The organism is Clostridium sp. CM038 (assembly GCF_055081105.1).
Map to the genome: position 1 here is coordinate 5001 of NZ_CM143651.1, position 230686 is coordinate 235686.

General features: G+C 32.5%; 186 protein-coding genes, 8 tRNA genes, 11 rRNA genes, 1 riboswitch and 1 other annotated feature (2 of these 207 only partly in view). Of the genes, 162 read left to right on the forward strand and 43 right to left on the reverse strand.

The window, feature by feature from the left end; all coding sequences use genetic code 11:
* The 6 genes from ACWJKS_RS00030 to rrf (ACWJKS_RS00055) form a co-directional block, all read left to right on the forward strand.
* A 23S ribosomal RNA gene (locus ACWJKS_RS00030) occupies nucleotides 1–1372 on the forward strand; it begins 1554 nt to the left of the window's first position.
* Between the two features lie 85 nt (nucleotides 1373–1457).
* Nucleotides 1458–1574: ribosomal RNA gene (gene rrf, locus ACWJKS_RS00035) — 5S ribosomal RNA — on the forward strand.
* An 8-nt stretch (nucleotides 1575–1582) separates the two neighbouring features.
* Nucleotides 1583–1659 (forward strand) — tRNA-Ile (locus ACWJKS_RS00040).
* Nucleotides 1660–2497: 838 nt separating this feature from the next.
* Nucleotides 2498–4015 (forward strand): 16S ribosomal RNA (locus ACWJKS_RS00045).
* Nucleotides 4016–4307: 292 nt separating this feature from the next.
* Nucleotides 4308–7233 (forward strand): 23S ribosomal RNA (locus tag ACWJKS_RS00050).
* A 116-nt stretch (nucleotides 7234–7349) separates the two neighbouring features.
* Nucleotides 7350–7466, forward strand: a 5S ribosomal RNA gene (gene rrf, locus ACWJKS_RS00055).
* The 16S, 23S and 5S rRNA genes sit together here with 1 tRNA gene alongside, the layout of an rRNA operon.
* A 146-nt stretch (nucleotides 7467–7612) precedes the next feature.
* Here rrf (ACWJKS_RS00055) and ACWJKS_RS00060 read toward each other — a convergent pair.
* Complete coding sequence (locus tag ACWJKS_RS00060; protein ID WP_462959746.1) at nucleotides 7613–9073, reverse strand: IS1182 family transposase; 1461 nt, start codon at nucleotides 9071–9073, stop codon at nucleotides 7613–7615.
* Between the two features lie 665 nt (nucleotides 9074–9738).
* On the opposite strand from ACWJKS_RS00060, the gene ACWJKS_RS00065 reads away from it, so the two are divergent.
* From ACWJKS_RS00065 to rrf (ACWJKS_RS00090), 6 genes are all read left to right on the forward strand, one after another.
* Nucleotides 9739–10044 (forward strand): transposase, encoded by a 306-nt coding sequence (locus tag ACWJKS_RS00065; RefSeq protein WP_224579132.1) that lies wholly within the window; start codon nucleotides 9739–9741, stop codon nucleotides 10042–10044.
* A 156-nt stretch (nucleotides 10045–10200) separates the two neighbouring features.
* A complete protein-coding gene (locus tag ACWJKS_RS00070; RefSeq protein ID WP_462960200.1) occupies nucleotides 10201–11025 on the forward strand; it encodes a MerR family transcriptional regulator in 825 nt (274 codons plus the stop codon).
* Between the two features lie 21 nt (nucleotides 11026–11046).
* Complete coding sequence (locus ACWJKS_RS00075) at nucleotides 11047–12021, forward strand: serine hydrolase domain-containing protein (RefSeq protein WP_462960201.1); 975 nt, start codon at nucleotides 11047–11049, stop codon at nucleotides 12019–12021.
* A gap of 878 nt (nucleotides 12022–12899) precedes the next feature.
* Nucleotides 12900–14417, forward strand: a 16S ribosomal RNA gene (locus ACWJKS_RS00080).
* A 292-nt stretch (nucleotides 14418–14709) separates the two neighbouring features.
* Nucleotides 14710–17635 (forward strand): 23S ribosomal RNA (locus ACWJKS_RS00085).
* Between the two features lie 116 nt (nucleotides 17636–17751).
* A 5S ribosomal RNA gene (rrf, locus tag ACWJKS_RS00090) occupies nucleotides 17752–17868 on the forward strand.
* 71 nt (nucleotides 17869–17939) lie between these two features.
* Here rrf (ACWJKS_RS00090) and ACWJKS_RS00095 read toward each other — a convergent pair.
* Nucleotides 17940–18671 carry an NAD-dependent protein deacylase gene (locus tag ACWJKS_RS00095; protein WP_462960202.1) on the reverse strand — a complete coding sequence of 244 codons (732 nt, stop codon included), beginning with the start codon at nucleotides 18669–18671 and terminating at the stop codon, nucleotides 17940–17942.
* Between the two features lie 549 nt (nucleotides 18672–19220).
* Between ACWJKS_RS00095 and ACWJKS_RS00100 the strand changes: the two genes are divergently transcribed.
* The 6 genes from ACWJKS_RS00100 (at nucleotide 19221) to ACWJKS_RS00125 (ending at nucleotide 25314) form a co-directional block, all read left to right on the forward strand.
* A 16S ribosomal RNA gene (locus ACWJKS_RS00100) occupies nucleotides 19221–20738 on the forward strand.
* A gap of 292 nt (nucleotides 20739–21030) precedes the next feature.
* Nucleotides 21031–23956 (forward strand): 23S ribosomal RNA (locus ACWJKS_RS00105).
* A gap of 116 nt (nucleotides 23957–24072) precedes the next feature.
* Nucleotides 24073–24189: ribosomal RNA gene (rrf, locus tag ACWJKS_RS00110) — 5S ribosomal RNA — on the forward strand.
* 5 nt (nucleotides 24190–24194) lie between these two features.
* Nucleotides 24195–24270 (forward strand) — tRNA-Phe (locus ACWJKS_RS00115).
* A gap of 6 nt (nucleotides 24271–24276) precedes the next feature.
* A tRNA-Cys gene (locus ACWJKS_RS00120) sits at nucleotides 24277–24351 on the forward strand.
* A gap of 462 nt (nucleotides 24352–24813) precedes the next feature.
* Entirely contained in the window at nucleotides 24814–25314 is a 501-nt protein-coding gene (locus tag ACWJKS_RS00125) for a hypothetical protein (RefSeq protein ID WP_165414588.1), read from the forward strand.
* 453 nt (nucleotides 25315–25767) lie between these two features.
* Here the strand turns inward: ACWJKS_RS00125 and ACWJKS_RS00130 are convergent, their stop codons facing one another.
* Nucleotides 25768–26913, reverse strand: coding sequence for a zinc-binding metallopeptidase family protein (locus ACWJKS_RS00130; RefSeq protein ID WP_462960203.1), 1146 nt, complete (start codon nucleotides 26911–26913; stop codon nucleotides 25768–25770).
* Nucleotides 26914–27173: 260 nt separating this feature from the next.
* Here ACWJKS_RS00130 and ACWJKS_RS00135 point away from each other — a divergent pair, with 260 nt between their 5' ends.
* The 9 genes from ACWJKS_RS00135 to ACWJKS_RS00175 all read left to right on the forward strand — a co-directional run bounded on the left by ACWJKS_RS00135 (nucleotide 27174) and on the right by ACWJKS_RS00175 (nucleotide 33332).
* On the forward strand, nucleotides 27174–27386 hold the full coding sequence (locus ACWJKS_RS00135) for a sigma factor G inhibitor Gin (RefSeq protein ID WP_462960204.1): 213 nt from the start codon (nucleotides 27174–27176) through the stop codon (nucleotides 27384–27386).
* On the forward strand, nucleotides 27365–28813 hold the full coding sequence (locus ACWJKS_RS00140) for an aminotransferase class I/II-fold pyridoxal phosphate-dependent enzyme (protein WP_462960205.1): 1449 nt from the start codon (nucleotides 27365–27367) through the stop codon (nucleotides 28811–28813). The genes ACWJKS_RS00135 and ACWJKS_RS00140 overlap by 22 nt, the downstream gene beginning before the upstream one ends.
* Before the next feature lie 27 nt (nucleotides 28814–28840).
* A complete protein-coding gene (tmk, locus tag ACWJKS_RS00145; RefSeq protein WP_165414584.1) occupies nucleotides 28841–29461 on the forward strand; it encodes a dTMP kinase in 621 nt (206 codons plus the stop codon).
* A 15-nt stretch (nucleotides 29462–29476) separates the two neighbouring features.
* Entirely contained in the window at nucleotides 29477–29806 is a 330-nt protein-coding gene (locus ACWJKS_RS00150; RefSeq protein ID WP_165414583.1) for a cyclic-di-AMP receptor, read from the forward strand.
* Between the two features lie 57 nt (nucleotides 29807–29863).
* Nucleotides 29864–30808, forward strand: a complete 945-nt coding sequence (locus ACWJKS_RS00155; protein ID WP_165414582.1) for a DNA polymerase III subunit delta' — start codon at nucleotides 29864–29866, stop codon at nucleotides 30806–30808.
* 131 nt (nucleotides 30809–30939) lie between these two features.
* Nucleotides 30940–31851, forward strand: coding sequence for a PSP1 domain-containing protein (locus ACWJKS_RS00160; RefSeq protein WP_165414581.1), 912 nt, complete (start codon nucleotides 30940–30942; stop codon nucleotides 31849–31851).
* Between the two features lie 11 nt (nucleotides 31852–31862).
* Nucleotides 31863–32066, forward strand: a complete 204-nt coding sequence (locus tag ACWJKS_RS00165; protein ID WP_165414580.1) for a heavy-metal-associated domain-containing protein — start codon at nucleotides 31863–31865, stop codon at nucleotides 32064–32066.
* Nucleotides 32067–32196: 130 nt separating this feature from the next.
* Nucleotides 32197–32448 (forward strand): YkuS family protein, encoded by a 252-nt coding sequence (locus ACWJKS_RS00170; protein WP_165414579.1) that lies wholly within the window; start codon nucleotides 32197–32199, stop codon nucleotides 32446–32448.
* 227 nt (nucleotides 32449–32675) lie between these two features.
* Nucleotides 32676–33332 (forward strand): LysM peptidoglycan-binding domain-containing protein, encoded by a 657-nt coding sequence (locus ACWJKS_RS00175; RefSeq protein WP_216304499.1) that lies wholly within the window; start codon nucleotides 32676–32678, stop codon nucleotides 33330–33332.
* A 154-nt stretch (nucleotides 33333–33486) separates the two neighbouring features.
* Here ACWJKS_RS00175 and ACWJKS_RS00180 read toward each other — a convergent pair whose 3' ends face one another.
* On the reverse strand, nucleotides 33487–34143 hold the full coding sequence (locus tag ACWJKS_RS00180) for a PIN domain-containing protein (RefSeq protein WP_216304498.1): 657 nt from the start codon (nucleotides 34141–34143) through the stop codon (nucleotides 33487–33489).
* A gap of 218 nt (nucleotides 34144–34361) precedes the next feature.
* Here ACWJKS_RS00180 and ACWJKS_RS00185 point away from each other — a divergent pair, with 218 nt between their 5' ends.
* From ACWJKS_RS00185 to ACWJKS_RS00210, 6 genes are all read left to right on the forward strand, one after another.
* Nucleotides 34362–35111: a tRNA1(Val) (adenine(37)-N6)-methyltransferase gene (locus ACWJKS_RS00185; RefSeq protein ID WP_165414576.1), complete on the forward strand. Its 750-nt coding sequence runs from the start codon at nucleotides 34362–34364 to the stop codon at nucleotides 35109–35111.
* A 54-nt stretch (nucleotides 35112–35165) separates the two neighbouring features.
* Nucleotides 35166–36008 (forward strand): 16S rRNA (cytidine(1402)-2'-O)-methyltransferase, encoded by an 843-nt coding sequence (gene rsmI, locus ACWJKS_RS00190; RefSeq protein ID WP_165414575.1) that lies wholly within the window; start codon nucleotides 35166–35168, stop codon nucleotides 36006–36008.
* Nucleotides 36009–36125: 117 nt separating this feature from the next.
* Nucleotides 36126–37253, forward strand: coding sequence for a C40 family peptidase (locus ACWJKS_RS00195; protein WP_216304495.1), 1128 nt, complete (start codon nucleotides 36126–36128; stop codon nucleotides 37251–37253).
* A 988-nt stretch (nucleotides 37254–38241) separates the two neighbouring features.
* On the forward strand, nucleotides 38242–38835 hold the full coding sequence (locus ACWJKS_RS00200; protein ID WP_462960206.1) for a DUF1836 domain-containing protein: 594 nt from the start codon (nucleotides 38242–38244) through the stop codon (nucleotides 38833–38835).
* 217 nt (nucleotides 38836–39052) lie between these two features.
* Entirely contained in the window at nucleotides 39053–39259 is a 207-nt protein-coding gene (locus tag ACWJKS_RS00205; protein WP_462960207.1) for a hypothetical protein, read from the forward strand.
* Between the two features lie 480 nt (nucleotides 39260–39739).
* On the forward strand, nucleotides 39740–41653 hold the full coding sequence (locus ACWJKS_RS00210; RefSeq protein WP_462960208.1) for an EAL domain-containing protein: 1914 nt from the start codon (nucleotides 39740–39742) through the stop codon (nucleotides 41651–41653).
* Nucleotides 41654–41733: 80 nt separating this feature from the next.
* Here ACWJKS_RS00210 and ispF read toward each other — a convergent pair whose 3' ends face one another.
* The 4 genes from ispF to cls form a co-directional block, all read right to left on the reverse strand.
* A complete protein-coding gene (ispF, locus tag ACWJKS_RS00215) occupies nucleotides 41734–42201 on the reverse strand; it encodes a 2-C-methyl-D-erythritol 2,4-cyclodiphosphate synthase (RefSeq protein WP_216303296.1) in 468 nt (155 codons plus the stop codon).
* Between the two features lie 1025 nt (nucleotides 42202–43226).
* Nucleotides 43227–44006, reverse strand: a complete 780-nt coding sequence (gene rluF, locus ACWJKS_RS00220; protein ID WP_216303297.1) for a 23S rRNA pseudouridine(2604) synthase RluF — start codon at nucleotides 44004–44006, stop codon at nucleotides 43227–43229.
* A 138-nt stretch (nucleotides 44007–44144) separates the two neighbouring features.
* Nucleotides 44145–44717: an anti-sigma-I factor RsgI family protein gene (locus ACWJKS_RS00225; protein ID WP_220286924.1), complete on the reverse strand. Its 573-nt coding sequence runs from the start codon at nucleotides 44715–44717 to the stop codon at nucleotides 44145–44147.
* 437 nt (nucleotides 44718–45154) lie between these two features.
* Complete coding sequence (cls, locus tag ACWJKS_RS00230; RefSeq protein ID WP_216303299.1) at nucleotides 45155–46609, reverse strand: cardiolipin synthase; 1455 nt, start codon at nucleotides 46607–46609, stop codon at nucleotides 45155–45157.
* A gap of 337 nt (nucleotides 46610–46946) precedes the next feature.
* Between cls and ACWJKS_RS00235 the strand changes: the two genes are divergently transcribed.
* Both ACWJKS_RS00235 and truA read left to right on the forward strand, forming a co-directional pair.
* Nucleotides 46947–48479 (forward strand): YiiX/YebB-like N1pC/P60 family cysteine hydrolase, encoded by a 1533-nt coding sequence (locus ACWJKS_RS00235; protein WP_462960209.1) that lies wholly within the window; start codon nucleotides 46947–46949, stop codon nucleotides 48477–48479.
* 114 nt (nucleotides 48480–48593) lie between these two features.
* Nucleotides 48594–49331: a tRNA pseudouridine(38-40) synthase TruA gene (gene truA, locus ACWJKS_RS00240; RefSeq protein ID WP_216303301.1), complete on the forward strand. Its 738-nt coding sequence runs from the start codon at nucleotides 48594–48596 to the stop codon at nucleotides 49329–49331.
* Between the two features lie 164 nt (nucleotides 49332–49495).
* On the opposite strand, the gene ACWJKS_RS00245 is transcribed toward truA, so the two are convergent.
* Both ACWJKS_RS00245 and ACWJKS_RS00250 read right to left on the reverse strand, forming a co-directional pair.
* Complete coding sequence (locus tag ACWJKS_RS00245; protein ID WP_216303302.1) at nucleotides 49496–49681, reverse strand: hypothetical protein; 186 nt, start codon at nucleotides 49679–49681, stop codon at nucleotides 49496–49498.
* A gap of 112 nt (nucleotides 49682–49793) precedes the next feature.
* On the reverse strand, nucleotides 49794–50654 hold the full coding sequence (locus ACWJKS_RS00250; RefSeq protein ID WP_462960210.1) for a putative ABC transporter permease: 861 nt from the start codon (nucleotides 50652–50654) through the stop codon (nucleotides 49794–49796).
* 178 nt (nucleotides 50655–50832) lie between these two features.
* On the opposite strand from ACWJKS_RS00250, the gene ACWJKS_RS00255 reads away from it, so the two are divergent.
* The 13 genes from ACWJKS_RS00255 (at nucleotide 50833) to ACWJKS_RS00315 (ending at nucleotide 66109) form a co-directional block, all read left to right on the forward strand.
* Complete coding sequence (locus ACWJKS_RS00255; RefSeq protein ID WP_220286922.1) at nucleotides 50833–51408, forward strand: nucleoside recognition domain-containing protein; 576 nt, start codon at nucleotides 50833–50835, stop codon at nucleotides 51406–51408.
* Between the two features lie 49 nt (nucleotides 51409–51457).
* Nucleotides 51458–51994, forward strand: coding sequence for a spore maturation protein (locus ACWJKS_RS00260; RefSeq protein ID WP_165414495.1), 537 nt, complete (start codon nucleotides 51458–51460; stop codon nucleotides 51992–51994).
* Nucleotides 51995–52241: 247 nt separating this feature from the next.
* The gene (locus ACWJKS_RS00265) at nucleotides 52242–52967 is read left to right on the forward strand and encodes an ABC transporter ATP-binding protein (protein ID WP_216303305.1); all 726 of its coding nucleotides are present in this window, start codon (nucleotides 52242–52244) and stop codon (nucleotides 52965–52967) included.
* On the forward strand, nucleotides 52960–54624 hold the full coding sequence (locus tag ACWJKS_RS00270) for a putative ABC transporter permease subunit (RefSeq protein WP_216303306.1): 1665 nt from the start codon (nucleotides 52960–52962) through the stop codon (nucleotides 54622–54624). The genes ACWJKS_RS00265 and ACWJKS_RS00270 overlap by 8 nt, the downstream gene beginning before the upstream one ends.
* 505 nt (nucleotides 54625–55129) lie before the next feature.
* Nucleotides 55130–57070, forward strand: coding sequence for a methionine--tRNA ligase (metG, locus tag ACWJKS_RS00275; RefSeq protein ID WP_462960211.1), 1941 nt, complete (start codon nucleotides 55130–55132; stop codon nucleotides 57068–57070).
* 159 nt (nucleotides 57071–57229) lie between these two features.
* Complete coding sequence (locus ACWJKS_RS00280; RefSeq protein ID WP_220320315.1) at nucleotides 57230–58747, forward strand: DUF445 family protein; 1518 nt, start codon at nucleotides 57230–57232, stop codon at nucleotides 58745–58747.
* Nucleotides 58748–58968: 221 nt separating this feature from the next.
* Entirely contained in the window at nucleotides 58969–59736 is a 768-nt protein-coding gene (locus ACWJKS_RS00285; protein WP_220286919.1) for a TatD family hydrolase, read from the forward strand.
* A 269-nt stretch (nucleotides 59737–60005) separates the two neighbouring features.
* Entirely contained in the window at nucleotides 60006–61046 is a 1041-nt protein-coding gene (locus ACWJKS_RS00290; protein WP_216303310.1) for a 3D domain-containing protein, read from the forward strand.
* A gap of 200 nt (nucleotides 61047–61246) precedes the next feature.
* Nucleotides 61247–61810 (forward strand): ribonuclease M5, encoded by a 564-nt coding sequence (rnmV, locus tag ACWJKS_RS00295; RefSeq protein WP_462960212.1) that lies wholly within the window; start codon nucleotides 61247–61249, stop codon nucleotides 61808–61810.
* On the forward strand, nucleotides 61791–62627 hold the full coding sequence (gene rsmA, locus ACWJKS_RS00300; protein WP_220286918.1) for a 16S rRNA (adenine(1518)-N(6)/adenine(1519)-N(6))-dimethyltransferase RsmA: 837 nt from the start codon (nucleotides 61791–61793) through the stop codon (nucleotides 62625–62627). The genes rnmV and rsmA overlap by 20 nt, the downstream gene beginning before the upstream one ends.
* A gap of 77 nt (nucleotides 62628–62704) precedes the next feature.
* Nucleotides 62705–64222, forward strand: coding sequence for a DUF7922 domain-containing protein (locus tag ACWJKS_RS00305; protein WP_462960213.1), 1518 nt, complete (start codon nucleotides 62705–62707; stop codon nucleotides 64220–64222).
* A gap of 111 nt (nucleotides 64223–64333) precedes the next feature.
* Nucleotides 64334–64918 (forward strand): hypothetical protein, encoded by a 585-nt coding sequence (locus ACWJKS_RS00310; protein WP_220320318.1) that lies wholly within the window; start codon nucleotides 64334–64336, stop codon nucleotides 64916–64918.
* Between the two features lie 360 nt (nucleotides 64919–65278).
* On the forward strand, nucleotides 65279–66109 hold the full coding sequence (locus tag ACWJKS_RS00315) for a hypothetical protein (RefSeq protein WP_216303314.1): 831 nt from the start codon (nucleotides 65279–65281) through the stop codon (nucleotides 66107–66109).
* A gap of 66 nt (nucleotides 66110–66175) precedes the next feature.
* Here the strand turns inward: ACWJKS_RS00315 and ACWJKS_RS00320 are convergent, their stop codons facing one another.
* Together ACWJKS_RS00320 and ACWJKS_RS00325 are read right to left on the reverse strand one after the other, a co-directional pair.
* Nucleotides 66176–66355, reverse strand: a complete 180-nt coding sequence (locus ACWJKS_RS00320) for a hypothetical protein (RefSeq protein ID WP_165412906.1) — start codon at nucleotides 66353–66355, stop codon at nucleotides 66176–66178.
* Between the two features lie 222 nt (nucleotides 66356–66577).
* The gene (locus ACWJKS_RS00325; RefSeq protein ID WP_071611001.1) at nucleotides 66578–66778 is read right to left on the reverse strand and encodes a cold-shock protein; all 201 of its coding nucleotides are present in this window, start codon (nucleotides 66776–66778) and stop codon (nucleotides 66578–66580) included.
* Between the two features lie 496 nt (nucleotides 66779–67274).
* Here ACWJKS_RS00325 and nrdD point away from each other — a divergent pair, with 496 nt between their 5' ends.
* Both nrdD and nrdG read left to right on the forward strand, forming a co-directional pair.
* The gene (nrdD, locus tag ACWJKS_RS00330) at nucleotides 67275–69383 is read left to right on the forward strand and encodes an anaerobic ribonucleoside-triphosphate reductase (protein WP_216303340.1); all 2109 of its coding nucleotides are present in this window, start codon (nucleotides 67275–67277) and stop codon (nucleotides 69381–69383) included.
* Nucleotides 69384–69476: 93 nt separating this feature from the next.
* Nucleotides 69477–69965 (forward strand): anaerobic ribonucleoside-triphosphate reductase activating protein, encoded by a 489-nt coding sequence (gene nrdG, locus ACWJKS_RS00335; RefSeq protein WP_220286914.1) that lies wholly within the window; start codon nucleotides 69477–69479, stop codon nucleotides 69963–69965.
* 98 nt (nucleotides 69966–70063) lie between these two features.
* Here nrdG and ACWJKS_RS00340 read toward each other — a convergent pair whose 3' ends face one another.
* The gene (locus tag ACWJKS_RS00340; RefSeq protein WP_220286913.1) at nucleotides 70064–70699 is read right to left on the reverse strand and encodes an MBL fold metallo-hydrolase; all 636 of its coding nucleotides are present in this window, start codon (nucleotides 70697–70699) and stop codon (nucleotides 70064–70066) included.
* 168 nt (nucleotides 70700–70867) lie between these two features.
* Nucleotides 70868–72766, reverse strand: coding sequence for a type I glutamate--ammonia ligase (locus ACWJKS_RS00345; protein ID WP_216303341.1), 1899 nt, complete (start codon nucleotides 72764–72766; stop codon nucleotides 70868–70870).
* 564 nt (nucleotides 72767–73330) lie between these two features.
* Nucleotides 73331–73549: a binding site (T-box leader), on the forward strand.
* Between the two features lie 127 nt (nucleotides 73550–73676).
* Here ACWJKS_RS00345 and ileS point away from each other — a divergent pair.
* From ileS to ACWJKS_RS00370, 5 genes are all read left to right on the forward strand, one after another.
* Nucleotides 73677–76778, forward strand: a complete 3102-nt coding sequence (gene ileS, locus ACWJKS_RS00350) for an isoleucine--tRNA ligase (RefSeq protein ID WP_462960214.1) — start codon at nucleotides 73677–73679, stop codon at nucleotides 76776–76778.
* A 221-nt stretch (nucleotides 76779–76999) separates the two neighbouring features.
* Nucleotides 77000–77998 (forward strand): LacI family DNA-binding transcriptional regulator, encoded by a 999-nt coding sequence (locus ACWJKS_RS00355; RefSeq protein WP_216303318.1) that lies wholly within the window; start codon nucleotides 77000–77002, stop codon nucleotides 77996–77998.
* Nucleotides 77999–78121: 123 nt separating this feature from the next.
* Nucleotides 78122–82186 (forward strand): AAA domain-containing protein, encoded by a 4065-nt coding sequence (locus ACWJKS_RS00360; RefSeq protein WP_462960215.1) that lies wholly within the window; start codon nucleotides 78122–78124, stop codon nucleotides 82184–82186.
* 117 nt (nucleotides 82187–82303) lie between these two features.
* Nucleotides 82304–82717, forward strand: a complete 414-nt coding sequence (locus tag ACWJKS_RS00365; RefSeq protein ID WP_216303320.1) for a hypothetical protein — start codon at nucleotides 82304–82306, stop codon at nucleotides 82715–82717.
* A gap of 197 nt (nucleotides 82718–82914) precedes the next feature.
* A complete protein-coding gene (locus ACWJKS_RS00370; protein ID WP_216303321.1) occupies nucleotides 82915–83982 on the forward strand; it encodes a mannose-1-phosphate guanylyltransferase in 1068 nt (355 codons plus the stop codon).
* A gap of 41 nt (nucleotides 83983–84023) precedes the next feature.
* Here ACWJKS_RS00370 and ACWJKS_RS00375 read toward each other — a convergent pair whose 3' ends face one another.
* The 3 genes from ACWJKS_RS00375 to ACWJKS_RS00385 all read right to left on the reverse strand — a co-directional run bounded on the left by ACWJKS_RS00375 (nucleotide 84024) and on the right by ACWJKS_RS00385 (nucleotide 90363).
* Nucleotides 84024–85712 (reverse strand): sugar phosphorylase, encoded by a 1689-nt coding sequence (locus ACWJKS_RS00375; RefSeq protein WP_462960216.1) that lies wholly within the window; start codon nucleotides 85710–85712, stop codon nucleotides 84024–84026.
* Between the two features lie 15 nt (nucleotides 85713–85727).
* Complete coding sequence (locus ACWJKS_RS00380; RefSeq protein ID WP_462960218.1) at nucleotides 85728–88337, reverse strand: glycoside hydrolase family 38 N-terminal domain-containing protein; 2610 nt, start codon at nucleotides 88335–88337, stop codon at nucleotides 85728–85730.
* Nucleotides 88338–88407: 70 nt separating this feature from the next.
* Nucleotides 88408–90363, reverse strand: coding sequence for a fructose-specific PTS transporter subunit EIIC (locus ACWJKS_RS00385; RefSeq protein WP_462960219.1), 1956 nt, complete (start codon nucleotides 90361–90363; stop codon nucleotides 88408–88410).
* Between the two features lie 197 nt (nucleotides 90364–90560).
* On the opposite strand from ACWJKS_RS00385, the gene ACWJKS_RS00390 reads away from it, so the two are divergent.
* A complete protein-coding gene (locus tag ACWJKS_RS00390) occupies nucleotides 90561–91310 on the forward strand; it encodes a MurR/RpiR family transcriptional regulator (protein WP_216303325.1) in 750 nt (249 codons plus the stop codon).
* A gap of 130 nt (nucleotides 91311–91440) precedes the next feature.
* Here the strand turns inward: ACWJKS_RS00390 and ACWJKS_RS00395 are convergent, their stop codons facing one another.
* The 4 genes from ACWJKS_RS00395 to ACWJKS_RS00410 all read right to left on the reverse strand — a co-directional run bounded on the left by ACWJKS_RS00395 (nucleotide 91441) and on the right by ACWJKS_RS00410 (nucleotide 95920).
* Complete coding sequence (locus ACWJKS_RS00395) at nucleotides 91441–92127, reverse strand: ABC transporter ATP-binding protein (RefSeq protein WP_216303326.1); 687 nt, start codon at nucleotides 92125–92127, stop codon at nucleotides 91441–91443.
* A 12-nt stretch (nucleotides 92128–92139) separates the two neighbouring features.
* Nucleotides 92140–93669 carry an ABC transporter permease gene (locus ACWJKS_RS00400; RefSeq protein ID WP_462960220.1) on the reverse strand — a complete coding sequence of 510 codons (1530 nt, stop codon included), beginning with the start codon at nucleotides 93667–93669 and terminating at the stop codon, nucleotides 92140–92142.
* 111 nt (nucleotides 93670–93780) lie between these two features.
* The gene (locus ACWJKS_RS00405; protein WP_462960221.1) at nucleotides 93781–95238 is read right to left on the reverse strand and encodes a sensor histidine kinase; all 1458 of its coding nucleotides are present in this window, start codon (nucleotides 95236–95238) and stop codon (nucleotides 93781–93783) included.
* Nucleotides 95222–95920, reverse strand: coding sequence for a response regulator transcription factor (locus ACWJKS_RS00410; protein ID WP_462960222.1), 699 nt, complete (start codon nucleotides 95918–95920; stop codon nucleotides 95222–95224). Before ACWJKS_RS00410 ends, ACWJKS_RS00405 begins: the two co-directional genes overlap by 17 nt.
* A 272-nt stretch (nucleotides 95921–96192) precedes the next feature.
* On the opposite strand from ACWJKS_RS00410, the gene ACWJKS_RS00415 reads away from it, so the two are divergent.
* The 4 genes from ACWJKS_RS00415 (at nucleotide 96193) to ACWJKS_RS00430 (ending at nucleotide 99612) form a co-directional block, all read left to right on the forward strand.
* Nucleotides 96193–96885 carry a response regulator transcription factor gene (locus tag ACWJKS_RS00415; protein ID WP_462960223.1) on the forward strand — a complete coding sequence of 231 codons (693 nt, stop codon included), beginning with the start codon at nucleotides 96193–96195 and terminating at the stop codon, nucleotides 96883–96885.
* An 88-nt stretch (nucleotides 96886–96973) separates the two neighbouring features.
* Nucleotides 96974–97897: an ABC transporter ATP-binding protein gene (locus ACWJKS_RS00420; RefSeq protein ID WP_462960224.1), complete on the forward strand. Its 924-nt coding sequence runs from the start codon at nucleotides 96974–96976 to the stop codon at nucleotides 97895–97897.
* Nucleotides 97890–98645: an ABC transporter permease gene (locus ACWJKS_RS00425; RefSeq protein WP_462960225.1), complete on the forward strand. Its 756-nt coding sequence runs from the start codon at nucleotides 97890–97892 to the stop codon at nucleotides 98643–98645. The genes ACWJKS_RS00420 and ACWJKS_RS00425 overlap by 8 nt, the downstream gene beginning before the upstream one ends.
* A gap of 49 nt (nucleotides 98646–98694) precedes the next feature.
* Nucleotides 98695–99612: a sensor histidine kinase gene (locus tag ACWJKS_RS00430; protein WP_462960226.1), complete on the forward strand. Its 918-nt coding sequence runs from the start codon at nucleotides 98695–98697 to the stop codon at nucleotides 99610–99612.
* A gap of 375 nt (nucleotides 99613–99987) precedes the next feature.
* On the opposite strand, the gene ACWJKS_RS00435 is transcribed toward ACWJKS_RS00430, so the two are convergent.
* Nucleotides 99988–101481, reverse strand: coding sequence for a hypothetical protein (locus ACWJKS_RS00435; protein WP_462959674.1), 1494 nt, complete (start codon nucleotides 101479–101481; stop codon nucleotides 99988–99990).
* Nucleotides 101482–101693: 212 nt separating this feature from the next.
* Between ACWJKS_RS00435 and ACWJKS_RS00440 the strand changes: the two genes are divergently transcribed.
* From ACWJKS_RS00440 to ACWJKS_RS00460, 5 genes are all read left to right on the forward strand, one after another.
* Nucleotides 101694–102536, forward strand: a complete 843-nt coding sequence (locus ACWJKS_RS00440) for a lysostaphin resistance A-like protein (protein WP_462960227.1) — start codon at nucleotides 101694–101696, stop codon at nucleotides 102534–102536.
* Nucleotides 102537–102802: 266 nt separating this feature from the next.
* Nucleotides 102803–104194, forward strand: a complete 1392-nt coding sequence (locus tag ACWJKS_RS00445; RefSeq protein WP_462961029.1) for a 2-isopropylmalate synthase — start codon at nucleotides 102803–102805, stop codon at nucleotides 104192–104194.
* A 38-nt stretch (nucleotides 104195–104232) separates the two neighbouring features.
* The gene (locus tag ACWJKS_RS00450; RefSeq protein ID WP_462960228.1) at nucleotides 104233–106167 is read left to right on the forward strand and encodes an aconitate hydratase; all 1935 of its coding nucleotides are present in this window, start codon (nucleotides 104233–104235) and stop codon (nucleotides 106165–106167) included.
* 4 nt (nucleotides 106168–106171) lie between these two features.
* Nucleotides 106172–107176, forward strand: coding sequence for an isocitrate/isopropylmalate dehydrogenase family protein (locus ACWJKS_RS00455; RefSeq protein WP_462960229.1), 1005 nt, complete (start codon nucleotides 106172–106174; stop codon nucleotides 107174–107176).
* Between the two features lie 112 nt (nucleotides 107177–107288).
* On the forward strand, nucleotides 107289–107969 hold the full coding sequence (locus ACWJKS_RS00460) for a pseudouridine synthase (RefSeq protein ID WP_462960230.1): 681 nt from the start codon (nucleotides 107289–107291) through the stop codon (nucleotides 107967–107969).
* Between the two features lie 60 nt (nucleotides 107970–108029).
* Here the strand turns inward: ACWJKS_RS00460 and ACWJKS_RS00465 are convergent, their stop codons facing one another.
* Both ACWJKS_RS00465 and ACWJKS_RS00470 read right to left on the reverse strand, forming a co-directional pair.
* Complete coding sequence (locus ACWJKS_RS00465) at nucleotides 108030–108167, reverse strand: DUF1540 domain-containing protein (RefSeq protein WP_462960231.1); 138 nt, start codon at nucleotides 108165–108167, stop codon at nucleotides 108030–108032.
* Nucleotides 108158–108349: a DUF1540 domain-containing protein gene (locus ACWJKS_RS00470; protein ID WP_462960232.1), complete on the reverse strand. Its 192-nt coding sequence runs from the start codon at nucleotides 108347–108349 to the stop codon at nucleotides 108158–108160. Before ACWJKS_RS00470 ends, ACWJKS_RS00465 begins: the two co-directional genes overlap by 10 nt.
* A 398-nt stretch (nucleotides 108350–108747) precedes the next feature.
* On the opposite strand from ACWJKS_RS00470, the gene ACWJKS_RS00475 reads away from it, so the two are divergent.
* Both ACWJKS_RS00475 and ACWJKS_RS00480 read left to right on the forward strand, forming a co-directional pair.
* Nucleotides 108748–110388, forward strand: a complete 1641-nt coding sequence (locus tag ACWJKS_RS00475) for a family 14 glycosylhydrolase (protein WP_462960233.1) — start codon at nucleotides 108748–108750, stop codon at nucleotides 110386–110388.
* A 560-nt stretch (nucleotides 110389–110948) separates the two neighbouring features.
* Nucleotides 110949–111395, forward strand: a complete 447-nt coding sequence (locus ACWJKS_RS00480) for a hypothetical protein (RefSeq protein ID WP_253198201.1) — start codon at nucleotides 110949–110951, stop codon at nucleotides 111393–111395.
* A gap of 93 nt (nucleotides 111396–111488) precedes the next feature.
* On the opposite strand, the gene ACWJKS_RS00485 is transcribed toward ACWJKS_RS00480, so the two are convergent.
* Nucleotides 111489–112265 (reverse strand): 3'-5' exonuclease, encoded by a 777-nt coding sequence (locus ACWJKS_RS00485; protein ID WP_462960234.1) that lies wholly within the window; start codon nucleotides 112263–112265, stop codon nucleotides 111489–111491.
* A 243-nt stretch (nucleotides 112266–112508) separates the two neighbouring features.
* Here ACWJKS_RS00485 and ACWJKS_RS00490 point away from each other — a divergent pair, with 243 nt between their 5' ends.
* The 3 genes from ACWJKS_RS00490 (at nucleotide 112509) to ACWJKS_RS00500 (ending at nucleotide 115720) form a co-directional block, all read left to right on the forward strand.
* On the forward strand, nucleotides 112509–114671 hold the full coding sequence (locus tag ACWJKS_RS00490) for a DNA topoisomerase III (RefSeq protein WP_462960235.1): 2163 nt from the start codon (nucleotides 112509–112511) through the stop codon (nucleotides 114669–114671).
* Nucleotides 114672–114960: 289 nt separating this feature from the next.
* Entirely contained in the window at nucleotides 114961–115347 is a 387-nt protein-coding gene (locus tag ACWJKS_RS00495; protein WP_462960236.1) for an SEC-C metal-binding domain-containing protein, read from the forward strand.
* Between the two features lie 16 nt (nucleotides 115348–115363).
* The gene (locus ACWJKS_RS00500; RefSeq protein ID WP_462960237.1) at nucleotides 115364–115720 is read left to right on the forward strand and encodes a calcium-binding protein; all 357 of its coding nucleotides are present in this window, start codon (nucleotides 115364–115366) and stop codon (nucleotides 115718–115720) included.
* Between the two features lie 153 nt (nucleotides 115721–115873).
* Here the strand turns inward: ACWJKS_RS00500 and ACWJKS_RS00505 are convergent, their stop codons facing one another.
* Together ACWJKS_RS00505 and ACWJKS_RS00510 are read right to left on the reverse strand one after the other, a co-directional pair.
* Nucleotides 115874–116104 carry a hypothetical protein gene (locus ACWJKS_RS00505; RefSeq protein ID WP_165412932.1) on the reverse strand — a complete coding sequence of 77 codons (231 nt, stop codon included), beginning with the start codon at nucleotides 116102–116104 and terminating at the stop codon, nucleotides 115874–115876.
* Between the two features lie 4 nt (nucleotides 116105–116108).
* Nucleotides 116109–117116: a DUF7309 domain-containing protein gene (locus tag ACWJKS_RS00510; protein ID WP_462960238.1), complete on the reverse strand. Its 1008-nt coding sequence runs from the start codon at nucleotides 117114–117116 to the stop codon at nucleotides 116109–116111.
* A 344-nt stretch (nucleotides 117117–117460) separates the two neighbouring features.
* On the opposite strand from ACWJKS_RS00510, the gene ACWJKS_RS00515 reads away from it, so the two are divergent.
* The 6 genes from ACWJKS_RS00515 to ACWJKS_RS00540 all read left to right on the forward strand — a co-directional run bounded on the left by ACWJKS_RS00515 (nucleotide 117461) and on the right by ACWJKS_RS00540 (nucleotide 123450).
* Complete coding sequence (locus ACWJKS_RS00515) at nucleotides 117461–119488, forward strand: ABC transporter permease (protein ID WP_462960239.1); 2028 nt, start codon at nucleotides 117461–117463, stop codon at nucleotides 119486–119488.
* Between the two features lie 71 nt (nucleotides 119489–119559).
* On the forward strand, nucleotides 119560–119958 hold the full coding sequence (tnpA, locus tag ACWJKS_RS00520; RefSeq protein WP_462960240.1) for an IS200/IS605 family transposase: 399 nt from the start codon (nucleotides 119560–119562) through the stop codon (nucleotides 119956–119958).
* Nucleotides 119959–119967: 9 nt separating this feature from the next.
* Nucleotides 119968–121080, forward strand: a complete 1113-nt coding sequence (tnpB, locus tag ACWJKS_RS00525) for an IS200/IS605 family element RNA-guided endonuclease TnpB (protein ID WP_462960241.1) — start codon at nucleotides 119968–119970, stop codon at nucleotides 121078–121080.
* A gap of 289 nt (nucleotides 121081–121369) precedes the next feature.
* Entirely contained in the window at nucleotides 121370–121591 is a 222-nt protein-coding gene (locus ACWJKS_RS00530) for a YdbC family protein (RefSeq protein ID WP_216304148.1), read from the forward strand.
* Nucleotides 121592–121862: 271 nt separating this feature from the next.
* Complete coding sequence (locus ACWJKS_RS00535) at nucleotides 121863–122432, forward strand: sigma-70 family RNA polymerase sigma factor (RefSeq protein WP_462960242.1); 570 nt, start codon at nucleotides 121863–121865, stop codon at nucleotides 122430–122432.
* Nucleotides 122422–123450: a DUF4179 domain-containing protein gene (locus tag ACWJKS_RS00540; RefSeq protein WP_462960243.1), complete on the forward strand. Its 1029-nt coding sequence runs from the start codon at nucleotides 122422–122424 to the stop codon at nucleotides 123448–123450. Before ACWJKS_RS00535 ends, ACWJKS_RS00540 begins: the two co-directional genes overlap by 11 nt.
* A gap of 150 nt (nucleotides 123451–123600) precedes the next feature.
* On the opposite strand, the gene ACWJKS_RS00545 is transcribed toward ACWJKS_RS00540, so the two are convergent.
* On the reverse strand, nucleotides 123601–125019 hold the full coding sequence (locus ACWJKS_RS00545) for an IS1182 family transposase (RefSeq protein WP_462959617.1): 1419 nt from the start codon (nucleotides 125017–125019) through the stop codon (nucleotides 123601–123603).
* Between the two features lie 585 nt (nucleotides 125020–125604).
* Here ACWJKS_RS00545 and ltrA point away from each other — a divergent pair.
* Nucleotides 125605–127014, forward strand: a complete 1410-nt coding sequence (gene ltrA, locus ACWJKS_RS00550) for a group II intron reverse transcriptase/maturase (RefSeq protein ID WP_165415056.1) — start codon at nucleotides 125605–125607, stop codon at nucleotides 127012–127014.
* A 112-nt stretch (nucleotides 127015–127126) separates the two neighbouring features.
* Here the strand turns inward: ltrA and ACWJKS_RS00555 are convergent, their stop codons facing one another.
* Nucleotides 127127–128041: a sigma-70 family RNA polymerase sigma factor gene (locus ACWJKS_RS00555; protein WP_462960244.1), complete on the reverse strand. Its 915-nt coding sequence runs from the start codon at nucleotides 128039–128041 to the stop codon at nucleotides 127127–127129.
* A 239-nt stretch (nucleotides 128042–128280) separates the two neighbouring features.
* Here ACWJKS_RS00555 and ACWJKS_RS00560 point away from each other — a divergent pair, with 239 nt between their 5' ends.
* The 6 genes from ACWJKS_RS00560 to ACWJKS_RS00585 all read left to right on the forward strand — a co-directional run bounded on the left by ACWJKS_RS00560 (nucleotide 128281) and on the right by ACWJKS_RS00585 (nucleotide 136599).
* Nucleotides 128281–130020 carry an ABC transporter ATP-binding protein gene (locus ACWJKS_RS00560; protein WP_462960245.1) on the forward strand — a complete coding sequence of 580 codons (1740 nt, stop codon included), beginning with the start codon at nucleotides 128281–128283 and terminating at the stop codon, nucleotides 130018–130020.
* A 10-nt stretch (nucleotides 130021–130030) separates the two neighbouring features.
* Entirely contained in the window at nucleotides 130031–130936 is a 906-nt protein-coding gene (locus tag ACWJKS_RS00565) for a CPBP family intramembrane glutamic endopeptidase (RefSeq protein ID WP_216304144.1), read from the forward strand.
* Nucleotides 130937–131286: 350 nt separating this feature from the next.
* Nucleotides 131287–131496 (forward strand): helix-turn-helix transcriptional regulator, encoded by a 210-nt coding sequence (locus ACWJKS_RS00570; RefSeq protein ID WP_462953356.1) that lies wholly within the window; start codon nucleotides 131287–131289, stop codon nucleotides 131494–131496.
* Between the two features lie 173 nt (nucleotides 131497–131669).
* Nucleotides 131670–134390, forward strand: coding sequence for a penicillin-binding transpeptidase domain-containing protein (locus tag ACWJKS_RS00575; protein WP_462960246.1), 2721 nt, complete (start codon nucleotides 131670–131672; stop codon nucleotides 134388–134390).
* Between the two features lie 286 nt (nucleotides 134391–134676).
* Nucleotides 134677–135306, forward strand: coding sequence for a CAP domain-containing protein (locus tag ACWJKS_RS00580; RefSeq protein ID WP_216304141.1), 630 nt, complete (start codon nucleotides 134677–134679; stop codon nucleotides 135304–135306).
* A gap of 450 nt (nucleotides 135307–135756) precedes the next feature.
* On the forward strand, nucleotides 135757–136599 hold the full coding sequence (locus tag ACWJKS_RS00585) for a CPBP family intramembrane glutamic endopeptidase (protein ID WP_216304140.1): 843 nt from the start codon (nucleotides 135757–135759) through the stop codon (nucleotides 136597–136599).
* A 128-nt stretch (nucleotides 136600–136727) separates the two neighbouring features.
* Here ACWJKS_RS00585 and ACWJKS_RS00590 read toward each other — a convergent pair whose 3' ends face one another.
* Both ACWJKS_RS00590 and ACWJKS_RS00595 read right to left on the reverse strand, forming a co-directional pair.
* Nucleotides 136728–137000 (reverse strand): spore coat protein, encoded by a 273-nt coding sequence (locus ACWJKS_RS00590; protein WP_369811875.1) that lies wholly within the window; start codon nucleotides 136998–137000, stop codon nucleotides 136728–136730.
* A 22-nt stretch (nucleotides 137001–137022) separates the two neighbouring features.
* The gene (locus ACWJKS_RS00595; protein ID WP_165413274.1) at nucleotides 137023–137232 is read right to left on the reverse strand and encodes a hypothetical protein; all 210 of its coding nucleotides are present in this window, start codon (nucleotides 137230–137232) and stop codon (nucleotides 137023–137025) included.
* A gap of 282 nt (nucleotides 137233–137514) precedes the next feature.
* Between ACWJKS_RS00595 and ACWJKS_RS00600 the strand changes: the two genes are divergently transcribed.
* From ACWJKS_RS00600 to ACWJKS_RS00610, 3 genes are all read left to right on the forward strand, one after another.
* Nucleotides 137515–138546 (forward strand): glycosyltransferase family 4 protein, encoded by a 1032-nt coding sequence (locus tag ACWJKS_RS00600; protein WP_216304139.1) that lies wholly within the window; start codon nucleotides 137515–137517, stop codon nucleotides 138544–138546.
* 4 nt (nucleotides 138547–138550) lie between these two features.
* Nucleotides 138551–139540: a lysylphosphatidylglycerol synthase transmembrane domain-containing protein gene (locus tag ACWJKS_RS00605; RefSeq protein ID WP_462960247.1), complete on the forward strand. Its 990-nt coding sequence runs from the start codon at nucleotides 138551–138553 to the stop codon at nucleotides 139538–139540.
* Nucleotides 139541–139680: 140 nt separating this feature from the next.
* A complete protein-coding gene (locus tag ACWJKS_RS00610; RefSeq protein ID WP_216304138.1) occupies nucleotides 139681–140865 on the forward strand; it encodes a glycosyltransferase family 4 protein in 1185 nt (394 codons plus the stop codon).
* A gap of 25 nt (nucleotides 140866–140890) precedes the next feature.
* Here ACWJKS_RS00610 and ACWJKS_RS00615 read toward each other — a convergent pair whose 3' ends face one another.
* Nucleotides 140891–141004, reverse strand: coding sequence for an IS3 family transposase (locus ACWJKS_RS00615; RefSeq protein WP_369811874.1), 114 nt, complete (start codon nucleotides 141002–141004; stop codon nucleotides 140891–140893).
* Nucleotides 141005–141199: 195 nt separating this feature from the next.
* Here ACWJKS_RS00615 and ACWJKS_RS00620 point away from each other — a divergent pair, with 195 nt between their 5' ends.
* The 12 genes from ACWJKS_RS00620 (at nucleotide 141200) to larB (ending at nucleotide 156459) form a co-directional block, all read left to right on the forward strand.
* Nucleotides 141200–142117, forward strand: a complete 918-nt coding sequence (locus ACWJKS_RS00620; RefSeq protein WP_462960248.1) for a DUF1861 family protein — start codon at nucleotides 141200–141202, stop codon at nucleotides 142115–142117.
* Nucleotides 142118–142313: 196 nt separating this feature from the next.
* Entirely contained in the window at nucleotides 142314–144113 is a 1800-nt protein-coding gene (locus ACWJKS_RS00625) for an ABC transporter substrate-binding protein (protein WP_216303393.1), read from the forward strand.
* Nucleotides 144114–144168: 55 nt separating this feature from the next.
* Nucleotides 144169–145155 (forward strand): ABC transporter permease, encoded by a 987-nt coding sequence (locus ACWJKS_RS00630; protein ID WP_462960249.1) that lies wholly within the window; start codon nucleotides 144169–144171, stop codon nucleotides 145153–145155.
* On the forward strand, nucleotides 145156–146067 hold the full coding sequence (locus tag ACWJKS_RS00635) for an ABC transporter permease (protein ID WP_216303392.1): 912 nt from the start codon (nucleotides 145156–145158) through the stop codon (nucleotides 146065–146067).
* Between the two features lie 10 nt (nucleotides 146068–146077).
* Nucleotides 146078–147070, forward strand: a complete 993-nt coding sequence (locus ACWJKS_RS00640; RefSeq protein ID WP_216303391.1) for an ABC transporter ATP-binding protein — start codon at nucleotides 146078–146080, stop codon at nucleotides 147068–147070.
* A gap of 1 nt (nucleotide 147071) precedes the next feature.
* Nucleotides 147072–148043, forward strand: a complete 972-nt coding sequence (locus ACWJKS_RS00645) for an ABC transporter ATP-binding protein (protein ID WP_165413266.1) — start codon at nucleotides 147072–147074, stop codon at nucleotides 148041–148043.
* A 58-nt stretch (nucleotides 148044–148101) separates the two neighbouring features.
* Entirely contained in the window at nucleotides 148102–150369 is a 2268-nt protein-coding gene (locus ACWJKS_RS00650) for a hypothetical protein (protein WP_462960250.1), read from the forward strand.
* Nucleotides 150356–151435, forward strand: coding sequence for a glycoside hydrolase family 130 protein (locus tag ACWJKS_RS00655; protein WP_462960251.1), 1080 nt, complete (start codon nucleotides 150356–150358; stop codon nucleotides 151433–151435). The genes ACWJKS_RS00650 and ACWJKS_RS00655 overlap by 14 nt, the downstream gene beginning before the upstream one ends.
* Nucleotides 151436–151526: 91 nt before the next feature.
* Nucleotides 151527–152564, forward strand: a complete 1038-nt coding sequence (locus tag ACWJKS_RS00660) for a LacI family DNA-binding transcriptional regulator (RefSeq protein WP_462960252.1) — start codon at nucleotides 151527–151529, stop codon at nucleotides 152562–152564.
* A gap of 47 nt (nucleotides 152565–152611) precedes the next feature.
* Entirely contained in the window at nucleotides 152612–154201 is a 1590-nt protein-coding gene (locus ACWJKS_RS00665; protein ID WP_462960253.1) for an alpha-amylase family glycosyl hydrolase, read from the forward strand.
* A 200-nt stretch (nucleotides 154202–154401) separates the two neighbouring features.
* Nucleotides 154402–155655 (forward strand): nickel pincer cofactor biosynthesis protein LarC, encoded by a 1254-nt coding sequence (larC, locus tag ACWJKS_RS00670; RefSeq protein ID WP_462960254.1) that lies wholly within the window; start codon nucleotides 154402–154404, stop codon nucleotides 155653–155655.
* A gap of 57 nt (nucleotides 155656–155712) precedes the next feature.
* On the forward strand, nucleotides 155713–156459 hold the full coding sequence (gene larB, locus ACWJKS_RS00675; RefSeq protein WP_216303385.1) for a nickel pincer cofactor biosynthesis protein LarB: 747 nt from the start codon (nucleotides 155713–155715) through the stop codon (nucleotides 156457–156459).
* A gap of 108 nt (nucleotides 156460–156567) precedes the next feature.
* Here the strand turns inward: larB and ACWJKS_RS00680 are convergent, their stop codons facing one another.
* Entirely contained in the window at nucleotides 156568–157701 is a 1134-nt protein-coding gene (locus ACWJKS_RS00680; RefSeq protein ID WP_220286857.1) for a glycosyltransferase family 4 protein, read from the reverse strand.
* 185 nt (nucleotides 157702–157886) lie between these two features.
* Between ACWJKS_RS00680 and ACWJKS_RS00685 the strand changes: the two genes are divergently transcribed.
* The 4 genes from ACWJKS_RS00685 to ACWJKS_RS00700 all read left to right on the forward strand — a co-directional run bounded on the left by ACWJKS_RS00685 (nucleotide 157887) and on the right by ACWJKS_RS00700 (nucleotide 161038).
* Complete coding sequence (locus ACWJKS_RS00685; RefSeq protein ID WP_216303383.1) at nucleotides 157887–158897, forward strand: CotS family spore coat protein; 1011 nt, start codon at nucleotides 157887–157889, stop codon at nucleotides 158895–158897.
* A gap of 4 nt (nucleotides 158898–158901) precedes the next feature.
* Nucleotides 158902–159126, forward strand: coding sequence for a hypothetical protein (locus ACWJKS_RS00690; RefSeq protein WP_216303382.1), 225 nt, complete (start codon nucleotides 158902–158904; stop codon nucleotides 159124–159126).
* 71 nt (nucleotides 159127–159197) lie between these two features.
* Nucleotides 159198–159950 carry a protein kinase family protein gene (locus ACWJKS_RS00695; RefSeq protein WP_216303381.1) on the forward strand — a complete coding sequence of 251 codons (753 nt, stop codon included), beginning with the start codon at nucleotides 159198–159200 and terminating at the stop codon, nucleotides 159948–159950.
* A 32-nt stretch (nucleotides 159951–159982) separates the two neighbouring features.
* On the forward strand, nucleotides 159983–161038 hold the full coding sequence (locus ACWJKS_RS00700) for a CotS family spore coat protein (protein WP_462960255.1): 1056 nt from the start codon (nucleotides 159983–159985) through the stop codon (nucleotides 161036–161038).
* Between the two features lie 71 nt (nucleotides 161039–161109).
* Here ACWJKS_RS00700 and ACWJKS_RS00705 read toward each other — a convergent pair whose 3' ends face one another.
* Nucleotides 161110–162240, reverse strand: a complete 1131-nt coding sequence (locus ACWJKS_RS00705; protein ID WP_216303379.1) for a glycosyltransferase family 4 protein — start codon at nucleotides 162238–162240, stop codon at nucleotides 161110–161112.
* A 139-nt stretch (nucleotides 162241–162379) separates the two neighbouring features.
* Here ACWJKS_RS00705 and ACWJKS_RS00710 point away from each other — a divergent pair, with 139 nt between their 5' ends.
* The 18 genes from ACWJKS_RS00710 (at nucleotide 162380) to rho (ending at nucleotide 182072) form a co-directional block, all read left to right on the forward strand.
* The gene (locus tag ACWJKS_RS00710; protein WP_165413253.1) at nucleotides 162380–163384 is read left to right on the forward strand and encodes a CotS family spore coat protein; all 1005 of its coding nucleotides are present in this window, start codon (nucleotides 162380–162382) and stop codon (nucleotides 163382–163384) included.
* A gap of 120 nt (nucleotides 163385–163504) precedes the next feature.
* On the forward strand, nucleotides 163505–164419 hold the full coding sequence (gene yabG / locus ACWJKS_RS00715; RefSeq protein WP_216303378.1) for a sporulation peptidase YabG: 915 nt from the start codon (nucleotides 163505–163507) through the stop codon (nucleotides 164417–164419).
* Between the two features lie 262 nt (nucleotides 164420–164681).
* Entirely contained in the window at nucleotides 164682–164957 is a 276-nt protein-coding gene (locus ACWJKS_RS00720; RefSeq protein WP_369811873.1) for a Veg family protein, read from the forward strand.
* A gap of 403 nt (nucleotides 164958–165360) precedes the next feature.
* Nucleotides 165361–166923, forward strand: a complete 1563-nt coding sequence (locus ACWJKS_RS00725) for a DUF3794 and LysM peptidoglycan-binding domain-containing protein (protein WP_462960256.1) — start codon at nucleotides 165361–165363, stop codon at nucleotides 166921–166923.
* 284 nt (nucleotides 166924–167207) lie between these two features.
* Nucleotides 167208–168050: a 4-(cytidine 5'-diphospho)-2-C-methyl-D-erythritol kinase gene (ispE, locus tag ACWJKS_RS00730; RefSeq protein ID WP_165413250.1), complete on the forward strand. Its 843-nt coding sequence runs from the start codon at nucleotides 167208–167210 to the stop codon at nucleotides 168048–168050.
* 187 nt (nucleotides 168051–168237) lie between these two features.
* Complete coding sequence (locus ACWJKS_RS00735; RefSeq protein WP_216303376.1) at nucleotides 168238–168429, forward strand: CLC_0170 family protein; 192 nt, start codon at nucleotides 168238–168240, stop codon at nucleotides 168427–168429.
* A 187-nt stretch (nucleotides 168430–168616) separates the two neighbouring features.
* Nucleotides 168617–170077, forward strand: a complete 1461-nt coding sequence (locus tag ACWJKS_RS00740) for a spore germination protein (protein ID WP_462960257.1) — start codon at nucleotides 168617–168619, stop codon at nucleotides 170075–170077.
* Between the two features lie 36 nt (nucleotides 170078–170113).
* The gene (locus tag ACWJKS_RS00745) at nucleotides 170114–171235 is read left to right on the forward strand and encodes a GerAB/ArcD/ProY family transporter (RefSeq protein ID WP_220286859.1); all 1122 of its coding nucleotides are present in this window, start codon (nucleotides 170114–170116) and stop codon (nucleotides 171233–171235) included.
* Nucleotides 171225–172400, forward strand: a complete 1176-nt coding sequence (locus ACWJKS_RS00750) for a Ger(x)C family spore germination protein (RefSeq protein ID WP_258876438.1) — start codon at nucleotides 171225–171227, stop codon at nucleotides 172398–172400. The genes ACWJKS_RS00745 and ACWJKS_RS00750 overlap by 11 nt, the downstream gene beginning before the upstream one ends.
* A 62-nt stretch (nucleotides 172401–172462) precedes the next feature.
* The gene (gene spoIIR, locus ACWJKS_RS00755) at nucleotides 172463–173092 is read left to right on the forward strand and encodes a stage II sporulation protein R (RefSeq protein WP_165413245.1); all 630 of its coding nucleotides are present in this window, start codon (nucleotides 172463–172465) and stop codon (nucleotides 173090–173092) included.
* Between the two features lie 72 nt (nucleotides 173093–173164).
* A complete protein-coding gene (gene ypeB / locus ACWJKS_RS00760; protein WP_216303373.1) occupies nucleotides 173165–174535 on the forward strand; it encodes a germination protein YpeB in 1371 nt (456 codons plus the stop codon).
* A 410-nt stretch (nucleotides 174536–174945) separates the two neighbouring features.
* A complete protein-coding gene (locus ACWJKS_RS00765; protein WP_220286862.1) occupies nucleotides 174946–175977 on the forward strand; it encodes a D-alanine--D-alanine ligase family protein in 1032 nt (343 codons plus the stop codon).
* A 78-nt stretch (nucleotides 175978–176055) separates the two neighbouring features.
* Nucleotides 176056–177039 carry a tRNA 4-thiouridine(8) synthase ThiI gene (locus ACWJKS_RS00770; protein WP_216303371.1) on the forward strand — a complete coding sequence of 328 codons (984 nt, stop codon included), beginning with the start codon at nucleotides 176056–176058 and terminating at the stop codon, nucleotides 177037–177039.
* Between the two features lie 14 nt (nucleotides 177040–177053).
* Nucleotides 177054–177476 (forward strand): YwiB family protein, encoded by a 423-nt coding sequence (locus ACWJKS_RS00775; RefSeq protein WP_165413042.1) that lies wholly within the window; start codon nucleotides 177054–177056, stop codon nucleotides 177474–177476.
* Nucleotides 177477–177631: 155 nt separating this feature from the next.
* A complete protein-coding gene (locus ACWJKS_RS00780) occupies nucleotides 177632–177925 on the forward strand; it encodes a ribose-5-phosphate isomerase (RefSeq protein ID WP_216303370.1) in 294 nt (97 codons plus the stop codon).
* Nucleotides 177926–178170: 245 nt separating this feature from the next.
* The gene (locus tag ACWJKS_RS00785) at nucleotides 178171–179769 is read left to right on the forward strand and encodes a CTP synthase (protein ID WP_220286863.1); all 1599 of its coding nucleotides are present in this window, start codon (nucleotides 178171–178173) and stop codon (nucleotides 179767–179769) included.
* A 281-nt stretch (nucleotides 179770–180050) separates the two neighbouring features.
* Nucleotides 180051–180395, forward strand: coding sequence for a hypothetical protein (locus tag ACWJKS_RS00790; RefSeq protein WP_216303368.1), 345 nt, complete (start codon nucleotides 180051–180053; stop codon nucleotides 180393–180395).
* A 207-nt stretch (nucleotides 180396–180602) separates the two neighbouring features.
* Nucleotides 180603–182072, forward strand: coding sequence for a transcription termination factor Rho (gene rho, locus ACWJKS_RS00795; protein ID WP_216303367.1), 1470 nt, complete (start codon nucleotides 180603–180605; stop codon nucleotides 182070–182072).
* Between the two features lie 65 nt (nucleotides 182073–182137).
* Here rho and rpmE read toward each other — a convergent pair whose 3' ends face one another.
* The gene (gene rpmE / locus ACWJKS_RS00800) at nucleotides 182138–182356 is read right to left on the reverse strand and encodes a 50S ribosomal protein L31 (protein ID WP_165413047.1); all 219 of its coding nucleotides are present in this window, start codon (nucleotides 182354–182356) and stop codon (nucleotides 182138–182140) included.
* Between the two features lie 195 nt (nucleotides 182357–182551).
* Between rpmE and ACWJKS_RS00805 the strand changes: the two genes are divergently transcribed.
* The 9 genes from ACWJKS_RS00805 (at nucleotide 182552) to upp (ending at nucleotide 190049) form a co-directional block, all read left to right on the forward strand.
* On the forward strand, nucleotides 182552–183136 hold the full coding sequence (locus tag ACWJKS_RS00805; protein ID WP_462960258.1) for a thymidine kinase: 585 nt from the start codon (nucleotides 182552–182554) through the stop codon (nucleotides 183134–183136).
* Between the two features lie 2 nt (nucleotides 183137–183138).
* Nucleotides 183139–184047 carry a DUF1385 domain-containing protein gene (locus ACWJKS_RS00810; RefSeq protein ID WP_462953342.1) on the forward strand — a complete coding sequence of 303 codons (909 nt, stop codon included), beginning with the start codon at nucleotides 183139–183141 and terminating at the stop codon, nucleotides 184045–184047.
* A 54-nt stretch (nucleotides 184048–184101) separates the two neighbouring features.
* Nucleotides 184102–184953 carry a peptide chain release factor N(5)-glutamine methyltransferase gene (gene prmC / locus ACWJKS_RS00815; protein ID WP_216303365.1) on the forward strand — a complete coding sequence of 284 codons (852 nt, stop codon included), beginning with the start codon at nucleotides 184102–184104 and terminating at the stop codon, nucleotides 184951–184953.
* Nucleotides 184954–185083: 130 nt separating this feature from the next.
* Nucleotides 185084–186160 (forward strand): peptide chain release factor 1, encoded by a 1077-nt coding sequence (prfA, locus tag ACWJKS_RS00820; RefSeq protein WP_216303364.1) that lies wholly within the window; start codon nucleotides 185084–185086, stop codon nucleotides 186158–186160.
* 548 nt (nucleotides 186161–186708) lie between these two features.
* The gene (locus ACWJKS_RS00825) at nucleotides 186709–187437 is read left to right on the forward strand and encodes a ZIP family metal transporter (RefSeq protein ID WP_216303363.1); all 729 of its coding nucleotides are present in this window, start codon (nucleotides 186709–186711) and stop codon (nucleotides 187435–187437) included.
* Between the two features lie 127 nt (nucleotides 187438–187564).
* The gene (locus ACWJKS_RS00830; RefSeq protein ID WP_216303362.1) at nucleotides 187565–188611 is read left to right on the forward strand and encodes an L-threonylcarbamoyladenylate synthase; all 1047 of its coding nucleotides are present in this window, start codon (nucleotides 187565–187567) and stop codon (nucleotides 188609–188611) included.
* 54 nt (nucleotides 188612–188665) lie between these two features.
* A complete protein-coding gene (locus ACWJKS_RS00835; RefSeq protein WP_216303361.1) occupies nucleotides 188666–188863 on the forward strand; it encodes a hypothetical protein in 198 nt (65 codons plus the stop codon).
* Between the two features lie 79 nt (nucleotides 188864–188942).
* Entirely contained in the window at nucleotides 188943–189392 is a 450-nt protein-coding gene (gene rpiB, locus ACWJKS_RS00840) for a ribose 5-phosphate isomerase B (RefSeq protein WP_216303360.1), read from the forward strand.
* 27 nt (nucleotides 189393–189419) lie between these two features.
* Nucleotides 189420–190049 carry a uracil phosphoribosyltransferase gene (gene upp / locus ACWJKS_RS00845; protein WP_165413055.1) on the forward strand — a complete coding sequence of 210 codons (630 nt, stop codon included), beginning with the start codon at nucleotides 189420–189422 and terminating at the stop codon, nucleotides 190047–190049.
* A gap of 86 nt (nucleotides 190050–190135) precedes the next feature.
* Here the strand turns inward: upp and ACWJKS_RS00850 are convergent, their stop codons facing one another.
* Nucleotides 190136–190681, reverse strand: coding sequence for an NADH peroxidase (locus tag ACWJKS_RS00850; protein WP_462960259.1), 546 nt, complete (start codon nucleotides 190679–190681; stop codon nucleotides 190136–190138).
* A gap of 182 nt (nucleotides 190682–190863) precedes the next feature.
* Here ACWJKS_RS00850 and ACWJKS_RS00855 point away from each other — a divergent pair, with 182 nt between their 5' ends.
* Nucleotides 190864–192357, forward strand: coding sequence for a hypothetical protein (locus tag ACWJKS_RS00855; protein ID WP_462959674.1), 1494 nt, complete (start codon nucleotides 190864–190866; stop codon nucleotides 192355–192357).
* A gap of 345 nt (nucleotides 192358–192702) precedes the next feature.
* Here ACWJKS_RS00855 and ACWJKS_RS00860 read toward each other — a convergent pair whose 3' ends face one another.
* Nucleotides 192703–193398: a Crp/Fnr family transcriptional regulator gene (locus tag ACWJKS_RS00860; protein ID WP_216303358.1), complete on the reverse strand. Its 696-nt coding sequence runs from the start codon at nucleotides 193396–193398 to the stop codon at nucleotides 192703–192705.
* Between the two features lie 189 nt (nucleotides 193399–193587).
* On the opposite strand from ACWJKS_RS00860, the gene ACWJKS_RS00865 reads away from it, so the two are divergent.
* The 15 genes from ACWJKS_RS00865 (at nucleotide 193588) to murA (ending at nucleotide 207176) form a co-directional block, all read left to right on the forward strand.
* Complete coding sequence (locus ACWJKS_RS00865; RefSeq protein ID WP_216303357.1) at nucleotides 193588–194316, forward strand: ATP-binding protein; 729 nt, start codon at nucleotides 193588–193590, stop codon at nucleotides 194314–194316.
* Between the two features lie 234 nt (nucleotides 194317–194550).
* On the forward strand, nucleotides 194551–195039 hold the full coding sequence (locus ACWJKS_RS00870; RefSeq protein ID WP_216303356.1) for a deoxycytidylate deaminase: 489 nt from the start codon (nucleotides 194551–194553) through the stop codon (nucleotides 195037–195039).
* A gap of 116 nt (nucleotides 195040–195155) precedes the next feature.
* Nucleotides 195156–196184 (forward strand): glycosyltransferase family 4 protein, encoded by a 1029-nt coding sequence (locus ACWJKS_RS00875; RefSeq protein WP_216303355.1) that lies wholly within the window; start codon nucleotides 195156–195158, stop codon nucleotides 196182–196184.
* Nucleotides 196185–196227: 43 nt separating this feature from the next.
* On the forward strand, nucleotides 196228–197358 hold the full coding sequence (wecB, locus tag ACWJKS_RS00880) for a non-hydrolyzing UDP-N-acetylglucosamine 2-epimerase (RefSeq protein WP_220286867.1): 1131 nt from the start codon (nucleotides 196228–196230) through the stop codon (nucleotides 197356–197358).
* A gap of 716 nt (nucleotides 197359–198074) precedes the next feature.
* The gene (locus tag ACWJKS_RS00885) at nucleotides 198075–198449 is read left to right on the forward strand and encodes an ATP synthase subunit I (protein ID WP_216303353.1); all 375 of its coding nucleotides are present in this window, start codon (nucleotides 198075–198077) and stop codon (nucleotides 198447–198449) included.
* Nucleotides 198450–198453: 4 nt separating this feature from the next.
* Nucleotides 198454–199134 (forward strand): F0F1 ATP synthase subunit A, encoded by a 681-nt coding sequence (locus tag ACWJKS_RS00890; RefSeq protein ID WP_165413063.1) that lies wholly within the window; start codon nucleotides 198454–198456, stop codon nucleotides 199132–199134.
* Nucleotides 199135–199161: 27 nt separating this feature from the next.
* A complete protein-coding gene (atpE, locus tag ACWJKS_RS00895; RefSeq protein WP_165413064.1) occupies nucleotides 199162–199410 on the forward strand; it encodes an ATP synthase F0 subunit C in 249 nt (82 codons plus the stop codon).
* Between the two features lie 94 nt (nucleotides 199411–199504).
* The gene (locus tag ACWJKS_RS00900) at nucleotides 199505–199978 is read left to right on the forward strand and encodes a F0F1 ATP synthase subunit B (RefSeq protein WP_187351425.1); all 474 of its coding nucleotides are present in this window, start codon (nucleotides 199505–199507) and stop codon (nucleotides 199976–199978) included.
* A 1-nt stretch (nucleotide 199979) separates the two neighbouring features.
* Nucleotides 199980–200513 (forward strand): F0F1 ATP synthase subunit delta, encoded by a 534-nt coding sequence (locus tag ACWJKS_RS00905; RefSeq protein ID WP_216303352.1) that lies wholly within the window; start codon nucleotides 199980–199982, stop codon nucleotides 200511–200513.
* A 16-nt stretch (nucleotides 200514–200529) separates the two neighbouring features.
* Nucleotides 200530–202047, forward strand: coding sequence for a F0F1 ATP synthase subunit alpha (gene atpA / locus ACWJKS_RS00910; RefSeq protein ID WP_165413066.1), 1518 nt, complete (start codon nucleotides 200530–200532; stop codon nucleotides 202045–202047).
* Nucleotides 202048–202163: 116 nt separating this feature from the next.
* Nucleotides 202164–203018 (forward strand): ATP synthase F1 subunit gamma, encoded by an 855-nt coding sequence (atpG, locus tag ACWJKS_RS00915; protein ID WP_216303351.1) that lies wholly within the window; start codon nucleotides 202164–202166, stop codon nucleotides 203016–203018.
* Nucleotides 203019–203033: 15 nt separating this feature from the next.
* Nucleotides 203034–204428, forward strand: coding sequence for a F0F1 ATP synthase subunit beta (gene atpD / locus ACWJKS_RS00920; RefSeq protein WP_216303395.1), 1395 nt, complete (start codon nucleotides 203034–203036; stop codon nucleotides 204426–204428).
* A gap of 45 nt (nucleotides 204429–204473) precedes the next feature.
* Nucleotides 204474–204872, forward strand: a complete 399-nt coding sequence (locus tag ACWJKS_RS00925; protein WP_462953340.1) for a F0F1 ATP synthase subunit epsilon — start codon at nucleotides 204474–204476, stop codon at nucleotides 204870–204872.
* A gap of 292 nt (nucleotides 204873–205164) precedes the next feature.
* Entirely contained in the window at nucleotides 205165–205884 is a 720-nt protein-coding gene (locus ACWJKS_RS00930; protein ID WP_220286869.1) for a YwmB family TATA-box binding protein, read from the forward strand.
* Between the two features lie 26 nt (nucleotides 205885–205910).
* Nucleotides 205911–207176, forward strand: coding sequence for a UDP-N-acetylglucosamine 1-carboxyvinyltransferase (gene murA, locus ACWJKS_RS00935; RefSeq protein ID WP_462960260.1), 1266 nt, complete (start codon nucleotides 205911–205913; stop codon nucleotides 207174–207176).
* Nucleotides 207177–207531: 355 nt separating this feature from the next.
* On the opposite strand, the gene ACWJKS_RS00940 is transcribed toward murA, so the two are convergent.
* Entirely contained in the window at nucleotides 207532–208749 is a 1218-nt protein-coding gene (locus tag ACWJKS_RS00940) for an IS256 family transposase (RefSeq protein ID WP_462960261.1), read from the reverse strand.
* 381 nt (nucleotides 208750–209130) lie between these two features.
* On the opposite strand from ACWJKS_RS00940, the gene spoIID reads away from it, so the two are divergent.
* From spoIID to mreB, 4 genes are all read left to right on the forward strand, one after another.
* The gene (spoIID, locus tag ACWJKS_RS00945; protein WP_216303347.1) at nucleotides 209131–210174 is read left to right on the forward strand and encodes a stage II sporulation protein D; all 1044 of its coding nucleotides are present in this window, start codon (nucleotides 209131–209133) and stop codon (nucleotides 210172–210174) included.
* Nucleotides 210175–210411: 237 nt separating this feature from the next.
* Nucleotides 210412–211191 (forward strand): M23 family metallopeptidase, encoded by a 780-nt coding sequence (locus tag ACWJKS_RS00950; RefSeq protein ID WP_216303346.1) that lies wholly within the window; start codon nucleotides 210412–210414, stop codon nucleotides 211189–211191.
* A 119-nt stretch (nucleotides 211192–211310) separates the two neighbouring features.
* Nucleotides 211311–211565, forward strand: coding sequence for a sporulation transcriptional regulator SpoIIID (gene spoIIID, locus ACWJKS_RS00955; protein WP_165413074.1), 255 nt, complete (start codon nucleotides 211311–211313; stop codon nucleotides 211563–211565).
* Between the two features lie 126 nt (nucleotides 211566–211691).
* The gene (gene mreB, locus ACWJKS_RS00960; RefSeq protein WP_216303345.1) at nucleotides 211692–212726 is read left to right on the forward strand and encodes a rod shape-determining protein; all 1035 of its coding nucleotides are present in this window, start codon (nucleotides 211692–211694) and stop codon (nucleotides 212724–212726) included.
* Nucleotides 212727–212851: 125 nt separating this feature from the next.
* Here the strand turns inward: mreB and yyaC are convergent, their stop codons facing one another.
* Complete coding sequence (yyaC, locus tag ACWJKS_RS00965; protein ID WP_216303344.1) at nucleotides 212852–213406, reverse strand: spore protease YyaC; 555 nt, start codon at nucleotides 213404–213406, stop codon at nucleotides 212852–212854.
* 357 nt (nucleotides 213407–213763) lie between these two features.
* On the opposite strand from yyaC, the gene ACWJKS_RS00970 reads away from it, so the two are divergent.
* From ACWJKS_RS00970 to prfB, 12 genes are all read left to right on the forward strand, one after another.
* Nucleotides 213764–213838: transfer RNA gene (locus tag ACWJKS_RS00970), tRNA-Thr, on the forward strand.
* 5 nt (nucleotides 213839–213843) lie between these two features.
* Nucleotides 213844–213928, forward strand: a tRNA-Tyr gene (locus ACWJKS_RS00975).
* 42 nt (nucleotides 213929–213970) lie between these two features.
* A tRNA-Val gene (locus ACWJKS_RS00980) sits at nucleotides 213971–214046 on the forward strand.
* Nucleotides 214047–214078: 32 nt separating this feature from the next.
* Nucleotides 214079–214153, forward strand: a tRNA-Thr gene (locus ACWJKS_RS00985).
* 5 nt (nucleotides 214154–214158) lie between these two features.
* Nucleotides 214159–214243: transfer RNA gene (locus tag ACWJKS_RS00990), tRNA-Tyr, on the forward strand.
* Between the two features lie 102 nt (nucleotides 214244–214345).
* Nucleotides 214346–214448, forward strand: a riboswitch (SAM riboswitch).
* A gap of 85 nt (nucleotides 214449–214533) precedes the next feature.
* Nucleotides 214534–215709 carry a methionine adenosyltransferase gene (gene metK / locus ACWJKS_RS00995; protein WP_220286871.1) on the forward strand — a complete coding sequence of 392 codons (1176 nt, stop codon included), beginning with the start codon at nucleotides 214534–214536 and terminating at the stop codon, nucleotides 215707–215709.
* A gap of 206 nt (nucleotides 215710–215915) precedes the next feature.
* Nucleotides 215916–218147 (forward strand): SF1B family DNA helicase RecD2, encoded by a 2232-nt coding sequence (recD2, locus tag ACWJKS_RS01000; RefSeq protein ID WP_462960262.1) that lies wholly within the window; start codon nucleotides 215916–215918, stop codon nucleotides 218145–218147.
* 45 nt (nucleotides 218148–218192) lie between these two features.
* The gene (locus ACWJKS_RS01005) at nucleotides 218193–219221 is read left to right on the forward strand and encodes a hypothetical protein (protein WP_216303968.1); all 1029 of its coding nucleotides are present in this window, start codon (nucleotides 218193–218195) and stop codon (nucleotides 219219–219221) included.
* Entirely contained in the window at nucleotides 219194–219874 is a 681-nt protein-coding gene (locus tag ACWJKS_RS01010; protein ID WP_462960263.1) for a ComF family protein, read from the forward strand. The genes ACWJKS_RS01005 and ACWJKS_RS01010 overlap by 28 nt, the downstream gene beginning before the upstream one ends.
* A 422-nt stretch (nucleotides 219875–220296) precedes the next feature.
* Complete coding sequence (gene hpf / locus ACWJKS_RS01015; RefSeq protein WP_165413081.1) at nucleotides 220297–220830, forward strand: ribosome hibernation-promoting factor, HPF/YfiA family; 534 nt, start codon at nucleotides 220297–220299, stop codon at nucleotides 220828–220830.
* Nucleotides 220831–221027: 197 nt separating this feature from the next.
* Nucleotides 221028–223529 carry a preprotein translocase subunit SecA gene (gene secA / locus ACWJKS_RS01020; protein WP_462960264.1) on the forward strand — a complete coding sequence of 834 codons (2502 nt, stop codon included), beginning with the start codon at nucleotides 221028–221030 and terminating at the stop codon, nucleotides 223527–223529.
* A gap of 138 nt (nucleotides 223530–223667) precedes the next feature.
* Nucleotides 223668–224787 (forward strand): peptide chain release factor 2 gene (prfB, locus tag ACWJKS_RS01025; protein ID WP_462960265.1). Its coding sequence is split into 2 segments (ribosomal slippage): nucleotides 223668–223745 and nucleotides 223747–224787, totalling 1119 coding nucleotides; the frame shifts between segments, so codons are not numbered across the junction.
* Between the two features lie 159 nt (nucleotides 224788–224946).
* On the opposite strand, the gene arcC is transcribed toward prfB, so the two are convergent.
* The 4 genes from arcC to arcA all read right to left on the reverse strand — a co-directional run bounded on the left by arcC (nucleotide 224947) and on the right by arcA (nucleotide 229740).
* Entirely contained in the window at nucleotides 224947–225897 is a 951-nt protein-coding gene (arcC, locus tag ACWJKS_RS01030; protein WP_165413083.1) for a carbamate kinase, read from the reverse strand.
* A gap of 85 nt (nucleotides 225898–225982) precedes the next feature.
* Complete coding sequence (locus tag ACWJKS_RS01035) at nucleotides 225983–227395, reverse strand: basic amino acid/polyamine antiporter (protein WP_216303964.1); 1413 nt, start codon at nucleotides 227393–227395, stop codon at nucleotides 225983–225985.
* Nucleotides 227396–227490: 95 nt separating this feature from the next.
* A complete protein-coding gene (argF, locus tag ACWJKS_RS01040) occupies nucleotides 227491–228489 on the reverse strand; it encodes an ornithine carbamoyltransferase (protein ID WP_253198256.1) in 999 nt (332 codons plus the stop codon).
* A 27-nt stretch (nucleotides 228490–228516) separates the two neighbouring features.
* Entirely contained in the window at nucleotides 228517–229740 is a 1224-nt protein-coding gene (arcA, locus tag ACWJKS_RS01045) for an arginine deiminase (protein WP_216303963.1), read from the reverse strand.
* 808 nt (nucleotides 229741–230548) lie between these two features.
* Between arcA and ACWJKS_RS01050 the strand changes: the two genes are divergently transcribed.
* Nucleotides 230549–230686, forward strand: the start of a protein-coding gene (locus ACWJKS_RS01050) for a YjiH family protein (protein ID WP_462960266.1). Its footprint extends 1179 nt past the window's final position; the window shows 138 of its 1317 coding nt (coding positions 1–138); it begins with the start codon at nucleotides 230549–230551; the stop codon falls past the right edge of the window.

Sequence of the window (230686 nt, forward strand, 5' to 3'; positions counted from 1 at the left end):
GCTGAGATGTGATGGGGAAGGGAATTTATTCCTGAAGTATCTGATTCCACGCTGCCAAGAAAAGTCTCTATCGAGGATATTGGTGCCCGTACCGCAAACCGACACAGGTAGGTGAGGAGAGAATCCTAAGACCATCGGAAGAATTGTTGTTAAGGAACTCGGCAAATTGACCCCGTAACTTCGGGAGAAGGGGTGCCTACGTAAGTAGGTCGCAGAGAATAGGCCCAAGCAACTGTTTAGCAAAAACACAGGTCTCTGCTAAAGCGAAAGCTGATGTATAGGGGCTGACGCCTGCCCGGTGCTGGAAGGTTAAGGGGATTACTTAGCGCAAGCGAAGGTATGAACTTAAGCCCCAGTAAACGGCGGCCGTAACTATAACGGTCCTAAGGTAGCGAAATTCCTTGTCGGGTAAGTTCCGACCCGCACGAATGGCGTAATGATTTGGGCACTGTCTCAACAACACATCCGGCGAAATTGTAGTGCAAGTGAAGATGCTTGCTACCCGCGATTGGACGGAAAGACCCCGTAGAGCTTTACTGTAGCTTAGCATTGAATTTCGGTATTGTCTGTACAGGATAGGTGGGAGACTGAGAAACATGGGCGTCAGCCTGTGTGGAGTCATCCTTGGGATACCACCCTGACAGTACTGAGGTTCTAACTGGAGGCCATGAATCTGGTCACAGGACATTGTTAGGTGGGCAGTTTGACTGGGGCGGTCGCCTCCAAAAAAGTAACGGAGGCGCCCAAAGGTTCCCTCAGCGCGGTTGGAAATCGCGCGAAGAGTGCAAAGGCAGAAGGGAGCCTGACTGCGACACTTACAAGTGGAGCAGGGACGAAAGTCGGGCTTAGTGATCCGGTGGTACCTCGTGGGAGGGCCATCGCTCAACGGATAAAAGCTACCTCGGGGATAACAGGCTGATCTCCCCCAAGAGTCCACATCGACGGGGAGGTTTGGCACCTCGATGTCGGCTCGTCGCATCCTGGGGCTGAAGTAGGTCCCAAGGGTTGGGCTGTTCGCCCATTAAAGCGGCACGCGAGCTGGGTTCAGAACGTCGTGAGACAGTTCGGTCCCTATCCGTCGCGGGCGTAGGAAATTTGAAGGGAGCTGTCCTTAGTACGAGAGGACCGGGATGGACAAACCTCTGGTGCACCAGTTGTCACGCCAGTGGCATCGCTGGGTAGCTATGTTTGGAAGGGATAAACGCTGAAAGCATCTAAGCGTGAAGCCCACCCTGAGATGAGATTTCCCATAACTCGCACGTAAGTGCGATGTTAGTAAGACTCCTGGAAGACCACCAGGTTGATAGGTTAGAGGTGTAAGCATGGTAACATGTTCAGCTGACTAATACTAATAAGTCGAGGGCTTGACCTAAATAATTAAAAATAACGCGAAGCTTCGGACGTAAGGAAGAAGACTAATTCACTGTGCAATTTTCAGAGAATATTTATATTCTCAATCTGGTGATTATGGCATGAAGGTAACACCCGTTCCCATACCGAACACGAAGGTTAAGCTTCAATGCGCCGATGGTACTGCAGGGGTGACCTTGTGGAAGAGTAGGTTGTCGCCAGGTCAATACATGGATCTTTAGCTCAGCTGGTTAGAGCTACCGGCTCATAACCGGTCGGTCCGGGGTTCGAGTCCCTGAAGGTCCACCAAATAACAGTCCTATTAGGACTGTTATTTTTATTTCACTAAAAATAATGGAGCTAATATATAGTTACATAATATTAAAAATGATATGGTTTTATTAACATAAATAGGCGAACACTTGTGGATAATGTGAATTCATTTGACATAACTGTTAATATTAAATGCAATATATTTATGAAAGTGAAGTTATAAAGCTAAGTTTAATATTTGAAATTTATATTTATTTATATTGAAAAAAGATTTACATATAATATTTATGTAAATCCTTTTTTTATTCAAGGATGGTATATTTCAAAAAATAATACAATCATACATATATTAATTTATATGGTTAGCTAATTATGAAATATATAGTAAAATATTTTTTTAACAAACGTTACTAAAGCAAAAATCACGCAGACACCTATTCACGTGTGTCAGCATAGTTAATTATTAGATTATTAGAGTAATATATAGCAAATTAATAATAATTCTATTATATAAATGGTAGGTTAAGTATAGAATTTTATTATTATGATAGAATACTCCTTGTAGTCACGAACGAGTAACTATAAAGATTGATAAGTTAACATTTAATATTCTAAAATGTTTAAAAGAAATGTTGACAAAATAAGAAATACCTAGTAATATAGTAGAAGTCGTCATATGATGACAAAGTAAATTGGTCTTTGAAAATTAAACAGAGAAATAGGTAAAGATAGCGAAATAATATTTCGCTAAACCAGTTAATTACTTTAGTATAAAGTAAAATTTAGTCGTAAGACTAAAAGTATGTAATGAGCTTGCGTAACAACTTAACAGTTGTCGCAGATTAATCATTTCAACTAAAAAAGTGTAAACTTTTAAATTGAGAGTTTGATCCTGGCTCAGGACGAACGCTGGCGGCGTGCCTAACACATGCAAGTCGAGCGATGAAACCTTTCGGGGTGGATTAGCGGCGGACGGGTGAGTAACACGTGGGTAACCTGCCTCAAAGAGGGGAATAGCCTCCCGAAAGGGAGATTAATACCGCATAATATGTTTTGGTCGCATGATCGAAACATCAAAGGATTTTTCTTCGGAAAATTCCACTTTGAGATGGACCCGCGGCGCATTAGCTAGTTGGTGAGGTAACGGCTCACCAAGGCGACGATGCGTAGCCGACCTGAGAGGGTGATCGGCCACATTGGAACTGAGACACGGTCCAGACTCCTACGGGAGGCAGCAGTGGGGAATATTGCGCAATGGGGGAAACCCTGACGCAGCAACGCCGCGTGAATGATGAAGGCCTTCGGGTTGTAAAGTTCTGTCTTCTGGGACGATAATGACGGTACCAGAGGAGGAAGCCACGGCTAACTACGTGCCAGCAGCCGCGGTAATACGTAGGTGGCAAGCGTTGTCCGGATTTACTGGGCGTAAAGGATGCGTAGGCGGACATTTAAGTCAGATGTGAAATACCCGAGCTTAACTTGGGTGCTGCATTTGAAACTGGGTGTCTAGAGTGCAGGAGAGGTAAGTGGAATTCCTAGTGTAGCGGTGAAATGCGTAGAGATTAGGAAGAACACCAGTGGCGAAGGCGACTTACTGGACTGTAACTGACGCTGAGGCATGAAAGCGTGGGGAGCAAACAGGATTAGATACCCTGGTAGTCCACGCCGTAAACGATGAATACTAGGTGTCGGGGGTCGAACCTCGGTGCCGCCGTTAACACATTAAGTATTCCGCCTGGGGAGTACGATCGCAAGATTAAAACTCAAAGGAATTGACGGGGGCCCGCACAAGCAGCGGAGCATGTGGTTTAATTCGAAGCAACGCGAAGAACCTTACCTAGACTTGACATCCCCTGCATAACCCAGAGATGGGCGAAGTCCTTCGGGACAGGGTGACAGGTGGTGCATGGTTGTCGTCAGCTCGTGTCGTGAGATGTTGGGTTAAGTCCCGCAACGAGCGCAACCCTTATCATTAGTTGCTACCATTAAGTTGAGCACTCTAGTGAGACTGCCCGGGTTAACCGGGAGGAAGGTGGGGATGACGTCAAATCATCATGCCCCTTATGTCTAGGGCTACACACGTGCTACAATGGTGAGTACAAAGAGATGCAAGACCGCAAGGTGGAGCCAAACTCAAAAACTCATCCCAGTTCGGATTGTAGGCTGCAACTCGCCTACATGAAGCCGGAGTTGCTAGTAATCGCGAATCAGCATGTCGCGGTGAATACGTTCCCGGGCCTTGTACACACCGCCCGTCACACCATGAGAGTTGGTAACACCCGAAGTCCGTGAGGTAACCGTAAGGAGCCAGCGGCCGAAGGTGGGATTGATGATTGGGGTGAAGTCGTAACAAGGTAGCCGTAGGAGAACCTGCGGCTGGATCACCTCCTTTCTAGGGAGTAGATGTATTGACTTCGGTCGATGCAATAGAAGAATATTAATTTGTTCTTCAAAAATATCTATTGTAATTAATCGTACCTAGTTCTCTGTTTAATTTTGAGAGACTAATTTTATCTAACTCTTAGGAGTTAGATAATGAATAGTTTTTCTTAAAATGTTCTTTGAAAATTGCACAGTGAAAAAAGTTGTTTTAAAAAAATTAAAACTACGCAAGTAGTTTATAAATTAATTTAATACAATTTCGCAAAATTAATATAACCGTCTATGTAAATAGACAGAATCAAGGTCAAGCTACAAAGGGCGCATGGCGAATGCCTTGGCACTAGGAGCCGAAGAAGGACGCGTTAAGCTGCGATAAGCTTTGGGTAGGCGCAAATAGCCTGTGATCCAAAGATTTCCGAATGGGGGAACCCACATAGTAACAACTATGTACTGCATACTGAATAAATAGGTATGCAGAGGTAGACCCGGGGAACTGAAACATCTAAGTACCCGGAGGAAGAGAAAGAAACATCGATTTCCTAAGTAGCGGCGAGCGAAAGGGAAAGAGCCCAAACCCAGGTCTTTGATCTGGGGGTTGAGGATAGATCATAAATACTGCAATTCCTTAATTGAAGATAGCTGGAAAGCTGCTCCGCAGAAGGTAATAGGCCTGTAAATGAAAAGGAAAAACAGTCAGATCTAATCCAGAGTACCACGAGACACGTGAAACCTTGTGGGAAGCTGGGAGGACCACCTCCCAAGGCTAAATACTACCTAGTGACCGATAGTGAAGAAGTACCGTGAGGGAAAGGTGAAAAGAACCCCGGAAGGGGAGTGAAATAGAACCTGAAACCGTGTGCCTACAACCGGTCGAAGCACTTTATATGTGTGACGGCGTGCTTTTTGTAGAACGAGCCAACGAGTTACGATATGTAGCAAGGTTAAGTACTTAAGGTACGGAGCCGAAGGGAAACCAAGTCTGAATAGGGCGCATAGTTGCATGTCGTAGACCCGAAACCGGGTGACCTATCCATGGCCAGGATGAAGCGGAAGTAAAATTCCGTGGAGGTCCGAACCACGTTGGTGTTGAAAAACCATGGGATGAGCTGTGGATAGCGGAGAAATTCCAATCGAACTCGGAGATAGCTGGTTCTCCTCGAAATAGCTTTAGGGCTAGCGTCGATTAATTGAGTAATGGAGGTAGAGCACTGAATGGGCTAGGGGCTGACAACAGTTACTGAACCCTATCAAACTCCGAATGCCATATACTTTTATTTCGGCAGTCAGACTGCGAATGATAAGATCCGTAGTCAAAAGGGAAACAGCCCAGACCATCAGCTAAGGTCCCAAAGTGTAAGTTAAGTGGAAAAGGATGTGGGATTTCTAAGACAACTAGGATGTTGGCTCAGAAGCAGCCACTCATTTAAAGAGTGCGTAATAGCTCACTAGTCAAGAGATCCTGCGCCGAAGATGTCCGGGGCTAAAACTTACCACCGAAGCTATGGGTGTACACAATTGTGTACGCGGTAGAGGAGCTTTCTGTACTGGCTGAAGTCATACCGTAAGGAGTGGTGGACGGTACAGAAGTGAGAATGTTGGCATGAGTAGCGAGAGTTAAGTGAGAATCTTAACGGTCGAAAACCTAAGGTTTCCTGAGGAAGGCTCGTCCTCTCAGGGTTAGTCGGGACCTAAGCCGAGGCCGAAAGGCGTAGGTGATGGACAATCGGTTGATATTCCGATACCACCAATGGACGTTATTAGAAATGGGATGACGCAGGAGGATAAGATGTGCACACTATTGGATGTGTGTCTAAGCATTTAGGCGGAGCAGACAGGCAAATCCGTTTGCTCTTAACGCTGAGATGTGATGGGGAAGGGAATTTATTCCTGAAGTATCTGATTCCACGCTGCCAAGAAAAGTCTCTATCGAGGATATTGGTGCCCGTACCGCAAACCGACACAGGTAGGTGAGGAGAGAATCCTAAGACCATCGGAAGAATTGTTGTTAAGGAACTCGGCAAATTGACCCCGTAACTTCGGGAGAAGGGGTGCCTACGTAAGTAGGTCGCAGAGAATAGGCCCAAGCAACTGTTTAGCAAAAACACAGGTCTCTGCTAAAGCGAAAGCTGATGTATAGGGGCTGACGCCTGCCCGGTGCTGGAAGGTTAAGGGGATTACTTAGCGCAAGCGAAGGTATGAACTTAAGCCCCAGTAAACGGCGGCCGTAACTATAACGGTCCTAAGGTAGCGAAATTCCTTGTCGGGTAAGTTCCGACCCGCACGAATGGCGTAATGATTTGGGCACTGTCTCAACAACACATCCGGCGAAATTGTAGTGCAAGTGAAGATGCTTGCTACCCGCGATTGGACGGAAAGACCCCGTAGAGCTTTACTGTAGCTTAGCATTGAATTTCGGTATTGTCTGTACAGGATAGGTGGGAGACTGAGAAACATGGGCGTCAGCCTGTGTGGAGTCATCCTTGGGATACCACCCTGACAGTACTGAGGTTCTAACTGGAGGCCATGAATCTGGTCACAGGACATTGTTAGGTGGGCAGTTTGACTGGGGCGGTCGCCTCCAAAAAAGTAACGGAGGCGCCCAAAGGTTCCCTCAGCGCGGTTGGAAATCGCGCGAAGAGTGCAAAGGCAGAAGGGAGCCTGACTGCGACACTTACAAGTGGAGCAGGGACGAAAGTCGGGCTTAGTGATCCGGTGGTACCTCGTGGGAGGGCCATCGCTCAACGGATAAAAGCTACCTCGGGGATAACAGGCTGATCTCCCCCAAGAGTCCACATCGACGGGGAGGTTTGGCACCTCGATGTCGGCTCGTCGCATCCTGGGGCTGAAGTAGGTCCCAAGGGTTGGGCTGTTCGCCCATTAAAGCGGCACGCGAGCTGGGTTCAGAACGTCGTGAGACAGTTCGGTCCCTATCCGTCGCGGGCGTAGGAAATTTGAAGGGAGCTGTCCTTAGTACGAGAGGACCGGGATGGACAAACCTCTGGTGCACCAGTTGTCACGCCAGTGGCATCGCTGGGTAGCTATGTTTGGAAGGGATAAACGCTGAAAGCATCTAAGCGTGAAGCCCACCCTGAGATGAGATTTCCCATAACTCGCACGTAAGTGCGGTGTTAGTAAGACTCCTGGAAGACCACCAGGTTGATAGGTTAGAGGTGTAAGCATGGTAACATGTTCAGCTGACTAATACTAATAAGTCGAGGGCTTGACCTAAATATATAATTAAAAGTAATGCGATATACTTCTTTCGTAAGAAAGAAGCGAGGCTTTGAGCGTGAGCGAAAAGACTAATTCACTGTGCAATTTTCAGAGAATATTTATATTCTCAATCTGGTGATTATGGCATGAAGGTAACACCCGTTCCCATACCGAACACGAAGGTTAAGCTTCAATGCGCCGATGGTACTGCAGGGGTGACCTTGTGGAAGAGTAGGTTGTCGCCAGGTAAGAAAAAAACCGCTAAGTTATACTGAGGCCGCTGAAAAAAGCACTCTTTATTTAGTAGAGTTTTCAAGCTTGAATAGAAAAAGCATGAGATGTCCATATTTTGGATATATCATGCTTTTTATTTTATAATTAAGTTTTAAAAGCCCTATTTCCTGCTTTTCAACTTAATTATTCTCTTTAGATTCACAGTGAAGATTGATAATGCACCTTGCATTTGCATGCTAATTAAGCCTGACGATATTGCTACATCATAGCTATGTTGGTGCTTAAGTTCACTGTTTTTAGCCTCTATCATATAACGTTCCCTAGCTCGTTTTTTAAAATATTCACTTTTTTCGAACTCTATTTGATCTTTGTGAGTATTTGACTTTATTGAAACTGAATAAGTTTTAGATTTAGCGCCTTCTTTATAACACCCATCTTTATGAACACAATTTTTACACTTTTCTACATTAAAATAGTAGGTTAGCACTTGATTTTTACCAACATTCTTCTTTCCCTGTTTTGCTTTTTTAATAGCCATATGACCTGCCGGACATACAAATAAACCAGCATCTTTATTAAACTCAAATTCATCTTCTTTTTTTCGCATTCCTTGTGAAATTACAGGATTTAGTCTTGAAATTAATGCAATTTTATTTTCTTTTGTATATTCTAGGTTTTTCTTTTCAGAATAAGCTGTATCTCCAATTACTTCATTTACATCTATACCAGCCTCACGGCTTTTTTCTATTAAGGTTATGAGCTCCTTTCCATCACTTTTTTCGCCAGTTGTAATAACAGCTGCTGTAATTAAACGTTCTTCACTCATAGCAAGGTGTGATTTATATCCAAAAAAAGAACTATCCTCAGTTTTATGCCCCACTTTTGCATCCTCATCTTTTGATATTTTTAGATTTTCTAAGTCATCATTAATAGCTTCCATTAAGTAGTTTAATTTAGTTTTCACAGCTGGATTTGCTGCAGTTTCTGGCTTCTCGTTTATGGTATCAATTAATAATTTGCAGTACTCAAGAATATCTTCAAGTACTCCAGTTGTAACTTTATTAGGTAACTCTTCTTTAATACCAGGATGTACTCCGTACAATGTTTTTCTTAAGTTTTTTGCACGTTTCAATAATTCCTCGCTTGCTGACTTTTGGTTATAACGTGACTTGGTATGCGTAGCATCAACTATTATTGCTTTACTTTTTAAAACTCCCTCTTTTATAGCAAGTTCTACAGTCTTGTTTATTAATAAATCCAATAAATTCATGTCTTTAAGGCGAAGCTTTCTAAATTTAGTTAGTGTACTTGAGTTTATTAAATTTGTTTCTTCTGGGGCTAAATTTAGAAAATATTTAAAGGACATGTCATAAAGAGTTCTTTCAACAACATCTTCATCAGACAATTCATATATTACTTTCAAAAGTAAATATTTAAATAGCATTATGGGGTTAATAGCACCTCTACCCATAGATGAACTATAGTTAATCATCAATTCGTCATAAACAAATGAAAAGTCAACAAGGTCATTAATTTGCTTTAAAATGTTATCTTTCGGAATAATTAACGAATATAAGCTATGGTATGTATTTATTTTTATTTCCAATTGTCCTTTTAGCATAATAGTTTAGCCCCTTTTATTTTATTCTACTATACTAATTCGACATATCTTTTAAAATTCCTTTTTGTTTTTTAGTCTTTTATATAAAAAAATCGCCATCTTTAATTAGATGACGATTTTTCATATAGTTTTTCAGTGGCCTTGTTATACTTAGCGGTTTTTATTTGTACGCCTGAAATTGGCGCTTACCTGTCGGTGAAAGTCCGATGCGGGGGAATGGTACCAACCGTTAGATTAAGACAAGGGTGTCCACCGTGAGGTGGAATCTGGAGGAAGTCGGCAGCAAAACTCTGGATAGAAAATTGTAGGGGATATATCAATGCTGGATATACATGGGCAGTAGATATCGATATCTCTAAGGGACAGTGCTCGCAAAGTGTAGATTTACAACGTTAAGCTAATTATTTACAGTTAAGCATTGATATATCTAGGGTTTAATCACTAAATGATAAAGCTCTTATTTTTTTGCTCAAAATAAGTTAGCTAAAGTACAATTATAGTATTGATAATACTAACTAAGTGGGGGATAAAAATGGAAAATGATAAAAGGAAGGAAAATTGTAGATCCAATAAAAAGTAAAAGAGAAACCCAGGTAGTAAAAAATTATCTATCCGGAAAAATTTAAGAGGTTATACTATAAACAAAAAGTTTTTCCTATAAATCAATCTATGAAAAAGCTATGACGGATATTATAAACTGCCAACATAAACAGCCCTATGCTAAATATTGGGGAAATGGCAGTACTTCGTCGTCAGATGGTGTAAGAGTTAAATCGGCAATTGAAGCTTTAAATGAATGCTATAACCCTCATTATGGCTTAGAGAAAGGTGTGACAATGTACTCAGCTGTAAGTGATCAGTATTTAAGATTTGGAATAGGTATTATAAATACAAATTCAAGAGATGCAATTCATATAGTTGATATAATTCTCAACTATAAAATAGAACTTGAGATTGAAGAACTAGAGTAAAGCAATTAGGAGCAGGCAGATTATTTAATAATCTGGCTGTATTCATAGTAACAGAAACTATTTATTTTTTATAAGTGTAATTGACTTTAACCTTAGGGGAAGGTTTATTATTGTATTTGAGGATAGATGAATATGAAAGGAGGATGAGTTGGATTTATGCTTTCAATTGGAGAGTTTTCGAAGATATGTCAAGTGTCCACCAAGACACTTAGGTATTATGCAGAGATTGGTCTAATTAATCCGGAAGAAATTAATCCAGAGAATGGATATCGATATTACTCTATAAAACAGTTAGAAACAATGCTTCTTATTAAGCGTTTAAAATCGTATGAAATTTCATTAGAAGAAATAAAAACCCTTTTACAATTAGAAAAAGATCAGTTTGAAGAAAAATTAATAGTGTTGTTGAATAAAAAGAAATATGATATTCAAGCAAAGGTAACAGCCTATGATATAATGCTGCAACAACTAAGTAATGATATACAAAATCTTCAAAAAGGTGAATCTGTATTTAGCAATATAAAAGATTTAGATATTATGCTTGTAGAAGTACCGGCTATGTATATTTTATCAATTCGTAAATTAGTAAGTATAGAAGAATGCAATTTAGGATATGACGTATTTTTTAATCAATTGTATAAAAGAATAGCAGAAGATGGTCTTACAATGATAGGTCCGCCAATGACTATATATCATAGTGAGGAATATTTATTTGAAAGGTATGATATTGAATTTGCAATTCCAATTAAAGAATATGTCACCGGTACAAAAGATTTTAATCCGGGATTGTGCATTAAAACCCGACTTAAAGGAGCCTATTCAGAAATTACTTCAGTATATGCAAAGCAATATGAATGGGTAGAACAAGAAAGATATTGTGTGGCAAAACCTCCATTTGATGTTTATGTAACAAATCCTCTGGAAACTGAGAGACCGAAAGATTTTATCACAGATGTGTATTTACCCGTGAAGAAGGTTTGATTAATGTGAGGAGGAAATAATGTGTTTAAAAAAGAATACTTTCATGGTGATCTAGAAGAAGTAATAGCAAAGAAATATAAAAATATAGCAGGTATTGTTGTTGTGAAAGATAGCAACACGATTTATGAAAATTATTTCAATGGTTATAGAAGAGGAGATACAGTTCATGTTGCTTCGGTAACAAAAAGTGTATTATCTGCACTGATAGGAATTGCTATTGATAAAGGATTTATAGAGAGTGTAAACCAAAAGGTGCTGGATTTCTTTCCAGAGTATGATAGCACACTCGTAGATAGTAAAAAGCAAGAAATAACGATAAAACATCTTATTACAATGACAGCACCATATATTTATAAGCGAGAACCTTTTAAAGAATTATGTAGTAGTTCAGATTGGGCAAAATATGCGCTTGATTTATTAGGCGGAAAAGATGAGTGCGGTACATTCAAGTATTCTACAGCCGGAGCGCATTTATTATCTGTAATACTTACAAAAGCAACCGGAAAGACAGCAAGAGAATTTGCAAATGAATATTTATTTGAACCAATTGGAATGAAACAACCGCCAAATTATGAAATGACTACTGCTACCTATATGGATTTTATTAAGGGTAAGAATGTTTGTGGATGGGTATCTGATCCTAAGGGGAACAGTACCGGTGGTTGGGGAGTTACTTTATCAGCAGTTGATATGGCTCGATTTGGACAACTCTATTTGAATTATGGAAATTGGAATGATAAACAGATAATTTCAAGAGAATGGATTGGGGAATCTCTACAGGATAATTCAAATCATTATGGATATCTTTGGTGGCTATTTAAAGAAGATGAATTTGCGTATTGTGCTATTGGGGATGGAGGTAACGTGATTTGTTGCTTACCAGAAAGAAATATGGTAGTTGCTATTGCTTCTAAATTTATGATGCTACCAAAAGATAGAATGAAATTAATAAAAAATTATCTGCTGCCATTATTAGATAAAGAAAAAAGTATATAAGTATAATCTCCACGTCAAATTCCAATTTGTAGAGTTAATGTAACATAAGTTTAGATTCAGTTCTGTCGTATCTTTCTTATTTTATGTCATTCCATACCAGCCATAAAATAGTAGTCTGTTTTTGATTTATAGTTCATCAAAAATGGAGAGTAATATCTTGTAGCTGTTTTTTCACGAATCGTTTCAATACCCCATATATTTAGTCTATCAGAGTTTTGGAAGTCGAAATGGACTTACTTGTTTTGGAAAAGTTGGAATACTCGGAGTATTGATTGAGAAGCTATTTACTTTTATAAGTGGAATAGTTATTATGAAGAATCATGTAAATATATTAACATGACTATTAGTAGCGACGAATTTTGGTAAGCTGTACAAAGGTCTTATAATATTAAACAGAGTATCTAGAACATTAGTATAAATGATACTTACCCATGTGTATCAGGATGCGGAATATTGAATTATTTAGACTTATATGTAGAAATATGAATATAATCTAGCTAGAGTACCTATGTTGTGAAATTATACTCTTATTTATATGATAGAATACTCCTTGTCGTCACAAACGAGTGCACGATAAACTAAGTGTTGATAACTATTTAATATGTTTTCAAATGAAAATAAGTTTTAAAAAGTTGTTGACAAAATAAGAAATACCTAGTAATATAGTAGAAGTCATCACATGATGACAAAGCAAATTGGTCTTTGAAAATTAAACAGAGAAATAGGTAAAGATAGCGAAATAATATTTCGTTAAACCAGTTAATTACTTTAGTATAAAGTAAAATTTAGTCGTAAGACTAAAAAGTATGTAATGAGCTTGCGTAACAACTTAACAGTTGTCGCAGATTAATCATTTCAACTAAAAAAGTGTAAACTTTTAAATTGAGAGTTTGATCCTGGCTCAGGACGAACGCTGGCGGCGTGCCTAACACATGCAAGTCGAGCGATGAAACCTTTCGGGGTGGATTAGCGGCGGACGGGTGAGTAACACGTGGGTAACCTGCCTCAAAGAGGGGAATAGCCTCCCGAAAGGGAGATTAATACCGCATAATATGTTTTGGTCGCATGATCGAAACATCAAAGGATTTTTCTTCGGAAAATTCCACTTTGAGATGGACCCGCGGCGCATTAGCTAGTTGGTGAGGTAACGGCTCACCAAGGCGACGATGCGTAGCCGACCTGAGAGGGTGATCGGCCACATTGGAACTGAGACACGGTCCAGACTCCTACGGGAGGCAGCAGTGGGGAATATTGCGCAATGGGGGAAACCCTGACGCAGCAACGCCGCGTGAATGATGAAGGCCTTCGGGTTGTAAAGTTCTGTCTTCTGGGACGATAATGACGGTACCAGAGGAGGAAGCCACGGCTAACTACGTGCCAGCAGCCGCGGTAATACGTAGGTGGCAAGCGTTGTCCGGATTTACTGGGCGTAAAGGATGCGTAGGCGGACATTTAAGTCAGATGTGAAATACCCGAGCTTAACTTGGGTGCTGCATTTGAAACTGGGTGTCTAGAGTGCAGGAGAGGTAAGTGGAATTCCTAGTGTAGCGGTGAAATGCGTAGAGATTAGGAAGAACACCAGTGGCGAAGGCGACTTACTGGACTGTAACTGACGCTGAGGCATGAAAGCGTGGGGAGCAAACAGGATTAGATACCCTGGTAGTCCACGCCGTAAACGATGAATACTAGGTGTCGGGGGTCGAACCTCGGTGCCGCCGTTAACACATTAAGTATTCCGCCTGGGGAGTACGATCGCAAGATTAAAACTCAAAGGAATTGACGGGGGCCCGCACAAGCAGCGGAGCATGTGGTTTAATTCGAAGCAACGCGAAGAACCTTACCTAGACTTGACATCCCCTGCATAACCCAGAGATGGGCGAAGTCCTTCGGGACAGGGTGACAGGTGGTGCATGGTTGTCGTCAGCTCGTGTCGTGAGATGTTGGGTTAAGTCCCGCAACGAGCGCAACCCTTATCATTAGTTGCTACCATTAAGTTGAGCACTCTAGTGAGACTGCCCGGGTTAACCGGGAGGAAGGTGGGGATGACGTCAAATCATCATGCCCCTTATGTCTAGGGCTACACACGTGCTACAATGGTGAGTACAAAGAGATGCAAGACCGCAAGGTGGAGCCAAACTCAAAAACTCATCCCAGTTCGGATTGTAGGCTGCAACTCGCCTACATGAAGCCGGAGTTGCTAGTAATCGCGAATCAGCATGTCGCGGTGAATACGTTCCCGGGCCTTGTACACACCGCCCGTCACACCATGAGAGTTGGTAACACCCGAAGTCCGTGAGGTAACCGTAAGGAGCCAGCGGCCGAAGGTGGGATTGATGATTGGGGTGAAGTCGTAACAAGGTAGCCGTAGGAGAACCTGCGGCTGGATCACCTCCTTTCTAGGGAGTAGATGTATTGACTTCGGTCGATGCAATAGAAGAATATTAATTTGTTCTTCAAAAATATCTATTGTAATTAATCGTACCTAGTTCTCTGTTTAATTTTGAGAGACTAATTTTATCTAACTCTTAGGAGTTAGATAATGAATAGTTTTTCTTAAAATGTTCTTTGAAAATTGCACAGTGAAAAAAGTTGTTTTAAAAAAATTAAAACTACGCAAGTAGTTTATAAATTAATTTAATACAATTTCGCAAAATTAATATAACCGTCTATGTAAATAGACAGAATCAAGGTCAAGCTACAAAGGGCGCATGGCGAATGCCTTGGCACTAGGAGCCGAAGAAGGACGCGTTAAGCTGCGATAAGCTTTGGGTAGGCGCAAATAGCCTGTGATCCAAAGATTTCCGAATGGGGGAACCCACATAGTAACAACTATGTACTGCATACTGAATAAATAGGTATGCAGAGGTAGACCCGGGGAACTGAAACATCTAAGTACCCGGAGGAAGAGAAAGAAACATCGATTTCCTAAGTAGCGGCGAGCGAAAGGGAAAGAGCCCAAACCCAGGTCTTTGATCTGGGGGTTGAGGATAGATCATAAATACTGCAATTCCTTAATTGAAGATAGCTGGAAAGCTGCTCCGCAGAAGGTAATAGGCCTGTAAATGAAAAGGAAAAACAGTCAGATCTAATCCAGAGTACCACGAGACACGTGAAACCTTGTGGGAAGCTGGGAGGACCACCTCCCAAGGCTAAATACTACCTAGTGACCGATAGTGAAGAAGTACCGTGAGGGAAAGGTGAAAAGAACCCCGGAAGGGGAGTGAAATAGAACCTGAAACCGTGTGCCTACAACCGGTCGAAGCACTTTATATGTGTGACGGCGTGCTTTTTGTAGAACGAGCCAACGAGTTACGATATGTAGCAAGGTTAAGTACTTAAGGTACGGAGCCGAAGGGAAACCAAGTCTGAATAGGGCGCATAGTTGCATGTCGTAGACCCGAAACCGGGTGACCTATCCATGGCCAGGATGAAGCGGAAGTAAAATTCCGTGGAGGTCCGAACCACGTTGGTGTTGAAAAACCATGGGATGAGCTGTGGATAGCGGAGAAATTCCAATCGAACTCGGAGATAGCTGGTTCTCCTCGAAATAGCTTTAGGGCTAGCGTCGATTAATTGAGTAATGGAGGTAGAGCACTGAATGGGCTAGGGGCTGACAACAGTTACTGAACCCTATCAAACTCCGAATGCCATATACTTTTATTTCGGCAGTCAGACTGCGAATGATAAGATCCGTAGTCAAAAGGGAAACAGCCCAGACCATCAGCTAAGGTCCCAAAGTGTAAGTTAAGTGGAAAAGGATGTGGGATTTCTAAGACAACTAGGATGTTGGCTCAGAAGCAGCCACTCATTTAAAGAGTGCGTAATAGCTCACTAGTCAAGAGATCCTGCGCCGAAGATGTCCGGGGCTAAAACTTACCACCGAAGCTATGGGTGTACACAATTGTGTACGCGGTAGAGGAGCTTTCTGTACTGGCTGAAGTCATACCGTAAGGAGTGGTGGACGGTACAGAAGTGAGAATGTTGGCATGAGTAGCGAGAGTTAAGTGAGAATCTTAACGGTCGAAAACCTAAGGTTTCCTGAGGAAGGCTCGTCCTCTCAGGGTTAGTCGGGACCTAAGCCGAGGCCGAAAGGCGTAGGTGATGGACAATCGGTTGATATTCCGATACCACCAATGGACGTTATTAGAAATGGGATGACGCAGGAGGATAAGATGTGCACACTATTGGATGTGTGTCTAAGCATTTAGGCGGAGCAAGCAGGCAAATCCGTTTGCTCTTAACGCTGAGATGTGATGGGGAAGGGAATTTATTCCCGAAGTATCTGATTCCACGCTGCCAAGAAAAGTCTCTATCGAGGATATTGGTGCCCGTACCGCAAACCGACACAGGTAGGTGAGGAGAGAATCCTAAGACCATCGGAAGAATTGTTGTTAAGGAACTCGGCAAATTGACCCCGTAACTTCGGGAGAAGGGGTGCCTACGTAAGTAGGTCGCAGAGAATAGGCCCAAGCAACTGTTTAGCAAAAACACAGGTCTCTGCTAAAGCGAAAGCTGATGTATAGGGGCTGACGCCTGCCCGGTGCTGGAAGGTTAAGGGGATTACTTAGCGCAAGCGAAGGTATGAACTTAAGCCCCAGTAAACGGCGGCCGTAACTATAACGGTCCTAAGGTAGCGAAATTCCTTGTCGGGTAAGTTCCGACCCGCACGAATGGCGTAATGATTTGGGCACTGTCTCAACAACACATCCGGCGAAATTGTAGTGCAAGTGAAGATGCTTGCTACCCGCGATTGGACGGAAAGACCCCGTAGAGCTTTACTGTAGCTTAGCATTGAATTTCGGTATTGTCTGTACAGGATAGGTGGGAGACTGAGAAACATGGGCGTCAGCCTGTGTGGAGTCATCCTTGGGATACCACCCTGACAGTACTGAGGTTCTAACTGGAGGCCATGAATCTGGTCACAGGACATTGTTAGGTGGGCAGTTTGACTGGGGCGGTCGCCTCCAAAAAAGTAACGGAGGCGCCCAAAGGTTCCCTCAGCGCGGTTGGAAATCGCGCGAAGAGTGCAAAGGCAGAAGGGAGCCTGACTGCGACACTTACAAGTGGAGCAGGGACGAAAGTCGGGCTTAGTGATCCGGTGGTACCTCGTGGGAGGGCCATCGCTCAACGGATAAAAGCTACCTCGGGGATAACAGGCTGATCTCCCCCAAGAGTCCACATCGACGGGGAGGTTTGGCACCTCGATGTCGGCTCGTCGCATCCTGGGGCTGAAGTAGGTCCCAAGGGTTGGGCTGTTCGCCCATTAAAGCGGCACGCGAGCTGGGTTCAGAACGTCGTGAGACAGTTCGGTCCCTATCCGTCGCGGGCGTAGGAAATTTGAAGGGAGCTGTCCTTAGTACGAGAGGACCGGGATGGACAAACCTCTGGTGCACCAGTTGTCACGCCAGTGGCATCGCTGGGTAGCTATGTTTGGAAGGGATAAACGCTGAAAGCATCTAAGCGTGAAGCCCACCCTGAGATGAGATTTCCCATAACTCGCACGTAAGTGCGGTGTTAGTAAGACTCCTGGAAGACCACCAGGTTGATAGGTTAGAGGTGTAAGCATGGTAACATGTTCAGCTGACTAATACTAATAAGTCGAGGGCTTGACCTAAATATATAATTAAAAGTAATGCGATATACTTCTTTCGTAAGAAAGAAGCGAGGCTTTGAGCGTGAGCGAAAAGACTAATTCACTGTGCAATTTTCAGAGAATATTTATATTCTCAATCTGGTGATTATGGCATGAAGGTAACACCCGTTCCCATACCGAACACGAAGGTTAAGCTTCAATGCGCCGATGGTACTGCAGGGGTGACCTTGTGGAAGAGTAGGTTGTCGCCAGGTAAGAAAAAACCGCTAAGTTATACTTAGCGGTTTTTAATTTGGTTAAAAAACTGAATTTATATTCGACTAAATTAAAATTTACATACTGTACTTAAAACTTTACCTATGCTATCATGAATTACTAAATTTGCTTGTTTGTCGTAAGGGGTAGAAGACTTGTTAATAAGAATTAAATTATTTCCACTGAAATATTTTATAAGATTTGCAGCGGGATATACCACAAGAGAAGTGCCACCCACAATTAGTGTATCAGCAATACTTATCGATTTAATAGAGCTGTTTAAGACAGACATATCTAAACTTTCGTCATAAAGAACTACATCTGGTTTAATAATACCACCACAGACATTACAGTTAGGAACTATGGTTTTACTATTTAACACATAATCTAAGTTAAAAAATTTATTGCATTTCATACAGTAATTTTTACGTATAGATCCATGAAGTTCGTATACAGTTTTGGATCCTGCCATTTGATGCAAACCATCAATATTTTGAGTGATTATAGCTTTTAATTTATTCTTTTCTTCTAGGGTAGATAATGCAATATGCGCATCATTGGGAATTGCATCTTCAAAAATCATGTTGGATTTATAAAATTTAAAAAAGTCCTCGGTATGATTTATAAAAAAAGAATGACTTAAAATAACTTCAGGAGGGAATTTCAAATCAGTTTCTATATTATATAGACCCTTTGCAGAACGGAAATCAGGAATACAACTTTCTGTAGATACGCCTGCACCTCCAAAAAAAACTATACTAGCAGTGTTTTTTATAATTGTTTTTAATAATCTATAGCACATAAGCTCAACTCATTAACTATAGTATAACAGTCTAAAAAAGTTAGTTGTTGTTAATAAGAAAATAAAATATAATAGGAACTTCAAAATCTACAAATATAGTTAAAAAACTATATACTTATCCTAGTGTATCAATATGTGATATTATTAGAATTAATAGTGAATAGTGGAGAGAAATGAGAATAAATTGAATATATGAGCCATAATTCAAATATACGATTATTTTGTTGTGTTAAAATAATTCTTGTCGTCGAAAGAAAGTGATGATGTCGGGTTTGAGGATGTTAACATATAAAAAAGTGTTGACAAAATTAAAACTAAACAGTAAAATAGTAGAAGTCGTCACATGACGGTAGATACGAATAACAAATTGGTCTTTGAAAATTAAACAGAGAAATAGGTAAAGATAGCGAAATAATATTTCGTTAAACCAGTTAATTACTTTAGTATAAAGTAAAATTTAGTCGTAAGACTAAAAGTATGTAATGAGCTTGCGTAACAACTTAACAGTTGTCGCAGATTAATCATTTCAACTAAAAAAGTGTAAACTTTTAAATTGAGAGTTTGATCCTGGCTCAGGACGAACGCTGGCGGCGTGCCTAACACATGCAAGTCGAGCGATGAAACCTTTCGGGGTGGATTAGCGGCGGACGGGTGAGTAACACGTGGGTAACCTGCCTCAAAGAGGGGAATAGCCTCCCGAAAGGGAGATTAATACCGCATAATATGTTTTGGTCGCATGATCGAAACATCAAAGGATTTTTCTTCGGAAAATTCCACTTTGAGATGGACCCGCGGCGCATTAGCTAGTTGGTGAGGTAACGGCTCACCAAGGCGACGATGCGTAGCCGACCTGAGAGGGTGATCGGCCACATTGGAACTGAGACACGGTCCAGACTCCTACGGGAGGCAGCAGTGGGGAATATTGCGCAATGGGGGAAACCCTGACGCAGCAACGCCGCGTGAATGATGAAGGCCTTCGGGTTGTAAAGTTCTGTCTTCTGGGACGATAATGACGGTACCAGAGGAGGAAGCCACGGCTAACTACGTGCCAGCAGCCGCGGTAATACGTAGGTGGCAAGCGTTGTCCGGATTTACTGGGCGTAAAGGATGCGTAGGCGGACATTTAAGTCAGATGTGAAATACCCGAGCTTAACTTGGGTGCTGCATTTGAAACTGGGTGTCTAGAGTGCAGGAGAGGTAAGTGGAATTCCTAGTGTAGCGGTGAAATGCGTAGAGATTAGGAAGAACACCAGTGGCGAAGGCGACTTACTGGACTGTAACTGACGCTGAGGCATGAAAGCGTGGGGAGCAAACAGGATTAGATACCCTGGTAGTCCACGCCGTAAACGATGAATACTAGGTGTCGGGGGTCGAACCTCGGTGCCGCCGTTAACACATTAAGTATTCCGCCTGGGGAGTACGATCGCAAGATTAAAACTCAAAGGAATTGACGGGGGCCCGCACAAGCAGCGGAGCATGTGGTTTAATTCGAAGCAACGCGAAGAACCTTACCTAGACTTGACATCCCCTGCATAACCCAGAGATGGGCGAAGTCCTTCGGGACAGGGTGACAGGTGGTGCATGGTTGTCGTCAGCTCGTGTCGTGAGATGTTGGGTTAAGTCCCGCAACGAGCGCAACCCTTATCATTAGTTGCTACCATTAAGTTGAGCACTCTAGTGAGACTGCCCGGGTTAACCGGGAGGAAGGTGGGGATGACGTCAAATCATCATGCCCCTTATGTCTAGGGCTACACACGTGCTACAATGGTGAGTACAAAGAGATGCAAGACCGCAAGGTGGAGCCAAACTCAAAAACTCATCCCAGTTCGGATTGTAGGCTGCAACTCGCCTACATGAAGCCGGAGTTGCTAGTAATCGCGAATCAGCATGTCGCGGTGAATACGTTCCCGGGCCTTGTACACACCGCCCGTCACACCATGAGAGTTGGTAACACCCGAAGTCCGTGAGGTAACCGTAAGGAGCCAGCGGCCGAAGGTGGGATTGATGATTGGGGTGAAGTCGTAACAAGGTAGCCGTAGGAGAACCTGCGGCTGGATCACCTCCTTTCTAGGGAGTAGATGTATTGACTTCGGTCGATGCAATAGAAGAATATTAATTTGTTCTTCAAAAATATCTATTGTAATTAATCGTACCTAGTTCTCTGTTTAATTTTGAGAGACTAATTTTATCTAACTCTTAGGAGTTAGATAATGAATAGTTTTTCTTAAAATGTTCTTTGAAAATTGCACAGTGAAAAAAGTTGTTTTAAAAAAATTAAAACTACGCAAGTAGTTTATAAATTAATTTAATACAATTTCGCAAAATTAATATAACCGTCTATGTAAATAGACAGAATCAAGGTCAAGCTACAAAGGGCGCATGGCGAATGCCTTGGCACTAGGAGCCGAAGAAGGACGCGTTAAGCTGCGATAAGCTTTGGGTAGGCGCAAATAGCCTGTGATCCAAAGATTTCCGAATGGGGGAACCCACATAGTAACAACTATGTACTGCATACTGAATAAATAGGTATGCAGAGGTAGACCCGGGGAACTGAAACATCTAAGTACCCGGAGGAAGAGAAAGAAACATCGATTTCCTAAGTAGCGGCGAGCGAAAGGGAAAGAGCCCAAACCCAGGTCTTTGATCTGGGGGTTGAGGATAGATCATAAATACTGCAATTCCTTAATTGAAGATAGCTGGAAAGCTGCTCCGCAGAAGGTAATAGGCCTGTAAATGAAAAGGAAAAACAGTCAGATCTAATCCAGAGTACCACGAGACACGTGAAACCTTGTGGGAAGCTGGGAGGACCACCTCCCAAGGCTAAATACTACCTAGTGACCGATAGTGAAGAAGTACCGTGAGGGAAAGGTGAAAAGAACCCCGGAAGGGGAGTGAAATAGAACCTGAAACCGTGTGCCTACAACCGGTCGAAGCACTTTATATGTGTGACGGCGTGCTTTTTGTAGAACGAGCCAACGAGTTACGATATGTAGCAAGGTTAAGTACTTAAGGTACGGAGCCGAAGGGAAACCAAGTCTGAATAGGGCGCATAGTTGCATGTCGTAGACCCGAAACCGGGTGACCTATCCATGGCCAGGATGAAGCGGAAGTAAAATTCCGTGGAGGTCCGAACCACGTTGGTGTTGAAAAACCATGGGATGAGCTGTGGATAGCGGAGAAATTCCAATCGAACTCGGAGATAGCTGGTTCTCCTCGAAATAGCTTTAGGGCTAGCGTCGATTAATTGAGTAATGGAGGTAGAGCACTGAATGGGCTAGGGGCTGACAACAGTTACTGAACCCTATCAAACTCCGAATGCCATATACTTTTATTTCGGCAGTCAGACTGCGAATGATAAGATCCGTAGTCAAAAGGGAAACAGCCCAGACCATCAGCTAAGGTCCCAAAGTGTAAGTTAAGTGGAAAAGGATGTGGGATTTCTAAGACAACTAGGATGTTGGCTCAGAAGCAGCCACTCATTTAAAGAGTGCGTAATAGCTCACTAGTCAAGAGATCCTGCGCCGAAGATGTCCGGGGCTAAAACTTACCACCGAAGCTATGGGTGTACACAATTGTGTACGCGGTAGAGGAGCTTTCTGTACTGGCTGAAGTCATACCGTAAGGAGTGGTGGACGGTACAGAAGTGAGAATGTTGGCATGAGTAGCGAGAGTTAAGTGAGAATCTTAACGGTCGAAAACCTAAGGTTTCCTGAGGAAGGCTCGTCCTCTCAGGGTTAGTCGGGACCTAAGCCGAGGCCGAAAGGCGTAGGTGATGGACAATCGGTTGATATTCCGATACCACCAATGGACGTTATTAGAAATGGGATGACGCAGGAGGATAAGATGTGCACACTATTGGATGTGTGTCTAAGCATTTAGGCGGAGCAAGCAGGCAAATCCGTTTGCTCTTAACGCTGAGATGTGATGGGGAAGGGAATTTATTCCCGAAGTATCTGATTCCACGCTGCCAAGAAAAGTCTCTATCGAGGATATTGGTGCCCGTACCGCAAACCGACACAGGTAGGTGAGGAGAGAATCCTAAGACCATCGGAAGAATTGTTGTTAAGGAACTCGGCAAATTGACCCCGTAACTTCGGGAGAAGGGGTGCCTACGTAAGTAGGTCGCAGAGAATAGGCCCAAGCAACTGTTTAGCAAAAACACAGGTCTCTGCTAAAGCGAAAGCTGATGTATAGGGGCTGACGCCTGCCCGGTGCTGGAAGGTTAAGGGGATTACTTAGCGCAAGCGAAGGTATGAACTTAAGCCCCAGTAAACGGCGGCCGTAACTATAACGGTCCTAAGGTAGCGAAATTCCTTGTCGGGTAAGTTCCGACCCGCACGAATGGCGTAATGATTTGGGCACTGTCTCAACAACACATCCGGCGAAATTGTAGTGCAAGTGAAGATGCTTGCTACCCGCGATTGGACGGAAAGACCCCGTAGAGCTTTACTGTAGCTTAGCATTGAATTTCGGTATTGTCTGTACAGGATAGGTGGGAGACTGAGAAACATGGGCGTCAGCCTGTGTGGAGTCATCCTTGGGATACCACCCTGACAGTACTGAGGTTCTAACTGGAGGCCATGAATCTGGTCACAGGACATTGTTAGGTGGGCAGTTTGACTGGGGCGGTCGCCTCCAAAAAAGTAACGGAGGCGCCCAAAGGTTCCCTCAGCGCGGTTGGAAATCGCGCGAAGAGTGCAAAGGCAGAAGGGAGCCTGACTGCGACACTTACAAGTGGAGCAGGGACGAAAGTCGGGCTTAGTGATCCGGTGGTACCTCGTGGGAGGGCCATCGCTCAACGGATAAAAGCTACCTCGGGGATAACAGGCTGATCTCCCCCAAGAGTCCACATCGACGGGGAGGTTTGGCACCTCGATGTCGGCTCGTCGCATCCTGGGGCTGAAGTAGGTCCCAAGGGTTGGGCTGTTCGCCCATTAAAGCGGCACGCGAGCTGGGTTCAGAACGTCGTGAGACAGTTCGGTCCCTATCCGTCGCGGGCGTAGGAAATTTGAAGGGAGCTGTCCTTAGTACGAGAGGACCGGGATGGACAAACCTCTGGTGCACCAGTTGTCACGCCAGTGGCATCGCTGGGTAGCTATGTTTGGAAGGGATAAACGCTGAAAGCATCTAAGCGTGAAGCCCACCCTGAGATGAGATTTCCCATAACTCGCACGTAAGTGCGGTGTTAGTAAGACTCCTGGAAGACCACCAGGTTGATAGGTTAGAGGTGTAAGCATGGTAACATGTTCAGCTGACTAATACTAATAAGTCGAGGGCTTGACCTAAATATATAATTAAAAGTAATGCGATATACTTCTTTCGTAAGAAAGAAGCGAGGCTTTGAGCGTGAGCGAAAAGACTAATTCACTGTGCAATTTTCAGAGAATATTTATATTCTCAATCTGGTGATTATGGCATGAAGGTAACACCCGTTCCCATACCGAACACGAAGGTTAAGCTTCAATGCGCCGATGGTACTGCAGGGGTGACCTTGTGGAAGAGTAGGTTGTCGCCAGGTAATGTGGCTGGATAGCTCAGTCGGTAGAGCAGAGGACTGAAAATCCTCGTGTCCCTGGTTCGATTCCTGGTCTAGCCACCAAGTTATGGCGCTATAGCCAAGCGGTAAGGTCAAGGTCTGCAAAACCTTTATTCCCCGGTTCAAATCCGGGTGGCGCCTCCAAAACACTTTGTAAATATTACAAAGTGTTTTTTTTGTGGTGTGCCCAGCAGGCTTGTGGAGCCAATAGGCTGAAAAGGGTCTATCTAACCTAACTAACGGAGGGTTGTACAATAAATATTTGAACCTAATTACACGATGTCTACCTACTTCATTATTTGTTATAGTAAATGGTAAAGTTTTGCTTATTTTAGATATGCTCAGTTAATTTTTTAGTGGATATAAATAAATAAAATATCTATAACTTTTATTTAAATTAAGAAATATAGCGAAAAAGCTAGAAATACCTATATTGATACATATGGATTAGTATAAATAACATATATGGGCATATATTATGGTATACGCACTATAGGGAGCTTAGTACAAGTAGATTAATATATGAAATGCTAGTATAATCACATATGTTGGTCACAAAACTATTTATATCTAGTATTTTTAATTGATTTAGGGGGTCTGGCTTTTATGTATAAAGAGATGGTTCAAAGAAAAAAGTTTCCAGCTATAGTATTGTTATTTATTACATTAATTGTATTTATATGCTTATCAGACGTATTCACTAAAGTAAGTATAGGCAGAATAAATATTAAGACGTTTGTAACTATGTTCTTTAATACACTAATGATTGCTCTTTGCTATATGGAGTTTTCAAAATGTAAGGTTAAGTATAAGTATTCAATCGTAGCAGATCAATTCATTATCCATAAGATAAAAGGTGAAGAGGTTAAAATACTAGAAGATATTAAATTAAAGGATATAGATTATATTGGTAAATATAAAAACTACAGTGCAGGTGTTCATATTAGTAGCAGTAAAAAGTATATTTGTTCTACGTTTATTGGGAGTAAGTTTTGTTGTATATATAAAGTAGGAGATAACTTTAAAAAATTTTATTTTGAGCCTAGTGATGGGTTTATGAACAAAATTAAATTACTAAAAGAAAAAGCATATTTTAAAAATAAATAATAGATATATATAAGAAGTATAATTGAGTTATGATTATACTTCTTTTTTATATGTGCCAGGCAGGGAATTAACTAGGTTGTGAAAGTCCACTGTGTGGGTCTGTAGTTGCCGATCACTAGCTGAAGACAAGGTATCAACTGTGAGGTGTGAGCTGAAGGAGGCCCTAGGTAGGGTTCCAACCTAAGGAATACGAATATTTAATGGATAATACTGTATTATTTGTAGAAAAAGAAACTATTTATTAAAGTAAAGGGTGAGAAAACAAAGGTAGACCGAGTATGGAAATTAAGTTTCTTGAGCTTTCATTTTATAGGTCCAAAGATTAAGTTAGGGTGTAGAATACATCCAAAATCTATTGCCAAGATGAGAAAGGGCTATTGGAGAATCTCCAACAGCCCAATTATGAGTCGCTCATTAACAAATGATACTTTAAAGAAACGTTTTAATTGCATATTATTTTAATTCAAGTCCAATTTCTTTTAATAAATCTTCTTTCTCAATAATATCGAGGCCTGTTAAGGCAAGAGCTTCTGCAGCTTTTATCATATTATTCTTACAAAAATCTGTTTGAGTTTCTAGAGCAAATGCAGGTGAGGGGCAACTCAACGAGGAATCTTCTGTAATAGATATGGATGGATATATGCATGGAGTAATATGACTTATAGAACCTATTCCCAGACCATATAGAGTATTTTTACAACAAGCAATATCGATGATGCCGCATTCTTTTAAGTTGTGTGTAAATATTCTTGATAAAGATTTATTAGTCAAAAGCTCTTGTGAAGGCAATTCAAATATGCTTATTTCTCCGGTTATATTCATTATTTGAGATAGTGATTGAATAAAGGTTACAATAGTTTTTTCTAGAGATTTAGCTTCTTTTAGGCTAGGAGCTTTTAAATAAAATTTGGCCTCTGATTCAGAAAATTCATTAATGCGTGAAGAGGCATTTTCTATAGAAATGCTATCAATAAAATACCTGTTGTGCAATCCTTTTAATAATTGACTTAATGTATTAAGTATAAATAAATAGGAATCCAAAGATGAAAGGTTACTAAGGGCTTCATTGTTATTATTAATAGTTTGGGTACATTTAAGTTTAAGTGGAATTGTAGCCATGGAGGTGCCGCTTTCCGCATTGCTTGTATCACAGTGAGGAGCAATAATAACATCCATATCATCAAAACATTTTTCCTTTGCTAAAGCTAATTCTGCGCCGTTTGTGTACTCGCCTGGGCATCCTAATAGAAGTACACTTCCACCGCTTTTAGATATTACTTTTGATAATCCTAATGCTGCCGCAATAGAAATGCTAGCATTCACGTTATTACCAAAAATATGACCTACATTTTCAGTAGACGTGTATTTGCATATATAGCATATCTTAGGGTGGCCATTTCCATATTGAGCATAAAAAGAAGTAGGAATATTACAATAGTTTTCTTGTATTTCAAAATCATGAGCTTTTAACATATTTATTATGTAAGAATAACCTTTATACTCTTTATAACTCGTTTCTGGATTAGTATAAAGATAATCTGATAAATTGTGGATATCTTCTTTTATACTGCTTATATAACTTATAATTTCTTGTTTCATAGCCTTCGCTCCTTTCAAAATGTTCATACCTATTAACACATTTAGTATAACCAAAGGTACATAAATATATTGATAATAATAAATAATATTTTATAAGTTTAAATAATAATTTTATATAGCTATTTATGGCATAAAATGTAGATAAATATATTTTAAATTATTAAGTGGACAAAATAAGAAACCGTACTTAGTTGAATAAAATATAGTATAAGAGGCTATACTGTAGGTAATTTTTAGTTAGCAAGTTTAAGGGGGAAATTATGAAAAAAGAAAAATGTATTATATGTAGAAAGCCTCTAAATGATGGTATAATAATAAATGGAAGAGGGATTTGCAATAATTGCGAAGGAAGAATTATAGAATCAAAGGCTAATACTGATTTTTATGAATATTACAAGAACTGTATAAGAAAGACTTTGGTGCAGTTTATACCAAGAGGAGTGACTAAGAATTGTCAAGATTACCACTTGTAGATGGAGTGTTAAAATATATAAAAGAAAAAAATGTTTCCTTTTGTATGCCAGGGCATAAGGGAGGGCTTGGTTTTTTTAAAACGATAAGAGGCAAGGAGCTTTACGAAAATTTTATAAAGGGAGATATTACTGAGGTCGATGGACTAGATAATCTCCACCATGCAGAAGGAATAATAAAAGAGTCTCAACAGTTATTGAGTGAATACTATGGAAGTATTAAATCTTATTTTCTAGTGAATGGTAGTACTAGTGGGAACTTAGCTATGATTTTTTCATCCTTCAATGAGGGTGACAAAATCATTGTAGAGAGAAATTGTCATCGCTCGATATTTAATGCCATTATTATGAGAAAACTAAAGCCAGTATATATTAAAAATGAAATTCATCCAAAATATGATGTTCCTTTTCCTTTAGATAAGGAGCATTTTTCCACTTTAATTAATGAAAATAAAGATGCTAAAGGGATTATTGTTACCTACCCTAATTATTATGGTATATGCTTTGATTTATCATACATTACTGAAATTGCTAGAAAATATAATATTAAGGTATTAGTAGATGCCGCTCATGGTGCGCATTTTGGTGCCAATAAGTTATTACCCGAAAACCCTTTGAAAATGGGAGTTAATATGGTAGTTATGAGTGCGCATAAAACTCTACCTAGCCTAACGCAAACAGCTTTTTTACATGTAGGAAAAGGCACGGATATCAGTAAGGTAGATTTCTATGCAAGTGCCTTTTTAAGTACAAGTCCATCTTATATGCTTTTGTGTTCTATGGATTATGCAAGATTTTATCTTCAAGAGTGTGGTGAAAATGATTATGAAGAGTTAATTAAAATATGTAAATTTAATAGAGAGAGAATCAATAGATTAGGCAAATTTCACATTATAGGTGAGGAAGATTTATTAGTTGTATCAGAGAATTCCACTAAATATGATAATAAGTATACTATAGATTTAACTAGGTATATATTAAATGTACCTAAGGGGTATAGTGGACATAAGTTATTAGAATATTTAAGAATAAACAATATTCAAGCTGAAATGAGTGATAGTAGAAATGTAGTTTTAATATTTTCACCCTTTAATAATCAGCAGGATTTTGAAGTGTTATACATAGCCCTGAAAAACTGTGATATGAACAATTTAAAGGGGAAATATGTAGAATTAATAGATTATGGTATGCCAATGCCAATTATGTACCCATATGAAGTAATGGATAGAGAAAAAACTATGGTAGAGTTAAAAAATTCACAGGGGAAAATAAGTGCAGTAGCAATAGTTCCATATCCACCAGGAATACCTATTGTAATGCCTGGAGAAAGACTAGATGAGGATACTATAGCTGTTATAGAATATTACTTGCAATGCAATGTAACAGTACTTGGAATTAATGATGGGAAAGTAGCAACAGTAGAAAAATAGACTATTAATATTGGTGGAGGGGATTGAATGGAAAGAGGGCGTCTAATAGCACTAGAAGGCCCAGATGGTTCAGGGAAAACTACTCAAATACAATTACTAGAAAAGCATCTAAAAGAATTGGGATTTGAAGTAGTAAGAACTAGGGAACCGGGTGGCACAGAAATTAGTGAGAAAATCAGAGAAATAATATTGGATAATGATAATTGTAATATGAGTTATATGTGCGAGGCATTACTCTATGCTGCGTCTAGGGCTCAACTAGTTAGCGAGGTTATAAAGCCAGCCTTAGACATGGGTAAGATAGTTATATGCGACCGTTTTGTATATTCTTCAATGGTGTATCAAGGCATTGGCCGCGGACTCGGATTGGAAAGAATAAAGAGCATGAATGAAGCCGCTTTAGATGGATTAGAAGCAGATTTAATATTTATGATTACTATCCCATATGAAGAAGGATTAAATCGAAAAAAAATGCAAAAGACTTTAGATCGTTTAGAAAATGGCGGGAATGAATTTCATAAAAAAGTTTTTGAAGGTTACTTAGAAATTTGTAGGAAATATGGTAAAATAGAAGTAATAGATGGTAATAGGAATGTAGATGAAATACATAAAGATATAATAAACAGAATAAAAAAAATAAAATTATAAAAAGGGTGGGGTTAAATGAAATTAGTTATTGCAATAGTACAAGATGATGATGCAAATGATTTAATTAAGGAAATAACAGACAAGGGTTTTAGGGTTACAAAATTAGCTACAACCGGAGGGTTTTTGAAATCAGGCAATACAACATTACTAATGGGTGTTGATAAAGAAAAGGTAGATGAAGTTTTAGCCATTATCGAGGAAGTATGTAAGGAAAGAAAGCAAATAATATCATCACCTTCACCTGTAGCTGGTTCTACTGGAGTATATATGCCATTTCCTATTGAAGTGGAGGTAGGTGGAGCAAATGTATTTGTAGTTGACGTAGACAAGTACATAAAGGTATAACTAATTAGAAGCAAGTATATATAAATCTATACTTGCTTCTATGTATGGAGGATCAAAATGAATTTTGAGAGCATAATAGGTCATAATAGTATAAAAAATCAAATAAGTAAATCTATAGAATCGGATAGGTTATCACATGCTCACCTTTTAGTTGGAGAGGATGGAATAGGCAAAAGTATAGTAGCTAAAAATATAGGGTTAAAGGTTTTAGGAAAAAATCAAGATAGACAATATGTTGATTTGGTAGAATGGAGAATAGAAAAAAACAAAAGTACCATAGGGGTTAATTCTATAAGAGCTTTAATTGAAGAAATTAACAAAAAACCTTATGAAGGTGATAGGAAAGTTATTATTATTTACAATGCCCATAAAATGACGGTGCAAGCTCAAAATGCTTTTTTAAAAACAATCGAAGAGCCACCTAAAAACGTGATTATACTTTTATTATGTGAAAATCTTGAAGTTATATTGGACACAATAAAATCAAGATGCCAAATACATAAACTAAAGAATTTAAACGTAGATGAGATGGAAGAGTTTTTAAAAATAAATTATTATGATTTATCTTTAGAGGAGATAAGGGTTGTTATAGCTTTTAGTGATGGAATACCAGGAAAAGCTGAAAAGTTTATTCAAGATAATAATTTCAAGGATATTAGAAATATTACCTTGGAAATATTGCTTAATCTTAATAAAGTTGGAACTGAAGAGCTAATTAAATATGAAAAAAAATTATCTAATCAAAAAGAAAATTTTGAAGAAATATTAACTGCATTTCTTTCGTATATTAGGGATACCATAATATATAAAGAAATTGAAGAAGAAGATTTAATTCTTAACATAGATAAGTTATTAAGTATAAAAGAATTGGCTAATATATTTTCATTTATTAAATTAAATGGTATTATAAGCATAATAAATGATACTAGGGAGAATTTAGTTAGGAACGTTAACCCGGGGTTGACGTTTGAAGTAATGCTATTTAAAATGCAGGAGGTTTAACGACATTTCAGAAGGTAAGGTTCCCACTTATATAAGTGGGAGTTACCTACCTTAGCAAAAATAAAACTTCAGTGGTAGTTAAATCCCCTTCTGAAGTCGTTAATATGCAGCTGCGAAGGAGATGATTTAACATGGTTACAGTAATAGGAGTACGATTTAAAAAGGCTGGTAAAATATATTATTTTAGTCCAAATGGTATAGATATTCAAAAGGAAAATAAGGTTATTGTTGAAACCGTAAGAGGGATAGAATTCGGAGAATGTGTTATTGGCATAAAGGAAATACGAGAAGATGATATAGTATCTCCCCTTAAATGCGTTATCAGAAAGGCTACAGATGGAGATGCAGAAAAAGACTTAGAAAATAAAAGAAAAGAAAAGGAAGCCTATGAAGTATGCTTAGATAAGATACATAAACATGAACTAGATATGAAACTCATAGATGTAGAGTATACTTTTGATAATAATAAAGTTATATTTTACTTTACAGCAGATGGAAGAGTGGATTTCCGTGAATTAGTAAAGGACTTAGCGGCGGTATTTAGAACCAGAATAGAACTTAGACAAATAGGAGTTAGGGATGAAGCAAAAATGATAGGTGGGCTTGGACCGTGTGGTAGACCTATGTGTTGTTCAACTTTTTTGGGCGAATTTGCACCAGTGTCTATAAAAATGGCTAAAGAGCAAAATTTATCATTAAATCCTACAAAAATTTCAGGTATTTGTGGTAGACTTATGTGCTGTTTAAACTATGAGCAGGACACATATGAAAGAATAAGAAAAACTTTACCTACTTTAGGATCCATAGTAGACACACCTTATGGTAGAGCAGAAGTTATTGGGAATAGTGTTGTAAAAGAAACTGTGAAAATTAAGATAAAACTTAATGGGAGCGATGAAGAAATAGTAGAGGTTAAAATCGAAGACTTAACATTAATTTCTGGAAGATATGAAGATTCTGTTATCGTGGAGAATATTAAATTGGAGTTAGATGGAAATGAGGAAGATTCATATGTTGTAAAAGAACTATTTAAAGATAACTAGGGGGGGGGAAGATGAAGTCGGTTATAAAAGTATACAATATGAATACTTCGGAGGATATTAGTAACATTAATGTAGCAATATCTAATAATCAAGGGGTAGTTGCTTGCCAAATAAATAGTGTAAGCAAAGAAATAGAAATAATATATGATGATTATTTTGTTTCATTGGATAATTTAATTGAGGCAATTGAGGTAGTCGGGTATACAGTTATATAAAGAAATCAGAGAAACTTTCTCTGGTTTCTTTTCTTTGTTTTTTGCTATGTTAAAAAGTAAAGTATAAATGGATTCATATGAATACGCATTTTAGAATTGGAGATAATAATTTTGAAGGGAGGCTTAAAATATGAAAAAATTAGCAGTGCAAAAGGGATTAAACCCAATTAAGGATTACTTGAGTGACGAGGGATATACAGTCAAAGAGTTTGATAATAGAAAAAAAAATGCAGGTAATTTTTTTAATAAATATGATGCTGTTATTGTCACGGGCGAGAATCAAGATATTATGGGTATAGAGAATACTATATCAAAAACTTCAATTATTAATGCAACTGGAATGACGGGTGAAGAAGTTAAGATGCAAATAGAAAAAAAATAGTATTTAACAAAAAGTAATATATTGGGATATAGAGGCTGTTAACTTACATTCAAAGGTTAACAGCCTATTTTTCTGTTGAAATACATTTAAAATATACTGATAATTTTTGCAAAAATATAAATTAGTTTTAAACAACAATAAAATAATTTGGAGGTATGAGAATTTTAAATTAAGTCAATAATTTAAATGTAAATCATTGACTAATAAATATGAAAGGGGTTTTAAATATGAGTATGAAAAAAGGAATAATTAGTATATCTACGATTGCTGTAGTAATGTTAGGAGTGTTTTTTTCTATGAAGTTCATTGGAGGAAGAGAAAATGTTGCTAATGTAAAATTACAAGATGATAGTATAGTGCAAAGCAATAAAATAATACCTACAGATAATAATGAGACGGTAACAAATAAAAATACTCAAGGGGAAAGCACTAATGAAATGGATGCTGCTTATATAAATGACAAAACTAACGTTGGAATGTATACTGTTAAAGAAAATGACACAGTGTTTAGTATAGTAAAAACGTATACACCTAGTCAGGACAAAAGCAAAATGGTTGAATTTATTAAAAGTAGGAATGGTATAAATGAATCTTACAAAATTGCAGCGGGTCAGAAAATAGTAATTCCTTATGAAAAAGCAATTAAAGATTCAACTGCTGTAGTTGAAAAAGCTAAAACAGATAAAACAGCTAAAACAGCTGTAGTTAAAAAATCTAAAACTGGTGACTACACTGTTAAAAGCAAAGATACATTAACTTCAATCGCCAAAAATAATATGACTTCATATAATGTGAAAAAAGCGATAGAAATGTTAAAAGAAACAAATAAAATTACAAATGAGGATGCTATAAAAGAAGGCACAATTATTAATATTCCAAAATAATAGCTATAAAAAAGAAGTGTAATTTTGAGTCTCTCAAAATACACTTCTTTATTTATAGTGCAAGTAATTGATGCATTAAATCATCTCCTGTGGAGTTACACAGCTTCGAAAAAAATGAATTAACGACGGTAAAGTTGAAACAAATATTAGTTTGTTAAATCCTAAGTATTTGCATTTTACTACTTTCAGCAAAAATAAAGTCACCATCCAAAGTTAGTAAAAAGTCTATATTATTGTACTCCGCAGTAGCTATGTGGAAAGCATCATTTACAGATAATAGGTTTTCACACATGAATTTTTTAACTAGAGATATACACTCTTCAGGAATGTTAAGATATTTTATATTTATAATTTTTTCTAGTTCTGAAATTATTTCTACGGACTTATTGTAATAGATATTCAATAAATCTCTTTTCATAGAATTTTTAGAAATATTATCAAAATACCTTTTATATGGAATATGAATAAGTCTGTCTTTTTTCTTTTCCTTTAATATTTTTGTATCATGACGGCTAAAGCTATTTGCTATAGATCTAATGTTGACGGCTGAGTTATAGGGTCTATTATTGCTTATTTTACATTGGATGTCACTAATGAACAATTTATAAAGTATTTTATTTAAAACTTCTGCAGAGATGATACTGGTAGTGTAAAACTCACAACTTCCTTCAGAAAGTTGCTTTAAGCATGATAAACAATCACTATGCTTAATATCATCATCATATATTAAGCTGAGCAAGAAGGAGGCATCTAATAAAACAGAATTCTTATTGAAAACTATATTTTTAAAAGGATATAATATTAATTGCATTTTTAACCTCATTATAATCGATTATTATATAATTAATGTATATTCAACAATGGTTACTAATAGTAGTTTTATAATAAATTAGATTGGTGATAAATAAAATAAAATATATTTATTATTTTATAATCTGTATTCTCTTGATTTAGCAACAAAAATTGAGGTATACTTCTGTTGTTGTTATGTATAAAGTAAATATAGATTTCATAGAAAGGAGATACATAATGGGGTTTTTAGGAGATGATGAAACTTTAGATGATCTTAATTTAAAGGGAATTCATGTTATTCAAAAAAAACATGCTTTCCGGTTTGGGGTGGATGCAGTATTACTTGCTAATTTTGCTAAAATAAGAAGAAATGCTAAAGTTGTTGATTTATGTACTGGTACAGGAATAATTCCTTTCATATTAGCAGGTAAAACATATGCAAGTAATCTAATTGGTGTGGAAATTCAAAAGGAATTTGTTGATATGGCGAATCGATCTGCACGATATAATAATTTAGAACATAAAATTAAATTTATAAATGGAGACTTAAAGGATATAGAACTCATTAAAAGCATTCCCAAGGCAGAAATTGTTACAGTTAATCCACCTTATAAACTTCAAAATTCAGGATTAATAAGTTTAGATGATAAGAATGCTATAGCAAGACATGAGATTTGTTGCACATTAGAAGATGTAATTATTGCATGTAGAGCTTTGTTGAAGGATAATGGACGGATGTATATGGTACATAGGCCTGATAGATTAGTTGATATTTTATGCGCTATGAGAAAACATAGAATTGAGCCTAAACGTATAAGAATGGTGCATCCTAGTGTAAATAAGGCGCCTAACATTGTACTCATCGAGGGACAAAGAGATGGAGGAACCTTTTTAAAATGGGAGCCCCCTCTTTATGTTCACACTGAGGATGGTGGGTATACTCAGGAAATTGCTGATATGTATAATTCAAATACAATAGAATATTAAATAATTTAAAGGTAGAGCCAATTAATGCAAATATTAAAGTAAAGGGTGATAAGAATGTCAGGAAAATTATACTTAGTTCCAACCCCTATAGGCAATTTAAAGGATATAACGCTCAGAGCATTAGAAGTGTTACAAAATGTAGATATAATAGCGGCAGAAGATACGAGGCAAAGCTTAAAATTACTAAATCATTTTAATATAAAAAAGCCACTTATAAGCTATCATCAACATAATGAACAAGGAAAAAGTCAAAATATAATTGAGCAGATAAAAGAAGGTAAAAATATAGCTATAATTAGCGACGCGGGATCGCCGGGAATATCAGATCCGGGAAGCGTAATAGTTTTAAAGTGTATAGAACAGAACATAGAATTCGTAGTGCTTCCTGGTGCTACTGCAATTACTACTGCACTTGTATATTCAGGACTTGATACTACAAAATTCATATTTAGAGGATTTTTACCTAGGGAAAATAAAGATAGAAAGCCTATTATTGATGATTTAATAAATAGGAGTGAAACTTTAATTTTCTATGAGGCTCCTCACAGACTCTTAAAAACTTTAGAATTTTTATATGAAAGTATTGGAAACAGAAAAATATCAATGTGCAGGGAACTTACAAAATTATATGAAGAGATAATTAGGTTGAGTTTAGAAGAAGCTGTGGAATATTATAAACAAAACGCCCCAAGAGGAGAATATGTATTAGTAGTTGAAGGTAAGAGTAAGGAAGATATAGATAAAGATGAAAGAGCTAAATGGGATTTACTAACTATAGAAGAACATATACAAAAACATATGGATGAGGGAATAAATAAAAAAGATGCAATGAAAAAAGTTGCAAAAGATAGAAATATGCCTAAATCAGAAGTATACAAGCATTCATTGGAAATTTAACCTATGTTCCCAATGAATACTTGCGCAAAATAGTGTTATAATAAAAATGTCGTTTTAAGAGTGAATAAATTATAAAAGTACATATATATATATATTTTTTGATATGGGGGGATTAAGTTGCGAAAAAAAATAATATCGCTTATAGTAACAATTGGACTGGCTGCTACAATAAATATACAGGTATTGGCAGATCCATTATCGGATAAGCTTAGTAATCAAAAGGGCCGGCTTGAGGAGCAAAAAAACGAGTACAAGAAAATACAAGATAATGTTGCGGATATAGAAATTTCAATTGAAAAATTGGATTCGAGCATAGGAAAAATGGGCATAGAAGTGGATAAAACAAAAGATAAAATAGGTGAGACCCAGAAGCAAATAGAAAAAACAACAAAGGATATACAAGTTGCAGAGGCTAATATTAAAGAAGAAGAGGACTTATTTAATAAGAGAATGCGAAGCATGTATATGAATGGTGCGGATAGCTATTTGGAAGTTTTATTGGATTCCGAGGGAGTAGAAGATCTTATTTCAAGGGTTGACAACATTAAAAAAATTGTGGAATATGATAATAAAATTATTGGACAATTAACAGCTGAAAAGAGTAAAATTGAAAATAAAAAGGTTGTGCTTGAAGCTGAAAAAACTAAGTTATTAGTGTTGAAAACTGATAATGAAAATAAGATAGGCAAGCTTAAAGAAAAGAAGCAAGAACAAGATGCATTAATCAAGGAAGCTGAAAAGAAAAAACAATTATATGCTGGCAAGATTAGTGATGGACAAGCTACCGTAGATGCTACTATGAAGCAAATACAACAAATAAGAGATAATGCAGCTAAGACTGCTCAATCTAATGTTACTCCATCTAGAGGATCAGGATCAGCGTCAGCGTCACTTAGCTCTAATGCGATAGTTGCTTATGCAAGTAATTATTTAGGAACACCATATGTTTGGGGTGCTGCTGGTCCTGAATATTTTGATTGTTCTGGGTTTATGCAACATATATATAACCATTTCGGAGTTTCATTAAGCCGAACTACATATACACAGATAAATGAAGGATCATATGTATCTAGAGAAGCTTTGCAACCAGGAGATTTGATTTTCTTTGGTTCAGCGTCAGATCCACATCATGTGGGAATGTATGTAGGAAATAACTCATATATTCATGCACCTCGTACGGGAGATGTGATTAAAATATCAGAATTGACACGAGGAGATTACCTTACTGCAAGAAGAGTTAAGTAATTTTGAATAAAAAAACAGGCTATTTTAATAGTCTGTTTTTTTATTCACGAGAAAATTGTAAAGTTTGATTTTTATAAAACCGTAAATTGACCACAGAAAATATAAGATGGATGATATTTTCTGTGGCTAATTATCGAATACTAATATAAACGAGTTCAAGAAAAATTGCAATATTAATAGCAAAAGAGGGAATAGAAAAGATATGTGGTATTGCTGAGGGGGGGTAATAAGTTTGAGTGTATAAAACATAGCTGACTAAAGCAGGAGTGGATTAGTCAGCTGTTTTTTGGGGAGATTAGATAGTATAGGGAGGGTTAGTTTGCAAGTGATTTCAGATATAGCTAAAATCACTTGCAAACTATAATAATTTATTTAAATAAGATAAAAATCAAATGGCAGAAAAAGATAAAAATTGAAAGTAGAAAAATAATTTAATACTCTTTTCTCCACACAAGGATTAACAGTTTATGAACAGGTGATAATGTATAATGTGGATAAGAAACTTGTCAGAATTACTTTTAATATGTAAATGCTTTTAAACAAGGCTTTCCGTGTAAACTAAATTGTCCACAGCTTCTGTTGATTAAATGTTAAAAACAGTGGATAACTTAATTATAATGGTTAAAATTTAGATGTTTGCAATATTAACTGTGAATTAAATCAAATTGCATAACGAGAATCTTGTAAAAGAGTAGAGTATATTGCGTATTATAAATAATGTTAAAAATTAGTGGGTTTTCAAACTAATAATTTATATTAACCGCTATTTATTATTAAAGTTTACAGAGCGAAGAAAAAACAACATTAATATGGTAATATTTTTATATGCGAATCTTAGGTTAGTTATTTTCAAATTTCTACAGAAATAATGCAAATTATAAAAAAAAGAAAATAACTTGTAATAGTATATGCATACCCTATAATATAATTATATGATCATGACTATAAAATATATTTTATTTAGTATATTAATTTTGGAAGGTGACAAATGGTGGATAAGGCTAAATTTACTCTAGATAATATAATTTCATTATCAAAATCGGTATCCGAAAACAGCATAATTCTGTATGAAGAATTACCTCAGTACGATTTGTTTTTATCACAAGTGATTGATTACTTAAATGATAAATTTGATGCTGATAATTACACTAATAATATAGTACAGAATTATATAAAAGGCGGAGTTATATCTAAGCCAGAAGATAGTAAAAAAAGAGGCTATACAAAGTTACACCTTGCCCAATTAGTCTTACTTAGCTACATGAGACCTATACTTACGTCAGAGGAAATTAAAAAAGTCTTTAGACTAGCGTTCAATGAAATTAATGATAGAGATGATGATATTATTTCATGGGAGAAAGCTTATAAAATTTTCTCTGATATGCAAAAGGAAAGCCTTAATCATTTCGTAGAAAATCAGTTTTGTGATAAATCAAAATTACAAAGTATAATTAATGCTTTAAATTTAAAAGAAAGTGACGAGGAAAGAATAACAGTGTTTTTAGTTGTAATGACATTGGTATCACAAGCTAGTGCAATAAAAAAATTAATAAGAAAAATTGTAGATGATTATGAAAATTAAAAAATATAGAAGTGTATATTAACTATTTTAAGCGGGGGGATAACAGAAAATAAAAATTAATATTTATTCAGAAATAGGAATGAAGATCCATTTATAATGGATCCAATGCCAAATCTTAAAAAAATAAATCAAAATTAATAGCATTTTCAGCATAAATAGTAGTACACCATAATATTTATTAACTTATAGTTAATAAATATTAAAGGGGTAGATGAATATGATTGGTAAGGTACCAACATTAATTTATGATCTGTGTGGGGACAAAGTAGAAGTTATGAATTACACGAAAGTTTTTTTTGGAAATCAGAATGAAGAGGGTTATGTGCTTCATGTAGAGCAACATGATAGAGTTACATCTATAAGTGAATTTGATTTAGAGAAAAGAGAAGATAAGTATTATTGCACTAGGAAGTTGTTTAGCTAACTAAATTTTTGAACATAGTTTTAACGACATTTCAGAAGGAAGGTCGCCTACTTCTATAAGTTGGAGTTACATGCCCTAATAAATAGAAAACTTCAGTGGGAGTATAAATCTCCTTCTGAAGTCGTTAATATGCAGCTCCGCAGGAGATGATTTAACGTCATTTATTTAATCACACAAGCTTTATAATTAATAAAGCTTGTGTGATTTTCTGCGTTTATAGTAATATTATATATTTGTAGTATAATCAAATAATGATAAGTATATTTTAGCTTATAAAAAGAAAACACTGTTTATAAATATAAGGGTGAATTAACCGATAAATAGTGTAAATAATATATTATAGTGAAATTAATAGTTTATACACTGTTAACTTAACTCGAAATAGTTTATAATTTATAAAATTAACATATGAAATGCAATAAGTCTGGATAAAGGTATGTTTAGCTATAGTATAATAATAATTGGTGTAGGGGGTAAAATATGCTAAGCCAGAAAGAGAAAACAATGATTTTAGAAAATTTTGCAGAAGAAAATCAACCTATAGAAATAATAAATAAATTAAATGATGGACAATCTGAGGCGGCGGTATATACTGTGGAATTTAGTGAATCGCGTAAATTAGGAGTTCTAAAAATTCAGGAAATGAATGAAAGCGGATTACATAATAAAGCATTCTTACAAGCAATAGAGAATGGAATTGAAGGATATATTCCTGAAATTATTGATGAAGTGGAAATACAATGTGAAAATAATTTAAAGAGATTTGGAGTTTTATATGAATTAGGCGGAGATAATGTACTGGGAATTAAAACATTGAAATATTCAATGGAAAATGAATTAGCATTAGTTAAGCAAACTTCAGAACAAGTAGCTAAATTTTTATATAATTGGAATAAGCCTCATATCTCTGAAATTAAATCTCCTATTGATATAATGAAAACTTCCTTAGGTTATAGATTTATGGATGAGAAATTTATAAAGGGTTTTGAAACATTAATGATCGATGAGGATAAAAAATGGCTAGTCATTGATGGAGTTGATAAATTTTTTCCGAATCCATATAAATTTTTTGCAGATGAAAAGGTATGGTGTGGTCGTAAAATAAAATATTTAGATTCATGCATACATGGTGATTTGCACGGAGGAAATATAATTGTTTCGGTGAAAAAACCGTCTATTATTGATTTTGGAAGTTACCAACTTCATAGTAATATTTTTTATGATACAAGGTATTTAGAAATACATTCTTTAATGGACTATTTAAAATTCGATAACAATAAACAAAGAAAATTTTGGATTAGTTTATGTGACGAATTAACAAAAAATGTTAAATATGTTGATATTCCAGATGGAGAAGGAGCTAGTATATTGAGAGATATAATACCAGAATTAAGACATGGTATAGACTATTTGCTCTCGGATTCTAGAAATAAACTATATGAGCCATCTTTTTATTTAGCTGGAGTTTCTGCAGGATTGAATTTCATTCGTAAAACAAAGGATGAAAATAAAAGGATGGCAGCAATGATATATACAATGTATAACTTAAGAGCAGTTTTAAAGCATGAACTTATAGATTTATATAATCCTAGCTTATTATCGAGCACTAGTGTTCAATGGTTTTTAGATGAAGCTTCAATAAGTGAGTATCTAGATAATGATTCAATATATAAAATTGACGAAAAGGCATATCACATTTCGGGTATAATAAAAAATAAGTCTATAGAGCTTACAGTTGAGCCTATTATAAACTTAAACAGTGGTAGGGTTAAATCATTAGAAATACTAGTTAGGGATTCAAGATTAGAATTTTTCCCGGATGAAATGTTTGAAAAAGCTAGACTTACCGGGGATTTGGAAAACCTTACTATACTAGCTTGTGACAAATTAAATAACTATCTAAACAAACTTGAACCATTTATTGAAGAAGGATTATTTTTTAAGCTTCAATCGGATACAACTAGGCATACTATAAAAAAAGTTATAAAGAAATTGGAAGGGACAAACTTAGTTTTAGAAATTACACAACGTATACCAAGAAGTGCATTTTGGCGTAATTTTGCTGATGAATTAAAATTCAAATTAGCTATGGATAACTTTGGAGAAGGTAACTCTAATATGGTAGAATTGATAAAAATGAAGCCACATTTTATAAAAATTTCTCAGGAGATAGTAAAAGATGTGCATAAAGATGAAATAAAAGCATTGATGATAGAACATATGGTTAAAATGGGGATAAAAACAGGAATGAAGATTATAGCCGAGGGAATACGAACCTTGGAAGAAAAGGAAAAGCTAATGGAACTAGGTGTTGAATATGGACAAGGTACGTATTTTTCTTCAGCCATGCTTATTGATCATGCAGATTATGGAATTTGGAAACAAGGATTTTAGAATTTTAACGACATGTCAGAAGGAAGTCTCCCACTTCTATAAGTGGGAGTTACAGACCCTAACAAACAGAAAATAAAATTTTATTTTAAAAGACAGATGGCATTAGAAGAGATCCCTTCTAGGCGGCCAGTAAAACCAAGGCCTTCCTCTGTAGTAGCTTTAATGTTAACTTTATCTATAGGTAATTGTAGCGCAGTTGCAATATTTATTACCATAGGGGGTATATGGGGCGCCATTTTAGGGTTTTGTGCAATTATTGTAGCATCAATATTTTCGATTATGTAATTCTTATTTTTTATTAAACTGCCTACATATTTAAGTAGGACAATGCTAGACATGCCTTTATATTTAGCATCAGTATCGGGGAAATGATTTCCAATGTCACCAAGAGCCGCAGCACCTAAAAGAGCATCTATGATAGCGTGAACAAGAACGTCTGCGTCTGAATGCCCTAGTAATCCAGCCTCGTGCGGTATGGTTACTCCACCAAGTATTAAACTTCTACCCTTAACTAATTTATGAACATCATAGCCCATTCCAATTCTCAAGCGAATTACCTCTTTTCAATTTAATTTATAAATATTTTAAATATATAGAAATGTAACAGTAGGAATATATACTTTTCTTTATATAATATAGCATTTCATGAGAAGGTAATCAAGAAAATTTATTCGCGCAACACATTAAAATATGTAGTGAGGCACTCACGGATTTAGTAATAGGAAATATGATGAGAAAATAGCCAATAAGTTATTAACATGTTATCCACAAAACTGTGGATAGTGTGCATAACTTAATAATAAAATTTAGAAATATTTTATTTAAAATGCAAGTATTTACATAAAAAATTCTAAAAACGTCTATAATTAATACTATAAAGTATTCATTAACATCAACCCCACATATTATCCACACAAAAGCTGTGGATAATGTGTATAAGCCTTAAATGTTTTATATAAATTTACAAAAACATACATAATTTTAGTGCATTTGTGGATTAGTAAATCTTAATGTGTACAATCTGTTAGTCTAAATAAAAAATAGTAAAAAATTTCAAATTATTAGTAAATTTATGAAAATAATAGAGTGAAATATAACGTAATATTTATAGAAAAATAAATATTAATTACTTAGAAAGAATTTTAAAAGGTTGAGAAAAAGTTGTCAAGTTTTTTAGTGATAACTATAACAAATTGTTTAGTAGCGTGCCTAAGCACCAGAAATGTAATTAAAATGTAATAGCTATAAAACAGTAAAAAATTAAAAAGATCTCAAATTGTAGGGAGTCCCATAGAAGAAATTACCTTTGAGTCAGTAAAAAAATATTGGATAATATCTCATAGAAAAAGACTAAAGAAATATTTGAATTCAAGGGTAATAAAGAGATAATTACTAATAAATTTAAAGATATATTTACAAAAAAAAGCAGAAGTTAAATAAGATAGTTATTATTAACTAAGACTAACAAGTTATCCACAATTTCTGTGTGAATAATGTTGATAACCTTTATATAAGCCAAAAAGCACACAAATTTGTGTGCTTTTTAACTACATTTAAGCATAGAAGATGATGTTTAAGCATTTTCAGTTTTAATAGAATCAGAAATTAACTTATTAATACCGACTAGTTCTTTTGGCGTTAGATATCTCCATTTCCCAAGGGGTAAGTTGTCTATAGAAACATTCATAATTCTAAGCCTTTCAAGTTTCACAACAGCATACCCTAAATGCTCACACATTCTTCGTATTTGACGGTTAAGTCCTTCTGTTAAAATTATTTTAAAAACATATTTGCCTTCTTTTTTTACAAAACATTTTTTAGTTATAGTATTTAGTATAGGAATACCATTTGCCATACTCTTTATAAAATTAGGGGATATAGGTTTATCTACAGTAACAATATACTCTTTTTCGTGGTTATTACCTGAACGTAAAATTTTATTCACAATGTCTCCATCGTTAGTTAGAAATATAAGACCTTGAGAAGGTTTATCAAGGCGACCAATGGGGAAAATTCTTTTTTTAAAATTTATAAAATCTATGATATTTCCATTAACTTTATGCTCAGTAGTGCAGGTTATTCCAACGGGTTTATTGAAAGCTAAGTAGACAAATTCTACTTTATGTTTTAATGGTTTACCATTTATTTCAATGTGATCAGCTGCAGATACTTGAGTGCCCATTTCAGGGATTTTGCCATTTAAGGTGACATTGCCTTTGTCAATCAGTTTATCTGCTTCACGCCTAGAGCAAAAACCCGTTTCACTTATAAATTTATTTAATCTAATTTTTAAAGCACTATTTTCATAGGGCTGAATAATGTTTTTCTCTTTTTCATTAGGTGTGGTTTTCATTTTGCACCGTCCTTTGGAATTATAAAATAAGATTAAGGTATACAACTCATATTATATGGTTAAATCATCTCCTGCGGAGATTAAATGTCGTTAAATAATCATACAAATAGTTGTAAGGGTATCTTAAGCGGGATACCCTTAGTCAATTACAGCTTGACCATTATTATTTAGTGATACCTTGAAATTATGTGTACCAGCATACCTATTAAACTCAGTTAAGTTAATTGGAGTTTTATTTTTATTTTCAGAAACAAATATATAAATTTTTAAACCGTCGTCCGCATGTGCTTTAGTTAGGTATTTTTGTTTAAGCGATTCATCTAAAATTAAATGAAGTGCTTCATCCAAGGATTTATTTTCTAAATTTACAAGTTGTTTTATTTTATAGCCTCCAGGACTTCTGCCTTCTACTTTTGTAATTTTATTTGAACCGTTTACCTCCATTTTTAGAGAACAATTCATGTCGACTATAACAGAAAAATTATATCTATTATCCAAATATAATTTTCTTATTGAAAATAAAAGTAATAGGATGCAAGAAATAGCCAATAAGTACTTCCAAACGGAAATGCTTCGAAATTCTTTACCTACATATAGTTCGCCTATTTTAGGATGAGCCGTATGCTTTTCAAGGGTTACAAATTCATTATTTTGAGTTATGATATAGACCTTATTTTTTTCAATGTTAATTATTTTACCGGATTTTTGCATAGTGGCACCCCTTTTATATGCTGTAAGTGTATTTAAAAATGATAATGGATTGGAACTTATGCCTGCCACGGTTATGGCGAGGAGATAAACCTAAGTAACTATTTAAAGGAGAATAAATGTAATAAATTGATTTTATAATTATAGAGGCTGATAAGCATTATATTCAGGATTTAAGGAAACTAGAATATACAAAGTATGCACTGAGTTTCAATTATTATTATATCACATGAGAAGCTTATTAATAATTCCATTAGTTCATAAAGATAAGAAATATGGATTAGTAATAATTCTAAATCATAAAATGGGAGCATACAATGAAATTAAGAGGGCTAATGATTTCCCTTTTGTTATTTAGTATATATTTTAGGGTCAAAATAAATTAGGAATATTATAATAAAAAACCTCACAAACATTAAAAAAGTTTGTGAGAGTTTTTATTACAATATAGGCGAAAGTAATCTTGAAATAGATTCCTTAAATTTAACAATAAAACTTCTATTAACATATTTTTCGAGAGTTAATTCATCGCAAAATTTTAAATCGTCCATAAAAAAATGTTCTAAGTCGGAAGTTATTTCTTTATCATATATAAAAGCATTAATTTCGAAGTTTAAAGTAAAGCTTCTAATATCTAAATTAGCGGTGCCTATGGAGCTTATAGACTTATCAATAGAAAGAAATTTACTGTGAAGAAAGCCCTTAGTGTAGGTATAACATTTTACGCCTGATTCTAGTAGCTCTCCCATATAAGATGTAGAAGCCCAATACACAAAGGGATGATCTGGTTTACTAGGTATCATTATGCGAACATCGACTCCGGATAAGGATGCTATTTTTAAAGCTTCTAATATACTGTCATCTGGAATGAAATAAGGAGTTTCTATAAAAATATTGGTTTCAGCTTTGCTAATCATTTTTAAATATCCATTTCTAATAGACTTCCAAGTTGAATCAGGACCGCTTGAAACTATTTGTAGACCTGTATTCCCAAGGTGAGCTCTGTGAGGGAAATACTTGTTATCAAAAATTGAATTTTCATTGGCGGCAAATCTCCAATCCATTAGGAAGTGCAATTCCAATGCATCTATTGCATCGCCCTGTATGAATAAATGGGTATCTCTCCAAAACCCAAATTTTTTAGAAAGACCTAAATATTCATCACCAATATTAAAACCACCTATAAAGCCATATTGACCATCGATAGTACAGATCTTACGATGATTTCTAAAATTTACTCTTAGATTTATATAAGGAACAAAGGGTGGGAAGAAACAAACAACTTTTCCGCCAGCCTCAATTAGTGGGGCGAAAAAGCGCTTAGGCACTTTAAGGCATCCCATACCATCATAGAGTAATTCTACCTCCACCCCTTCTTTAGCTTTTTGGGATAAAATTTCAAGAATAGTTCTTCCTAGATTATCATTTTGAAATATATAATACTCCATATGGATATATATTTTTGCATTTTTAAGGTTTTCTTTAAGTTGATCAAATTTTGATTTGCCATCAGTAAATATGGTTACCTTGTTATTATTAGTGTAAAAAGAATTATCACTGCAAAGATTAAGTGTCATAATGTCAGAGTATTTACTTAAAAAAGGATTAGTTTTAATTAAATCTTCATTATTTAAGAACTCCTTTTGTTTATCAATAATTGAGGTAAGATTCTCTTTTTCTTCTTTTTTTAGAGAAAATAATTTTTTTCTTTTCAAATTTTGACCAAGAAATAAGTATAGAATAAATCCTATGGTAGGTAAAAATAGTAATACCATAAGCCAAGTCCAAGTACTTGCAGGATTTTTGCGTTCAAGAAATACAACTGCCAAGGCGAAGAGGATATTGATAATAAATAATAAATTTAAAAAATGTAACAATAGTTCATTTGTAAACATATGTGCCTCCAAAAATTCATTTTATCTTATAATGATAGTATACATATAAAAGCGTATAAAAAAACATTAAAAATACGTATAAATAGAATATCTATTTTTTTATTAAATGTTTTTTGAGTAAAATAGAAATATTTCAGTATTATAATTTATATTATTAAAGGAATAGTAAGTTTTATGGTATAATAAAATTAAATTGCTGAAATCAACTTATGTGAAGAAGTATGTTTTGAATTGAATTTATGAATATATTAATAATATGTATTGTTTTTTTATTTGTGCATGAAGGTTTATACTAGATTGCTACTTTAAAAATGAGAATGGAATCGGGGATAAGGATATGGGGTTAGTTCATAGAATAGTTGATGAGGAAATAAACAAATCCTTAGAGCTTATAAAAGAATTAGAACTTGTGATGAATGAGATTCAAAGTAGCGAAAGTCTATTTAGTTCTAATATTCAAAATATGTCTTTAACTAACAAACAAAGTATATTAGACAAGTGGGTTAGTTATGTAGGATGTTATAATGAATTGAATGAAACACGGGAAAAATATAAAAATAAACTTATATTAAAACATACAGAAGATTCACACACTAAATATAAAAATATATTATTAATTTATGCCTCTACCATAGCGATACGTAAAAATGCTGTATTGTTAGCTAACATTATAGAAAAAAATAAGTATTTGGAGTCAATGTTAAATGAGGCTAGGCCCGAATATAATATTAATAAAAAACAATATTATTATATTACACAAGAAATTACAGAAATTTATTATATGATATCTTTGTTTAGGAATAAGCATTACTTTGATTTTATGGTAAATCACTATGAAGTTTATGGATATGAAAGAGATGAAAACGAAGAAGAATTATTAAATTATGCAAGTTATAATTATTTAAATGTTATAAAACTTGTTAAAAATCATAGAAATATTGTTAAAAATAATATGATTAATTTTTTTGAAAAAAATATTTTTGATTTTTGGTTCCCATTTCAAAAATGGATCGCTATAAGTATTACTGGAGTTGATTACTCTAGTAGAAAAGAGAAATATGTTAGTAATGAAGATATTAATATTATAAAAGAAGAATTGCTACCAGGGGATATACTTTTAAAGAGGAACAATTATCAACTAACCAACCTGGGATTACCAGGATTTTGGACTCACACTGGGATTTATATAGGCTGTTTAGAAAAATTGGACAAGTATTTTAACGACATCCCACTGGGGGATTGTTTGTGTGTTTCAGAGTATGTAAAAGTAATTTATCCTAAAGTATATGATAGTTTATGCAATGAAAATAATGGAGAATATATTATAGAAGTTATTGCCCCTGGTGTGGTAATAAATCCTCTAGATGCTATTGCAAAAGTTGACTATTTTTCTGCATTACGTCCTAAATTACCTAAAGAGGATAAATTAAAAGCATTGTTTACAGCGTTTGAATCTTTAGGGAAGGCATATGATTATAATTTTGACATTATGACAGATAATGCTTTGTTTTGTAGTGAATTAATTTATAAATCGTATTTATGTTCAAGGAATAAGAAAGGGCTTACATTTAACTTAGAAGCAAAAGCTGGCAGGCTATTACTTTCACCTAATAATATTATTAAAAAATTTGATTCAGAATTTGATAGTGAAAATGCAGAATTTGATTTTGTAATATTTTATGATGGTAGTGAAAGAGAAAGAAAAGCTATAAGGAAAAACGAAAATGATTTAAAAATAACTTGGAAGCTATCTAAGTGGAGAATGTTAAGGAGAAGGGTTATTTTAAAAACAGAAATAAGGTATCCTATAGTAATATTAAATTCAGCATTGTCAAAATTAAAAATTATTTTATATGGTGTGTTTTATTAATTATGATATATGTATATAATATAAGCATTGTATTAAAAATATGGTTAAGTATTAAAAAATATAGTTAAAATATTAGATTAAATTCTAAAACAGAAAGTAGGATAAATAATAAATATGAGAAATATAAAAATTGTAATAGAATATGATGGTACTAGGTATAAAGGATGGCAAAGACTTGGAGATAGCGATAATACGATTCAGCACAAAGTAGAAGCCGTTTTAAGTAAGATGGCAGAAGAAAATATTGAAATTATTGGGTCTGGAAGAACAGATGCAGGAGTACATGCAACAAACCAAGTAGCAAATTTTAGAACAGAATGCACAATGCCAGATCATAAAATGCGTAGTTATTGCTATGAATATTTACCAGAAGACATTGTAGTGAAGACGGTCGAAGAAGTGGATCTCAATTTCCATGCTAGATATAATGCTAAAGTTAAAAAATATGTATATAATATTTGTAATAACAAAGCACACAATGTTTTTACTAGAAAATATGATTATCATGTGCCACAACCTCTAAATATTGAAAATATGAGAAGAGCAGCAGAAATTTTAATAGGAGAACATGATTTCCAAAGTTTCACAACACTTAAAACAAAGAAAAAGTCTACTATAAGAAATATTTATACAATAAATATCGTAAATGATGATGGAAATATAGAAATTAGTGTTCAAGGAAATGGATTCATGAAAAATATGGTGAGATTAATAGTTGGGACACTTGTTGAAGTGGGCCTGGGTGAAAAATCTGTAAATGAAATTAGTGATATTTTAGATAAAAAAGAAAGAAAATATGCTGGACATATTGCACCAGCAAAAGGCTTATTTTTAGAAGAAGTTAATTATTAAAAACCAATAAAATGGTTAATATTACAGCACCAAAGGTGATGATTTAAAAGAGGCACATAAGTATTAACTTATGTGCCTCTTTTTAGTTTTATGTTTAGTTAAAACATCTCCTGTATAGCTGAGGATCTTATTTGAATATACCTTATGTAGCTATATATGCCAAACTACAGTATTCCTTCATTCTTTAATATATCTTCAATTTCATCAACTTTTCTAGAGAGAATATAAAAACTATCTTTTAATATATTTTTTGGAAGAGGAGTTTCTTTTATAGTTTTTTCTAACACGTCTATAGTGTCGAGTGCATCATCAATGCCCTTTTGTGCTAGTTTTAGATTAGCTTCTTTCATTTTTTAATCTCCTTTAACTTATGTTATTTCATTAAATATACTTAAACCCTAACATTAGTAATTACTAATTTCAAGTTAAGAATGACTTTTATTTTATGTAAAATCGAAAAAATTAACTTTTCTTATTCTTAAGAATTTTATTTTTAACATCTTTCAAAATAGAATCGAAACCTTTGAATTTTACGTCAGGAAAGGCTTTTATAAGTCTTGAATAATCGGGGGATTTTTTGAAAACCAAAGAATCATATTTTACTTTCAATTCTTTTATGATAGTCTCAACGTTAGATTTTTTCTTACTCATCTTAATTTCGGCACTTTCTATTAACTGGTCCAATTTAATTTTTAATTCAGACATATCCTTAGTATTCCCTAAATTTAATTTAAAATCTGGAAGTTTATCGATTAAATCTGAATATACTGTATTTAATTGGGTTAATAGGGACCTTAATTTAAATATTGTATTCACAGTAATTATAAAATCAATGAAGAAATATAGGAATAGAATATAAAAAAGTGTTATGCCTGGGATAGGTGGTATTAAATTTACTATGTAAATAATATAGGGGTGAATTACCTTCAAAATAAATATGGAAACAAAGCCCCATATTATAGAAAAGGATAAGCAAATTCTACCCTTAAGATTGTATGGCTCATCACCGTAATCCCACCAAGTACTATTAAATGCAGTTTCTAGAATATAACCTGTCATATACTCTAGAGCAGAGGTTAAAAATACTGAACCTAAAAAAAGGAAAATATAATTAGTTTCAATATGCTTTAGCAAAACAATTATTGCCAAAGTACCAAAACCATAAATAGGACAAAAGGGACCGTGGAGGAAGCCGCGGTTAATGAATTCTTTTTTCTTAACTGTAGCATATACTGTTTCAAGACACCATCCCATAAAGGAATAGATAATAAAATAATAAAAAAGCGTAAATACGCTAGAATTTAACAAAGTCATATTAATCATAGATTAACTCCCTTTTTTTTAGCCCATTGTACATTGAATAAGAAAATGATAACACAAAAAGCGTTTTTTTTATAGTATATGGGATGAATAAATATTATTATATGCAATTTTATAGAAATAACTACATATATATTAATTAAGCAATGATAATTTAATTTGAATTCTAGGAGGAAAATACATGATAAATATTATTTGGTTTTTAATTTTATCATTTGGGACAATTATTGGTATTGTTACAGGAAAAGGAGAGATTTTATCAAAAGTTATTGTTTCATCAACAACTAGTGCTGTGGAATTAGTAATGGGACTCGTTGGAATGATGTGTCTTTGGTGTGGGATAATGAGAATTGCTGAAAAAAGTGGATTAACTGATAAATTGGCAAGGCTGCTTAGGCCAATATTAAAAATAATATTTAAAGAAGCTGGAAAAAACCAGAAGGCGATGGCTAGTATTACCATGAATTTAACAGCCAATATGATGGGACTTTCTAATGCAGCCACACCCTTGGGCATAAAGGCTATGGAAGAGATGCAGAAAATTAATAATGAAAAAGATATAGCTAGTGATGACATGGCTTTATTTTTAGTTTTAAATGCTGCATGCATTCAGCTTCTGCCTACAACGGTGATATCTATTAGGGCTGCGTATAACTCTCAAAATCCAGCAATTATTATAATACCTGCAATAATTGCAACAGGTACTGCTGCAGTCTTAGGCGTGGTTTATTGTAAAATTCTACAAAGGTATTTTTAAATATATAGAAATATTAATGTTTAAATTTAGATGGGGTAGGTGAAATAGGATGATTATAGCTAATTTAGTATCGTATATTTTAAAGGGAATAATTCCAATTATCATAACGCTTGTGGTAATATATGGAGTTATTAAGAAGGTGAAGGTATATGAGTGTTTTGTTGAAGGCGCAAAGGACGGAATAACTATTTGCCTGAAAATTTTTCCGTATCTTTTGGCTATGATTATAGCTGTTAATGTATTTAGGGCTTCCGGGGCTTTAGACTTTTTTATTTATTTAGTAAAACCAGTTGTTGTGTTTATTGGACTCCCCCCTGAAGTTGTTCCTTTAGTTTTAATAAAACCACTTTCAGGAAGTGGAGCTTTAGGAGTATTCACTGATATTATAAAGCAATATGGAGCAGATAGTTACATAGGACGCGTGGCATCCATAATAATGGGATCAACAGAAACCATTTTTTATACCTTGACAGTATATTTTGGAGCGGTAAATATAAAAAAAATAAGGCATACACTAGTAGCAGCAATATTAGCAGATATTACAGCAATTATAATGGCAGTTAACCTGGCTAAGTTCTTCTTTTAAGGACATTTTAAAAGGGAAGTTCCCCATTTATATAAGTGGAGATACATAATATAAGAAAGAGAAAACTTCAGTGGGGTATAAATCTCCTTCTGAAGTTATTAATGTTGCAGCTTCGAAGAAGATTAAACTTATAACACAAATTGTAAAAGAAAGAAAAAGTATGATATTATAAATATACTGGAGTAAAATAAGGTAGATAACAGATATAATTGTTATTTATATTAGAAGAATGTAAGGGGGATATAATATGATTGAAATTACTGGCGTAAATAAGAGCTATAATGGTAAGAATAAAGCTGTAGACAACATAAGTCTAACTATAAGGGACGGAGAGATATTTGGATTTTTAGGCCCAAATGGAGCAGGTAAAACTACTACCATAAAAATGATTACTGGAATATTAAGTGCTGATAGCGGAAGAATCAATATCAATGGAATTGATATTGAAAAAAATGATTTAGAGGCTAAAAAATTATTTGGCTTTGTACCAGACAATCCGGACATGTTCTTAAGACTTAAGGGTATTGAGTATTTAAACTTTATGGCAGATATTTATGATGTGCCAAGTATTATTAGAAAAGATAGGGTCGAAGCTTTAGCAAATAGATTTGAAATGAGCAATGCGCTAACGGACCAAATTCAAAGTTATTCTCATGGTATGAGACAAAAGATAATTATTATGGGAGCACTTCTTCATGAACCAGAAGTTTGGATTTTAGATGAGCCAATGACGGGCCTTGATCCTAAATCTTCATATGTTTTGAAGGAAATGATGAAAGAGCATGCAAATAACGGGAAAACCGTATTTTTCTCAACTCACGTTCTAGAAGTAGCTGAAAAAATATGCGATAGGGTTGCTGTAATAAATAAGGGGAAAATATTATTCTGTGGAACCCTTGAAGAACTAAGGGAACATTTTAAAGCCAGTGGGTCACTTGAAAAAATCTTCTTGGAGATGACTGAAAATGTATAAATTTATAGCGCTAACTAAGGTATTATTAAAAACAGGAACTGGATCCCCTAGTAGTAAGAAAGATAAAAAAAAGATAAAAGGAATATTGCTTGGATTACTTTTAGTACTAGCATTCACACCTATGGCTATAGGGTTTGGAGAGTTTATATTTACGGCCTATGATGGATTACATCAAATTGGTCAAGAAGCAGTTATATTGGGATTTGGATTATCTATTGTTAGCGTTGTAATTTTCTTTTTTGGTATTTTTTATGCTATGAGTATATTTTATTTTTCTATGGATGTAGAAAATTTATTACCACTACCTTTTAAGCCATGGCACATTATGGGAGCTAAATTTGCTGTAGTATTAATTTATGAATACTTCACAGAAATAATATTTTTTTTGCCTACAATAGTTGCATACGGTATAAAGAGTAATGCAGGGGTGTTGTATTATGGCTATGGAGTTATTATATTTTTACTCTTGCCTATAGTTCCTTTAGTAATTGCATCTGTAATTAATATGATTATAATGAGATTTACTAATATAGCTAAAAACAAGGATAGGTTTAGATTAGTGGGTGGACTTATGGCTATGTGTTTTGGTGTAGGAATAAACATATATATCCAAAGGTTTTCACAAAATCTAAGCCAATCAGAAGTTACTAAAATGTTTGCACAGGGAAATAATTCCTTAGTTGGTTTGGCAACAAAGCTATTTCCTAGTACTAAGATAGCTGTAAATAGTTTAATTAATACTACTAATGTTCAGGGGTTTATCAATTTGATTTTATTTATAGTAATAACATTAGCTGCATTAATGATATTTATAATGTTGGGTGAAGCATTGTATTTTAAAGGTGTTATGGGGATATCTGAAACAACCTCAAAAAGGAAAACTCTTAGTAGCATTGAGCTTATAAAAAATACGGCACAAAATTCCTCACTAAAGGTATATATAATAAAAGAGTTAAAGCTTTTATTTAGGACACCGATTTATTTTATGAATTGTGTACTTATGAATTTTTTATGGCCAGTATTTTTGCTTATACCAATTTTTGCACAAAAAGGTGCTAGTTCTCAACTTAATATGTTAGCTAAGTTTTTACAAAACAACAAAAGTTCAGGCGTAGCATTAGGCGGCTTCTTTGCATTTATGATTTTTGCATCTTGCAGTAATGCAATTGCAACTACAGCAATATCAAGAGAAGGTAAAAATGTATTTATATTAAAATACATACCTATGAAATATAAAGATCAGCTTATGGCAAAGGTATTATCTGCAGTAGTTTTAGGAATAGCTGGTATGCTTATGGTAACTATAATTGGTTTAATATTTCTTAAGATACCGATAGATTTAGTTTTATTAATGATTATAGTTGGTTTTTTTGGAATAGTATTTACATCTTTTATAGGGATATTTATTGATTTGAATTTCCCTAAACTTCAGTGGAGTACAGAGCAAGAGGCAATTAAACGGAATCTTAATGTTATGATTAGTATAATTATTTGCATAGCTTTAGGTGGGCTTACAGTATTTATGGTTATCAAATTTGAACTAACTAAATGGACTACATTTGCTATAATAGCATCTTCATATGCGATTATAGATGTAGTGCTGTATTACCTGTTAGGTACAAAAGGGGTAGAAATATTAAGAAAAATAGAGTCGTAAAATATAAAATAATGTTGACCTAAGTATAATTTATTGATTTTAGGATAAAAATATTGACATAGTGATTTATTTGCAATATGATTATTATTAAACAAATGCAATGATGAGAAGAGTAATAAGCCTAATTGTTAAAAGAGAGCTGAGAAGGGTGAAAATCAGTAGCAAGGTAGCTTATGAAGATGGCCTTTAAGCATATTATCTAAGTGAAAAATTTAAAGTTTATTGTGAAAATATACTTTTAAATTTAATTGTTAGGATAATACGGGAGCAACCGTTATATTGACAGGTGATGATGGTCACCCATTGAGGTCTTTATAGTGATGTAAAGATAAATTAGAGTGGTAAAACGTTAAATACGTCTCTAAACAGAATTTTTTTCTGTTTAGAGACTTTTTTATTTTCCGGGAAATTATAATCTTTAGGGATTATTAAAGCTAGTTAATATATTTATATTCATGGGATTGAGAACTATAAATAATTTCAATACGAGAGGTAGGATAAAACTATGACTAAAAAAACTTTTTACATTACTACACCAATTTATTATCCATCAGCAAAACTACACATCGGTAATACCTATACAACTGTTGCGGCGGATGCAATTGCTAGATTTAAGAGACTTACAGGCTATGATGTAATGTTTTTAACGGGAACAGATGAGCATGGTCAAAAGATTCAAAGAATAGCCGCGGAAAAAGGGGTCACTCCAAAACAGTATGTAGATAAAGTAGTAGCGGGCATACAAGAATTGTGGGAGCTTATGGACATAAGCTATGATAAGTTTATAAGGACTACAGATGAGTATCATAAGAAGTCTGTTCAAAAGTTATTTAAGCAGCTATATGATCAAGGTGACATATATAAAAGTGCATATGAAGGATGGTACTGCACTCCCTGTGAATCTTTCTGGACAGAAACTCAGGCAGTAGATGGGAAATGCCCTGATTGTGGGAGGCCTGTGGAGAAAGCAAAGGAGGAAGCGTATTTTTTCAAAATGTCAAAATATGCTGACAGACTTATAGAATATATAGAGACCCATCCAGGGTTTATTCAACCAGAATCAAGAAAAAATGAAATGTTAAATAACTTCTTAAGACCAGGGCTTCAAGATTTATGTGTTTCAAGAACAACCTTTGACTGGGGAATACCGGTAGAATTTGATCCAGGCCACGTTATATATGTATGGGTAGATGCTTTATCAAACTATATAACAGCCCTTGGATATAATGGCGAAGATACATCTTTTTATGAGAAATTCTGGCCGGCGGATGTACACTTAATAGGTAAAGATATATTAAGGTTCCATACAATTTATTGGCCAATTATGCTAATGGCATTAGACCTACCGCTTCCAAAACAAGTATTTGGCCATGGCTGGCTTCTTGTTGACGGTGGAGTAAGAATGGCTAAATCCAGAGGAAATGTAGTGGATCCGGTAACACTAGTGAATCATTTTGGAGTGGATGCAGTAAGATATTATCTACTTCATGAAATACCATTTGGTTCAGATGGAATATTTACTAGTGAAATATTCATAAGGAAAACAAATTCAGACTTAGCTAATGATTTAGGAAACTTATTATCAAGAACAGTAACAATGGTAGAAAAGTATTTTGACGGCGTTATTCCAGCACCATCAGAAAAAGCTGATGTTGATAATGAACTAATAGAACTAGCGCTTGCAGTTCCAGATAAGGTAGAGAAAGCGATAGGAGATTTGAAAATTTCTGAAGCATTGGACCATGCTTGGACACTTATTAGACGGACTAATAAATATATAGATGAAACAACCCCATGGATACTTGGAAAAGATGAATCGCAAAAGGGAAGACTGGGTACAGTATTGTACAATTTAGTGGAATCATTAAGAATGACATCAGTATTGATATCGGCGTTTTTACCAACTACAAGTAAGAAAATAAATGCTCAAATAAATGCAGAAATAACTACATGGGACAGCTTGGCATCCTTCGATGGAACAAGTGCAGGAACAAAAGTTAATAAAAGTGATATAATGTTCCCAAGAATAGATGTAGAAGCTAAAATAGAGGAGCTTGATGCACTTGTAGAAGCACAAAGAAAAGCGGCGCAAAAGCCTACTATGGAGAAATTAAAAGAAGAAATTACTATAGAAGATTTCGACAAGATAGATATGAGAGTGGTTAAAGTATTAGAGTGCGAGCCAATGAAAAAAGCTAAAAAGCTTCTTAAGCTAAAAGTAGATTTAGGTGGAGAAGTAAGACAAGTAATTTCAGGAATAGCTCAGCACTATAAGCCAGAAGAACTAATTGGAAAGTACGTAGTATTAGTAGCTAATTTAAAGCCTGTTACTTTAAGGGGAGAATTATCACAGGGGATGATAATTTCAGCAGCTACAGAAGACGATAGCAAGCTATTTGCAATATCGGTGCCGGGTGAATTACCTACTGGAAGTACAGTAAGGTAATTTGAGTTTAGAAAGCATGAAGTGCTAGTAAATTAGACTTCATGCTTTTGCATTTGAATGTGCCTTATTTAGGGTACATCGACCTATTGAACTTTAATAAGGATAGATTTATAATTAGTTGTTATAAATACTACTAAGAATTACAAGGAGGTAAATAATATGAAATTTATTATAGGTTCTTTAATCGGAGCTGTTATCGGGTATATAACCAATTGGTTAGCTATAAAGATGTTGTTTAGACCTCACAATGAGATTAGACTTTTTAAATTTAAAGTTCCATTTACTCCAGGTCTTATACCAAAAGAAAAATCTAGAATTGCTAAAAGTGTGGGTGAGTCTATAGGCCAACATCTTTTGACAAAGGAAACAATTATGGAGTCTTTATGCAGTGAAGATATGAATCAGCAATTGGATTCTTGGGTGAAAAGTAAGGTGTCTGCTATGGGGAATAGCGAGAATGTAGTAGAAGATGAGATAAGATCCCTATTAGGCGATGAATATTGTGCTTTTTTGCAGAATACTAACACTAATCTTTCTAAATTACTTATAGAGTATATAAATGAAGAAGATGTTAAACAAGGTATTGCTAAATATGCATATGCACAAATAATGCTAGAACTAAAGGTTAAACCACAAACCATTTGTGAAAGTGAATTATATAATTCAATAAAAAATAAAGCGTTAAACATGGTTATTGAGTATAAAAATTCGGAAGAATTTTATAAGGAAATTCAAAAAATATTAAAAGATAAGGTAGCTCAGTTAGTGGTTTTAGACAAGAATTTTGAGGAAGTTATACCTAGTAAGATGATAAGCAATTTAAAAGTGTATGTTTATGGGAAAAGATATAATATTGCCATGGAAATAAAAAAAACAATGAAAGAAGAAAAAAACAGTCAGAAATTAAGAAAAATTGTAGGGGAAACAATAAGTACTAAACTAAGCCCCATGATAGCAATGTTTATGAATGTGGATAGTGTTTATGAAAAAGTTGCAATTGGGATAGACGAATTCTTAGATGATACGAAAAATCATAATGATATTGCCTTAATTATTAATGATATAATAGACAAGTTGCTCAAAAATTCAATATCTACTGTGCTTTCTGAATTACCAGGAGAAGGGATAGACGACGGTATAGAGCCTTTGATTAATTTATTTACAACAAAGGTTATAGATGAAAAATTTATTAGTGACACTTTTGATAAGTTAGAGGGTAAATTTAACAAGTACATGTCTATTGAGGAGTTGCTCGAAAAAATAGGCATAGATTATAAAAATGAAATAGAAAAATTTATAAAAAGTCGAATAGAAGCTATGGCAAAAAGCAATTCTGCAAAAATAAAAATTACAGAAATAGTATCTGTAATGATTAATAGATTCTTACATATGGGAACTAAATCAATATTTAATGGAAAGGGGGATAAAATACCCCAATCTGTTTCCAAAGTAGCTCTTGAGCTATACAATAAATTCGTAGAGAATAAGTCTGCTGACGTAATTGAAGTGTTGAATGTAGCTAAGATAGTTGAAGACAAAATCAATGAATTTGATGTAGCTTTTTCAGAGAAAATTATATTAGACATTGCTAGCAAAGAGTTAAGAGCTATAACTTGGCTCGGAGCACTGCTAGGCGCAATTATGGGGTTATTATCACCTGTATTAGGGTCGCTTTAGTACATTACTAATTAATAGGTAAAAGTCACTTTCGTCGTAAAGTGGCTTTTATTTATTTTAACTAAATTGTCGATTATACAATTTTGCAAATAGTTGAATATTAGTGATATAATATCAAACAGACATTTGAATTATATTAAAGAATTTATTATTACATAGAAAGGATGGTGAAAACTGTAATTAAACTTTTGAAATTAACGGGTTTAACGACAGTATAGATTATGATATTTGATTCACATGCACATTATGATGATGAGGCCTTTAATGGAGATAGAGAAGAAGTAATAAAGGGGTTAAACGATAAAGGAGTAATAGGGGTTTTAAACTGCGGTGCATCACTTGACGGTGCAAGAATGTCAGTAGAGTTATCGAATAAATATGATTTTATATACTCGGCGGTAGGAATACATCCTGAATATGCAAATATTGTTAATGAGGAAATTATTGAAGAATTAAGGAATTTAACACATTATCCAAAGGTTAGAGCTATAGGAGAAATAGGATTAGATTATTATTACGACGAAAACCCGGATAGAGAAATTCAAAAAGCGGCTTTTAAACTTCAAATGGAGCTTGCAAAAGAACTTGGATTACCAGTGGTTATTCATGATAGGGACGCCCATAAAGATACGTTAGATATATTAAAGAAATTTCCGGAAGTAGTAGGGGTAGTTCACTGTTTTTCAGGAAGTGTTGAATTTGCTAAGGAGTGTTTAAAATTAGGGTATTATATAGGCTTCACTGGTGTTATAACCTTTAAAAATGCAAAGAAAACGGCAGAGATTGCAAGGATCGTACCAATGGACAGGATACTAGTGGAAACGGATTGTCCATACATGGCGCCTGTACCACATAGAGGGAAAAGAAACCAATCGGATTATATTCAGTACATAATAGAAAAAATATCAGAAGTTAAGGGTAAAACCATAGGAGAAATTGAAAATGCAACAATATATAATATAAAACAATTGCTAAAAATTTACAAATAGTGTAGAATGGTTATTAATACAATTAGTGTGATAATTTTACACAGAATTGTTGGTAATTAAAATTAAATTTCCAACATATGATTTTAATGGTGAATATTAATTTGCCGGGTTACCCTCAAGAATGGGCTAGTTGAGATGGTTTAAGAATATAATTATATGCAAAAAGATGCATTAAAAGTCGAAACTAAGAATAATTGGGTCGAAATTTGACATATTTAATGCTTCAAGGTATAATACCCAAGTATTCTTGACTAAGGGAGGGAATTTATATGATAAAAAACGCGAAAAATAATTTTAAGAACTATTTTTCAAATGGTCCCAAGACATTTTTTGTAGTAATGCTATTATTAACATGCATTTCAGTTACTATGTTTAACATGAAAAAAGCTATATCTGTTATTGTAGATGGAAAGTCTATAGAAGTTATAACTTTAAAAAGTAATGTTACTCAAATACTAAAAAGTAACAATATAGCATTAGGGTCAAAAGACCAAATAACAGTTAGTTTAGACAGTAAAGTAAAAGACGGAGATAAAATATATATAAAAAAAGCTGTAAATGTCAAAGTAACAGTTGATGGGAAAGAGTTAAATATACAAACTGCTGAAAAAACGGTAGAAGATATGCTAAAAGCAGAAAAAATTGTATTAGGTGATGAAGACAAGATTACCCCATTAAAAAGTGATTCGCTAAAATCAGGTCTCGCAGTAAGGGTAACAAGAGTAAACACTGAGAATGTGAAGGAAACTAAAGCAGTTAAATTTGCAACCGAAATTAAAAGCAGCGATGAACTAAATAAAGGTGTAAAGAAAGTTATTCAAAAAGGCATAACTGGTCAGAAGGTTATAACTTCAGCTGTTGTTTATGAAAATGGCAAAGAAGTATCTAGAAAATTAGTTAATGAAGAATTTAAAGCACAGCCCGTTAAGGAAATAATTGCATTAGGTACTACTAGTGTATATACACCATCCCGTGGAGGCGATATTAGTTATACTAGGAAACTGAAGGTTAGGGCAACAGCATATACTGCTGATTATAGTTGCACTGGTAAGAGTGCGGGCGACCCTGACTTTGGTATAACTAGCACAGGGGTGAGGGCGAAAAGAAACTCAGAGGGATATAGTACTATAGCCGTTGATCCTAGCGTTATTCCATTAGGAAGCAAGATTTACGTAGAAGGGTACGGATATGGTATTGCAGAAGATATAGGTGGAGCTATAAAGGGTAATCATATAGATTTGTATTACGACTCCAGTGATGAAATGTGGGGTTGGGGAGCACGAAATGTAAGTATTTATATTGTTAAATAGGAGCGCAAGCTCCTTTTTTTGTTTTATAGTTCACTATTAATAAGTAAAATGGTATTATAGATACAGCAATAAAAAGAAATACTAAGGGATGTTTTTATTTTTTATGATTATATAATAAGGAAAATGCCTTAGTTTATCATAGCAGGTCGATAACCACATAATAAGTGGTGCCCTGCGGTATGAAGAATTAGGAGGACAATATGATTAAAGAAGTGATAGTAGTTGAGGGAAGAGATGATATCACAGCAGTTAAAAGAGCGGTAGACGCTGAACTAATTTCTGTAGGAGGCTTTGGAATCAACGAAAAGGTAATTAGTAAAATAAGGGAAGCGCAAAAGCGAAAAGGGGTAATAGTATTTACAGACCCAGACTTTGCTGGAGAAAAAATAAGAAAGATTATTACCAAAAGAGTAGCAAATGTAAAACATGCGTACATATCTCAAAAGGAAGGTACTAAGGACGGAGATATAGGTGTTGAAAATGCATCACCTGAAACAATATTAAGGGCTCTCGAAACTGCAAAATTTGAAGTCCAAGAGAAAAGAGAAGAGTTTGACGTGCAAGATATGATATTTTTCAAGTTAACAGCAGATATTAGAGCTAAGGAAAGACGCCATGCGCTCGGAAACGAATTAGGTATAGGATACGGTAATTCGGCGCAATTTATAACTAGGTTAAACAATTATGGAATTATAAAAGAAGAATTTATAAATGCTGTACAAAAAATAAACAAGGAGATGAATTATGGCAGATTTGACGATTAGTGAGGTTAGTAAAAAATATGAATTTAGATTCAAAAAAGGTTTAGGCCAAAACTTTTTAATAGATGACTCTGTGCTAGACGATGTTGTAGAGGGGGCAGAAGTTAATGAAGAAGATTTTATAATCGAAATAGGACCAGGATTTGGTACATTAACTAGAGCACTTTTAAGGAGAGCTAAAAGAGTTTGTGCTATAGAGCTAGACGAAAAACTTTTACCGATTTTGCAAGATGAATTAAAAGAGTTCGATAATTTTGAGCTTATACATAATGATGCTTTAAAAGTGGATTTTAATGAACTAATTAAGGATGAAAAATCTGTAAAATTAGTTGCTAATTTACCATATTACTTAACAACACCAATAATTGTTAACTTACTTACTGGGGGTTATAATTTTAAATCTTTAACTATAATGATACAAAAGGAAGTTGCGCAGAGGATAGATTCAGAGCCAAATTGCAAAGCTTACGGAGCCTTTTCAATATTAGTTCAGTACTACTGTGACACGAAAATACTTCGGCTCGTGCCGCCTTCAGCATTTTTGCCGCAGCCTAAAGTAGAATCTATGGTTATAAGATTAGATAGATTAAAAGAGCCTAAAGTTAAGGTGAAGGATGAAGAATTATTCTTCTCTATAGTCAGAAAATCTTTTAATATGAGAAGGAAAATCTTATGGAATTCTGTTAAAGATATAGGAATTCCTAAAGAAGATTTACTAAAATGTTTTGAAAGAGCAAACATTGATCCTAAGAGGAGAGGCGAGACTTTATCACTGCAAGAGTTTGCAACGCTTTCGGATGAAATAGGACTTGTAAAATAAATTCCTATATAGTGTTCATTTTTTATAATATGGTTCATATATTATAATGAATAAGTTTTATATGGAGGTAAATGCAGGTGACACCTAAAAAAAATTATAGTAGGTACTTTATTATATTACAAGAAGATGAAAAAGGCTATTCATTAGAAGCTGACAAGATTCCATCTGGATATGCAAAGCTTGAGATGAAAAACAGTAAATGTAAGGTTTCATACTACGTGCAAAACCTAAGGAAGGAAAAACAACCTTATTACATGATTTTAATATGCGGCAAAAAAGATGTAAACAAAATTATAAAAGTTGGTAAATTGAACATAGACGATCACGGTAGGGTAGACATTTCCCATGAATATGATATGGACAATATAGCGGATACCGGCATTTCTGCTGAAAAAATTATTGGAGCTGCAATTGTAAAATTCTTAGATGTTAATGTGATTTCAATAATGAGTGGATTTTCAACAACAGATAAACCAAATGAGTGGAAAAACTATAAACTAGCGGATTGTAATAAGGATAAGAAGGAAACTAGAGCAGATGATATAAGTAATGAATTTGATGAATATGAACAAAGCATTGAATTAATTAAAGTGAAAAATGCTGACGTAGTCGAACATTTAGAAGCTCAGGAGAAGGTAGATGGAGCAGCGGACACAAAAGTAGACACAAAGAAAAGAGGCAATGCCGAAGATATTGGACCTCTAGACGCTCAAGATAAAGTAGCTGATGAAGTAGTCGAACATTTAGAGACTCATGAGAAGGTGGATGAAGCAGCGGATACAAAAGTAGACACAAAGAAAAGAGGTAATATCGAAGATCTTGGATCTTTAGAAGCTCAAGATAAAGTAGCTGATGAAGTAGTCGAACATTTAGAGACTCATGAGAAGGTGGATGAAGCAGCGGATACAAAAGTAGAAACAATGAAAAGAGGTAATACCGAAGATCTTGGACCTTTAGAAGCTCAAGATAAAGTCGATAAAGTAGACAAGGTAGATACTACGCAAAGAATTAATATTGAAGATGTTGAGATTTCAGATAAACTAAAGGGAAAAAATGAAGTTAAGAAACTTGAAGATGATTTTGATGTAAATAGAGATAAGGATAAAAAGCAACATAAAGAAGATAAAAAAGATGAGTGTAATTATAAGGAGAAAAATTCTTCAAAAGAGGAATATCCTAAAGGCGCTATGGGAGAATTCTTCAAGGCAGTAGCGCAAGATTTTGATGAAGTACCTGATTTTTCTAATGAAATTAAATGGTGCAAATGGTATAAGGTACCGGTTAGTAATTTAGAGAATATGTATGATTTGAGTGACTATAACAAATATACAATAGCATATTATCCTATGATTTCGTATTATCCGTATATTAGAAACTATAAATCTTTTATGTTAGGATATAAATGTGACTCAAGTGGGAAAATGAAATATATTGTTTATGGAATACCGGGAAGTAGAGCTAAAACTCATCAACCTTATGGAGGGAAAACTGGTTTTGTAAGTTGGATTTCAGATAAGGAGAATGATGAAATGGGATATTGGCTGATGTTTTATGATTTTAAAAATTCTACAATTGTTGTACCTTTAAAAAAATAATATATGTAGAATTAAATGTGTGGCTAAATAATTTAGTCGCACATTTAATTTTTTAATATTCTTTTAATGTATATCATATAGTATATTAACATTAATATGTGGAGGGGTACAGTGAAGGTTATACTTATAAACAGAAAAAAAGTTGGAATTATAGTAATAATCCTCGGACTGATGATCACGCTTTTGGGGATATCAAAACAATTTGATGACAAGCTAAAAGCTACTATTCTTGTGGAGAATGATATTAAATTACTTAATGATTATACAGCTATAGACGGAAAGGTAAGTTACAAATTGCCGGTTGGATGGACGACTAAAGAAAAAAAATTTTCTGGTGGTGAGATTATGTATCATAACGATTTTCAATCAAATGATGCAGTTATTCATGGCTTTGTAGAAGTTTGGAAAGGTAAACAGGACTTAAAAGCATTTTTAGATAGTAGCAAGGAGATATCACAGAAGCAAAATGCGATTAGAAATTATAAAATAGATGACACTATTATAAATGGGAAAAAGACATACTTAGTGAAATACTTAATTAATGTAAGCGATAATAATTGGTACAAGGCCTATGAATATTTTATTGATGATGGAAAAGAGTTTTATAGAATTTCTTTTTTTACAAGAAATGTTAATTTTAAAGAGACTTATGGAGCTATTTTTGAAAGTATAGTTGAGACTTTGAAAGTTCGATAGGATGGATTAGACATCTCTCCGAATGTCGTATGAAATTAATTAGAGTTGCTTAAAACTTTTTAAAGTATTATAATTTATTTAATGATATCTAAAAGACCGTCCATTACCATATTGTGAGTCATTAAGTCATCACCTGCGGAGCTGTTGCAGCACTGAAGGTGATGATTTAACGAGTCATGAGCTAAGAGGATCAATTATGATTCTCTTAGTATTTTATTGTGCTAAGCAGCTTAAATAAAGGGAATAAAAAGGAGATGAATTTTAAAATAACAAAAGAAACTTTGTGGAAATAATATTTGAGAGTTAGGATAACAATATATAATTGTTATTTCCTGCAGAGATTAGCTAGGGGGATAACAAATGATTAAAAATAAAAGCAAACTAATTATATTTTGTTTTATAATTATAACTTCATTTATATTTACTGGATGTAAAAGCTTTGATGTAATTAAAGTAAAGCTTGGAGTGAAAAATGTTGATTTTGATTATATTGAGCAGGGGAGAATTAAAAAAATAATAATACAAAGTACTAGAGATAAAAGCTTTAGATTTGTGGTTACGGATGAAATAGCTATAAAAGATTTACATAAAATTTTATCGTCAGCTAAGGAAGTTAATGAAAAATCAACACTAGAGGCTGATTATATTTTTGAAATGTATGAAGGTGTCGATAAAGTCCATAAATTTAGTTATATAGCGGGACTTGATAAAAAAGATGGAGCTAATTTATATAGTGCAGATAAAAGTTATATTGTATCTAAAAGGATTGACAATGATATCATAGAAAACTTTTGGAATATTAGAAAGCCTATAGATTTTGAAACTGTATATTATGATTCGATTTTGAAGGTATTAGATAAGTATATAAAGGATGATGATAAAAGCAAAAAAATATTTGTCGATATAAGTGAAGATAATGAAGTGGCTAAATTTATATTATCAACTGATTTAGAATCATTTAAAAGTAAGCTATTAAATGATTTTAATGCACTATTGGTAAAAGATAAAAATACAGGATATGATGAGTTAGTAAGTGTTAAAACGGAAGGATACAAATCCACTATATACAAATCTTCTGTGACGATTAAGAATAAAGCGAATGAGAAGGAAAAGAAATATTACGTAGTAGCGAAATATGATAAAGGATGGAATATTGAAATTTTTGAAGATGAAAAACCTAAAGGATTTTAATAATATTGCAAAAAATAATAAAAAACTGTATTTAAAAATAAATGCAGTTTTTATTATTAAACTTAATTAGAGAAAATTTATCATTGTATCGTTAAGCATATTAGTAGGAGCATCAATATTTAAATCAATAGTATCTCCTATTTTTGAATTTTTAGGTAAGCGGGAAACACTTACGTTTATACTAGTTCCATTTAAAAAATTTATAAAAGCATCAGTATTGCTCATATCTATTATTTTACCAAACATTATAAAACCATCCTTTCATAATATATAAACTATATTTATTATAGTTTTAGCAAAGAACACTATTATATTCATGAAAGTGATAATGTTTTTATGTATAATATGAACAAATGGACTTGCGTGCGAGAGAGTATGATTTATATTATCCATAAACTAAGAAACACCTATCACAAAGTGATAGGTGTTTTTTCTATAATTAATTTATATTATAGATTAGATTTTGAATTATAATCTAGTAACGTTTGAAGCTTGAGGGCCTCTAGCGCCAGTAGTTATTTCGAATTGAACTTGTTGTCCTTCTTCTAAAGATTTATATCCGTCTCCTTGAATAGCTGAAAAATGTACGAATACATCCTCTTCTCCTTCTACGGATAAGAAACCAAACCCTTTTTCTGAATTAAACCATTTAACTGTACCTGTTTTCATATAACTTTCCTCCTGAATAAAAAAATTTGTAACATTTGTAACATAACTATTATGATACTACACTTTGGTGAATTTTTAAATAGTTTTTTGAAAATAATAATATTATCTATGTATTTATACTATTTTTTTACTAAAATGTATCTAAACACAACTTATATTATAATATCATAGCTATTTATAAAAATATATTCACCTACAACACTTTATTATTTATAATAGGTTTTAATCTAAATTGTATATATAGTTTGGCTTTTAATATGTTTTTTATACTATTTTATTTTTAAAGTTTTTATCAGGATGATATTATCAAAATTGAGCGGGTAGGTTAACTAATTATGTTAATAAGGCGATAACTATAAAAAATCAAAGGATATCGAGGTAACTAAAAATTAATTGGCTGTATTATATGATAGAAGTTAATTTAGAAATTGATATAAATTTTTTACTAGAGTATAATAAGCAAAGTAAAAGATACTGTGTTCGGAGGGGTCAAAATATGCTACATGTTGTCAAAAGAGATGGACGAGAGGTTCAATTCAATTCAATTAAAATTACAAATGCCATAAAGGGAGCGATGGATGAAATCGCTTTTAATTTAAAAGAAAGTGAAGTTATAGAGCTAACTCAAAAGGTCATAGAAAAAATTGAGGATTTGCAGAAACAGCAACTAACTGTTGAAGAAATACAGAATATTGTTGAAGGTACGCTTTTAGAAAATGGTCATAAGGTTATTGGAGTAGCTTTTTCTAATTACAGACGTGAACGTAACAAGATTAGAGAAATAAAATCAGACCTTATGAAAGCTATAGAAAAAATAGGAGTAGAGACAGATAGAGATAATGCTAATGTTGGTAATAACTTTAGTTCTAAGTTACTTAGAATTGCTAGCGAATCAAACAAATGGCATAATTTATCTATGATGCCTAAGCATTTATCAAAAGCACATGAAAATGGTGACGTATATTACCATGATCTAGATAGCTATAATTTAACTGTAAATTGTTTGCATATACCAACAAGAGAAGTATTAGAAAGAGGGTTTAATACAGGATACGGATATATAAGAAAAGCAAAAAGGATAGAGTCTGCAGCAGAACTTTCATGCATTTTACTTCAATCAACGCAGAATGATATGTTTGGAGGTCAATCACATCCCGATTTTGACAATGACATGGCGGCATTCATAGAATATACAAGGCAAGAAATTAGACAAGAAATTAGAGAACTTGGTGTAGATGAGCACAAAATTTGCGAATTTGCGGAACGTAAATTAAGAAGAGCTGTAGAACAATCTATGCAGGGCATAGTATATAACCTAAACACAATGCATAGCAGAGCTGGATCACAAGTGCCTTTTAGTTCGATGAATATTGGAGTGCCGGAATCTAAAGACGCAGCACTCGTATGTGAAATATTTTTAATTGAATACGAAAAAGGACTTGGAAAAGGGGAACAACCTGTATTTCCAAACATAATTTTTAGGGTTAAAAAAGGGGTCAATAGAGAAAAGACTGACCCATATCACTACTTATATAAGCTTGCTTGTCGCGTTGCTAGTAGGAGAATGAATCCTACCTTTATGAACTTGGATGCTGATTTTAATAAATTCTACTATGATCAAGGGATTACTCCGGCTACCATGGGATGCCGTACTTATATTTGCTCTAATGCAAATGGAGAGGCAGGAACAAAAGGGAGAGGAAATATTGCTCCAGTAACTTTAAATCTTCCTAGACTTGGTATATTAGCGAAGGGAGAGGTAGATAAGTTTTACAAATTACTTGATAGTAAGTTAGAACTTTCTAGAGAAGCACTTATGCATAGATATGATGTTTTAAAAAAATTAAGAGTTAAGGATCTACCTTTTGTAGCAGGGCAAGGTCTTATGGTAGGTAGTGAAGGGTTATTACCTGAGGATTCCATAGAACCTATTTTAAAAAATGGATCATGGGGTATTGGTTTTATAGGGCTTGCAGAAACGGTAGCGTCGCTAACTGGAAAACATCATGGAGAATGTGCAGACTCCAGAAAATTAGGGGTTGAAATAATATCTTATATAAGGAATTATACTGACAAGCTGATAGATGAAACTAAGCTTAATTGGAGTGCTTATGCTACGCCGGCTGAAGGATTAAGTGGTAGATTTATACTTCAAGACAAGGCTGTATTTGGTGAAATACCAGGGGTTACTGATAAAGAATATTATACAAATAGTTATCATATTCCAGTAGGGTATCCAATATCAATTAAGGAAAAAATAGATATCGAGGCGCCTTATCATAAATTATGTAATGGTGGACATATTAGTTATATAGAACTTGACGATTATCCAACAGAAGAAATTATAATGGACATATTAGATTATGCATATAAGCAAACGAACATTAGTTATATGGGCATAAATTTCCATATAAGATATTGTAAAGACTGTGGAACATATCTCCAAAGTGGAGCACATAAATGTAGCAAATGTGGAAGTAGTAATATACAAGGGATTTCAAGAGTAACAGGTTACTTAAGTTTGGATGAGAGATTTGGTAACGGGAAGACAGCAGAGAGAGCAGATAGAATATCTCATACTGCGGGTCATGTATCTACATATTAAAAATTGACTAAGTACGATGAAAATGATGGGCAATTGTATTAAACAATTGCCCATCATTTTCATATGATTATTTTATAAAAGGTGGTGGATTGAATGAAACTTCAAATAGGCGGATTTCTAGATAATTCATTAGTTAATGGAGATGGACTTAGGTCTGTAATTTTTGTGTCTGGATGCATGCATAACTGTAAAAGTTGCCAAAATGAATTTATGCAAGATTTTAATTATGGGGATTCTATTTCAATAGATGATATTGCACAAAAAATAGAGAATAATATGCCTATAATAAAAGGGGTTACCTTTTCAGGAGGAGAACCTTTTGAGAGTGCGATAGCTTTAACGAAACTATCAGAGAAATTAAAGGGCCAGGGATTAAATATTTGGTGTTATAGTGGATACACTTTCGAAGAACTAATGCATAGCGGAGATAGTGACAAACTAGGGCTATTAAGTTGTATTGATGTACTTATTGATGGCAAATTTGATAAAGAATTAAAGGAAGGCGCTAGTAAGTATACTGGATCATCTAATCAGAGAATCATTGATGTTAAAAAAAGTATTTTAGAAAATCAAATTGTATAATGGAATAAGCGAATATAAAATTCATTATTAATATTTTGATCCAATGTGAAATAAAAAAGGAAAGCCCACCACTTATTTAAAAATGGTAGGCTTTTCTTCTAAATATAGTTTAATATTTTGACAGACATGGATTCTTTTATTTCATCGTTAACCACTAAAGTATTACTATCTATCTTTGAGGCGTTTTTCATATGCATAAGATATGTTTCTACTCCCTCTAATGGAAGAGATAGTTGTGAAGTTTTATAGTGCATAGGTATAACTATTTTGGGGTTTATTTTTTTAGTAACTTCCGACGCTTCCTTGCCATCAATTGTATAATTACCCCCTACTGGGATAAACAATATATCTACATCTCCAAGGGAGGATATATCATCATTTGAAAGAGTGTGGCCTAGATCTCCTAAATGACATAAGGAATACCCATCCATTCTAAAGGTGAATATTATGTTATCGCCCCGTTTTGCACCTTTATTTTTGTCGTGATAAGAAGGGGTACCTTTTATAGATATATCATGTAAAGTGGAAATACCAATTTTATCTATGATTTTATAATTGCCAGTTAGCTCTTTGATATAATTATGATCAAAATGTTGATGACTTATAGTTACAATATCTGGACTACCTTTATAAATATCATACCCTAAAGTATTGTCAAATGGATCTGTTAAAAGCTTCACACCTTTTGAATCTTCCAAAAGAAAGCATGAATGACCTAACCAAGTTATTTTCATGTAAATTCTCCTTTTGTTAAATGGTTTCTCTTTGTTATGGTATGTGACTCCCACTTATAGAAGTGGGAGTCTTTCCTTCTGAAATGCCTTTAAAATTAATATATTGTGTAGTAAAAGAACATTTTATACGGTCATTTCATGACTCACAATATATAATTTTGATTTTTATTAAATATCTAATAAATTCTTTTTATAGTTAGAATAATAATGTCTAAGCTCTTCCATTTGTGCATCTAATTGTATTTGTAATGATGAAAGTTCTTCATAGTTTTCAAGTTTAGAGGCTTCTTTTATTTTAGTAAATAGGCTTTTCTTAGAATAAGTATCCTTCATAAGAGAATGTCTAAGGTCATTAATTTTTTGCCAATTTGCTAAATCTAAATCTAAAGCTTTTTCAGCAGTGTGAATCATTTCAGATTTTCGAATCTCTTCTGCATAATTATTTAATAACCTATTATTTATTTCAGTAACCCATCTACTGGTTATTGCCATTTTAAAGCTATTTATTATGCTAGTAGTAAATACATTGGAAGTCGTAAGAACCTTAAGCTTTTCAGGATATTCTTCTAATGTACGAACATTTTCATAAACAGTTTTTGGTGCTTTTCCAAAATATTTTGCGCGCTCTTCTTCTGTATAGAATTCGAATACATCTTCTTCACTTCTGTAAGCTCTATCTTTTTCTAAATAATCGCTGTCGTCTCCTGGTGCTTTAGATAATTCTTTCAAAAGGTCATCTTCAGATTTATTGTTTTCGATGGCATATACAATCCCATCGAGCATTGTCATATATAGGGTAGATAAAGCTAAATAGGCATTAGTATGTGGACATGGAGATCTAAGCTCAAATCTTGTAGCAAGTGGATTATCAAGGTCTCTTATTAAGGCTAAAAGTATAGATCTGTTTCTCGATGGAATATCTACACTGTGACCAAGTGAAGTTACTATGCAAATAGGAGCTTCAAAACCAACTTTTAATCTTCTTAAAGAATCATTTGTTGAAGAAACAAATGGATTTATTACTTCATAATTTTTAAGTACGCCCATCACGGAAGCATAACCTAAAGTGCTTAAAAAATGTTTTTTATTTGAATTGAATAAGTTAACTCTCTTTCCATTTTTTAATCTTACAGCGACCCCAACATGAATATGTTCACCGCTTCCAGCCACATCATGTACAGGTTTTGCTAAAAAATTAACATCTAGACCGTTAAGTCTGAAGGTTTCCTTTACTAAATTTCTGATAAATAGCTCATTATCTGCACATTGTAGAGCATTTGAAAACTTCCAATCTATTTCAAGTTGTTCCATAATATGTGTTAGAGTACCAGCTTCACCTATTTGAGCTTTTACCCCACCAACTTCTTTATGGCCCATTTCAGGTTCGAAACCATACTCTTCCATTAAAAGAAGTGTTTGCTCGAGAGCTGTTCGAACATTTCCTTTAGTTTTACTCCAATATTGCTCTTTTAGTACTTGCGAAGTAGATAGTTCTTCTATATCGGCCTTATCATTAGGTGTTTTTACCCAAAATTCTAACTCAGTAGCAGAAGTGAGCATTAGCTCATCAATATCTTTATATTCAAAATTAAAAGAAGTTAAAGATGATGGATTTTCTTTGAATAAATTAAGAAGGGTTGTTTTAAAACATTCAACGGATCTTTTTAAGATTGATCTTGAATCTACTGGGAGATTATCATGTAATAATATACATGGAATTTTTAATGTACCTATAGGTAATGTTGTTTCAGGGTCAATGTTTTCATAATTGTAGTCGACGTACCAATTACAGTCAAAATCTGCTAGCATGTCTAATTTAGCATTGTTTAGAGTTGCAATACCTGGCAATACTACAGATGAACCATCAGTTTGAATAGCACCGTCCGCGAAGCCACTAATATCATTTAAGAATATTTTCATTGGAATTCTCTCGTCAGTGTCATTACCTGATAAGTCAATACCAACTAGTGAGACGAATTTCACCTCAGGGTGAGCAAGTAAAGTTTCTTTAATTTCTTTTTCAGAATGCTTTTCTTTAGGAATTACATAAATTAATTTTTTCAAAATAATATTCCTCCTTTAAAGTATATAAATTGCTTAAAAGCCACTAAAGTGACTTGATTAACCTTTTTAGAAATAGAATCATGATCTTAGCAGAATACTTGAATTGCCTGTAACAAGGCTACCACATATAGAAGTAGAGAGCTTTTCTTAGAAATACAACAAAATTTTATTTGTAAATAAAATGATTTTATTATGAAAATGCAAGTATGTCAATAAGAAAACATCACAAAACACAATAAATTATAAATCAATGGCGCTGATTTGCAAGTTATTACAAATGAAAAATCATTTATAAATTCAAATCATAACAAAGTTTATTTTTAACTAGTATTATATCACATACATCTATGAAAAGGTGATATTTAAATAATCAAGGTGTTATTGAAGGTTTGTAGAATAGTATTACCAAAATATCAAGATATAGGATTTATAACACAAATTTTAAATTTTAGATATAGACCTCTTTTTTTTCATGGTAAATACAAGAGAATTTAAAAAGAAATTGACAATGAAAATTCATTATAATATAATGATAAGAAGTTCATAGTAATTATTGATTATGGCTAATAAAAAGCTTTGATTAGGAAAAGTATTTAAGCAAGTAACTTACAGAGAATGGGGCAGGTTGAGAACCCATAGTGAAGGTTTAGAGAAAATCACCTAGGAGCTGAGAGCTGAATGTTTAGTAAGCTTATCCGTATTTCTGCGTTAAAGAATAAGGTATTATTGTACTTGAATTTATATGTATTATATAGGTGGTATAACGAATTTAACTTCGTCCTATTTAGGGTGGGGTTTTTTTATATTTAAAAATATTGTAGTACCACAGGTGATGATTTAACGATATTTCAGAAGGAAAGTTCCCCACATACAAATAGTAATTATTAAATAAAATAGGGAAAGGAGTTTTATTATGTATAAGAAAAATGATGCTTCAAAAAGTTTTATGGATATAGAAAAAGATGTGCTTAAGCTTTGGAAAGAAAAAGATATTATTCAAAAGAATTTTGATTTAAATGAGGAAGGAGAGTCCTTTACTTTTTATGATGGTCCACCAACGGCTAATGGAAAACCACATATCGGGCATGTTTTAACAAGAGTTATGAAGGATTTAATTCCAAGATATAAGGTAATGAAGGGATACAATGTTCTTAGAAAAGCTGGGTGGGATACCCACGGATTACCGGTAGAACTTGAAATAGAAAAAAAACTTGGAATTAATGGTAAGCCTGGAATAGAAACTTATGGTGTGGAAAAGTTTGTGAAAGAATGTAAGGACAGTGTTTTTAATTATGTAAATATGTGGGAAGAAATGTCGGATAGGGTAGGATACTGGGTAGATATGGAGAAGCCATATGTAACTTATCACAATGATTATATTGAATCGGTTTGGTGGGCATTAAAGCAAATGTGGGATAAGGATCTATTATACAAAGGTCATAAAGTAATGCCTTATTGTCCAAGATGTGGAACATCTTTATCATCTCATGAAGTGGCTCAAGGATATAAAGATGTAAAAGAAATGTCAGCATATGTGAAATTTAAAGTGAAGGGTGAAGAAAAATTTATACTTGTTTGGACTACAACTCCTTGGACACTTCCAAGTAATGTAGCACTTGCAGTAAACAAAAAATATGATTATGTTGAGGTAATCCAAGAAGGTGAGACTTTAATACTTTCGAGAGATTTATTAAGTAAACTCGTGGGAGAGTATGAGGTAGTACGTGAATTTAAAGGAGAAGCTCTAATAGGCCTTGAATATGAGCAAATGTTTAATTTCTATACTCCAAAAGAAAAAGCTTTCTATGTAGTACACGGAGATTTCGTAACACTCTCAGATGGTACAGGGATAGTCCATATTGCTCCGGCTTATGGTGAAGATGATAATTTGCTTGGTAAAAAATATGATTTACCACTTATTAATTTAGTTGATGTAGAAGGAAAATTTGTAGATTGCGTTGCTCCATGGAAGGGCATTTTTGTTAAAGAGGCTGATGCTAAAATATTAGAATACTTAAAAGAAAACAATATTTTATATAAAGCAGAGAAATTTGAACACTCATACCCACACTGTTGGAGATGTGATACACCACTTTTATATTATCCAAGAGAAAGTTGGTTTGTAAGAATGTCTTCAGTAAGGGACAAACTTATAGATAATAATAATAAAATTAATTGGATGCCAGATAACGTGCGAACAGGTAGAATGGGTAAATTCCTTGAAGGCGTTATAGATTGGAGTATAAGTAGATCTAGATATTGGGGGACTCCACTTCCAATTTGGGAATGTGAATGCGGTCATCGCGAACTTATTGGAAGTATAGCAGAACTTAATGAAAAGGGAATAGATGTGCCAGGAGGAATAGAGCTTCATAAACCATTTATAGATAAGGTAAATTTAAAATGTCCAAAATGTAGCAAATCTATGACTAGAGTAGAAGAAGTTATAGATTGTTGGTTTGACTCAGGATCAATGCCATTTGCGCAACATCACTATCCATTTGAAAATAAAGAAATATTTGAAGCTAATTTCCCAGCTCAATTTATTTCAGAAGCAGTAGATCAAACAAGAGGATGGTTCTATACGTTACTTGCGGTATCTACAGCTGTATTTGATACAAACCCATTTGAAAACTGTATTGTACTAGGGCATGTATTAGATAAAAACGGAATTAAAATGTCTAAGCATAAAGGGAATGTGCTAAGTCCATTTACAGTGCTAGAAAATCAAGGAGCAGATGCTCTAAGATGGTACTTTTATACTGCTAGTGCGCCATGGTTACCTTCAAGATTTTATGAAGGCGCGGTAATTGAAGCACAAAGGAAGTTCATAGGAACTCTTTGGAATGTATATTCATTCTATATTCTATATGCTGAAATAGATAATTTTGACCCAACTAAATATGATAGCTTTGAATCTGAGAATATTATGGACAAATGGATGATGTCAAAATTAAACACATTAGTTAAGAATATAGATGACCATTTGACAAATTATAGAATAACTCAAGGTGCTCTTGAACTCGAAGGTTTTGTAGATGAACTTTCTAATTGGTATGTAAGGCGCAATAGAGCAAGATACTGGGTAGAGTCACTTACAGATGATAAGATAGGCGCTTATATGACATTATATAGAGTTATCACAACTTTTGCCAAAATATCTGCTCCATTTATACCGTTTATAACAGAAGAGTTATATCAAAACTTAGTAGTTGCATTTGACAAAAGTGCACCAGAAAGTATTCACTTATGTGCATGGCCTGAATATAGAGAGGATCAAGTGGATAAAGTATTAGAAGAAGAAATGGATATGGCTTATAAGACTGTTAAATTAGGAAGAAGTGCACGAAATGCTGCTAATATAAAGAATAGACAGCCGCTTTCTAAAATGCTAGTTAGTTCTAAATCTCTTCCGGAATATTATGGAGATATAGTAAAAGAAGAACTTAATATTAAAGAAGTAGAGCTAGGAGCTGATATTTCTAAATATGTTAAATTTGAAATTAAACCAAATTTACCTGTGCTAGGTAAGCCATATGGTAAGCTAATACCAGGAATTAAGAAAGCAATAGGAGCTATGAACCAAATGGAGCTTGCTCAAACTATAAATAACGGGAGCATAGTTACTATAAATGTAGCGGGAACAGAAATAGAACTCAATAGCGAGAAATTACTTGTTACAATGCAAGGGCTTGAAGGCTATGCATTTGCTGGGGAAGGTGAAATGGGAGTAGTCTTAATGACTAACATCACCGAAGAACTTAAAGAAGAAGGAAACGTACGTGAGATCTTAAGCAAGATTCAAAACATGAGAAAAGAAAGTGGTTTTGAAGTTGCTGATAAGATTAGAATTTACGTATCTGGAAATGAAATGCTTCAAAATGTAATTTCGAGATTTGAGGAACAAATCAAACGGGATACTTTATCTGTAGAAGTTGTATATAATGGTGAAAGAGAATATACGACGGTTAAGATAAATGGTGAAGATTTAAAACTAGATTTAGAAAAATTGTAATTAATGATTTAGAAAGTATGTGATATTAAGCACATACTTTCTTTTTTAGTAATAATAATGTGCGGGTACACTTTATGAGATATATTTATAAATATCATTGTAAACTTGATTTAATGGGAACACTATAACTATACTAATAGTAGCAAGTTCATATATAACTTGAAATGACAGGCTTTTATCAGTATAATGATAAGATAAGAAAATAGTAGGAGTTGAGAAATATGGCTGCGTCAATAAAAGATGTTGCAAGAGAAGCGGGAGTTTCTATTGCCACAGTATCCAGAGTTTTAAATGATATAGATGTGGTAAATGAAGACACTAAGAAAAAAGTAAATGATGCTATAAAAAAATTGTCGTATAGGCCTAATATAGTTGCAAGAAGCTTAAAAACTCAAAAATCTAGTACTATAGGGATAATTATACCGGATATATCAAATCAATTTTATCCTGAAATTGTTAGAGGCTGTGAGGATGTAGCTAATATTTATAAATACAACATTATGCTTTGCAACGCGGATTTAGACGTAGATAAAGAAATGGAATCTTTAAGAATACTTAAAGAGAAAATGATAGATGGGGTTATATACATGAGTAATTCCATAGAGAATAATGTTATAGGCTTAATAAAAGAGCTCGAAATGCCGACGGTTCTTGTAGAAACTACAGATGCTGGAGGAATATTACCTAGTGTTACTATTGATAATGTAAGGGCAGCGGCTGATGCGGTAAAATATTTGATAAATAAGGGCAATAAGAAAATTGCATATGTAGGTACTGATATAGAAAAAGTTAATGCGCTAGCTAAAAGGCACACTGGCTATATAAAAGGGCTTGAGGAAATGGGAATAACACTTGATAAAGAGCTAATTTATCTTGGCGGAGTTAAGGCTAGAGATGGGTACAAGGGGATTAATGCGATATTAGATAAAGGTGTCCAAATAGACGCAGTATTCTGTGCTAGTGATGAAATTGCTATGGGAGTAATAAATGCATTAAGAGATAAATCTATTAAAGTTCCGGAGGACATAGATGTTATGGGCTTTGATGATATTTATTCAGCTTCAATATTCTATCCTAAATTGACTACAGTGGCTCAACCAATGTATGACATGGGATCTGTAAGTATGAGAATGCTTATAAAAGCTATAAATAATTTAGAAGTTGAGGAAAAACATTTTGTATTACCATATAGAATAGTGGAGAGAGATTCCTGTAAATAAATATAAGTCTTATTAAAACAAAATAAGTTTTAATAAGACTTTTTACATTATTTTCATGAGCCTTGAATATACAATTAGGTGATTTTATAAATGTCAAATTAACAAGTTGGAGGTAACGAAGTTTTGAATATTAATAATAAAGTAGAAAAAATATTTTCATATTTACTAAGTATAAAAAATATGAATCAAAAAACTATAAGAAATATTAATGAATATGAAAATGTACATTGGCAAAAGGAACTCCAAAATATTAGTGGGTGCACTTTTAATGTTGATGAAAATAAGGATTATTGGTTAACTATAGATGAGAGAGCAGGAAAATTATACGCTCAGTTTCAGAAAACATATTTAAAACTAGAAAAAAACAGTGAAGATTTAGAGGTGATTTGGTCAAATGGGCTTTTAACTTGGGAAAAAGAGGGCAAAAAAGTAGTCCATCCTATTTTTACGACTAAAATAGAAATAAAGCTTGATTCAATGAAAAAAATATTTACCCTAAAACCATATAATAACCAAACCAATGTGGAGCTTGAATTTTTAAATGAATACCTCGAAGTAAACTTAGACAGTTTACTAAGCATTCGCAATAAAGCAAAAGATATGGCTCTGGATGTAAGAAATATTGAAATGGCTTCGAAAATATTCGAAGAGATAGCTATGCTTTTAAAAGCTCACAGGTCGGGTTTTTATATTGAGGAGCTAAGCGGTGAATCAGATATAAAGATTCAAAGTAACATGCAATTTTACAATGCCCCATGCATCATACTTCGTAAGGTTGACACAAGACTTTGGAATATGGAACTAAATGATGTATTAACGCAAATAAGAGCGGGATTTCCTATTCCTAAAACTATAGAAGCTTTAGTTTCGGAGGAAGATATGGTGCAAGATATCGAGGAACTTAAAGAGTGGACGGAAGTGGGACAAGATGTATTATTTCCTTTGCCTGCAAATCAGGAGCAAATGGAAATAACTAAGAGACTCGCTGAAAACTTTGGCATTGTTGTACAGGGACCGCCAGGTACTGGTAAAAGCCATTCTATAGCTAATTTAATATGCCATCTTTTGGCACATGGCAAGAGGGTACTAGTGACAAGCCAAACAGATAGAGCATTAAGGGTTTTGTCTAATAAAATCCCCGAAGAAGTTAGGGCATTATGTATAAGTATATTGGGAAATGATACGAAATCACTAGAAGAATTGGACGAGTCTGTTAGAAAAATAACTGAAAATTTATCAATGGATACTAAAGAATTACATAAAGACATAAAACTCTTAAAATATAAACTTAGTAAGTGCATCGAAACTCAAAAAAAATTATATGAAGGGTTAAAATGCATTGAAGATAGAGAAAACGACAAGGTAGAGTATGAAGGTCAAAAATACACATTAATGCATATGGCTAAGTGGGTTAAAGATAATGAAGATGCTCATTCTTGGCTAGTAGATAAGGTTGATTTTAATAAACAAAATCCCTTAGGTCATGAAGAATTTAATAAGTTAGTTACATTATCAAGTAGAATTACAAAAGAGCAAATACATGAAATAAATAACATAGATAAGTACAGAGCGATATTGCCTAAAGAAGACGAGTTATGTTATAAAATATTAGAATTATTTAAATTAGAACAGTATCAACATATTCATGAGAATAATATTAAAGACTGGAATAATGTTAAGTCTATAGATTATGGAAATAGAAGATTACTAAAACTTGTAGATGATGCAATAGAAAGACTAGAAGGGTTTGAAAATAGCTGGCTAAATAATGTTATGACACATTATTATTCTAATAACGAATCACAAGGTGTTTGGCAACAATTAGTTAATAAGTGTAATGAATATATAAGAAGTATAAGTGAAATTAAGCAAGAATTAAATGATCACAAGTTAGAAATACCAACTGATGTTGATATAAACAAATTTAAAAATGACTTTGATGTTGTATCAAAAACAATAAATGAAAAAGGCAAACTGGGAATTGTATTTAAAATGATCCATGGTAAGTTTAAATATATATTCGCGGGTTGCAAGGTGGATTATGAGCTTATAAATAATAGTGAACAAATAAGGGTAGTTAATTTATATATAAAGCTACAGCTATTAGAAAGAGAACTTAAAAATATTTGGAATAATACAATAGAAGAGTATGGGGCAAAGATTATAGATGATTCAAACTTAAACTATGTAAGTGAAGTCGCGGGTTGCATTAGGGGTATTGAAACGATTATTAACTGGGACAAGGACTTTAGAAATAATATAATTAATTTTTTACCAGATAAAAACCTGACGATTAGTTTACGTTGGTATGAAAAAGAATCATATATCTATCTAAAAAATGGATTTGAGAGTTTAAGGCTTATAAATAAATATAATAAATTAAAACTAGAAATGGAAGGGATAGAGAAAACATTCAATAATGTAGGGTGCATGCAAAAGTTACACAATGCTATAAAAACAAGAGACGTTGATAGTTTACATTCTGTTTATATGGAGATTGATAGTCTAATGCAAGTGGCGAGTAGTGTGTTAGAATTAACACAATTAAGCAAAAAGATAGAAAAATGCTGTCCGATATTACTTGAAAATATCACAAATGATAATAAAAAGGCCATGAAGAGTTTAGAAAATTTAAATTGGGAAAAGGCATGGAAGTGGAAAAAATGGAATGATTTTTTGTGCGAATTAGAAGAAATTGATGTAGAAGCTTTAGAGAAAAATATAGCCCAGGAAAAAATTAAAGAAAAATATATTATAAGAGAACTTGTTTCTAAAAAAAGTTGGTTTAATCAAATAGAGCGTACTACTGAGGCTCAAAAAAGAAGCTTATTTACTTGGATGGAAGCTATAAAAAGAATAGGAAAGGGCACAGGAACTCAGGCAGTGAAGTATAGGAAAATTGCACGAAAGGAAATGGAAAATTGTAAGGATGTAATTCCTGTATGGATTATGCCAATAAATAGAGTCATGGAGAATTTAAAGCTTACGGATAATTTATTCGATGTGGTAATTGTGGACGAGAGCAGTCAAAGTGATATATCAGCTATAACAGTTTTAATGAGGGCTAAGAAGGCAATTATTGTAGGAGATGAAAAGCAAATAAGCCCAGAAGCCATTGGAAAGGACCATGTTGCTGTAGAAACTTTAATAAACACATATTTAGAAGACATTCCACATGCAGAATGGTTTGATCTAAAAACTAGCTTGTACAATACAGCCCTAAGGGTATTCCCAAATAGATTATTATTAAAGGAACACTTTAGGTGTGTTCCAGAGATAATAGGATTTAGTAATGAATTGTGCTATTCGGGCGAAATAATACCTTTAAGAAGAATAGACGCTAAAGAGATAGTTGGCCCATTTATAGTAACCTCTAAAGTTACTCAGGGATGTAGGGATGAAGCTAAGGCTATAAACGCAAACGAAGCAAAAAGCATTGTAGATAAGATAGTAGAGTGTTGTAGTGATGAGAGGTATAATGGCATGACAATGGGGGTTGTATCGTTACTAGGGGACGCTCAAGCTGAATTAATACTGGGCATGTTGGTAGAGACACTTGGCATGGAGGAAATACTGCAAAGAAGACTTATATGTGGAGATGCTTATTCCTTCCAAGGGGATGAGAGAGATGTAATGTTCCTATCGATGGTTATTGCAAATAATGCTAAATTTACAGCTTTAACTAAGGGATCAGATATAAGAAGATTTAACGTAGCGGCAAGCCGTGCAAGGAATCAAATGTGGCTATTTCACTCAGTCGATTTAAATAACCTCAATAATAAATGTGTTAGATACTCACTATTAAAATATTGCCTTGAGGAGAATGAACCTAAGGAAGAAATTAAATCACAACAATATTTATTATTAAACGATTTTGAGGAGCACATAGAAAAATGCATAAAAGAAAATGGATATAAGATCACACCAAAGGTTAAAGTGGGAAAATATACTATAGACTTTGTTGTAGAAACGGATTTATCCTTGGATATTCCTGGAGGTCATTATAAAAAAATAGCAGTTAAATGCATTGGAATGCCACAAGATGAAAATTATAATTGGCAAAAGCAGTATGAAATGCAAATGTGTCTTGAAAGGGTTGGATGGGAGTTTTATAAAATACGTGCCAGTGAATTTTATAGAAATCCTAGTGTAGTTATGGATAGATTATCACAAAAATTAAATAACTAGAAAACACATAAAACCTACTTAGTGAAATTTTTGTTTGCATATTATTCCAATTAAGTTATAATAAGTATAATGGCAGAGCATGATAATAGTATGATTTTTAATAAGAGGGTGAGAGGAATGACTAGCAAAGTGAAGAACGTAATATGGATGATATGGAAGAATGAACAAGAAGAAACATTTAAAGTAGGCGAATTAAGTAAAGGACCGGAAAAATATTATTTCAAATATGATATTGAGGGTGTTAAAAAGGCTGAAGCATATGGATTCTCTCCATTGCCGTGTTTTCCTATAGTAAATTCAAAGTATTTCAGCGAAGAATTATTTCGTTCATTTGTAACGCGACTACCATACCAGGGAGAAAAGGATATGACCTCTGTTTTAAAGGAATATAATATTGACGAATACGATGATTTAGAATTACTTGGAAAAAGCGGAGGCAAAATGTCAACAGACAGATTTGAATTTGTTTCGCCTTTTGATGAAGAGCGTATTGTTTTAGATAAAGAAGGTATTATCTCGGATGAGAAATAAAAACATCTAGACAAAAAGTGTGTAGGATGAAAAATATATTTTTCAGCCTACACATTTTTTGTTTTTCAAAATATGATAAGAAGTATAAGCAATTTTCAAATTTATAAAACTAAATACTTAAACAATATTATAAATTGTTCTCACAACATAGACTTATGAATCATAAAATGAAATGAGTAATAATTTGGGGTGGTATTTTGCTATACGTACTAATCTTAGCAGGTGGAAAAGGAACAAGACTTTACCCTCTATCTCGTGCACAAAACCCGAAGCAGTTTTTGAATATTATCAATAATAAGAGCTTTTTAAGAAGCACTGTGGATAGAATAAAATGTTTAGTTAGAAATGAAAATATTTATGTAGTTACAAATGAAGATTATTTTGATAAAATATGTGAGGAACTTCCAGAAATTAATAAAAAAAATATATTTGTGGAACCTAGTAATAAAGAAACTGCCACTTGTATAGGTCTATCCGCTGCCAAGCTAGTGAAGCAGGACAAGGAAGCAACCATGATAGTTTTACCTTCTGATCATTATATAGAAAATGAAAAGGAGTTTAAAGAAACTATTTTACAGGGAGTTGAAATTGCAAATAAAAAAAGAGGACTAGTCACCATAGGTGTACAGCCCACAAGACCAGAAACTGGGTATGGTTATATAGAAATGGGAGATAGGGTAAACGCTGATATGCCTACGTTCAAAGTAGAACGATTTTTAGAAAAACCTAATACCGAAGTAGCCAAGGATTTGCTCTTAAAAGGAAACTTCCTTTGGAATAGTGGTATGTTTGTATGGAGAGCAGATGTGTACTTACGAGAGATGGAGAAGTATTTACCTAAGATGTATAAAAGATTAATGACTATATATCAAGCTTTAGAGACTGATGAAGAAACCGAGGTAACAAAAGAACAGTACAATGAAATAGATGGAATATCAGTAGATTTTGGCATAATGCAGAAAACTAGAAAGGCATTTGTTATAAAATGTGACTTTGTATGGGATGACATAGGAACTTTTGCAGCACTTTCAAGGTTTCTAAGTAATTTACGAGGTAACAATGTATTGGGTAACACGTTTATGGAAGAGAGTGAAAATTGCTCAGTATTTGGTAAGGACAGACTTATAATTGGGTTTGGTGTAAAGGATCTTATAATTGTCGATGCAGGAGATGTAATACTCGTAATGGACAAGAATAAGGATCAGGAGATTAAGCATTTGGTTAATGAACTTAAAGAGTATGAAGAAACGGAAAAATATATATAATTTAATTTTAATAAGCCCCACCTATAGGGGGGGCTTATTGGTTACTTTATCCATACAAATTCATAGGGGTTTAGATCAATAGTACCCTTTATTTCTCTGCCTGTAACTATGTCAATCCCCACAATATTAGGTTTGATTTTTACAGTTTTTGAGTCTACATTTACTATAAATGTTATCTTTTCTTTAGTATGGTCATTATATCTTTCTAATACAAATATATTTTCTCCTAAATCTAAAACCTCTTGAGATGCAAAAGGTGAAAATGCTGAATGTGTTTTTCTAATTTCAACTAATTCCTTTGTTCTATTAAATATAGCCTTTTTTCTTTCATCATTATCTAATTCATTAGATAGCTTGCTAAATTCAAGCTTTTCTCTATTAATTCTTCTATTTATTCCTGACGATTCTAAGCCCTTATAATCATTTCTTGATCCTAATAATGAATGATAGTATATAGCAGGTACTCCTACAAAAGATAGTAATATTGAAATTGAAGCTATTATCTTATTAACTTCATCCTCTAAAGTAATATCTTCATCTATATTTATAATAGCATCATTATAATTAATATTAAGTTCATATACCGACCTACTTCCATCCGCATTATTCTTATAAGAAACTCTTCCTCCATTTTTATTAACCTTATCTACTAAAACTTGTCTTTCATTATCAGTTAAGATTCCTTCTGTTGGTCTCATCCCTATTCCATCATGACTTGATAAGAAGTTAAAATATGTAGCTGTATCAGATACCTTATCTATAGTATTTGCCCACTCTGTTAACTTTTTAGAATTATGGGTTGTAAGAGTGTATAGCACTAGTGGTGGTAACGGAAATTGATATACCATATTTGCTTCATTACTCTTATCTCCAAAGTAACTTATATTTTCACTGTGAGGTACATTAGTCTCCGTTATTATTTGAGTGTTTTCTTTAAAGTAATCAAACAATAGTCTCCAGACCTCAATAACTGCATGGGTTTGAGGGAGATGCATGCAGTTTGTGCCAGACTGCTTCCATAAGAAACCTATAGCATCTAACCTTATTGATGTTGCGCCATTTCTAGCATAGTTTAATAATATATCTGTCATTTCTAATAAAACTGCAAAACATCCAAAGTTCACATCGATTTGGTCTTCACTGAACGTTGTCCATACTGTTTTTATTCCACTTTCGCCTTCATACTTATGGAATAATGGTGATGTTCTGGGCCTTATAACATTTTTAGTATTAAAATTATTATCTTCTTTTATAAAATAATTTTCATATTTTTTTTCATTACTTAAGTATCCCTTAAACCAGCTACTTGATTTAGAAATGTGATTAGCTACAAAATCAAACATTAATCTATAATCCTCAGATAAATTTTTTATACATCCCCAATCACCTAAATCTTTATTTATTTCCATATAATCAACCACAGAAAATCCATCATCAGAGGTATAAGTAAACATTGGAAGAATGTGAATGTCTGTTATAGTGTTTCCTACCTTTTTATTTAAGAACTTCTTTAAAGTTCTTATTGTTGGAACCCCCTCCTCATAGATGCTATCTCCATAAGTTATCAAATATACATTTTTTTCTGAAATAGCATCTGCCTTTGTAAGTCTTATTTCTTCCCACTTATTTATCAGTTTTTCAATTTCATCTTTAAATTCATCTTTATATTCTGATCCATAAATAAACTTTAATTTTTCAACTACAGCGCTAGTTAATTCTAAATTATTCATAAAAACCTCCACTTCTTATACTATTATCTTTATAGTTACATATCCTCTAGGCTTAACTTTAATTTCTCCATTAACTTCTTCAATCTCTTTTTCATAAAGATTAGTTAACTTTATGGATTTAAATTTATCACAATATAAGTTAACCACTTCTTCACTATATCCTGGATTAAATAATCTTACTATAAACCCATCTTTCTCGTAGGATTCTTTACATACACTTTGTATTATATTTGCGTTATCTATTTTCATTAATGAATATTCATCTCCATTAACATCAAGATTTAATGGAATCTCAAACCTTTCTACTCTGTCTTCAAATAAATTCAGATTCTGCTTTTGGTAACTTGTATATCTTCCAATGAATTTGTCAACTTGTTTAAATAATTCTTCCGAGGAATCCCTTAGAGTTATGGCATATTCAAAATTCATTTTTTTGATCATTTGTGCATCTGGAGTGTAAACAACCTTATTGTTTATTCCAGAAGCTCTACCTGGTCTCCAGAGTAAATCATCACGTCCAAGTAACCCAACACTTCTAAATAGTGTTAATGCTATCTTTGAATTCTCTAGAATTTCATATTCTTTAATGCCCTTGGTAATAACCCCATAAGTATACTTTTCATCCTTTAACATAACCATATTCTCTAAGGCATATATTGGTACTGGTGCTTCTACAAATCCACTTTCTCTCCAGTTTTTTAGATATTTATTAGTATTACTTCTTTCAATAAAAGAGAATCCCTGGTCACTTAGTGAAGTTGAACTAACTACATTAGTATTTAAAACAACTCTTACTCTATGATCCTTTGCCGTATTATCTATATGATGCTTGATTCTTATAGTGGATTCACCATTTCTAAGCTCTATTTCTGTGTTTACAATTATCTCACAAGATTTATAATTAACTCCTCTATGCTGAATAATCATCTTGTTTATGTTCTTAGATTTTTTAACTTCTAAAAGAATAGCCTTACTTATAACTGTGCGTTCTCCATTTGAAGATGGAGAATAATCGTAAGAATCTCCACAATCTTCACTATCTTCAAAATAGAAGATGTCCGCAATTTCTTCACTTGTTTTTTTGTTTATTAATGTAATTTCATTATCCTTTAACCTTATTTTATAGAAGTTATTTTCTATTTCATGGTCCTCAATAACCTCTAGTATATTTTCACTGTTTATTTCACCTTCATTAACTATAAGGGTCTTATATCCCAAAGCTTTAAGCTTTTCATTTTTTATAATTACTTCACTTCTATAATAGCCAGGAAGCTCTATTTGAGTATCTCCATCAGCACTTGCCACTACTTGCTTTCCGCCACTTATATAATCTCTTTTAACTATATCAAACTCGGCCGAATTTCCTTCTATTGTATTTAAGTTAAAGTTTTTTTTCACACTAAATATAACTGTTTCAACATTTTCTACTGAGCTATAAACTTTAGTATTAAATAATACAACTATATTTTCATTTCTTACTTTTTTACTAATAGCTGTAGTAATTTGCTTTTTAATTACATTAATTAATCCTGAGCAAATCCTATCAGACTTCTCGATCCTATTTAAAATTCCTCTATTTGTAGCATCAGAATTACATCCACCTATACTATCATGAGCATGAACATCAAATAATGATTTCCACATTATATCTACCCATGGAGTTGGATATTTTAACCCTAAGGAGTTCCCTATAACAGCAAGTGGCTCTAATATATAAAGTATCTTATTTTCCACATCATAGTTAGCTTTTTTAATATCATACCTTTGAGATTTTATAGTATTATGTATCCTTGATTTTTGACAAGCTATTAGTTCTCCTTTTATCTCATTTTCAAAAGATTTATTCATTGTATCCTTCATAAAGTCTTCATAGTTAGACAATATAAACTCATACTTATACTGCTTTTCATTAAGCTCTTTTATAGTTTTTGGAAAATGATTTCTAACTAGAACTTGGTCTCCTCCTGCTGGCAATAATAGGTCATCTGAGCCCACATTTAAAGATTCCAACTTTTCTAACATTGGTATTAGTTTTTCTTCTATATATTTATCATCTGTAGTTAGAAATTTACCCGGGCCATAACCCAAGAAAATATTATTAGCCTTAACTCTTTCTCCATCAGGTGATGACCATCTAAAGTTTAAATTATCTTTTAAATCCTCTGTGTATACTCCTCTTTGAAGTATGCTGTCTTCTATATCAAAACCCCTAAAAATTGAAGGTAAATATTGATTTTGTCCAAATACATCGGGTAGATATCCTACCGTCATAGAGTGGCCAAATTTATTTCCTAGTCTTGTTCCATATAATAAGTTTCTTATTATTGATTCTTTATTTACAAGCAATGTATCAGTTTGAGTATACCAAGGCCCTACAAATATTCTTCTTTCCTTAATCAATTCTTCTAATTTCACCCTATCTTCTGGATAAAGCACTAAATATTCCTCAACTATTGATAATTGTGCATCTAATGTATAAGAATTAAATTCTGAGTCCTTTTCTAACACTTCAATAAGGTATGGAATGTTTTGGCTTAGCAGTACGTTTGAATCCTCTATTGTAAAGTACCATTCTCTATCCCAATGAGAATGTGGTACTATATATACCTTTTTCTTTTTATTCATATTCTCCTCCTAAATCATAATCACTAGTGAAAGAACTAAAAGCTATAAATATAGCTTTTAGTTCTTTTATTTATAAAGCTGTCTTTTTCTCGTGTTTTCTAATAATATGATATCTTATAAAAATATTAGAAAAAGCTATGAATAATACACCTACTATTAATCCTATTATGTAAGCCCATAAATTTTCTACTAAAGGCCATCCCCATATTGCTGGTAATGGATTCCATTGAACAGCGCCTAGCGCAACAGCTGTACATGAACCAATTATTGCACCAATTACATTGATTGGAATGGTTATTAATGGATTTTTTAACATAAATGGTATTGCGCCTTCACTAACTGCTATGAGCCCTAACACAATAGATGTATTACCAACAACTCTTAAGTTTTCATCAAATACTCTTCTTCCAACTATATATTTATCTAAAACTGTTGCAAGTCCAAGCCCTATTGGAGGAATTACTATAGATAATACTCTTCCTGTTAAAGGGAATATTTCATCTGCTGCAAGCCCCATAGCTATAGCACCTGCTGCCTTGTTTACTGGCCCTCCAAGGTCAAATGCTGTACAAGCTGCTATTATAGAAGTTAATATTAATGTACTTCCAGTATTAAAAGAAGCAATTAAATTTGATAACCAACCATTTAAACCTCCAAAGACAGGATCAATAACATAGAAATTTAGCACAAAAATAACAAATACAACTATACCTGGTAATAAGAACATTGGCTTCATTGCTCGAAGATCTTTTGGTAACTTGATCTTTTCATTTAAGAACTTGGTTAAGTAACCTGCGACTAAACCAAGAATTAAAGCACCTAAGAATCCTGAAGGTATCCCTCCTTTGATTTCCCAGAAGGTATAATGCAATCCACCGGCAAAAGCACCACCTATAAATCCTGGTACAAGACCCGGTCTATCTGCAATTGAATATGCTACATATGCTGCGAATACTGGATATATAAACTTAAATATTAATGCACCAAACTTATCTAAATAATATAAGAATACGTATAATTGATTTGCGCTTTCTCCTAATTTATTCAAGTTATCTATTTGACCTAGGCCCATAGCCCAAAGTTTTGCTATACCCATCATAAGACCAGCTGCAACTATAACTGGAATCATATAAGAAATACCAGTCATTATAGCTTCCATCATTCCAGCTAAGAAGCCTTTTTTAACACCGCTATCCACAGAGGATTCTGATACAGCTCCACTCTCTACTTTGCCATCTGGATTTTCTAAAACTCTCACAATTAAACCCTTAGCATCCTTTAGTGGTTCTGCTACCTTTACCTTTACAAATGATTTACCATTGTATCTTTCAATGTTTTTAACGGCTATATCACAGGCAAATATTACTCCATCTGCATTTTTTATATCGTCCTGGCTATGTCTATCTTCTATACCGTTAGCGCCTTGCTTTTCAGTAAGCACTCTAACTCCCATTTCCTTACCGGCCTTTTCAAGTGCTTCAGCAGACATATATGTATGAGCTATTCCTGCTGCACAAGATGTAACAGCTAAAACTGTCTTATTATATTCTACAACTTCATTATTAACCTTTTTATAATCTAGCGCCGCTATAAACGCTTTAATATCTTTAGCCTTCTTTAAATTTGTGGTAAAGTCTTCATACATTAAAGCTGATGCAAGTTCACCTAACAATTTTAAATGAGTTGAGCCTTCTTCTGCTTTGGGGATAGCTAATAAAAATACTAATTCAACATCATTATTTTCCGTTACACTTTCCCAATCATTTATAGGACTTTCTAACCTAGCCACTGCAAAAGCTGCTTTATTTACTGAAGTTGATTTACCATGTGGTATTGCAACCCCTCTTTCTAGTCCTGTTGGAGACTGTGATTCCCTCTCCATTACAGTTTTAAAAAATTCTTCTTTTGATGAAAGTATACCTTGATCATAAAGTTTGTCTATTAGTTTTTTTATAACTTCTTCTTTTTTTAAAGATTTTTGATTTAAAATGATTAATTCACTATTAGTCATATTTTTTAAATCCATGATCATTCTCCTTTATCATTTTATATATGAGGGCTTATTGATTTGTGAAATCTTTTACATTTACAAGATAATTATTACATAAAGAGATAAAGTTTTGTTATACAAAGAAAGTATAATTTTACTTTTCCGCATTATGATGTGTATAATGTAATTATAATATTCGTTATAAAACATCATAAAAATTGGAGGTATTATATTTGAGTGTTGTTGTTAACTATTTCGCTGATAAGTTAAATTACTTAACTTATGCTGAAAAACATATTTTCTATTACATAGACTCAAACTTAGAAAAGGCAAAAGAACAATCTCTTACCAAGATGGCTGAAGAAAACAATGTCAGCAATACCACTATTGTTAGAATGTGTAGTAAACTTGGACTATCTGGTTTTTCAGAGCTTAAATATATATTAAAAAATATTGACATACCATCTACTCCTAACATATATAACTATATAGGTGTAATTAAAAACAATATCAATCACTCTCTTGATAAATTATCTATAGGAAACATTAATAAACTAGTCAAAATGATAAAAGGGTCTCAGAAAATCATTATAGTCGCTGTTGGCCTCTCAAAGCCCATGGGTGAATATTTTTCAAAACTATTAATGCAGTCCAACAAGAGTAGTTTCTATATATATGAATCTCAGATAATTGATCTTTTAGATAAAAGTTCAACCCATGATGATTTGATAATTTTTATATCAAACAGTGGAGAGACTCATACATTAACTACTATTGCTGAAAAACTAAGCTATAGGAATTTTAAAACTGTTGCTATTGTTAATACTCCTGATTCTACTTTATCTAAACTTGTAGATATTTCTATAAATGCTTATTCTGAAAAAAACAATTTATATGGTTATGATATAACAGCACGCTCTACTCTTTTGGTTATCATTGACATAATTTTTGCTTATTATATTAATAACACAAAAATAACATAAATAAGGAAAATTGATGATGTAATTAATCTATATAAGCCAATATTAATACGAAATTAAACCCTCTTAATTAAATAAGAGGGTTTAATTTCATTTAAAATGGAAGTCATCTACGGAATCAGTGGGGTGGATTTTAAAGCGAAGATAGCTTGCTATCATCGTTATTATCGAATTTTCCGTTAGCAATCATTATTTTTTTGTCAGCGAATGTAGCTACTTTTGATGAGTGAGTAACGATAATTACACATTTGTCTTGCTGCCTTGCCAGTTCTAAAAAAATCTTCATTATGCCTTCTTCTGTGTCTTTATCAAGGTTACCTGTTGGCTCATCAGCTAAAATTATATCTGGATTATATGATAATGCTCTTGCTATTGCAACTCTTTGCTGTTCACCACCAGAAAGCTTTAGGACTCTACGCTTTGATTTTGTTTCATCAAGTTCTAAATTTGATAACATATTTAGAGCAATTTCATTTTTATTTTCTAGTTTCTTTCCAGATACATCAAGTGATAATACCACATTTTCCTGTGCTGTCAGTTGAGGCAACAAATTGTATCCTTGAAATATAACTCCCACCATTCGGCTCCTATATTGGTATTTATCTATTTTTTTAATATCTTTACCATCATATAAAATCTTCCCTTCAGTTGGAGTAGTTAACCCCGATAATACAGATAAAAGTGTACTTTTACCTGCGCCTGATTTTCCAATAATTGCATAGATTTTGCCCTTTTCAAATTCAAAATTAATATCATTTAAAATCTTTTGATTATTACCATCATAAGAATAAGACAAACTTTCAAGTTTTAATATACTCATATACCTCTCCCCCTAATTCCTATTTGACAATATCTTAAGCGGTTCATAGCGTAAGATAAATATTGTTGCTCCACAACTACTAATTATTGTAAGTAGTATACCAATTCCAATTAACTGCAATATTACTTTAATATCAGTTACTGCTGTTATATTTTTAATATAGCTGACATCGTTATTCTGTTTAGAATTTCCAATTTGAGAACTCCCTCCACCTTGGACCATTCCTGGTCTTCCAAAATTTTCGTTTTGGGTGGCCTTCTGTGTTTGAGCTGATGTCACCTGGTTTTCAAGTAATGTGTTTGCAATTGGTACAGAAGCTATTGCTCCAATTGATGTCCCAATAATTATTGCAACAAAAGTAACTAAAAACAGCTCTATAACAAACTGAAATGCAACTTTTATTTTCTTCATTCCAATAGCTGTCAATACACCTACCTCATATTTACGTTCACGAATATTAAAAATGTTAAGTACAACTAAAATTGTTCCACCAATTATAAAAACAAGTAAAAGAAATATGTCCGCAAATTTGTTTAAATTCTTAAGTGGAACTAAGCTTTGTTCGTAATTGGTTACATCTTTTGAGGTAACAGTATAATCTTTTGACAGTCCGAGTGATACCGCATCAGTTTTAAAGTTATTGAATTGTTCTACATTTGAAAAAGAATATATACCACTAGTTTGGCTTCTTAAAGCTGTTGTGGTTTCATTTTCATTTTGGTCAGTAGCCTTTTGTGCCTTGCTTTCTGAGTTATTAGTAATTGCTTTTAGTGTGTTGTAGTTTGTATAAATATAATTTGCGGGATCCTGCGATGCGGAAAATCTCATCATTTTATTATCACTTGTAGCGGTTGTGCTATAAATGCCCTTTATGGTGAGTTCATATGTTTCCGTACTTAAATTAGGGTTTGATAACTTTATTTTATCACCAACCTTTAACTTGTTAAAAGTTGAAAGTGTATCACTTATTAGGCAGGAGTTATCTGCTTTATCAAATGAAAAGATCCCACCGGATGCAATTTTATTTGTACCATCTACAAATGATGTCATTGCATTTTCTGTGTTATACCCCATAATTGTGAAATCACCCTGTTGCCCCATACCTCCAAAGCCTTTTTTGTCACCAGTGACAACTTTAAATTCATTTGTATCTCCGGTTGTCGTGCTTTCGGTTTCAGTATATGGCTCGATGCCATCACTTTTTGAAATAGAACTTTCTAATGAGTAATTAAAATCTTTAACATAGCTTGAATTTGAGTATTTTTGCATTTCAGCTAAGGTAATTGCCGGATGATCTTGCATAAGCTGACGTAATGCCTGTCTGTCATTCTTAGCTTGTTCTTGGAGTTTTGTCATATCCACTCCAATTGTAGCTGTAATTGATAAGTCTTTTAGTCCCTCGTTCTGGGCAGTTTTTGCTGCTTGTTTAATAGATAAAGCAACACAGCTAGAAACTGCGATTACAAGCGCAATAATTCCTATTAATATATTTCTCGCTAGATTTCTCGAAATATTTTTAAGTGCATTTTTGAAAATATACATAGTGATTAATCAGCTCCTTCTTTAATTCTAATTATATTTAACAGTTGTGATGTTTTTGTGAGCTTAAAAAAATAATCTGCTTAACGCCTAAGCGTTAAGCAGATTAAATTACTAATTTGTGCTTTTCAAAGAAAACCAAAATTCAACGCCACCGTCATGATTTATCACACCATAATTGCCTTCGTGAGCGTTAATAATTGTTTTAACAATGTAGAGCCCTAGTCCAACATTGTTTTCGTCATTTCTTGTTCGTGCTTGATCTGTCCTATAAAAGCTGTCCCATATCTTGTCGATATTCTCCATAGGAATATTTTCGCCCTCGTTATATATTGAAAACACCACATTTTCTTGGTGTTTCTTAACAGATATCTTAACCATATTATTTGGTTTTGTGTGTGAAATTGCATTTATCATATAATTTTTCATCACTTGCTCTAAGTGTATTTTATCACCACTAACGCAACAATCATTTTCAAAATGCGTATTATAGATAATACCCTTTTTTGCAAACAATACATAGTTTTTTGCAGTAAGCAGTGAGGCAACTTCTCCCAATTTAATATTTTCTTTTTTTAGTTTAACCAAATTATTTTCAATACTTGAAATATCAAGCAAGCTCTTAACAAGCTGATCCATTTTTTGGCTTTCATCAATAATTACATCATAATAAAAGCTTTTATCGATACCCTCTACATCATTTTTTAACATTTCGGAATATCCCAACAATAATGAAAGTGGAGTTTTTAATTCATGGGATACATTGGCAATAAATTCTCTTCTCATTTTTTCTATTTGTTTTTGATAATTAATACCCTTTTGCAGGACTTGATTTGCACTTGTAAGCTTTGAAATCATTTGTGAAAGTGTATCCGACATGATATTAATGTTTTTGGCTAACCTCCCTATTTCATCATCAGGTAAATTTTCATCTGCTTTTTTCGTAAAATTCAAAACAGCAACATTTCGTGCCACTTCATCAATTTGTTTAATAGGTTTACTGAATTTTGAAGCAAATATATATGCTGCAAATCCACCAAACAATAATGCAAAAATAGAAATAAACACACTAAATTTGGCTAGAATTTTTGCGCTCTGTTCAACTCCAGAAATGGGTGTTTCAATTACAATGAATCGTTTTCCATTTTCTGAATTTATTATTCCGTGAAGCATTAAGCTTTTTTCATTTGTTCTATAGTTCACCTGCAATACAGCGCTTGGATTCTCAGAAAATATTACTCTACCATTTTCATTTTTAAAGCGAAAAGGTGCATTTGCTGGAAATGGATGACTTTTTCCATAACTACTATAAATATCATTAGATAATTCATCTAAAATAGTAATTTGTAAATTGTCAGTTTCTTCGCGGTGGTTAATAATTTTATATAACTTTGGCTCATCATCACTGTAATTTTGCTTGATTTGACTAAATAGTTGTACAATTACATTGCTTTTTTGTGCCTTGAAATATGGATTTGCTAAAAATATGTTGAATATTACTTGTAATATTACAATTGAAAAAATAATTAGCCCAACAAATATAGTAACTTTAGTTTTAATTGTTTTGTTCATTTTTCACCTCAAAGCGATAACCAACGCCATGGACGGTTTTGATATATTGACAATTGAATACAAGTTTTGCTCTTAATTGCTTTATGTGTGTATCAACTGTTCTTGTATCGCCTACATAATCATAATTCCAAACAGCATCTAAAATTTGTTCTCTGGCTAACACTAGTTCATTATTTTCAATAAAGTATAAAAGTAAATCGTATTCTTTGGGTGTAAGGTCTAATTTTTCATTGGCACAAACTACTTCTTTTTTTAACTTATCAACTGATATATTGCCTATAACAACATTTTCGGCCTTTCTCTTACCAGTTCTTTTTAATACAGCTTCAAGTCGTGCAAGAAGTAATGATGGCGAAAAAGGTTTAGATATATAATCATCTGCACCAAATTTAAATCCAGCCAATTGATCATATTCCTCCCCCTTAGCAGTAAGCATAATAATTGGAGTAATCGAGTCTTCACGAATTTCAGAAAGTACATCAAATCCATTTTTCATTGGCATCATTACGTCTAATAAAATTAAATCTATCTTACTGTTATTAGAATAAAACATTTCCATCGCTTCTTTTCCATTGCTTGCTTCAAGTATCTCATATTTATGACTAACGAGAAAGTCCTTAAGCATTCGTCTAATTCTACTTTCATCATCAACAATAAGAATCAGACCCTTTATTATGTCCATTATTATCACCACCTTAAAACGATAGTATACCATAACCATGATAAAAATATGAGAAGCCATTACTAAAATTGATAACGTAGCGAACAATTTATGTTTGCTAATTATCAAGATTCCGATTCCTATAATAGATATAATAAAGGAAACACTTTAATAATTTTACAAATTAATCAAATAAAAGTATACTAAAATTGTGTAAATCTAAACTATACAAATATGGATAAAATTCCATATATAAGATGATGTATGAAATTAATTAATAAAGGGTGAGTGTGATGAATGATAATATAAGTGTATTAGTGGTGGAAGATGATATAGATATAAATAATTTGTTATGTGAAATATTGAGCAAACATGGATACCATGTAAAAACTGCATATTCAGGATCAGAAGCAAGAATGTGTATAAATCAGTATGATTTTCACATTATCTTATTAGATTTAATGATACCAGGAATATCTGGAGAGGAACTTATATCACTCATAAGAAAAATTGAAACTATGCCAATAATAGTTTTATCTGCGAAGACAGCACAGGATACAAAAATAGAAGTACTAAGACTAGGTGCAGATGACTTTGTGTCCAAGCCTTTTGATGTAAATGAAATTCTAGCAAGGGTTGAATCACAACTCAGAAGATATATGATATTTTCTAATAAAAGTCAAAGCGAAAATATTTTAAAGTATAAAGATTTAATTTTAAATAGTGAAGCAGTAGAGGCACTAGTTAAAGGCGAAAATATTAACATTACACCAAGAGAGTTTCACATATTAGAAATGTTAATGTCTTACCCAAACAAGGTGTTTACTAAAGCAAATATATTTGAGACTGTATGGAATGATGAGTTTTTGGGTGATGATAATACTGTAAATGTTCATGTAAGCAATATTCGCTCGAAAATAGCAAAAATTGATCCAGATAGTGAGTATATTCATACAGTATGGGGAATTGGTTATAAGATGAGCTAGAAATCTTAATACTTTCTTAATGATTTCCTTAAAGTTTCTTATACTTTAAGTACTATTATAAATATATAAGATAAGGGGAGGGAATTTAATGGGGGATATAATTTTAAAAACAAAAAAATTAACTAAAAAGTATGGTAAGGACTTTGCCGTAAATAATGTTGATTTAGAATTAAAACAAGGGGATATTTACGGACTTGTAGGTAAGAACGGTGCAGGAAAAACAACAATTCTTAGGATGATATCTGGATTATCTATACCAACAAGTGGAGAAATAGAACTTTTTAATGAAACATCAAAAGCTGGTTTAAATAATTCAAGGTCAAAGATAGGATGCATGATTGAAACACCAAGTTTTTTTAAATATTTATCAGCAAAGAAAAATCTAGAATACTATAGAATACAGAGGGGTGTTGTAGAAAAAGAATGTGTGGATGAGGTAATTAAAATGGTAGATCTTGAGGATGCGGGCAAGAAAAAATTCAAAAACTTTTCACTTGGCATGAAACAACGATTAGGACTCGCACTAGCTATAATGACAAGTCCTGACTTACTAATCTTAGATGAGCCTACCAACGGTCTTGACCCTACTGGAATAATAGAATTAAGAGAACTCTTATTAAGATTTAATAGAGAAAGAAATACGACAATAATTATATCTAGCCATATATTAAGTGAGCTATCTCAACTTGCAAATACCTATGGATTTATTAATAAGGGCGAGTTTGTAGAGCAAATAGCTGCAAAGAATCTAGAAGAAAAATGTAGACGGTACCTATTAATTAAAGTAGATGATACCTCAAAAGCCACCGTTATAATAGAAAATAAGCTAGGAGCTATGGAATATGAAGTGTTAAATAGAAATGAAATTAGATTATATCAGCATATAGATACTCCAGAGAGAGTGTCAGAGGCGCTTATTAATAATGGAATTAAGCTATTTTCAATTAATAACAGTGGTGTGAATTTAGAAGAGTATTTTGTAAATTTAATTGGGGGTAATAAGCATGATTAATTATATAAAAGCTGAACTTTATAGAAGTTTTAATAGAGTATATTTTTGGGCTTATACAGCTTCTATAGGTATTTTAGCTATATTGGCTAATGTTATGATTTTAAATGTACATTGTCATATTCCCACTGATAGTATTAATAGTATGTTTGATAAGTTCATTATGTCAACCTTTATTATTCCAATATTTCTAGTAGTTGGACTTGTAGATATGATTACATCGGAGGAAAACAAAAATGAAACGCTTAGAAATGTTGTGGTTTTTGGAGTTACAAGAAGTAAAATAATTTTATCAAAGCTTATAACTACAGTTATCCTTGCATTTATAGCAGAAATTATTATATTAGTTTTGTATTTTGGGAGCGCATTTGTAGTATTTGGAGTAAATAATGAACTAATTGCTACTATAATAAGGTTTTGTCAAAAATCATTAGTAGCCACGCCTCTATGGATAGCAGCTATAGCAATATGTACTTTCTTAGCTGTTATTATTAAAAATAATACTATTTTTGCATTTGTCTATTCTGGAATATTTATATTTACAGACAAGATTATTATGGTGCTTTCATTCTTTGTTTCTGATAAGTTTAAATACCTGGAAAATATTCTTATTACAAAAAAAATAAATGAAATTTCAACGGGATCATTAACAAGTGAAATTATAATATCTTCAGTTTTAATGGGAGTTATTTATACCCTAGTATTTACAACTATAACTATATTGTATTTCGAAAAAAAGGAAATTAAATAAATTAGTTTAGCATAAGCTATGCTAGATATTAGATGAAGGGGTGATATTTATGCAAAGATTAATAATAATTTTATTACTAGCTGTGGTAGTCATATCTGTTACCCTTTATGTTTTACTATATAGTGAAATTAAAAGTATAAATAATCAATTAAACAAAATTAATAAGACTAAGACTAATTCCAAAATACTATTATCTTGTGATAATAAGCAATTACGTGAGTTAGCACTAGGAATAAACAAAAATCTAGAAGAAAAACAAAAATCAGAAGCTAAATATAAAAAGATGGATTTAGAGCTTAGAAAAGCTATTTCAAATATATCTCATGATTTAAGGACTCCATTAACTTCAATAATGGGGTATATGCAATTAATTGATAATAATAAGTTATCTGGAGATGAAAATAAGAAATATATAGATATAGTAAAAAACAGAACAAAATCATTAGAATCCTTAATAACTAGTTTTTATGATTTATCAAGGCTAGAGGGTAATGAATATAAATTTGATATGAAATCATTAAACTTAAATAATATAGTGTGTGAATGCGTGGCTTCATTTTATAATGATTTTTTAAGTTGCGAAGTGGAACCTAAAATTGATATAGAAGAAAAACCTTATTTTATTATAGGAGATGAAGTTGAAGTAAAGAGAGTGATTTCAAATATAATACAAAATATTATTAAATATGGTGAAGGATATGCAGCTATCTCTTTAAAACGCAGTAATGATTGCATTGTTACAATATTTCAAAATGCTGCTCCAAATTTAAGTGATGAAGATGCGAAGCATTTATTTGAACGATTTTTTACAGCAGATAGAGCAAGAACGGGGAAAAGCACAGGGATTGGACTTGCTATAACAAAACAACTAGTTGAACAAATGGAGCATGAAATTTCAGTGGAACTAGTAGAAGGAAATCTTAGCATAATAATAAGGTGGAAATGTTTAAAGTCTATTTCAGAGTAGATAGTCATAATTTAAAACGTTATAAAGCATTTTAACGACGTTTCAGCACCACAGGTGATGATTTAATGACAAAATAGATATGGGGAGTGCATATGGAAGAAATCATTTTAGAAGTAAAGGGGCTAAATAAAAGATATAAATCAGGTAAAATAACAAATTTAGGAAAGCAATTTAATACATGTGATTTAAATACAGTTTAACACATATATAGTATGAGTAGTCACGGAAACTAATATGTAAAACTTAATTATGTATAGAGTCATTATAGTGCTATAAATTTTATGTTCAGAGAGCAGTTAGGAATAAAAATAGGTATAGCAAACAAGCCTACACGATGCAGGAATTTTCAGAAAAAAGTACTTAATTGTCAAACAGCTACTCTAATAAATTTAAAATACTAAAACCTGAAACTTTAAGTCTTGCATCTAGATGAATATTAATTCCAGCAATCATAGTCATAAATGAATAACGTTTTTTACCATGTATTCGTAAAGTATGAATTTTATAATCATTTAGAATACGATTGTTTATACGTTCTGAGCAGGTTCTAGTTTTATAAATAGTTTTCCATTGTTTTGAGCCGCGAGGCACAGGAGTAAACAACCGCAAATCCCATGATGGTTTAGTGTAGATTACTCGCCCATAAGGTGAAGGTGAGCACTGTTCACAGCAAGAGCAACTAGCAACCTTTTTTAAAACTAAAGGGCAACGCCATTTAAGGCGTGAACGACTTTTTTCATAACCGTTATAGACCATTTCATGGCCACCAATACAGATAGGAAATCCTTTTTCATTAATATCTAGAGTAACTGGATATTTTGAATTTCCTTTGTTTTTGGAGTTCAGATCAATAAAGGGATTAATGTTCCATTTAGAACATAATTCATATGTAGGGTAGTTATCATTAGCTGAGTCAAGAACATAATTTGATATAGTGAACTGCGGTAACAGTTCTCTAAATTCAGCTAATGCTACTATTCCAGTGACACTGTCGTGTCTGCTTGCCTCTACAAATCGTAGATAAATAGGTAGATCTATCTTATATTTTTTATTATAGACAGATAAAGCATAGAGAGTGTAGCCATAAAACCAACGATTTTCATGGCTGTCCCAACCCCAATTAGCATTTATGTCAGAAAGTCTACGAGGGCATTTGCAATCGTAAATTCCATTTTCACGGCAGTCACAAACTTTAGAACCATAGTAAGAAGACTTACAGTGAACACAAGTACCATCGCCGCCAACTGTAAGGTTATCTTTTTCTATTAAGTTAAGATTAAAAGAGGGTTCTACAGCAACTAATGAGAATATTTTTTGAAGCAGCCTTTCGGCTCTTAGGGAAAATGAGCGACCAGCTTCAAAAAAATCTGAAATTCTCTTAACAACACCAGTTTTTTTATTAGGAAGCTTTTTATTTTTCCCGGGTGCCTTAATTTTAGAGGGTTTCTTCTTATACGAATATATTTTTTTTAGGTTTACCCTGTCGGTAGACAGATTTGAAAGCCATAATCTAGAGATAAAATCATAATGAGCACCAAGTGATGGGACATTATTTTTAGTGCAGCCTATACAGGTTGCAAGTAACTCACAGGCATGAATCTTTTTAACCCAGTTGGTAATGCTTGTTTCCTTTTGAAAAAGCATTAAAGAAAATGAACGAAATATCTCAGGTTGAAGAGTTGCAGGTCTACCAATATTAGAATAATAAGGTTTTAATATCTCTCTAAGAATATCTAAGTCTAAGCAATACAACTTAGAGATAGAAGGTTCAAGTTCTATAATTTTTTTAGGAAAAGCTTTGTAGAAACATGAGAGATTTAAAATAATAAATTGCTGATAATCAGCATGAGAGCTCCAATTTTTAAGCATAAAATAATCCTCCTATTAAAACATGTCTTTAAGAGGAGGACCGCAAAATTTTACAGGCTTGTCAAGTGTTTTATGCAAAAAAAGTGGGGGAATCAACAAAAATTAATGATACTAAAAATGAGTAATCACAGGAGCTAAGGAGTTTCCGTGAAAGCTCAGTATACTTAGGGGGGGATAAACTAAAAATATAATAAGTTAGAGGGTGTGATAATATGAAATTTTTAAAAAATATAGAAAATCAAGCGATAACTGTTAAACAAATGACTATAATTAAAGCTTTTCTCGTAATGCTTACAGCAATTTTATTGGAGATATTAGGTCAAATACCCATTGAAATTTTAAATTTATTTTTTAAACATTTTACAAAATTAGCCCCATATTTGAAATTTGTTACAGGAGTGTTAGTTAAATATTTTATTATTATTCTTTTATTAAAGTGGCATAGTAAAGATTCATGTGAAAAACCGCATAAAAAAAGGTTAAATAGAAAGAATTTTATTTATGTTGCTTTAATCATTATAGGTTTTCGTATAGTATATGATAATAGTTTAATTTTCTGGGTTAATAAGATACCTATGCCTGATTTTATAAATCAAGCATTTGAGGAACTGGCGATATCGCCTATTATAATGATACTTAGCGTAGCTGTTATAGCACCTATATATGAAGAAGTTGTTTTTAGAGGGATATTGCTAAGAGGTATGGCTAATAAAATAAATCCAACATTAGCACTTGTAGTATCAGCCTTATTTTTCGCACTGATGCATATGAATATTCCTCAAGGAATAAACGCATTTTTACTAGGAATTATTATTGGATCTATATATTTAAATACAGGTTCGATTTATTTAAGTATATTTGCACACTTTATAAATAATTCTACGGCAATCTCAATTTCAGGAGTCTTCCAATTAATAAGCGGAAAGTATGCTATATTAATGCATGGTACAGCTTTTATTGTAGGAAGTATAATTTTAATTGTTGCCTACAGATGGCTTAAGCAAAATAAACCAGGAGATAAGCTAGATATATACAAAGAATTTATAAAAATATAATATTAGGCCACAAAATAAAATCCTCCATTAAAAAGATAGTTATCTTTTTAATGGAGGATTTTGTGCGTTTGCACCAGCTATTATCGAAAAAAATGACAGATTAGTTAAATAAGATTGCATAATATCTTTACAAAACCACTTTATGACTATATAATAATAAATAAATTGAAAGTTTAGCATATTCATAATTCATAAAACTTGGAATTGAATGTAGCTCCTATAAATGGAGATAAGGTATATAGCGAGGAGGATAATAAATGAAAGAGATGCAAATAACAAATTGTAATCATGTCCATAAGAGGGTAATAAACAACTTGAAGGCAAGTAATGAAGAACAGCCCAAGTTATTTAAAGAAATATTCCCATACTCAGAAATTCCAAAAATGGTTTTTAATAATGAACAAATTCCAATGTTTATACCTGAAGATATTTGGATTACTGATACTACATTTAGAGATGGACAACAGGCAATGGATACCTATACTGATAAACAAATAATTAAAATATTTGATTATCTACACAATCTTGATAATAATTCAGGGATAATAAGACAAACGGAGTTTTTTTTATATACCGAAAAGGACAGAAGAGCAGCTGAAAAGTGTTTAGAAAGAGGATATAAATTTCCAGAAGTAACTTCATGGATAAGGGCTAACAAGGAAGACCTTAAGCTAGTGAAGGACATGGGGCTCAAAGAAACGGGAATACTTATGTCTTGCTCTGATTATCATATATTCAAAAAATTGAATAAAACAAGACAGCAGGCTATGGATTTATATATTTCATTAGTAGAAGAAGCATTAGAAAATGGCATAACTCCAAGATGTCATTTCGAAGATATAACCAGAGCTGATTTCTTTGGATTTGTGGTGCCACTAGCACAAAAACTTATGGAACTTTCTAAGAAATCGGGTATCAAGATAAAGATTAGGGCATGTGATACATTAGGCCTTGGATTACCTTACTCGAGAACCGAGTTACCAAGAAGTGTACAAAACATAATACATGGATTAAGAATTTATGCAGGAGTTCCGTCTGAGTGCATTGAATGGCATGGACATAATGATTTTTATAATGTAGTGTCCAATGCTACTACAGCATGGATTCATGGATGTGCAGCTATAAATACGTCACTTTTTGGTATTGGTGAGAGAACAGGTAACTGTCCACTTGAGGCTATGATTATAGAATATGGTCAACTAAGAGGAAACGTAAAAGATATGAATCTTAAATTGATAAGTGAAATTGGCAAATACTTTGAAGGTGAGTTTAAATATAGTATTCCACCTAGAACACCATTTGTAGGTAGTGAATTCAATGTTACGAGAGCTGGTATACATGCGGATGGAATATTAAAAGATGAAGAAATATATAATATTTTTGATACTGAGAAAATATTAGGCAGGCCAATTGTTGTAGCAGTTAATGAACATTCAGGACACGCAGGTATAGCAGCTTGGGTTAATACTTACTTTAGATTAAAGGGAACAGACAAGATAAGCAAAAAAGATGAGGGGATTAATGTTATAAAAGAATGGGTTGATAAGCAATATGAAACAGGAAGAAATACTGTAATGAAAAGTGAAGAGCTTGAATTAATTGCAAAAGAAATTATTCCACAGCTAAGTGTAAAATCACAAAAGACTGCAGCTTGTTAATATAAGTTCTATTTATAAATGAAAAATGGAGGGATATCATGGCATTTACTGTTGCACAAAAAATAATTAAGGCTCATTTAGTTAAGGGTGAAATGATTTCTGAACGTGAGATTGCAATTAAAATAGACCAAACATTAACACAAGATTCTACAGGTACAATGGCTTATCTTCAATTTGAGGCTATGGGAATTGATAAAGTATTAACCAAAAAATCAGTTGCATATATAGACCATAATATTTTGCAAACCGGGCCTGAAAATGCAGATGATCATTTATATATACAAACTGTTGCTAAAAAACATGGCATATATTTTTCTAAACCAGGTAATGGCATTTGCCACCAAGTTCATTTAGAAAGATTTGGGGTTCCAGGAGAAACCTTACTTGGTTCAGATAGTCATACTCCCACCGGTGGTGGAATAGGAATGCTTGCTATAGGTGCAGGAGGATTAGATGTTGCTGTTGCTATGGGTGGCGGAGAATATTATATAACAATGCCTAAAATTGTAAAGGTGAATTTATTAGGAAAGCTTAAGCCGTGGGTTTCAGCTAAGGATGTTATATTAGAATTATTAAGACGTTTAACGGTTAAGGGCGGAGTTAATAGAATATTTGAATATGCTGGCTCCGGGCTAAAAAATCTAAGCGTACCAGAAAGAGCAACAATTACTAATATGGGCGCAGAGCTTGGAGCCACAACTTCAATCTTTCCGAGTGATGAGATTACACATGAATTCTTAAAAGCACAAGGTAGAGAAAAAGATTATGTGGAACTTAAAGCAGATGATGGTGCAGTATATGATGAGATAGTTGAAATAGATTTAAGTAAAATTGAACCTCTTGTTGCTTGTCCTCATAGTCCGGATAGGGTAGTCTATGCATCATCTTTAAAAGACATAAAGGTAGACCAGGTGTTAATAGGAAGCTGCACTAATTCTTCTTATGTTGATATGATGAAGGTGTCGAAAATACTTCTAGGAAAAACCATACCTGATGAAGTGTCACTTGCTATTGCACCAGGCTCAAAACAGGTTCTAAATATGCTTTCCAAAAATGGTGGACTCGGAGATATGATTGATGCTGGTGCAAGAATTTTAGAGAGTGCATGTGGTCCATGTATAGGAATGGGACAAGCGCCTTCAACTGGAGCAGTATCACTTAGAACCTTTAATAGAAACTTTAAAGGTAGATCTGGAACGGTGTCTGCGAATGTTTATATTGTAAGTCCAGAAGTGGCTGTTGCATCGGCACTTACAGGATATATAACGGATCCAAGAGAGCTCGGTGAAGCAATTAAAGTGCCCATGCCAGAAAAATTCTTGATTAATGATAATTTAATAATAAACCCAGCAGAGGATGGTAAAAATATAGAAGTGAAAAGAGGACCGAATATAAAGCCATTCCCTAAAGCGGAAGAATTAAAGGGAAATGTGGTAGGAAAAGTTTTAACTAAATTAGAAGATAATATTACAACGGATGATATAATGCCATCTAATGCAAAATTACTTCCATTTAGATCTAATATACCTTATCTATCAGAATTTTGTTTAACTCCGTGTGATGAGAAATTTCCAGCTAAGGCTAAGGAGAATAGTGGTGGAATCATAGTTGCCGGATCAAATTATGGGCAAGGCTCCAGTCGTGAACATGCGGCATTGGCACCTCTTTACTTAGGTATTAAGGCCGTTATCGCGAAATCTTTTGCAAGAATTCATAAGGCTAATTTGATTAACAATGCTATAATCCCATTGGTATTTGAAGACATTAAAGATTATGAAGATATAGCTATTATGGATGAATTAATAATAGAAGGTGCCGTAGATCAAATTAAAAAAGGCATAGTTATTGTAAAAAATATAACAAAAGGATCTGAGTATAAAACTCTACCTGAAGTAACTCAAAGAGAAAAAGAGATGCTTATATATGGTGGATTAATAAATCTTATAAAAAACAAGAAAAAGGGAGGGGTTTAGAAGTATGGAACATAATATTACACTTATACCTGGTGATGGAATTGGGCCGGAAGTAACTTCTGCTGCAGTTAAAGTAATAGAAAAAAGTGGAGTCACAATTAATTGGGAAACGGTGCGTATGGGAGCCGCGGTTATAGAGGAATTTAACACTCCTATGCCTTCCTACGTTTTAGAAAGCATTAAAAAGAATAAAGTTGCACTTAAAGGGCCTGTAACTACACCGATTGGTAAGGGGTTTAAAAGTGTTAATGTTACATTAAGACAGGAATTAAATCTTTATGCTAATATAAGGCCTATAAAAACACATGAGGGGGTTCCATCAAGGTTTGAAGATGTAGATCTAATAATAGTAAGAGAAAATAGTGAAGATTTATATGCGGGAATAGAACATATGATTACAGAGGATATTGCTGAGAGTATAAAGATAATAAGCAAGAAAGCTAGTGATAGAATAGTAGAATACGCTTTTAAATTGGCAAAAGAGCAGAATAGAAAACAAGTAATAGCTGTTCATAAAGCAAACATTATGAAACTTTCCGATGGATTGTTCTTAAAATGTGCAAGAAACATAGCGACCATGCACAAAGATATAGGCTTTGGAGATGTTATAGTAGATGCGATGAGCATGAAGCTTGTAATGAACCCAGAAAAATATGATGTGCTTGTAATGCCTAACCTATACGGAGATATATTATCGGATATGGCAGCGGGGTTAATTGGTGGGCTAGGACTAGTTCCAGGTGCAAATATTGGAGAAGAAGGTGCGGTTTTTGAGCCAGCTCATGGATCTGCTCCAGATATAGCTGGTTTAAACTTAGCAAATCCTACTGCGTGTATTCTATCAGGTGTTATGATGCTAAGATTTATAGGAGAAGTAGAAGCGGCGAATAAAATAGAGAAAGCTGTGGATGATGTTTTAAAAGAAGGCAAACATTTAACGTGTGACTTAGGTGGAAATACTGGAACTCGCGAGTTCGCTGAAGTTATCATTGAAAAAATGGGGAAATAAAATAATTAACAACAAATAACTCATGAGCAATTTGCTCATGAGTTATATTTGGTATAATGATACAAAGAAATTAAAGTAGTTTAGATGACTAGTGAAAGGATAAAGATTTATTATGAGAATAAATAAACTGCTTAGCAATTATGGTATTTGCTCCAGAACGGATGTTAATAGACTTATAGATGAAAAAAGGATAATGGTAAATGGGAAGCTTTGCATCACCGGGCAGTGGGTAGAAAAAGAGGATAATATTCTTCTTGATAATGAGAATATTTCGATGAGAGAGAAGATTTATATTGCGCTAAATAAACCCGTCGGGATTACATGTACTGCAGAAAAAACAGTAGAAAACAATATAATTAATTTCATGAACTATCCAGAATACATATTTCCAGTTGGAAGATTAGATAAGGCATCTCAAGGGTTAATACTTATGACTAATGATGGTGATTTGGCAAATAATATTTTAGAATCTGAAAATGAACATGAGAAAGAGTATATAGTAACTGTGAATAAGCATTTTGATGAATCTTTTCTCAAAGCAATGTCTGAAGGTGTTCAAATTTGTGGAGTTAAAACAAGACATTGCAAAGTTATCGCAGTTAGCGATGATACTTTTCGTATTATTTTAACGCAAGGACTAAATAAACAAATACGCAGAATGAGCAAAACTTTTGGATATACAGTTGTAATATTAGAACGAGTTCGAATTATTAATATAAAAATTGATGAAACGGATATTGGCATGTGGCGTCACCTAACAGAGAAAGAGGTAATAGAATTAAGGAATAGTTAGAAAGGGTACCTTAGTAGAAATATTAAGGTACCCTTTGTTTTTTTTATGGAAAATACTCAATTATGTGGTTTTAAAAGTCAAACAATCTGTTTCTGAATAGAGATTAACATTTTCGCCACTAACGTCTATAGATTTAGCATTACAGAGCTGATTAGAGTTATAGGTGCAAGTACATACATTACAAGCAATTAGTCGCATCCATTACTATTGGAATTAATGATATTTGTAAGAGAACTATAGACAATACTATCTAAAAAAGTAGCACAACAAGTATCAGAATCTTTTTTAGCACTTTTTCCACCAACATTTATTATGTTAGCATAACATGTGTTTTTGTCATTATGGGAGCAATTTGAAACGCTACAATTGATTTTTGACATTATATCTCCTCCTTAGTGTATCTACTAAGAAGTTTAACCAAAAGGAAAAGAAAATATTTATAATATAGGTTTTGTTTAAAATTTCTATTTGATAGATTTTTTATAAGAATGTTGTCGTAAAATATATTTTCGATTGAATATTGTTGTATTTTCATATATAATTAGGTTTAAGTAAGAAAATGTAACGGTATACATATTATTCAATGTATACCGTTTATTAAATTATAGAGAATATATATCTATTGTCGCTTGTATTTTATCATGAAAACGAGTGCAATAGGTATTGATGGAACCCTTTGACTTCAGTATAAGTTAGCTTAACCCCTTGCTATTGCAAGGATTTATATAAATAAACAGATAGTGTTAACATTATCAAAAAATATGAAGGGGGAGAATTTATGAGGTATGTTAATAAAACATTAAAAAGATATGGTAGCTTTGCTTTATCTTTAGTGATAGCTCTTAATTTAATGCTATCTTTTTCATTTAAAGCGTATGCATCAACTATACAATCTGACTACAAGTCATTTGTAATGGCTCCATTGGAAAAAGTAACAGATTGGAATGCGTTCAAAAATCAATTAATAACCATTAAGAACAACGGAGTCTATGCCCTTACCACAGATGTGTGGTGGGGAGACGTTGAAAGTGCGGGTGACAATCAGTTTGACTGGAGTTACTACAAGACTTATGCAGATACTGTTCGTGCTGCAGGATTAAAGTGGGTGCCTATTATGTCCACTCACCAATGCGGTGGTTCTGTGGGGAATTCAGTAAATATACCTTTACCTACATGGTTATGGAATAAAGATACTGCTGAGAATATGCAGTTTAAGGATGAAAAGGGAAATTATGATAAGGAATCTCTTAGTCCATGGTGGTCTGGTACAGATAAACAGTATAATGAACTTTATGCGTCTTTTGCTGAAAACTTCAGCAGTTATAAAGATATTATAGCTAAAGTTTACCTTTCTGGTGGTCCATCAGGTGAATTAAGATTTCCTTCTTACAATCCATCATTAGGTTGGTCATATCCAGGTCGTGGATCTCTACAATGCTACAGTACAACAGCTAAAACAGATTTTCAAAATACGATGAAAACTAAATACGGCACTATTTCTGCAGTTAATAGTGCATGGAATGCAAGTCTAACAAGCTTTACACAAATTATGCCTCCAACAGATGGGGATAATTTTTTTAAAAAGGGTTATAAGTTAACTTATGGTAACGACTTTTTAACTTGGTATCAAAGTGTACTTGCGAAACACTTGTCGAATATAACGGCTATAGCACATAACAGTTTTGATTCAGTTTTTGATGTTAGAATAGGAGCAAAAATAGCAGGTATACACTGGTTAATGAATAGTCCTACTATGCCACATGCTGCGGAGTACGGTGCAGGTTATTATAATTATAGTACTTTACTCAACCAGTTTAAGACATCAAATGTAGATTTAACATTTACATGTCTTGAGATGGATGATTCAAACGCATATGTTAGTCCAGGCTATTCAGCTCCCAAAAGTCTCGTTATAAATGTTGCCAATTTGGCTACATCGAAAGGTATAAGACACTTTGGAGAGAATGCACTAGCTATTTCTAATAATAATCAAGCGTATCAAAATGCTGCTGAAATGCTATTTAATTATAATTTCTCTGGATTTACACTTTTGAGATTTGCAAATATTGTTAACCGCGATGGAACGGCTACTTCTGAAATGGCTCCCTTTGCAGATACTTTAGTTATGAAGCCAGTTCCTGTAACTTTTACAGTGAACAACGTTAATCCAGGCAGTGGTCAAAATGTATACTTATCAGGGAGTAGATGGGAATTATCTAACTGGACTACAGGCGTATATCCTTTGCCACTTACTAATAGCAATGGAAGGTATACAGGAACCACATATCTTGGTGAAGGCCGTGACTATCAATTTAAAGCAATTATGAAAGATGGTGATGGAAACGTAACCTGGGGAGGTGGCAACAGTCAATCTTATACTGTTCCTACAAGGGGAGGTTCCTATACCTGGAACTGGTAGCTAGAAAAAATACCATTATAATTTTTTTGCACGTATATTGGCAGTTTTAAAAAAAAGTTTAAGTTTATCGTAAAATTAAAGCCACTACTCTGATAAATATGATATAATTAAAATAATGTAGAAAAATAAACATGTGTGTTCTAGAGAAAATTGAATTGTTATTAAAAAATTAGGGAAATATTAAAGTTATATATAATTTTAAATCCCTTACAAGGCATATGAAAAAAATAGACTAGCGTGCTGACTGGTTATTTTTTTGAAGATGCCTAAATAGAAGAAAGAGGTGTCCTATCATAAAAAACGAAAATGAAAATAAAAAAGAAACTACTAAAGTAGAAATTAAATCAAACAAATATCAGACGCTAGAAAATATTACATTTTTAAAAATAGTTAAAAAAGATGGAACAACTATTGATTGTAAAATAGATACTGAAGATTTACAAAAGGTATTAGAAAAAGGTCGTTGGTTTGCAGAGTGGAATAAAGATTTTAATAATTTCTTAGCGCAGAATCTAGGCAGTTATTATATCGAAGAAAAGAAATATAGAAGAAAACAGAGTTTGCAGTCATTCATATTAGATGTTCATCCAAAAGCACCTGTAAGACATATCAATGGAGACACTCTAGATAATAGAAAATGCAACTTAGAAGTATATAATCAAAATACAATTAACGATTATGAAGAATTAGATGAAGAAACTGTTGCTATAATATTAAGAGATAGATATGGTAAAGAAAAATCTAGGACTATAATCGATAAAGAAGATTTAAGCAGAGTGGTTAATAATAGTTATACATGGGTTCTCTTTAAGAAAGATACAGAACCTTATGCTGTAGCAAACACTCCTGAAGGAAAAATTTATTTGAATAGATTTATAATGAGTACAACTGAAGATATGGTTACTCATCCTATAAATCTTAATACATTAGATAATAGAAAAGCTAATTTAGAAAACAAAAAAGTTGAGTTAGAATTTGATAAACCAACTGAAGAAACAGAAGTTTAATGACAGTTTAGAAGGAAAGTCATTAATCCAGCTCCGCAGGAGATGATTTAATAAGCATTGTAAAGCAGTATAGAAGATAATTCTATACTGCTTTTATTTTTTTGATATTGGGTCAGAAACAACTTGAAATTGATTTGTTTTTCCCATAATATAAGCTAAATTAATTATAGACTTTTCTTCCTCGGTCATTTCCCTTTTGAACATTTTTTCGAATTGTTTCATTAAATTACAAGTGTCAAGTTTGTAACTTTCAGCAGCGGGTCTAGTTACCCTTGTGTTTTTATGAGGATTATATATCCTAGATTTAATTTCACTGCTATAAATTTTCTTGAAAACTTCAGCTGTATAGAATGCATCATTATAAGCATTATGAAACTTACTTTCAATAGGTATGCCTAATAGCTCTGCTGCATTACCTAGCCCAATGTTAATTCCTTTTTGACAATTAAGCTCTTTAGAAGCGTAGGACTGAATGTTTATGTATTTTGTGGGTGCAATCAAGGTATCTAATTCATGATATTCTATATTTCGAAATAATTCTTTTATATCCGCTAATCCCCATACACACAATATGCTTGAGTCAGCGTTTATAAACTCTGAAAGTTCTTTATACAGTTCTTTAAAAGGTTTGCCTTTATCTAATTCATCCATTGTTATTCCGGTAAGTTCTTTTACAAAGGGATTGATAATAGTATATATTTCCGGTTTTATTAATACATCTAGAGTCCCAATCGTTTCAAAATTATCATTTAGTTTTATGGCACCTATCTGAATTATTTCGAAAGGACATTTAGGATTTGTTATGTTCGTAGTATCTTTTGTGTAATTGTAGCCTTGATTAAACTCTAAGTCAAATATTATATAATTCATGTAATTACCTCTAAACTTATTTAATATTATAGTGCATAGTGATATATTACTATATCATGTAGTATATCATTTTCTTTAGTAAAAAACACCTGCACTATTACAGTTTTAGCTGCAAAAAATTGAATGTTGTATATAAAGTAGTTTATAATGAGTATAGTTGCTATATCATATTTTAATAAAATAAGTGAAATCAATCCGTGCAGCGTATGCTACACGTGATATATAAGAGAGGAAGTTTTATATATGGGAAAAATATTGGTGCTTGCAGAGAAACCCTCTGTAGGCCGTGAACTAGCGAAAGTTTTAAATTGCACTCAAGGTGGAAATGGGTATTTAATGGGACAAAAGTATATTGTAACTTGGGCACTCGGACATCTTGTTACACTAGCTGGTCCGGAGGATTATGATCAAAAATATAAAAGTTGGAAAATGGAAGATCTTCCTATGCTGCCAAAGGACTTAAAACTGGTAGTTATTAAGGAAACTTCAAAGCAATATAAGATTGTACATGAACTCCTAAAAAGAGCTGATGTAGATGAGCTTATTATTGCTACAGATTCAGGACGTGAAGGAGAACTAGTGGCGCGTTGGATTATTCAAAAAGCAGGATTTAGAAAGCCAATTAAAAGGTTGTGGATTTCTTCTCAAACTGAAAAAGCAATAAAGGATGGATTTGCGAATCTTAAACCTGGAAAAGATTATGAAAACCTATTTTGGGCAGCGCAATCAAGAGCAGAAGCAGATTGGCTAATAGGACTTAATGTTACAAGAGCCTTAACTTGTAAATATAACGCTCAATTGTCTGCTGGAAGAGTTCAAACACCAACTTTGGCACTTATTGTTGAAAGAGAAAACGAAATTAAGAGATTCATTCCAAAGGATTACTGGACAGTAAATGGAAAGGTAAATAATTTTACAGTTCATTGGTCTAGTAAAAATGGTGAAGCACGTACATTTGACAAGAAAAAGGCAGAAGATATAGCTACTAAGGTAAATAATCAAATGGGGACCGTAGTAGAGCTAAATAAAGCATCTAAAAAAGAGCTCCCTCCACTTGCATATGATTTAACGGAGCTTCAAAGGGATGCAAATAGAAAATTTGGATATTCTGCAAAGCAAACTCTTAATATAATGCAGAGATTATATGAAAATCATAGGATATTATCTTATCCAAGAACAGACTCTAGACATATTACCACAGATATTGTAGCAACGCTTCTCGACCGATTAAAAAGCATTGCTATAGGACCATATGAGAAAGCTGCTAGAAGTATAATAAAGGGTAGAATTCACACTACAAGTAGACTTGTGGACAATAGCAAGGTATCAGATCACCATGCCATAATTCCTACAGAGCAGCATGTAGATTTATCAAGCCTTAACAAAGAAGAGAGAAGTATTTATGACTTAGTTATAAAAAGATTCTTAGAAGTTCTAAGTCCTGCTTTTGAATATGAGCAAACTACTGTAGTTATAGATGTTAAGGGTGAAAGGTTCTCTGCAAAAGGGAAAATAGTTAAATCGAGGGGCTGGAAAGAAATAAGTAGTTCTGAGGGCAGTGAGGATAAAGATCAATCACTTCCACCAATTAGTAAAGGTGAAGCGGTTAAACTTACTTTAGTTAAATTCGAAAATGAGAAGACTAAGCCACCAGCAAGGTATAATGAAGCAACGCTGCTTACAGCTATGGAGCATCCAGGAAAAGATATCCAGGATGAAAGTCTAAGAGAAGCATTGGATAATACATCAGGTCTGGGAACTCCAGCTACGAGAGCAGATGTTATTGAAAAATTATTTAACATCTTTTATATGGAGAGAAGAGGCAAAGATATATTCCCAACCTCAAAAGGAATGCAGCTAATAGGTTTAGTTCCGCAGGAATTAAAATCCCCAGAGCTTACGGCTAAGTGGGAAAAACAGCTTCAACTTATAAGTAAAGGAAAAGCTAATTCCATGAATTTCGTAAAAGATATGAGGGAATATGCAGTGAAGCTTGTGAAGAATGTTGCAGCTTCTGGCGAAATATATAAACATGACAACGCCACAAGAATGAAATGTCCTGAGTGTAGTAAGTATCTTCTTGAAGTTAACGGCAAAAGGGGAAAGATGCTCGTATGCCCAGATAGGGAATGTGGATATCGTAAAGGAGTTTCACAAGTTTCTAATGCACGGTGCCCTACTTGTCACAAGAAAATGGAGATCAGAGGGGATGGAGACAATAAGATATTTGTTTGTGGCTGTGGATATAGAGAAAAACTTTCAGCCTTTAACAAACGTCGCGACTCAGAAAAAAGTGCTTTAAACAAAAAAGATGTCAGTAGATTTTTGAATCAGCAGAATAAGAAAGATGAACCAACTGGCAATTCTGCTATGGCTGAGGCTTTTGCTAAATTTAATTTAAAATAGCTAGTGCCACCCGCGTGGCAAGTGGCATGTTTGGAAACCGAATGTATCTTTAACTAATGAAGGAGGAAGCTTGATATATAATGGTTTCCTTCTTTGTTTGTATATAGTGAATTCATTTAGAATATAAAAATATGCGAAGTGGTATATACTCAAATTATTATGAAAAATGAAAATTAAAGTAGGTTTTACTAAAAGAGTAAGGCTAATTTGGATTGCGCCAAGAAAATAGTTCTTTAAGTATAAATAATACAATTATCTAGTTTAAAAAACGTAAAGGGAAAGTAGAAAAATGGTAAATTATAAATTAAAAGGAAATATTCTGGAAACTATTGATAATCAAATGAGGGACAACGATCCTAAATGTACAAATGAAGTTTTTGAAAAATTAATAAGTGTTGGCTATACAGAAAATAAGGCAAAGGAAATGATTGCAGCAGTTTTAATAGAAGAAATGTATGATATTATGAAAAATCAACAGCCATTTAATGAAGAACGGTATAGTAATAAATTATATAAGTTACTAGAGTATGAAGAAAGGGAAGAGGGATTAGAAGAAAATTATGAGGATGAAATCCTTCAAACTACTATAAGGAATGAGAACAAGATAGGTAGAAATTCTGTGTGTCCTCGCGGCAGTGGAAAGAAATATAAAAGGTGCTGTGGAAAAAATATATAGTAGGAGCGTGATATTTTTGCAATGGGAAATTCATTCTGAACAAGACAAAAGGATTTTTAATATAATAAAAGACATTCCAAAAGATGATGATATAAAAGCATTAGAAGCATGGGAAGATTATTTAAATCAGGAACTTAAATTTCCATTTGAAGCAGAAGTAATGGATAGTGATTATGGTTCGCCTATTGTAGAAGGCGATAAGTTAAAAGTTAGTGCTATTAGTATGATAGAGGATTTGCATGGAATAATTGTTGATGTAAGAAAAGGAAGAAGGAAATATGCGTTTGAATTATGTTTACTTGAAGCTTTAGGTGAAGATAAAAAAGTAAAAGAATTAGTAGATGATTATAGTGTATGGTTCTGTAATAGATAAAGGTTAGGTATGGTAAATTAGAAACAGTAACCATTGATTTTTATTATATAAAAAAATAATGTAATTTTACAACAAATCTAAATAAAAAAACTCCCTATGGGGAGCCTTAAAAGTCATGAGCATAGCGAATTTCTTGAATTCTTACCTACAATTTTAAAATGGTAAATCATCATTATCTGGAATATTTGAATAAATATCTGTAATGTCTATTTTTTCATTCTCTTTATCTTCATTGTTAAATATACCGTAAGGTACACCATTTTCAGTGAATCCAGCTATAAATTCCATATCATATAGGTCCTTCATATATTCCTGATATTGTTCATCTGTCCATACTTCTACATTACTGTTACTACTTTTTTTAGATTTCTTCTTTTTGGACATAATTTTAAGGTCTCCCCAAATATGATTTTTCAAACGCATCAATTGTTTTTAATTTTCCTTTTACTTTCAGTGAAATTCCAATTTTCTCACACAAATCCTTCAAGTAATCTTGAATATATTCATCCCTGATATAAACTGTTTTCGGTTTACCAATTTGCATCAAATAATTAATGAAAATTTCAAGAATATTCTGAGCAACTTTATCTTTAGGTGATAGCATGTTCTGATCAATGAGCATGCCACTCTTACGATCTGCAATAATTAGCAGATTACCTAAGAAAGGTTTTTCAAATTCTTTATCATTAACTACAATATTTAAATATAAAGTATCTAATTCAATTTCATTCCTGGTAGCTTTTAGCTTGTTTAATTTTACCAACAATAATTCGTCGTTTATAACAGTAGTCATACGAATTCTTGGTGGGATAATGTTTGGAGCTTCATAAGTTAGCCATAACTTTGATTCATCATCATATTTTCTACACAGAATATTTCCACTCTCAAAGTCCACTTTTGTTTTATTTTCAACAAGATGGTTTAAGGCCATATAAAGCTGCTGAAGTACAGCTGTAAGCTGAACCACCTGGAGTGCATCTGAAATATAGGGGGCATATCCAGTTTCAAAGGATCTAAAATAAATCCATTCATCTTTACCTCTGAATTTTAAGCCCAAATCCTTAATGACCTTTAGCTCTTTGCTTGTCAATTCATTACGACTTCCAAAATAGCACATTAAATTATTTTGATATCGAATAATTTGTGTTGGAGAAATTTGTTGGTTATCGATAATATAGTAAAAACCATTTATTGCATCAAACCCTGCATAAATGCCAATAGCGATACACTCCTCTGACTTACCCATAACACTACAGAAAAAAGGTTCCTCGTATTCCGGCAGTAATATTTTAGTCAAATCAACATCCCACATATGATCCCACGGTTTTAACTTTTTAAATTTAATTGCTACTTCATACAGCAATCTCCATTGATTTAAACTTGCTTCTTTTCTCATAATTGATCAAGCCTCCCTGTCACTGAAATGTATGGTTAGTACAGTGAATACAGTATAAAAAGATATAATAATCACTGCATATTTTTGCTGCTTATCTTTTGGTTTTTTCTGATATAACATATTCAGTTTATCATTTTAGCAAAAAAAATGATAGAAAAATCCTTTAACAAAATGAATATATTGTAGTTCCGCAGGGGATGATTTACACAGAATTACTAGGGAGTCTTAATTCTATTCATAATTATTCATAATTATCCTATTTTTATTTAATAATTAAATTGTATGATAATCTTATGATTAAATAAGTTATTCATTAATAATAAAAGAAAGGACGATTGTAAGTTATGTGGGTTAAAAAATTAAGACAACGAAAAATGCAGAGCATTACGATTTTTTTTATCATATTAATTTGTACCATGCTAATGTCAAGTTCTATAATGATGATATCATCATTACAAAAACCCTTTGAAGATCTCCAAAAAGAGTGCCAATCTCCGAAAGTAAAAGTATTGCCTCTTGAAAAAGGAGAAAAAGAAATCGGTGAGTTATCCAAAAGAATAGAAGGATTAGATTCTGTATCAAAAACAGTACTAATTAACAGACATTGGATAACAGAAAAAATATCTTATAAAGGTAAAAATGTGCAAATATTTGCAAGTTTAACCAAATATGAGGAAAATGTATATGGGAAGATAAGATCTATTAGCAATAAAGTTGATGTGCCTAAGGATGGAGAGTGCTTTATTCCAGCTGCACTCTCAAACGAATATAATATAAAAGTTGGTGAAAAAATTGTTTTATGGAGTGGCAGTAGAAATTATACTTACAAAGTAGCAGCCATTTATGCAGATCCATACTCTATATCTTTAGCATTTAATTGTGAATTTCTTGTGAGTGAAATTCCAGAAGAGTTAGAAACATCAAAGGTTATAGCAGTGTTTAGCGATAAGAATATTACTGGAAATGATATTGTTAGCGAATACCGCGTGAAAATTCATGGCGTATTAGAAGGAAGAGCCATGACCATAGAAGATAGTATGAGTAACAGTGCTATATCAGAGAAGATTTTAGGAGGTATACTCTTTGTAGCAAGCATTCTTGTACTTTTAGTAAGTAGCATGATGATTCGTTATATGATTAAAAATGCTCTAATTCAAGATATTAAAACCATATCTATTTATAAAACAATTGGTTATTCACCAAAATCTATTATGAGAATTTATATGGAACTTTATTTATTTATTGTAGCCAGTGGAAGTGTCCTAGGAATTATTTGTTCTTCATTTATTTCAAGTAAATTTACTAAGAAAATGTTTGAAAATATTAGTGAAGTTAATCACACTAGCATATTAATTCCTGCATTACTATGTTTTTTATTAATCAATGGATTTGTATTACTTCAAATTTATTTAGTAATAAATAAATTAAAAGATATAAAACCGGTTATTGTGTTAAATGGAAGAGAAAGTAAGCTTGGTGCTGGGAAAACAAAAAATCATCCATTTACAGAAAAATTAAGTTTTCCTCCACTAGGAATAGCAGTTAGAAATATGCAAAGAGATAAAAAAAACACCTGTTATATTATTCTCACTTGTGTGATTTCTATTTATTGTGTAAACTTTGCGTTATCATCCATTTCCGTATTAGATACCATGAAGGATAACAATTACTATTGGATAGGTTTTGATAAATTTGATGTTGCAGCCGTTTCTGAAAATCAGGTGAAATTTGACGGAAATTGCCGTGTTTTATTAACAGATTCAGATGTTAAGCGTGTTATTAAAACAACTAAGAATTCAAATGTTATGATGAAATGGACCAAAGGGATGGGAGACCCCAATATTGCAAGGATGGTGTATGAGACTTATGAAAACATTGATATGCCGGTAGTGAAAGGACGCAATCGAATACACAGTGATGAAATTGTGCTAGGAAATTTAATCGCGAAAGAAATGAAAAAGGATGTAGGCGATTATGTGGATATCTATTTAACCCCAGATAAAAAAGTAAGCCTTCTTATTGTAGGAACTAGCCAAGGGTACTATGAGCTTGGGAGAACCTGCAGACTTCTAAGTTCTACCTTGGAAAAAAATGGAGTAAAGTTTTCTTTCGATGAAGCATCCATTTATCTAAATAAGAATGTAGATAAAAATCAGTTTATTGTGAAATATAATAATAAAATGAAAAATGATTTGAAAATAATAGATCGATCAAATAAATACAGCAATATTATGGATATGATATGTGGACCTCAAAAGGAGGCAATTGCTCCCTTTATGGTATTGGTTATGTTTATTGGTGCATTGAATCTTTTTTGCATAGTATATTTAACAGAACGGGCGGAATTCTCCCACCTCTTAGGTGGGAGATGAATAGCCCTTGACGATAGTCAACAAATAACGTAATCTATAATCAGTAGTAAATATACAAAGGGTGTGACACATTGATTTTAGATACTAATAATCATTCAGTATTCTTGCTTAATTATCATTTAGTATTGGTTATAAAGTATAGACGTAAAGTAATAAATGATGAAATATCAAATAGGCTAAAAGAAATATTTGAATATATATGTCCAAAATATAATATGACTTTAGGTGAATGGAATCATGATGAAGACCATATACATCTTCTATTTAGAGGCTCACCGAATACAGATATATCAAAATTTCTAAATGCTTATAAAAGTGCTAGTAGTAGGCTTATAAAAAAAGAGTTCCCATCAATAAGAAACCAATTATGGAAAGAGTATTTTTGGAGTAGAAGTTATTGTCTTATAACAACTGGTGGTGCTCCAATAGATATAGTTAGAAAATATATCGAAAATCAAGGCATGAAATGAGGTGAGAAAATGTTAAAAGCATATAAATTCAGATTATATCCAAATAACGAGCAACAAGTATATTTAGCTAAAACATTCGGATGCACTAGATTTGTTTATAATCAAATGTTGGCAGAAAGAAAACTTATATATGAGCAATATAAAGATAACAAAGAGGAACTAAAGAAACAGAAACTTCCAACACCTGCAAAATATAAAAAAGAATTTGAATGGTTAAAAGAAGTTGACAGTTTAGCGTTAGCAAATGCTCAAATGAATTTGCAGAGAGCTTATGCTAATTTCTTTAGGGATAACTCAATTGGATTTCCTAAGTTCAAAAGTAAAAGAAACAATAATAAAGCCTATACAACTAACAATCAAATAAGTAAAAGCATTCCAAATGGAACAGTATTTATTAAAGATAATAAAATAAAAATTCCTAAATTAAAATCTATGATTAATATTAAACAACATAGAGAATTCACTGGATTAATTAAATCATGTACAGTATCACAAGTATCAAGTGGTAAGTATTTTATATCAATATTAGTTGATGCTGAAAATATTCAGTTATCTAAAATAGATACTAAAATAGGCATAGACTTAGGTATCAAAGAATTTGCTATAACAAGTGATGGAAATCTTTTTCATAATCCTAAACACTTAAAAAAATCAGAAAAGAGATTAGCTGAACTTCAAAAAAACTTATCAAGGAAACAAAAGGGTAGTAATAATAGAATAAAATCAAGATTGAAAGTTGCTAAAATCCATGAGAAAATAGCTAATCAAAGAAAAGATTTTCTTCACAAAGTGAGCACTCAATTAATTAACGAAAACCAAGTTATAGTTATTGAGGACTTAAAAGTAAGTAATATGATAAAAAATCATAAATTGGCTAAGAGTATAGCCGATGTTAGTTGGTTTGAATTTAGAAGAATGTTAGAATATAAGGCTGAATGGTATGATAGAGAAATAATAATAGCACCAGTAAGTTATGCAAGTAGTCAATTATGTTCTAAATGTAGTAATAAATCAAGCCAAACAAAAGATTTATCTTGCAGAACTTATATATGTCCAGTATGTGGAATGATAATGGACAGAGACATAAATGCAAGTAAAAATTTATTAAAACTAGCAATGTAATAAAAGATATATTGACTAGAGAGGCAGGAATTGTCTTATTAGCTTGGATAAACTTATTCCGTTGGGAATATTGACCAAGAAGTTCCCTCCTCTTAGGTGGTGAGTAGTTCACGAAGGTATAAAGAGCTCGAACAATCGAAAGCTCCTTCTGTGATTATTACTATTGATATATAAACATCCCTTGTGTGCTTATTTTTACATTTATGTGAAAATAGTAAGTAAACTTTGCGACGATTTTGAGAAACAGATTTTCGAATAAATAAAAAAACTATTATTGGAGGGATTTTAAATGGCAGAAATTAAATTTGAAATAAAAGAAAAATCAGGGGTGATTTCCGAGTCGGCAAAGGGTTGGACAAAGGAACTAAACCTTGTCTCTTGGAATGATAAAGATCCTAAATATGATATTAGAGATTGGGATTGCGAGCATAAGAAGATGGGTAAGGGGATTACTTTATCTGTAGAAGATTTAAAGAAACTTAAAGATATTTTGAATAGTATGGAAATATAAGAATATTACTATGGGGATATTGACTTCTTAAAATGAAAATGGATAAAAGAATGTGTTAATTAAAATTAACATTTCTTTATCCATTTTTTTTAGTGAAATAATAAAAGGAAAAGCTCCTATAGAAAGTTATTTATCCTACTTTAATAAAGTGATAATTCTATAAAAAGTATAACTTATTTAAATTATTGATAGATATCCTAATTTAATAAGCGAAGTATTAAGTGTAGGGCGATATACTCTATGCAAGCTTGCTTTAGAAAGAAGGTTTAAAATGAAAATCCAAGAAGAAAATTTTGTTATTCAGTTAATAAATAAGAATGAAAGGGCGCTCGACTATGTTATAGAAAACTATGGATGGATTATTAAATGTATTGTAAAAAAACAACTTTACAATTTGCAGAGTGTTCAAGGAGAATGTATTAATGATATACTTCTCGGAATTTGGAATAACATTGGTAGTTTTGATAAAAGTAAAAATGAATTTAAAAATTGGGTAGCTGCAATAGCTAAATTTAAATGCATCGACTATAAGAGAAAGTATCTAAAAACGTTAGGACATGAAAATATAGATGAATTAGAACTAGGCATTCCAGATACCACTCATGAAGATATTATTAAAAATGAAGTAGAGGATGATATTAATGATATTTTAAATTGCTTAAAAGAGAAGGATAAGAACTTGTTTTATAAGCTATATGTTGAGGAGAAAGAAATGGATGATATAAGCAAAGAAACAGGTATTAAGAGAGAAGTTATTTACAATAGATTATCTAGAGGGAAGAAAAAGATAAAAAGTATGCTTAAAATTAGCGAAAGTGGAGGTATTAAATATGAAAAATAATATATACACTATGTTAAATGAAGCAGACATAAATTTAGATGATTATAAAAAAGAAAAATTTAATGAAATAGAAGAGAAAAACATAAAGAATAATTTTAAAAAATCAATTAATAAAAAGAAATTCTACAATAGAAAAATAGTGGCAGCGGTGGCAGTTGTAGCATTAACTGTTGGAATGCTTGGAAGTAATGTTCAAGTATCAGGATTATCAACGTTTAGCAGTAATATAGGTGCTTTTTTAGGAATACAAGAGAAGTTGGATGAATATAACACCGTTGTAAATAAAACTATAACTGATAATGGAGTAACAGTTAAATTAAATGAAGTAATATTGGATGGGAATGAACTGAATGTTTCTTATAATATAAGTTCTAATAAAAAGTTAGGAAAAGATCAATCCTGGTTTGATTCCAACGAGATTTATGTGAATGGAAAAAGCGTAAATGGAGGAAGTGGGGGAGGAGCTTTTAATATCGATGACTATACTACACAATCGGTTATTACTTATGATTTAGGTAAAGTAGATTTAAGTGGAGATTTAAATATAAAAATCTCATCTCATGCTATGAATTTGAATGATAAGAAAACCAAGGGTTCTTGGGTCTTTAAATTTAAGACCAGTGGTAGTGAGTTAAAAGCAAATACCAAGGAAATATTACTTAATAAGAAGTTTTCACTTCCAAACGGCGAAGAATACACTCTAAAAAAGTATACAAATAATGCCGTAGGTCAAAAAATTTATGCTTCAATATCCAACTTTACAACAAAATCAGCATATGATGTGAATTTGAAAGGATTTGATGATTTGGGTAATGAAGTTGAATTTTACTTATCTCACTCAGAGAAAGAGGAAGCATTATTTAAAATAGAAAATATAGATGGAAATCTTAATAAGAAGGCAAAAACATTAACACTTGCCCCCTATACAGCTAAATATCCAGATAAAAGTGGTAGGATGGATGGTGAATATAAACAAGTAGGAGATAAATTTATAATAGATTTATCACAATTAAAATAATGATGAATATATATGCAAGTATATTGTAGAAGCCCATGGCGGAAATATTAAATATAATGAAAAAAGATAATACACACTGTATTATCTTTTTTTCAGGTTGTTTACAAACCCAGTATAATTTTTTTATTATACTGGGTTTTTTACATGCAATTATGCGATAGCATTTTGAGTTATGGATAAATTTAAAATAACAACTATCTTCTTAGTTAGAAAATCAAAAAACAGTAAAGATAGCAGGCTAGCTATCTTTTTCATATTCTGCACTGCTGCTGTAAGCAGACACTGCTCTTGCACATTTTCTAATCCACGCATATGGCAATAGCGAAGCCCATGCAGTTGTTTTGAATCTGCGAAGCTTCGCTCTATAGTTTCTTTTCTTCTTCTATATATATTTCTGCCTTTATCTGTTCTGGTGAACTTTACAACATCTTCTTTATACGTTTCCCAAACATGTCTTCTAATAGTTTTAAACTTGCTTTTTGCAGAAAAGCATTGAGCTCTATTTGGACATATCTCGCAATATTTTGCATTACCAACATATTCTTTATATCCTTCTCTTGTTGTCGTTTTATAATGTAAAGCCCTTAAGTCAGGGCATACGTAAATGTCCTGCTCTTTAACATATTGGAATTTATTTTTTGTGTACATTCCTTTTGTATGTGGAGACCTACGGTATCCCATTACAGATTTTAATTCCCTCTCATATAGTTCTTTACATATAAGATTTGTAGCATAACCAGCATCTGCACCAACATATTTTGTATTAAAATTAAACTTTTTTATTTGCACATCTAATCTATCGATATAAGGATCAACATCATTTATGTTTCCAGGAGTAACATACACATCAGTAATTATATTATGTCTGCTATCGACAGTTCTGTGATCTAAATATGAGAAGCCTTCCGGCTTGCCATCTCTCATCATATATCCACTGTCGGGGTCGGTTGTGCTAACTTTAGTTTCTTTTATTTTGGTAACAGGTTCTTTTTCTTTTAAAGGTTTTTTACCATGGTTTATTCTATCTTCTTCCACTGCTTTATTAAGTTCAGATACATATTCTTTCGGCGTTTTTTCAACTTCAATTTTCACAAGCTTTCGCTTATTAGCATTTGCTTTTAGGTGTGTAGAATCTGTGTAAAGTATTTTACCGGTTACCATCTTAAGATTTATAGCCTTAAATACTACTTCGTCAAATATTTTTTGAAACACATCTGTACCTTTAAACCGTCTACGTCTATTTTGGCTAATTGTTGAATGATCTGGAATAGGATCAGTAAGACTTAGTCCCAGAAACCATCTATAAGCCACATTTACTTCAATGTCCTTTACAAGTTGTCGTTCAGATTTTATTCCAAATAGGTACCCAATAAACAGCATTTTAAAAAGTATAACAGGATCTACGCCAGGTCTTCCATTATCTAAGCAGTAATATTTTTTAGTCAGTTCTCTTATAAAAGAGAAATCCATGTATTTATCTATATTTCTCAGAATATGGTCTTTAGGAACTAAATCTTCTAAATACACCATTTCTAGTTTTTGTTGTGTGAAGTTCTTTTCATTAATCATAATAATGCCCTCCGAATTATAAAGTTTGTATACTATATATATTCGACATCGATGTCCTAAAATCCTTTTTGAATATGAAAAAAACACTCCAATTTTAAATTAGAGTGTTTTACATTTTATGTTTGTCAACGGTCTGGAAAAAAGATAATACACACTGTATTATCTTTTTTTCTTAGTGTGCCCGGCATGGGCGTAATCTAACGGGTGAAAGTCCCGAGTGCGGGTTGATAGTGCCAAGCACATAGTTGAACACCAAGGGTGTCCTCGGCGACGAGGAATCTGAAGGCAGGTGTAGACAAATTTCCAGTCTGACGAACAGAAATTACATATAAGGCATGGTATACTGGGTAAAATTGCTAAACAAATTGAAGCCCAAAACTATTCAAAAAAATATACTGTGTAAATGTAGCAGATACATGGAGAGAAAGATTGCGTTCTTACCCGGGGAGAGCTCATGGACATGTTAAGATGTATTTCGATACATGGTTGAAATAAGATTTATCATGAGCAGTCAGCCGACGCCATAGTACCAAAATATTTATAAATATTTTGGGAAGGGCTGAACTATAGGAGGTTTTGAAAATTTTGAAGAACTCAAAGAAATATGTAGAAATCAGAAAACTTCATAATGAAGACTATCTATGCGAGGTAGGGTTGGAAATCCAAGATAACATAGAAGTGATGAGTATTTCTTCGGCGTCAAGGAATGGAAGAGACGACAAGAAACGAGATACTAATAACCTAATGGAGCAAATTCTTCATCGTGGCAATTTGAACAAAGCATACAAAAAGGTGAAGAAAAATAAAGGAAGTAGTGGCGTGGATGGAATGACAGTAGATGAACTACTAGAATACCTAAAACGTAACAACAGCCAACTTCAAAAGGATTTAATAGAAGAAAGTTATACCCCAATGCCAGTCCGTAGGGTAGAAATAGATAAACCCGACGGTGGGAAAAGACTTCTAGGAATACCTACGGTAGTAGACAGGGTAGTACAACAGGCGATAGCCCAAGTGTTAACACCAATCTACGAGGAAAAGTTTTCAGAAACAAGTTTTGGATTCCGACCAGGAAGAAGTCAACACCAAGCGATTGAAAAATGTAAAGAACACATCAACGACGGTTATAAATGGGTCGTTGACATTGACATATCTAAGTATTTTGATACTGTAAATCATGATAAACTCATGTCCATCCTATCCAAGGATTTAGATGACAAAAAGGTATTAAGATTAATAAGGAAATATTTACAATCAGGTGTAATGATAAACGGAGTGGTCGCAGAAACAGACCTCGGATGCCCGCAGGGTGGTCCATGTAGTCCGCTACTCAGTAATATTTATCTAAATGAATTGGATAAAGAACTGGAAAGGCGTGGATTAAGGTTCTGTCGTTTTGCAGATGATTGCAATATCTACGTTAAGAGCAAACGATCTGCGGAAAGAGTAATGAGGTCAGTTACAAAATTTCTGGAGGAAGAACTGAAACTGAAAATAAATCTAAACAAAAGTAAGGTAGCTAGGCCATGGAAACTGAAATACTTAAGTTTTTCATTTTACAATGGCAAAGGTGGAATTCAAGTACGTGTACACCCGAAAGCTATAGAAAAACTTAAGAAAAACATCAAAGAAGTAACTTCAAGAAGTAATGGGAAAAGCCTAGAATGGAGATTCCAAAAACTGAATCAGAAACTTCGAGGATGGATAAATTATTTCAGAATAGCTAATATGAAAACTATAGCAAAAGAGCTAGACCGATGGTTAAGGAGAAGGATACGCCTCTGTATATGGAAACAATGGAAAAGGGTCAGAACGAGATTCAAGGAACTTAAAAAGAGAGGGCTATCAAAACAAAAGTCTTGGGAATATGCAAATACACGAAGAAGTTATTGGAGAATATCCAAGAGTCCAATTATGAATATTGCATATAAAGATAAAGACCTAGAAAGTCTAGGTCTAATCAGTATAACGAAATATTATCTTAGAACTTGTTAGTTCTTATAGAACCGCCTTGTACCGAACGGTATGCAGGGTGGTGTGAGAGGTCGGCTAATCAAATAATGATTAGCCTCCTACTCGATTATTTAATTAATAAAGTGATTTTACCCTACTTTAATTTAGAGGCACACTTGGGACAAATATTCCACTCAGGTTCTACTGGGAATCCACAAGAGCTACAATTATCTTTAAGCTTAAATCCACAGAGGGGACAATTCATAAAGTGGTCATCTACAGGACTTCCACAGCTTTTGCAGATTTTTTTAGTGTAGGAATTCCTTACGACTAGATAGATTATTAAACCTATAAGGTTTGGAACAAATAGTGCCACCATTGTCCAAAGCCAAGGGTCCATACCTCTTTTCTTTGAATCCATAAATACAAAATGACCAATTAAATAAATTACTCCAAAGATTAATAAAAGCATTAAAGGTAGTATTATGAGAGGTGGGACTATTCCATAGTTATTATCCTCCATATATTCTTTTAATAACTTTTTAGCTTTATTTAATCTGGATTTTACAGTTCCTTCAGGTATTTTAAGAATTTCTGAAATTTCTTTTTGCTTTAATCCGTTGTAGTAAAATAGTATTATTACCATTCTAAATTCATCTTTTAAATTATTCACACTATTTCGTAACTGTTGCTTATTTTGGTTATTATCATAAGACTCCTCAGGAAGAAAGGTAGTTGACTTTATATTTTCCATTACAATGTTTTTCTCGTTAATATCAAAAAAATCTATAGATTTTGAAACCCACCGTTTTACTTTTCTATAATTATCTTTATATAGATTAATAGCAATTGTAAAGAGCCAAGGTTTAAAATTCTTAATTCTGTTAAAGTCATCCATATATTTAAAAGCTTTTATCCAAGTATCTTGAAATAGATCTTCAGCACTAGTACTGTTTTTATGCAAATGTATACAGAGGTTATAGAGAGGAATTTTATATTTTTCTATAAATAGTGCAAGCGCTTGATTTCTATCAGTATCAAAAGTTATCCAAATGAACTTATCATCCAAAACCTTGCCCCCTTTCACTATTTACTACGCGTGAAAATATAAAAGGTTCATTTAATAATTTAGAATCAACCTTCGTTAGCGTAGGAAATAATATTATAAAATATATTTTACACTAAATAATATAGTAATATAAAGAATGATTTTAAGAAGGGTCATTGAGAATGAAATAAATAATCATTCTCAATGAGTTTAGTGATATAATAATAAACAAACTTTAAGGAAAAGGAGTTACAATAATAATGAATATTTTTAAAAAATTTAAAAGTTACTATAGACCATACAAGGGGCTGTTCTTTGCAGATATGTTTTGTGCATTAATTTTATCTGTAATTGATTTGGTGTTTCCTTTAATAGTTAGATATTTGCTAAATGATGTTTATGTATTAAATGATGGAAATAAGATATTTAAATATGTTTTATATGTGGGGATAGCACTATTACTTATGTATATTGCAAGGTATTTTTGTCAGTATTTCATAACCTCATGGGGACATATAATGGGAGCAAAAATGGAAGCGGATATGAGAAAAGACATTTTTAACAATCTTCAAAAACAATCTTTTTCTTATTACGATGAAGCGAATACCGGAAAGCTCATGTCGAGAATAGTTACAGACCTTTTTGATATATCAGAACTTGCACATCATGGGCCTGAGGATGTATTCATATCCATACTAAAAATAGTTGGGTCTTTTGTTATACTCGCAAATATAAATTCAAGAATAACACTTATACTTCTTTTATTTACACTGGTAATGTTATATTTTTCATATTTCTATAATCAGAAAATGCGAAATGTTTTTTCGGAAAACAGGGAAAAGATAGCAAGTGTAAATGCCCAAATTCAAGACAGTTTAGCAGGTATTCGCGTGGTGAAATCATTTGCTAATGAGAATATAGAAAATACTAAATTTGCTAAAGGTAATAACGAATTTTTAAAGACAAAAGAGGAAAGTTATTTTATAATGGGCAGATTCCATAGTGGTAACAGCTTTTTTCAAGGATTACTTTATCTTAGCGCTATACTTGTAGGGGGCATATTTATAAGTGATGGTTCATTAAAAGTATCTGATCTTGTAATTTACATACTTTATATAAATACATTTTTAAATCCTATTGATAAGCTTGTAAATTTTACGGAGCAGTTTCAAAGAGGGCTTTCGGGATTTGAAAGATTTGTTGAAGTCATAAATACAAAGCCCGATATAATTGATAAAGAAGATGCAGTTGAATTAGTTAATCCAAAGGGAGAGATATCCTTTAACAATGTGTCATTTAGTTATAATAATATGCATAAAGTATTAAGTAATATAAATATAAAAATACAATCAGGTAAGAATATTGCACTTGTTGGTCCATCGGGTGGTGGTAAAACAACCTTTTGCAGTCTTATACCAAGATTTTATGAGGTAAACCATGGTTCAATAACAATAGATGGCATCGATATAAAAGATATAAAACTTAAATCACTTAGAAAATCTATTGGGATAGTCCAGCAGGATGTTTATTTGTTTTCGGGAAGCATTAAAGAAAATATATCATATGGCAGACCGGGAGCATCGGAAAAGGAAATAATTGAGGCGGCTCAAAAGGCAAATATTCATGAGTTCATTATGAGCCTTGAACATGGGTATGATACTTATACTGGAGAAAGAGGAGTAAGACTTTCTGGTGGTCAAAAGCAAAGGATATCTATAGCAAGAGTATTTTTAAAGAATCCAGCAATTTTAATACTTGATGAAGCTACATCAGCTCTTGATAATGAAAATGAACAATATATTCAAAAATCATTGGAAGACCTTACAAAAAACAGGACGACGCTCGTTATTGCTCATAGATTAAGTACAATAAAAAATGCGGATGAAATAATTGTACTTACTGATGAAGGAGTAAACCAAAGAGGAACGCATGACGAGCTTATAAAGCAAGAAGGATTATATTCTTATCTTTACAATATGCAGTTTAAGCAAATAGAGTAGGAGTGATAATATGTTTTCGAATAAAACTGGTTTATTTAGAGAAGCAAAACAAGCGAAGGTACTTCCTAATATTATTTTATGTTTATTTTGGGTATTGCTTTTTCTAATTGGAGGGCAAGGAATAGGTGAAATATTGGCTCATTTTACAAAGAAAATTATTGGCAATGATCCTTCCGTTTTATTACTAAATCAACTTATTTGTGGTTTTATATTTATAACATTATTAGTATTTGCTAGAGTAAAGTTTAGAGAAAAAAGAAGTATTTCAAGCATGGGATTAAAAAAAGAAGGATTTATAAGAAAGTATTTAATAGGTTTTGGCATAGGAATTTTAATGTTTTCAATAGTAGTTTTATTGCTTAGTGTTAGCGGGCATACTGTAGTAAATAGTAATCCAGTAGGTCTTTCAGGTGTAGCAGCTTTAAGTGGTGTGCTAATTGTTATACCAGGGTGGATGATACAAAGTGCTGCAGAGGAGATTCTTTCAAGAGGATGGTTTATGAATGTTTTAGGTGCAAGATATAATGTAGCTGTAGGTTTGATTGTTTCCTCTACGTTTTTCGGATTTATGCACCTTGGAAATCCAAATGTAAGTGTTTTAGCTATAATAAATATTGTTTTAGTAGGTTTGTTTTTTGGCGTATATGTTATAAAAACTAATGATCTGTGGGGGGCTTGTGGACTTCATGCTGCGTGGAACTGGACTCAGGGAAATATTTTTGGGTTTGAGGTAAGTGGACTAAAAGTAGCAACAGGTAGCTTGATGAATTTAAAGTTAACTGGTGCAGAATTGTTCACTGGTGGAGTATTTGGTCCTGAAGCCGGTATGGCAGCAACCATAGTTCTTTGTATAGGAATTATAATTGTATATTTTATTCCACTACATAGAAAATTGGAATCTGCGAGGAGTTTATAGAAATAATACCAAAAAATAATTTATGTTTGTAATTAACACAATACAATAACTATTTTCTCTTTATTAGGTGGGCCAATTGAACAGTTATATTTACTTAATTAAATAAAATAACAACATTTTTTTAAAAATGTTGCTATTTTTTTATGAGACAAAGTATATAATATACCCTCCAAAAAACTATGGAGGGTACCACAGTAATTTTTTTTATCTTTTTCTGAAATAAACATAGTTAATAGGGCAAGTATTGCTATATTAGTGACAAGTTATATTATATAAATGACAATATAACTTGTCCCAAAAACTAAATGGTAGTATACTATATTTTGATAACAATTTAAGGATGTGACTTTATGAAAGAAGAATTAATATTAAAAAATAAACTTAAAGTAGCTAGAGCAGAAAACAATCTGTCTCAAGGAGATTTAGCGGAAATGGTTGGCGTTTCCAGACAAACAATTAGCTCAATAGAAACAGGTCAATTTAATCCAACTGCAAAGTTAGCGTTGATATTTTGTATTGCATTAGATAAAAAATTTGAAGATTTATTTTACTTTGAGTAGGGTAATGAGCTATAGTAAAAGAGTTTGTTAATCATGAAAAAAACACAGCAAAGCACTAATAAGGCTACATTCCTTTAAACTATATTTATAGATTTAACTATAGTGAAAATATATTGAATTATATATTATATTATATTTATAAAAATAAAATGAAAGTTTAAAATGGTGATGAAATGAAAAAAAGAAAAAAAATTAATAGACATAATGTCCTATTTGTAATTATGTTAGCTATATTTTCAATAATAATTGCAAAGTTATATTATTTACAAGTATTAAATGGACAATATTACAAGGATACAGCAAATGCCAGTGCTCAAAAGGTCATAACTGTAGAGGCCCCAAGAGGACTCATAACAGATAAAAATGGGATAAGCCTTGCAAATGAAACGCTAGGATATAACCTTACATATACAGACACAGCTAATGCTAGTACTCAGATATTTACAACTTTACAAAAAATATTTGCAATTTTGGACGAAAATGAAGAAGTTCAGACAGATAGTTTTCCTTTGAAAATTGAACCATACAGATTTGAATTTAGTTCAAGTGATCCTAAGGCAATACATACCTTACAGTTAAGATTTTTAAAAGATAGAGGGATTCAAGGTAATATATTGAAATCAAAATTTGAAAATAAAAAAGAGGAAGATTTAAATTCTTCTGAAACTACAAAACTTAATAATGAACTTTTGAAATTAACCCCAGAGGAAGTATATAATGAACTGCTAAAGGAATACGGTGTAATAAAAGGAATTTCAAGTTTACATATACAGGAAACACCAGATTTAATAAGAAAATATTTAATTGTAAAAGATGATATAAAAATGAACTTTTTTTCTTCATACAAATCAATTAACATAGCAACTAATATAAAGAAGGATACGTCATTTATATTCGAGCAAAGTCTCTCAGATTTACCTGGAATTAAAGTAGAAAATATGCCTATGAGACAATATCCCTATGGACAGCTTGCTTCATCGGTTTTAGGATATATAAGCAAAATAAGCCCTGCTGATAAGGAAAAATATTCAGCAAAGGGTTATGATACAAGCACAGATTATGTGGGATACTCTGGAATTGAAGCTGTAATGGAGAGCAGTCTCAAAGGAGTTAACGGAGGAGAAAAGATACCAGATGCGAATCAGGGTAAGGTAAAAAGTGAAATCACTAGTAAGAAGGCAACTCCTGGAAACAATGTTCAGCTTACAATAGATGCAAATCTGCAATATGCCACAGAAAGCGCTTTAAATAGTGAAATGAAGAGATTAAGAGGACTAGGAATGGTAAATGGCTTAAATGTATCAAACGCTACAAGAGGCGGAGCTGTTGTAGAAGATATTCACACTGGTGACATATTAGCACTTGTTAGCTTACCGGGTTTTAATCCAAATGATTTCTCTACGGCGCAAGGATTAACTGAAGCTCAATCAAAAAAATATTTTAATCAGGATTATGAAGCCATGGCAAAAGCTCAGGGAAAACCACAAAGTTTAATTGATTATATGTTCCCAATAGACAAAAGTATAAAGGGAAATACCACAATTAGAAAGGACAAATTTGATTACTATCCAAAGTATTTGTATAATTATGCAACTATGTCGTTAATTCCTTCTGGTTCTATTTTTAAGCCAATGACTGCAATTGCAGGTCTTGAAGAAGGAGTTATAGATGCTAATTCCACATATGATGATAAAGGTGGGTATGATATGGGTGGTGATAATAAAGTTGGGGGTGTAAATTGGAATCCTTTCGCAACAGATGGAGCACTTGGTATTGTAAACGTAGTACGTGCATTAGAAAAATCAAGTAACCCATTTTTTATGAATGTAGGTGATTTATTAAGGTCAAAATCTGGAGATGACATTTTAGCTAAATATGCATGGATGTTTGGACTAGGAGCTGACCCTAAAGTAGTGAAACCTAGTACTGGGATAGAAATAAACGAAAATTTTGGGCAAGTATATAATACAGTATCCCAGAAAAATCTATCAGCATCGCAATATCTTTTGACTATTGAGGATGATTTAACTAATGGAGTTTCTGGTATAGGAACAAAATTCTCCCCATTAGATTTGTACGATAGAGAGGGGGATGTTCTTATTGTTTATAAGGGGAAAAAACTTTCAGAAATAAAAACTGAAATTAAAAATAAAATAAAAGACTCTGTAAAGAATGGAACTTTTTCAAAGAGTAACTACGAGGTTTTATTTAAGCAATTAATTGCTGCCGATCCTAAGAATAAAGATAAGAAGTTTACTGATGCTGATATACAAGCAATTGTAGATGATGTATATTACCAAGCTGTACAGACAGGGCATGGTTCTTTAAGCTTACCATACAATATGTATATTGCATCTATTGGTCAAGGTATGGATAATTTCACGCCGCTTCAGATGGTAAATTATATAGCAACCCTTGCAAATGGTGGAACAAGATATAAACTTAACTTGATTGATAACATAAAAGATTTTAATGGAAAGTTAGTATCTCAATCAAAACCTGAGGTGTTAAATAAAACCAATATGAGTGCAGAAACAAGAAATCTAGTTATGCAGGGCATGAACAACGTTACAGGGCCAGGCGGTAATACCGACGGTACTGCGTCTAAAGCACTTGCTGGATTTCCTATACCTACAGGTGGTAAAACGGGTACAGCGCAGTTTAATAAACCTGAAATACAAAATAAAGTCGGTAGAGGAGATTATGCTTGGTATGTAGGTTATGCACCGGCTGAAAATCCTGAAATTGCAATATCTGTAGTTATATTTGACGGTGGTTATGGTAGTGACGCTGCAAATGTCGCTAGAGGTATGTACGAGAGTTATTTTAAAAATGATCCTCGGATGGCAAAGTATAAGAATACGTATGACATAAAATTAAAACGTATGAATTAGAGACCTTAGAAAATACTAAGGAGATGAAAACTTTAATTGTATTGCATTAAAAAAGCACTCTATAACAATAAATTGGATTATTCAAAATATTAATTATATTTTCCGTTTATAGCTTAATTCAAAACAGTTAAACTAACACAATAAGTGTAATTACATGAATATATGACATAATACAACATAAATCCCATCAATAAAAAAACTATAAACCTCATTTAGATGATAGAATGTGTATACAAAGTAAAAATCACGCTTTGTATATTATAATTAGAAAGGTGAGGTAAGAAAGATGAAAAAAACATTAAGATTATGTATATTAACTTTAGGGATTTTAGTAACAACAGGAATAAGTTCAGTAGCGTACGCAGCAGGGGATACCATAAATTACACAGTTAAGTCAGGAGATTATTTGTGGAAGATTTGTGTTAATTATGAGGTTGGAGTTTCAGAGGTTTTAGCTGTCAACCCTCAGATAACTAAGCCCGATCAGATAAACGTTAACCAAATAATAAAAATACCAAACTTAGTTGGGGATAAAAAATTGGAGAAAGATGTAGTAATACTAGTTAATCAAGAAAGAGCAAAACAAGGACTAGCTCCATTAAAAGATAATTGGGAACTTTCCAGAGTGGCTAGATATAAGTCACAAGATATGGCAGATAAAAACTATTTTTCTCATACATCACCAACTTATGGATCACCTTTTGATATGATGAAAAACTTCGGCATAACATATAAATCTGGTGGTGAAAACATTGCAATGGGTCAGCAAACAGCGGCTTCAGTAATGAGCTCTTGGATGAACTCTCCAGGACATAAAGCTAATATTTTAAGTAAGAATTTTACTGAAATAGGAGTTGGGGCGGCAAGAGATAAAAATGGAACTATTTATTGGACTCAACAATTTATAGGAAAATAAATAATTTAATTACATTTCAGAAGGAAAGTTTCCCACCTCTATAAGTGGGGGTTAACTACCATAGCAAAAATAAAACTTCAGTGGGAGTATAAATTTCCTTCTGAAGTCATTAATATTACAGCTCCGCAGGAGATGATTTAATATGATCTGTGTTTTTAAATATTGAGTTTTAACAATATTTAGAAACTCAGATTTTTTTTGTTAAATGAAATATTCTAGCTAGATAATAATATTGATTATACATAACCAAAGTTGCCATTATGTTCATATATCATCTTATAAAATTATGTTACACTTAAAAATATAATATGAGAAAGGATAGTGAATATATGATGAAAACAATAAGCATCTAATGGAGTTTATAAGGGAATATAGCCCGAAGAGGGACGATTATATATAAATAGAATAAAGGAAAAAAACTACATTAATTTAAATAGAGAGAGTGATCGAATGAATTTTTTAAGAAACATAGAAAATGGAGCTATAAATATTAAAAAAATGGGAATCATTAAAGCTCTTCTTGTCATGTTTCTATCAATTTTGTTGGAGGGATTAGGGCAATTACCTGTAGAAGTTTTAAATTTATTCTCTGGGAGATTTGAAAAAGTAGTGCCTTATATAATTTTTGTTTTTGGGGTATTGGTTAAATTGTATGTTATTATCATTTTATTCAAGTGGCTTAGTAATAAAGCAAATGATCAAAAACCTAAACAACAATTGAATTGGATGGATTTTGCTTATGCAGCCCTCATGATTATAGCCTTCCGTCTGCTATTTGATAACAGTGTAACTTTGTGGGTTAGCAAGATATCGATGCCAAATTTTATAAAACAATCATTCGAAGAACTACCTAGTTCGCCAATTATATCAATATTTAGTGATATTGTCGTAGCGCCTATATATGAGGAAATTGTTTTTAGAGGAATATTATTGAAAGGAATGACTAAAAAAATAAATCCAACTATAGCGCTTGTAGCATCTGCATTATTGTTTGCTCTAGTTCATATGAACATTCCTAAAGGTATAAATGCATTTTTACTAGGACTAGTTGTCGGAGTTATATATTTAAGAACGGGCTCAATTTATTTAAGCATATTTGCGCATTTAGTAAATAATATTCTGGCTATTTTGGTTTCTCCGCTGTTTTCATTAATAGGAGGGAAATATGCCGTGGAAATTCATGGGATGTTTTTGACTGTAGGGGTCATACTTTTAGTTATAGCTTGTAGTGGACATAATCATAATAAAATTAAAAACAAACCAGGCATATATAAGCAAGTTATAGAAATATAGATATTGTTATTTTGTTAAAAAGAAAAATAGGTGAAATGAAAATTATATATATACATAAAGAAGCCTCTAACAACTTAATCTGTTAGAGGCTTCTTATAGTTAATGAAAAATTATTATATTATAATTAATTATTTTAATTCATTCATCATTTGGTTAGCTTCATCTTTTAATTGTTGAACTTCATTATCTGCAGCATCTTTTGTAGGATACCATCCTTTTTGTTTCATAGCGTCAAATATCATATATTGAATGTTTTGATCGTTTTTAAAATTGTCAATTAGGGTACTCCTCAAATTTGTACAAGAAGATTCAGTTATTCCTGTACTATAAGCAGAAATAACCTGTTTTTCTGTAGCAAGTAAATCATGCATCAAATCTTTTTCGCACATACTTGTATTCATATAATATCCCTCCATTTATATATTATTGATGAGAATCAAGGTAAGTTTTTAATGTATTAAAGTTTTGTTTATGTGTTTGGCTAGCTTCAGTGCAAAGATTTTTTAAATTTTGATCTGTACATTGTGAACCATATTCATTAAATTTTTTATTAAGTAATGATTCATATCCTAATTGGTCTTTAATAACTTTTAGGTTGTTGCTTTCAATTTGTTTATTTTCAGCATTCATCATATTTATTACCTCCAGTCTTTTATTTAAATCGGAACAAGAGTATTATCTGCTTTTTGTATTAAAATATAACTGGTAAATTAATGTAATATTAATGTAGAATTAACTTATCGAATAAAGGTAATTTATAACAAGAATGTTTAAAGAAAAATTTATTATAAATAAATTTTTATTGAAAATTAATAAAAATTAAGAAAATTTTAAGGTAACATTAATCAATATTTAATAATAATGGAGTACAATATATATATAATAAGAAAGTTAGATTAGACGGGAGTGACTATTATGCCTACTATAAATATGCTGTCAACAGCTGATAAAGTCAAAGGTCAAGGAGTAGGCTCAGCTTATTTAGAACAAGTAAATTTAGTCCAAAACGGATTAGATAAAGAATATAAAGTTGTAATAAATAAAATAGCGAGAACCGAAATAATGCATTATCATAGTATTGATTTTAAGCATTATTTGAGTATACCTTTTGCTAAAAGAAAAGGGGTAACAGTGGGCTATGTGCATTTTTTGCCTGAGACTATTGAAGGAAGTATTAAATTACCCAAGTTAGTTGAAAAGATTTTTTATAAGTATATAATAAGTTTTTATAATAGTATGGACTATTTAGTTACAGTAAATCCTAATTTTATAACTAAACTTGAATCCTATAATATTGATAGAAAGAAAATTACTTACATTCCTAATTTTGTTTCTACTGAAAAATTTTATAATCTTTCAATTGAGGATAAATACATAGCAAAGGAAAAAATGAAAATTGCAAAGGATGCCTTTGTTGTGCTTGGAGTAGGCCAAATACAAACAAGGAAAGGTGTTATTGATTTTATTGATATCGCAAAAAAACTTCCGGAAGTACAATTTATTTGGGCTGGTGGGTTTTCTTTTGGAAATATTACGGACGGATATAAAGAACTAAAAAATGAAATAGAAAATGCACCTGAAAATATCTTATTTACAGGGATAGTTGAAAGAGATTTGATGAATGATATATATAATGTATCAGATGTTCTTTTTATGCCATCTTATAACGAGCTTTTTCCTATGTCAATACTTGAGGCAATGAATACTCACACTCCAGTACTGCTAAGAGACTTGGAACTATATGAGGACATATTATTTGATTATTACTTAAAAGAACATGATAATGAAGGGTTCATTAAGGCTATAGAAAAATTAAAAAATGATGCAACTTATTATAAGCAGGCTAAAGAAAAAGCTATAAGAGGGCACAGTTTTTATTCTAGAGAGAATGTACTTGCTATGTGGAAAAAATTTTACGAAAAGGTATATAGAATAAAGGGTAGGTAATCTAATGAAAAAATATAAATTTAATATTATTTTGGGGATAGCTTCTGGGGTTATATTTGTTTTGTTGATCATTTTCACAAACGGTTGGATGGATTTAATTCATCAAATGAAAAATTTGCAAATCCAATGGATATTCGTAGCAGTTATTTCCATGATGCTATATTGGATTTTTGAAGCTAAAACTTTGCAAAGTATTATACTTTTAATGAAAAAAGACTATAAATTCAAACAAGCATTTAAAGTTACTATGGTAGGGCAATATTTTAATTCAATTACTCCATTTGCATCTGGGGGTCAGCCAATGCAACTATATTCACTTACAAAACAAAAATTGGGAGCTGGCAAATCTGGTTCAGCGCTGATGATTAAATTTATTATCTATCAGACGATATTGACTATATATTCTTTAATTCTTATATTTTGGAAAGCAGCTTTTTTCAAAAGTAAAATGAGCAATTTATTTTATTTAATAGGGTTTGGATTTACAGTTAATGCTAGCGTGATTATATTCTTAATTATATTTTCTAAGTATCGGAAATTAACACGAAAATTAATAATAGCTTTTTCTAAAGTATTAGGAAAATTTAGAGTGGTAAAGAATATATCAAAGCTAGAAATACGTATTAATGAGAATTTAGATCAATTTCATGATAATATGGAGATAGTAAAGCATAGCAAGGGATTGATGCTTAAAGCTGTTGTTTATACAGTATTTCAACTGACAATATATTTTAGCATCCCTTATTTTATTTATCTTAGTTTTGGAATGAAGGGTGCTAGCATAGGCAGTATGATAGCTGCAACCGCGTTTGTAATTATGCTCACAGCGTTTATACCATTGCCTGGAGCTATTGGTGGAGCAGAGGGTGCTTTCTATATGTTTTTTAGTTTGTTTTTCGTATCTAATAATATAATGGCTGCTATATTATTATGGAGGATAATTACATTTTATTCCTGTATAATTTTTGGGTTTTATGCTACTGTAAAAAATTAGCTTCATTGGGAGTATAAATATCCTTCTGAAGTCGATAATGCAGCTTCTGTGAAGCTGTTGCAGCTCCGCAGGAGATGATTTAATGCATATTAAGCAAGAAAATTTTATAAGGAAATTATAGTGTTTAAAGGGGATTGATTATGAATATTGGAATTTTTACTGATGCTTATTATCCACAAGTAAGTGGGGTAGTTACTTCTACTATTATATTGAAAAATGAATTAATTAGACTTGGACATAATGTAACCATTATTACTGTTGCACACCCAGATGTAGAGGAGCAGGAGGGTATCATTAGATTGCCTAGCATACCATTTTTTCTTTTACCTTCACAAAGAGTTGGGATGATATATTCACGTAAAATTATGAATAAGATAAAAAAAATAGACCTAGATATAATACATACACAAACGGAATTTAGCATAGGAATATTTGGAAGAATAGTTGCTAAAAGATTAGATATTCCTGTAGTTCACACCTATCATACTATGTATGAGGATTATATCCATTATATATCTCATGGCATAATGCTTAAGCCTGCTTCGCAATTAGCTAAGAAGGTAAGTGAGCTATATTGTAGAGATTGTAGTGCTATAATAGTTCCTACAATAAAGGTGAAGGATGCATTGGAAAATTATGGCTTAACAAGGCATATAGATGTAATACCAACTGGAGTTAACATTGAACCATTCAAAAGAAGTAATTACAATAAAGAGACTATCAAAGATGAAAAGAGATCTTTTGGAATAAATGAAACCCAACCAGTTGTACTATTTATTGGGAGAATAGCAAAAGAAAAAAGTATAGATATAATTATAAATAGTATGAAAGAACTAACTAAGAGAATACCGAATTGTAAATTGCTCATTGTAGGTGATGGACCAGAACGTGAAAATCTAGAAGATTTAGCTAAGGCATTGGGCATTGAAAAATCTGTAGTATTCGCAGGAGAAAAACCTTGGGAAGAAATTGGCAGGTATTATCAGATGGGAGATGTGTTTGTAGGTGCCTCACTAACTGAAACGCAAGGCTTAACATTTGAGGAAGCTATGGCGGCACAAATTCCTGTGGTAGCTAAATACGATAAAAATTTAGATGGTATAATTCGCGATAAAATTAATGGAAGATTCTTTTATAAAGACGAAAATTTAGCTGAAATATTATTCCAAATATTAATGGACAAAGAGGAATCTGCATTAATGGTGAAAAATGCTTATGATAGAATGGAACCATTATCGTCTAAGTGCTTTGGAGAAAATGTTGAGAAAGTTTATATGGAAGTTGAAAAACAAAATTGTATGCTACAAAATCAAAAAGTAACATAATGAATTTAACAAAAGAGAATTAATTCTAAGCCACATTCCTATATTCTATAGGAATGTGGCTTTTTAATGTCAGCTGAAAATTTTCGTAGTTATACCAATGAATATATCTTCTAACCCATAATAAAATGCTGTCACACAAGTTAAGGTCTAAGTATTTGGGTAGTAGCGCTTTATATCATTTGGTATAAACTGCCTGTATTCTAATTTATTTCAAGTAATTATAATTGTAAGAATAAATTGAAAAAAACCGAAATTAAAGTAAAAGTATATTGAAATTAAAGTAAAATGTTGATAAAATAACAATTGAAAGGTTTACAAAAGGAGGGAGACTAATATGAAAAGAAAAAAATGTGATGAATTATTAAATGAATTCAAACTTCAAAAAGTTGAATTTAAAGCTAATAAATTAAAATTTGTTTTAAATGACAATAAAGATATATATAACATAACAGCACCATTTGAAATTGATAATGAAGTAGTTATAGCAGGAAGAGTTGAAGCAAGGGATTCCGAACATTCGAAAATAATGTTCTTTAAAGAGATTGAAAATGAGTGGAGAGTAATTGAGGGAACCCCGATTTTTGATTTGCAAGATCCATTTGTAACTAAAATAAATGGAGAATTAGTTTTAGGTGGAGTAGAGATTTACGAAACAGGAAATGAAGACATGCCTATATGCTATAGAACTGTATTTTTAAAAGGAAATTCATTAAAAAAATTAGAAAGATTTGCTGTTGGACCAGACAGAATGAAGGATATAAGACTACTCGAGTTATCAAATAAGAAAATATTAGTATTTACAAGACCGCAAGGTGAAATTGGGAATAGAGGTACTATAGGTTACTTTATTATGAGGAGTTTAGAAGAGCTTACTATAGAAAACATAGAAAGTGCGAAACTTTTAGATAATATGTTTTATGAAGAAGAATGGGGTGGAGCAAATGAGCTTCATTTACTTGAAGATGGTACTATAGGAGTTTTATCTCATATAGCTAAGTTTGATAATGAGGGAAATAGACATTACTATTCATCAGTATTTACATTTAATCATGAAACTTCAGAATATAGCAAAATGAAGTTAATTGCAATAAGAGATAATTTTGAAGAAGGGGCAGCAAAGAGACCTGATTTAATAGATGTAATATTTAGTGGTGGATTAATAAGAAAAGAAAACGGACAAGCGGAACTTTACTGTGGAGTAAGTGATGCAGAAGCTCACAAAATATTAATTAGAGATCCTTTTAAATTTTAACTGCATTTCAGAAGGCAAGTCTCCCACTTCTATAAGTGGGAGTATCTACTATAAGTAGGAGATACTTGCCCTAACAAATAGAAAAATTCAGTGGGGGTATAAGTCTCATTCTGAAGTAGTCAATGCATCTTATGCGAAGCTATTGCAGCTGCCCAGGAGATGATTTAATGAGAAAATAGTAAGGGAGAAATTTAAAATGAGAAAAAATAAAGTAGTTGCAGTTTTAATGAGTTGTTTATTAGGAACGTCATTATTAGTAGGGTGTGGTGGAAGCAATAAAGCGAACTCAAGTAATAATCCGGATGGAACACTAGTTATTAATGGTGATTACATAGTGCCTCCAGCTGCACATGGCAATCCATTTATAGGCGGATTTGTAAACGGTATCGAACCGTATATGCAAGATAACCTATTTGTATATGCACCATTTCCGTCAGCAAAATTTAAATCTCATTTAGGGGAAAGTTATACATTTGAAAATAAAGTTTTAACAGTTAAATTAAAAGATGGACTAAAGTGGAGTGATGGGTCACCATTAACTACTAGAGATGTTGAGACTACTTTCTATATGAATATTGGAAGAAGACAGGTTTGGGAATTTTTAGAAAATATACAAATTGTAGATGATACAACTATGAAGTTTAACTTTAAAACAGAAAGTCCATTAATAATAAATATGGCCTTTGATATTAAAATTAATGCACCTACATCAGTATATGGTAAGTGGGCAGAAAAATATAAAGAAATAGCAATGACAGGAAGAAAGTATCATCCAGAAACACTAACTTTCTGGTATTTAGAAGAGTCTAATAAGAAGTTACAAGACTTAAATATTCAATTAGAAGGATTTAAGCCAAAAGTAGAGGAAACTATTGGATCAGGCCCATTTACTGCAAAAAATATTACAACTTCAGAAGCGTTATTAGTTCAAAATCAAAATTACCGTGAAGAATTAGATATTAAACAATTAAGGGTTATGAGAGTAGTTACACCGGAAACAGCGGCAACAGCTATGGTGGATGGAACGCTAGATATGCACAGTGGTGGTATTGTTAGAGATGTAGAAGAACAAATTAAAAAGGGTTTAGACACATATAAAGCGCAGTATGTTTCAGAATTTAGTCAAATGTCAGTTGTATTTAACACACAAAAATATCCTGCAAATAAAAAAGAATTTAGACAAGCTATGGCTTATTTAATTAATAGAGAAGAAATAATGCCATTAACAGAACCAGGTAGTTTAAAAAGTGAGACTACATTAACAGGTCTTCCAGCTACATTACAAGAAAGCTGGGGAGTAAAAGATTTTGCGAAAAATGAATTAACAGATTATTCATTTGACCCTGAAAAGGCAGAAAAATTACTAACATCGATTGGTTGGAATAGAAATGCTGCTGGTACTTGGACAAATGAAAAAGGCGAAGTTGTAACATTTGAATTAGCTTGTAACAATGGGTGGGGTTCAGCTATGTTGCCAGGTGAAGCAATTGCAACAAAACTTAAAGAGTTTGGATTAGATGTTCAATTTAGGCCAATGGAAGGTTCAGCGTTTAATGATTACTTTACTAAGAAAGAGCACACTGTAATTATTGAATTTGCCCCAACTGGGAATGTACTATATGCACATCCATATGGAAGTTACGAAGCAATTTATAGATCGAGACCATTCTTAATGGGATTAGAGACAAACGAAGAAGGAAATATAATTATTGAGTCAGAAGGTGAAGAAGTAAATGTAACTGATTTAGTTAAGAAACTATTTACAGCCAAAGGTGATGAAGTACAAGAAATAACTAAGAAATTAATGAAAATAACTAATGAGCAAGCATATTTTATTCCTTATTTAGAAAAAGGATTCCCGATAAGAACTCTAAAAGATAATGTTACTTTAGGGTTTGGAAATGATGAAACAATAAAAGATGTTAGATACTCCGGTGTAGGAGAAAATCTACTTGCAACTTTAATAAAAGAAAAGACTATAACTTTGGGAAAATAATATTAAAGGTGTCTTATACATATTATAGGACACCTTTTTTCAAGGGAGGATCATTATGATAAAGAAAATTTTAATGTTATGTTTAACTGTTATATTTGCAGTTATAGTAACATTTTTAATAATAGAACTTATGCCCGGAGATCCTGTAGATGTATTAGCTAGGGAAATGGTTAGTACACAAGGAGTGCCTTATGAGGAAGCATATAAAAGAGCTGTTATGCAGTTGAATTATGATCCAAATGTTCCACTGGCTGAAAGGGTTTTAGATTTTGGTGAAGGAATATTAAATGGAGATTTAGGACAGTCATTAAAGTTTAAAACAGATGTTAAAGATATAGTAATGTCAGCATTGCCATGGACATTGCTTATAACCGGTGTTTCAACAATACTAGCATTTACAGTAGGTATAAGCATTGGGATGGTTGCTGCGTGGAAAAGAAATAAAAAGCTAAATCTTTTATTAGATACCTCGGCATCGGTTTTAGGAGCTATACCAGAGTATATTATAGGGTTTTTCTTAATATTAATATTTGCAGTGAATTTAAGGATGCTACCATCTAAAGGGGCCTATTCAACAATGGTTGATGTCGGATTTAACATGGCTTTTATAGCAGATGTTGCAAAACATGCTATTTTACCAATACTGGCATTCTTCATTGTTAACGTAGTGAACTGGATAGTAAATATGAGATCAATAGCAGTTGGAATATTAAGTGAAGATTATATTCAATATGCAAGGGCAAGAGGAATAACTAATAAAAAGATAATTTTTAAATATGTAGGTAGAAATGCAATGTTGCCAATGGTTACATCATTAGCAACTACTTTTGGATTATTAGTAGGTGGTTCACCACTTATAGAAAATTTATTTTCATATCCAGGGGTTGGTTATTATTTAAATAATGCAACAGCAAATAGAGATGTTACTTTAATGCAAGGGATGTTCTTTGTAATAATAATAACAGTTATTTTATGTAACTTCTTAGTAGAATTATTATATGGGTTTGTAGACCCTCGTTTAAGAAGGAAGGGGAGAGCATAAATGAAAAACAAGCTAAGTTCATTATGGGAAGGGATAGTTAATTTCTCGAGAGTAATAGTTACAAATAAACAAGCAACTTTTGGAGCTTTTATATTAATCATATTTACATTGATGGCAATATTAGGACCAATTATGTTAACTCCTGATAAGGCTAACTATGTAAATAGATTACAAGGATCATCATTTCAACATTTATTAGGTACCGATTTTGCAGGAAAAGATACATTGAAACAATTCATATTAGGTTCAAGAGAGGTTTTAACAATAGCTCTTTATGCAGGTGTTTTCACATTGAGTATTGGGGTTACAGTAGGGATTACATCAGGATTACTTGGTGGAATAGTTGATGATATTTTAATGATGATAACTAATGTAGTTCAGACAATACCTAACTTTCCTGTATTAATGGTTATGTCATTAATAGTAAATATTGATAGTTCATTAAAGTTTGGGCTTATATTAAGTATATGGTCGTGGGCGGGACTTGCAAGGGCAGTAAGGTCACAAACATTATCTTTGAAAAATAGAGATTTTATTGAGGCAAGTAGAATTTTAGGTATGAGTAAGATTTATATTATTATAAATGACATTTTACCCAATATTATATCATACATAGCAGTTAACTTTATTATGATAATGAAATCATCAATACTAGCAAGTGTTGGATTAATGGTATTAGGATTAGCTCCGTTTAAAGGAGATCATTGGGGAATAATGCTGGATATGGCATTAAACAAAACGGGAGCATTATTTGGTTCAAAAGCGATAATATATCTATTAACACCAATTGTAGGGATTGTTTTATTCCAATTAGGATGCTTTATGTTTAGTAAAGGGTTAGAGGACGCATTTAACCCAAGAATAAAAACTACTATAGCTATAAAAAGAAAAACAAAAGTAATGGGAGTTTAGGGGTGAGAGTATGGAAAAATTATTAGAATGTAAAAATATAACTGTAGAATTTGACGTAAAATATTTTAATGAAGATAAAGTTTTAAAGGCCGCAGATAATATTACTTTAGATATTTATAAAGGTGAAATGTTAGGGATAATAGGAGAAAGTGGAAGCGGTAAATCAACTTTAGCTTCAGCCATGTTAAATTTAGTAAGAGAGCCAGGTAGAATATCAAGCGGAGAAGTTGTTTATTTTAATGGTGTAAATTTATTAGCCCTTTCGGAAAAGGAATATAACAAATATAGATGGAAAGATATATCAACAGTATTTCAAGCTGCACAAAATTCACTTAATCCAATAGCAACGATAAAAGATCATTTTGTTGAAACTTATACTACACATTTAGATAAAGTATCTAATGAAGTAATGATGAACCGTATAAAAGAGTTATTGAACTTTGTTAGGTTAGATGAAAAAGTTCTAGATTCTTATCCATTTGAGCTAAGTGGTGGAATGAAGCAACGTGTATTAATAGCATTAAGTTTATTACTTGAACCAAAGTTAATAATATTGGATGAACCTACTACTGCTTTAGATGTAATAACCCAGTGGTATATATTGGAGATATTAAGAAAAATAAATAAAGAAAATGGAGTTTCTATAGTGTTTTTAACTCATGATATATCAATAATAGGCTCTATGGTTGATAGAATAGCTGTAATGTACGCAGGAGAATTAGTAGAAGTTGGTGATGTTTTAGATGTATACGAAACGCCGAAGCATCCATATTCAAAAGCATTATTAGCTGCAATACCTTCATTATATGATGATGTAACCACAAGAAGATCTATAAAAGGGGCACCTATTAATATGTTAGATTTAAAAGGTGAATGTAGATTTAAAAATAGGTGTATTTATAAGGGAAAGGTTGGCTGTGATGGGTCGGATGAAAATAGTAAAGAGCTTATCAAGGTAAAGGATAATCATTATAGTAGATGTAAGTACTGGGAGGGAATTTAAAGTGAGTAATTTAATAAAAATAGAGGGTGTAAGTAAAAGTTTTGGAGAAGGAAAGGAACAGGTTAGAGTATTAAAGGATATTAATCTAGAAATTGGAGACGGTGAAATATTAGCTGTAGTAGGGGAAAGTGGTTGTGGTAAAACTACTTTAGGAAAGATTATCGCAGATGTTCATAAACCGACAGAGGGGAAAATACTTTATAAAGGAACAGATATAAATGTTCTAAAAAGGGGGGATTATAAGGACTTTAGAATGGGGGTGCAAATGGTGCATCAGGATTCATTTGCAGCATTAAATCCAAATAAAACTATCTTCCAATCATTAAGCGCCCCTATACTAAAACATAAAATTGTTAAAACAAATGGAGAAGCTTTAGATCTATGTACAGAATATCTAGAGGAAGTAGAATTAACTCCAGTTGATCAGTTTTTACATAAATATCCGCATCAATTAAGTGGAGGACAAAGACAAAGAATATTATTAGCAAGAGCTTTATTAGTGAAACCTAAGCTTATAGTAGCAGATGAGCCAGTATCGATGGTAGATGTATCATTAAGAATTTCGTTATTAGATTTAATGGCAAGGATGAACAAAAAACATGGAATTTCTTTTGTTTACATAACACACGATTTAGCTACAGCAAGATATATAGCTAATGAGGGGAGAGTTCTGGTTATGTATTTAGGATCAATTGTGGAATTAAATAATATAAATGATGCAATAACAAATCCTAAACATCCATATTTTAAAGCTTTATTAAAAGCGGTACCAGTTGCAAATCCAAGAAATAAAAATATGATTTCAAACTTACCGTTAAAGACAATGGATATTCCAAGTCTTAAAGATTTACCAAGTGGATGCAAGTTCAATCCAAGATGTATTTATTCAAATGAATTATGTGAAAAAGAAGAACCAAAACTAAGAAAACTTGGGGATGGATTTGTTGCATGTCACCATGCAGAAACTATTTAACGACAGTTCAGTTCATCAGGGGATGATTTAATATAGCAAATAGGAGTGTGTTATTACGGTGGAGCGAATTTCTATAGACATTAGTAAAGATGAAAACAAGAAATACACAGTAAGTTTGTTGAATAGTAACAAAGTTGTAGCAAAGGATGATATTAAAAATATAAAGATTACTATAGAAAATGAAGATAGATCATATAGAGAGGTTATAAGTAATATAGATATTGATACTGTTGGTTATTATGAAAATGAAATTATCTGTAATTGTAGATATTACTGCAAGATGCTAGAAACGTATATAGATATTCAAGTTGTTTATAAGGTAGTTAATGAGGCCTTAGTGGAGAAAAGAATAATACTTAAGCAAACAAATATACCTATGCTGTTTTATAGTATAGAGAACTCTATAATTCCAAGTGAGGAGCCAAAATGTTATTGGAGTTTTGATAATGATAATAACAATGGTGGTGTGGTGAGAGAAGTATTTCCAGCAGCGGGATATGTAGTGGGAAAAGCATATGTTGGATTGCTGACAGATGCTGGACACAGAAATTATTGGACAAGAAATATTAGAAGAAGGCCACATTATAACAAACTAGGATTTACAGCAATAAAAGAGGCTTGTGATATTAATCTTTATAGAGTTTCAACTTTATCTGATAGAGAAAAAGGTGATCATTATGTGAAGATAACTTTAGGAGAATTAATAGATTTTAATAACGGGAAAAAAGAAGTTGTTGAAGTAGATAATGATTTTATAAATAAAGATAATGAAGGAAGTTTAATCATAACACTAGATCTTGAAGATGGGTATTATGATATAAGTTTTGATCATAGGATAAATGGAAAATTAAGTGTAGTTGTTTTGAAAGAATTAACAAAAGATAATTACGAAGTACATGGTTTTGATTATCAGAATAATATACCATCTTATAAGGAAACATGGACTAGCTTCCAAGATGGATTAATACTATCAAATACGGAAAATAAAAAGAGCCTCTTAGTGATAAAGAGTAATGATAATGAATCTATTGATATAAAAAACTTAAAGGTAACTAAGGTAAATGGTATAGAAAAACCATTTCATAGGTTGGAACAAGGTAAAAGTTGTGAGAAGAAGTTATTCATACTTATTAAGCAAATGGATGGTCTTCGAGATATACGTTACTACAGCCAAGTGTTATTAGCAGATGGGTTAGGGTTTAATGGAAGTGATGTTGAAAAAATTCTTTTTGCAGATATGCAGATGTTAACATGGATAACTAGTGCATATGACTTTTTGCCATTAAATGTACCTAGCTTAAATTATGCCCCAGATATGTATAATAGAGATTCTTTTTGGAGTGTAGCGGGGGTAAATGATAAGGAATTGAGCAAAAAACTTTGGGAAAAGTGGGGTTCAACTCAAAATGAAAATGGAACAATAGGAACCATAATAACCCCATATATGGGAAGCTTAGAAGTAAAAGGTAACGAAGCTACTTGTGAATGGATATGGTGGGCATATATAAATAAAATCAAGTATGGAATAGAACCTAATATGAGCAAAGTTAAAAAAGCTTATAACTATTGTATTAATGAGTTTGATGAAGATGGTGATGGTATAGCAAAATCACATTTTGTATTAGGTCAAAATGATGTTCAAACATATTTTGAAGGTGGAAAAACATCAAGTGTATCAGTTAATCAGGGTGTATTTGCAGTGACATTAAAAGTTGCTAAGGCCTTAGGCATAGATGTGCCAGATGATTATATAGAGAAAGCTAATATTGGGTATAAAAGCTTTTATAGCAATGAAAAAGGATACTTATTAAATACTTTAGACTATAAAGATGCTATATCAGTAGGTGATTTGATGCCTGAATTTGTTTCATTATGGTTCTTTAATGAAGGGTTACTTAATGAGGGAATTGTAAAAAATACACTTGAAAAAATACCAGTTATTAATGATTGCGCAACTTTTATAGGACATGTTAATAACAAGTATTTTAGTGGGGTTGATAGTCCTTTTGATGAAAAGTTTAGCTGGAGTGATGGAGTATATTATAATGGCGGTAGCTGGCTTAGAGAAGAGATAATGGCATATGCAGTTGGAGTGAGATATGGATTAGATGACTATAAGAACAGGATTTTAAATAGAATGGATAGAGAGATAAACCTAATTAAAGATGATCCGGTAAGTCATGAATTTTTACCAACGGATTTATCTAAGGAAGGGTGTTTATGGAAATCTATAAGGGTTTTTTCTTGGAATGTATTTGCAATAACAGCATTAGAGGTAGCAGGAATAAGAAAAACAAAAGGGTGTGTTAATAATGAGTTTTGCTAAAAGAAGTAATATGAATCCCCTTATAAAACCAAGTGACGTGAAACCAAGTAGAGAAGATTTTAAAGTTGATGGCGTATTTAACTGTGGTGTTTGTAAATATGATGATGAATATCTATTATTATGTAGAGTTGCAGAATCTGTTAAAGTTGATAAGGAAGATGAAGTAAAGATACCTGTAGTAGTAAACATAGATGGAAAAGATGTAATAGACATAGTTTCATTTAATAAAGAAATAGATACGCAATATGATTATTCAGATGCACGTTCTTTATGGATTACGCATATTGGAGGAGTAAGAAAAATTGCTTATTTAACTTCATTATCACATATAAGGATAGCAAGATCAAAGGATGGAGAAAATTTCATCATAGAAGATGAAGCTTTTATTAAACTTACAGCTTCAGAAGAAGAATGGGGAATGGAGGACCCAAGAATAACTAAAATAGAGGATACATATTATGTGAATTATACATCTGTGACTAGAAATGGTGCAGCCACTTCGTTAGTTTCTACAAAGGATTTTAAAACTTATGAAAGACATGGAATTATATTTGCCCCAGAAAATAAAGATGTAACTATATTCCCAGAAAAAATAAACGGGAAATATATAACATTTAATAGACCCGTTCCATGTGCAATCGGCGGAGCAGATATGTGGATAGCAGAATCACCTGATTTAGTACATTGGGGAAAACAAAAACATTTTTATGGTGGTTCAAATGAGGGAGCATGGGAAAATGGAAGGGTTGGAGGAGGTGCAGTACCATTCTTAACAGAAAAAGGTTGGATAAAAATTTATCATGCAGCAGATAAAAATGATAGATATTGCTTAGGAGCATTCTTACTTGATAAAAATGATCCTAGCAAAATATTAGCCAAAACAAGTAGAGCTATATTAGAACCAAAAGCTACCTATGAAAAAGAAGGTTTTTTTGGTAATGTAGTATTTACATGTGGATGTTTATTTGAAGATGCTATTGTTAAAATATATTATGGCGCAGCAGATGATAAAGTTTGTAGAGCAGATATAAAAATAGAAGATATATTCACTTTAATGGATAAATAACACATAAATCCTTAATATTGTAGCTCCGCAGGAGATAATTTGATAAAATTAACTGATAGCCTTATAGTATATTTATGGTAGGAGATATTAGATGAGAAAAGTAATAATGAAAGATATAGCAGATAAATTAAATATATCTATTAATGCAGTATCATTAGCATTAAATAGAAAGGCAGGAGTTAGTGAAGAAACAAGAAAGACAGTTCTTGATGTGGCAGAGCAGATTGGTTATTTGGAAAAATCAACTAAATTCATTCTGTCTTATGCAAGTAAAAATATATGTGTTTTAATAAGAAAATTATATTTTGAAGATAATTATTTTTATTCTAAGATAATGATGGGGATAGTTGAGGAAGCGAGAAAAAATGGATACGACATAATTACGTGTATGATTGATGAAAATGAGGAAAATATTCCAAGTTGCATTGAACATAAGAAGGTATGTGGAGTAGTTGTAATAGGTGCAATAGATGATGGTTATTTGATAAAGCTAAAAGGTTATAAGGCGCCAGTAGTTTTAGTAGATCATACATCGTTATTAGAAAGTACAGATAGTATTTTGACAGATAACAAGCTTGGAAGCTTTAAGATTACGAAATTACTTTTAGACCGTGGATATAAAAAAATAGGTTTTTTTGGAGAGCTAGAATATTCTCTAAGTGTAAAGGAAAGATTTTTTGGATATCAAGAAGCTATGAAAAAATTTATAAATTTCAAGGAAGAAAATAAAATGATTGATTTTATAAATAGATATTCAGTTTTAGATAATTTAGAAGAGTATGTAATAAGACAAGATTTAGAATGGGTAAAAGAAAAAATAAAGTGCTTAAAGGATATGCCAGAAGCATTTGTATGCTCAAATGATAATGCCGCTATTATTCTAATTTCATCACTTAAGGAAATGGGATATTCAATTCCACAAGATATAGCAGTTGTAGGCTTTGATGATATAGTGTTAAGCTCATTTGTTGTGCCTAATATTACAACAGTGAGAGTAGAAAAGGAATTAATGGGACGTAAAGCTTTAAATAAATTATTATGGAGGTTAGATCATAAAAACGAACTAAATGAAAATATAATTATGAGTGTAAGTGTAATTGAAAGAGATTCAGTAGGTGTAAAAGAGTAAAGTATAGATTAATTTATAATCTGTTCAAATAGGGAGAAGTAAAAAACATGGATAAAAAGTGGTGGAAAGAATGTGTGTTCTACGAAATATATATGTCAAGTTTTATGGATGGAAATAACGATGGAATTGGGGATTTTAAAGGAATAACATCTAAATTAGATTATTTAAGTGAATTAGGTATTAAAGGGATTTGGCTTACACCATTTTATCCATCTCCTAAAGTTGATAATGGTTATGATATATCAGATTATTATAATATTGATAAATGTTATGGTACTTTAGAAGAATTTAAAGGATTCATAAATAAGGCACATGATTTAGGAATAAAAGTAATAGTTGATATAGTTTTAAATCATACATCAAGTGAACATTCATGGTTTAAAGAATCAAGAAGCTCTAAAGATAATGAAAAAAGAGATTTTTATATATGGAAAAAAGACAAACCTAACAACTGGGAGTCATTTTTTGGTGGAGATGCTTGGGAATTTGATAAGAAAACAAAGGAATATTACTATCATGCATTTGCAAAAGAGCAAGTAGATTTGAATTGGGCAGAACCTAAGGTCTATGATGCAATGAAAGATGTACTTAAATATTGGATTGACCTAGAAGTAGATGGATTTAGATTTGATGTAATTAACTTTTTAACAATAAAAAATGACTTTAATAAAGATAATCCATATGATGAAAAATGTGAACAAATACATAGAAATGATAAAGATCAAGATGGAATTATAGACGTTATAAAAACTTTAGTAAAAGATATAAGAGAAATAAAAGAAGATATTTTCCTCGTAGGAGAAATTGGATCAGATGAGTTAATTGAACTGAAAAATTACTCCGGTAAGAATTTATTAGACGTAGTATTCAATTTCAACTTAGGTAGTATGAAGGGATTTTCAGCGGAGAAAATATATAAAGAAATTAAAGCTATGAATGAGGAATACAATTCAGAGCAAATACCAACAATATTTTTTAATAGCCATGATATGGGAAGAAGTGTTTCAAGATTTAATCCAAATGGAGAGAAAAATGGAATTGAAAGAGCGATGGCAGCTTTATTATTAACAACTTATGGTGTTCCATTTATGTATTTTGGAGAGGAAATTGGGATTAAGGATTTGGTTTGCCTCGATATAAACAAAATGAATGATGTTCAAGGGATTACAAAATATAATATAGAAATTTCAAAAGGGAAAAGTACAGAAGAAGCATTAGCTAGTGCAAATAAGAGTTCTAGAGATAAATCAAGAAGTCCAATGCAATGGGAAAATTCGGAGTTTTATGGATTTAGCAAGAGTAAATCTTGGATAAACATAGAAGATAAGGTAGATGACATATCAGTAGAAGTTTGTAAAAAAAATAAAAAAAGTTTATTATACTTGTATAAAGACCTTATTAAAATAAGGTATAATAATCCATGTTTATTATATGGAACATATAAAACTATTTTCTTTAAGAAAAATATACTTATTTTAGAAAGAGAACTTAATAATGAAGTAATTAGAATTGTAATTAACTTTGGGATTAAGGTATATATAGAAAATAGCATTGGTCAAGTTTTATATTGTAGCAATAGTATAGAAAATGGGCTGAAATTGAATCAGTTTGATTTTATAATAATTGAAAAGAAATAGGTATATCAAAGCAGATATACCTATTTCTTTTCAAATATTAAGGCTTTTGTTTTAGAATTTAAATAAAAAAGTCAGACATAGTAATAAATAAATCGCATAATAATAAGTGCATATTTTTTTATAATTTATATATATATAACCTATAATATTTATTTATTTGGTACAATGAGATAAATACAAAAGAAATGGAGTGGATGAGAATGAAAATGCTTTATTATGATTGTTTTTCAGGTATTAGTGGTGATATGAATTTAGGAGCGTTGCTAGACTTAGGTATAGACGAGAAATATTTAATCGAGGAATTAAAAAAGCTAAATATAAATGGGTATGAAATAAAAGTATCGAGAGATAGTAGAAAAGGTATAGAGGGCACTAAGGTGGATGTAGATTTAGAGGAGCATCATCATGTACATACTCAGGATGGAAGTGAAGGAGAACACTCTCATGGGCATGTGAGCAACGATCATAGCCATGAGGAACATAGAAACCTTAAAGATATTGAGGAAATTATAGATTGTAGTGAGTTAAGTTCTAAAGTGAAAGAATTAAGCAAAAAAATGTTTATGAGGGTTGCGAGAGCTGAGGCAAAGGTTCATGGAAAAACATTGTATGAAGTTCACTTCCATGAGGTAGGTGCAATAGATTCTATTGTGGATATAGTAGGAGCTGCTATTTGCATAAGTCATTTAAATGTTGATAAAATAATGAGCTCATCTATAGAACTTGGTGGTGGGTTTGTTAAGTGTGCTCATGGACTTATACCAGTACCAGCACCTGCTACTGTGGAAATTTTGAAGGGGATACCGGTAAAAATGGGAGCTGTACCTTTTGAAACTACAACACCTACAGGTGCTGCAATTCTTGCAGCTAACGTCTCTGAATTCAAAGATGATAACGATTTTATTATTAAGAAGATCGGCTATGGCATTGGTAACAGAGATACTGAAATTCCTAATGTACTGAGGGTCATGTTAGTAGAAGAGGTAAATAATTTGTCTGATACTGAAAAGAAAGAAAATGAAGGGGAAGTATTTCAAGAAATTGTGGAATGTAATATAGATGATATGAATCCAGAGATATATGAGTATATTCTTGATAAGCTTTTTACAAAGGGTGCTTTGGATGCATACTTAACTCCAATTATAATGAAAAAAGGCAGACCAGGCGTAAAAATAAGTGTTTTATGTAAAGAAGATAAAATTGAAAAGATGAAAGAAGTATTATTTAGAGAAACTACTACATTTGGAGTAAGAAGTTTTAAAGTACATAAAACAATGCTCCAAAGAGAATTTACTAAAATGAACACTAGCTATGGTGAAGTTACTGTGAAAGAAGCTTACTACAAAGGTGAAAAAATAAAGAATAAGTTAGAATATGAGGAGTGTAAGAAAATAGCCCGAAGTGTGGGACTCCCTATAAGCAAAGTATATGAGACATTAAGGAATGAAATATAACATTATAGATATAAAAACATAAAACTGTAAGCTTAAATTAAAAAAGGTGGAGAATATATGAATACAGAAGAAATGAAGAAATTCCTTAAGTCCGTTAAAAATGGTAATATATCCATTGATGATGGTGTAGATAAGTTAAAAGATTTGTCTTATTCAGATTTAGGATTTGCAAAAATCGATAATCATAGAGAACTTAGAGTTGGGTACCCGGAGGTTATATATTGTGAAGGGAAAACTGTGGATCAAATAAAGGGTATAGTTAGTTTAATGATTACTAAGGATATAAATATTCTTGGTACAAGGGCATCTAGGATCATGTATGAAGGGGTAAAAGAGGTATGTGATGATGCTGAGTACAATGAACTTGCAAGAACAATTGTAATTAAAAAAAAGGACGTAGAGATTCCAAGTACATATATTGCATTAGTAACAGGGGGAACTTCTGATATATCAGTAGCGGAAGAGGCAGCTATTACAGCAGAAATCTTTGGGAATAAAGTTGAAAGAATTTATGATGTAGGAGTAGCGGGTATTCATAGGTTGTTTGAAAATCTAGATGTTATAAGGCGCGCGAAGGTAGTTATTACTGTGGCGGGAATGGAAGGCGCTTTAACTAGTGTAGTTGGAGGCTTGGTGGATAAACCAGTTATAGCTGTTCCAACTAGTATAGGATACGGAGCTAATTTTAAAGGACTTTCGGCATTGCTATCAATGTTAAACAGCTGTTCTAGTGGAGTTAGTGTTGTTAATATTGACAATGGCTTTGGCGCAGGATATTTAGCAAGTATTATCAATAAACTATAAATTAATTTTTAAAAAGGAGGCTTGCATACTCATTATGCAAGCCTTAATTATGGTGTGTTTGAAAAGTGTATATTACATAAAATATAGTTGCAGTAATATATACTTTTCTTATTGAGCAGGGGATTCGCGATTGTATATATCTGCATAGACTTTGAGAGTGCATTGTGCAGTGTTCTGCCATGAAAATTTTTTAGATCTTATTAATGCTTTAGAACTTAATTCTGATCTTAGAGCTTCATTACTTAATAAGTTACCTATGGCGAGAGACATCTCTGAGATATCATATGGATTTATTAAAATCCCACCGTCACCCACTACCTCGGGAATAGAAGTAAGGTTAGATGCTATTACAGGAGTGCCGCAATTCATTGCCTCTAAAGGGGGGAGTCCAAAGCCCTCATAAAAAGATGGATAGATGAAAGTATCACAGCAATTATAGAAAAGTGGTAAATGATCTTCAGGTACAAAACCGATAAAAATAACATGCGAGCCTATTTTCAATTCATTCGCAAGTTTTATGAGTTTTTGACCGGAATCTTTATAGCCACCTACAATAACTAAATTATACTTTTTATTTAAATCTTTATATATTTTAGAAAAAGCAATTATGACAGAAGCCACATTCTTTCTTTCACTAAATCCTCCTAGGTAGAGTATAAAGGGATCTGTTAAATTATATACAGCTTTTAGGAAATTCCTACAGTGGACCTTATCTAAAGGAACATATTTTTTATCTGCAGCTAAAGGAGTTACAAAAATCTTACTTTCGTCTACTGGGAAAAATTTTAAAATATCGCGTTTAGAGAATTCGGATACAGTTATTATCCCATCAGAGCCTCCTATAATCATTGGCATCTCTTTTAAAAATTTCAGCAAATAGCCTCGGCCTACTGTTTCGGGCATAACATATGGAATTAAATCATGTATCGTGACTACTTTCTTGCAAGTTATTTCCTGAGAAAAACCTATACCATTTTGGGGCATATGATATATGTCTATGTTTTCTTTTGAAATGTTTTCTGGAAAATAGTAATCTTCAAAAAATCTTTGATGCTTTTTAGAGGTCATTACTATTTTGCAGTTTTCTTTTTTTATAATTTCATAATTGTTGCCTGACCAAAAAACATGGTAATTATTTACATTATCTATGTTAATTAAATTTTTAAACACATTTTCGGTATAAGTTCCTATACCTGTTCCACTATAGAAATTGATGCCTCTAGCATCAATTGCAATCTTCATAGGTTTCACTCCTTAAAATTATTATAAAAACCCTATATTTATAATTATAAATTTCATTTGAAAGACAATATATATTAATATATTGTTTTTACTTAAAAAGTGTGCTAATTATAAAAATATAATTAAGCACAAATTATTGAGAAAGTTCATATACTGCAATAGAACAATATTGCGGAGGCATGCATTTGGAAATCCAGGAAGTAAAGGAGACGGTACAAGATAATTATTCTCTTTGTATTAATGATATAGTGAAAATAAAAAATGTTTACAGGATAGAAACTGAGAATGACATGTATTGTTTGAAAATCATTAATTATGACTTTAAGCATTTTTTATTTATTATTGGTGCAATAAAACATCTGCAGGGCAATGGTTTTGAAAATATACCGGAAATTATTGAGACTATCGATAACAAGGAGTATATAGCCATTGAGAATAAATACGCTTATTTAACACCTTGGCTAAAAGCAAGGGAATGTAATTATGATAATCCAGTGGAAATAAAATTATGTACTTCAAAGCTTGCAGAGCTCCATAAAAAAAGTTTGAATTTTAAAGTTACGCCGGACATGTCGCCCAGAATAGGATGGCTTAAATGGATAGAAACTTTTAAAACTAGAGAAAGAGAAATATTGGATTTTAAAAGAAGAATAGGTGAAAAAGAATGCATTACGGAATTCGATAGCGATTATTTAAGAATAATGGGGGAAGAGCTCGCACGGAGTAATAGATCAATAGAAAATTTATGCAAGAGTGAATATGTAAGTAAGATGAAAGGAGAAATTAAACATAGGGGATTCTGCCATCACGATTATGCTCATCATAATGTATTATTAGATAAAAGTGGTGGCGTGAATGTTATTGATTTTGATTATTGTATTCTAGACACTCATTTACATGATTTAAGTAGCCTTCTAATACGAAGAATGAAGAATGGCAAATGGAGTCCTGAAAATGCGCTTTTTATAATGGAAGCGTATGATGATGCATTTTCGATATATAAAAGTGATATAGAAGTAATGGCAGCATTTATGGAATTTCCTCAGGAATATTGGCAAATAGGAATTCAATATTATTGGGAAAAAAAGGATTGGGGAGAGGAGTTTTTCTTAAGGAAACTTGAAAAAATGCGTGAGGATAGAGTGGATAAGCAAATTTTTATTGAGAAATTCATAAAAATAAAATATGGGAGGTAGTATTGTGGGGAAAAATAAAAAGGATGGGTGCATTGATGAGCTTGAAATTGACGTAATTGATCCGCAGGAATCCACTGTAGAGGAATATGACATAAGGCTCGAGAATATGGAAGAGGAAGTTAAAAAACTGAAAAAAATAAGAAAAAGGAAAAAGAAAATTAGTGAGCTTGAATTGCAGCAAAGAGAGATATTAAAGAAAATGGACAAAAATTATAAAAAGACCAGATAGTACTTGGCTATTGTATAGCACTTGGCTATTATATATCAATTGACTAATAGATTTAAATTGAGGTGGTGCGAGTGGCGATAAGCATCTATAATGAATTTTCAGATTATATGATGTTTAAAGGTATTAAAAATGTAGGTGAAATTGAATCTAAGAACATAGACGTAACTGAAGAAGCAATAATAGAACAATTTCGTGCTATTTATGCTTTGCATGAAAAATCTCTTGGATTTAATGGGTACCTAAGGAATAAGTTAAATAACAATACAGGGAAAATCATAGAGGATTATAAAATTTCTATTAAAAAGTTGGCCGGAGACATAAATAATATTATAAAATATGAACCGAAAAATTCATTTGAACAATTAATTGTTAAATATGGAAAGGAAGTTATAGATAGAGGGGAACAGTGTATAAGAGAAGTATACCAATCAGATTATTTAGGGATTATAACAAGAAGCATGAGGCGTTGCGAAATATGCTTAGGAAATACAGATTTTAAAAATATTAGAAAAAATAATTTTATTGAAGTGGTTAGTTTTAAAGACTGTAGTTACAATATGGTGGAAATGGATTGTTTCCTTTTGCTTAGTAAGTTAAAAAGAAAAGGAGTGAAACTTGATTTTCATAATCTTACTCAAGAGTTCTGCTACATTGAAGGGCTAGACACAAGAAGTTCAAAATTTTTAATAGCTTTAATTTCTTACCCTCATGAATTCATGAGATGTTGTAATAAGCATCGGGCAGGTAAAAAGAATTGGAATGAAGAAAGGTTTTCTGAGAAACTTATAAAAGCTTTGATTCAAGATGGGGATTCATTAATTTAAGTTATTAATGCAATGATAAAAGAGGTGAGAACATGTTAGATGTTAGATTTAAAGATAAGGCTTATTTAAGTAAATATGATTTAGATGTAGATTTATTTAGCGAGTTCGATCTAGTAGTTGATGATGTTATTCCGGTAAGAAAAGTATTCATACTTAATACGGATAAAGGTGATAAGGTTTTAAAAAAAGTAAACTATAGCATTTCCCAACTTGAATTCATTAATTATGCGATTGAGTATATTAGAAATAATAATTTTAATAGGATCATTGAATTCGAAAAGACAAAATCCAAACTCATATATGTCCCTTGGAAAAATGATATATATTGTATTATGAATTTAGTAGAAGGGAGAGAGTGCGAGTATAGTAACCCAGTGGATGTAATGCTCGCGTCTAGGGCAATAGCTGAGCTTCATAAGGCATCGGAAGGGCTTGTATATGAAGGTCCATTTGAAAGGTTACTCGCAAAAAATGAGCAACGGTACTTATGTGGTAGAATAATACAAAATTTTAAAAAAAAATTAAATGATCTTATGTTCTTTAAAAGCATAGCAACTCGAAATGAAAATAAAAATGAATTTGATTATATATTTCTAGAACATGAGGAATATTATGAGAAAAATATAATGCAAAGCATAGTTATTCTAAGCGAATCAGATTATTACAATTTATGCAAGGAAAAAGAGAAAATTGTATTTTGCCATCATGATTTAGCTCACCATAATATATTGATTAATAGGGAAGATGTATATTTCTTAGATTTTGATTATGCAGTTATAGACTTAAAGGTGCATGATATTTGTAACTTTACAAATAAAGCCATCAAAAATTCTGCTTATGATATAGAAAAGGCCAATGGTATTTTAAGCGAATATATTAAAGTATTACCATTAGATAATCGGGAATTAAAGGTATTGTATGGCATGCTTAGCTTTCCAGAGGACTTTTACAGTATAGCTAGAGATTATTATACAAGGAAAAAACAGTGGAGTGAAGAGGTGTTTTTAAGCAGATTAAAGAAGAAAGTGGAAGGCAGAGAAGACAGAGAAGGGTTTTTAGAGGCCTTTAAGAATCATTATAATTGTTAGTTTAAAAGCCCTACATAGTTGTAATTACACTATGTGGGGCTTTTGTTTTGATAATTTGATAATAAGGACATTTATTTAGGTGTCCCTAATATATTTTGATAAGCACTTAGAGTAGTTGCAGCTGTATGTTCCCAAGTTAGGGTGGAGGCTCTTTTTAATCCTCTAGTTATTAGGGATTGTCTTAGGTCATTATCAAGGAGCACATTATACATTTTTTCACTTAAGGAATTAATATCATATGGATTTACAAGTAAAGTTGAGTCCTTAACTATTTCGGGGATAGAGGTGGCGTTAGAGGCGATTACAGGAACGCCACAAGCCATTGCTTCAATTGGAGGTAATCCAAAACCTTCATAAAATGAAGGGTATACAAACAGCTCACAAGCGTTATACATGAAGGGAATATAGGTCATGGATATAAAACCTGGGAAAATTACTTTATCATCAATGTGTAAATCTTGTGCTCTTTTTTTATATATATCATATGATTTACCTTTGCTACCTGCAATGACTAATTTAATATCTTTTTTTAATTTTGGTAAAAGCAGACTAAATGAATTTAGTAATCCGAGAATATTTTTTCTGGGACTAAATCCTCCAATATAAAGAATATAGTCTCCTGTAATAGAGTAATTTTTTTCGATTATAGATTTACTAAGAGCTTTGTCATAAGGTTTATAAATATCTTCACTAGCTAAATAAGTGACATATATTTTTTCTCTTGGGTAGTTAAAAGCTTTAATAATATCTTCCTTTGAATATTCAGACACAGTAATTATTCCATCACATAAGGGAATGATATTGGGCAATTTTTCATTGAAAATTTTTAAATATTGCTCACCAACTGTATCTGGCATTTTATACGGAATAACATCATGTAGCGTAATAACGAAGGGACAGGTTTTCTTTGACGGCAGCCCAATGCCGTTTTGGGGAACGTGATATATGTCCAAAGATTTATCTATTAATTTGTTAGGAATATTCACCTCGTTCCAAAAGTTATTTTGACTATCTTGCTTAATGCTTTCTATATGAAAATTTTCTTTAAAGGGTATGGCAAGCTTACAGTCGTCTGGCACAAAAAGCGAATAATCATTAAAATTGTCTATTTTATTTAAAGAATTAATTAGCTGGTAAGAATAAGTTCCTATACCAGTTCCTCTATACCATTTTGCAGCTCTAGCATCAATTCCAATTTTCATTTTAAGACTCCTTAAATACTGATTTAATAGATGGATATATTTTATTATATTAAGCGAAAGCATAAATGTTGTTAAAACATACAATAATTTATTCTAAAATGAAATATTAGTAATATAAATTATAGGGGGGGTGAGTAACATGATGAGGGAATTTGAAATTGAAAGACAATATGGTATTAAGATAGAAAGTATACGTCCCAATAAGGGAGTGTATTTTTTAAAGACGGATGACGGAGCTAAGTGTCTAAAGAAAATCAGTTACGGGACACAAAAACTTTTGTTTGTATATGGAGCCAAAGAGCATCTTGCAAAAAATGGATTTGACAAGGTTGATAGATATTTTTTAAATACTGAAGGAAATCCTTATGCATTAGTTAATGAAGATATTTATACACTATCAACCTGGATAGATGGTCGCGAATGTGATTTTCACAATGAGGAGGATTTAGTTGAGGCCGCAAAAGAATTAGCTTATATGCATATTGCATCCAAAGGATATGATCCACCAGAAAATAGTAAGTTAAAAACGGATCTTGGAAGATGGCCACATCTGATGGAAAAACGAATAAAGTCCTTTGATAAAATGCAAGGTATGATTAGAAAAAAGAAGAATTTTAAAACAGATTTTGATATGAATTATATCAGGAGTGTTGATGATCAAAAAGAATTAGCCAAAAGAGCTATGGCAATACTCGATGACTCTAGGTACTTCGACATATGTAGGCAAACAGAAGAAGAAAAAGGATTTTGCCACCATGATTATACTTATCATAATATTATTATTGATAAAAATAATGATGTTAATATAATTGATTTTGATTACTGCAAAAGAGAAGTAAAAGCATACGATTTATCTAATTTTTTGATCAAGATGCTTAAAAAGCAGGATTGGGACATAAAATATGCTGAAATAGTATTAGAGGCGTATAGCAGTGTAAATCCTCTGTTAGAAGAAGAGTACAGACTCATATATGCATTTTTAGTATTTCCGCAACGATATTGGAGGCTTTGTAATAGGTACTATTATAATGAAGTTACCTGGATTCAAAATACTTTTAACAAGAAGATGGAGGAGTTAATTTCTGAAAAAGAAAAGTATATGGCATTTATTGAAGAATATAAAAAAGTCTTCAATCAGAGGTAGAATAAACCATGGTATTTATTAAAGTTATGTAAATATAATGTTTACATAACTTTTTTTGATTTCACCTATTCACTATATTTTCATAATATATATTATGGGTTTAAATATGGAGGTGGTATTGTGAAAATAGGCGACATCGTAGTAAGAAAATCTTATGGCGGAGACATTACATTTAAAATAATAGATATTGTGCCAGGAGATAATGATGAGGTGTATTTACTTAAGGGAATAAATTTAAGAATAGAAGCTGACTCTTTAAGTGAGGATTTAGAATTAGTAGAAGAAGATGCCATTTATGAAATTGATAAGGTTTTTAATAAAAAGGTAAATGCATCTATTAAAAGAGTATTAATGAATAGAATTAAAGGGAGCAGGGGAGACAGAGGATCGGCTATAGATTTCAAAGGGAAAATTAAAGATTTGCAGTTAAAACAAGAAAAATACAAAGAGTACAAAAATAAAGATATGGTTTTTGGAAGACCCGGAAAAATACTGCACGTTGATGGTGATGCAGAATATTTAGAAGTGTGCTTAAAAACTTATAAGCAGTTATCATTAAATGCTGTAGGGATGATAATATCAGAAAAAAATCAACCAAATGAAATAGTGAATTTAGTAAAAGAAGTTAAGCCGGATATAGTAGTAATAACAGGACATGATGGTATGGTAAAAGGAATAAATGATTATATGAATTTAAATAACTACAGAAATTCAAAGTACTTTGTAGAGGCGGTTATGGCTCTTAGATCTTATAATAGCAATTATGATGATTTAGTAATATTTGCAGGGGCATGTCAATCCTGTTATGAGGCAATTTTAGATGCTGGTGCTAATTTTGCTAGCTCTCCAAATCGCGTCTTAATCCATTGTTTAGACCCCGTGTTAGTTTCTGAGAAGATTGCTTATACAAATATAGAAAATGTTGTAGCCATAGAAGATGTTATACAGAACACTATAACAGGATTAGATGGGATAGGTGGATTACAAACTAGAGGAAAGTATAGAGAGGGGTTTCCTAAGTCTAAGTATATATAGGCGCGTAGGTTATCTTTAAAAAATTTACTAGAATGCTGGTTATTTTATTTTGAGTAGTTAAACAAACTATCATAGATTGTATTAAAAATGGTATGTAAGTATACTACATTAGTGATTTATAAGGTAAATGCTCATAAAATAGATAATAATTAATTATGCGACGAATAATCGATGAAAATGAATTTTGTTAACATAAAATCAACATTGACAAAATTGTTAAAGTAGTGATAAAATATAAAGCTTACTTGACAAAGAAGAATATATGATATATAATGTAAAGTGTGGAAAGAGGGTGTTTGCTTTGGAAAAAATAAATGTACTGACTTCAATAAAAGATGAAATTGAAAGTCATGTTGGCGAAAGAGTAACATTAAAAGCTAATGGTGGAAGAAGAAAGATTCTTGTGGATAATGGAGTTATTGAAAAGACTTATCCAAATATTTTTGTTATTAGATTAGAAAAAGACACCCACAGGACAGTGACGTATAGTTATTCAGATGTTTTGACAAAAACAGTTCAAATAGTTTTTGCAGGATAAAACGATACTGTATCATAGTATCGTTTTTTATATTTATAAATAGAGAATAGGCATATGAAAACAAATAACAAGTAAAATATACTAGCTTGTTATTTGTTTTCATGTGACTGATATAAGATTAACAGAGCATATATTAAAGGGAATGCATTGGGTTATTAATAACTGTGTATTCCCTTTATTATATGGTTTTTTATTATGTTTAAAATGTATTACCGATTTTGAGCATTAATAGTAATATATACTTTTTTCTTTTTTATTAGAGAATTATGTTGAATTTTGCAATACGAATAAAAGTATTAAATATCATATTTAAGTGTCTATTTCTATATATATTAATAGTAGGTATTTTAGGAGGGTAACAACCTATAAGTGGTACCCCAATAGAAATACGAGGAGGCATAATGTGGAAATAAATTTGAAAAGAGAAAACATAGAGTATGAACAATTGTTAGGAGAAAATACTGTTGATACAGTAGTGAAAGAAGAATATGTAATACCGGATACTCATCCTGATGTTAAGGAAATTCTTATGTTAGATGTTAAAGCCTTAATAAATTCTAAAGAAATAATTCAAGATAAGGTATATTTAGAAGGCGAAATTCAATATAATGTACTTTATATTACAAAAGGTCAAGAACGTACTGATGTGGAGAACGTTGTATATAGTTCAAAGTTCTCAAATACAATAGATATAATGGGCGCGATGCCTGAAATGCTTTGTGATGCTGAATGTTTTGTAGAACATATGGAGTGTAGAATAGTTAATGAGAGGAAAATATGTCTAGAGGGTATTTTAAAATCAAAATCTGAGGTATATAAAAATTTCAATTTCCAAATAGTTAAGGATATTGAAGCAGTTAAGGATATTCAATATTTAAAAAATCCTACGAGTATAGATAAAGTCATAAGGAATTTTAATGGTGAGCTTATTGGAAAGGCTAATATAAAAGTTCCAATGGAGAATCCAGAAATTGCTAAAATTATAAAGTGTGATGTTAATATTCATAAGAAAGAAGTGAAATTGTACGAAGGAAAAATTCAAATAAATGCTTATGCAGTTATTAATATGATATATAAGGGCAAAGATAGCAGGGAATTAATTTATATTGGGCATGAGGTTATGCTAAATAAAGAGTTAGATTTTCAAGATGTGAATCCTTACATGGATCAGTATACAGACTTTAAGGTAGATGCTATGGAATATGATATTAAGGAAGATGATTTGGGAGAAAAAAGAATTATTGATGTAGAGTTTTTGATAAAAACTAATACGAGAGGCATGCACAAAGAGGAAGTGGATATGATTGAAGATGTATATTCACCGACTACAAAGCTTGAGATGGATAAAAAGGATTATGGACTTAATGTAATGCAAGGACAATTATTAACGGAGACCTTAGTTAAAGGAGATATAGAACTAGATAGCAGCAAGGGTAAGCCTAGCAAGGTCATTATGTGTAATGCCACCGTTTGTGTAACAGATAAAAAGGTGATTGAGGATAAGGTTATAATTGATGGCATAATGAATGTAACTATATTATATAGAAGTGATGATGAAGAAAAATATCTTTCCGCTGTGACTGATGAGATCCCTTTCAGCTGTGGGGCGGATATATTAGGTGCTAAGATAAATATGAGCAGCATGTGTAAAGTTTCACTCGAAAATATAAATGTAGATATTGAGGCAGCGAATATGGCTGTTAGAGCTGTGGTTAAAGTATATGTAAGAGTAAATTATATGGTACAGAAAAAATTTTTAGTTGATGTTTATCCAATAGAAGGGGAGGCGCCTAAGAAAAAAGCTAGTGTTACTATTTATGTAGTTCAATCATCAGACACCTTGTGGAAAATAGCTAAAAAATATAATACAACAATGCAAGAAATTGCAAGAGTGAATCAAATAGAAGACCCTAATATTATAAAAGTTTCACAAAAACTTATAATACCAGGTAGAATAATCATATAAAAAATAATATGGCTGACTGAAAATTGATTGTATAAATTAGTTTTCAAGTAGCCCTAACCCCTATGTGGTATAAATAACACATAGGGGTTTTATTATGTTTGGCATAGCATTTTTTAAATTATAGGTAGCAATATTAAATTTGTTGTAATATACTGATTTTATTAACAATGTTTCACAAGAAATGATTCATCTTATATAAACCTTGGAATCCCTTAAGGGGGGGGCTGAACAATTATTAATTGAATTGCTTTTGTGAATTATCAATAAAGAGTTGGAGGAAAATCATGTTAGTAAAAGCTTATGGAAAAATAAACATATCTTTAGATATAGTAGGTAAAAGAGAAGATGGATATCATTTACTGAAAATGGTTATGCAAAATGTAGATCTATATGATTCTATGTCCTTTCAAAAATGTAACAAAGGTATTAATATAAGCTGCAATAAGCCGTACATACCTACAGATGATAAGAATTTAGTATATAAGGCTGCAAAACTTTTTATGGACACTTATGATATTAGCGAAGGTATAAATATATATCTTAAGAAAAATATTCCTGTAGCAGCAGGTATGGCAGGTGGGAGTGCGGATGCAGCAGCTGTTTTTAAAACATTGAATCAAGTATTCAAAATAGATGTAGATGACAATGAACTTATGAAGTTAGGTGTCCAAATAGGTGCAGATGTCCCTTATTGTATAACAGGGGGGACTGCCTTGTGTGAAGGTATAGGAGAAATTATTACCCCGCTCGCGCCTTTTAAAAATTATATTTTAGTATTGGTTAAGCCAAATTTTGGAGTATCTACTAGGGAGGTTTTTAAAAACTTAGATATTAGTAAAATTTTTAAGCATCCAGATACAAATGCATTAATAAAAGCTATGGAACAAGAAAAATTAGCAGATGTATGCAGTAGTATGAAAAATTTACTTGAAAATGTTACACTAAGAAAATATCCAGTTCTCAAAAGAATAAAAGAAGATATGGTTAAAATGGGTGCAATGGGTTCAATGATGAGCGGAAGCGGACCGACGATATTTGCTTTTTTTGATGACATGTTAAAAGCCCAGAGATGCTATGATAAATTTAAAATTCAATATAAAGAAGTATATATAACAAGGACGATATAAATATAATTTTATAGTGAAATATAAGAACGCGTAAAAACCCTTTGTGGTTTTTGCGCGTTTTTATATTTATATAAGTGAATATTTTCTACCGGTGTCGTAAAAGCTAGTTAAAACAAAGTAGGGTTAAGTTGCTTAATCATAAAGTTTATATTGTTTTGATAATTATACTAAAATAGGGAGTAAAGGTATGAGAGTTTTAGAGTTGTTTGATATCTATTTTCTTACAATGATGGTAGTTCAAGGCGCCGTTGTACTTGCCGTGGATGTGAGAAACTTTAAGAAATCTGGAATGGGAATTATCAGTAAAAAAGCGCGTGTCTTAGGATGGCTTGCAATTATTACAGCTATCGTTCTATTTACACTGAGGTGGATATTTTAACGACATTTCAGAAGGAAAGTTTCCCGCTTCTATAAATGGGAGTTATATGTCCTAGTAAATAGAAAACTTCAGTAGAGGTATAAATCTCCTGCTGAAGTCGTTAATGCATTTTCTACGAATATGTTGCAGCGACCCAGGAGATGAGTTAAGGCTATAGTCGATCAATACATATAAGGAAGTGAAGGATATGAAAGAGAGCATTAATGATAAAATTGAACTTGATGCAGGAAAAAATATAGAGTACTTAAAAGAACTTTTACAAGATAATTCGGATGTTATTTTTAGAATTTTTAATGTGGGAGAGTGGAAAGCCGCATTAGTTTACATTGATGGAATGGCAAATAACCAGCTACTCAATCATTATGTATTAGAGCCATTAATGTTATGGTCAAAGGGGATAGAGAATGTAGAGGAAATAAAAGACACTGTACTTGCAGTGACTGATATGCGGGAAGTGAAAAAATTAAGTGAAGGAGTTAATGCTGCCCTTTCTGGGGACACATTAATGTTTATAGATGAACTAAATTGCGCATATGTTATTGCTACCCGAGATTGGCCTGCTAGAGGGGTAGGTGATCCATCTGGTGAAACGGTAATTAGAGGAGCGAGAGAAGGATTTACAGAAACTATAAGATTCAATACGGCATTAATTAGAAGGCGAATTAGAGATACAAAGCTAAGAATTAAACCTAAAGATATAGGAACTAGATCGAAAACCGATGTGGCTATTATGTATATTGACGATATAGTAAATAAAGAAGTACTTCAAGAACTTGAGGATAGAATAGAAAGAATAAACATCGATGCAGTTTTTGATAGTGCTTACATCGAGCAGCTAATAGAGGATAATAAATATTCTCCATTTCCTCAAATACAAAGTACAGAGAGACCAGACGTAGTAGCAGCAGCTTTATATGAAGGTAGAGTAGCATTGGTTGTAGATAATTCTCCTTTTGCAATTGTTGTTCCAGCTACATTACCTAATTTATTTCAATCCCCAGATGATTATTATCAAAGGTGGATGCATAGTTCTATGGTTAGAGTTATTAGAATGCTTTCTATATTTATTTCTCTTACTGCACCAGCACTTTATGTAGCAATTACCTCTTTTCATACAGCTATAATACCTACTAAATTAGCTTATGCTATAGCAGCTTCTAGGGAAGGAGTGCCATTTCCTGCATTTGTAGAGGCTATAATTATGGAATTATTCTTAGCGCTTCTTATGGAAGCTGTGGTTAGATTACCGAGGCCCATTGGAGCTACTATTGGAATAGTAGGAGGACTTGTTATAGGGCAATCTGCAGTGAGTGCGGGAATAGTTAGTCCAATTATGACAATTATTGTGGCAATTACAGCTATTACTACATTTGTAACTCCTAATTATGAAGTTACTACAGCTTTTAGACTTGTCAGGTTTCTGCTTATTATTGCGGCGGCAATTGTAGGATTTTATGGAATAATGATTGGGCTCATTATACTTCTAATTCACCTAGTTAGGATGAAAAGTTTTGGAATACCTTATTTAGCGCCAGCGGTGGATATTAACATTAAGGATTTAAAAGACATGTATATTAGAGCGCCAATATCTTCTCTAAAAGAGAGGCCTAAATATATGAAAACGGGAGATAAGATAAGACAAAAATAATTTGTACATCTTTTATGTGGAGGCTAAAGGGATATTATGAGAGATAAAAAGATAATTGGAGACTTTGGGTTGTTTACTACTGTAGTGGTAGCTATAGTAGGCGTAGGGATATTTTCCAGCCCAAGAGAAGTCATAGATAAAGTAGGTAGTGACGCGTGGATAGTTACTTTAGCCGGCGGAATAGTTGTTTTTTTATTACTGTATCTTATGTACATGGTTATGGATAAAAACGATTTTGAAGAACTTACAAATATATTGCAGAATAATTTTGGAAAGCTTCTTGGAGGCATATTTGGGATTACATTTGCAATTTATAGTATATTTATTGCTTCTCTTGGAATGAGGGAGTTTGCTGAAGTAATTAAATTACATTTATTAAGGCGAACTCCTACAGAATTTATTTTGATGATTACTATTTTAACAGGAACTTACTTAGTTAGAGGTGAAATATGTGATTTAGTTAAGTTTAATGAAATTGTATTTTGGATTATGTTTATTCCCGCTTTTACAGTTTTCATACTTATCGCAATAAATGCAGATTTTACAAATTTATTACCAGTACTTAATAATAAGCCGTCCGATTACTTTAGGGCTTCTAGGTATATTTTATTCTGTTTTGGTGGGATTGAAATAGCCTACCTTATTCTCCCTTATGTTAAGAATAAGAGCAATTCACCCCGTGTGTTAAAAAAGAGTATTATGTTTGTAACAATCTTTTATCTAATTGTAATGATACTTGTTTTAGCGGTGTTCTCTAAATCGCAGAGTAGAATTTTATTATGGCCAACTATTTCCATGATAAGATCATTATATATACCAGGTTCATTTATAGAACGGTGGGAAGGAATAGTAATGGCGTTCTGGATATTTTTTTATTTCGCCACCTTTGTTAATGCTTATTTCTTTTCGGGGGAGATTGTAAAAAATGTATTTAAATTGAAAGATATTAAACTATCTTCACTTTTAATTATGCCTATTATTTATGTCGTAGCACTATATCCACAAAATATAGCAGAACTTTATGCTTTGCAATTTAAAACGACACCAGTTATATTAACGGCGATATTTCTTTTTCTACTCTTGCCGATACTCATCTTATTGGTAGGTAAATGTAAAAGTAAGGGTAAAGGGGGGCGGAAAAGTGCGGATGAAATTTAAGAAGGTTTTACCGGTTATCTTAAGCTGTATGTTGCTTAGCGGATGCTGGGATAAAGTAGAAATAGATAGGCTTAATTTCATATCTACTATAGCTGTTGACGCAGGGGAAGATATTGATAAAGAAAAGGAATTAAAAAGTATTAATCCGGAAGAACCATTTGCTGAGGCGAAGATTAAAAAAATTGATGTAACTTATGGATTTCCAGACATGAGTGTGATAGGGGGGGATAAAGGTGGGAGTCCACAGGAAAAATACATTAATACGCAGGCATCCTCTATGGAGGATGCTGCGTCAGAAGCCATAGCTAAAAGTAGTAGAGAGATATATATGGGGCATGCTAAGTTACTTATATTAAGCGATGATGTATTAAAATATAAAGATACTGTCAAAGAGATTGTGGATTATATGCAACGAAATCCTAGCATAAATAGAATGCTTCAGGTAGTTGTTTCGGAAGGCATAGCTGAAGACTATATAAAATTTAAACCTATGACAGAAAATAGCACCCAATATTATATTTCTGGACTTATGGATAACAGCAAGAGAAATTCTAGAATTATGAGCATAAATTTAAATGAATTTCTTATTCTTTTAAGCGAAAATGGAAGTGCGTTACTACCTAGAATAACTTTAGATAAGGGGAAAAAAGAATTGATTTTAACTGGTGCTGCTATAATTAAAGATTATGAATTAAAAGGATATTTTACGCCAATCGAGCTGATGGATATCCAATTGTTAAGTGGGAAGTTTAAAGCTGGTAAAAAAGTTATATACATGGAAGGACACCCTGTTGATTATATAATAGACGGATATGAAAGGAAAATGAAAGTTACGCAGGAAGGAGGTAAGTTAGCTATTGATATAGATATAAGCCTTGAGGGTCAGCTGGGTGGCTATTATGTAGGTAAAAGAATACTTGAAAAAGGTGAGTTGCAAAGACTGCAAAATACTTTTAATAAGTCAATTAGTGAAGAATGTGAAAAAAACATGGGAATTGCTATAAAAAAATTTGAGATAGATCCATTTGGAACCCGTGAAAATATTGAAAAATTTAACCCTTCGTTATGGAACAAAATAGAAAAGGATTGGGATGGGAAATATAAAAATGCAACAGTAAATGTGACTGTTAATACTAAAATTCGAAGAATCGGAGCAGTTCAATGAATAAAATTGCATAATATGTTAATACTTTTAATGTGAATCATTATATCCGGGGGGGGATAAACATGAAAAAATTTATATTAACAAGCATTACCATAATTATTTTAATTTCCATAGCTTTAAATACAAATAATATGAGTGGAAAAGTAAACCAAAGTGATGTTGCTGGTAAACTTATAAGGTTTCATGTAATAGCTAATAGTGATGACAAAACAGATCAAAAGTTAAAATTAAAAGTAAGAGATTCTGTTTTAAAATATATATCACCAAAACTTAAGGATTGCAAGAGCATAGAAGAATCAAGAAAGATTATAAAGAATGAAAATAAAAACATTAAAAAAATTGCGGAAACTGTTATAAAGAAAAATGGGTTTAAATATTCCGTAGCATCGACACTTTCAGAGGAAAACTTTCCAGTTAAAACCTACGGAAATATAACTTTGCCTCAAGGTAAATATGAGGCTTACAGAATTATTATTGGAACTGGCACAGGCCAAAACTGGTGGTGTGTTATGTTTCCACCATTATGTTTTGTAGATATTACTAAAGGAAATGTATCATATGAAAAAACGGAAAAAGAAATGAAAACAGTATTGTCGGATGATGAGTATAATTTGGTAGATAATACTGTAAATAATAAAAAAATAGTTGTTAAATTTAAAATTGGCGAGATTTTTAACAAATTATTTAGTTGAAAAAATATCTAGAAGACTACTAGGAGGATAATAATTATTATCCCCTTATGAAGAATACCGGGAGGGAAACATATGAAAATGCTAAAGAAAAGAATTTTGTATACAAGTGTTGTAACTATAATTGTTGTATTTTCAACTACTTTTGCTATACTAATGTTTTTGGAAAGATTAGATTATAGAAATTATCTTCAAGGTCAATATAGTAAAAATATGTATGAACTTGTTAGTTCTGTACAAAATATAAGGGTAAACCTAGGTAAATCTGCTATTGTGGGGTCTAGAGAACAGAGCATAGTAGTCTTTGAAGAAATATTTAGACATTCAGCCACCGCAAATGATAAATTACATTCGTTGCCACTCGAACAATCAGTTATTTCGGATACTAGTGAATTTTTAACTCAAGTAGGAGATTTCTGCTACACTTTAGGCAAAGCATCATCAGAAGGAAAGGAACTTAATGATAAGGAATATGAATTAATTGACAAATTAGAGATGCAATCGTATACGCTCCAGGAACAATTAAATGGAGTGCTTTCTGAAATAAATGAAGGTAAAGTCAAATGGGGAGAGATTAGGAAAAAAAGTAGTGGAGTATTTGCAAAAGAGGGTAAGAGCCTTGTGACTGAAAAATTCACGGGTATACAAAAACAAATAGTTCAGTATCCAGCATTAATTTATGATGGGCCTTTCTCAGATAATGTATTAGAAATAAAGCCTAAAATAATGTCCCAAAAGGAAGTAAGCGAAAAAGAAGCAATCAAGATAATAAAAAATATATTTGGAGAAGATAAAATTGAAAGCATTGAAAGTAACCCACAAGAAGGGAAGACTAAAATACCTGCTTACAACTTTCATGTAGCATTTAAAGGTAGAGGTAAAGGTGATGGTAAAGCAGTAATAGAAGTAAGTAAAAATGGAGGTAGAATAGTATATTTATTAGATAATAGGGCTATAGGAAAACCAACTTTGAATGCTGATAAGGCAATACAAAGTGGAAGTAAGTTTATTAGTAAAATAGGATATAAAAATATGGAGTCTACATACGTGCTGAATTATGATAATACAGTAGTGGTAAGTTATGTGTATAAACAAGGAGAAGTGGCGATTTATCCAGATCAAGTAAAGCTTAAGATTGCGCTAGACGATGGTAGTATTATAGGAATTGAATCTGAAAAATTTCTAATTTCTCATGTTGAAAAAAGGAAGAACGTTAAACCAAAAGTAACAGCAGCAAAAGCGCAAGAAAAGGTTGGTAAAAGGCTGAAAATAAATAAAATTAGTTTGGCTGTCATACCAACCGAGACTAATAAAGAAGTATTGTGCTATGAGTTTTTAGGGTTATATAAGGAGAAAAATTTTATAGTGTACATTAATGCTGATACTGGTTATGAAGAAAGAATAATGGAAATAATAGACACGCCTAATGGCAAGTTAACTATTTAGTATAATAAAAGGTTAAGAGGACGAAAATATTACATGTAGTAGTCAATTAAAGAGAGGATATATGTGCGATTTATGCACGTATATCCTCTCTTTAATTGAGTTGTTTTAACGACGTTTCAGACGGGAAGTATCCCACTTCTATAAGTGGAGTATAAATCTCCTTCTGAAGTCGTCAATTCATCTTCTTCGAAGCTATGCAGCGACCCAGGAGGTGATTTAATTTGCCATTATAATTTCGAGTGGTGTTATTAGAGAAAGTGAGTTTTGAAAATTAAAATACAAAGGAATAGATAAAAATGATATAATATGATACAATACTAAAAAAATTTAGTATTATATACTAAAAAACTAGTATGTAATACTAAATTTATTTGGAAAATGGTTACTATGGTTATAAGGAGTGAGCGTTAATGAAAAAGAAGATAGCAGTGTTATTTGGTGGTCAGTCCACAGAACATGAGGTTTCGAGAATGTCAGCAACATCAGTATTGAAAAATATTGATCAAACAAAATATGATATATACCCTATAGGAATAACTAAGGATGGGCTATGGTTTGAATATACTGGTAAATTAGATAACATAGAGAATGGTGAATGGGAAAAGGACGAATATTATAAGAGGCCAGAGGGACAAAAAATTATATTTAATAAAGAAGTGGATGTAGTATTCCCAGTATTGCATGGTTCATTTGGAGAAGATGGAACTATTCAAGGTATGTGCAAATTATCCAATATTCCTTGCGTGGGCCCCGGAGTAATGTCCTCTGCTATTTGCATGGATAAAGTATATACAAAATACTTATTAGAAAAATTCAATGTAAAGCAAGCTGATTATGTGGTAATAAATTCGAGCGAACATGCAAAAGACAAAGAAATATTAATAGAAAAGATAGAAAAAAAATTGGGCTATCCAGTATTTATTAAACCGTCTAATGGAGGGTCCTCTGTAGGTATAACAAAAGCACACAACAAATATGAATTAATGCTTGGAGTAGAAGAAGCTCTAAAATATGATAGAAAAATTTTAGTTGAACAGGCCATTAATGCAAGGGAAATTGAGGTTGCTGTAATAGGGAATGATTATCCTGAGGCGGCTATTCCGGGAGAAGTAATCCCCGCAAAAGAATTTTATGATTATGAAGCTAAATATAAAAACGAGGAATCTAAACTTTTAATACCTGCAGCGCTCTGTGAAGCTAAGCTACAGACCATTAAAGATGAAGCTATAAAAATTTATAAAATACTAGATTGTGCTGGAATGGCAAGAGTGGATTTCCTAGTGGATAAAGAAACAGAAGAAGTTTATTTAAATGAAGTTAATACTATACCGGGCTTTACTCAAATAAGTATGTACCCTAAAATGTGGCAAGCTACAGGGAAAACTTATGTGAAGCTTATTGATGAACTTATTGAATTGGCTATCAATAGGAACAATAAATAGTAGTTTTAACGACATTTCAGCTCCGCAGGAGATGGTTTAATAGGAATTATTAAAATACAGTAAAGAGAGGTATTGCTTATGACAACAGCTTTGGCTATGATTTCTGGAGGCCTTGATAGTATATTAGCAGCAAAACTTGTAAAAGATCAGGGAATAGAAGTCATTGGGATATGCTTTAAATCACACTTTTTCAATGAGGAAAATGCATTGAAAATCGTTAAACAAATAGATATACCATTAGAAGTTATAGACTTTTCAAATGAACATTTTGAAATGGTAAGAAATCCAAAACATGGATATGGGAAGAATGTGAATCCTTGTATCGATTGCCATGCTATGATGATGAGATATAGTGGAGAGCTATTAGAGAGATTTCATGCGGATTTTATTATAACAGGAGAAGTGTTAAATCAAAGACCTATGTCGCAAAATAGATCAGCTTTAGATATAGTGAAAAATGAATCGGGTATAGGAGATAAAATCTTAAGACCATTATGCGCTAAGAATCTTAATCCAACTCAAATGGAGATTGAAGGGTTAATAGATAGAAATGCTCTTTTGGATATAAAAGGGAGAAGCAGAAAGACTCAAATGGAACTAGCACAAATGTGGGGTATTCTAGAGTATCCATCACCTGCTGGTGGATGTAAACTTACGGAGCCTAACTATTCTATAAGACTTAAGGACCTCTTCGAGTATAAAGAAGATATATCAAAAAAAGATCTAGAATTATTAAAAATAGGAAGACATTTTAAGGTATCTAAGGATGCTAGGATTATATCTACAAGAACTCAGGAAGAGGGGGAATTATTAAAACAACTTTTAACGCAGGAAGATTTAGTATTCTTATCTGCGGATTATAATGGGTCTACTGTTGCTATAATTGGCAAAGAGACAAATGAAGATATTGAATTTGCAGCTAAAATTGCGGGGAGATATTGTAAGGGTAAGGATGAAAAAAATATATCTATTAGTTATGGCAGTTATGATCAGCCTTTAAATAAATTTATAGATATAACGCCTGCAACTGATGAAGAAATAAACAACTACATTTTAAAATAGCGAGGGGTAAGGGTATGAAGAAAAACGCAATAATTTCAGTTGTTAGCAAACAAGCTGACAATGAAGATGATGGTGAAGCAATTGAGGTGGTGACACCGGGTAAATTTTATAAAGAAGATGATTGCTATTATGCAGTATATGAAGAGACCGAGATTTCAGGAATGAAGGGAACTACTACTACTTTAAAAATTGATGAAGAAAAGTTTACACTTATAAGAACAGGAACTACTAATACTGAAATGAAATTTAAGAAGTATGTAAGGGACTTAACTTTATACAATACGCCCCATGGAGCATTAGATCTTACTGTGGATACTAAGGAGTTAAAGATGAATGTGGACGATAACGGCGGAGATGTATTTATAGATTATGATATGATAATAGGGAATCAACAGGTTTTAAGTACGACTTTGCAAATTAACATTAAAGCACAATAAAAATAAAGGCTATGTTCTAATTTTAGAACATAGCCTTTATTAACATGATACACTTTTTTTTTAACAACAAGTTAAAGTTATGTGTATAGTTTTTGTGTATAAGTGTCAATAATTTAAGTGACAACATAATATATAGAAAATCTAGGAGTGATTTAATGTTAAAAAATATTAATTATGAGAAGATAATAGAAGCTATTTGTTACGTTAAAGGCATAAAAAGTCATGAATCATTAAAAATATTAAAAGACAGAGAGTGTAAGTATATTTTATTCTTATTATTAAAAAAGTATAAATGTGGAGATGAAGAAAGCGCTTATAAGAATTTTCTGATTTCAAACAAAAGAGCTGCTAATTATGGGTTAAAAAAAGCAGAGGAACGATTTTTCATTAATAAAGAATTTAGAGAGAGGTATTTCGAAATAGAAAACATATTAGATAGAGACAACTAGAAATGTAAATATTTGAGATTTTACATAACAAAACTCAAAAAAAAAGAAAAACAAAAAAACACTGGTGAATGACAAAAAAATATGCTAAAATAATATTATTATTTTAATAATAAATACGCCATTATACCATACTATTCAATTTATAGGGTAATTCCTATTATAGAATTATAAAGAACATTTGTCAAGTTGTTTTTTATAATAGTTAAATAACTTATGATGAGCAATAAAACATAGGGGGAGTAATTATGAGTGCTAAGTACATATTTGTTACAGGGGGAGTAGTGTCATCTTTAGGGAAAGGAATAACAGCAGCTTCGTTAGGAAGGCTTTTAAAAAATAGAGGGTTAAAGGTTTCTATTCAAAAATTTGACCCATATTTAAATGTGGACCCGGGCACCATGAGTCCATATCAGCATGGTGAAGTTTTTGTTACGGATGATGGTGCGGAAACAGATTTAGATTTAGGGCATTATGAGAGATTTATTGATGAGAACTTAAGCAAGAGTAGTAATGTAACCACAGGGAAAGTATATTGGTCAGTCATATCAAAAGAGAGGCGAGGGGACTATTTAGGTGGTACAGTGCAAGTAATCCCACATATAACTAATGAGATAAAAGAAAGGGTCTATCGAGTAGCTAAAGAAAAAGACGTAGATGTTGTTATAACTGAAATCGGTGGAACTGTTGGGGATATTGAGTCTTTACCTTTTTTAGAGGCTATAAGGCAGGTGAAATATGAAGTAGGAATAGAGAATGTTTGCTTTATCCATGTTACATTAGTGCCATATTTAAGGAAGGCTGGAGAACTTAAAACCAAGCCAACCCAACATTCTGTAAAAGAATTGAGAAGTATAGGCATTCAGCCAGACATCATAGTATGTCGTTCTGAGAAGGAGATATCTGATGATTTGAAGTCCAAAATAGGTCTGTTCTGTAATTTGGAGGCGAACTGCGTAATTCAAAACTTGGATGCTGAGAATTTATATGAAGTGCCACTTATGCTTCACAAAGAAGGATTAGATACCCTAGTGTGTAAAAAATTAAAATTTACTTGTCTTGAAATAGATAATAGTGCGTGGATTAATATGGTAGATAAATTAAAGAGTTTATCTGGAAATGTAAAAATAGCTTTAGTAGGAAAATATGTAGAACTTCATGATGCATATATTTCTGTTGTTGAGGCATTGAGTCATGGAGGTCTTTTTAACGATTGCAATGTAGAAATTAAATGGGTAAATGCCTGCGATATAACTTCAGAGAATGCAAGTGAAATATTGGAAGATGTTGACGGAATATTGGTGCCTGGAGGATTTGGTGATAGAGGAATTGAAGGCAAAATACAGGCGACTCGATATGCTAGAGAAAATAAAGTGCCGTTCTTTGGGATATGCCTTGGTATGCAATGCGCTGTTATAGAATATGCAAGAAATGCGTCGGGACTCAAAACCGCTAATAGTTCAGAAATCGATGCGCAGACGAAGTATCCAGTAATAGATTTAATGCCAGACCAAAAAGATTTAGATGAAAAAGGAGGTACAATGAGACTAGGGCTATATGCATGTAAATTAGCAAAAGATTCTAATGCTTATGAAGCGTACAAAGATGAAGTAATATATGAAAGACATAGGCATAGATATGAATTTAATAATGAGTATAGAAAAGAAATGATTGACGCAGGACTTTTGCTTACAGGAACAAGTCCTGATGAAAAATTAGTAGAAATAGTTGAAATTAAAGATCATCCTTGGTTTGTTGGAGTTCAGTTTCATCCAGAACTTAAATCTAGACCTAATAAACCACATGTATTATTTAGTGCATTTATTAAGGCCTCGCTTAATAAATGATATAGTTAAAGGGTTGTAAGTAACATAAGCAGCCCTTTATTTTTTTACTCCATAACAAATTATTAAACAATTTTAAATTATAATGATTTTTATATAAAACTTACTAATAGTTTCAATTTAAATTTAGCAGGAATTTAATTAAATTTATAGAATTTAGTATTAAACACTATAGCCAAGAAAAATGGATTTGTTTTAACGGCATTTCAGCACTGAAGGTGATGATTAGTAATCCTTATGTAAAAAAATTCACATAAGAAGTATAAAATATGGAGGTGAAGTAATTGGTATTTGATACTAATATTGCTATGGCTTTGAAAAATCCTAATGGTGAGTATAAAGTTTGCGAACTGACAATATTTGAAATAGAGAACATGGAAACTGTATTTCCCTCTTTAAAAGTTGAATTACATAAAGGTACTGAAATATTAATTAAGGTTAAGTGTTCGCTATGTGAGGAGTTTCATTTTTATCATTATAATATTAATGAGTTTTTTAAAATAAATATGGTTATAGGAGGATGTGAACAATTAGCCTTACCTATATTTTTAATTGGCAAGAATCAAAAAGTTATTGAAAAAGTAAATGAATATAGACAGACTATAGAGAAGATTTACGCTATGATATAAAAGAAAAAACAAGTAATTAGGCGGGACATGGAACTATATAGGTTGCTGGGGAATTTAAATATAGTGGATTAAAATTGTGAAATAGGATATAATTTAAAGAATATATCATTTCAAGAAAATTCATTGGATAGTAGACTCGTTTTAAAATTCCCATGATATTTATTAAATAGATATTATATATGAAATACCCTTCGGAGGTGCAGATTTTTGATAAATAAAGATTTTGATAATAGGACAGTAGTCGAGCTGCGGGAACATTGCAAAGAACTCGGCATTAAAAATATTTCTAAACTTAAAAAAAGTGAATTAATTGAGGAAATAAAAAAGATAACGCCAGTTTCTATGCAAAAGGATGGAGTTATTTTAAGAGAAAAAATAAGTCCCAAAAACACTTCTACAGCTGGAGACAATATTATAGGAAATTCAGAGAAGCAAATCGAAATTAACCCAATTCAAACTACTCAAGCTACCAATAATTCAGAACATGATACAGGTTTTAAAAATCAAAATGAAAATAAAAAAGAAAAATTACAAGAAATGATAAATGAATCGGGATCGGCAAGAGGAGTTCTGGAAATAATCGAAAACAATAGTTATGGGTTTCTAAGAGGGAATAATTACTTATCAGGCCCTGACGATATATATGTTTCGCCATCTCAAATTAGAAGATTTAACTTAAAAACAGGTGATGAAGTAGAAGGTAAGGTTAGAACGCCTAAAGAGGGTGAAAAATTTAAAGCTCTGTTGTATGTACAACAAGTAAATGGAGAAAATCCTGACAGAGCTGTAGGTAGAAGACCTTTTGAAAAGTTAACTCCGATTTATCCAACTCAAAGATTGACACTAGAAACATGTGCAACTGATTTGTCTTCGAGAATGATGGATATTATTTCTCCTATAGGAAAAGGGCAGAGAGGCATAATTGTAGCACAGCCAAAGGCGGGAAAAACAACACTTCTTAAAAAAATCGCTAACAGTATCTCTATAAATCACCCAGAAGTAAAACTAATTGTTGTTTTAATAGATGAAAGGCCTGAGGAAGTTACTGATATGCAGAGATCTATTAATGGTGAAGTTATTTATTCAACTTTTGATGAAGAACCAGATCATCATACAAAAGTAGCTTCTATGGTTCTTGAGAGAGCTAAAAGAATGGTAGAACAAGGCCAAGATGTAGTTATTCTATTAGATAGTTTAACTAGGCTTTCTAGAGCTTACAATTTAACTGTGACCCCTTCAGGAAGAACTCTATCCGGAGGACTCGATCCTAGTGCACTTTTGATGCCAAAGAAATTTTTTGGAGCGGCTAGAAATATAGAAGAGGGTGGAAGTTTGACAATTCTTGCTACTGCTTTGGTAGAAACAGGAAGTAGAATGGATGATATGATTTTTGAGGAATTTAAGGGTACAGGAAATATGGAAGTTCACTTAGATAGAAAACTTCAAGAAAGAAGAATATTCCCAGCGATAGATATTTATAAATCAGGGACAAGAAGAGAAGATTTATTGCTTACTAAGATTGAAATGGAGACTATATATAATTTAAGGAAGATAATGTATAGAGAAGGTAATGCATTAGGTGTAACAGAAAAACTCCTAAATTTATTAGCTACAACAAAGAGTAATAATGAATTTTTTGAGATGATAAATAAGAATTTTGAATTATTAGCTAGATAACATAATTTTTAAATTAGTATAATTAAAAAAATGGAAAAGATAATTAAATCTTTTCCATTAATATATTATTCTGCATCTTCGTTTTTTATGTTAAATTTCTTCATGAATCTATCAACTCTTCCACCGGCATCAATATTCTTTTGCTTACCAGTGTAGAATGGATGGCAATTAGAACATACGTCTACTTTAAGTTCTTGTTTAGTAGATCCTGTAGTAAAAGTGTTTCCACATGCGCATTTAACAACTGTGTCGTGATGGTATTCTGGATGTATTGCTTCTTGCATATTTTTCACCTCTTTCAAAAAAAAATATATACCCGTATTGTCAACTCTTTAATTTTATCATATAATTAATAATTAAGTCAATAAGAATAAAAATATATTAAAGTAAAAAAACATGTGTAAGATTTGCCAAAAAATTATAAGGCATACTTAAAGCTATGCTTTTAAAACATGGATTAACAAATTGGAGGTAAAAATATGTACGGACCAAAAAATCATGGCTGGGTGGAAGTTATTATAGGGCCTATGTACAGCGGGAAGTCTGAGGAGCTTATACGTAGGATAAGAAGAATTAAAATTGCAAGACAGAAAGTGCAGGTTTTTAAACCTGAAATTGACAATAGATACAGCAGGGGAGACGTGGTGTCTCACTCCGGAACTAAGGTAGATGCAGTTCCGGTTAAGGATAGCGCACAGATGTTGCAGCTCTTAGATGCGGATACACAAGTTATTGCTATAGATGAGGTACAGTTTTTTGATAAAGGTATAATTGATGTAATCACTACCTTAGCTGATAGCAATAAAAGGGTTATATGCGCGGGTTTAGATATGGATTTTAGAGGGATACCTTTCGGACCGATACCTACACTTCTGGCTGTGGCGGAATTTGTTGACAAAATTCAGGCGATTTGTGTAGTGTGTGGCAATCCGGCTACTAGAACTCAACGTTTAATTAATGGGAAACCGGCTAAATATGAAGATCCCATTGTCTTAATTGGAGCTACGGAATCCTATGAAGCGCGATGTAGAAAGTGTCACATTGTCCCAAAAGAAGGGGGGTAACTATGGCTAAAAACATAAATGTCGGAGGTCAGGCAGTAATTGAAGGGGTTATGATGAGAGGAAGCGCGGGAATTGCCACCGCGGTGAGAACTGAGCAAGGGGAAATTGTAGTGGAGAAAAAAGGATACACAGCTTACACTAAAAAAAATAAAATTTTAGGGCTTCCAATAATAAGAGGGTTTGTTTCTTTAATTGAGTCTTTAGTTATAGGTGTAAAAACTTTAAATTATTCAGCTTCTTTTTTTGAAGAAGAGGAAGAACCTTCAAAATTAGATAAATGGATAAAAAAAGTATTCAAGGAAAAAAGCAATGATGTAATTGTGGGGATATCTCTCGTCATTTCATTGATTATATCTATAGGGTTATTTTTTATTTTACCAACTCTTGTAGCTAGTTTTTTTAGTAAGGTGGGCGCAAGCACAATGGGTATGAATATTGTAGAAGGAATTATTAGAGTTTTAATATTTTTAATATACGTATATTTAATAGGAAAAATGGAAGATATCAAGAGGGTATATCAATACCATGGCGCAGAACATAAAACTATATTTTGTTATGAAAACAATGTTGAATTAACTCCAGAGAATGCAGCTAAGTTTGGAAGACTGCATCCAAGATGTGGTACGAATTTTTTGTTTTTAGTTATGATAGTTAGTATAATAATGTTTTCTTTAACTGGTTGGAATTCAATCTGGGAAAGAATAATGTATAGAATAGTACTTCTTCCTTTGATTTCGGGTGGAAGCTATGAAATTATTAAATGGATGGGAAAAAGCACAGGCACCCTAGCTAAAATCCTTTCTTATCCAGGACTGAAATTGCAGAACCTAACTACGAGGGAACCGGATTTGTCTCAGATAGAAGTGGCAATAAAGGCGCTTAAAGTAGCTGAGGGTATTGAATGTGTCTAATATAAAAAACAAATATATTCATCCCGTGGTAATCATAAATGAAGGTGGTAGGAAATGAATATAGGAGAAATACTTCTAGAATCGTATGAAATTTTAAAAAAAGTTCAGATTGAAAGTTATTTGTTGGATTCACAACTCTTACTTGCTAAGGTTTTAAATAAGGATAAATTGTTCATAATGCTTAATAGAGATTTTAATCTTAATCAAAAGCAGGAAAATGAATTTTCGCGGTTAATTCAGATTAGAAAAAGTAAAATGCCTATAAAATACATTCTTGGTGAATGCGAATTTATGGGAATGGATTTTATAGTAAGGCCAGGAGTTTTGATACCGAGGCCTGACACTGAAATTTTAGTTGAAGAAGTAATTAGGCATATAAATGAAAAAGCTTATACTGAAGTGTGTGATGTTTGTAGTGGAAGTGGAGCTATTGGCATAGCCATAGCTGAATTCATTAAAAGTACGAAGGTAACGCTGTATGATATAGCTGATGACGCTTTAACTGTGGCAAAATTGAATATAGAAAGATTTGACTTGGCTATTAGAGTTAACGTGGAGAATAGTGACTTATTGAAAGCTCCTATTGAACAAAACAAGAAATTTGAAGTGGTAGTTTCCAATCCGCCTTATATAAGAGAAGATGTTATACCAACTTTAATGGATGATGTAAAGGAATATGAACCGTATATAGCCCTTAGTGGTGGAAGAGATGGTTTAGATTTTTACAGGAGGATTACAGAAGAGAGTTTACAGGTTTTGAAAAAGGGAGGGCTCTTAGCTTTTGAAATAGGATATGATCAAAGAGAAGAAGTTAGCAATATTCTTTTAAAATCAGGATTTAAGAAAATAGAATGTATTAAAGATTTGGCTGGGAATGATAGGGTCATTAAAGCCATTTTAGTGTAATAAATGTTAAATCATCTCCTGCGGAGATACACAGCTTCGACGAAGGTGTATTAGCTAGATGCAATTTGTATTTTGAATCTAATTGTGATAAAATAATATGATGTGAAAATATATATACGGAGTGATAAATATGTTGGGTAGGCTTGATTTTACAGAAAATAAATACGATGAGATTTCAATTAAAATTTGCGACCCGTTGGTTATAGCTAATCAAAAGGAATGGCAAAAGTTATGCAAAGAACATGCAGAATTGGAAATACTCGTTACAAAATATAGAATATATAAAAAAGCTAAGCAGGATTTAGAATCAAACAAAGAAATGCTTAGAGAAGAATCAGATAAAGAAATGAAAGATATGATTCAAGAAGAGATGAAGGACTTAACTCAAACTAAAGAAACTATGCAGGAAGAATTAAGAATTTTACTTTTGCCTAAGGATCCAAATGATGATAAAAATGTATTTGTTGAAATTAGGGCAGGAGCAGGTGGAGATGAAGCAGCATTGTTTGCAGCAAATCTATTCAGAATGTATACAAGATATGCAGAGCGTAATAGATGGAAAGTTGAAGTAATGAGTGCTAATGAAACTGATATTGGCGGATTCAAAGAAGTGGTATTTATGATAAAAGGTGAATCTACATATAGTAAATTTAAATACGAAAGTGGAGTACACAGGGTTCAAAGGGTTCCAGATACAGAGTCGAGCGGAAGAATTCATACGTCTACGGCTACTGTAGCAGTGCTGCCAGAGGTTGAAGATGTAGACATTGAAGTTAGTGCTAACGATTTAAGGATAGATGTGTTTAGAGCATCTGGTAATGGCGGACAGTGTGTTAATACAACAGATTCAGCAGTAAGAATGACACATATCCCTACAGGACTTGTAGTTTCTTGTCAGGATGAGAAGTCTCAGTTAAAGAATAAAGAAAAAGCACTAAAAATATTAAAATCTAGATTGTTTGATAAAGCTGAGGCTGAAAGATCGGCAGGAATAGCTGAAGATAGAAGGAGTCAAGTAGGTACGGGAGATAGAAGTGAGAGAATAAGAACTTACAACTATCCTCAAGGAAGGGTAACAGATCATAGAATAGGGTTAACATTGTATAGATTAGAATCTTTTCTTGATGGAGATATAGATGAAATGCTAAATACCTTGATAACTGCTGATCAAGCAGAAAAGATGAAATCCATGGGTAATAATGATTAGAATTTAGTGTAGGCACATGAAAATAGACTAGCATATTGAGTTGTGTTTTATAAGGACTCTAATTATTATAAGTGAAAGGTGAAATTATGAATATAAATAAAGCCATTAGAAAGCAAAAGAGGACTTACAAATGTTTATGCTATCAATGTGCTTTATTTTTGTTTTATCGCCAAATATATTAATAGATCAAAGATTATAAATATATTTTTTTATAATATATTTAGTTTGCATCGAGCTGATGATTACGTTTGTAGTACTTCATAACAAATTAAAATTCAAAATTTAGAGGAAACTTATTTCTATTTTATAATTAATAAAGGTGGATTTAAGAAATATATTTTACTAGATAACTTATATAGACCTTGTGTTCAAGCAGTCTTTTCTGATGATGATATAGAAAAAATTAAAGATTGCGGCATAAACCCCCACTGACACAAATAAAATTAGTGTATAGGGAAATAAGCATAAAGCTAAACGCTTCTATACTTTATTCTCATATGGAATTGTAGCATATATGATTATAATTCTATAAAAGTGGGGGTATAAATTTGAATAGTAGTATTGTTTTGATAATCATATTTTCAGGAGTAATAGCTTTGATTGGTACTATGACAGGGGCGTTTTTAGGTGTTATTATAAACAAACCTTCACAAAAGTTCTTAGGAAATATTATAGGATTTTCATCAGGACTTATGCTTTCTATTGTAGTTTTTGAACTTATTCCAGAAGCTACAGAAAAAACAGGATTGCTAGGAACCTTATTATTTTTAATCCTAGGAATTATTGTTGTTGTAACAATAGACAAAATCAGCAATTTAAGTGGCAATGCAAATTCTCAATATACAAAGGTGGCTTTTATGGTTGCCATTGGAATAATGATTCATAATTTTCCAGAAGGTCTAATAATGGGATTTGGGTTTGTTAACGGAGAGAACTTAGGACTTAAAATGAGCGTTATAATTGCAATACATGATGTGCCGGAAGGCTTGGCTGTGGCAGCACCTCTAATGCTTTCGGGGACAAAAAGCAGAAAAATATTATTTTACGCATTTTTAACAGCCTTGCCTACTGCAATTGGCGCTTGGATAGGAATTTATATTGGCAGCATATCTGTAAATATATTAGGTGGTGCTCTAGCATTTGCGTCAGGTGTTATGTTATATGTGATTTACGGAGAGATGATTCCACAGTCTAAAAAGCTTTGGTCAGGAATCACAAACACATTGGGAATACTTTTGGGGATAATAGTTGGGTTAATAGTGACTAATGTGCTTTAACGACATTTCAGAAGGAAAGCTTCCCACTTCTATAAGTGAGGGTATAAATCTCCTTCTCAAGTCGTCAATGCATCTTCTTCGAAGATGTGCAGCACCGCAGATGATGATTTAATTAAGAGGTGTAAGGATGAAAACGAAGATAACAATAATAGATGAAAATAATATTGAACAAAATATAATTAATGAGGCTGGGCTCGTTATAGCTGAAGGCGGATTAGTTGTTTTTCCTACGGAAACAGTTTATGGTCTTGGTGCGAATGCCTTAGATAAGATTGCTGTAGAAAAAATTTTTAAGGCTAAGGGAAGACCACAGGATAACCCCCTTATTGTGCATGTGGCAGATTTTAATATAGAGTATTTAGTTAAAGAAATACCCTATATAGCCAAAGAAATAATGAATAGATACTGGCCTGGACCAATAACGCTTATTTTTAATAAGTCTGATTTGATACCTATAACTACAAGTGCGGGACTCAATACTGTAGGTATACGTATGCCAGCGAACCTCATTGCAAGAAAACTTATTGAGGCAGCTGGAACACCTATTGCAGCCCCATCAGCTAATATATCTGGTAGACCCAGTCCAACTGATGTAGAAAGTTGTATTGAAGATTTAAATGGAAAGATAGAGTATATTCTAGGGGGAGATAAAAGTAAAGTAGGCCTTGAGTCAACAATAGTTGATTGTACTTGTACCCCTATATGTATACTAAGGCCGGGGGCTATAACCATTGAGATGTTAAGAGAGATAGATGAGAAAATATATATTGATAAAAATATAATGTCTAAACCAAAGGACGATTTTAAACCTAAAGCACCTGGTATGAAGTATAGGCATTATGCACCAAAATCTCCAGTTAAAATTATATGTGGAGATTTAGAAAAAACTGTTGCAAAAATCAATGAAATAGTGCAGAATAATATGGGCAATAAAAAAATAGGGATTATAGCGACAGATGAAACTAAAGCTAAATATTGTTGCGGCACTGTTATTTCCTTAGGTAGCAGAAAGCACTTAGATAGCGTGGGCAAAAATCTTTTTGAAGTTTTAAGAAGTTTTGATGATACCGATGTAGATTTAATATTATCAGAAGCGTTTGAGGAAAAGGGTATAGGTGTTGCTATAATGAATAGGCTTAAGAAATCTGCAGGCTTTGATATGATTGAAGTATAGTAGATAACAATTTATAGTTGATATCTATTCCAGATGAATATGAGGAGGATAACTATGGGTATATCGTATATTTGTAATGAAAAAATGCGAAGAAACTATATGCTAGAAGCTATTTATAGTAAAATATATACTATAAATATTATAGACCCATATGTTAAAGATGTCTTAGTATATTCGAAAGAATTTAGTGGATTAAAGAATAATGTATTCTTATTATTGGATAAGATAAAGAAGATAATAGTATTTAAATAGTTTATTTAAATACCGATATCTTCTTTTTTTGTAACATAATATCTTTAGATAATAAAATATTTCTTGGAGGTGTTTCATAATGAAAATAGCATTAGGTAGTGACCATGGTGGTTTAAGTTTGAAAAAAGAGATTATTAAACATCTGGAGAGTAAAAACATCCAGATAGCGGACTTTGGTACTTATACTGAGGAGTCTTGTGATTATCCAGATTATGCTCTAAAAGTTGCACAGGAAATAGCAGTTAAAAATTTTGAACTTGGTATACTAATATGCGGTACAGGGATTGGAATAAGTATTGCTGCCAATAAAGTACCTGGGATAAGAGCTGCACTATGCAGCGACACTTTTAGCGCCCATGCAACGCGCGAGCATAATAATGCTAACATACTAGCGCTTGGCGAGCGAGTTATTGGCACCGGGTTAGCCCTAGATATTGTAGATACTTTTATCGCTGCAAAATTTCAAGGGGACAGACATCAAAAAAGAATTGATAAAATAAATAAAATTGAGGAAAAATACTCTAAATAAACATTAAAAAAGCAGGAGGAATTACATATGAGTAAAGTAACGCAAATCACACATCCACTTATACAACACAAATTGGCATACATAAGAGACAAAAACACAGGTTCAAAGTATTTTAGAGAGTTAGTTTCAGAGGTCGCAATGCTTATGGCTTATGAAGTTACACGTGATATACAATTAGAAGAAGTAGAAATTGAAACTCCTATTTGTATTACTAAATGCAAAGTTTTGGCTGGAAAGAAAATGGCTATAGTACCTATATTAAGAGCAGGTTTAGGAATGGTTGATGGTATGCTAAATCTTATACCGGCAGCTAAGGTTGGACATATAGGAATGTATAGGAATGAGGAAACGTTGCAACCAGTTGAGTACTTCTGTAAATTGCCTCAGGACATTAGTGAAAGAGATGTAATTGTTACGGATCCTATGATTGCTACAGGAGGTTCTGCGATAGATGCAATTTCAGCTCTTAAGAAAAGAGGAGCAAAAAATATAAGAATTATGTGTCTTATAGCTTCACCTGAGGGAATTAAGGCTATTACGGAGGCACACCCAGATGTAGATATATATGTAGCCTCAATTGATGAAAAATTAAATGAAAAAGGATATATTGTACCGGGTCTTGGTGATGCTGGAGATAGATTATTCGGAACTAAATAGTTAAATATTACAATTTATATATGAAAACTTAAAAAGCAACTTACAGAAAATTATCTGTAAGTTGCTTTTTTTTACTTAATTGAATTTTATTGAAAATATCTATTAAGTAATCCCTTAAATGCGCAGCCGTGACGTGCTTCATCTTTGCACATTTCATGTACTGTATCATGAATTGCATCATAGTTAAGTTTTTTAGCTAAAGTAGCTAAATCTTTTTTACCTTGACAAGCTCCGTGTTCAGCATCAACTCTCATTTCAAGGTTTTTCTTAGTGTCTGCGGTTACAACTTCTCCAAGCATTTCAGCGAATTTTGAAGCATGTTCAGCTTCTTCAAAAGCTATTCTCTTATAAGCGTCTGCAACTTCTGGGAAGCCTTCTCTATCAGCTTGACGGCTCATTGCTAAATACATACCAACTTCAGTACATTCTCCAACAAAGTTAGCTCTTAATCCTTCTATAATTTCTGCATCTACGCCTTTAGCAACTCCAATGACATGTTCATCTGCCCATGACATATCATTTTCAGTTTTCTCTATAAATTTATCGCTTTTTGCACCACAAACTGGACAAACGCTAGGTGCGGAGTCTCCCTCGTGAATATATCCACATACTGTACAAACAAATTTCTTCATATTAATTTCCCCCTCGTATTCTTTTGAGCTTTCACGGAAACTCCTTAGCTCCTGTGATTACTCATTTTTAGTATCATTAATTTTTGTTGATTCCCCCACTTTTTTTGCATAAAACACTTGACAAGCCTGTAAAATTTTGCGGTCCTCCTCTTAAAGACATGTTTTAATAGGAGGATTATTTTATGCTTAAAAATTGGAGCTCTCATGCTGATTATCAGCAATTTATTATTTTAAATCTCTCATGTTTCTACAAAGCTTTTCCTAAAAAAATTATAGAACTTGAACCTTCTATCTCTAAGTTGTATTGCTTAGACTTAGATATTCTTAGAGAGATATTAAAACCTTATTATTCTAATATTGGTAGACCTGCAACTCTTCAACCTGAGATATTTCGTTCATTTTCTTTAATGCTTTTTCAAAAGGAAACAAGCATTACCAACTGGGTTAAAAAGATTCATGCCTGTGAGTTACTTGCAACCTGTATAGGCTGCACTAAAAATAATGTCCCATCACTTGGTGCTCATTATGATTTTATCTCTAGATTATGGCTTTCAAATCTGTCTACCGACAGGGTAAACCTAAAAAAAATATATTCGTATAAGAAGAAACCCTCTAAAATTAAGGCACCCGGGAAAAATAAAAAGCTTCCTAATAAAAAAACTGGTGTTGTTAAGAGAATTTCAGATTTTTTTGAAGCTGGTCGCTCATTTTCCCTAAGAGCCGAAAGGCTGCTTCAAAAAATATTCTCATTAGTTGCTGTAGAACCCTCTTTTAATCTTAACTTAATAGAAAAAGATAACCTTACAGTTGGCGGCGATGGTACTTGTGTTCACTGTAAGTCTTCTTACTATGGTTCTAAAGTTTGTGACTGCCGTGAAAATGGAATTTACGATTGCAAATGCCCTCGTAGACTTTCTGACATAAATGCTAATTGGGGTTGGGACAGCCATGAAAATCGTTGGTTTTATGGCTACACTCTCTATGCTTTATCTGTCTATAATAAAAAATATAAGATAGATCTACCTATTTATCTACGATTTGTAGAGGCAAGCAGACACGACAGTGTCACTGGAATAGTAGCATTAGCTGAATTTAGAGAACTGTTACCGCAGTTCACTATATCAAATTATGTTCTTGACTCAGCTAATGATAACTACCCTACATATGAATTATGTTCTAAATGGAACATTAATCCCTTTATTGATCTGAACTCCAAAAACAAAGGAAATTCAAAATATCCAGTTACTCTAGATATTAATGAAAAAGGATTTCCTATCTGTATTGGTGGCCATGAAATGGTCTATAACGGTTATGAAAAAAGTCGTTCACGCCTTAAATGGCGTTGCCCTTTAGTTTTAAAAAAGGTTGCTAGTTGCTCTTGCTGTGAACAGTGCTCACCTTCACCTTATGGGCGAGTAATCTACACTAAACCATCATGGGATTTGCGGTTGTTTACTCCTGTGCCTCGCGGCTCAAAACAATGGAAAACTATTTATAAAACTAGAACCTGCTCAGAACGTATAAACAATCGTATTCTAAATGATTATAAAATTCATACTTTACGAATACATGGTAAAAAACGTTATTCATTTATGACTATGATTGCTGGAATTAATATTCATCTAGATGCAAGACTTAAAGTTTCAGGTTTTAGTATTTTAAATTTATTAGAGTAGCTGTTTGACAATTAAGTACTTTTTTCTGAAAATTCCTGCATCGTGTAGGCTTGTTTGCTATACCTATTTTTATTCCTAACTGCTCTCTGAACATAAAATTTATAGCACTATAATGACTCTATACATAATTAAGTTTTACATATTAGTTTCCGTGACTACTCTCTTTTGAGTAAGATAACAATTATAAATTGTATCCCCTCGTATATTAGTTATATAATTTACTAAATAAATAAAAAATATGTGTTCATCTTTGCTACAATTACTACTATACACTAACGGATAATAATTATCAAGTAAAATTTAATGTCTTTTAGTGGAAAAAGTTCGAGCATATTCGACAAGTTGCTAATTTAATATATTTTCTATGCCAGCTAAATCTTTTATTTGAATTAAATTCTTGTTGAAATCTATTAAGCCATCAGCTCTCATATTCACGAGCTCTCTTGAAAGAGATGGTCTCTGTACACCTAGATGATCAGCAAGGCTTTTTCTAGAAATAGGAAGTAGGAGTGCTAAGTTTTTTTGAATTTCATATTGAGAAAGTAAGTAATTAGATATTTTTTGCCTTAGGGTTTCAAAAGAGAGTTCTTTAATCTTTTTATTTAATAAAAGAATTTTACTTGATAATAATTGCATGAAGTTGTTTAGTACTTTAGGGTAGGAGCTACACATAGCTATAATATCTTTTTTTGAAATATAAAGTATAATTGAACCTTTATAAGATACTATAGTAGCTGGGTATATATTTGTCTCTGAAAAAGCGATTGCTTCTCCAAAAATTTTTCCTTTATCTAATTTTGCAAGGGTAACAACTTTTCCACTAGCATAATGTTTTTGTACTTCTAGTTTACCTTCAATTACAATGCCTAGAGATTCACAGATTTCACCCTCAAGAGCAACAATGCAGGTTTGGCATTCAGTACAATTTTTGCAGTTATTGGAAATTGAATAATTTATACTTGTAATTAAATTTTGCAATTCGTCACAAGTTAAACCTTTAAATAAAATACACTGTTTTAAATGATTTACCAGTTTATCCATCAAATCACCCTCAAATTTTTATTTTGGTAACGTAAGTTACATATTAGTATAAGTAATTTTAATATAATTAACATATACAGTCAATTAAAAAATTAATTAGGTACATGAAGATAAATAAAATAGTATACGAATTGTTATTTATTTGAATGGGCATCAATGTGAATATATAAAAAATGGAGGAGTTTAAATATGAAAAGGAATATTATTAGTATAGATGAAAATAAATGTAATGGTTGCGGATTATGCATAAATGCTTGTCATGAAGGAGCCATAGAGCTCGTTAGCGGTAAGGCTAAATTAATAAGCGATGAATATTGTGATGGTCTGGGAGATTGTCTGCCAGGGTGCCCAACAGATGCTATTAAAATAATACAAAGAGATGCTGTAGAGTATGACGTACAGGCCGTTGAAATAAAAAAGAAACAAAATGATGCTAAACCAAATTTACCCTGTGGATGTCCTGGTACAATGGAAAAATCCATAAAAAGAAATGTGAATTTGAATGTTAAACTAGCTGCAACTAAAATAAGCAGTTACGATGCTTCGCCACTAGAGTCAGAATTAAACCAATGGCCAGTACAGTTAAAGCTAGTTAATTCAAAGGCAGGATTTTTAAAGGGTGCAGATATATTAATTGCTGCAGATTGCACGGCGTATGCTTATGGGGGTTTTCATAAGGAATTTATTAAAGAAAGAGTAACGTTAATAGGATGCCCAAAGCTCGATGATAATGATTATTACAGACAAAAAATTTCAGAGATATTAGAAAATAATAATATTAAAAGTATTACGGTAGTTAGAATGGAGGTACCTTGTTGCGCGGGTATTGTTAATTCTGTAAAGGAAGCTATGCTTCGAGCTGGAATAATAGTTCCATACAAAGAGGTAACTATTGGTATAAACGGAGTAATAATTTAGTATTGATATAGAGGGCTGCGAACCCACCCCCTTTCTATACTTGAGCACGTCAAGGAGGCATATAATATATGTTTCTCTTGACGTGCTTTATAGTAAGTTAGCATATATAGTTCATTAAACACTTTAAATCATCGTTGTTTTAGTGTAAAATAACAGTGATTGATTATTAGATTATAAATTTAGTTTTTAATTTTTAATCTACATAATTAAAATATGTTTATATGAGGTATAATTATGGAAAGAATTGATAAGCATAATTATTATTTGGATATATGCGAAACAATATCTGAACGAGGTACTTGTTTACGTAGAAATTTTGCAGCTATAATAGTGAAAAATGATGAAATTATGTCTACTGGATATTCAGGAGCGCCTAGAGGAAGAGCGAATTGTTGTGATTTAGGAGTCTGTAGAAGAGAAGAATTAAAAGTCCCAAGAGGGACAAGGTATGAACTTTGTAGATCAGTACATGCTGAGCAAAATGCAATTATATCAGCCCGGAGAAATGATATGTTAGGGTCGACTTTGTATTTAGTTGGGAAAGAGGTTAATAGCGGTGAATTAGTTATAAATGCGTCTCCATGTTCTTTGTGCAAGAGGTTTATAATTAATTCGGGTATAGAGAAGGTAATAATTAGAGATAACAAAACGCAATATAAAATTGTATATGTAGAGGAATGGATAGAAAATGATGACTCAATTCAAGGTGATGGTGGATATTAATTATGAAATTCTGTAAATTGGTTTCATAAACTTTAACGACATTTCAGCTCCGCAGGAGATGATTTAATCTATATTTATCAAATAGAAACAATATTTTTGTGAAAGAAAGGTTTTTTATGAGTAATAGGTATATTTTAGCAATAATTACAGCTTTAATTTCTTTTATAATTACCCCTTTAGTTAAGAAATTAGCAATAAAGGTGAATGCAATAGATATTCCTAAAGATGAAAGGCGAGTTCATAATAAGCCTATTCCAGTTATGGGAGGGCTCGCTATATACATAGCCTTTGTTATAGGAATAATTTTATATAATGGCATCCTAACAACTTCCCAAATAGGTATAATTATTGGAGCAACTATTATTGTTATTGGGGGCATTATAGATGATATTAAAGATTTAAGTCCTAAATATAAGGTTTTAATACAGGTTATAGCGGCCATATGCCTTTTAGTATCAGGTATAAGGATATCAACTGTAACTAACCCTTTTAGAGAATTTTACCCTTATCTAAGTATAGGATGGGTTTACATCCCGGTAACAATAATATGGATTGTAGGTGTGACTAATGCTTTTAATCTAATAGATGGATTAGACGGTTTAGCAGCAGGTATAGCATTTATATCTTCTGTTACCTTAATGATAGTTTCTTTGCTTAATGGAAGACTCGAAGCAGCATTTTTGACTGCTGTCTTAAGTGGTGCTGTTTTAGGATTTATACCATACAATTTCAATCCAGCTTCTATATTTATGGGGGATACGGGATCTCAATTACTAGGGTTTCTTCTGGCAGCTATTTCAATTGAAGGGGCTATTAAATCTGCAACATCTTTTGTTATTGCAGTACCAATTTTAGCTTTTGGATTACCTATTTATGATACTCTTTTCGCTATGATTAGAAGGAAAGTTAATGGGAAATCTATGATGCAAGCAGATAAAGGCCATTTGCACCATAGGCTTTTGGATATGGGACTCAGCCAAAAACAAGCAGTTATTATCATGTATTTTATAAGCGCTGTTTTAGGTGGGATTGCCATTATAGCTATGCAAATTAGTAATCAAAGGGCATATTTTTTGTTAGCATCAGTAATGGTTATAATAGTTTTAGTGGCTTGGAAATATGGAATTTTTCAGCAAAAAGAGTAATTTAGTTAACATGTGGTTATAAATTAAAATTAGGAGGTATCTGGTGGAAAATATTAAGGTTATAGTAATATTTGGTACAAGACCTGAGGCTATAAAAATGGCACCTCTTATTAAGGAATTAGAAAAAAATTCTCAAATACAATGCACGGTATGTGTCACAGCGCAGCACAGAGAAATATTAGATCAAGTCTTGGAAATTTTTGATATTGTACCTCAGTATGATTTAAACATAATGAAAGCGAAACAAAGCTTAACGGGGATAACATGTTCTGTTCTTCAAGGTTTAGAGGAGATTTTTGAAAAAGAACAACCGGATATAGTACTTGTACATGGAGATACAACAACAACATTTGCAGCGTCTCTGGCAGCTTTTTATAGAAAAATACCTGTTGGTCATGTAGAAGCAGGGCTAAGAAGTCATAATAAATTTTTTCCTTACCCAGAAGAAATTAATAGGAAGTTAACTGGCGCTTTAGCAGATTTGCATTTTGCACCTACAACGACCTCTAAAGAAAACCTATTAAGAGAGGGAATAGAGGGAAGTACTATTTTTGTTACGGGAAATACAGTTATTGATGCTATGAAGTTTACAATTAAAGAGAAGTATATTTTTGAAAATTGTGAGCTAAATGAAATTGATTATGAAAACAAAAAAGTCATAATGGTTACGGCTCACAGAAGAGAAAATTGGGGAATTGGAATTGAAAATATATGTAATGCTTTGAGAATTGTTGTTGAAGAAAATCGAAATGTCGAAGTATTATATCTAGTTCATCCTAATCCAGTAGTGAAAGATACGGTTTACAGCATTTTAAAAGGCGTAAGTAGGATACATTTACTCCAGCCTATAGATACAAAAGAAATTCATAATTTAATAAAAAAATGTTATCTAGTAATGACCGATTCAGGAGGAATTCAGGAAGAAGCTCCTCATTTAGGTAAACCAGTTTTAGTTCTTAGGCAAGTTACGGAGAGAGTAGAAGCGCAGCATGCTGGCACTGTAAGGCTAGTTGGGACAGATATAGATAAAATTGTATTGCATGCTAATAATCTTCTTAGAAATGCAGATGAGTATAATCACATGAGTAATTCAATTAATCCTTATGGAGATGGAAATGCTTCTGCTAAAATAGTAGATGAACTAGTGAATTACTTTGATAAAGATAAAACATAAAGGTATATGGGAAATGCAATTAAGGTACTAATAAATAATTTTTAAACTAAGTCTAAGGAGGCAGAAATTAAATTCTTAGACTTATTTTTTTGCGGTTTTTACAAGTGAATAAGTTTAAAATAACAGTTTACGAAGTGAAAAAAATCAAATGCATGTATAACAACGAAGTAGACTTAAATATATCGTTTATTATAATATACGGTATTTAAAAGCTTATACCTACTAAAATATCTAAATACAATGTATATTTTTACCGTTAGATGATAATTATAAGGTGAAATACGTAAAATAGCATAAAATTTTTGAATTAAAAGAATATATATATTGCAATTGTTTTAAAAATTAAAAAAAATTAATAGAAGATATATCTATTAATAGATTTTTTGTAAATGTTTAACTGAACAGAATCTATATTTTAAAGTTATTAAAAGTTAATAAAGCCACTAATATTGAGAAGGATAGTGAGAATATTACGAACATTTAGTACATTGAGCACATTGAAAGAAATAGATTAATTGAATAAAACAAGTATGTATTATTCTTTAAGCCTTAAAATATCTTAAAACAGAGATATACAGAAGAAACATAAGATTATTAATATAAAATCGACTTATAGCGCTATATAGCTTTGAAAATTAAGAAATACTAGGCTTTGTTTATGAAAATTAGTAGACTATAATATAAAAATATTAGCGAATGATGAGAGGAAGAGAAAAGTGAATGTTAAATCAGCACAGATGTATAAAAAAATTAATTTTTTTAACTTTTTTATAGCACTTATTGGGACTGTGGTAATTTATTTTATTAATAAAGAATACGCAGTATTTTTTTTATTAGGTTTAATATTGGCAAGTATTAATTTGTTATTTAATTTAATATCTGTTAATTTTATATTATGCAAAGTAAAAAACAAATGTGGAGTTGTTACTTTATTTGGCTTTGTATTTAGGGTGATTATAGTATGCGTAACAGGCTTGATGGTTTTTAATTATTCTAATTTTGCTATAATTGCGTTTATATTGGGGTATAGTTCACAATTGATTTCTCTAGTACTTTACGGAATTAATATTAAAGAGTGTGAAGGGAAGTGAGTAAGTGGCAACGATCGCACAACTACCTAGTGTGAATTTGTTTGGATATAATTTTCAAATTACAGCTAGTTTAATAACACAGTGGGTAATAGTTTTGGTATTGATATTACTAATAGCATTTATTAATAGAAATCTAAAAAAAATACCAGACAAAAAACAGAGTGTAGTTGAAATTTTTGTAGAATTTGTTCAAAAAACAATAGAAGAGACCATGGGTAAAAATTTTAAGGCTTTTGTTCCATTTATTGGTACATTAGGAATTTATCTTTTATCAATGAATTTAGTAGGTATACTTGGAATAAAACCACCTACTACAGACTATAGTGTAACTTTGGGAATGAGTTTAATTACATTTATAGTGATACAGGGTTATACAATTAAGAAATCCGGTGTTATACAGTATTTTACTGGCTATGCAAAACCATTACCTTTATTACTTCCAGTAAATATAATGGAGAGAATTATGTTGCCGGTATCTTTAAGTCTAAGATTATTTGGAAATATGTTTGCGGCAACTATAATTATGGAATTAGTTTATAGTGCATTGAATAGCGTTACTTGGGTGGCGCAACTCGGAATACCGATACCGTTACACATGTATTTTGATTTATTTGATGGTACTATCCAAATGATTATTTTTGTAATGTTAACAATGATTAATATTGTAATAACTTCAGAAGAGTAAAATAAAAATGAATAGGAGGAATATTTTATGGTTTCAACAGGATTTGTCGCAGGAATGTCAGCAATAGGAGCTGGAATAGCAGCACTTGGGGTTATAGGTGGTGGTATAGGAACAGGAAATGCTACAGCGAAGGCTGTGGAGGGTATTGCAAAACAACCAGAAGCTAGTGATAAAATAACAAGAGTGTTAGTTATAGGTGGTGCACTATCGGAGGCAACAGCTATCTATGGTTTCTTAATAGCGTTATTATTAATTTTATTCGGTGTAAAAGGTTAAAAAGAAATAGGTAAAGGGAAGGTAGGTGAAAGTTTCGGTTTCGTAATGGTAAAAGAAATTTATAAACCGAGATTTTATATATATGGAGATAGGGATGGACTTAGGTAATATTATAGCTGCAATGATAAATTTCCTTATACTACTTTTTATTGCTAAACGTTATTTATTTACACCAGTAAATAGGATTTTAGACACAAGAAAACAAGAATTAAACTCTTCTTTTGAACAAGCGAGGAATGATAAAGAAGAAGCTAAGAGATTGAAAATAGAAAATGGTGAAAAATTAAACTTAGCAAAAAAAGAGGGTAAGGAAATAGTTGAAAAATACAAACAAAAAGCAGAAAAGATATCTGGAGAATTAATTAAAGATGCAAAAAAAGAAGCTTTGCTTATTATTGAAAGATCAAGAGTCGAAATAGATAGAGAGCGAGAAAAGGCGCAAAGTGAAATTAAAAAGCAAGTCATAGATTTATCTTTAGTATTATCTGAAAAAGCTCTTGGACAGCATATAGGTGAAGAAGAACACAGAAGACTGATTGAGGATTTTATTTTTAAGGTAGGTAGCTAAAATGTATGAATACTTAGATAAAAGATATGCACTTGCACTATATACAGTTGCCGAGGAAAAAGGGAAGGTTGAAGAATACTTAAATGACTTGCGAGAAATAGTTTCACTTATGAAGAATGACTCTGAGTTCCTAAAAGTTATTAAATACCCACAAATAAGTACTTCTGCAAAAAAGAAGATGTTTATTAGGATTTTTAAGGGCAAAATTGATGAAGATCTTTTATCTTTTTTACTTATTCTTATAGAAAAAGACAGAATATTGTTTACAGCAGAAAAACTTAAGCAGATGGAAAAAATCCACTTAGAGCGTAATAACACTTTAATGGTGGTGGTTAAAACAGTAATACCTCTCAAGGAAACCGAAAGAGAAAACTTGCGCATGAAATTATACAAAATGTATGATAAAAAAATCATATTTGATGAAAGATTAGATAAAAGCGTTATAGGCGGAGTGTATATAAGGGTTGGCGATGACGTTATTGATGGCACGATAAAAAGTAAATTAGAGGAAATGAAAAAATTAATGTTTAAATAGGAATGGAGGTGAGTTTATGAATATAAAACCAGAAGAAATAACATCCATAATAAAGAAAGAAATTGAAAGATATGAAAAGACGATTGACACTGTTGACTCAGGAACAATAATTCAAATAGGTGATGGAATTGCCAGAGTATATGGGTTAGATGAATGCATGGAAAATGAACTTTTAGAGTTTCCTAATGGAATATTTGGTATGGCACTAAATTTAGAACAGGATAATGTAGGATGTGTACTTTTAGGACCAGAAGAGGGCATCAAAGAAGGGGACATAGTAAAAAGAACTGGTAGAGTAGTAGAAGTTCCTGTAGGTGAGGCTTTAATAGGAAGAGTTGTAGATGCTCTAGGTGTACCAATAGACGGTAAAGGCCCAGTTAAGACTACGGAGACAAGAGCAGTAGAAGTCGAAGCGCCTGAAGTTATTGAAAGACAATCAGTTAAAGAACCACTTCAAACTGGAATAAAAGCAATAGACTCTATGGTACCAATTGGAAGAGGTCAAAGAGAACTTATAATTGGAGATAGGCAAACAGGTAAAACAGCTTTAACTATAGATACTATTTTAAATCAAAAGGGCAAAGATGTTATATGTATATATGTAGCTATTGGTCAAAAGCAATCTACTGTTGCACATATTGTTAATACCCTATCTGAAATGGGAGCACTAGATTATACAATAGTTGTAGCGGCTACAGCTTCTCATTCGGCACCATTGCAGTATTTGGCACCCTATGCTGGATGTAGTATGGGAGAATACTTTATGCATAATGGTAAGAATGTGTTAATAGTATATGATGATTTATCTAAACATGCGGTGGCATATAGAGCTATGTCTCTATTACTTCGTAGACCGCCAGGTAGGGAAGCTTATCCAGGAGATATATTTTATATTCATTCAAGACTACTCGAAAGAGCAGCAAAGCTTTCAGAAAAATTAGGTGGGGGTTCATTAACTGCCCTTCCTATAATAGAGACTCTTGCAGGCGATGTTACGTCATATATACCAACTAACGTTATTTCCATAACGGATGGGCAAATATTTCTTGAAGCTGAATTGTTTCATTCAGGGCAAAGACCGGCAGTTAATGCTGGAATATCTGTATCAAGAGTTGGTGGAAATGCTCAAATAAAAGCCATGAAGCAAGTTACTGGAACTTTAAGGTTAGAACTTGCTCAGTATAGGGAGCTTGCAGCTTTTGCTCAATTTGGTACGGATCTTGATAAAGATGCAAAAATGAGACTAGAAAAAGGGAAAAGATTAATTGAAATATTAAAGCAAGATCAATATATGCCAGTGTCAGTAGAGAAACAAGTTATGATCTTCTTTGCTGGGACAAATAACCATCTTATGGATATTCCGGTACATCAAGTAACGAGATTCGAGAGTGAGTTTTTGGAGTATATGGACACACATCATAGAGAAGTAGGTAAAGCAATAATGGATAATAAGGTACTAGATGATAAAATAAAACAACAACTTATTGAAGCTATAGATGAATTTAAAAAAATGTTCTTAGTTGAAAAATATTAACGACATTTTAGAGGCGAGTCGTTAGTGTAGCACCTAAAGGTGATGATTAATAGCGCCTTTAGGTGATAATTAATTTGTCTTGATAATATATTATCAAGACTAAAGAGAGGTGAAACATGGCAGGTATGGGGCTTATTGCAATTAAGCGAAGAATAAAATCCATAACAAATACTACAAAAATTACCAGAGCCATGGGATTAGTTGCCACATCTAAATATAAAAAAATAAGAAATAAGGTGGATGTTAACAATAATTATCTATATAGGCTTGAGGAAATTGTTAAACAGGTTAAAGATAATTATGAAGATGATAGTATCTATACACGAGGAAATAATAACAGCAAAAAATTGTATGTTGTATTGACATCAGATACAGGTCTTTGTGGTGGATTTAATTGGTCAGTAGTTAATGGACTAACTAATAGCATAAAAAGCAATAAAGAAGATTACAATGTAATAATTGTAGGTCAAAAAGGTAGAGCTTTACTTAAAAAAATTAATATTGAAACTGTGGCTGAATACGTTGAAATTTTAGATGTGCCTACTCAAAAGGAAGCTTCTACTATTAGTAATCGTGCACTTGGTATGTATAGTAGCGGAGATGTTGGTGAAGTTTACATTGTTTATAAAAAGCTAATTTCGGCATTGAAAAATGAAGTTATAATTGAAAAGTTACTTCCTCTAGGTTCTGATAATGAAGAGAATGGCAGTAAAGAGTATGTAGATATTGAGGCAATAGATGAAAACGCAATATATGAGATTACCTCATTATTTTTAAGTGGTAAAATGCTGAATTCTATGCTGCATTCAAAAGCAAGTGAGCACAGAGCTAGAATGGAGTCTATGGGATCGGCTACTAACAACGCCAATGATATACTTGATAAACTTAATTTAAGTTATAATAGGATTAGACAAAGTGCAATTACACAAGAGATTTCAGAAATAGTTGGAGGAGCGGAAGCTCAAAGGTAAAAGGGAGTGAAAACAATGCCAGGACATATAGGAAAAGTAGTTCAAATAATAGGGCCTGTTATAGATATAAAGTTTGACTCAGATAGTCTTCCCAATATTTACAACAGTATTGAAATTCAGATGAATGATAGAGTGGTTGTAGCCGAGGTTGAACAGCATATTGGTGATGATATTATAAGAGCAATAGCTATGGAAGGCACAGAGGGATTAAGCCGTGGTCTTGAGGCAGTTGATACAGGTAGTCCAATATCAGTTCCAGTTGGGAATGTAGTACTAGGAAGGCTGTTTAATGTTCTTGGAAAGCCTATGGATGAAATGGGAGAAGTTAAAGTAGATAAATATATGCCTATTCACAGGTTAGCCCCAACATTTGCAGAACAGTCTGTTGAGCCAGAAATGTTTGAAACAGGTATTAAGGTAATAGACTTAATAGCGCCATATCAAAAAGGTGGTAAAATTGGTCTTTTTGGTGGGGCAGGAGTTGGTAAAACGGTTCTTATTCAAGAACTTATGAATAATATTGCAAAAGAACATAATGGACTTTCAGTATTTACCGGAGTTGGTGAGAGGACTAGGGAAGGTAATGATCTTTATAATGAAATGAAAGAGTCAGGAGTTATATCTAAAACGGCTTTAGTTTTTGGACAGATGAATGAACCACCTGGAGCTAGAATGAGAGTTGCGTTAACAGGGCTTACCATGTCAGAATATTTTAGAGATCATGGTCAAGATGTACTTTTATTCATAGATAATATATTTAGATTTACACAAGCAGGTTCAGAGGTGTCTGCGCTACTTGGCAGAATACCAAGTGCGGTCGGGTACCAACCAACACTTGCTACGGAAATGGGACAATTACAAGAGAGAATTACATCTACAAAACAAGGATCTATTACATCTGTTCAGGCTGTATATGTACCGGCAGACGATTTAACTGATCCTGCACCAGCTACTACATTCAGTCATCTTGATGCTACTACAGTGCTTTCTAGAGGGATAGTTGAATTGGGCATTTATCCAGCGGTAGACCCACTAGAATCTACTTCAACAATGCTTGATCCTAGAATAGTTGGTAGGGAACACTATGATGTTACAATAAAAGTTAGACGTATCCTTGAAAGATATAAAGAACTTCAAGATATTATTGCAATATTAGGGATAGATGAATTATCTGAAGAGGATAAGATGGTAGTATTAAGAGCGCGAAAGGTTCAAAGGTTTTTATCTCAACCATTTACTGTAGCGGAGCAATTTACAGGAATGAAAGGTAAATTTGTACCAGTAAAAGAAACGGTAAGGGGATTTAAAGAAATCATTGAAGGAAAGCATGATGACTTACCTGAAGCGGCATTTATGTTTGTTGGATCTATAGAAGAGGCAGTAGAAAAAGCGAAAACTATGGCTGGTTAATAAAGTATTTTAAGAATATGTGCATAGAAATGGAAGTGTATTTATATGGAAAATCATATAAAGCTTACTATACTTACTCCGGAAAAGGAGTTTTATAGTGGTGAAATACTGAGTTTGAACACGGAGAGTGATGATGGCAGATTTGGTATTTTTGCCAATCATGTTCCTATGATATCTCCATTAAAACCTACGGTGACAACATTTACAGATGTAAGTGGTAAAAAGTTAAAAGCTTTTACATCAACGGGAGTTTTAAGAGTGATTCAAGGTGAGGTAGAAATGTTATGTAGTGCCTGTGAATGGCCAGAGAATATAGATGTTGAAAGAGCAAGGCAGGCTAAAGAAAGAGCAGAAGAAAGATTGAGACATAAGCATGGAATTGGTTTTATGAGAACAGAGAATGCTATTTTAAGAGCGCTTGAAAGAATCAAGACAAAAGGATAGAGATTATAAAATGAGGATATTAATATATCTTCATTTTTTTTGCTAAAAAATGGCATTTGATTTTTTTTAGCACATTTCCACTAAAATTTTATATATTAATAATATAAAGAATGGATATATACTAAATATCAATTTTTAAAATAACCCTACCTATATAATGAATCAAATAGCCCTCTTCACACTTGTGCTGGGGGATGATTTTATTAATAACATGAATATTAAAAAACCATTATTTATAGAATAAAAAAATAAATTATGGTCAAGAATTTAATTGAAGGGTAGGGGGATTAAAATGAAAAGAAAAAGTATCGCACTTTTGTGTATAGTATTAAGTCTAATTATTTTACAAATTAATGTTAAAATCTCAAATGCACAGGAGGTAGTTAATTTATTCGATGAAATATTACTCCAAACTAAAAGCAAAACTGTGGAGTATGGATTGAAAACATGCTTTAAAACTGGAGAAGAACCAAAACAATTTTGTGACTATTTAGTTAAGTCTTTAGAACTTAATAACAGAAAAATAAAATTAAACATTTCCGAAAATGAGAATTCTTATTGTATAGAGTTTTCTGGTGAAAATGTTGAAGGATATATAGAAGCATTAAAATACAAAAATGAGAATGATATAACGATAAACATAAGTAAGATAGGTAACGAAAATGGACTAGTATCTCTTAAAAATAAAGTTAGCACTAGTATTGGCTATAGAGGCAAAAACATCAAATACTTTCAATACCTAAAGGCAAAAATGGGAGAGAGTAGTTCAAGTGTTAAAAATGAAGACATTTATGGTGTTAATAATAGGATAATAAAAGTTTTGAAATCCCATGGGACTTACAATATTGAGACTGTGAGTATAAATAATGGACTAAGTACTATAGCATATACTAAAAAATACGATGAGCTGGTAATCAATAAAAAGTCAATCGATTTTAATTATGCTGTATGTAATTATTCATCTGGAAGATACATTATCATTGGTACACCTGAAATAATTACAACTTATTAAAAATAACAATATAATGGAGGAAGTAAATGAATAAATTAGTTATAAAAGGTGGGAAAAAATTAGAAGGTGAAGTGGATATAAGTGCATCTAAAAATTCGGTTCTTCCTATACTTGCAGCAACAATATTAAACGGTAATAGTTGTACCATTGAAAATGCTCCTATGCTTGAAGATGTATTTGTAATTTGTGATGTATTAAAATCTCTTAAAGCAGATATTAATATAGATAAAATTACTAAAATGGTGAAAATTAATACTACTAATTTATTTAATAATGGAGCTAATGATGAATTAGTTAGAAAAATGAGAGCATCTTTTTTAATAATGGGTCCTATGCTTGGAAGATTTGGAAACTTCAAAATTTCTCTGCCGGGTGGATGCAATATTGGAACTAGGCCTATCGATCTTCATTTAAAAGGATTAGCAGCTTTAGGTGCAGAAGTATCAGTAGGTCACGGGTATGTGGAAGCAAAAGCAAAAAAACTAATAGGCAGCAATATATATTTAGATTATCCGTCAGTTGGGGCAACGGAAAATATAATGATGGCAGCAACGCTAGCCGAGGGAGAAACAATAATAGGAAATGCAGCAGAAGAACCAGAAATTGTAGACCTAGCAAAGTTCTTAAGGGCTATGGGAGCAAAAATATATGGAGAAGGAACAGACACTATAAGAATTTTAGGCGTTAAAGATTTTAAAGAAGTTGTTTATAAGCCGATATATGACAGGATAGAGGCGGGTACATTTATGATAACTGCTGCAATAACGAAAAGCTTGTTTAAAATTAATGGTATTGATGAAATTCATTCAAAACCAATAATAGCAAAACTTACAGAGATGGGAGTAGGAATAGAAATTAATAAAAATAGCATAATAGTTGATGGTAGGAAAAAGTTAAGCCCAATAGATATAAAAACTATGCCATACCCTGGGTTCCCTACAGATATGCAAGCTCAGATGATGAGTTTACTGTGTACAGTAAAAGGAACGAGTATAATTACAGAAACTATTTTTGAGAATAGATTTATGCATGCCACAGAATTAAAGAGAATGGGAGCAAATATAAAAATAGATGGTAGAAGTGCCGTAATAGAAGGTATAGATAGGTTTACATGTTCAGAAGTTACAGCTACAGATTTGAGAGCGGGAGCGGCATTAATACTTGCAGGACTTACAGCAGAGGGCACAACTACAATAAATGATATATATCATATTGATAGAGGCTATGTTTCTATTGAGGAGAAATTAAAGGGACTAGGAGCAGACATAGAAAGAGTGAGTTCTCATAAATAACAGGGAAATTCAATAAGCGATAAAAATATATGGCGGTTCACTTATAATTTAAGAGGGTGTAAATTATTTTGTGTATTCTCTTCCTTTAAGCAAAATAATTGAATTATTTAATTATGAAAAAATGTTAGTATAGTTGATAAATGTTGTTACTTTGTAATTACTTTTCAGTATATTATTTCCATTTCTAGTTATTAATATACTCTCTAAATATTAGGTTAGGGTAGTATTGAAAAGTGATTTGAGTCGTTATTGATGAATCATACATGAACGGATTGCCTCTGGGTAGTCCGTTTTGCTTGTTTAACGGGAAAATTTAACTATAACCCTTAGGGGTTTGGGCGACGGAGTCCCAAAGCTACGCTCCTTCATTTAGGATCTCACTAAATAATATATTGAGCTGGCTGATAACAAGGTCCCAATTTGCATATACTCTAGTCCATTTCTTACTTACCTTTTCAGTTGCCAAATATAGCATCTTCATAAGACTATCATCGTTCGGGAATATAAGCTTTGTCTTCGTAACTTTTCTAAATTGACTGTTAAGACTCTCTATAGCATTTGTGGTATATATAATTCTACGAATATAATCTGGAAATACAAAGAAAGTTATGAGATTATCCCAATTATCTTCCCAACTTTTTATTGCATTTGGATATTTACTACCCCATTTTTCTTTAGCAAAATTTGAATTTTCTAGTGCAAAATCTTCATTTACTGAGCCATAAACGGCTTTCAAATCTTTAGCAAATGCCTCCTTGTCTTTATGTGGTATATATTTCATACTTGCTCTTAATTGATGAATTATGCATCGTTGTATCTTTGCAAAAGGATATACCGCGCCTATTGCTTCCTTGAAGCCACTTAAGCCATCGACACAGAACACCAAAACGTTCTTAAGGCCTCTGTTTCTAAGGTCATTAAGCACTGAAAGCCAGAACTTACTGCTTTCATTTGCTCCTATCCAAATACCAAGCACCTCTTTTTCGCCATCCATATTTACACCTAAAACAACGTAGGCTGCCTTGATTATGATATGCTTGTCGTCACGTACTTTGTAGTGAATTGCATCCATAAAAATAAAAGAGTACGTTTTTTCAAGTGGCCTATTTTGCCACTCTGTAACTACAGGCATAATTCTGTTTGTTATATTCGAAACCATTTCAGCAGATATCTCAACCTCATATAGATTTTTCACTTGCTCTGATATGTCCCTTGTAGTCATTCCAGCTGCATAGAGCGCCATTATTTTATCTTCGATACCAGTTATATTTCTTTGATACTTAGGCAATATTTTAGGCTCAAATTCACCATTTCTATCACGAGGTATATTAAGATCTACTGCTCCCAACTCAGATTTTACAGTTTTTTTAGAATAACCATTTCTACTGTTTGGAGTTCGTTTTTCGGATATATCATATTTATCATATCCAAGTTGCGAATCCATTTCTGCTTCTAATGTCTCCTGAAGAACGTCTCTAAACATACTTTTCATAGCAGTTAAAACCTCATTTGGACTTGTAAACTTTTGCTCGTTGATATAATCCCTTAAAATATCTTTCGAAATGTTTGACATAAAAATACTCCTCCTTGCAATCTTTGATAATTAGCTTATCTCAATTATTGCCAAGAAAGAGTGCTTTTTATTCTGTTTACACAAAATTATTTACAGGCCCTAATTTAAACTTGGATAGTTGGAATATATAAGTGTTATATTCCAATTATTTTATAATAAACACCTAAAAATAATAAACTAGCACAATGACTAGTATATTATTTTTGGGTGCCTTTTGGTTACAACTGGTCTAAATCTTTTTATCCGTTATCTCTATTAATAAATGCATAATAGTAGGCACTATTATTTTACAGGGATTTAGGCAATGGAAAAAAGTAATATTTTTTATAGTTATTTAATATGTATAAGGTAAAGGTTGTTTTATAACGAGAGGAGAAAAAAATGAGAAGAGTTTTTATTACAGTACATTTAAAAAATATCCTTCTATTAATAACTGCATTTATTGCATTTATAGTTATTACTTCTGTTTTAATAGTGGGGGTAGGAAATAATAAAAGTATAAATAAGGGTAAAAACTCTGCAATTAAGGTAGAAGACAATGAGAATATTATAAAATATGGTTCACTAGCCAAAATCACTAAAGTTAAAGTTTTTATGTCAAAAGAAAATAATATAAAAGAACTTAGTTTAGAAGAATATGTTACGGGAGTTGTTGCAGCGGAAATGCCAGCTGATTTTGGAATAGAAGCTTTAAAATCTCAAGCAGTGGCGGCTAGGACTTATGCTTTAGCTCATGTCACAGAAATGGGTGGAACCCCATGTAAAAATGGTAATGGAGCTGATTTATGCGATACAGTCCACTGTCAAGTTTATAGGACTAAAGAAGAGCGTATAAAAGAATGGGGAACTTCTGGTGAAAAAAATTGGAATAAGATTAAAATGGCGGTTAAAGGAACATTAGGACAAGTTTTAACATATAACAACAACTTAGTAATGGAACCTTATTATTTTGCAACTAGCAGTGGGAAAACGGAAAATTCCGAAGAGGTATTTAGCGATAGCATACCTTATTTAAGGAGTGTAGAAAGTCCAGGCGAAGAAAGAGCAGGAAGCTTTAAGAGTAGTAAAATTTTAAAGTATAAAGATCTAAGTCGAATTATAAATAAAAACTATAATAATGCTAAGGTAACCTCAACTAATGTTAAGAAACAAATAACGGTAATTGATAGGACTGAGGCAGGGAGTGTTAAGAGTATTAAGGTAGGGAATATAACCATGACAGGCAGTAAGTTTAGAACAATGCTCGGTTTAAAATCATCGAATTTTGAAATGAAGTTTAATTTAAGCAATATAGAAATAGATTGCAGCGGATATGGTCATGGTGTAGGGATGAGTCAATGGGGTGCGGATGCGATGGCGAAAGATGGGAAAACCTATATTGAAATATTAACTCATTATTATCAAGGGACTGTTATATCCAAATGAAAAAAAATACACATAAGCTGGTTATCCTATATAAAAAATGGATAATCAGCTTTGCTTTTTATAAAAATAAACTTGAAGATGATTTAAGCAAAACTAAGGGTGAATAATTTAAAATTTAAAATATGTTTTAAACTATAAAATATAAATATTATTAAAATGTAGATTAACTTAAATAAATTTTAGGAAATATGTATGTTTTAATAAAATATGGACAAAAATACAAATGGAGGTGTTTGTATGAATAAGAATGAAAACAATAAGACATTAAATTTTTTTAAGAAGGAAGGATTCTATGTAATTTTATTTGTTTGTTTATGTATAGTAGCTTCAGTGGCGTCTATAACAGCAAATAATAATAAGAAGCTTTCAAGCAAGCAAGAAGCATTACAAAAACAACAAGCAAATGCAGGAGATGTTATAAAAGCGCAACAAAAAGAATATGAGGGTGCTCTTCAAGTAAAAGAAGAAAAGAAAGCTAAGGCTGAAGCGCTTAAAGCGGTACCAGATATCAAAAAGGTTACAACAGGAAAAGCGGCATCAGCAGTATCTAAATCAGTTAATGCTAAATTTGAAAATCCCGTAGCAAATGGATTACTCGCAAGGGCATATTCAAAAGATATTGATTCAGTAGTGTGGAAGACTGATGGAAGCTATAGGACAAATTTAGGTATTGACATTCAAGCAAAAATAGGGGAGCCAGTTGTAGCGGTTATGGATGGAATAGTTAAAGAAGTTGGTACTGACGTTAATGGCCAAAAAGGTAAGATGGTTAAGATAGATCATCAAAATGGATTTATTACTAACAGTACTAATCTAGATGAAAAAATATTAGTAAAAAAAGGCGATAAAGTAACTAAAAAACAGCAAATTGGTACAGTGGGAAACACTAGTTTAAATTCATTTAAGGAAGAATATGGATCTCACTTACACTTTGAAGTTCTGCAGAGTAATAAGAATGTTGATCCTGCTAAATATGTAAAATATGAGAAATATCAACCTGCAGAAACTAAGAAATAACCAATAACCATCTCAATTAGCCATTTTTTAAAAATATATTAGAAGATGACTAATTGGAATGGAATTTAAAAGCAAGATAATGCATATTTATAAATATATAAGGGTTAAGGAGGCAACACTTGAAAGACTATATTGAAGATCGAGTACTAGAAGTTGCTAAGTACATTATCGAGTCAAAATCTACAATAAGAAGAACTGCCAAAGTGTTTGGCGTTAGCAAGAGTACTATACACAAGGATATGACGGAAAGATTACCCACAATAAATCCTCAAATTGCCAGCGATGCAAAAACAATTTTGGATATAAATAAAGCTGAGCGGCATATAAGAGGCGGAAGAGCAACTAAATTGAAATATAAAGAAGCACAAGGATAAAAACATTCGAAGCTAAAAACTATAAAAAAATTTTAAAATTAAAAGAGGGTTTTCTTATAGCTTTATAGAATAGAGTTTAGTGTAATTTAAATATTGAATATACTAAAGAGCAGGAGTGGTTTTGAAATGTTTTTTTTTAGAATGGGTACAGATATGGGAATAGATTTGGGTACATCTACAGTGCTTGTATATATCAAAGGAAAAGGTGTTATATTAAAAGAACCTTCTGTTGTTGCCATAGATAGAAATAATAATAAGGTATTGGCAGTAGGAGAAGAAGCTAGGCAAATGATAGGAAGGACACCAGGCAATATTGTGGCAATACGCCCTATGAGGGACGGTGTTATTTCGGATTATGACATAACTGAAAAAATGTTAAATCATTTTATCAAGAAGGCTTGTGGGAAAAGAAGGTTATCTTCTCCAAAAGTTGTAATATGTGTACCTTGCGAAGCAACGGAAGTAGAAAGAAGAGCGGTAGAAGATGCAGGTAGAAATGCCGGAGCTAAGAAAGTTCAACTTATAGAAGAACCACTAGCAGCGGCAATCGGAGCGGGACTCGATATTACTAGAGCAAGTGGTAATATGGTTATTGACATTGGTGGAGGCACGACTGATATTGCAGTTATTTCTTTAGGAGGCATGGTTGTACGTGAATCAGTTAAAGTAGCTGGTGATAAGTTTGATGAAGAGATTATAAAATATATCAGAAAAAAACATAAATTAATGATTGGTGAGAGGACTGCAGAGGATTTAAAAATCAACATAGGTTGTGCTTATAAACAAGAAGAAAAGACAAGCATGGAGATAAGAGGGAGAGATTTAATTACAGGTCTTCCTAAGAATTTAGAAGTATCATCAGAAGAAATGAGAGAAGCTTTAAAAGAGGCGGTATATTTAATAGCAGGATGTGCACATTCCGTATTAGAAAAAACACCACCTGAGCTTTCAGCAGATATAGCTGATAAAGGTATAGTTATGACTGGTGGAGGTGCATTGTTAAAAGGCTTAGGTAAGCTCATACAAGAGGTTACTAAAGTTCCGGTATATCTAGCGGAGGATCCGATTTCATGCGTAGCACTCGGAACAGGTAAAGTATTGGATTATATGGATAAGTTAGATAATTCATTCAATGGAAGAGAATTATGCTTAACAGAATAAAAAGTATAAGCAAGCTATAAAAATAAGCAATACAATTATTAGTTTAATTGTATTGCTTATTTTTATATTATATAAGATTTGTAAGTTTAAATTGTGGATAATTATTTAAAACTAATTAAAGCATGTTAAACAGGGCTCAAATTATTTTCTTCATTGGTAAGGGAGTGCAAATAGTATGAATGCAAGAGGGATCTGCTTAAAACATTAGCAATATCCATTACCAAGCTCAATCTTATGTTTCTATTTGTAAATAATTCACTATCATCACTTGAATCTACTATACCTATTAATGAAAGAGTGCCTACCTTAGGAAGGGTTTTCCCTACACCTTTGCCAGGATGAATTGGATAATTTCTAGCTTGGAGTTCTCCAATATTTGAAATGTCTCCTAAACAAGCATCTACACCTATTATAGTACAATTTGGGTGCAATGCATTTATTTTAGATAATTTACTATCTATGTTTAAGGCATGAATTGGATTATCTATAGTGCCATATACAGGTAATGGAAAGGAACTATTTTTTAAAAGTGTACCAACTAAAGGACCTAGACAATCGCCTATACATCTATCGGTACCTATGCAAACAACTAAAGTATTTTTGTCAATATAGTCTTTTAGAAAATTAGAAAGTGTATAGTATGCTAAAGGATCTTTATAATGGGTTTTAGCTTTACTCAAGAAATATACCTCCTTGTATTGCGCTGGGGAAAAATTATTAGTTTCCTATGAATAATTTATATGAATAAATCCCGTGTATTATTATAATAAAGAATAAAAAAATGATTAATTAAAAAATGATATATAAGTATATTAACTATATGAAGGAAAACCAAATAAAAAATATAATAAATTATTTGTGCAAATAGTAAGTTGTATCAATGCTTAATATTAAGCAAATATGCGAATAGTATAGTTATGGAGAGAAGAAGTCGTTTATTAAAGGATAATAGACTTGAAATTAATTAATTAAAGTTGTATAATAATTCTTGTCGACACGGTAAAACGGTAAAACGGCAAAATGATAAAACATAATATGCTGGCATGGCTCAACGGTAGAGCAGCTGACTTGTAATCAGCAGGTTGTAGGTTCAATTCCTATTGCCAGCTCCATAAGTGGAGGAGTTCCCGAGTGGCCAAAGGGGGCAGACTGTAAATCTGTTACGTAATGTTTCGATGGTTCGAATCCGTCCTCCTCCACCATTTATAATGGTTTACAATAAATTATGGCTTACAATAAATTATGGGAGCATAGCTCAGCTGGGAGAGCATCTGCCTTACAAGCAGAGGGTCACAGGTTCGAACCCTGTTGTTCCCACCATAATAATCTTTTTAAAATAGAATAAAATGCATGCTGGCATGGCTCAACGGTAGAGCAGCTGACTTGTAATCAGCAGGTTGTAGGTTCAATTCCTATTGCCAGCTCCACATATGGAGGAGTTCCCGAGTGGCCAAAGGGGGCAGACTGTAAATCTGTTACGTAATGTTTCGATGGTTCGAATCCGTCCTCCTCCACCAAAAGACATCTATAGATGTCTTTTTTTATTTTTTACAGGGTTTAGATTCTGTTGACACCATAGAATGCATATGGTATTATAATTAAAACTTAATAATTGATAACTCTTATCAAGAGAGGTGGAGGGAAAAAGGCCCTATGAAACCCGGCAACCGGTGCAATGCACCATGGTGCCAATTCCTGCAGTTATAATCTGCAAGATAAGGGAGATGATTAAATCACCTCTTCTTATATTTGGAAGAGGTTTTATTTTTTTATAGGGAAATTTTAGAGAATAGAAGGGAGAATTATAATGAAAAGATTATTTACATCAGAATCCGTTACAGAAGGACATCCAGACAAAATTTGTGACCAAATTTCAGATGCTGTACTTGATGCTATTTTAGAGCAAGATCCTTATGCTAGGGTTGCTTGTGAAACAGCGGTTACTACAGGAATGGTTTTAGTTATGGGAGAGATAACAACTAGTTGTTATGTAGATGTTCCTAAGGTTGTTAGGAATACCATTGAAGGCATAGGATATACTAGAGCAAAATACGGGTTTGATGCTAGCACATGCGCTGTACTTACGTCTATTAATGAACAATCAACAGATATAGCTATGGGAGTAGATGAGGCATTAGAATCTAAAGCAGGCGAGATTGATAAGGTTGACGCAATAGGTGCTGGTGATCAAGGCATGATGTTTGGATTTGCAACTAATGAGACACCAGAATACATGCCACTACCAATTGCTATGGCTCACAGATTAGCAAGAAAGTTAAGCGAAGTAAGAAAAAATGGCACATTAGATTACTTAAGACCGGACGGAAAGACTCAAGTTACTGTAGAGTATGAAGATAATAAGCCAGTAAGAATAGATACTATTGTTATTTCAACTCAACATGCGGAAGAAGCAACTCATGATCAAATTGAAAATGATTTAAAAGAGCATGTAATAAAACCTGTAGTTCCAAGTGGATTATTAGATGAAAATACTAAATATTATATAAATCCTACAGGCAGATTTGTAATTGGAGGACCGCAAGGAGACTCTGGTTTAACAGGAAGAAAAATAATAGTAGATACTTATGGTGGATATGGAAGACATGGAGGTGGAGCATTCTCAGGAAAGGATGCAACAAAAGTTGATAGATCCGCTGCATATGCTGCAAGATGGGTTGCTAAAAATTTAGTTGCTGCAGGAGTTTCAGATAAATTGGAAATTCAGTTAGCTTATGCTATAGGTGTAGCTAAACCGGTATCTATAGAGGTCGAAACTTTCGGAACAGGAAAAATTGACGATGATAAAATAGTTCAAATAGTTGAAAAAGTATTTGATTTAAGGCCAGCTGTAATTATAAGAGAATTAGAACTAAGAAGACCTGTTTATAAACAAGTAGCTGCCTATGGACATTTTGGAAGAATTGATTTAGATCTTTCATGGGAAAAACTAAACAAGGTTGATGAAATAAAAAAGTACGTATAATATAAAAAAAGGGATAACAATTATTAATTGTTATCCCTTTTTAGTGCATGTGATTATTAAGTAGTATTTTGATAAAACCTAAGATAGGGGTATACTGAACATAAGAGATGTAAAATACATATGATATAATAACATTAATAATAATATTATTGCTAATAATATTATTATTAATGTTATTATATGAATTTATAAATAGGAGAGATTTTATGCCGGAAATACAAGGGATAATCGAAGATGTAGTATTTCATAATGAAGAAAATGGATATATAATTGCTCATTTGAATGATAATAAAAAGCAGATAACTGTGGTAGGCATTGTGCCATATATAAGTGAAGGGCAGAACCTGAAATTAACGGGGGAGTGGGTTACTCATCCTCAATTTGGCAAGCAATTTAGAATAATACAATGTGAGGAAATAATACCTAGTTCACTTGAAGGTATAGAAAAATATTTAGCTTCAGGAGTTATTCAAGGAATTGGACCAATAACTGCTAAAAAAATTGTACAGCACTTTGGTGAAAACACCATGAATATATTAGATAATGAAATTGAAAAATTAAAAGAGATTGATGGTGTAGGACAAAAAAAGATTCAATTAATTTTTGAATCATATTCTAAGCAACGAGAAGTTAAAAATATAATGATATTTCTTCAAACATATGGAGTAACACCTAACCAATGTGTGAAAATTTATAAAAAATATGGAGGAGACTCTATAAAGGTAGTACAGGATAATCCTTATGTGTTAACTGAAACCATTTCTGGAGTAGGATTTAAAATTGCAGATAAGATAGCACAAAGTTTAGGCATTGACAAAGAGTCGCCTTTCAGAATACAAAGTGGAATTAATTATGTGGTAAATGAATTTTGCGCTATGGGAAATACTTATATGCCCTTAAACAAATTATACAAAGAATCTAAAAATATTCTTGGGGTTACGGCTGAAGAAATTGAAAAAAATGTTTATGATAATGTATTGCAGGGAAAATTGAAAGTCGAAAATATTGATGAAGAAGACTGTGTTTTCACTATGCCGTTCTATTACTGTGAATTAGCTATTACTAAAAAAATTATAACCTTATCTATAGAAAAGTATGACGAATTAGAAATAGACATAGAAGAAAAGATTAATGACTTCGAAGAAGAAAAAAACATAAAATTCGCAACGTCTCAAAAGACTGCTATTTGTGGTGCTGCAGAAAATAGTATTGAAATAATAACGGGAGGTCCAGGTACTGGCAAAACTACTATAATTAATTGCATTATAGAGGTATTTGAAGAAGCAGGAATGAAAGTTTATATGGCTGCGCCCACCGGAAGGGCTGCCAAAAGAATGACAGAGGCTACTGGTCGCGAAGCCAAAACCATACATAGGTTATTAGAACTTGGAGTAGGCAGAGATGATGGGTCGCAGTTCTCTAGAAGTGAGGAATCGCCTTTAGATTGTGATGTGCTAATTATTGATGAAGCATCTATGATAGACATAATGCTTATGAATAGTTTATTAAAAGCTATCAGCGTAGGAACTCGACTTATAATTGTTGGTGATGTTGACCAATTGCCATCTGTCGGACCGGGTAATGTACTAAGAGATATTATTGACAGTAAATGTGTTAAAGTAGTTAAGCTTAAGGAGATTTTTAGGCAAGCACAAGAAAGTATGATTATTGTGAATGCTCATAAAATTAACAATGGCGAGATGCCTATTTTGAATAAAAAGGATAAAGATTTTTATTTTATTGAGAATAATGAGCCGGAGAAAATCTTGGACAGTATAATTGCTTTAATCAATACCAGATTGCCAAAATTTAACAAAGAGTGGGATAAGATGAAGAACATTCAAATACTCTCTCCTATGAGAAAAGGGATATTGGGTATAGAAAATCTAAATGGAAAGCTTCAGCAAATATTGAACCCTAAATCTAAGTATAAAAAGGAAAAGGAATATAGGAATACTATATTTAGGGTAGGCGACAAGGTTATGCAAATTAAAAATAATTACTCTATAAAATGGAAAAAAATTAATGCAAAAGCTGAAGATGGAGTGGGCATTTTTAATGGTGATGTAGGGTATGTTGAAGATATTGATGAAGATAATGAAAATGTTATTGTGATTTTTGATGATGACAAACGGGTAGAATATGAAGGTGTATATTTAGATGAACTAGCTTTAGCGTATGCTATTACAATACATAAAAGTCAAGGTAGTGAGTTTGAAGTTGTAATTATGCCTATGTTTATGGGGCCCCCACTTTTAATGAACAGAAATTTACTTTATACAGGGATAACTAGAGCAAAGAATATGGTTGTTTTAGTGGGAGCAATAAAAGCTGTTAATTTCATGAAAGATAACAACAGAAGTTTCGAGCGGTACTCCGCTTTGGGCTGGAGAATAAGGCAAATAGTAGATGCAAATGTGGGCCATGATGAAAATTAGATTGATTTGTTTGGAAGAAATATTAAATTGCAAAGGAGATTTTACATGCTTTTCTACGCAAAATTAAACCTTAGTAAAGAAAAAGATGAGATTAGCAAAGAAATTTTAAGATGTTCTTTAAACAGCAAAAAAAGAATTGATGTTGTATCTATGTTTTACAATTCCTCTGATATATTGTTAGAAACTATAATTGAATATGTTAATGAAAAGAAAAATATATTGTATATAACTAATGAAAACCAGAGGAGTATTGATATTATTTACTTCATAAATAAATTTAGTAATTTAGGTCAATATGTATATTCACCTGAAACGAATTATGGCAGTGTGAATGAGTATTTACATATATGCAATCATGAAAATGCGTTAAAACTCCAAGAAAAATTTGATTTGATTATTTATAATGATATTAGAAGTTTTCCTAAATACACTAAGCAACAAATAAAAAAAGTGTTATTAAGAATGTGTAAAGCAAATAGTGTAGCTATAGCCTATTCTGTAGAGAATGTTTTAAGCGAGGGCACGCCAATAATGTTTCCGTTAAAAAACAATAATATTCCGATTATAGAGCCTAGAATCATAACTACGAGGATAAATCTTAGTACGGATATACCTTTGGTTGTTTATCAATATTTGAATTGGTCAATTATATCTAATAGAAAGGTAATAATATTTACACCAGATGAGGAAAAAACTATAGCGGTCTTTGAGTATCTATGTAATTTCAAAGAAAAGTTAAGTGAAAATATATTTTTGTTTATTAGTAAAAAAAGCGATGCTAATATTAAAGTAAAGTTCATGAATGAAGATGAGGGGATAATAGTCACTAATGACTTTGAAGAAAGTTATTTAGAATTTCATTCAATTGATGTTATAGTTTATTTTGCTGATAATGATAAATATAATCATAAGCAACTATTATATTTATCAAGTAAGGTTGGGAGATATGAAAGTATACAAAGGGGAGAGGCTATATTTTTAGCTAATGTTGAAACTGTGCAAATGGATAAAGCTAAAAATATAGCTAGAAAATTTAATGAGAAAGCGTGGGAGCGAGGATTATTAAATATATAAGAAAAATACTTTATTGTTTAGTTCAGCTCATATATTCAGGCGATGAACAGTGCGTGATTTGTAGTGGATATAGTGAGGAAAGTGAAGCTTTGTGTACTAAATGCAGAGAAAAATTGAAGCGCTGTGTGCAAAGCTTTTATATAGGTCGCAATGAAGAAAAATATCTTGTTTGGTCAGTGTTTTATTATTCTAATATAGTAAAAGAATTAATTATTAGGCTTAAATATAAAAGCGATTTTATATGCGGTGAAATCTTAGCTGAATACATGTTACAACTTGTAAAAAGCAATGAATTACAGTTTGACTTAATATCTTATGTACCTATGACTAAAAAAGCTTTAAAAAATAGGGGGTATAACCAAAGCGAGTTTTTGGCAAGCTATTTATCGCGATTTTTAAATATTCCAGTGATTTGCAACTTGATTAAAACTGAGGATACTAAAGATCAAATAGGTCTCAATGGCGAAGAAAGATGGAACAATATGGAGAAATGTTTTGAGATCCAAAAAAATGAAGCTATAAAAAATAAAAATATTTTGCTCATTGATGATGTTATAACCACTGGGGCTACAGCGTTTCATTGTGCTCACAAACTGAAAGAAAGTGGGATAAATAATATTTATATATTGACAATAGCCAAAAGTAATGTATAATACGTATTGTAGTAAGTTAGGTTTGTGGTTGAAAGTCGATGCCAGTCGCAGGCGAAACGATCCACGTAAGTTAAACAAAGTTTAGCGAGCATGGTGCGGCTTAGAGGTTAGTCCTGCCGTTTAGTAGACGAGAGTGTTAGTAGTGAGAGGGTAATTCTGGGTAGCAAAAGCTCCAGCAGGCGAGTGTGGGGTCAAAGACCAGGTCAACTAACTTAATATATAAAAACTCCTAATATTATATTAGGAGTTTTTATTTTATTGGTACCTAAAAATATCGAATATAATTTAAATTGTATTAATATTATGTGAATTCTGATTTTAATGGTTGCTATTTAGCATTAAAAGTAATAGAATTGAAATATAAAACATATATCATGCTTAGTAATTAAGCAGTATGTAGATATTAGAGAGGGGCTGTAAGTATGAAAGTCAAAGTAATAGGAAGAAATATAGAGATAACAGAAGCCTTGAAAAATATTATAGACAAGAAAATAGCAAGATTGGATAAGTATTTTAGTCCAGATGTGGAAGCACAGACAACATTAGGCGTTTGTAAGAATAGACATACAATAGAAGTTACAATCCCTTTTAATGGAGTTATTTTAAGATCAGAAGAGCAAAATGAAGATATGTATACATCATTAGATATTGTAGTTGATAAATTAGAAAGACAAATTAGAAAAAATAAAACAAAATTAGAAAAAAGGAATAGAGGAACATCTCTTAAATTTCAAGGCATACCAAAATATGATAAGAACGAAGATGATGGTATAGATCCTAAGATAGTAAAGATGAAGAAATTTGCATTTAAACCTATGTCAGCAGAGGAAGCAGTACTTCAAATGGAACTCGTTGGTCATAGTTTCTTCGTATATATGAGTGATGGTAGTTCAGAGGTAAATGTAGTATATAAAAGAAAAGATGGAAATTATGGTTTGATAGAACCAGAATTTTAAAATATATTAAATTTAAAGGATTAAAGTAAATTTACTTACTTTAATCTTTTTTTAACTTAAAAAAAGTATAGTGAAAAATTATTAATGATAATTTACAAAATTTATAAATTCGTATAAGTTGAACAGTAACAAATTAAGTGGTATAATTTTAAGTATATATTTAGGGACTATTAAAATGAATAGTGAGGATGAAAAGAATGAAATTTTTTGAAAAGTTATTTGGTAGTTATAGTGATAGAGAGATAAAAAGAATAATTTCAACAGTAGATAAAATAGAAGAATTAGATCCGTTGATGACTAGTTTAAGCGATGAAGAACTTAAATCAAAAACAGAAGAATTTAAAACTAGATTAAATAAAGGAGAGACTTTAGAGGATATATTGCCTGAAGCCTTTGCGGTGGTTAGAGAAGCTTCATGGAGAGTTCTTAATATGAAGCATTTTAGAGTACAACTAATTGGTGGAATAGTACTGCACCAAGGAAGAATAACAGAAATGAAAACGGGTGAAGGAAAGACCTTAGTGGCTACACTTCCCTCATATTTGAATGCGTTAACAGGAAATGGTGTTCACATAATTACAGTTAATGACTACCTTGCCAAAAGAGATAGCGATGACATGGGACGAATACACGAATTCTTAGGTATTTCTGTAGGCGTAATTATTCATGATTTAGATCAAACACAAAGGCAAGCGGCCTATAATTCAGATATAACATATGGGACAAATAACGAATTTGGGTTTGACTATTTAAGAGATAATATGGTTGTTTATAAAGAAGAAAGAGTTCAAAGAAAATTAAACTTTGTAATCGTGGATGAGGTTGATTCTATATTAATAGATGAAGCTAGAACACCGCTTATAATATCTGGAGAAGGAGAAAAATCTACAGATTTTTATAAAGTAGCAGATTATTTTGTTAAGGGTCTAGTGAAGGAAGAAGATTATACTATAGATGAAAAAGCTAGTGCTGTTATATTATCTAATGCTGGTATAGATAAAGCGGAAAAATATTTTCATTTAGAGAATTATGCTGATGCAGAAAATATGGGTATACAGCACCATACAGTTCAAGCTTTAAAAGCAAACTTCATCATGAGAAAAGATAAAGATTATATGGCAAAGGATGGTCAAGTTATCATAGTGGATGAGTTTACTGGAAGACTCATGGAAGGCAGAAGATATAGCGATGGGCTTCACCAAGCTATTGAAGCAAAAGAGAGCGTCAAAATTGAAAAAGAGTCAAAAACTCTTGCAACTATTACCTTCCAGAACTATTTTAGAATGTATAATAAGTTATCGGGCATGACTGGAACTGCGCTTACAGAAGAAAATGAATTTAGAGAAATATACGGATTGGATGTAATAGTAATACCTACAAATATGCCATTAACAAGAATTGATAACGCAGATTTAGTGTTTAAAACTGTTAATGGGAAATATAAAGCTATAGTAGATGAAATAGTTGAAACTTATAAAAACAAGCAGCCCGTTCTCGTAGGAACTGTTAGTATAGAAAAATCAGAATTATTATCTGATATGCTTAAAAAAAGAGGAATTCCTCATCAAGTACTTAATGCTAAATATCATGAAAGAGAAGCGGATATAGTCTCTCATGCAGGAGCACGTGGCATGGTTACCATAGCAACTAATATGGCGGGCCGTGGTACAGATATTAAGCTTGAAGAAGGCGTTGTTGAAGTTGGTGGGCTCAAGATAATTGGAACTGAAAGACATGAATCTAGGCGTATTGATAATCAGCTTAGGGGTCGTGCTGGTCGTCAGGGAGATACTGGAAGCTCAAGATTTTACATATCACTCGAAGATGATTTAATGAGAATATTTGGGTCTGAAAGACTTCAAGGGGTTGTAGGAAAATTAGGATTAACTGATGAGGACGCTATTGAAAGCAAGATGGTAAGTGGTGCTATAGAAAGTGCTCAAAAGAAAGTTGAAGGAAATAACTTTGATATAAGAAAAAATGTTGTTCAATATGATGATGTAATGAACCAACAGAGAGAAATAATTTATAGACAAAGAACAGAGGTTCTTCAAGGCGAAAATATAAAAGATCAAATTGAAGAAATGATACAAGATGTTGTTTTCTCTGCAGTTGATTCACATATTAGTGGAGTTGAGGAAAGTTTTGATGAGGAATTAGTAAAACTTATTAACTATCTTGAAGAAATATATCTTCCAAAGGGTATGGTTTCAATAGAAGAACTTTCTAAAACATCTAATGAGGAAATTAAAAATACTCTTTTAGAAATAGCTAAAAAAATCTATGAACAAAAAGAAGAAAATTTTGGTGACGAACAAATAAGAGAAGTCGAAAGGGTTATTCTTCTAAGGGTAGTAGATAGTAAATGGATGGATCATATCGATGAGATGGAACATTTAAAGCAGGGCATTGGACTTAGAGCTTATAAGCAACAGGACCCATCACAAGCCTACCAAATGGAAGGTAGCGATATGTTTGCTGAAATGATTGAAAATATAAAGACGGAAACTGTTAAATACTTATTTCATGTGCAAATAGAAAAAGCACCTGAGAGAGAAATGGTTTCTAAGATTACATCAACAAATCATGATAATTCCATTAAAAATGAGCCAATTAAAAAAGTTACTAAACAAGGAAGAAATGATGAATGTTCTTGTGGTTCAGGGAAAAAACACAAAAATTGCTGTGGCAGAGGTTAATAATTATTAATAACTTCAAACAACCGCATAAGGGATAATAATAGTTGGAAATATAAAACCGTCAATTTCCAACTGAAAAGGGATGAGCAATTGATTCTTGCTTATCCCTTTTCAAATATAATGAAAGAGGTGCTATAATTGATAATACTAATCGAAGAAACAATAAGTGAATTAAACGTATTAAAAAGTAATGTAGAAGAGATTAGGGTGTCTCTTTGACGTAGCGTCTATGGAAAAACAATTAAAAGAACTTGAGTTTACAATGCAGGAGACGAGCTTTTGGCAGGATATAAAAGCGGCACAACAAGTTACTCAAAAAGCTAAGGGTATTAAAGATAGAATTGATAGATTCAATTTAATAATTAGTAAGATAGAAGATTTGGAAGTGCTAATTGAACTAAGTGAGGAGGAAGAAGATGATTCCTCTATAGCAGAAATGAAAAGTGAATTAAAAGACCTAACGCTGGATACAGATAGGTTCAGGATAGAAATTTTATTAGCTGGGAAATATGATATAAATAATGCGATTTTAACGCTTCATACCGGTGCAGGTGGAAGTGACGCTCAAGATTGGACAGAAATGCTTTATAGAATGTACTCAAGGTGGTGTGAAAAGAAGGGATATAAGATCGAAGTTTTAGATTATCAGCCATCTGATGAAGCGGGTATTAAAGCAGTGACATTAAAAATAACTGGCGAATATGCCTATGGATATTTAATGGCCGAAAAGGGAGTGCATAGGTTAGTGAGAATTTCACCTTTTAATGCAAATGGTAAGAGGCAAACCTCGTTTGCATCTTGTGAAGTACTTCCAGAGCTTACCGATAATCAAGATGTTGAAATAAAGCCTGATGATCTGAGAATAGATACTTATAGATCTGGAGGGGCAGGAGGTCAACATGTAAATAAAACTGACTCAGCCATAAGGATTACCCATATACCTACGGGTATAGTAGTACAGTGTCAAAATGAAAGAAGTCAGCATAGTAATAAACAAACTGCGATGAAGATGCTTATGGCAAAATTATTGGATTTAAAGGAAAGAGCTAAAAAAGATAGAATAGAAGACTTAACTGGGGATTTGAAAGAAAATGGTTGGGGAAGTCAAATTAGATCTTATGTATTTCATCCATATAACTTGGTAAAGGATCATAGGACTAATACAGAAATGGGTAATGTAGATGCAGTTATGGATGGGGATATTGATATTTTTATCGAGGCGTACTTAAGGCAGAACAATAAATATCATCAGGTATAGCTACAATAAAGAAGGGTGGTACCATTATAGAAATGTAGACACATTTCTATTTGAACCTAAAAGATCCAGCAGAATATATTGTATATTCTGCTGGATCTTTTATTTTTGTTATGTATAGGTCATAAGCATTTTCATCTTATGACTTACATTTAAAGTTTATTATTTTGTTATCACTGTTCCTGCTGTTCCGCTTATTGCTTCTCTAGCTTTTTCGAGTGATGTTATAATTGCTTTTCTGCCTTCTTGTGCTTCAACGAAAGCAAGAGCCGCTTTTATTTTTGGAAGCATAGAACCAGGAGCAAAATGTCCTTCTTTAATATAAGTTTTAGCTTCTTCAACAGTTATTATTGAAAGATTCTTTTGATTTGGAGTACCAAAGTTAATAGCAACCTGTTCAACGGCTGTAAGTACAACTAATGCATCAGCATTTAGTAATTCAGCTATTTTAGAAGAAGCAAAATCTTTATCTATTACTGCTGGAACGCCCTCAAGGTTTCCATTTCCATTATCAATTACAGGTATACCGCCACCGCCAACAGTTATAACAATATGTCCAGCTTCAACTAATGTTTTGATAATAGGTTCTTCAACTATAGCCATTGGAAGTGGTGAAGCCACTACGCGTCTCCATCCTCTATTTGAATCCTCTTTCATTATATATCCTTTTTCAATCATTAATTTCTTAGCCTGTTCCTCCGTAAAGAAAGAACCTACTGGCTTAGTTGGATCCTTAAATCCTGGATCATTCTGATCAACAATTACCTGAGTAACTACTGTTGCAACGTCCTTATTTATTCCTCGTTTTCTCATCTCTGATCTAATGCTTTGTTGCAGATGATAGCCTATATAACCTTGGCTCATAGCACCACATTCAGGAAAAGGCATTATTGGGCTATTTTCATTTATAGAAGCGGCTGCTTCATAAGTAGCTACGAGTTGACCTACTTGAGGTCCATTACCATGAGCAACAATAACCTCGTGACCCTCTTCAATTAAATCTACAATGGCTTCTGACGTCTGTCTTGCTGTTACTAATTGTGCTTCTGATGTAGTATCCTTTGGATTTGCTTGAAGGGCATTTCCACCAAGTGCTATTACTATTCTTGACATATATATTTCTCCTTTTATATTATATATAAAATATAATTTATTTAATAACTTAAAAATATTTTATAAAATTTCATTGAAATAATGTTTAAAGTTGAATTTTGCCAATTGAAAGCAGTATAATCATTAAGATTGCAACTACCATAATGGCTACCATTCCTATTTTCTCGTTTATTTTAATAGGTTCATTCTTTTCTTTCCTAGCCTTTAGATATACAAATATACCCACTGCATATAGTATTACTGCTGCTCCTAGATAATTTATTCCTACTGCGTAAATTACATATAGTGAATAGGTACAGGCTAATATAGAAACTATCTTATCTTTAGCTCCTAGGACATCTGTAAATGCAACTTTAACTGCATATAGTGATGAAAGCAAATATGGAATTAAAATACATGTTGTTGAAATTAAAAACACACTACCATATGCAGACTGAAGTGCTGGTAAAAGTAGCGAAAGTAAAAATATTTGAGTTAATCCATCAGTTAGTAATAATGAATTTACTGCAGCACCATTGTCATTTTGTTTAATAAACCATTTTGGCATTGTGCCACCCTTTGCCGCAACATAAGGAATTTCTGCTGCAAGCATAACCCAACTAATTAGGCAGCCTACAAGTGAAATAATTAAACCAACTTTAACGATTACAGCTCCAATACTGCCAAGTACAGTAATTGATAACATATCTGCTAGAGGGGTTTGTGAACTAGCAAGAGTATTAGCTGAAATTACTCCCATAGCGGTTGTTGAAACCAGTATATAAAGCACTAAAGTTATAATTAAACTTATTATTGTAGCAGTTCCGACAGTCTTTTGAGATTTCGCTCTCTCAGAAAGCACTGTTGCAGCTTCGATACCAATAAAGCACCACAAAATTGTACCCATTGCTCCTTTAATTTGCAAGAACACGGTGGTAGAACCCCCCGTAGAAGCTAATATTGTTTTCCAATTATCAACATTAAAAGTTCTAGTTTTAAATATTGCAAGACCAAATACAATTACCATTAATAAGGGTATGATTTTTGCAACTGTGGCAACGGCATTTATTATTCCGGCGCTCTTAACTCCACGCATTTGTATATAATGAATTATCCATAATAGTGCAGATGCTAATAAAAATGTTACTATAGGTTTTACGTCACCTACTAAACTATTAAAAGTTTTAAATATAAGAATAAAAAATGCAACGTTTCCAAGCCAAGCGCTTAACCAATATCCCCAGGCTGAATTGAATCCAACAAATTCTCCAAAGCCTTCTTTTGCATAAGTGAATATGCCCCCTGTAAGCGCTGGTCTTTTGTTTGCAAGTAATTGAAATACTAGTGCTAAAAATGCCACGCCAAGTCCACCAATTACCCATGCAATAATTACTGCTTGAGGGTTTGCTTTACCGATAAGATCAGTTGGGCTATTAAAGATGCCACCACCAATCATGGAACCAACTCCAAGAGCAATTAATAGAGACAAGCCTAGCTTCTTATCTTTATCCTTTTCCATTTTATAATCTCCTTTTGATTAATGTATTAGCCATATTTTAAATTGGTGAGAGCAATAATATTGCCCTCACCAATTAATTTTATAATTATTTTAGGCTAGTTTCCAAGTGTAGCAACCATAATTGCTTTGATTGTATGCATTCTGTTTTCTGCTTCATCAAATACTATAGAATGTGTACTTTCAAATACTTCATCTGTAACTTCTAAACCTTCAAGACCATATTTTTCAAATATATCTTTACCTACAAGTGTCTTTAAATCATGAAAAGCTGGTAGGCAGTGCATGAATTTAACGTTTTTGTTACCTGTCTTATTAAGCATTTTCATATTAACTTGGTATGGCCTTAATAATTCTATTCTTGATGCCCATACTTCGTCTGCTTCGCCCATAGAAACCCATACGTCTGTGTAGATTACATCTGCATTTTTAACTCCTGCATCCACGCTATCTGTAATAGTAATTTTTGCTCCTGTTTCTTTAGCAATTTCATTGCATTTTGAAACTAATGCTGTTTCAGGGAATAAGCTCTTTGGTGATACTATTCTAAAGTCCATACCCATTTTAGCAGCACCAATCATCAATGCATTTGCCATGTTGTTTCTTCCATCTCCAGCATATACAAACACAATGTCGCTTAATGGCTTGTCAAAGTGTTCTTTTATAGTTAAAAAATCTGCAAGAATTTGTGTTGGGTGGTCTTCAGTTGTTAATCCGTTCCATACTGGAACTCCTGCATATTTTGCTAGTTCTTCAACTATTTCTTGGCCATATCCTCTATATTCTATTCCATCATACATTCTGCCAAGAACTCTAGCTGTATCTGCTACAGATTCCTTTTTGCCAATTTGAGTTCCTGTAGGTCCAAGGTAAGTTACATGAGCTCCTTGGTCTAGTGCTCCTACTTCAAAAGCACATCTTGTTCTTGTAGAACTCTTTTCAAATATTAGCGCAATATTTTTACCTTTTAATTTCTGTTGTTCTGTACCTGCATACTTAGCTCTTTTTAAATCTCTAGCTAAATCTAAAAAGTAGTTTATTTCATTTGGAGTAAAGTCCATCAAAGTTAAAAAGTTTCTGTTTCTTAAGTTAAACATAATAAATTCCTCCTAATATTGTTGTTTTTATAAGTTATCTCTATTTAGTGGCATACTCATACATCTTGGGCCGCCTCTTCCTCTTGAAAGTTCGGCACTTGGCATTGTGAGTACTGTTACACCATGTTTTGATAAAATTTCATTAGTAACATAATTTCGTTCATAAGTTATAACTTTTCCTGGTGCAATAGCTAGAGTGTTTGATCCGTCGTTCCATTGTTCTCTTGCTGCTACAATAGCGTCACCACCGCCGCATCTTATTAAATCAACTGAAGGCACTTTTAATGCAGATTTTAATACATTTTGTAATATATCTTTTTCTTGCTTAATATTTAATTGTCCATTGACACCTTTTGTAATTTCGAAAACATTAAGTGGTCCTTCTATCTCTGGGTGTATTGTAAATTTATCATAATCAACCATAGTAAATACAGTATCAAGATGCATAAATGCTCTACTAGATGGAATTTCTAATACTAATACTTTTTCAAAAGTAGTATGTTTTTCAAACAAATTTCTTGCTACAACTTCTATAGCTTCAGGTGAAGTTCTTTGACTACACCCTATTGCAAGGGTTGTGGCAGATAATATAAGTTCGTCTCCACCTTCGATATTACTTGGAAGGCTTCTATCATACCAAAGTGGCACTTCATTTTGTTTGAAGGAACTATGATATTCATGAATAAATTCTAGGAACAAAGTCTCACGTCTTCTAGCTTCAGTTTGCATAGTATTTATAGTAATACCATTTCCAATTGAAGCACCTGGATCGCGAGTAAAGTAAAGATTAGGCATAGGATCTAAGTAGAATGGATACTGGGTTCCTATTAATCCTCTTAGAGAATGAATCTCCTTAACAGCTATTTCGTTTTTTCTAACTCCAGCCATAAGTATATCAATCATTTCTCTTGTAGGCTTTGACATTAAATAATCATAAAGAGATTTATATATTTCTTTATTACTAATGTGACTTTCAAGTAAAAACTGTTGTAAAAATATTTTTTTGGTTTGATCCTCGATTAAAGCCTCTGTAACAAGTTCTTCTAAATAAAGAACTTCCACATCGTTTTCTTTTAATATTTTTGCAAATATATCATGTTCTTTTCGCGCTACTTCTAAATAAGGAATATCATCGAAAAGTAATCTTTCAAGAAGATTTGGTACTAAATTTTCTATTTCTCTACCGGGTCTATGTAGCATTACTTTATTAAGTTTTCCTATTTCAGAAGTTACATTTATAAATGACTCCATTTAATTTAGCCCCCTATTCGTTTTTGTTTATGCCATTATTATAAAGTGTACAATTATATAAGGAAAACCCAGGATTCTACTGTAATTCCATATATAACGTACATGTAAGCTTTGTTATTGATTTAACACTGCATATTTATGCTAAGCTTTATTTTGCTCAGTAATACTATGGATGTTTCCGCTTGAAAATTTAGAATATTAGATTCTATGTATATATATTCACAATGCTTTAGGTTACTATGCATAATACTAGAAATAAGGTATAAACATTCATAAAACTTTTTTCTGGTTATTTATACCTATAAATGTATAGTAATATCTAGATAAAAGCTACATAGCCTATATATTATTAATTATTACGTTAATAATTATGCATATAAACTTATTTTTCATCATAATATCGCACTAAAACCGTTAACAATATTATTTATTAACAAAATGTTCATAATATCGATATATAAAAGGTGATGATGTGAGACAGAAAAAAAATAATTAAATCCCAAGAAGGCATCTATAAGGGGATTATTGTATTAAATAACAATTAATTAAATTGGAGCGGAGGGAGTGTAGCGTGAATTTCCTTATTTGTTGTGAATTATTTATTCGCATATAATGAATTGGTTTCGTAAATTTAGTAAGTTAGCATTAGTTATTGAGTTTATACATACATTATTCATGAAAGAACTTTGAAAAAGATGCAACTTTCCATCCTTCTTTTTTACTTCCTTACATAAGAATTAACAATAATTATAAATGCATTTTCTACTTGAAAATGCTAAAAAAATTAAATAAACATGGGAGGTAAATGATGAATAATTCAGAAAAGATAAAAGTAAACAATACGGCCAATGTATTTAAATTTTTAGGTTATAGTATAATTGGGATATTCATGTTTTTTATAACACTAACTATAAACGGGAAAACAACTATCCCCATAGACCACATA

Excerpts from the sequence above, each read along its gene's own strand:
- ACWJKS_RS00060 (WP_462959746.1), bottom strand. The coding sequence starts at position 9,073 with ATGCTAAAAGGACAATTGGAAATAAAAATAAATACATACCATAGCTTA.
- ACWJKS_RS00070 (WP_462960200.1), top strand. The coding sequence starts at position 10,201 with ATGCTTTCAATTGGAGAGTTTTCGAAGATATGTCAAGTGTCCACCAAG.
- ACWJKS_RS00095 (WP_462960202.1), bottom strand. The coding sequence starts at position 18,671 with ATGTGCTATAGATTATTAAAAACAATTATAAAAAACACTGCTAGTATA.
- ACWJKS_RS00125 (WP_165414588.1), top strand. The coding sequence starts at position 24,814 with ATGTATAAAGAGATGGTTCAAAGAAAAAAGTTTCCAGCTATAGTATTG.
- ACWJKS_RS00130 (WP_462960203.1), bottom strand. The coding sequence starts at position 26,913 with ATGAAACAAGAAATTATAAGTTATATAAGCAGTATAAAAGAAGATATC.
- ACWJKS_RS00135 (WP_462960204.1), top strand. The coding sequence starts at position 27,174 with ATGAAAAAAGAAAAATGTATTATATGTAGAAAGCCTCTAAATGATGGT.
- tmk (WP_165414584.1), top strand. The coding sequence starts at position 28,841 with ATGGAAAGAGGGCGTCTAATAGCACTAGAAGGCCCAGATGGTTCAGGG.
- ACWJKS_RS00150 (WP_165414583.1), top strand. The coding sequence starts at position 29,477 with ATGAAATTAGTTATTGCAATAGTACAAGATGATGATGCAAATGATTTA.
- ACWJKS_RS00155 (WP_165414582.1), top strand. The coding sequence starts at position 29,864 with ATGAATTTTGAGAGCATAATAGGTCATAATAGTATAAAAAATCAAATA.
- ACWJKS_RS00160 (WP_165414581.1), top strand. The coding sequence starts at position 30,940 with ATGGTTACAGTAATAGGAGTACGATTTAAAAAGGCTGGTAAAATATAT.
- ACWJKS_RS00165 (WP_165414580.1), top strand. The coding sequence starts at position 31,863 with ATGAAGTCGGTTATAAAAGTATACAATATGAATACTTCGGAGGATATT.
- ACWJKS_RS00170 (WP_165414579.1), top strand. The coding sequence starts at position 32,197 with ATGAAAAAATTAGCAGTGCAAAAGGGATTAAACCCAATTAAGGATTAC.
- ACWJKS_RS00175 (WP_216304499.1), top strand. The coding sequence starts at position 32,676 with ATGAGTATGAAAAAAGGAATAATTAGTATATCTACGATTGCTGTAGTA.
- ACWJKS_RS00180 (WP_216304498.1), bottom strand. The coding sequence starts at position 34,143 with ATGCAATTAATATTATATCCTTTTAAAAATATAGTTTTCAATAAGAAT.
- ACWJKS_RS00185 (WP_165414576.1), top strand. The coding sequence starts at position 34,362 with ATGGGGTTTTTAGGAGATGATGAAACTTTAGATGATCTTAATTTAAAG.
- rsmI (WP_165414575.1), top strand. The coding sequence starts at position 35,166 with ATGTCAGGAAAATTATACTTAGTTCCAACCCCTATAGGCAATTTAAAG.
- ACWJKS_RS00200 (WP_462960206.1), top strand. The coding sequence starts at position 38,242 with ATGGTGGATAAGGCTAAATTTACTCTAGATAATATAATTTCATTATCA.
- ACWJKS_RS00205 (WP_462960207.1), top strand. The coding sequence starts at position 39,053 with ATGATTGGTAAGGTACCAACATTAATTTATGATCTGTGTGGGGACAAA.
- ACWJKS_RS00210 (WP_462960208.1), top strand. The coding sequence starts at position 39,740 with ATGCTAAGCCAGAAAGAGAAAACAATGATTTTAGAAAATTTTGCAGAA.
- rluF (WP_216303297.1), bottom strand. The coding sequence starts at position 44,006 with ATGAAAACCACACCTAATGAAAAAGAGAAAAACATTATTCAGCCCTAT.
- ACWJKS_RS00225 (WP_220286924.1), bottom strand. The coding sequence starts at position 44,717 with ATGCAAAAATCCGGTAAAATAATTAACATTGAAAAAAATAAGGTCTAT.
- cls (WP_216303299.1), bottom strand. The coding sequence starts at position 46,609 with ATGTTTACAAATGAACTATTGTTACATTTTTTAAATTTATTATTTATT.
- ACWJKS_RS00235 (WP_462960209.1), top strand. The coding sequence starts at position 46,947 with ATGGGGTTAGTTCATAGAATAGTTGATGAGGAAATAAACAAATCCTTA.
- truA (WP_216303301.1), top strand. The coding sequence starts at position 48,594 with ATGAGAAATATAAAAATTGTAATAGAATATGATGGTACTAGGTATAAA.
- ACWJKS_RS00245 (WP_216303302.1), bottom strand. The coding sequence starts at position 49,681 with ATGAAAGAAGCTAATCTAAAACTAGCACAAAAGGGCATTGATGATGCA.
- ACWJKS_RS00250 (WP_462960210.1), bottom strand. The coding sequence starts at position 50,654 with ATGATTAATATGACTTTGTTAAATTCTAGCGTATTTACGCTTTTTTAT.
- ACWJKS_RS00255 (WP_220286922.1), top strand. The coding sequence starts at position 50,833 with ATGATAAATATTATTTGGTTTTTAATTTTATCATTTGGGACAATTATT.
- ACWJKS_RS00260 (WP_165414495.1), top strand. The coding sequence starts at position 51,458 with ATGATTATAGCTAATTTAGTATCGTATATTTTAAAGGGAATAATTCCA.
- ACWJKS_RS00265 (WP_216303305.1), top strand. The coding sequence starts at position 52,242 with ATGATTGAAATTACTGGCGTAAATAAGAGCTATAATGGTAAGAATAAA.
- ACWJKS_RS00270 (WP_216303306.1), top strand. The coding sequence starts at position 52,960 with ATGTATAAATTTATAGCGCTAACTAAGGTATTATTAAAAACAGGAACT.
- metG (WP_462960211.1), top strand. The coding sequence starts at position 55,130 with ATGACTAAAAAAACTTTTTACATTACTACACCAATTTATTATCCATCA.
- ACWJKS_RS00280 (WP_220320315.1), top strand. The coding sequence starts at position 57,230 with ATGAAATTTATTATAGGTTCTTTAATCGGAGCTGTTATCGGGTATATA.
- ACWJKS_RS00285 (WP_220286919.1), top strand. The coding sequence starts at position 58,969 with ATGATATTTGATTCACATGCACATTATGATGATGAGGCCTTTAATGGA.
- ACWJKS_RS00290 (WP_216303310.1), top strand. The coding sequence starts at position 60,006 with ATGATAAAAAACGCGAAAAATAATTTTAAGAACTATTTTTCAAATGGT.
- rnmV (WP_462960212.1), top strand. The coding sequence starts at position 61,247 with ATGATTAAAGAAGTGATAGTAGTTGAGGGAAGAGATGATATCACAGCA.
- rsmA (WP_220286918.1), top strand. The coding sequence starts at position 61,791 with ATGGCAGATTTGACGATTAGTGAGGTTAGTAAAAAATATGAATTTAGA.
- ACWJKS_RS00315 (WP_216303314.1), top strand. The coding sequence starts at position 65,279 with ATGATTAAAAATAAAAGCAAACTAATTATATTTTGTTTTATAATTATA.
- ACWJKS_RS00320 (WP_165412906.1), bottom strand. The coding sequence starts at position 66,355 with ATGTTTGGTAAAATAATAGATATGAGCAATACTGATGCTTTTATAAAT.
- ACWJKS_RS00325 (WP_071611001.1), bottom strand. The coding sequence starts at position 66,778 with ATGAAAACAGGTACAGTTAAATGGTTTAATTCAGAAAAAGGGTTTGGT.
- nrdD (WP_216303340.1), top strand. The coding sequence starts at position 67,275 with ATGCTACATGTTGTCAAAAGAGATGGACGAGAGGTTCAATTCAATTCA.
- nrdG (WP_220286914.1), top strand. The coding sequence starts at position 69,477 with ATGAAACTTCAAATAGGCGGATTTCTAGATAATTCATTAGTTAATGGA.
- ACWJKS_RS00340 (WP_220286913.1), bottom strand. The coding sequence starts at position 70,699 with ATGAAAATAACTTGGTTAGGTCATTCATGCTTTCTTTTGGAAGATTCA.
- ileS (WP_462960214.1), top strand. The coding sequence starts at position 73,677 with ATGTATAAGAAAAATGATGCTTCAAAAAGTTTTATGGATATAGAAAAA.
- ACWJKS_RS00355 (WP_216303318.1), top strand. The coding sequence starts at position 77,000 with ATGGCTGCGTCAATAAAAGATGTTGCAAGAGAAGCGGGAGTTTCTATT.
- ACWJKS_RS00365 (WP_216303320.1), top strand. The coding sequence starts at position 82,304 with ATGACTAGCAAAGTGAAGAACGTAATATGGATGATATGGAAGAATGAA.
- ACWJKS_RS00375 (WP_462960216.1), bottom strand. The coding sequence starts at position 85,712 with ATGAATAATTTAGAATTAACTAGCGCTGTAGTTGAAAAATTAAAGTTT.
- ACWJKS_RS00380 (WP_462960218.1), bottom strand. The coding sequence starts at position 88,337 with ATGAATAAAAAGAAAAAGGTATATATAGTACCACATTCTCATTGGGAT.
- ACWJKS_RS00385 (WP_462960219.1), bottom strand. The coding sequence starts at position 90,363 with ATGGATTTAAAAAATATGACTAATAGTGAATTAATCATTTTAAATCAA.
- ACWJKS_RS00395 (WP_216303326.1), bottom strand. The coding sequence starts at position 92,127 with ATGAGTATATTAAAACTTGAAAGTTTGTCTTATTCTTATGATGGTAAT.
- ACWJKS_RS00400 (WP_462960220.1), bottom strand. The coding sequence starts at position 93,669 with ATGTATATTTTCAAAAATGCACTTAAAAATATTTCGAGAAATCTAGCG.
- ACWJKS_RS00405 (WP_462960221.1), bottom strand. The coding sequence starts at position 95,238 with ATGAACAAAACAATTAAAACTAAAGTTACTATATTTGTTGGGCTAATT.
- ACWJKS_RS00410 (WP_462960222.1), bottom strand. The coding sequence starts at position 95,920 with ATGGACATAATAAAGGGTCTGATTCTTATTGTTGATGATGAAAGTAGA.
- ACWJKS_RS00415 (WP_462960223.1), top strand. The coding sequence starts at position 96,193 with ATGAATGATAATATAAGTGTATTAGTGGTGGAAGATGATATAGATATA.
- ACWJKS_RS00420 (WP_462960224.1), top strand. The coding sequence starts at position 96,974 with ATGGGGGATATAATTTTAAAAACAAAAAAATTAACTAAAAAGTATGGT.
- ACWJKS_RS00425 (WP_462960225.1), top strand. The coding sequence starts at position 97,890 with ATGATTAATTATATAAAAGCTGAACTTTATAGAAGTTTTAATAGAGTA.
- ACWJKS_RS00430 (WP_462960226.1), top strand. The coding sequence starts at position 98,695 with ATGCAAAGATTAATAATAATTTTATTACTAGCTGTGGTAGTCATATCT.
- ACWJKS_RS00435 (WP_462959674.1), bottom strand. The coding sequence starts at position 101,481 with ATGCTTAAAAATTGGAGCTCTCATGCTGATTATCAGCAATTTATTATT.
- ACWJKS_RS00440 (WP_462960227.1), top strand. The coding sequence starts at position 101,694 with ATGAAATTTTTAAAAAATATAGAAAATCAAGCGATAACTGTTAAACAA.
- ACWJKS_RS00445 (WP_462961029.1), top strand. The coding sequence starts at position 102,803 with ATGCAAATAACAAATTGTAATCATGTCCATAAGAGGGTAATAAACAAC.
- ACWJKS_RS00450 (WP_462960228.1), top strand. The coding sequence starts at position 104,233 with ATGGCATTTACTGTTGCACAAAAAATAATTAAGGCTCATTTAGTTAAG.
- ACWJKS_RS00455 (WP_462960229.1), top strand. The coding sequence starts at position 106,172 with ATGGAACATAATATTACACTTATACCTGGTGATGGAATTGGGCCGGAA.
- ACWJKS_RS00460 (WP_462960230.1), top strand. The coding sequence starts at position 107,289 with ATGAGAATAAATAAACTGCTTAGCAATTATGGTATTTGCTCCAGAACG.
- ACWJKS_RS00465 (WP_462960231.1), bottom strand. The coding sequence starts at position 108,167 with ATGCGACTAATTGCTTGTAATGTATGTACTTGCACCTATAACTCTAAT.
- ACWJKS_RS00470 (WP_462960232.1), bottom strand. The coding sequence starts at position 108,349 with ATGTCAAAAATCAATTGTAGCGTTTCAAATTGCTCCCATAATGACAAA.
- ACWJKS_RS00475 (WP_462960233.1), top strand. The coding sequence starts at position 108,748 with ATGAGGTATGTTAATAAAACATTAAAAAGATATGGTAGCTTTGCTTTA.
- ACWJKS_RS00485 (WP_462960234.1), bottom strand. The coding sequence starts at position 112,265 with ATGAATTATATAATATTTGACTTAGAGTTTAATCAAGGCTACAATTAC.
- ACWJKS_RS00490 (WP_462960235.1), top strand. The coding sequence starts at position 112,509 with ATGGGAAAAATATTGGTGCTTGCAGAGAAACCCTCTGTAGGCCGTGAA.
- ACWJKS_RS00495 (WP_462960236.1), top strand. The coding sequence starts at position 114,961 with ATGGTAAATTATAAATTAAAAGGAAATATTCTGGAAACTATTGATAAT.
- ACWJKS_RS00505 (WP_165412932.1), bottom strand. The coding sequence starts at position 116,104 with ATGTCCAAAAAGAAGAAATCTAAAAAAAGTAGTAACAGTAATGTAGAA.
- ACWJKS_RS00510 (WP_462960238.1), bottom strand. The coding sequence starts at position 117,116 with ATGAGAAAAGAAGCAAGTTTAAATCAATGGAGATTGCTGTATGAAGTA.
- ACWJKS_RS00515 (WP_462960239.1), top strand. The coding sequence starts at position 117,461 with ATGTGGGTTAAAAAATTAAGACAACGAAAAATGCAGAGCATTACGATT.
- tnpB (WP_462960241.1), top strand. The coding sequence starts at position 119,968 with ATGTTAAAAGCATATAAATTCAGATTATATCCAAATAACGAGCAACAA.
- ACWJKS_RS00530 (WP_216304148.1), top strand. The coding sequence starts at position 121,370 with ATGGCAGAAATTAAATTTGAAATAAAAGAAAAATCAGGGGTGATTTCC.
- ACWJKS_RS00535 (WP_462960242.1), top strand. The coding sequence starts at position 121,863 with ATGAAAATCCAAGAAGAAAATTTTGTTATTCAGTTAATAAATAAGAAT.
- ACWJKS_RS00540 (WP_462960243.1), top strand. The coding sequence starts at position 122,422 with ATGAAAAATAATATATACACTATGTTAAATGAAGCAGACATAAATTTA.
- ACWJKS_RS00545 (WP_462959617.1), bottom strand. The coding sequence starts at position 125,019 with ATGATTAATGAAAAGAACTTCACACAACAAAAACTAGAAATGGTGTAT.
- ACWJKS_RS00560 (WP_462960245.1), top strand. The coding sequence starts at position 128,281 with ATGAATATTTTTAAAAAATTTAAAAGTTACTATAGACCATACAAGGGG.
- ACWJKS_RS00565 (WP_216304144.1), top strand. The coding sequence starts at position 130,031 with ATGTTTTCGAATAAAACTGGTTTATTTAGAGAAGCAAAACAAGCGAAG.
- ACWJKS_RS00570 (WP_462953356.1), top strand. The coding sequence starts at position 131,287 with ATGAAAGAAGAATTAATATTAAAAAATAAACTTAAAGTAGCTAGAGCA.
- ACWJKS_RS00575 (WP_462960246.1), top strand. The coding sequence starts at position 131,670 with ATGAAAAAAAGAAAAAAAATTAATAGACATAATGTCCTATTTGTAATT.
- ACWJKS_RS00580 (WP_216304141.1), top strand. The coding sequence starts at position 134,677 with ATGAAAAAAACATTAAGATTATGTATATTAACTTTAGGGATTTTAGTA.
- ACWJKS_RS00585 (WP_216304140.1), top strand. The coding sequence starts at position 135,757 with ATGAATTTTTTAAGAAACATAGAAAATGGAGCTATAAATATTAAAAAA.
- ACWJKS_RS00590 (WP_369811875.1), bottom strand. The coding sequence starts at position 137,000 with ATGAATACAAGTATGTGCGAAAAAGATTTGATGCATGATTTACTTGCT.
- ACWJKS_RS00595 (WP_165413274.1), bottom strand. The coding sequence starts at position 137,232 with ATGATGAATGCTGAAAATAAACAAATTGAAAGCAACAACCTAAAAGTT.
- ACWJKS_RS00600 (WP_216304139.1), top strand. The coding sequence starts at position 137,515 with ATGCCTACTATAAATATGCTGTCAACAGCTGATAAAGTCAAAGGTCAA.
- ACWJKS_RS00605 (WP_462960247.1), top strand. The coding sequence starts at position 138,551 with ATGAAAAAATATAAATTTAATATTATTTTGGGGATAGCTTCTGGGGTT.
- ACWJKS_RS00610 (WP_216304138.1), top strand. The coding sequence starts at position 139,681 with ATGAATATTGGAATTTTTACTGATGCTTATTATCCACAAGTAAGTGGG.
- ACWJKS_RS00620 (WP_462960248.1), top strand. The coding sequence starts at position 141,200 with ATGAAAAGAAAAAAATGTGATGAATTATTAAATGAATTCAAACTTCAA.
- ACWJKS_RS00625 (WP_216303393.1), top strand. The coding sequence starts at position 142,314 with ATGAGAAAAAATAAAGTAGTTGCAGTTTTAATGAGTTGTTTATTAGGA.
- ACWJKS_RS00630 (WP_462960249.1), top strand. The coding sequence starts at position 144,169 with ATGATAAAGAAAATTTTAATGTTATGTTTAACTGTTATATTTGCAGTT.
- ACWJKS_RS00635 (WP_216303392.1), top strand. The coding sequence starts at position 145,156 with ATGAAAAACAAGCTAAGTTCATTATGGGAAGGGATAGTTAATTTCTCG.
- ACWJKS_RS00640 (WP_216303391.1), top strand. The coding sequence starts at position 146,078 with ATGGAAAAATTATTAGAATGTAAAAATATAACTGTAGAATTTGACGTA.
- ACWJKS_RS00655 (WP_462960251.1), top strand. The coding sequence starts at position 150,356 with ATGAGTTTTGCTAAAAGAAGTAATATGAATCCCCTTATAAAACCAAGT.
- ACWJKS_RS00660 (WP_462960252.1), top strand. The coding sequence starts at position 151,527 with ATGAGAAAAGTAATAATGAAAGATATAGCAGATAAATTAAATATATCT.
- ACWJKS_RS00665 (WP_462960253.1), top strand. The coding sequence starts at position 152,612 with ATGGATAAAAAGTGGTGGAAAGAATGTGTGTTCTACGAAATATATATG.
- larC (WP_462960254.1), top strand. The coding sequence starts at position 154,402 with ATGAAAATGCTTTATTATGATTGTTTTTCAGGTATTAGTGGTGATATG.
- larB (WP_216303385.1), top strand. The coding sequence starts at position 155,713 with ATGAATACAGAAGAAATGAAGAAATTCCTTAAGTCCGTTAAAAATGGT.
- ACWJKS_RS00680 (WP_220286857.1), bottom strand. The coding sequence starts at position 157,701 with ATGAAGATTGCAATTGATGCTAGAGGCATCAATTTCTATAGTGGAACA.
- ACWJKS_RS00700 (WP_462960255.1), top strand. The coding sequence starts at position 159,983 with ATGTTAGATGTTAGATTTAAAGATAAGGCTTATTTAAGTAAATATGAT.
- ACWJKS_RS00705 (WP_216303379.1), bottom strand. The coding sequence starts at position 162,240 with ATGAAAATTGGAATTGATGCTAGAGCTGCAAAATGGTATAGAGGAACT.
- ACWJKS_RS00710 (WP_165413253.1), top strand. The coding sequence starts at position 162,380 with ATGATGAGGGAATTTGAAATTGAAAGACAATATGGTATTAAGATAGAA.
- ACWJKS_RS00720 (WP_369811873.1), top strand. The coding sequence starts at position 164,682 with ATGATATATAATGTAAAGTGTGGAAAGAGGGTGTTTGCTTTGGAAAAA.
- ispE (WP_165413250.1), top strand. The coding sequence starts at position 167,208 with ATGTTAGTAAAAGCTTATGGAAAAATAAACATATCTTTAGATATAGTA.
- ACWJKS_RS00735 (WP_216303376.1), top strand. The coding sequence starts at position 168,238 with ATGAGAGTTTTAGAGTTGTTTGATATCTATTTTCTTACAATGATGGTA.
- ACWJKS_RS00740 (WP_462960257.1), top strand. The coding sequence starts at position 168,617 with ATGAAAGAGAGCATTAATGATAAAATTGAACTTGATGCAGGAAAAAAT.
- ACWJKS_RS00745 (WP_220286859.1), top strand. The coding sequence starts at position 170,114 with ATGAGAGATAAAAAGATAATTGGAGACTTTGGGTTGTTTACTACTGTA.
- ACWJKS_RS00750 (WP_258876438.1), top strand. The coding sequence starts at position 171,225 with ATGAAATTTAAGAAGGTTTTACCGGTTATCTTAAGCTGTATGTTGCTT.
- spoIIR (WP_165413245.1), top strand. The coding sequence starts at position 172,463 with ATGAAAAAATTTATATTAACAAGCATTACCATAATTATTTTAATTTCC.
- ypeB (WP_216303373.1), top strand. The coding sequence starts at position 173,165 with ATGAAAATGCTAAAGAAAAGAATTTTGTATACAAGTGTTGTAACTATA.
- ACWJKS_RS00765 (WP_220286862.1), top strand. The coding sequence starts at position 174,946 with ATGAAAAAGAAGATAGCAGTGTTATTTGGTGGTCAGTCCACAGAACAT.
- ACWJKS_RS00770 (WP_216303371.1), top strand. The coding sequence starts at position 176,056 with ATGACAACAGCTTTGGCTATGATTTCTGGAGGCCTTGATAGTATATTA.
- ACWJKS_RS00775 (WP_165413042.1), top strand. The coding sequence starts at position 177,054 with ATGAAGAAAAACGCAATAATTTCAGTTGTTAGCAAACAAGCTGACAAT.
- ACWJKS_RS00780 (WP_216303370.1), top strand. The coding sequence starts at position 177,632 with ATGTTAAAAAATATTAATTATGAGAAGATAATAGAAGCTATTTGTTAC.
- ACWJKS_RS00785 (WP_220286863.1), top strand. The coding sequence starts at position 178,171 with ATGAGTGCTAAGTACATATTTGTTACAGGGGGAGTAGTGTCATCTTTA.
- rpmE (WP_165413047.1), bottom strand. The coding sequence starts at position 182,356 with ATGCAAGAAGCAATACATCCAGAATACCATCACGACACAGTTGTTAAA.
- ACWJKS_RS00805 (WP_462960258.1), top strand. The coding sequence starts at position 182,552 with ATGTACGGACCAAAAAATCATGGCTGGGTGGAAGTTATTATAGGGCCT.
- ACWJKS_RS00810 (WP_462953342.1), top strand. The coding sequence starts at position 183,139 with ATGGCTAAAAACATAAATGTCGGAGGTCAGGCAGTAATTGAAGGGGTT.
- prmC (WP_216303365.1), top strand. The coding sequence starts at position 184,102 with ATGAATATAGGAGAAATACTTCTAGAATCGTATGAAATTTTAAAAAAA.
- prfA (WP_216303364.1), top strand. The coding sequence starts at position 185,084 with ATGTTGGGTAGGCTTGATTTTACAGAAAATAAATACGATGAGATTTCA.
- ACWJKS_RS00830 (WP_216303362.1), top strand. The coding sequence starts at position 187,565 with ATGAAAACGAAGATAACAATAATAGATGAAAATAATATTGAACAAAAT.
- ACWJKS_RS00835 (WP_216303361.1), top strand. The coding sequence starts at position 188,666 with ATGGGTATATCGTATATTTGTAATGAAAAAATGCGAAGAAACTATATG.
- rpiB (WP_216303360.1), top strand. The coding sequence starts at position 188,943 with ATGAAAATAGCATTAGGTAGTGACCATGGTGGTTTAAGTTTGAAAAAA.
- upp (WP_165413055.1), top strand. The coding sequence starts at position 189,420 with ATGAGTAAAGTAACGCAAATCACACATCCACTTATACAACACAAATTG.
- ACWJKS_RS00850 (WP_462960259.1), bottom strand. The coding sequence starts at position 190,681 with ATGAAGAAATTTGTTTGTACAGTATGTGGATATATTCACGAGGGAGAC.
- ACWJKS_RS00855 (WP_462959674.1), top strand. The coding sequence starts at position 190,864 with ATGCTTAAAAATTGGAGCTCTCATGCTGATTATCAGCAATTTATTATT.
- ACWJKS_RS00860 (WP_216303358.1), bottom strand. The coding sequence starts at position 193,398 with ATGGATAAACTGGTAAATCATTTAAAACAGTGTATTTTATTTAAAGGT.
- ACWJKS_RS00865 (WP_216303357.1), top strand. The coding sequence starts at position 193,588 with ATGAAAAGGAATATTATTAGTATAGATGAAAATAAATGTAATGGTTGC.
- ACWJKS_RS00870 (WP_216303356.1), top strand. The coding sequence starts at position 194,551 with ATGGAAAGAATTGATAAGCATAATTATTATTTGGATATATGCGAAACA.
- ACWJKS_RS00875 (WP_216303355.1), top strand. The coding sequence starts at position 195,156 with ATGAGTAATAGGTATATTTTAGCAATAATTACAGCTTTAATTTCTTTT.
- atpE (WP_165413064.1), top strand. The coding sequence starts at position 199,162 with ATGGTTTCAACAGGATTTGTCGCAGGAATGTCAGCAATAGGAGCTGGA.
- ACWJKS_RS00900 (WP_187351425.1), top strand. The coding sequence starts at position 199,505 with ATGGACTTAGGTAATATTATAGCTGCAATGATAAATTTCCTTATACTA.
- ACWJKS_RS00905 (WP_216303352.1), top strand. The coding sequence starts at position 199,980 with ATGTATGAATACTTAGATAAAAGATATGCACTTGCACTATATACAGTT.
- atpA (WP_165413066.1), top strand. The coding sequence starts at position 200,530 with ATGAATATAAAACCAGAAGAAATAACATCCATAATAAAGAAAGAAATT.
- atpG (WP_216303351.1), top strand. The coding sequence starts at position 202,164 with ATGGCAGGTATGGGGCTTATTGCAATTAAGCGAAGAATAAAATCCATA.
- atpD (WP_216303395.1), top strand. The coding sequence starts at position 203,034 with ATGCCAGGACATATAGGAAAAGTAGTTCAAATAATAGGGCCTGTTATA.
- ACWJKS_RS00925 (WP_462953340.1), top strand. The coding sequence starts at position 204,474 with ATGGAAAATCATATAAAGCTTACTATACTTACTCCGGAAAAGGAGTTT.
- ACWJKS_RS00930 (WP_220286869.1), top strand. The coding sequence starts at position 205,165 with ATGAAAAGAAAAAGTATCGCACTTTTGTGTATAGTATTAAGTCTAATT.
- murA (WP_462960260.1), top strand. The coding sequence starts at position 205,911 with ATGAATAAATTAGTTATAAAAGGTGGGAAAAAATTAGAAGGTGAAGTG.
- ACWJKS_RS00940 (WP_462960261.1), bottom strand. The coding sequence starts at position 208,749 with ATGTCAAACATTTCGAAAGATATTTTAAGGGATTATATCAACGAGCAA.
- spoIID (WP_216303347.1), top strand. The coding sequence starts at position 209,131 with ATGAGAAGAGTTTTTATTACAGTACATTTAAAAAATATCCTTCTATTA.
- ACWJKS_RS00950 (WP_216303346.1), top strand. The coding sequence starts at position 210,412 with ATGAATAAGAATGAAAACAATAAGACATTAAATTTTTTTAAGAAGGAA.
- mreB (WP_216303345.1), top strand. The coding sequence starts at position 211,692 with ATGTTTTTTTTTAGAATGGGTACAGATATGGGAATAGATTTGGGTACA.
- metK (WP_220286871.1), top strand. The coding sequence starts at position 214,534 with ATGAAAAGATTATTTACATCAGAATCCGTTACAGAAGGACATCCAGAC.
- recD2 (WP_462960262.1), top strand. The coding sequence starts at position 215,916 with ATGCCGGAAATACAAGGGATAATCGAAGATGTAGTATTTCATAATGAA.
- ACWJKS_RS01005 (WP_216303968.1), top strand. The coding sequence starts at position 218,193 with ATGCTTTTCTACGCAAAATTAAACCTTAGTAAAGAAAAAGATGAGATT.
- hpf (WP_165413081.1), top strand. The coding sequence starts at position 220,297 with ATGAAAGTCAAAGTAATAGGAAGAAATATAGAGATAACAGAAGCCTTG.
- secA (WP_462960264.1), top strand. The coding sequence starts at position 221,028 with ATGAAATTTTTTGAAAAGTTATTTGGTAGTTATAGTGATAGAGAGATA.
- arcC (WP_165413083.1), bottom strand. The coding sequence starts at position 225,897 with ATGTCAAGAATAGTAATAGCACTTGGTGGAAATGCCCTTCAAGCAAAT.
- ACWJKS_RS01035 (WP_216303964.1), bottom strand. The coding sequence starts at position 227,395 with ATGGAAAAGGATAAAGATAAGAAGCTAGGCTTGTCTCTATTAATTGCT.
- argF (WP_253198256.1), bottom strand. The coding sequence starts at position 228,489 with ATGTTTAACTTAAGAAACAGAAACTTTTTAACTTTGATGGACTTTACT.
- arcA (WP_216303963.1), bottom strand. The coding sequence starts at position 229,740 with ATGGAGTCATTTATAAATGTAACTTCTGAAATAGGAAAACTTAATAAA.